This is a genomic window from Pantoea sp. sgz302252, assembly GCF_047713085.1.
Lineage (GTDB): Bacteria > Pseudomonadota > Gammaproteobacteria > Enterobacterales > Enterobacteriaceae > Scandinavium.
On sequence record NZ_JBLFJW010000001.1, the window covers coordinates 1 to 228,476 of the forward strand.

221 protein-coding genes, 6 pseudogenes and 1 other annotated feature (1 of these 228 running past the window's edge) are annotated in these 228,476 nt (G+C 53.6%); of the genes and pseudogenes, 95 read left to right on the forward strand and 132 right to left on the reverse strand.

From position 1 onward, the window contains the following. Positions 1 to 124 precede the first annotated feature (124 nt). Positions 125 to 583, forward strand: coding sequence for an IS200/IS605 family transposase (gene tnpA / locus ACLW56_RS00005; RefSeq protein ID WP_330981770.1), 459 nt, complete (start codon positions 125 to 127; stop codon positions 581 to 583). A gap of 108 nt (positions 584 to 691) precedes the next feature. Here the strand turns inward: tnpA and ACLW56_RS00010 are convergent, their stop codons facing one another. The 4 genes from ACLW56_RS00010 to ACLW56_RS00025 all read right to left on the reverse strand — a co-directional run bounded on the left by ACLW56_RS00010 (position 692) and on the right by ACLW56_RS00025 (position 4,935). Continuing rightward, positions 692 to 1,846: an acyltransferase gene (locus ACLW56_RS00010; protein WP_330981771.1), complete on the reverse strand. Its 1,155-nt coding sequence runs from the start codon at positions 1,844 to 1,846 to the stop codon at positions 692 to 694. 94 nt (positions 1,847 to 1,940) lie between these two features. Beyond that, positions 1,941 to 2,351 (reverse strand): GFA family protein, encoded by a 411-nt coding sequence (locus tag ACLW56_RS00015; RefSeq protein ID WP_330981772.1) that lies wholly within the window; start codon positions 2,349 to 2,351, stop codon positions 1,941 to 1,943. A 136-nt stretch (positions 2,352 to 2,487) separates the two neighbouring features. Then, entirely contained in the window at positions 2,488 to 3,927 is a 1,440-nt protein-coding gene (aldA, locus tag ACLW56_RS00020) for an aldehyde dehydrogenase (RefSeq protein WP_330981773.1), read from the reverse strand. A 210-nt stretch (positions 3,928 to 4,137) separates the two neighbouring features. Beyond that, on the reverse strand, positions 4,138 to 4,935 hold the full coding sequence (locus tag ACLW56_RS00025; RefSeq protein WP_330981774.1) for a YdcF family protein: 798 nt from the start codon (positions 4,933 to 4,935) through the stop codon (positions 4,138 to 4,140). Positions 4,936 to 5,187: 252 nt separating this feature from the next. Between ACLW56_RS00025 and ACLW56_RS00030 the strand changes: the two genes are divergently transcribed. Then, positions 5,188 to 5,355 carry a hypothetical protein gene (locus ACLW56_RS00030; RefSeq protein WP_330981775.1) on the forward strand — a complete coding sequence of 56 codons (168 nt, stop codon included), beginning with the start codon at positions 5,188 to 5,190 and terminating at the stop codon, positions 5,353 to 5,355. Positions 5,356 to 5,442: 87 nt separating this feature from the next. Further along, positions 5,443 to 6,327, forward strand: coding sequence for a glycerophosphodiester phosphodiesterase family protein (locus tag ACLW56_RS00035; RefSeq protein WP_330981776.1), 885 nt, complete (start codon positions 5,443 to 5,445; stop codon positions 6,325 to 6,327). A 181-nt stretch (positions 6,328 to 6,508) separates the two neighbouring features. Here ACLW56_RS00035 and hrpA read toward each other — a convergent pair whose 3' ends face one another. Further along, positions 6,509 to 10,411 carry an ATP-dependent RNA helicase HrpA gene (hrpA, locus tag ACLW56_RS00040; RefSeq protein WP_330981777.1) on the reverse strand — a complete coding sequence of 1,301 codons (3,903 nt, stop codon included), beginning with the start codon at positions 10,409 to 10,411 and terminating at the stop codon, positions 6,509 to 6,511. Between the two features lie 201 nt (positions 10,412 to 10,612). Between hrpA and azoR the strand changes: the two genes are divergently transcribed. Then, a complete protein-coding gene (gene azoR, locus ACLW56_RS00045; protein ID WP_330981778.1) occupies positions 10,613 to 11,218 on the forward strand; it encodes an FMN-dependent NADH-azoreductase in 606 nt (201 codons plus the stop codon). A gap of 295 nt (positions 11,219 to 11,513) precedes the next feature. Next, the gene (locus ACLW56_RS00050) at positions 11,514 to 11,666 is read left to right on the forward strand and encodes a Hok/Gef family protein (protein ID WP_330981779.1); all 153 of its coding nucleotides are present in this window, start codon (positions 11,514 to 11,516) and stop codon (positions 11,664 to 11,666) included. 102 nt (positions 11,667 to 11,768) lie between these two features. Here ACLW56_RS00050 and paaY read toward each other — a convergent pair whose 3' ends face one another. From paaY to paaA, 13 genes are all read right to left on the reverse strand, one after another. Continuing rightward, positions 11,769 to 12,365 carry a phenylacetic acid degradation protein PaaY gene (paaY, locus tag ACLW56_RS00055; RefSeq protein ID WP_330981780.1) on the reverse strand — a complete coding sequence of 199 codons (597 nt, stop codon included), beginning with the start codon at positions 12,363 to 12,365 and terminating at the stop codon, positions 11,769 to 11,771. A 9-nt stretch (positions 12,366 to 12,374) separates the two neighbouring features. Further along, positions 12,375 to 13,310 carry a phenylacetic acid degradation operon negative regulatory protein PaaX gene (paaX, locus tag ACLW56_RS00060; RefSeq protein WP_330981781.1) on the reverse strand — a complete coding sequence of 312 codons (936 nt, stop codon included), beginning with the start codon at positions 13,308 to 13,310 and terminating at the stop codon, positions 12,375 to 12,377. A gap of 124 nt (positions 13,311 to 13,434) precedes the next feature. Next, positions 13,435 to 14,748 carry a phenylacetate--CoA ligase PaaK gene (gene paaK / locus ACLW56_RS00065; RefSeq protein WP_330981782.1) on the reverse strand — a complete coding sequence of 438 codons (1,314 nt, stop codon included), beginning with the start codon at positions 14,746 to 14,748 and terminating at the stop codon, positions 13,435 to 13,437. A gap of 26 nt (positions 14,749 to 14,774) precedes the next feature. Then, a complete protein-coding gene (gene pcaF / locus ACLW56_RS00070; RefSeq protein ID WP_330981783.1) occupies positions 14,775 to 15,980 on the reverse strand; it encodes a 3-oxoadipyl-CoA thiolase in 1,206 nt (401 codons plus the stop codon). Then, entirely contained in the window at positions 15,980 to 16,405 is a 426-nt protein-coding gene (gene paaI / locus ACLW56_RS00075) for a hydroxyphenylacetyl-CoA thioesterase PaaI (protein ID WP_330981784.1), read from the reverse strand. Before paaI ends, pcaF begins: the two co-directional genes overlap by 1 nt. Next, positions 16,395 to 17,819 carry a 3-hydroxyacyl-CoA dehydrogenase PaaH gene (gene paaH, locus ACLW56_RS00080; protein ID WP_330981785.1) on the reverse strand — a complete coding sequence of 475 codons (1,425 nt, stop codon included), beginning with the start codon at positions 17,817 to 17,819 and terminating at the stop codon, positions 16,395 to 16,397. The genes paaI and paaH overlap by 11 nt, the downstream gene beginning before the upstream one ends. A 2-nt stretch (positions 17,820 to 17,821) precedes the next feature. After that, on the reverse strand, positions 17,822 to 18,610 hold the full coding sequence (gene paaG / locus ACLW56_RS00085) for a 2-(1,2-epoxy-1,2-dihydrophenyl)acetyl-CoA isomerase PaaG (protein WP_330981786.1): 789 nt from the start codon (positions 18,608 to 18,610) through the stop codon (positions 17,822 to 17,824). 2 nt (positions 18,611 to 18,612) lie between these two features. After that, the gene (gene paaF, locus ACLW56_RS00090; RefSeq protein WP_330981787.1) at positions 18,613 to 19,380 is read right to left on the reverse strand and encodes a 2,3-dehydroadipyl-CoA hydratase PaaF; all 768 of its coding nucleotides are present in this window, start codon (positions 19,378 to 19,380) and stop codon (positions 18,613 to 18,615) included. After that, the gene (paaE, locus tag ACLW56_RS00095) at positions 19,377 to 20,447 is read right to left on the reverse strand and encodes a 1,2-phenylacetyl-CoA epoxidase subunit PaaE (RefSeq protein WP_330981788.1); all 1,071 of its coding nucleotides are present in this window, start codon (positions 20,445 to 20,447) and stop codon (positions 19,377 to 19,379) included. The genes paaF and paaE overlap by 4 nt, the downstream gene beginning before the upstream one ends. Before the next feature lie 7 nt (positions 20,448 to 20,454). Further along, complete coding sequence (gene paaD, locus ACLW56_RS00100) at positions 20,455 to 20,952, reverse strand: 1,2-phenylacetyl-CoA epoxidase subunit PaaD (RefSeq protein ID WP_330981789.1); 498 nt, start codon at positions 20,950 to 20,952, stop codon at positions 20,455 to 20,457. 11 nt (positions 20,953 to 20,963) lie between these two features. After that, the gene (paaC, locus tag ACLW56_RS00105) at positions 20,964 to 21,719 is read right to left on the reverse strand and encodes a 1,2-phenylacetyl-CoA epoxidase subunit PaaC (protein WP_330981790.1); all 756 of its coding nucleotides are present in this window, start codon (positions 21,717 to 21,719) and stop codon (positions 20,964 to 20,966) included. A gap of 5 nt (positions 21,720 to 21,724) precedes the next feature. Then, entirely contained in the window at positions 21,725 to 22,012 is a 288-nt protein-coding gene (paaB, locus tag ACLW56_RS00110; RefSeq protein ID WP_100780238.1) for a 1,2-phenylacetyl-CoA epoxidase subunit PaaB, read from the reverse strand. 11 nt (positions 22,013 to 22,023) lie between these two features. Beyond that, complete coding sequence (gene paaA / locus ACLW56_RS00115) at positions 22,024 to 22,953, reverse strand: 1,2-phenylacetyl-CoA epoxidase subunit PaaA (RefSeq protein WP_330981791.1); 930 nt, start codon at positions 22,951 to 22,953, stop codon at positions 22,024 to 22,026. Between the two features lie 287 nt (positions 22,954 to 23,240). Between paaA and paaZ the strand changes: the two genes are divergently transcribed. The 4 genes from paaZ (at position 23,241) to ACLW56_RS00135 (ending at position 29,269) form a co-directional block, all read left to right on the forward strand. Next, on the forward strand, positions 23,241 to 25,280 hold the full coding sequence (paaZ, locus tag ACLW56_RS00120; protein ID WP_330981792.1) for a phenylacetic acid degradation bifunctional protein PaaZ: 2,040 nt from the start codon (positions 23,241 to 23,243) through the stop codon (positions 25,278 to 25,280). A gap of 239 nt (positions 25,281 to 25,519) precedes the next feature. Then, positions 25,520 to 27,784, forward strand: a complete 2,265-nt coding sequence (tynA, locus tag ACLW56_RS00125) for a primary-amine oxidase (RefSeq protein ID WP_330981793.1) — start codon at positions 25,520 to 25,522, stop codon at positions 27,782 to 27,784. Between the two features lie 240 nt (positions 27,785 to 28,024). After that, entirely contained in the window at positions 28,025 to 28,510 is a 486-nt protein-coding gene (locus ACLW56_RS00130; protein ID WP_330982093.1) for a cold shock domain-containing protein, read from the forward strand. 324 nt (positions 28,511 to 28,834) lie between these two features. After that, positions 28,835 to 29,269 carry a hypothetical protein gene (locus tag ACLW56_RS00135; protein ID WP_330981794.1) on the forward strand — a complete coding sequence of 145 codons (435 nt, stop codon included), beginning with the start codon at positions 28,835 to 28,837 and terminating at the stop codon, positions 29,267 to 29,269. Positions 29,270 to 29,314: 45 nt separating this feature from the next. On the opposite strand, the gene arsC is transcribed toward ACLW56_RS00135, so the two are convergent. Genes arsC through ACLW56_RS00150 form a run of 3 tightly spaced genes read right to left on the reverse strand, consistent with a single transcriptional unit; the run spans position 29,315 to position 31,408 of the window. Continuing rightward, positions 29,315 to 29,743 (reverse strand): glutaredoxin-dependent arsenate reductase, encoded by a 429-nt coding sequence (gene arsC / locus ACLW56_RS00140; protein WP_330981795.1) that lies wholly within the window; start codon positions 29,741 to 29,743, stop codon positions 29,315 to 29,317. Between the two features lie 11 nt (positions 29,744 to 29,754). Beyond that, the gene (locus ACLW56_RS00145; protein WP_330981796.1) at positions 29,755 to 31,044 is read right to left on the reverse strand and encodes an arsenic transporter; all 1,290 of its coding nucleotides are present in this window, start codon (positions 31,042 to 31,044) and stop codon (positions 29,755 to 29,757) included. A 43-nt stretch (positions 31,045 to 31,087) separates the two neighbouring features. Then, positions 31,088 to 31,408, reverse strand: coding sequence for a metalloregulator ArsR/SmtB family transcription factor (locus tag ACLW56_RS00150; protein ID WP_330981797.1), 321 nt, complete (start codon positions 31,406 to 31,408; stop codon positions 31,088 to 31,090). A 173-nt stretch (positions 31,409 to 31,581) separates the two neighbouring features. Here ACLW56_RS00150 and dgcJ point away from each other — a divergent pair, with 173 nt between their 5' ends. Beyond that, positions 31,582 to 33,099, forward strand: a complete 1,518-nt coding sequence (dgcJ, locus tag ACLW56_RS00155) for a diguanylate cyclase DgcJ (RefSeq protein WP_330981798.1) — start codon at positions 31,582 to 31,584, stop codon at positions 33,097 to 33,099. Between the two features lie 50 nt (positions 33,100 to 33,149). Here the strand turns inward: dgcJ and ACLW56_RS00160 are convergent, their stop codons facing one another. Next, on the reverse strand, positions 33,150 to 33,365 hold the full coding sequence (locus ACLW56_RS00160) for a hypothetical protein (RefSeq protein ID WP_330981799.1): 216 nt from the start codon (positions 33,363 to 33,365) through the stop codon (positions 33,150 to 33,152). A 49-nt stretch (positions 33,366 to 33,414) separates the two neighbouring features. Here ACLW56_RS00160 and ACLW56_RS00165 point away from each other — a divergent pair, with 49 nt between their 5' ends. The 3 genes from ACLW56_RS00165 to nadS all read left to right on the forward strand — a co-directional run bounded on the left by ACLW56_RS00165 (position 33,415) and on the right by nadS (position 34,511). Continuing rightward, positions 33,415 to 33,660, forward strand: coding sequence for a helix-turn-helix domain-containing protein (locus tag ACLW56_RS00165; protein WP_330981800.1), 246 nt, complete (start codon positions 33,415 to 33,417; stop codon positions 33,658 to 33,660). Between the two features lie 232 nt (positions 33,661 to 33,892). Further along, positions 33,893 to 34,225, forward strand: coding sequence for a type II toxin-antitoxin system RelE/ParE family toxin (locus ACLW56_RS00170; RefSeq protein ID WP_330981801.1), 333 nt, complete (start codon positions 33,893 to 33,895; stop codon positions 34,223 to 34,225). A gap of 1 nt (position 34,226) precedes the next feature. Next, complete coding sequence (gene nadS / locus ACLW56_RS00175; protein WP_330981802.1) at positions 34,227 to 34,511, forward strand: NadS family protein; 285 nt, start codon at positions 34,227 to 34,229, stop codon at positions 34,509 to 34,511. A 26-nt stretch (positions 34,512 to 34,537) separates the two neighbouring features. Here nadS and ACLW56_RS00180 read toward each other — a convergent pair whose 3' ends face one another. Beyond that, a complete protein-coding gene (locus ACLW56_RS00180; RefSeq protein WP_330981803.1) occupies positions 34,538 to 36,037 on the reverse strand; it encodes an aldehyde dehydrogenase family protein in 1,500 nt (499 codons plus the stop codon). A 231-nt stretch (positions 36,038 to 36,268) separates the two neighbouring features. Here ACLW56_RS00180 and feaR point away from each other — a divergent pair, with 231 nt between their 5' ends. Then, positions 36,269 to 37,177 carry a transcriptional regulator FeaR gene (gene feaR / locus ACLW56_RS00185; RefSeq protein ID WP_330981804.1) on the forward strand — a complete coding sequence of 303 codons (909 nt, stop codon included), beginning with the start codon at positions 36,269 to 36,271 and terminating at the stop codon, positions 37,175 to 37,177. Positions 37,178 to 37,270: 93 nt separating this feature from the next. Here the strand turns inward: feaR and ACLW56_RS00190 are convergent, their stop codons facing one another. The 3 genes from ACLW56_RS00190 to ACLW56_RS00200 are packed head-to-tail and all read right to left on the reverse strand — an operon-like array spanning position 37,271 to position 40,432. Next, a complete protein-coding gene (locus ACLW56_RS00190; RefSeq protein ID WP_330981805.1) occupies positions 37,271 to 37,594 on the reverse strand; it encodes a YdbL family protein in 324 nt (107 codons plus the stop codon). Between the two features lie 7 nt (positions 37,595 to 37,601). Beyond that, positions 37,602 to 37,793 carry a YnbE family lipoprotein gene (locus ACLW56_RS00195; RefSeq protein ID WP_330981806.1) on the reverse strand — a complete coding sequence of 64 codons (192 nt, stop codon included), beginning with the start codon at positions 37,791 to 37,793 and terminating at the stop codon, positions 37,602 to 37,604. Next, positions 37,793 to 40,432, reverse strand: coding sequence for a YdbH family protein (locus ACLW56_RS00200; protein WP_330981807.1), 2,640 nt, complete (start codon positions 40,430 to 40,432; stop codon positions 37,793 to 37,795). Before ACLW56_RS00200 ends, ACLW56_RS00195 begins: the two co-directional genes overlap by 1 nt. Positions 40,433 to 40,688: 256 nt before the next feature. Here ACLW56_RS00200 and ACLW56_RS00205 point away from each other — a divergent pair, with 256 nt between their 5' ends. Next, complete coding sequence (locus ACLW56_RS00205; RefSeq protein WP_330981808.1) at positions 40,689 to 41,678, forward strand: 2-hydroxyacid dehydrogenase; 990 nt, start codon at positions 40,689 to 40,691, stop codon at positions 41,676 to 41,678. Positions 41,679 to 41,783: 105 nt separating this feature from the next. Further along, on the forward strand, positions 41,784 to 42,212 hold the full coding sequence (gene hslJ, locus ACLW56_RS00210; protein ID WP_330981809.1) for a heat shock protein HslJ: 429 nt from the start codon (positions 41,784 to 41,786) through the stop codon (positions 42,210 to 42,212). A 5-nt stretch (positions 42,213 to 42,217) separates the two neighbouring features. On the opposite strand, the gene ACLW56_RS00215 is transcribed toward hslJ, so the two are convergent. Next, positions 42,218 to 42,484, reverse strand: coding sequence for a DUF333 domain-containing protein (locus ACLW56_RS00215; RefSeq protein ID WP_330981810.1), 267 nt, complete (start codon positions 42,482 to 42,484; stop codon positions 42,218 to 42,220). Between the two features lie 275 nt (positions 42,485 to 42,759). On the opposite strand from ACLW56_RS00215, the gene nifJ reads away from it, so the two are divergent. From nifJ to ttcA, 3 genes are all read left to right on the forward strand, one after another. Continuing rightward, positions 42,760 to 46,287, forward strand: coding sequence for a pyruvate:ferredoxin (flavodoxin) oxidoreductase (gene nifJ, locus ACLW56_RS00220; RefSeq protein ID WP_330981811.1), 3,528 nt, complete (start codon positions 42,760 to 42,762; stop codon positions 46,285 to 46,287). Between the two features lie 356 nt (positions 46,288 to 46,643). Then, entirely contained in the window at positions 46,644 to 47,765 is a 1,122-nt protein-coding gene (ompC, locus tag ACLW56_RS00225; RefSeq protein WP_330981812.1) for a porin OmpC, read from the forward strand. 609 nt (positions 47,766 to 48,374) lie between these two features. Then, positions 48,375 to 49,310, forward strand: a complete 936-nt coding sequence (gene ttcA, locus ACLW56_RS00230) for a tRNA 2-thiocytidine(32) synthetase TtcA (protein WP_330981813.1) — start codon at positions 48,375 to 48,377, stop codon at positions 49,308 to 49,310. Positions 49,311 to 49,533: 223 nt separating this feature from the next. Here the strand turns inward: ttcA and ACLW56_RS00235 are convergent. The 3 genes and pseudogenes from ACLW56_RS00235 to ACLW56_RS00245 form a co-directional block, all read right to left on the reverse strand. Beyond that, positions 49,534 to 49,638, reverse strand: a pseudogene (locus ACLW56_RS00235) (hypothetical protein); the annotation flags it as partial. 274 nt (positions 49,639 to 49,912) lie between these two features. Continuing rightward, positions 49,913 to 50,896 carry a zinc transporter ZntB gene (gene zntB, locus ACLW56_RS00240; protein ID WP_330981814.1) on the reverse strand — a complete coding sequence of 328 codons (984 nt, stop codon included), beginning with the start codon at positions 50,894 to 50,896 and terminating at the stop codon, positions 49,913 to 49,915. A gap of 226 nt (positions 50,897 to 51,122) precedes the next feature. Further along, complete coding sequence (locus tag ACLW56_RS00245) at positions 51,123 to 52,181, reverse strand: methyl-accepting chemotaxis protein (protein ID WP_415377420.1); 1,059 nt, start codon at positions 52,179 to 52,181, stop codon at positions 51,123 to 51,125. A gap of 547 nt (positions 52,182 to 52,728) precedes the next feature. Between ACLW56_RS00245 and ACLW56_RS00250 the strand changes: the two genes are divergently transcribed. Together ACLW56_RS00250 and ACLW56_RS00255 are read left to right on the forward strand one after the other, a co-directional pair. Next, positions 52,729 to 54,843 carry a putative bifunctional diguanylate cyclase/phosphodiesterase gene (locus ACLW56_RS00250; RefSeq protein ID WP_330981815.1) on the forward strand — a complete coding sequence of 705 codons (2,115 nt, stop codon included), beginning with the start codon at positions 52,729 to 52,731 and terminating at the stop codon, positions 54,841 to 54,843. 68 nt (positions 54,844 to 54,911) lie between these two features. Further along, positions 54,912 to 56,144 carry a sensor domain-containing diguanylate cyclase gene (locus tag ACLW56_RS00255; protein ID WP_330981816.1) on the forward strand — a complete coding sequence of 411 codons (1,233 nt, stop codon included), beginning with the start codon at positions 54,912 to 54,914 and terminating at the stop codon, positions 56,142 to 56,144. 194 nt (positions 56,145 to 56,338) lie between these two features. Here the strand turns inward: ACLW56_RS00255 and ACLW56_RS00260 are convergent, their stop codons facing one another. Together ACLW56_RS00260 and ACLW56_RS00265 are read right to left on the reverse strand one after the other, a co-directional pair. After that, positions 56,339 to 56,551, reverse strand: coding sequence for a hypothetical protein (locus tag ACLW56_RS00260; protein ID WP_330981817.1), 213 nt, complete (start codon positions 56,549 to 56,551; stop codon positions 56,339 to 56,341). Between the two features lie 125 nt (positions 56,552 to 56,676). Beyond that, positions 56,677 to 58,293 carry a peptide ABC transporter substrate-binding protein gene (locus tag ACLW56_RS00265; RefSeq protein WP_330981818.1) on the reverse strand — a complete coding sequence of 539 codons (1,617 nt, stop codon included), beginning with the start codon at positions 58,291 to 58,293 and terminating at the stop codon, positions 56,677 to 56,679. A 200-nt stretch (positions 58,294 to 58,493) separates the two neighbouring features. Between ACLW56_RS00265 and mpaA the strand changes: the two genes are divergently transcribed. Then, complete coding sequence (gene mpaA, locus ACLW56_RS00270; RefSeq protein ID WP_330981819.1) at positions 58,494 to 59,213, forward strand: murein tripeptide amidase MpaA; 720 nt, start codon at positions 58,494 to 58,496, stop codon at positions 59,211 to 59,213. Here mpaA and ycjG read toward each other — a convergent pair. After that, the gene (gene ycjG / locus ACLW56_RS00275; protein ID WP_330981820.1) at positions 59,204 to 60,169 is read right to left on the reverse strand and encodes an L-Ala-D/L-Glu epimerase; all 966 of its coding nucleotides are present in this window, start codon (positions 60,167 to 60,169) and stop codon (positions 59,204 to 59,206) included. The two genes, mpaA and ycjG, sit on opposite strands and share 10 nt — an antisense overlap. A 102-nt stretch (positions 60,170 to 60,271) precedes the next feature. Between ycjG and tpx the strand changes: the two genes are divergently transcribed. Next, positions 60,272 to 60,778 carry a thiol peroxidase gene (gene tpx / locus ACLW56_RS00280; RefSeq protein WP_330981821.1) on the forward strand — a complete coding sequence of 169 codons (507 nt, stop codon included), beginning with the start codon at positions 60,272 to 60,274 and terminating at the stop codon, positions 60,776 to 60,778. A gap of 36 nt (positions 60,779 to 60,814) precedes the next feature. Here tpx and ACLW56_RS00285 read toward each other — a convergent pair whose 3' ends face one another. The 16 genes from ACLW56_RS00285 to fixA all read right to left on the reverse strand — a co-directional run bounded on the left by ACLW56_RS00285 (position 60,815) and on the right by fixA (position 75,698). Then, positions 60,815 to 61,870, reverse strand: a complete 1,056-nt coding sequence (locus tag ACLW56_RS00285; protein ID WP_330981822.1) for an AbrB family transcriptional regulator — start codon at positions 61,868 to 61,870, stop codon at positions 60,815 to 60,817. Continuing rightward, on the reverse strand, positions 61,863 to 63,404 hold the full coding sequence (gene tyrR / locus ACLW56_RS00290) for a transcriptional regulator TyrR (RefSeq protein ID WP_330981823.1): 1,542 nt from the start codon (positions 63,402 to 63,404) through the stop codon (positions 61,863 to 61,865). Before tyrR ends, ACLW56_RS00285 begins: the two co-directional genes overlap by 8 nt. A 199-nt stretch (positions 63,405 to 63,603) precedes the next feature. Next, on the reverse strand, positions 63,604 to 64,194 hold the full coding sequence (locus tag ACLW56_RS00295; protein ID WP_330981824.1) for a HupE/UreJ family protein: 591 nt from the start codon (positions 64,192 to 64,194) through the stop codon (positions 63,604 to 63,606). Positions 64,195 to 64,253: 59 nt separating this feature from the next. Beyond that, entirely contained in the window at positions 64,254 to 64,529 is a 276-nt protein-coding gene (gene hypC / locus ACLW56_RS00300) for a HypC/HybG/HupF family hydrogenase formation chaperone (protein WP_330981825.1), read from the reverse strand. 21 nt (positions 64,530 to 64,550) lie between these two features. Continuing rightward, a complete protein-coding gene (gene hypA / locus ACLW56_RS00305) occupies positions 64,551 to 64,895 on the reverse strand; it encodes a hydrogenase maturation nickel metallochaperone HypA (RefSeq protein ID WP_330981826.1) in 345 nt (114 codons plus the stop codon). Beyond that, positions 64,888 to 65,373, reverse strand: coding sequence for a hydrogenase-2 assembly chaperone (hybE, locus tag ACLW56_RS00310; RefSeq protein ID WP_330981827.1), 486 nt, complete (start codon positions 65,371 to 65,373; stop codon positions 64,888 to 64,890). Before hybE ends, hypA begins: the two co-directional genes overlap by 8 nt. Continuing rightward, positions 65,357 to 65,857 carry a HyaD/HybD family hydrogenase maturation endopeptidase gene (locus tag ACLW56_RS00315; RefSeq protein WP_330981828.1) on the reverse strand — a complete coding sequence of 167 codons (501 nt, stop codon included), beginning with the start codon at positions 65,855 to 65,857 and terminating at the stop codon, positions 65,357 to 65,359. Before ACLW56_RS00315 ends, hybE begins: the two co-directional genes overlap by 17 nt. Then, on the reverse strand, positions 65,857 to 67,551 hold the full coding sequence (gene hybC, locus ACLW56_RS00320) for a hydrogenase 2 large subunit (RefSeq protein ID WP_330981829.1): 1,695 nt from the start codon (positions 67,549 to 67,551) through the stop codon (positions 65,857 to 65,859). Before hybC ends, ACLW56_RS00315 begins: the two co-directional genes overlap by 1 nt. After that, positions 67,529 to 68,713, reverse strand: coding sequence for a Ni/Fe-hydrogenase cytochrome b subunit (gene hybB / locus ACLW56_RS00325; protein ID WP_330981830.1), 1,185 nt, complete (start codon positions 68,711 to 68,713; stop codon positions 67,529 to 67,531). The genes hybC and hybB overlap by 23 nt, the downstream gene beginning before the upstream one ends. Continuing rightward, positions 68,703 to 69,710, reverse strand: coding sequence for a hydrogenase 2 operon protein HybA (hybA, locus tag ACLW56_RS00330; RefSeq protein WP_330981831.1), 1,008 nt, complete (start codon positions 69,708 to 69,710; stop codon positions 68,703 to 68,705). The genes hybB and hybA overlap by 11 nt, the downstream gene beginning before the upstream one ends. Positions 69,711 to 69,713: 3 nt before the next feature. Continuing rightward, the gene (gene hybO / locus ACLW56_RS00335) at positions 69,714 to 70,829 is read right to left on the reverse strand and encodes a hydrogenase 2 small subunit (RefSeq protein ID WP_330981832.1); all 1,116 of its coding nucleotides are present in this window, start codon (positions 70,827 to 70,829) and stop codon (positions 69,714 to 69,716) included. Between the two features lie 175 nt (positions 70,830 to 71,004). Next, complete coding sequence (locus ACLW56_RS00340; protein WP_330981833.1) at positions 71,005 to 72,333, reverse strand: MFS transporter; 1,329 nt, start codon at positions 72,331 to 72,333, stop codon at positions 71,005 to 71,007. Positions 72,334 to 72,343: 10 nt separating this feature from the next. Next, a complete protein-coding gene (gene fixX / locus ACLW56_RS00345) occupies positions 72,344 to 72,631 on the reverse strand; it encodes a ferredoxin-like protein FixX (protein WP_330981834.1) in 288 nt (95 codons plus the stop codon). Further along, positions 72,628 to 73,914 (reverse strand): FAD-dependent oxidoreductase FixC, encoded by a 1,287-nt coding sequence (fixC, locus tag ACLW56_RS00350; protein ID WP_330981835.1) that lies wholly within the window; start codon positions 73,912 to 73,914, stop codon positions 72,628 to 72,630. Before fixC ends, fixX begins: the two co-directional genes overlap by 4 nt. 59 nt (positions 73,915 to 73,973) lie before the next feature. Beyond that, the gene (locus ACLW56_RS00355; RefSeq protein WP_330981836.1) at positions 73,974 to 74,915 is read right to left on the reverse strand and encodes an FAD-binding protein; all 942 of its coding nucleotides are present in this window, start codon (positions 74,913 to 74,915) and stop codon (positions 73,974 to 73,976) included. A gap of 12 nt (positions 74,916 to 74,927) precedes the next feature. After that, positions 74,928 to 75,698 carry a putative electron transfer flavoprotein FixA gene (gene fixA / locus ACLW56_RS00360; protein WP_330981837.1) on the reverse strand — a complete coding sequence of 257 codons (771 nt, stop codon included), beginning with the start codon at positions 75,696 to 75,698 and terminating at the stop codon, positions 74,928 to 74,930. Positions 75,699 to 76,125: 427 nt separating this feature from the next. Here fixA and caiT point away from each other — a divergent pair, with 427 nt between their 5' ends. From caiT to ACLW56_RS00390, 6 genes and pseudogenes are all read left to right on the forward strand, one after another. Further along, complete coding sequence (caiT, locus tag ACLW56_RS00365) at positions 76,126 to 77,640, forward strand: L-carnitine/gamma-butyrobetaine antiporter (RefSeq protein WP_330981838.1); 1,515 nt, start codon at positions 76,126 to 76,128, stop codon at positions 77,638 to 77,640. Between the two features lie 37 nt (positions 77,641 to 77,677). Beyond that, on the forward strand, positions 77,678 to 78,820 hold the full coding sequence (gene caiA / locus ACLW56_RS00370) for a crotonobetainyl-CoA dehydrogenase (RefSeq protein WP_330981839.1): 1,143 nt from the start codon (positions 77,678 to 77,680) through the stop codon (positions 78,818 to 78,820). A 126-nt stretch (positions 78,821 to 78,946) separates the two neighbouring features. Then, positions 78,947 to 80,164, forward strand: coding sequence for an L-carnitine CoA-transferase (gene caiB, locus ACLW56_RS00375; protein ID WP_330981840.1), 1,218 nt, complete (start codon positions 78,947 to 78,949; stop codon positions 80,162 to 80,164). Positions 80,165 to 80,232: 68 nt separating this feature from the next. Then, a complete protein-coding gene (caiC, locus tag ACLW56_RS00380) occupies positions 80,233 to 81,834 on the forward strand; it encodes a crotonobetaine/carnitine-CoA ligase (protein ID WP_330981841.1) in 1,602 nt (533 codons plus the stop codon). Beyond that, positions 81,831 to 82,616, forward strand: a complete 786-nt coding sequence (gene caiD, locus ACLW56_RS00385; protein WP_330981842.1) for a crotonobetainyl-CoA hydratase — start codon at positions 81,831 to 81,833, stop codon at positions 82,614 to 82,616. The genes caiC and caiD overlap by 4 nt, the downstream gene beginning before the upstream one ends. Before the next feature lie 102 nt (positions 82,617 to 82,718). Then, a pseudogene (locus tag ACLW56_RS00390) lies at positions 82,719 to 82,865 on the forward strand (phenylacetic acid degradation protein PaaY); the annotation flags it as partial. On the opposite strand, the gene caiF reads toward ACLW56_RS00390, so the two are convergent. The 4 genes from caiF to ACLW56_RS00410 form a co-directional block, all read right to left on the reverse strand. Further along, positions 82,855 to 83,250 carry a carnitine metabolism transcriptional regulator CaiF gene (gene caiF / locus ACLW56_RS00395; RefSeq protein WP_330981843.1) on the reverse strand — a complete coding sequence of 132 codons (396 nt, stop codon included), beginning with the start codon at positions 83,248 to 83,250 and terminating at the stop codon, positions 82,855 to 82,857. The pseudogene ACLW56_RS00390 and the gene caiF sit on opposite strands and share 11 nt — an antisense overlap. Before the next feature lie 162 nt (positions 83,251 to 83,412). Continuing rightward, positions 83,413 to 84,375, reverse strand: coding sequence for an acetyl esterase (gene aes / locus ACLW56_RS00400; RefSeq protein WP_330981844.1), 963 nt, complete (start codon positions 84,373 to 84,375; stop codon positions 83,413 to 83,415). A gap of 104 nt (positions 84,376 to 84,479) precedes the next feature. Further along, positions 84,480 to 85,529 (reverse strand): YcjF family protein, encoded by a 1,050-nt coding sequence (locus ACLW56_RS00405; protein ID WP_330981845.1) that lies wholly within the window; start codon positions 85,527 to 85,529, stop codon positions 84,480 to 84,482. Next, complete coding sequence (locus tag ACLW56_RS00410; RefSeq protein WP_330981846.1) at positions 85,526 to 86,923, reverse strand: YcjX family protein; 1,398 nt, start codon at positions 86,921 to 86,923, stop codon at positions 85,526 to 85,528. The genes ACLW56_RS00405 and ACLW56_RS00410 overlap by 4 nt, the downstream gene beginning before the upstream one ends. 152 nt (positions 86,924 to 87,075) lie before the next feature. Between ACLW56_RS00410 and ACLW56_RS00415 the strand changes: the two genes are divergently transcribed. After that, on the forward strand, positions 87,076 to 88,086 hold the full coding sequence (locus tag ACLW56_RS00415) for a LacI family DNA-binding transcriptional regulator (RefSeq protein ID WP_330981847.1): 1,011 nt from the start codon (positions 87,076 to 87,078) through the stop codon (positions 88,084 to 88,086). 46 nt (positions 88,087 to 88,132) lie between these two features. Here ACLW56_RS00415 and ACLW56_RS00420 read toward each other — a convergent pair whose 3' ends face one another. The 15 genes from ACLW56_RS00420 to pspA all read right to left on the reverse strand — a co-directional run bounded on the left by ACLW56_RS00420 (position 88,133) and on the right by pspA (position 102,544). Beyond that, positions 88,133 to 89,044, reverse strand: a complete 912-nt coding sequence (locus ACLW56_RS00420) for an OmpG family monomeric porin (RefSeq protein ID WP_330981848.1) — start codon at positions 89,042 to 89,044, stop codon at positions 88,133 to 88,135. A 76-nt stretch (positions 89,045 to 89,120) separates the two neighbouring features. After that, on the reverse strand, positions 89,121 to 90,194 hold the full coding sequence (locus tag ACLW56_RS00425; RefSeq protein ID WP_330981849.1) for an ABC transporter ATP-binding protein: 1,074 nt from the start codon (positions 90,192 to 90,194) through the stop codon (positions 89,121 to 89,123). A 13-nt stretch (positions 90,195 to 90,207) separates the two neighbouring features. After that, entirely contained in the window at positions 90,208 to 90,885 is a 678-nt protein-coding gene (gene pgmB / locus ACLW56_RS00430) for a beta-phosphoglucomutase (protein WP_330981850.1), read from the reverse strand. Beyond that, complete coding sequence (locus ACLW56_RS00435) at positions 90,882 to 93,155, reverse strand: glycoside hydrolase family 65 protein (protein ID WP_330982095.1); 2,274 nt, start codon at positions 93,153 to 93,155, stop codon at positions 90,882 to 90,884. The genes pgmB and ACLW56_RS00435 overlap by 4 nt, the downstream gene beginning before the upstream one ends. After that, on the reverse strand, positions 93,149 to 94,207 hold the full coding sequence (locus ACLW56_RS00440; RefSeq protein ID WP_330981851.1) for a Gfo/Idh/MocA family oxidoreductase: 1,059 nt from the start codon (positions 94,205 to 94,207) through the stop codon (positions 93,149 to 93,151). Before ACLW56_RS00440 ends, ACLW56_RS00435 begins: the two co-directional genes overlap by 7 nt. Before the next feature lie 11 nt (positions 94,208 to 94,218). Then, positions 94,219 to 95,007: a sugar phosphate isomerase/epimerase gene (locus ACLW56_RS00445; protein WP_330981852.1), complete on the reverse strand. Its 789-nt coding sequence runs from the start codon at positions 95,005 to 95,007 to the stop codon at positions 94,219 to 94,221. 15 nt (positions 95,008 to 95,022) lie between these two features. Then, entirely contained in the window at positions 95,023 to 96,072 is a 1,050-nt protein-coding gene (locus ACLW56_RS00450) for a zinc-binding alcohol dehydrogenase (RefSeq protein WP_330981853.1), read from the reverse strand. Positions 96,073 to 96,101: 29 nt separating this feature from the next. Next, a complete protein-coding gene (locus ACLW56_RS00455; protein WP_330981854.1) occupies positions 96,102 to 96,944 on the reverse strand; it encodes a carbohydrate ABC transporter permease in 843 nt (280 codons plus the stop codon). Continuing rightward, positions 96,931 to 97,812 (reverse strand): sugar ABC transporter permease, encoded by an 882-nt coding sequence (locus ACLW56_RS00460; RefSeq protein WP_330982096.1) that lies wholly within the window; start codon positions 97,810 to 97,812, stop codon positions 96,931 to 96,933. The genes ACLW56_RS00455 and ACLW56_RS00460 overlap by 14 nt, the downstream gene beginning before the upstream one ends. Before the next feature lie 18 nt (positions 97,813 to 97,830). Then, positions 97,831 to 99,120, reverse strand: coding sequence for an ABC transporter substrate-binding protein (locus ACLW56_RS00465; RefSeq protein ID WP_330981855.1), 1,290 nt, complete (start codon positions 99,118 to 99,120; stop codon positions 97,831 to 97,833). 12 nt (positions 99,121 to 99,132) lie between these two features. Continuing rightward, positions 99,133 to 100,800 (reverse strand): sugar phosphorylase, encoded by a 1,668-nt coding sequence (locus ACLW56_RS00470; protein ID WP_330982098.1) that lies wholly within the window; start codon positions 100,798 to 100,800, stop codon positions 99,133 to 99,135. 205 nt (positions 100,801 to 101,005) lie between these two features. After that, on the reverse strand, positions 101,006 to 101,227 hold the full coding sequence (gene pspD, locus ACLW56_RS00475) for a phage shock protein PspD (protein ID WP_330981856.1): 222 nt from the start codon (positions 101,225 to 101,227) through the stop codon (positions 101,006 to 101,008). 14 nt (positions 101,228 to 101,241) lie between these two features. Then, positions 101,242 to 101,601 carry an envelope stress response membrane protein PspC gene (gene pspC, locus ACLW56_RS00480; protein WP_330981857.1) on the reverse strand — a complete coding sequence of 120 codons (360 nt, stop codon included), beginning with the start codon at positions 101,599 to 101,601 and terminating at the stop codon, positions 101,242 to 101,244. Then, positions 101,601 to 101,822, reverse strand: coding sequence for an envelope stress response membrane protein PspB (gene pspB / locus ACLW56_RS00485; RefSeq protein ID WP_330981858.1), 222 nt, complete (start codon positions 101,820 to 101,822; stop codon positions 101,601 to 101,603). Before pspB ends, pspC begins: the two co-directional genes overlap by 1 nt. Positions 101,823 to 101,875: 53 nt before the next feature. Further along, positions 101,876 to 102,544 carry a phage shock protein PspA gene (pspA, locus tag ACLW56_RS00490; protein WP_330981859.1) on the reverse strand — a complete coding sequence of 223 codons (669 nt, stop codon included), beginning with the start codon at positions 102,542 to 102,544 and terminating at the stop codon, positions 101,876 to 101,878. A 156-nt stretch (positions 102,545 to 102,700) separates the two neighbouring features. Here pspA and pspF point away from each other — a divergent pair, with 156 nt between their 5' ends. Together pspF and ACLW56_RS00500 are read left to right on the forward strand one after the other, a co-directional pair. After that, the gene (pspF, locus tag ACLW56_RS00495) at positions 102,701 to 103,684 is read left to right on the forward strand and encodes a phage shock protein operon transcriptional activator (protein WP_330981860.1); all 984 of its coding nucleotides are present in this window, start codon (positions 102,701 to 102,703) and stop codon (positions 103,682 to 103,684) included. Between the two features lie 49 nt (positions 103,685 to 103,733). Further along, positions 103,734 to 103,877 (forward strand): annotated as a pseudogene (locus tag ACLW56_RS00500) (IS5/IS1182 family transposase); the annotation flags it as partial. Between the two features lie 283 nt (positions 103,878 to 104,160). Here ACLW56_RS00500 and ACLW56_RS00505 read toward each other — a convergent pair. Then, on the reverse strand, positions 104,161 to 105,621 hold the full coding sequence (locus ACLW56_RS00505) for a hypothetical protein (protein WP_330981861.1): 1,461 nt from the start codon (positions 105,619 to 105,621) through the stop codon (positions 104,161 to 104,163). A 529-nt stretch (positions 105,622 to 106,150) separates the two neighbouring features. Between ACLW56_RS00505 and ACLW56_RS00510 the strand changes: the two genes are divergently transcribed. From ACLW56_RS00510 to sapF, 6 genes are all read left to right on the forward strand, one after another. Beyond that, complete coding sequence (locus tag ACLW56_RS00510; protein ID WP_330981862.1) at positions 106,151 to 106,276, forward strand: hypothetical protein; 126 nt, start codon at positions 106,151 to 106,153, stop codon at positions 106,274 to 106,276. A 126-nt stretch (positions 106,277 to 106,402) separates the two neighbouring features. After that, a complete protein-coding gene (gene sapA, locus ACLW56_RS00515) occupies positions 106,403 to 108,052 on the forward strand; it encodes an ABC transporter substrate-binding protein SapA (RefSeq protein ID WP_330981863.1) in 1,650 nt (549 codons plus the stop codon). Then, the gene (sapB, locus tag ACLW56_RS00520) at positions 108,049 to 109,014 is read left to right on the forward strand and encodes a putrescine export ABC transporter permease SapB (RefSeq protein WP_330981864.1); all 966 of its coding nucleotides are present in this window, start codon (positions 108,049 to 108,051) and stop codon (positions 109,012 to 109,014) included. The genes sapA and sapB overlap by 4 nt, the downstream gene beginning before the upstream one ends. Next, entirely contained in the window at positions 109,001 to 109,891 is an 891-nt protein-coding gene (gene sapC, locus ACLW56_RS00525; RefSeq protein WP_330981865.1) for a putrescine export ABC transporter permease SapC, read from the forward strand. The genes sapB and sapC overlap by 14 nt, the downstream gene beginning before the upstream one ends. Beyond that, entirely contained in the window at positions 109,891 to 110,883 is a 993-nt protein-coding gene (gene sapD, locus ACLW56_RS00530; RefSeq protein WP_330981866.1) for a putrescine export ABC transporter ATP-binding protein SapD, read from the forward strand. Before sapC ends, sapD begins: the two co-directional genes overlap by 1 nt. Position 110,884: 1 nt before the next feature. Beyond that, positions 110,885 to 111,691: a putrescine export ABC transporter ATP-binding protein SapF gene (gene sapF, locus ACLW56_RS00535; RefSeq protein WP_330981867.1), complete on the forward strand. Its 807-nt coding sequence runs from the start codon at positions 110,885 to 110,887 to the stop codon at positions 111,689 to 111,691. 214 nt (positions 111,692 to 111,905) lie between these two features. Here the strand turns inward: sapF and ACLW56_RS00540 are convergent, their stop codons facing one another. From ACLW56_RS00540 to ACLW56_RS00565, 6 genes are all read right to left on the reverse strand, one after another. Beyond that, the gene (locus tag ACLW56_RS00540) at positions 111,906 to 112,541 is read right to left on the reverse strand and encodes a LuxR C-terminal-related transcriptional regulator (protein WP_330981868.1); all 636 of its coding nucleotides are present in this window, start codon (positions 112,539 to 112,541) and stop codon (positions 111,906 to 111,908) included. A 61-nt stretch (positions 112,542 to 112,602) separates the two neighbouring features. After that, positions 112,603 to 113,127, reverse strand: a complete 525-nt coding sequence (locus tag ACLW56_RS00545; protein ID WP_330981869.1) for a fimbrial protein — start codon at positions 113,125 to 113,127, stop codon at positions 112,603 to 112,605. Positions 113,128 to 113,144: 17 nt separating this feature from the next. Further along, positions 113,145 to 114,098 (reverse strand): fimbrial protein, encoded by a 954-nt coding sequence (locus ACLW56_RS00550; RefSeq protein ID WP_330981870.1) that lies wholly within the window; start codon positions 114,096 to 114,098, stop codon positions 113,145 to 113,147. Between the two features lie 55 nt (positions 114,099 to 114,153). Next, a complete protein-coding gene (locus ACLW56_RS00555) occupies positions 114,154 to 116,682 on the reverse strand; it encodes a fimbria/pilus outer membrane usher protein (protein WP_330981871.1) in 2,529 nt (842 codons plus the stop codon). 39 nt (positions 116,683 to 116,721) lie between these two features. Then, positions 116,722 to 117,399: a molecular chaperone gene (locus ACLW56_RS00560; RefSeq protein WP_330982099.1), complete on the reverse strand. Its 678-nt coding sequence runs from the start codon at positions 117,397 to 117,399 to the stop codon at positions 116,722 to 116,724. Positions 117,400 to 117,456: 57 nt separating this feature from the next. Further along, positions 117,457 to 117,987 carry a fimbrial protein gene (locus ACLW56_RS00565; RefSeq protein ID WP_330981872.1) on the reverse strand — a complete coding sequence of 177 codons (531 nt, stop codon included), beginning with the start codon at positions 117,985 to 117,987 and terminating at the stop codon, positions 117,457 to 117,459. A gap of 650 nt (positions 117,988 to 118,637) precedes the next feature. On the opposite strand from ACLW56_RS00565, the gene ACLW56_RS00570 reads away from it, so the two are divergent. From ACLW56_RS00570 to pdeR, 6 genes are all read left to right on the forward strand, one after another. Next, positions 118,638 to 119,012 (forward strand): helix-turn-helix domain-containing protein, encoded by a 375-nt coding sequence (locus ACLW56_RS00570; protein WP_330981873.1) that lies wholly within the window; start codon positions 118,638 to 118,640, stop codon positions 119,010 to 119,012. A 91-nt stretch (positions 119,013 to 119,103) separates the two neighbouring features. Then, positions 119,104 to 119,730 (forward strand): winged helix-turn-helix transcriptional regulator, encoded by a 627-nt coding sequence (locus ACLW56_RS00575; protein WP_330981874.1) that lies wholly within the window; start codon positions 119,104 to 119,106, stop codon positions 119,728 to 119,730. A gap of 231 nt (positions 119,731 to 119,961) precedes the next feature. Then, positions 119,962 to 120,750 carry an enoyl-ACP reductase FabI gene (fabI, locus tag ACLW56_RS00580; RefSeq protein WP_330981875.1) on the forward strand — a complete coding sequence of 263 codons (789 nt, stop codon included), beginning with the start codon at positions 119,962 to 119,964 and terminating at the stop codon, positions 120,748 to 120,750. Between the two features lie 147 nt (positions 120,751 to 120,897). Then, a complete protein-coding gene (locus tag ACLW56_RS00585; RefSeq protein ID WP_330981876.1) occupies positions 120,898 to 122,007 on the forward strand; it encodes a CMD domain-containing protein in 1,110 nt (369 codons plus the stop codon). Positions 122,008 to 122,088: 81 nt separating this feature from the next. Then, on the forward strand, positions 122,089 to 124,026 hold the full coding sequence (locus tag ACLW56_RS00590; protein WP_330981877.1) for an exoribonuclease II: 1,938 nt from the start codon (positions 122,089 to 122,091) through the stop codon (positions 124,024 to 124,026). A 293-nt stretch (positions 124,027 to 124,319) separates the two neighbouring features. Beyond that, positions 124,320 to 126,311: a cyclic di-GMP phosphodiesterase gene (pdeR, locus tag ACLW56_RS00595; protein WP_330981878.1), complete on the forward strand. Its 1,992-nt coding sequence runs from the start codon at positions 124,320 to 124,322 to the stop codon at positions 126,309 to 126,311. A 48-nt stretch (positions 126,312 to 126,359) separates the two neighbouring features. On the opposite strand, the gene ACLW56_RS00600 is transcribed toward pdeR, so the two are convergent. Then, positions 126,360 to 127,229 carry a crotonase/enoyl-CoA hydratase family protein gene (locus ACLW56_RS00600; RefSeq protein ID WP_330981879.1) on the reverse strand — a complete coding sequence of 290 codons (870 nt, stop codon included), beginning with the start codon at positions 127,227 to 127,229 and terminating at the stop codon, positions 126,360 to 126,362. Between the two features lie 226 nt (positions 127,230 to 127,455). Next, positions 127,456 to 127,905 (reverse strand): hypothetical protein, encoded by a 450-nt coding sequence (locus ACLW56_RS00605; protein WP_330981880.1) that lies wholly within the window; start codon positions 127,903 to 127,905, stop codon positions 127,456 to 127,458. A gap of 636 nt (positions 127,906 to 128,541) precedes the next feature. Between ACLW56_RS00605 and ACLW56_RS00610 the strand changes: the two are divergent. From ACLW56_RS00610 to osmB, 5 genes and pseudogenes are all read left to right on the forward strand, one after another. After that, a pseudogene (locus tag ACLW56_RS00610) lies at positions 128,542 to 129,025 on the forward strand (Hcp family type VI secretion system effector). Next, positions 129,022 to 129,501, forward strand: coding sequence for a DUF2778 domain-containing protein (locus tag ACLW56_RS00615; protein ID WP_330981881.1), 480 nt, complete (start codon positions 129,022 to 129,024; stop codon positions 129,499 to 129,501). Before ACLW56_RS00610 ends, ACLW56_RS00615 begins: the two are co-directional and overlap by 4 nt. Positions 129,502 to 130,406: 905 nt before the next feature. Beyond that, positions 130,407 to 130,589, forward strand: a complete 183-nt coding sequence (locus tag ACLW56_RS00620) for a hypothetical protein (RefSeq protein ID WP_330981882.1) — start codon at positions 130,407 to 130,409, stop codon at positions 130,587 to 130,589. Positions 130,590 to 130,608: 19 nt separating this feature from the next. Continuing rightward, positions 130,609 to 131,358, forward strand: a complete 750-nt coding sequence (locus ACLW56_RS00625) for a DNA-binding transcriptional regulator YciT (RefSeq protein ID WP_330981883.1) — start codon at positions 130,609 to 130,611, stop codon at positions 131,356 to 131,358. A 284-nt stretch (positions 131,359 to 131,642) separates the two neighbouring features. Next, the gene (gene osmB, locus ACLW56_RS00630; protein ID WP_330981884.1) at positions 131,643 to 131,861 is read left to right on the forward strand and encodes an osmotically-inducible lipoprotein OsmB; all 219 of its coding nucleotides are present in this window, start codon (positions 131,643 to 131,645) and stop codon (positions 131,859 to 131,861) included. 273 nt (positions 131,862 to 132,134) lie between these two features. Here osmB and yciH read toward each other — a convergent pair whose 3' ends face one another. The 5 genes from yciH to pgpB form a co-directional block, all read right to left on the reverse strand. Then, complete coding sequence (gene yciH / locus ACLW56_RS00635; RefSeq protein WP_330981885.1) at positions 132,135 to 132,461, reverse strand: stress response translation initiation inhibitor YciH; 327 nt, start codon at positions 132,459 to 132,461, stop codon at positions 132,135 to 132,137. After that, complete coding sequence (gene pyrF / locus ACLW56_RS00640; RefSeq protein ID WP_330981886.1) at positions 132,461 to 133,186, reverse strand: orotidine-5'-phosphate decarboxylase; 726 nt, start codon at positions 133,184 to 133,186, stop codon at positions 132,461 to 132,463. Before pyrF ends, yciH begins: the two co-directional genes overlap by 1 nt. Before the next feature lie 322 nt (positions 133,187 to 133,508). Further along, a complete protein-coding gene (gene lapB / locus ACLW56_RS00645) occupies positions 133,509 to 134,678 on the reverse strand; it encodes a lipopolysaccharide assembly protein LapB (protein ID WP_330981887.1) in 1,170 nt (389 codons plus the stop codon). 6 nt (positions 134,679 to 134,684) lie between these two features. Further along, positions 134,685 to 134,993, reverse strand: coding sequence for a LapA family protein (locus ACLW56_RS00650; RefSeq protein WP_330981888.1), 309 nt, complete (start codon positions 134,991 to 134,993; stop codon positions 134,685 to 134,687). A 151-nt stretch (positions 134,994 to 135,144) separates the two neighbouring features. Next, positions 135,145 to 135,909 carry a phosphatidylglycerophosphatase B gene (pgpB, locus tag ACLW56_RS00655; RefSeq protein ID WP_330981889.1) on the reverse strand — a complete coding sequence of 255 codons (765 nt, stop codon included), beginning with the start codon at positions 135,907 to 135,909 and terminating at the stop codon, positions 135,145 to 135,147. Positions 135,910 to 136,088: 179 nt separating this feature from the next. Here pgpB and ribA point away from each other — a divergent pair, with 179 nt between their 5' ends. Further along, complete coding sequence (gene ribA / locus ACLW56_RS00660) at positions 136,089 to 136,679, forward strand: GTP cyclohydrolase II (RefSeq protein ID WP_330981890.1); 591 nt, start codon at positions 136,089 to 136,091, stop codon at positions 136,677 to 136,679. Positions 136,680 to 136,776: 97 nt separating this feature from the next. Here the strand turns inward: ribA and acnA are convergent, their stop codons facing one another. From acnA to cysB, 5 genes are all read right to left on the reverse strand, one after another. Continuing rightward, positions 136,777 to 139,452, reverse strand: coding sequence for an aconitate hydratase AcnA (gene acnA / locus ACLW56_RS00665; RefSeq protein ID WP_330981891.1), 2,676 nt, complete (start codon positions 139,450 to 139,452; stop codon positions 136,777 to 136,779). A 171-nt stretch (positions 139,453 to 139,623) separates the two neighbouring features. Beyond that, on the reverse strand, positions 139,624 to 139,722 hold the full coding sequence (ymiC, locus tag ACLW56_RS00670; protein ID WP_330981892.1) for a small membrane protein YmiC: 99 nt from the start codon (positions 139,720 to 139,722) through the stop codon (positions 139,624 to 139,626). Positions 139,723 to 139,847: 125 nt separating this feature from the next. Beyond that, positions 139,848 to 140,015, reverse strand: coding sequence for a hypothetical protein (locus ACLW56_RS00675; protein ID WP_330981893.1), 168 nt, complete (start codon positions 140,013 to 140,015; stop codon positions 139,848 to 139,850). A 2-nt stretch (positions 140,016 to 140,017) separates the two neighbouring features. Beyond that, entirely contained in the window at positions 140,018 to 140,158 is a 141-nt protein-coding gene (locus ACLW56_RS00680; protein ID WP_330981894.1) for a YmiA family putative membrane protein, read from the reverse strand. A gap of 345 nt (positions 140,159 to 140,503) precedes the next feature. Then, positions 140,504 to 141,478, reverse strand: a complete 975-nt coding sequence (cysB, locus tag ACLW56_RS00685; protein ID WP_154157846.1) for an HTH-type transcriptional regulator CysB — start codon at positions 141,476 to 141,478, stop codon at positions 140,504 to 140,506. Positions 141,479 to 141,830: 352 nt separating this feature from the next. Between cysB and ACLW56_RS00690 the strand changes: the two genes are divergently transcribed. After that, complete coding sequence (locus tag ACLW56_RS00690; RefSeq protein ID WP_330982107.1) at positions 141,831 to 141,968, forward strand: hypothetical protein; 138 nt, start codon at positions 141,831 to 141,833, stop codon at positions 141,966 to 141,968. A 13-nt stretch (positions 141,969 to 141,981) separates the two neighbouring features. Here the strand turns inward: ACLW56_RS00690 and topA are convergent, their stop codons facing one another. Next, the gene (topA, locus tag ACLW56_RS00695; protein WP_330981895.1) at positions 141,982 to 144,585 is read right to left on the reverse strand and encodes a type I DNA topoisomerase; all 2,604 of its coding nucleotides are present in this window, start codon (positions 144,583 to 144,585) and stop codon (positions 141,982 to 141,984) included. Between the two features lie 424 nt (positions 144,586 to 145,009). Here topA and ACLW56_RS00700 point away from each other — a divergent pair, with 424 nt between their 5' ends. Further along, positions 145,010 to 145,261, forward strand: a complete 252-nt coding sequence (locus ACLW56_RS00700; RefSeq protein ID WP_330981896.1) for a YciN family protein — start codon at positions 145,010 to 145,012, stop codon at positions 145,259 to 145,261. Between the two features lie 42 nt (positions 145,262 to 145,303). Here ACLW56_RS00700 and sohB read toward each other — a convergent pair whose 3' ends face one another. Beyond that, positions 145,304 to 146,350 (reverse strand): protease SohB, encoded by a 1,047-nt coding sequence (sohB, locus tag ACLW56_RS00705; RefSeq protein WP_330981897.1) that lies wholly within the window; start codon positions 146,348 to 146,350, stop codon positions 145,304 to 145,306. Positions 146,351 to 146,614: 264 nt separating this feature from the next. On the opposite strand from sohB, the gene ACLW56_RS00710 reads away from it, so the two are divergent. The 5 genes from ACLW56_RS00710 (at position 146,615) to ACLW56_RS00730 (ending at position 151,542) form a co-directional block, all read left to right on the forward strand. Beyond that, a complete protein-coding gene (locus ACLW56_RS00710) occupies positions 146,615 to 147,373 on the forward strand; it encodes a YciK family oxidoreductase (RefSeq protein ID WP_330981898.1) in 759 nt (252 codons plus the stop codon). Then, entirely contained in the window at positions 147,370 to 147,960 is a 591-nt protein-coding gene (cobO, locus tag ACLW56_RS00715) for a cob(I)yrinic acid a,c-diamide adenosyltransferase (RefSeq protein ID WP_330981899.1), read from the forward strand. Before ACLW56_RS00710 ends, cobO begins: the two co-directional genes overlap by 4 nt. Before the next feature lie 167 nt (positions 147,961 to 148,127). Beyond that, positions 148,128 to 149,438: a 6-phospho-beta-glucosidase gene (locus ACLW56_RS00720; protein ID WP_330981900.1), complete on the forward strand. Its 1,311-nt coding sequence runs from the start codon at positions 148,128 to 148,130 to the stop codon at positions 149,436 to 149,438. 27 nt (positions 149,439 to 149,465) lie between these two features. After that, on the forward strand, positions 149,466 to 150,734 hold the full coding sequence (locus tag ACLW56_RS00725) for a PTS sugar transporter subunit IIC (protein WP_330981901.1): 1,269 nt from the start codon (positions 149,466 to 149,468) through the stop codon (positions 150,732 to 150,734). Positions 150,735 to 150,813: 79 nt separating this feature from the next. Continuing rightward, positions 150,814 to 151,542, forward strand: coding sequence for a GntR family transcriptional regulator (locus ACLW56_RS00730; protein WP_330981902.1), 729 nt, complete (start codon positions 150,814 to 150,816; stop codon positions 151,540 to 151,542). A 43-nt stretch (positions 151,543 to 151,585) separates the two neighbouring features. Here ACLW56_RS00730 and rluB read toward each other — a convergent pair whose 3' ends face one another. The 5 genes from rluB to ACLW56_RS00755 form a co-directional block, all read right to left on the reverse strand. Continuing rightward, complete coding sequence (rluB, locus tag ACLW56_RS00735) at positions 151,586 to 152,488, reverse strand: 23S rRNA pseudouridine(2605) synthase RluB (RefSeq protein ID WP_330981903.1); 903 nt, start codon at positions 152,486 to 152,488, stop codon at positions 151,586 to 151,588. Between the two features lie 272 nt (positions 152,489 to 152,760). Continuing rightward, positions 152,761 to 153,261, reverse strand: coding sequence for an anti-virulence regulator CigR family protein (locus ACLW56_RS00740; RefSeq protein WP_330981904.1), 501 nt, complete (start codon positions 153,259 to 153,261; stop codon positions 152,761 to 152,763). Positions 153,262 to 153,441: 180 nt separating this feature from the next. Next, on the reverse strand, positions 153,442 to 154,062 hold the full coding sequence (locus tag ACLW56_RS00745) for an L-threonylcarbamoyladenylate synthase (protein ID WP_330981905.1): 621 nt from the start codon (positions 154,060 to 154,062) through the stop codon (positions 153,442 to 153,444). After that, complete coding sequence (gene rnm, locus ACLW56_RS00750; RefSeq protein WP_330981906.1) at positions 154,059 to 154,940, reverse strand: RNase RNM; 882 nt, start codon at positions 154,938 to 154,940, stop codon at positions 154,059 to 154,061. Before rnm ends, ACLW56_RS00745 begins: the two co-directional genes overlap by 4 nt. Before the next feature lie 120 nt (positions 154,941 to 155,060). Next, entirely contained in the window at positions 155,061 to 155,456 is a 396-nt protein-coding gene (locus tag ACLW56_RS00755) for a cupin domain-containing protein (RefSeq protein WP_330981907.1), read from the reverse strand. A 265-nt stretch (positions 155,457 to 155,721) separates the two neighbouring features. Next, positions 155,722 to 155,816 (forward strand) — a sequence feature (Trp leader region). 33 nt (positions 155,817 to 155,849) lie between these two features. On the opposite strand from ACLW56_RS00755, the gene ACLW56_RS00760 reads away from it, so the two are divergent. The 6 genes from ACLW56_RS00760 (at position 155,850) to ACLW56_RS00785 (ending at position 162,797) form a co-directional block, all read left to right on the forward strand. Then, positions 155,850 to 157,412 (forward strand): anthranilate synthase component 1, encoded by a 1,563-nt coding sequence (locus ACLW56_RS00760; RefSeq protein ID WP_330981908.1) that lies wholly within the window; start codon positions 155,850 to 155,852, stop codon positions 157,410 to 157,412. Beyond that, on the forward strand, positions 157,412 to 159,007 hold the full coding sequence (gene trpD, locus ACLW56_RS00765; protein WP_330981909.1) for a bifunctional anthranilate synthase glutamate amidotransferase component TrpG/anthranilate phosphoribosyltransferase TrpD: 1,596 nt from the start codon (positions 157,412 to 157,414) through the stop codon (positions 159,005 to 159,007). Before ACLW56_RS00760 ends, trpD begins: the two co-directional genes overlap by 1 nt. A gap of 3 nt (positions 159,008 to 159,010) precedes the next feature. Continuing rightward, entirely contained in the window at positions 159,011 to 160,369 is a 1,359-nt protein-coding gene (trpCF, locus tag ACLW56_RS00770; RefSeq protein WP_330981910.1) for a bifunctional indole-3-glycerol-phosphate synthase TrpC/phosphoribosylanthranilate isomerase TrpF, read from the forward strand. A 10-nt stretch (positions 160,370 to 160,379) separates the two neighbouring features. After that, positions 160,380 to 161,573, forward strand: coding sequence for a tryptophan synthase subunit beta (gene trpB, locus ACLW56_RS00775; protein ID WP_330981911.1), 1,194 nt, complete (start codon positions 160,380 to 160,382; stop codon positions 161,571 to 161,573). Beyond that, complete coding sequence (gene trpA, locus ACLW56_RS00780; protein ID WP_330981912.1) at positions 161,573 to 162,382, forward strand: tryptophan synthase subunit alpha; 810 nt, start codon at positions 161,573 to 161,575, stop codon at positions 162,380 to 162,382. The genes trpB and trpA overlap by 1 nt, the downstream gene beginning before the upstream one ends. 124 nt (positions 162,383 to 162,506) lie before the next feature. After that, positions 162,507 to 162,797 carry a hypothetical protein gene (locus tag ACLW56_RS00785; RefSeq protein WP_330981913.1) on the forward strand — a complete coding sequence of 97 codons (291 nt, stop codon included), beginning with the start codon at positions 162,507 to 162,509 and terminating at the stop codon, positions 162,795 to 162,797. Between the two features lie 44 nt (positions 162,798 to 162,841). On the opposite strand, the gene ompW is transcribed toward ACLW56_RS00785, so the two are convergent. Beyond that, on the reverse strand, positions 162,842 to 163,474 hold the full coding sequence (gene ompW, locus ACLW56_RS00790) for an outer membrane protein OmpW (RefSeq protein WP_330981914.1): 633 nt from the start codon (positions 163,472 to 163,474) through the stop codon (positions 162,842 to 162,844). A gap of 227 nt (positions 163,475 to 163,701) precedes the next feature. Between ompW and ACLW56_RS00795 the strand changes: the two are divergent. From ACLW56_RS00795 to yciA, 4 genes and pseudogenes are all read left to right on the forward strand, one after another. After that, positions 163,702 to 163,791 (forward strand): annotated as a pseudogene (locus ACLW56_RS00795) (YkgJ family cysteine cluster protein); the annotation flags it as partial. A gap of 29 nt (positions 163,792 to 163,820) precedes the next feature. After that, positions 163,821 to 164,564 carry a YciC family protein gene (locus ACLW56_RS00800; RefSeq protein WP_330981915.1) on the forward strand — a complete coding sequence of 248 codons (744 nt, stop codon included), beginning with the start codon at positions 163,821 to 163,823 and terminating at the stop codon, positions 164,562 to 164,564. Between the two features lie 50 nt (positions 164,565 to 164,614). Then, a complete protein-coding gene (locus ACLW56_RS00805) occupies positions 164,615 to 165,157 on the forward strand; it encodes a septation protein A (RefSeq protein ID WP_330981916.1) in 543 nt (180 codons plus the stop codon). After that, positions 165,150 to 165,548 (forward strand): acyl-CoA thioester hydrolase YciA, encoded by a 399-nt coding sequence (gene yciA, locus ACLW56_RS00810; protein ID WP_330981917.1) that lies wholly within the window; start codon positions 165,150 to 165,152, stop codon positions 165,546 to 165,548. Before ACLW56_RS00805 ends, yciA begins: the two co-directional genes overlap by 8 nt. Before the next feature lie 39 nt (positions 165,549 to 165,587). On the opposite strand, the gene ACLW56_RS00815 is transcribed toward yciA, so the two are convergent. After that, positions 165,588 to 166,124: a YniB family protein gene (locus ACLW56_RS00815; RefSeq protein WP_330981918.1), complete on the reverse strand. Its 537-nt coding sequence runs from the start codon at positions 166,122 to 166,124 to the stop codon at positions 165,588 to 165,590. A gap of 139 nt (positions 166,125 to 166,263) precedes the next feature. Here ACLW56_RS00815 and hxpB point away from each other — a divergent pair, with 139 nt between their 5' ends. Further along, entirely contained in the window at positions 166,264 to 166,932 is a 669-nt protein-coding gene (hxpB, locus tag ACLW56_RS00820; RefSeq protein ID WP_330981919.1) for a hexitol phosphatase HxpB, read from the forward strand. A 74-nt stretch (positions 166,933 to 167,006) separates the two neighbouring features. Here hxpB and ACLW56_RS00825 read toward each other — a convergent pair whose 3' ends face one another. The 8 genes from ACLW56_RS00825 to gatZ all read right to left on the reverse strand — a co-directional run bounded on the left by ACLW56_RS00825 (position 167,007) and on the right by gatZ (position 173,297). Continuing rightward, a complete protein-coding gene (locus tag ACLW56_RS00825; RefSeq protein WP_330981920.1) occupies positions 167,007 to 167,357 on the reverse strand; it encodes a hypothetical protein in 351 nt (116 codons plus the stop codon). Between the two features lie 38 nt (positions 167,358 to 167,395). Next, the gene (locus ACLW56_RS00830) at positions 167,396 to 167,641 is read right to left on the reverse strand and encodes a hypothetical protein (protein ID WP_330981921.1); all 246 of its coding nucleotides are present in this window, start codon (positions 167,639 to 167,641) and stop codon (positions 167,396 to 167,398) included. A 64-nt stretch (positions 167,642 to 167,705) separates the two neighbouring features. Then, complete coding sequence (gene lacD, locus ACLW56_RS00835) at positions 167,706 to 168,707, reverse strand: tagatose-bisphosphate aldolase (RefSeq protein WP_330981922.1); 1,002 nt, start codon at positions 168,705 to 168,707, stop codon at positions 167,706 to 167,708. Positions 168,708 to 168,718: 11 nt separating this feature from the next. Next, positions 168,719 to 169,789 (reverse strand): zinc-binding dehydrogenase, encoded by a 1,071-nt coding sequence (locus ACLW56_RS00840; protein ID WP_330981923.1) that lies wholly within the window; start codon positions 169,787 to 169,789, stop codon positions 168,719 to 168,721. A gap of 73 nt (positions 169,790 to 169,862) precedes the next feature. Then, complete coding sequence (locus ACLW56_RS00845) at positions 169,863 to 171,230, reverse strand: PTS galactitol transporter subunit IIC (RefSeq protein WP_330981924.1); 1,368 nt, start codon at positions 171,228 to 171,230, stop codon at positions 169,863 to 169,865. A gap of 2 nt (positions 171,231 to 171,232) precedes the next feature. Then, the gene (gene gatB / locus ACLW56_RS00850; protein WP_330981925.1) at positions 171,233 to 171,526 is read right to left on the reverse strand and encodes a PTS galactitol transporter subunit IIB; all 294 of its coding nucleotides are present in this window, start codon (positions 171,524 to 171,526) and stop codon (positions 171,233 to 171,235) included. 27 nt (positions 171,527 to 171,553) lie between these two features. Beyond that, the gene (gene gatA, locus ACLW56_RS00855) at positions 171,554 to 172,015 is read right to left on the reverse strand and encodes a PTS galactitol transporter subunit IIA (RefSeq protein ID WP_330981926.1); all 462 of its coding nucleotides are present in this window, start codon (positions 172,013 to 172,015) and stop codon (positions 171,554 to 171,556) included. After that, positions 172,008 to 173,297, reverse strand: coding sequence for a tagatose-bisphosphate aldolase subunit GatZ (gene gatZ, locus ACLW56_RS00860; RefSeq protein ID WP_330981927.1), 1,290 nt, complete (start codon positions 173,295 to 173,297; stop codon positions 172,008 to 172,010). Before gatZ ends, gatA begins: the two co-directional genes overlap by 8 nt. 349 nt (positions 173,298 to 173,646) lie before the next feature. On the opposite strand from gatZ, the gene ACLW56_RS00865 reads away from it, so the two are divergent. The 3 genes from ACLW56_RS00865 (at position 173,647) to ACLW56_RS00875 (ending at position 176,943) form a co-directional block, all read left to right on the forward strand. Further along, on the forward strand, positions 173,647 to 174,426 hold the full coding sequence (locus ACLW56_RS00865) for a DeoR/GlpR family DNA-binding transcription regulator (protein ID WP_330981928.1): 780 nt from the start codon (positions 173,647 to 173,649) through the stop codon (positions 174,424 to 174,426). Between the two features lie 404 nt (positions 174,427 to 174,830). Beyond that, positions 174,831 to 175,421 carry a metal-dependent hydrolase gene (locus tag ACLW56_RS00870; RefSeq protein ID WP_330981929.1) on the forward strand — a complete coding sequence of 197 codons (591 nt, stop codon included), beginning with the start codon at positions 174,831 to 174,833 and terminating at the stop codon, positions 175,419 to 175,421. A 130-nt stretch (positions 175,422 to 175,551) separates the two neighbouring features. Beyond that, the gene (locus tag ACLW56_RS00875) at positions 175,552 to 176,943 is read left to right on the forward strand and encodes an L-cystine transporter (RefSeq protein ID WP_330981930.1); all 1,392 of its coding nucleotides are present in this window, start codon (positions 175,552 to 175,554) and stop codon (positions 176,941 to 176,943) included. A 60-nt stretch (positions 176,944 to 177,003) separates the two neighbouring features. On the opposite strand, the gene dpiA is transcribed toward ACLW56_RS00875, so the two are convergent. Both dpiA and dpiB read right to left on the reverse strand, forming a co-directional pair. After that, entirely contained in the window at positions 177,004 to 177,684 is a 681-nt protein-coding gene (dpiA, locus tag ACLW56_RS00880) for a two-component response regulator DpiA (RefSeq protein WP_330981931.1), read from the reverse strand. After that, positions 177,653 to 179,314, reverse strand: coding sequence for a sensor histidine kinase DpiB (dpiB, locus tag ACLW56_RS00885; protein WP_330981932.1), 1,662 nt, complete (start codon positions 179,312 to 179,314; stop codon positions 177,653 to 177,655). Before dpiB ends, dpiA begins: the two co-directional genes overlap by 32 nt. A 365-nt stretch (positions 179,315 to 179,679) precedes the next feature. On the opposite strand from dpiB, the gene citC reads away from it, so the two are divergent. Genes citC through ACLW56_RS00920 form a run of 7 tightly spaced genes read left to right on the forward strand, consistent with a single transcriptional unit; the run spans position 179,680 to position 186,334 of the window. Continuing rightward, positions 179,680 to 180,738 (forward strand): [citrate (pro-3S)-lyase] ligase, encoded by a 1,059-nt coding sequence (gene citC, locus ACLW56_RS00890; RefSeq protein WP_330981933.1) that lies wholly within the window; start codon positions 179,680 to 179,682, stop codon positions 180,736 to 180,738. Beyond that, positions 180,735 to 181,031 carry a citrate lyase acyl carrier protein gene (gene citD, locus ACLW56_RS00895; RefSeq protein ID WP_330981934.1) on the forward strand — a complete coding sequence of 99 codons (297 nt, stop codon included), beginning with the start codon at positions 180,735 to 180,737 and terminating at the stop codon, positions 181,029 to 181,031. Before citC ends, citD begins: the two co-directional genes overlap by 4 nt. Further along, positions 181,028 to 181,912, forward strand: a complete 885-nt coding sequence (gene citE, locus ACLW56_RS00900; RefSeq protein WP_330981935.1) for a citrate (pro-3S)-lyase subunit beta — start codon at positions 181,028 to 181,030, stop codon at positions 181,910 to 181,912. The genes citD and citE overlap by 4 nt, the downstream gene beginning before the upstream one ends. Positions 181,913 to 181,921: 9 nt before the next feature. Next, positions 181,922 to 183,430, forward strand: a complete 1,509-nt coding sequence (gene citF, locus ACLW56_RS00905) for a citrate lyase subunit alpha (protein WP_330981936.1) — start codon at positions 181,922 to 181,924, stop codon at positions 183,428 to 183,430. 3 nt (positions 183,431 to 183,433) lie between these two features. Beyond that, the gene (citX, locus tag ACLW56_RS00910) at positions 183,434 to 183,985 is read left to right on the forward strand and encodes a citrate lyase holo-[acyl-carrier protein] synthase (RefSeq protein ID WP_330981937.1); all 552 of its coding nucleotides are present in this window, start codon (positions 183,434 to 183,436) and stop codon (positions 183,983 to 183,985) included. Next, positions 183,957 to 184,841: a triphosphoribosyl-dephospho-CoA synthase CitG gene (gene citG / locus ACLW56_RS00915; RefSeq protein WP_330981938.1), complete on the forward strand. Its 885-nt coding sequence runs from the start codon at positions 183,957 to 183,959 to the stop codon at positions 184,839 to 184,841. Before citX ends, citG begins: the two co-directional genes overlap by 29 nt. 29 nt (positions 184,842 to 184,870) lie before the next feature. Further along, positions 184,871 to 186,334 carry an anion permease gene (locus ACLW56_RS00920; protein WP_330981939.1) on the forward strand — a complete coding sequence of 488 codons (1,464 nt, stop codon included), beginning with the start codon at positions 184,871 to 184,873 and terminating at the stop codon, positions 186,332 to 186,334. 121 nt (positions 186,335 to 186,455) lie between these two features. On the opposite strand, the gene cedA is transcribed toward ACLW56_RS00920, so the two are convergent. The 8 genes from cedA to osmE form a co-directional block, all read right to left on the reverse strand. Continuing rightward, positions 186,456 to 186,701, reverse strand: coding sequence for a cell division activator CedA (cedA, locus tag ACLW56_RS00925; protein WP_330982100.1), 246 nt, complete (start codon positions 186,699 to 186,701; stop codon positions 186,456 to 186,458). Positions 186,702 to 186,894: 193 nt separating this feature from the next. Then, positions 186,895 to 187,653, reverse strand: coding sequence for a chitin disaccharide deacetylase (gene chbG, locus ACLW56_RS00930; RefSeq protein ID WP_330981940.1), 759 nt, complete (start codon positions 187,651 to 187,653; stop codon positions 186,895 to 186,897). A gap of 12 nt (positions 187,654 to 187,665) precedes the next feature. Then, a complete protein-coding gene (locus ACLW56_RS00935) occupies positions 187,666 to 189,012 on the reverse strand; it encodes a 6-phospho-beta-glucosidase (protein ID WP_330981941.1) in 1,347 nt (448 codons plus the stop codon). A gap of 98 nt (positions 189,013 to 189,110) precedes the next feature. Beyond that, positions 189,111 to 189,935 (reverse strand): transcriptional regulator ChbR, encoded by an 825-nt coding sequence (gene chbR / locus ACLW56_RS00940; protein ID WP_330981942.1) that lies wholly within the window; start codon positions 189,933 to 189,935, stop codon positions 189,111 to 189,113. A 30-nt stretch (positions 189,936 to 189,965) separates the two neighbouring features. Continuing rightward, positions 189,966 to 190,313, reverse strand: coding sequence for a PTS N,N'-diacetylchitobiose transporter subunit IIA (gene chbA / locus ACLW56_RS00945; RefSeq protein ID WP_330981943.1), 348 nt, complete (start codon positions 190,311 to 190,313; stop codon positions 189,966 to 189,968). A gap of 54 nt (positions 190,314 to 190,367) precedes the next feature. Continuing rightward, positions 190,368 to 191,726 carry a PTS N,N'-diacetylchitobiose transporter subunit IIC gene (gene chbC / locus ACLW56_RS00950; RefSeq protein WP_330981944.1) on the reverse strand — a complete coding sequence of 453 codons (1,359 nt, stop codon included), beginning with the start codon at positions 191,724 to 191,726 and terminating at the stop codon, positions 190,368 to 190,370. 89 nt (positions 191,727 to 191,815) lie between these two features. Next, positions 191,816 to 192,136 (reverse strand): PTS N,N'-diacetylchitobiose transporter subunit IIB, encoded by a 321-nt coding sequence (chbB, locus tag ACLW56_RS00955; protein WP_330981945.1) that lies wholly within the window; start codon positions 192,134 to 192,136, stop codon positions 191,816 to 191,818. Positions 192,137 to 192,432: 296 nt separating this feature from the next. Beyond that, entirely contained in the window at positions 192,433 to 192,768 is a 336-nt protein-coding gene (gene osmE, locus ACLW56_RS00960; RefSeq protein WP_330981946.1) for an osmotically-inducible lipoprotein OsmE, read from the reverse strand. 222 nt (positions 192,769 to 192,990) lie between these two features. On the opposite strand from osmE, the gene nadE reads away from it, so the two are divergent. After that, positions 192,991 to 193,818, forward strand: coding sequence for an ammonia-dependent NAD(+) synthetase (gene nadE, locus ACLW56_RS00965; RefSeq protein ID WP_330981947.1), 828 nt, complete (start codon positions 192,991 to 192,993; stop codon positions 193,816 to 193,818). A 31-nt stretch (positions 193,819 to 193,849) separates the two neighbouring features. Here the strand turns inward: nadE and ves are convergent, their stop codons facing one another. The 7 genes from ves to ACLW56_RS01000 all read right to left on the reverse strand — a co-directional run bounded on the left by ves (position 193,850) and on the right by ACLW56_RS01000 (position 201,599). Next, positions 193,850 to 194,452: an environmental stress-induced protein Ves gene (gene ves, locus ACLW56_RS00970; RefSeq protein WP_330981948.1), complete on the reverse strand. Its 603-nt coding sequence runs from the start codon at positions 194,450 to 194,452 to the stop codon at positions 193,850 to 193,852. Between the two features lie 298 nt (positions 194,453 to 194,750). Continuing rightward, on the reverse strand, positions 194,751 to 195,239 hold the full coding sequence (gene spy, locus ACLW56_RS00975; protein ID WP_330981949.1) for an ATP-independent periplasmic protein-refolding chaperone Spy: 489 nt from the start codon (positions 195,237 to 195,239) through the stop codon (positions 194,751 to 194,753). Between the two features lie 341 nt (positions 195,240 to 195,580). Continuing rightward, on the reverse strand, positions 195,581 to 196,540 hold the full coding sequence (gene astE, locus ACLW56_RS00980; RefSeq protein ID WP_330981950.1) for a succinylglutamate desuccinylase: 960 nt from the start codon (positions 196,538 to 196,540) through the stop codon (positions 195,581 to 195,583). Between the two features lie 10 nt (positions 196,541 to 196,550). Further along, entirely contained in the window at positions 196,551 to 197,876 is a 1,326-nt protein-coding gene (gene astB, locus ACLW56_RS00985; protein WP_330981951.1) for an N-succinylarginine dihydrolase, read from the reverse strand. Beyond that, positions 197,873 to 199,351, reverse strand: coding sequence for a succinylglutamate-semialdehyde dehydrogenase (astD, locus tag ACLW56_RS00990; RefSeq protein WP_330981952.1), 1,479 nt, complete (start codon positions 199,349 to 199,351; stop codon positions 197,873 to 197,875). The genes astB and astD overlap by 4 nt, the downstream gene beginning before the upstream one ends. After that, positions 199,348 to 200,382: an arginine N-succinyltransferase gene (gene astA, locus ACLW56_RS00995; protein WP_330981953.1), complete on the reverse strand. Its 1,035-nt coding sequence runs from the start codon at positions 200,380 to 200,382 to the stop codon at positions 199,348 to 199,350. Before astA ends, astD begins: the two co-directional genes overlap by 4 nt. Further along, positions 200,379 to 201,599 (reverse strand): aspartate aminotransferase family protein, encoded by a 1,221-nt coding sequence (locus ACLW56_RS01000; protein ID WP_330981954.1) that lies wholly within the window; start codon positions 201,597 to 201,599, stop codon positions 200,379 to 200,381. Before ACLW56_RS01000 ends, astA begins: the two co-directional genes overlap by 4 nt. A 406-nt stretch (positions 201,600 to 202,005) precedes the next feature. Here ACLW56_RS01000 and ACLW56_RS01005 point away from each other — a divergent pair, with 406 nt between their 5' ends. Next, the gene (locus ACLW56_RS01005) at positions 202,006 to 203,409 is read left to right on the forward strand and encodes a mercuric reductase (protein ID WP_330981955.1); all 1,404 of its coding nucleotides are present in this window, start codon (positions 202,006 to 202,008) and stop codon (positions 203,407 to 203,409) included. Between the two features lie 140 nt (positions 203,410 to 203,549). Further along, a pseudogene (locus ACLW56_RS01010) lies at positions 203,550 to 204,400 on the forward strand (aldo/keto reductase). 18 nt (positions 204,401 to 204,418) lie between these two features. Here the strand turns inward: ACLW56_RS01010 and ACLW56_RS01015 are convergent. The 3 genes from ACLW56_RS01015 to ACLW56_RS01025 form a co-directional block, all read right to left on the reverse strand. After that, complete coding sequence (locus ACLW56_RS01015; protein ID WP_330981956.1) at positions 204,419 to 205,312, reverse strand: LysR family transcriptional regulator; 894 nt, start codon at positions 205,310 to 205,312, stop codon at positions 204,419 to 204,421. A gap of 223 nt (positions 205,313 to 205,535) precedes the next feature. After that, positions 205,536 to 206,138: a LysE family translocator gene (locus ACLW56_RS01020; RefSeq protein ID WP_330981957.1), complete on the reverse strand. Its 603-nt coding sequence runs from the start codon at positions 206,136 to 206,138 to the stop codon at positions 205,536 to 205,538. A 157-nt stretch (positions 206,139 to 206,295) separates the two neighbouring features. Then, the gene (locus ACLW56_RS01025) at positions 206,296 to 206,757 is read right to left on the reverse strand and encodes a GNAT family N-acetyltransferase (RefSeq protein WP_330982101.1); all 462 of its coding nucleotides are present in this window, start codon (positions 206,755 to 206,757) and stop codon (positions 206,296 to 206,298) included. 200 nt (positions 206,758 to 206,957) lie between these two features. Here ACLW56_RS01025 and xthA point away from each other — a divergent pair, with 200 nt between their 5' ends. The 6 genes from xthA to ACLW56_RS01055 all read left to right on the forward strand — a co-directional run bounded on the left by xthA (position 206,958) and on the right by ACLW56_RS01055 (position 213,152). Further along, positions 206,958 to 207,764 carry an exodeoxyribonuclease III gene (xthA, locus tag ACLW56_RS01030; RefSeq protein WP_330981958.1) on the forward strand — a complete coding sequence of 269 codons (807 nt, stop codon included), beginning with the start codon at positions 206,958 to 206,960 and terminating at the stop codon, positions 207,762 to 207,764. A gap of 19 nt (positions 207,765 to 207,783) precedes the next feature. Next, positions 207,784 to 208,458: a TVP38/TMEM64 family protein gene (locus ACLW56_RS01035; RefSeq protein WP_330981959.1), complete on the forward strand. Its 675-nt coding sequence runs from the start codon at positions 207,784 to 207,786 to the stop codon at positions 208,456 to 208,458. Between the two features lie 10 nt (positions 208,459 to 208,468). Continuing rightward, complete coding sequence (locus ACLW56_RS01040) at positions 208,469 to 209,629, forward strand: ABC transporter substrate-binding protein (RefSeq protein ID WP_330981960.1); 1,161 nt, start codon at positions 208,469 to 208,471, stop codon at positions 209,627 to 209,629. Continuing rightward, on the forward strand, positions 209,602 to 211,137 hold the full coding sequence (locus ACLW56_RS01045) for a thiamine ABC transporter permease (protein WP_330981961.1): 1,536 nt from the start codon (positions 209,602 to 209,604) through the stop codon (positions 211,135 to 211,137). Before ACLW56_RS01040 ends, ACLW56_RS01045 begins: the two co-directional genes overlap by 28 nt. Next, complete coding sequence (locus ACLW56_RS01050; protein ID WP_330981962.1) at positions 211,137 to 211,769, forward strand: ATP-binding cassette domain-containing protein; 633 nt, start codon at positions 211,137 to 211,139, stop codon at positions 211,767 to 211,769. The genes ACLW56_RS01045 and ACLW56_RS01050 overlap by 1 nt, the downstream gene beginning before the upstream one ends. A gap of 75 nt (positions 211,770 to 211,844) precedes the next feature. Beyond that, a complete protein-coding gene (locus ACLW56_RS01055) occupies positions 211,845 to 213,152 on the forward strand; it encodes a sulfurtransferase (protein ID WP_330981963.1) in 1,308 nt (435 codons plus the stop codon). A 90-nt stretch (positions 213,153 to 213,242) separates the two neighbouring features. On the opposite strand, the gene ACLW56_RS01060 is transcribed toward ACLW56_RS01055, so the two are convergent. Together ACLW56_RS01060 and ACLW56_RS01065 are read right to left on the reverse strand one after the other, a co-directional pair. Next, complete coding sequence (locus ACLW56_RS01060) at positions 213,243 to 213,854, reverse strand: CDP-alcohol phosphatidyltransferase family protein (RefSeq protein WP_330981964.1); 612 nt, start codon at positions 213,852 to 213,854, stop codon at positions 213,243 to 213,245. Then, positions 213,847 to 214,413 (reverse strand): carboxymuconolactone decarboxylase family protein, encoded by a 567-nt coding sequence (locus ACLW56_RS01065; protein ID WP_330981965.1) that lies wholly within the window; start codon positions 214,411 to 214,413, stop codon positions 213,847 to 213,849. The genes ACLW56_RS01060 and ACLW56_RS01065 overlap by 8 nt, the downstream gene beginning before the upstream one ends. 78 nt (positions 214,414 to 214,491) lie before the next feature. Here ACLW56_RS01065 and ACLW56_RS01070 point away from each other — a divergent pair, with 78 nt between their 5' ends. Beyond that, entirely contained in the window at positions 214,492 to 214,908 is a 417-nt protein-coding gene (locus tag ACLW56_RS01070; RefSeq protein WP_330981966.1) for a pyrimidine (deoxy)nucleoside triphosphate diphosphatase, read from the forward strand. Here ACLW56_RS01070 and ACLW56_RS01075 read toward each other — a convergent pair. Beyond that, positions 214,868 to 215,143 (reverse strand): DUF1496 domain-containing protein, encoded by a 276-nt coding sequence (locus ACLW56_RS01075; RefSeq protein WP_415377442.1) that lies wholly within the window; start codon positions 215,141 to 215,143, stop codon positions 214,868 to 214,870. The genes ACLW56_RS01070 and ACLW56_RS01075 overlap by 41 nt on opposite strands. Positions 215,144 to 215,377: 234 nt before the next feature. On the opposite strand from ACLW56_RS01075, the gene gdhA reads away from it, so the two are divergent. Continuing rightward, positions 215,378 to 216,721 carry an NADP-specific glutamate dehydrogenase gene (gene gdhA, locus ACLW56_RS01080; RefSeq protein WP_330981967.1) on the forward strand — a complete coding sequence of 448 codons (1,344 nt, stop codon included), beginning with the start codon at positions 215,378 to 215,380 and terminating at the stop codon, positions 216,719 to 216,721. Between the two features lie 79 nt (positions 216,722 to 216,800). On the opposite strand, the gene ACLW56_RS01085 is transcribed toward gdhA, so the two are convergent. Continuing rightward, positions 216,801 to 218,726 carry a DNA topoisomerase III gene (locus ACLW56_RS01085; RefSeq protein ID WP_330981968.1) on the reverse strand — a complete coding sequence of 642 codons (1,926 nt, stop codon included), beginning with the start codon at positions 218,724 to 218,726 and terminating at the stop codon, positions 216,801 to 216,803. Positions 218,727 to 218,730: 4 nt separating this feature from the next. Next, positions 218,731 to 219,774: a selenide, water dikinase SelD gene (gene selD / locus ACLW56_RS01090; RefSeq protein ID WP_330981969.1), complete on the reverse strand. Its 1,044-nt coding sequence runs from the start codon at positions 219,772 to 219,774 to the stop codon at positions 218,731 to 218,733. A gap of 271 nt (positions 219,775 to 220,045) precedes the next feature. Between selD and phoC the strand changes: the two genes are divergently transcribed. Further along, complete coding sequence (phoC, locus tag ACLW56_RS01095; protein ID WP_330981970.1) at positions 220,046 to 220,795, forward strand: acid phosphatase PhoC; 750 nt, start codon at positions 220,046 to 220,048, stop codon at positions 220,793 to 220,795. An 81-nt stretch (positions 220,796 to 220,876) separates the two neighbouring features. Here phoC and ACLW56_RS01100 read toward each other — a convergent pair whose 3' ends face one another. Next, complete coding sequence (locus ACLW56_RS01100) at positions 220,877 to 221,428, reverse strand: NAD(P)H nitroreductase (protein ID WP_330981971.1); 552 nt, start codon at positions 221,426 to 221,428, stop codon at positions 220,877 to 220,879. 164 nt (positions 221,429 to 221,592) lie between these two features. Between ACLW56_RS01100 and sppA the strand changes: the two genes are divergently transcribed. The 4 genes from sppA (at position 221,593) to ACLW56_RS01120 (ending at position 226,832) form a co-directional block, all read left to right on the forward strand. Then, a complete protein-coding gene (gene sppA, locus ACLW56_RS01105) occupies positions 221,593 to 223,446 on the forward strand; it encodes a signal peptide peptidase SppA (RefSeq protein WP_330981972.1) in 1,854 nt (617 codons plus the stop codon). A 216-nt stretch (positions 223,447 to 223,662) separates the two neighbouring features. After that, entirely contained in the window at positions 223,663 to 224,679 is a 1,017-nt protein-coding gene (gene ansA / locus ACLW56_RS01110; RefSeq protein ID WP_330981973.1) for an asparaginase, read from the forward strand. Between the two features lie 9 nt (positions 224,680 to 224,688). Continuing rightward, positions 224,689 to 225,330, forward strand: a complete 642-nt coding sequence (pncA, locus tag ACLW56_RS01115) for a bifunctional nicotinamidase/pyrazinamidase (protein WP_330981974.1) — start codon at positions 224,689 to 224,691, stop codon at positions 225,328 to 225,330. Positions 225,331 to 225,578: 248 nt separating this feature from the next. Then, entirely contained in the window at positions 225,579 to 226,832 is a 1,254-nt protein-coding gene (locus tag ACLW56_RS01120; protein WP_330981975.1) for a glycoside hydrolase family 18 protein, read from the forward strand. A gap of 106 nt (positions 226,833 to 226,938) precedes the next feature. Here ACLW56_RS01120 and ACLW56_RS01125 read toward each other — a convergent pair whose 3' ends face one another. Beyond that, positions 226,939 to 227,217 carry a YeaC family protein gene (locus tag ACLW56_RS01125; protein WP_330981976.1) on the reverse strand — a complete coding sequence of 93 codons (279 nt, stop codon included), beginning with the start codon at positions 227,215 to 227,217 and terminating at the stop codon, positions 226,939 to 226,941. A gap of 42 nt (positions 227,218 to 227,259) precedes the next feature. Continuing rightward, a complete protein-coding gene (gene msrB / locus ACLW56_RS01130; RefSeq protein ID WP_330981977.1) occupies positions 227,260 to 227,673 on the reverse strand; it encodes a peptide-methionine (R)-S-oxide reductase MsrB in 414 nt (137 codons plus the stop codon). 339 nt (positions 227,674 to 228,012) lie between these two features. Here msrB and gapA point away from each other — a divergent pair, with 339 nt between their 5' ends. Beyond that, positions 228,013 to 228,476: the start of a glyceraldehyde-3-phosphate dehydrogenase gene (gapA, locus tag ACLW56_RS01135; protein ID WP_330981978.1), read on the forward strand. 532 nt of this gene lie beyond the right edge of the window; only the first 464 of its 996 coding nucleotides appear in the window; its start codon is at positions 228,013 to 228,015; the stop codon falls past the right edge of the window.

The window sequence follows — 228,476 nt, forward strand, 5'->3', positions numbered from 1 at the left end:
CTAGGCTGGGGGTTCAGTAAAGCTTTCAGCTTTGAGTCGGTTCTAAAAACCCCTTTTGATTTGTTAAAACAGGTTGCGGTCTGGCAACTGCAAACATTCAACAAGAAATCAAAAGGGGGTCCCAATGAGGGACGAAAAGAGCTTAGCGCACACCCGATGGAACTGTAAATATCACATAGTTTTTGCGCCGAAGTACCGAAGACAGGTGTTCTACGGTGAAAAACGCAAAGCGATAGGCAGTATCTTAAGAAAGCTGTGCGAATGGAAAAACGTGAATATTCTTGAAGCGGAATGTTGTGTGGATCACATCCACATGCTTCTGGAGATCCCGCCGAAAATGAGTGTATCGGCTTTTATGGGGTACCTGAAGGGCAAGAGTAGCCTGATGCTTTATGAGCAATTTGGGGATTTGAAGTTCAAATACCGTAACAGGGAGTTTTGGTGCCGAGGGTATTACGTTGATACGGTTGGAAAAAATACGACCAGGATACAGGAATACATAAAGCACCAACTGGAAGAGGATAAAATGGGTGAGCAGTTGTCGATCCCCTATCCGGGTAGCCCGTTTACGGGCCGTAAGTAATCCATAGATGCAAATGTCAGATCGTGATGCGCCTGTTAGGGCGCTGCTGGTGACAGAGCCTTATAGGCGCATATGAAAAACCTCCGGCTATGCCGGAGGATATTTATTTTAAGAGAGGTTAAGCGCCTTTTCGTTGGCAGCGCGATTTTTGATAATACGTTTACCCAGGGCAATGCCCCGCATTTCGATATAACGATGAAGCAACGTGGCGAGCAAATAAACGATGGGCAGGCAAATCCCCACGGTGAATAAATAACGGGCTCCGCTCGAATGCTGCGCAATAGGGGAATGGTTCAGCAGGAAGGCAATAACCGGCATCACAATCAGCAGATGCAGCAAATACACGGAATAGGAAACATCGCCCAGCCAGGTGAACAGACGATGACTCAGCAACCAACGCGGCACGCTGAAGACTTTTGCCATGATGCCCGGCTGCGGATAGCGCCACAGCACGCCCGTCATGCCGACAATCATTAATGCTTCGAAGAAAATCTGCACGGAATCCATGCGAATGTTCATGATGGCGCTCACGGCTGGGGCAAGCAGCGCCAGTACGATGAACAGCAAACGACGTTGTCTCACCGCTTCAGCCATTAGCATCCCGGCGATGAACATATGCAGTTTAATCAGGATCATCGAAGGCATCGGGAACGCCTCGTACATACCGGGCAGCAAATAGCGCCCTAATGCCACCAGCCCCATCAACACCACCAGCGTCGTCGCAAAACCCCAACGCATCGTCAGCAGCATGATGAACGGGAACAACAGGTAAAACTGCATTTCCAGCCCGATACTCCAGTCTGGCAGCGCGGTGTTATAGGCGTACTGCGGCAAATCGCCGAAGATAAACGTCACGTGGGTGAGCAAATTCATGAATGAGATGTCGCTGTAGCGCGACGTTTCGGTCACGGTGGAGGGAAAAGCCTCGCCGATAATCTGGCGCATCTCACCCATAAAATGCCCGCTGACGAGTGCGATAAACAGCATCACGTAATACAGCGGCGCGATGCGGAAATAACGTCGCATCCAGAAGGTTTTGATGGTGTGCCAGGCACCCCACGGCTCTTTGTCCTGACGTTCAATATAGTTTTTGGCCATCAGGTAGCCGGACAGCAAAATAAACAAATCGACGCCGAGTTTCGGCACCGCGATTATCGGGATTTTGCAGTTAACCAACAGGGCGATATGCCCAAGAAAGACCCACAGCGATGCGACCCCGCGCATGCCTTCTAATTCCGGAGACCAGTTTTTTGCTATTGCCATAATCACCTCGTTAAAAGGGGATCATAGCAATATGCTCGCTACGTTAAGTCCGAATGTCGCGGTGACTAAGGCTTTTCAGATTAACGCCAGCCCCTTATTTTACGGGGTGATAACGCAGTATCCCTGCCGTACCCCCACCGCCATCGGAGGGATGATTCACACCATCCGCGACCGTGACTTCGTGGAAATCAAACGGTGATACGCCTTCGAGACAAGCCACATTGACGCCAAACTGGTTGGGATTCGAACGGCGCTGATGGAAGGTGTAAATCCCGCAGACAGAACAGAAATAATGGGCCGCGGTATGAGTGTTGAAGCGATATTCCGTAAGCTTGTCTTTGCCTTCTGTCACGGTTATCCCCGACAGCGGCGCAGAAACCACAACCGCCCCACGCATCCGGCAAAAAGAACAGTTGCAGCGTCTGATGGTGTTGAATCCATCCGCCAGTTCAACGGTAAACTTCACGGTTCCACAGTGGCACTGGGCATTTACTTTTTCAGTCACGGGCAAACCTCGACATTTTCAGGTTAGCCCTAATTTGTAGCACAGCGTTTGTTTTTTTGCCGGGTGGCTGATTGCCGGGTGGCGCTGACGCTTACCCGGCCTACGCGAGATAGGTAGGCCCGGTAAGGTTTGGGCATCAGGATTGCAGGTAAACCACCTGAGTCTGGAGATACTCTTCCAGGCCATGGCGGCCATCTGCGCCACCAATACCGGATTTACGCCAGCCCGCATGGAAGCCCTGCATCGCTTCGAAGTTTTCGCGGTTGATGTACGTTTCGCCGAACTTCAGCCCTTTGATGGCTTTCATCGCCTTATTCAAATCCTGAGTGTAAACCGACGACGTCAGACCATAATCACTGTCGTTTGCCATCGCCAGCGCTTCGTCCAGCGTATCGAATGCCACGACAGGCAGAACCGGGCCGAAGGTTTCTTCGTGCATGATGGTCATGTCCTGACGCACATCAAGCAGCAGCGTCGGCGGATAGAAATAGCCTTTGCCTTCCACCGCTTTACCGCCAAGCACCACTTTCGCACCCTGCTCAACCGCTTTTGCGACCTTCTGTTCGACACGTTCAAGCGCCGCAGCGTTGATCAATGGCCCCATGGCGATGTCATTCCGCTGGGCCGGGTCACCAAACTGTACGGCTTTCATCGCTTCGCCCAGACGATTTACGAACTGATCGTAAATCCCTTTCTGCACATAGACGCGTTCTGCACAGTTACAAACCTGCCCGGTGTTGATCACACGGGAGTCGACAATGGCTTTCACCGCCAGATCGAGATTCGCGTCATCCAGCACAATGGCGGGTGCTTTGCCGCCAAGTTCCAGGCACACTTTGGTGATGTTTTTAGCGGCAGCGGTCATGATTTTCTCACCTGCGCCCACGCTGCCGGTCATGCTGACCATCGCCACTTTCGGGTTACCCGCCAGTTCCTGACCGACGGTTTCGCCGCGACCCAACACCAGGTTGAAGACACCTTTTGGCAGACCGATTTCATGCACAATTTGCGCAAATGCAATCGCGTTGTTTGGCGTGAATTCGCTTGGCTTAATCACGATGGTGTTGCCGGTGATAAGCGCAGGAGCCAGTTTGCGGGCAATCAGGAAGAACGGGAAGTTCCACGGCAGAATGCCGGTGGTCACGCCCAACGCGCGTTTGAAGACAAAGATGTTTTCGCCCGGGCGATCGCTTTGCAGAATTTCCCCTTCGTAGCGGCGTGCCCACTCAGACATGTAATCAAGGTAATCGGCGGTGAAGAACACTTCCACTTCAGCCAGTTGCTGAATTTTGCCGCCTTCCGCGACAATCAGCGAACTGATTTCGGCGGCGCGTTCACGAATACCGGCAGCAATTTTACGTAACCAACCAGCGCGCTCAATGGCTGGCAGCGCTTCCCAGGCGGGCTGAGCGCGTTCTGCCGCGTCAATCGCCTGTTGCGCTTCTTTGGCGGAACCGTCAGGGATGCGGGAGAGGATCGCCTCAGTGGAAGGGTTGACCACATCAATCCAGTTGTCGCCCTGCCAGGATACAAACTGACCATCGATATACATTGGGTGTTGTACGGGTGCCGTCATGAATCGCTCCTGTAAATGCATCGTTTTTAACAAGTAAACTTAATGTTAAATATCGAGATTTACGGGGGCAAACTCCTACCCTATGATGCTGTATTTGTGAGATATATCATAAAAGAAGGCGCATGGACGCGATTCAGCTTAAACAATTCCGTAACACGTTTTGCCCGTTTGCGTTGTTTCTGTCGCAAACGGGCATTTCATGTCGGGTTTTTACAGCAGTGAACGACTGGTGAGCGCCTCACGCAGCAGTGAATCTTCTCGCAGGGTTTGCCAGGCCGCCATCACGCTGTCGGGGATATAGACGTGGGCAATAAACCCTTTGCCACGCGGGCCGTAGCCGTTTTCATCATCAAGCAAACGCGGCAGTTCACCCAGCAGCAGTGACAAATAGCGTTCCACCGGCCAGACAGCATCGGCTTCATCGGTAAAAGTCAGCCCGTGAGTGGCGTTACGCAGCACCGGCAGATAGCCTGGATAGCTACGCCATTGCGGTGCCTGGGGGTCGTCCTGCCACACGTGTGCAAAAGTCGCCATGGTTCTGCGCTGCATGGTCGGGTCCTGCACCACAATGCCGTTCCGACATGTGATTCCGCACTGTTCCATCACTTCACGGGTGAAACGGGCATTTTCGCCGCAGTTGGTGGAGCGGTCTTCCACCACGATGCGATCAAGGGGAATATTCCAGTACTGATGAGCAATATCCGCCAGAATCGAGGCTTCTGCCCGAGCGGTAGTACGAAGTATGTTGTAACGTGGATGACGGGCAACGGCCGCATAGAGAAACGTGGTGGAGTGCCCAATGCCGCCGCTTATCAGCAACGTGCGGTTTTCCGCCGCCAGTCGGCAAGCTGCATCAATCGTCGGCATCACGGCATTCCCTGCCAGCACCACCAGATCGGCCTCAACATTGACAGGTGGCGTGGCAAAATCGTTCTGTGCCAGCCACTCACCTACGCAGTTCGCGGCACTCAGCGTGTCTTCATTCAAATGAGGAAAGGTCGTCAGCATAATGCTCCCTTCTTTTATCAAATTGCTGTTCAGGGTAACACCCGCGACGCACACCGACAAAGGAACTCGCTGAAAATGCCACCGCAAGGCGTTATGCCTCAAAAATGAGGGATCCGCATCTGGTAACGGCGAAAAAGAAGCTCATTACCGTTCTTTCCGTCCAGGGTCTATGGGAAGCACCAGCCAGGTGCGGGTGACAGATTGGCGTAGATGACTGCCAGTTTGGCTTAACATGGGTACAGGGAGAAAATGATGATCCGCAAAGAAGTGTTTACCTGGGAGGCCACTTCCTCCTTTCAACCATTTTTCTCGACTTTCCTCAGCAGCAAAAAACACCGCGGCTGGAATACCGAAAGTGCTGGAGAAAATAATTATGTTTTTTTTCTGTATTCTCTGCCAGGCTATCCCGGCTTCAATTAAATAGCGATAATTTTATTGTAGCTTAAAGAGTAGATGTTATTTTCACTATCACTTCATCATCTCTGTTTATTACAGTAAGGAAACTCGATGTCTCGTTTCACAACATTGCTTCTTACCTGCGGAATATTATCTTTGTCAACAGTGGCTCAGGCCGCCAACCCGACTATCATTGCGCACCGGGGAGGTACCGGCGACGGCCCGGAAAATACAGCCTGGGTCATTCAGAAATCTATCGATAATGGTGCCGAAGCTATATGGGTAACATTACAGCTCAGCAAAGATGGCAAGATTGTTCTCTATCGTCCGTCAGATCTCGCTTCACTGACATCACTCAAAGGTCCGGTGTCGTCGCATTCTGTTTCAGATTTACAGCAAGCCGATGCAGCCTGGCATTATGCTCCCCCTGATTTTCCTCTGCGAGGAAAAGGCGTGACCATCCCTACGCTTGATGAAGTATTAAAAAAATGGCCCACGACATTCTTTTATCTCGACATAAAATCACCGGATGCCTCCCCTCAACAATTTGCCGCTGCGCTTTCTGCCACGCTGGGAAAATACCGGGCGCTGAACCGGGTACGGGTATATTCCACTGATGCGAAATATCTTGATGCACTGCCTGACAGCATTCCTCGCTTCGCCAGCCGTGATATGACGAGGACAGCGCTGGCAAATATTACAATGCACCATATTTGTACTCTGAACGACAACAGCAAAGATAAGGCAATATGGTACGGTTTCGAGCTGCGCAGAGAGGTGCAAGTTATCGAAAAATTCACCCTTGGCGAAGGCATATCGAAATCAGTACTGGAGTGGAATAAAGAGGCGTTTGACTGCTTTAAAAAAGATCGCAATGCTCGGGTCATCTTATTTGGCGTCAATAATCAGGACGATTACCAGCAGGCTAAAAAACTGGGTGCAGACGGAGTGCTGGTTGACTCGCCGGCAAAATTCAAGGGAATGTCGTTAAGATAAATCGCCACCTTTCTGCGATAATGTCCCCCCCCCCCCAGCCAGTCTTTACCAGCCGCCGGAAGGCGGTTGGTCTTGTAAAGGGGACACTTCAAGTCTGGTCCAATTATGCAAAAACTACGATCGCTGTAGAAAAGCCGGGTAGCGGCAACCGCCACCCGGCATCGTCCACCAGGAAACACCATTACCCGCTAATCGGCTCCATCGCCTGCAAAATACGCTTGTCGGAAATCGGATACGGTGTCCCCAACTGTTGCGCAAAGTAGCTGACTCGCAGCTCTTCAATCATCCAGCGGATCTCCTGCACATCGGCATCGTCACGGCGCGCTGGCGGCAGCTTGTTCAGCCACTGTTGCCAGGCCTGCTGTACGCTTTCGACCTTCAGCATTTGCGCGCGATCACGGTGCGGATCGACAGCCAGTTTTTCCAGCCGTTTCTCAATCGCATTCAGATAACGCAGCGTATCGCCAAGCCGTTTAAAGCCGTTGCCGGTAACGAACCCGCGATACACCAGCCCGGCCATTTGCGCTTTCACGTCGGACAAGCCTAGCGCCATGGTCATATCAACACGCCCTTTCAGGCGCTTGTTGATGTTGAACACAGCCGTCAGAATTTGTTCGACCTGCTTCGCAATATCCACCACTGTGTCGTTGAGTTCTGCGCGCACTTTATCGTGCAGCTTCGCAAAGTTCTCTTCTGTCCACACCGGGCCGCCTGCTTCGTCAATCAGCTTATCGACGCCGCAAGAGATGCAGTCATCTATCAAATCCAGCACTTTACCGTACGGGTTGAAATAAAGCCCCAGCTTGGCCTTGTTGGGCAGCTTTTCATGCAGATATTTAATTGGCGACGGAATGTTCAGCAACAGCAAACGGCGCAAGCCACGCCACATCGCCTGCTGCTGCTCCAGCGGGTTATCAAACAGTTTGATCGCCACGCTGTCGCGTTCATCCACCAGCGCTGGCCACGCTTTCACTTTGTAGTTACCGCGTTTCTGTTCGTAGCTCTCTTGTAACGTGCCAAAGCTCCACAGATGCAAACCGCTCTGTTCAATACCGTCGTCAGCCACCGCGGAGAGGGTTTCCTGAACCTTCCCTTTCAGGCCGTCTCTCAATGCTGTCAGGTCGCGTCCTTCCTGCAGTTTCTTGTTTTTATCATCCACCACCCGGAAGGTGACTTTCAGGTGATCGGGCACCTGATCCCAGTGCCAGTCTTCACGGTCAATGGTAACGCCCGTCATACGACGCAATTCGCGTTCCATTGAATCGAGTAACGGTAATTCCAGCGGCGTTGCGCGGCCAAGGAATGCTTCAGCGTAATTCGGCGCCGGTACAAAGTTGCGGCGCACCGGTTTTGGCAATGACTTAATCAGCGCGATGATCAGTTCACGACGCAAACCAGGGATTTGCCATTCGAAACCGGCCTCTTCGACCTGATTCAGTAACGGCAACGGAATATGCACTGTGACGCCATCGGCGTCGGCGCCTGGCTCAAACTGATAGCTCAGACGCAGTTTGAGATTGCCCTGATGCCAGAAGTTCGGGTAGTCGAGCTTACTGACATTTTCCGCGCCTTCTTTAATCAGCATGCTCTTTTCAAAATTGAGCAGATCCGGCGTTTCACGGCTGGCGGTTTTCCACCAGTTGTCGAAGTGGCGAGCTGAAATAACCTCGTGGCTGATGCGCTGATCGTAAAACTCAAACAGCGACTCATCGTCCACCAGAATGTCGCGGCGGCGGGATTTGTGTTCCAGCTCTTCCACTTCAGCGCGCAACTTGAGGTTGTCGCGGAAAAAGGCGTGGCGAGTCTGCCAGTCGCCTTCCACCAGCGCATGGCGGATAAACAGTTCACGACAAAGTGCCGGATCAATCTGGCTGTAGTTCACCTTACGAGCCGCCACAATCGGCAGGCCGTAAACAGTGACTTTTTCCGTCGCCATTACTGCGCCCTGCGCACGTTCCCAGTGCGGTTCACTGTAAGAACGTTTGATCAGATGCTGGGCGACCGGCTCAACCCATTCCGGATCGATACGTGCCGCAATTCGGCCCCACAGGCGGCTGGTTTCCACCAGTTCGGCCACCATGGTCCATTTCGGGGGCCTCTTGAATAAACCGGAGCCCGGGAAGATGGAGAAACGAGCGTTACGCGCGCCGGTAAATTCCTGCTTATCGGCATCTTTCATACCGATGTGCGAGAGCAAGCCCGCCAGTAGCGCGACGTGAATTTCACGGTACTCAGCCGGTTCGCTGTTCACAGGAATGCCGAGCTCTTTCACCACCTGGCGCAATTGGGTGTAAATATCCTGCCATTCACGTACGCGTAAGTAGTTCAGATAATCTGTACGACACAGGCGGCGGAACTGGTTTGAAGAGAGCGCTTTTTGCTGCTCGCCGAGATATTTCCACAGGTTCACAAAGGCGAGGAAGTCAGACTCTTTGTCGTGGAAGCGACGATGTTTTTCGTCAGAAGCCTGCTGTTTGTCCATCGGACGCTCACGAGGATCCTGAATCGAAAGCGCTGAAGTGATGATCATCGCTTCACGCACACAGCCGTGTTTCTGCGCTTCCAGCACCATTCGCGCCAGACGTGGGTCAACCGGAAGCTGGCTTAACTGGCGGCCCATCGTCGTCAGTTTATAGACCGTTTGTTGCTCATCGGTCGTAATCGCGCCTAATTCTTCCAGAAGACGCACACCGTCCTGGATGTTGCGCTTATCGGGCGCTTCAACAAACGGGAACGCGCCGATATCCCCCAGACCCAGCGCTGTCATTTGCAGAATGACGGACGCCAGGTTGGTACGCAAAATTTCCGGATCGGTAAATTCCGGACGCGACAGGAAGTCATCTTCCGAATAAAGGCGAATACAGATACCTTCGGAAACACGCCCACAGCGGCCCTTACGCTGGTTCGCGGATGCCTGCGAAACAGGTTCAATCGGCAGGCGCTGTACCTTAGTGCGATAGCTGTAACGGCTGATACGCGCCGTACCGGGATCAATCACATACTTGATGCCCGGCACGGTCAGCGAGGTTTCTGCGACGTTGGTCGCCAGCACGATACGGCGCCCGCTGTGCGACTGGAACACGCGGTTCTGCTCACTGTTGGATAAGCGGGCATACAGCGGCAGGATTTCCGTGTGGCGAAGGTCGCGCTTACTTAATGCGTCCGCGGTGTCACGAATTTCACGTTCACCGCTCATGAAGATCAGGATATCGCCTGGGCTCTCGTTGCCCAGTTCATCGACTGCATCAAAAATGGCCTGCAACTGATCGCGCTCAGTATCATCAGCGTCTTCGACAATCGGACGATACCGAACGTCTACCGGGTATGTACGGCCCGACACTTCGATTATCGGCGCGTTATTGAAATGTTTTGAGAAACGCTGCGGATCGATAGTCGCCGAGGTGATAATAATTTTCAGATCAGGGCGACGCGGCAGCAGCTCTTTCAGATAACCCAACAGGAAATCGATGTTCAGGCTGCGTTCGTGGGCTTCATCAATGATGAGGGTGTCGTACTGCATCAGCAGGCGATCCTGCTGGATTTCCGCCAGCAGAATACCGTCGGTCATCAGCTTGACCATCGTGTTGTCGCTGACGTGATCGCTAAAGCGGACTTTATAGCCGATACAGCCGCCCGGCTCCGTTTGCAGCTCTTCGGCAATACGGTTGGCGACGGTTCTGGCCGCCAGACGACGTGGCTGGGTATGACCAATCAACCCTTTCACACCACGCCCGAGCTCCATACAAATTTTCGGCAGCTGAGTGGTTTTCCCGGACCCCGTTTCACCGGCAACGATCACCACCTGGTTGTCGCGAACAGCGTTAAGGATGTCCTGTTTTTTCTGGCTGACAGGCAGGTTTTCCGGGTAGGTTATCTCCGGCCGCGCCGCTTCACGCAGCACAACCTTCCCTGCCGCCTGAGAGATTTCCTGGGCCATCTCCTGCAAAATGGCCTGTTGTGATTCAGGATTTTTAACCTTCTTCACGCCCTGCAACCGACGGGAAAAACGCGTTTTATCGCGCAGCATCAGACCGTCCAGTTGATGATGAAGCTGAGAGAAGGTGATTTTCTGTTGTTCTGTCATAGCGTTATCGGGCAGCACACTGCCGGAAAAATGTCTCTGTTTTCATGAGTGTTAGAGTACCACATCGCTGCGTCGCTTTCCTTCATCAATAAATTTGAACAAAGGCTTCGATATATTGCGCTATCCCTGCGGCAGGATTGTGAATAGAGTGTCATCAAGCAACAGGGCACGGGCCCGTCAATCTCATATAAGGAAACACCCATGAGCAAGGTATTAGTTCTCAAATCCAGTATTCTGGCAGGGTACTCTCAGTCTGGTCAGCTGACTGATTATTTTGTTGATCAGTGGGCTGAAAAACACCCGGCAGATCAGATTACCGTTCGCGACCTGGCCGCACAGCCAATTCCAGTCCTGGATGGCGAACTGGTAGGCGCTCTGCGTCCAGGCGATGCGCCACTGTCCCCACGTCAGCAGGAAGCGCTGGCGCTGTCCGATGAGCTGGTTGCTGAACTTCAGGCACACGACGTGGTTGTGATTGCAGCCCCGATGTACAACTTCAACATCCCTACTCAGTTGAAAAACTACTTCGACCTGGTGGCACGCGCTGGTGTGACATTCAACTATACCGAAAACGGCCCGGAAGGTCTGGTGAAAGGCAAACGCGCTATCGTGGTGTCCAGCCGTGGCGGCATCCATAAAGATACCCCAACTGATCTGCTGGCACCGTATATGAAGCTGTTCCTGGGCTTCATCGGCATCACCGACGTGAACTTCGTGTTCGCGGAAGGCATGGGGTACGGTCCTGAAGTGGCAGCAAAAGCGCAGTCTGACGCTAAAGCCGCCATCAACAGCCTGGTTGCAGCCTAAGATTCTCCCCTCTCACCGCCCGGTGGGGGGGCTTTTTTCCCCGTCAAATTCCTAATCTCTACGAAGAATTACGAGCCTGCTCGTGAATTCGGCATGTCTGTCTGTAACTTACAACAAAGAAGCTTAGTATTGCGGCGGGTGTTTGAGGCTGTCTGGTCTCAGACATGGGATAAGCAGGACTTGCATGAGGCCGGAAAGTTAAAAACCCCAGGAGATATTTCTATCCACCTGGGGGACTAACATTCCAACCCTCGCAAGTTGGATGTTAGTCCTTCCAAAGCACGGAGGCAATAACATGCTGACAAAATACGCCCTTGTGGCAATCATTGTGCTGTGTTTCACAGTATTGATGTTCACGCTGATGGTTCGCGAAACGCTCTGTGAGCTAAGCGTCAAAGAGCGTGGTATGGAGTTCAAAGCCGTGTTAGCTTGCGATTTGAGGAAGTGACTGACAACGCGGGGAGCACTCCCCGCGTCTTAATGAGCAAGGTTTGGGCAGCATCACAGACACCCGTTCTGGCCCTCTTCGCAAGAGGAGGGCCAACTTCTTTTAGCTCGCTGATTTGGGTCTCAGATTTTCATCAAAAGTCAGACGCTGGCGCCCTTCTTCCACCTCACGCAGTGGCTCAACCTGATGCATCGTCATCTTGCAGCGCTCGACCAGCACCTGATATTCGCGCGTCCCGCGTTTCTTCCATTCAATTTCCTGACTGCTCAACGCACGAATGGCTTTAGCCGGGCTGCCGACGATGAGATAGTTCGCGGGCATCTCAGCCTTCGCTTTCACAAAGGCCGCCGCGCCGACAATGCTGTTCTCGCCGATGACCGCCCCATCCATCACCACCGCATTCATGCCGACCAGCGCATTACGGCGTATCACGCAGCCATGCAATATCGCGCTATGGCCGATGTGACCGTCCTCTTCCACTACCGTGTCCTGCTCCGGGAAACCGTGCATCACACAATTATCCTGAATATTCGCGCCGTCCTTCACCACGATGCGGCCAAAATCACCACGCAGGCTGGCATTCGGGCCAACGTACACGCCTTTGCCGAGGATCACATCGCCAATCAACACCGCAGTCGGATGCACGTAGCTTTCTTCTGGCACCACAGGCGTTAAGCCATCAATCTGATAAACAGGCATTTGCGCTCCTTATTTGAGGTTCAGACCACCGAAACGCTGATAAAACGGCGACGCGGGCTGAGGTAATGGCCCGACAGAGGTTTCCCCTTTTTCGCTTACCCACGCCAACGCTCCTGCGGCCACACTCTGGTAAATGTTGATGCAGAGCTGACGCGCCGCCTGCCCCACCCAATGCGCAGGCAGTAGCTCTTCCGGCAATAACGGATCTTTGAGGATCACCCGCCGATAGAGATGGATGGCTAACAGTTGAATAGCAAAACAGCGTTCAGGCGTTAGCTCCTGCGGGGTTGCATCACGCAACAGCGGTAACAGTGGTCGGAACGTATTAATGAAATTTTCATACAGATGGTTTTGTTCGGTCAGTTGCCAGCACTCTTCTACTCGCGCACGCAATGCACTGACCGATGTCGCCAGCGGCGACTGTGCTTCAAAGCAAATCACGTTATCGGCGACACCCGCTTCATGCAGCAATGCCTGAACATCCGCCAGTTTCTGCGAGGGTGACGCCATCAGACTTGGGGCTAACGTGCCAAATCCCTGCCAGATCAGCTGTTTTTTGACATCCGCAAGCGTGGTTTTATCGAGGCCTTCAGACAGTAAAAGAAGCCAGGTGCCGTCCCAGGCTGGGGGTTCAGCGCGGTAAATTTTGCCTTCTGCCCGCCGCGTGAGCCGCAAGCCTTTGTCGCTTAAGCGATAAAAACTGCGTCTTCCGATTCGGTCGACATCCAGCCAGCCTTCTTTATTGAGTCGAAACAGAGAGGTGCGGACGAAGCGATCGCCAAAGCCCAGTCCTTCGAGCAAGGCTGTCAGGCTACCAAGCCAGATTTCTCCGCCACGATGGGATAATGCGTCACCATAGAGAGAGGAGATTAAAGACGTTCCGCTGATGGGCACGGCCGCGACGGCCTGCTGGATAAAGGTATCGAGTTTACTCATCTGATTCATTCTGTTGTTATTTTCATCCTTGATGAATCATAGCACAGCCTTGCCCGGCGGCGCTTCGCTTGCAGGGCCTGCGGTATTTTGTAGGCCGGGCAAACACCGTGCCGCCCGGCAATCACTCGCATAATCAGCCGTTGGCCGCCACTTTACGCAGGTCAAACACGCGGCAGGCTTTGCCTTCAGAACGCGAAATACTGCCGCAGTTGACGATCATCACGTTGGTGGAAATACCGACCATCGACTTAATACGATGACGCAACTGGTGGCATACCTGGCAGCGCTGTTCATGAGTCAGCGACAGGCTGCTTTCTTTCAGTTCGACTTTGACTGACAGCGAATCGAGATGACCACGACGGTTCACTTCCAGCTGGTAGTGCGGCGACAGGTGCTCGAACTTGACGATCTCTTCTTCCAGTTGTGACGGGAAGACGTTCACGCCGCGGATGATCAGCATGTCGTCGCTGCGTCCGCTGATGCGATCCATGCGGCGCATCGTACGCGCGGTGCCTGGCAGCAGGCGCGTCAGGTCGCGGGTGCGATAGCGGATAACCGGCAATGCTTCTTTTGTCAGCGTGGTGAACAACAGTTCGCCCTGCTCACCATCGGCCAGCGGTGTGCCATCGTTTGGATTGACGATTTCCGGGTAGAAATGGTCTTCCCAGATGGTTGGGCCGTCTGCGGTGTCGATACATTCCATCGCCACGCCCGGCCCCATCACTTCGGACAGACCGTAGATATCCAGCGCGGTAATGCCCAGACGACGCTCAATTTCCTTGCGCATTGCCATGGTCCATGGCTCCGCGCCGAACACGCCTACGCGCAGCGAGCACTGGCTGGCGTCACCGCCCATTTGACGTTCCAGTTCTTCAATCAGGTTCAGGCAGTAGGACGGCGTCACCATGATCATGTCGGGTTTAAAATCACGAATCAGCTGCGCCTGTTTCTCGGTTTGGCCACCAGACATTGGGATAACCGTCGCGCCCAAACGCTCTGCGCCGTAGTGTGCGCCCAGGCCGCCGGTAAACAGGCCATAACCGTAAGCCACATGAATTTTGTCTTTTGCGCTGCCACCTGCGGCACGCAGAGAACGAGCGACAATATTGGCCCAGGTATCGATATCATTCTGGGTATAACCGACCACGGTTGGCTTCCCGGTTGTGCCCGATGAAGCATGAATGCGGACAATCTGCTCCATCGGCACCGCGAAGGTGTCGAACGGATAGTTATCGCGCAAATCCTGCTTGGTGGTGCACGGGAATTTCTGGATATCGCTCAGTTGTTTAAAATCATCAGGGTGTACGCCCGCCTCGTCAAACTTGCGGCGGTACATTGGCACATTGTCGTAAGCGTGTTTCAGCGTCCATTTCAGGCGTTGGGTTTGCAGGGCCTGAAGTTCATCAACGGACGCGGTTTCGATTGGGTCTAATTTTGTTGATGTCATTGTAGGGTACTCGCAGGTTAATCAGCTCACACGCGCTCCAGGATCATGGCAATGCCCTGACCCACACCGATACACATCGTGCAAAGGGCGTAACGCCCGCCGCGACGGTGCAGTTCATTGCTGGCGGCAAGCGCCAGTCGGGCACCACTCATGCCCAACGGATGGCCTAAAGCGATGGCCCCACCGTTGGGGTTTACATGCGGGGCATCATCCGGTAACCCCAGTTGTCTCAGGACACCGAGCGCCTGGGCGGCAAACGCCTCGTTCAGCTCGATGACGTCCATATCGTTAATGCTCAGGCCAGCACGTTCCAGCACTTTGCGGGTGGCAGGCACCGGGCCAAGCCCCATCAGGCGTGGTTCTACACCTGCGGTTGCCATCGCCACAATGCGTGCACGCGGCGTTAAGCCTTGCAGTTTCGCCATCTCAACGCTTGCGATAATTACCGCCGCCGCACCATCGTTCACACCAGATGCATTACCTGCAGTGATCACCCCGTTCGCACGGAATGGCGCTTTCAGGGCGGCAAGCTGCTCCAGCGTAGTGTCAGCGCGAGGATGTTCATCTTCTGAAACTTCCGTCACCGCGCCCTTTTTACCCTTCACGCTGACCGGCACAATTTCCTGCGCCAGAATGCCGCTCTGCTGAGCGATGGCCGTGCGCTGCTGGCTACGGAAGGCAAACGCATCCTGATCGGCACGGCTTATTTTTAACAATTCAGCTACATTCTCCGCCGTTTCCGGCATGCTGTCAGTACCAAATTGTTGCTGCATGAGCGGGTTCACAAAACGCCAGCCGATAGTGGTATCGAACATCTCTGCCTGACGCTGGAACGGCGTCGTAGCTTTGCCCATCACAAACGGTGCGCGAGACATAGATTCCACGCCCCCGGCAATCAGCAAATCAGCATCACCCGCTTTAATCGCACGAGCGGCAAAGCCGATTGCATCCAGCCCGGAACCACACAAACGGTTAATGGTGGTGCCAGAAACGGACTGAGGCAGCCCGGCCAACAACGCTGCCATACGTGCCACGTTGCGGTTATCTTCGCCCGCCTGGTTGGCACAGCCGAAAATCACATCATCGATACGTTCCGCATCCAGTTGCGGCAAGCGAGCCAGCAGCGCGCGCAAAGGCACAGCCGCCAGATCGTCCGCCCTAACGCTGGACAACGCGCCGCCATAGCGACCCACCGGGGTACGAACACCTTCACAGATAAATGCGTCACGCATCAGGCTTCTCCTGTTACGCTGCCACCGATGCGGTGTGATTTCCCGCGAAACAGGGCGACAGTTTTTTGTTGTTGGTTGACTATCTCAATGTCGTACACGCCGGTCAGTTTGCCCTGATGCTTCACCCGCGCAGTGGCGGTGAGCTTGTCCCCGGCAAAGCCCGGACGCAGAAAATCGATGTTGCAGGCCGAAGCTACCGCGGCCAGCCCCTGGCTGTTGCAGGCATAAGCAAAAGCGGTGTCTGCCAGCGAGAACAACTGCCCGCCGTGGCAGGTTTGATGGCCGTTGAGCATTTGCGGCGTCACGGTCATGGTCAGCACCGCAAACCCTTCGTCCATCTCGATGATGTCGATGCCGAGCGCCTGTGCGCAGGTATCTTTTTCGTACATCACGCGGGCGTTATGCCAGGCGTTATCAGGACTCATAGCTACTCTCCAGAAGCGCACGCTGGCGCAGCAGGGAACAAGGGCGATAACGCTCTTCGCCGTAATGACGTTGCAGATTCTCCAGCACTTCGAGCACGCGCTGCCAGCCCAGCAGTTCACCCCATTGCAGTGGCCCACGCGGGTAATTCACACCAAGGCGCATCGCGATATTGATGTCTGCTTCGCTGGCAACGCCTTTTTGCAGCGCATCCAGCGCTTCATTAACCAGCATCGCCACGGTGCGCCACACCAGCAGCCCCGGATAATCCGCGACCAGCAGTACTTTTTTCCCCTGCTGTTGCAGCCAGTAAATCGCTTTCTCGCTCTCTTCCAGGCGGTTACTCGCTGCGGCGGCAATCACCACCACGTCACTCTCACTGCGGTCCATCACCACAACAGGCCGTTGTAAACGCGTAGCGGCAGCTTGAGCCGTTTCACCCGTCGTTTCGAGTAACAGCACGTCGTCAAGTGTGACAACGTCACGTTCTTTGTTGGTCTGTGCGGCTTTGCAATGCGCAGGAACATCCGGATAGAAAGCCACTTCCGCAGCGCCTTCTGGCCAGCGATAAACACCCTGCCCGGTTTTCTTACCATAACGCCCAGCCAGCACCAGCTCTTGCTGCACCAGCGAAGGCAGAAAACGCCGTTCCTGCCAGAAAGCATTGAAGACGGAACAAGTCACTGCGAAGTTCACGTCCTGACCAATCAGATCAGTCAGAGCCAGCGGCCCCATCGGGAAACGACCTGCCTCGCGTAACGCGGTATCAATCACTTCGGGTGCAGCCACTTGCTCTTCCAGCGCTCGCCACGCTTCGGCGTAATAAGGACGCGCCACACGGTTGACGATAAACCCCGGCGTAGACTGACAATGAACCGGCTGTTTGCCCCACGCCAGCACACACTGGCTGAGCTGAGTCACCACTTCGTCGGATGTCGCAACACCACTGACCACTTCCACCAGTTTCATCACCGGAGCAGGGTTAAAGAAGTGCAGCCCCGCCACGCGTTCCGGGTGTTTCACTCCTGCCGCAATTGCAGTGATGGAAATCGACGAGGTGTTACTGGTCAGCAACGCTTGTGGCTGGCAAATTTCGCCGAGCTGGGTGAACAGCGCCTTTTTGATGTCGAGATTTTCGGCGGCGGCTTCAATCACTAAATCAGCGGCAGCAAGCGCCGCAATATCAGTAACGGGAACAATCCGCGCCAGCCCACGCTCACAGGCTTCAGCGCTGAGTTTGCCCTTCGCCACTCGCGCTTCCAGACGGCTACGCAAAGCGGCAATCGCACGGCTCATCGCTTCGGCAGAGATGTCGTGCAACAACACCTGCTGGCCCGCCATCGCCGCTACTTCGGCAATGCCGGCCCCCATGGTGCCACTGCCAATCACTGCCACGGTTCGAATCTGTTGGCTCATGGTCATTTCCCGCTGAACTGTGGTTGGCGTTTGTTCATGAAGGCGCTGACGCCTTCGCGATAATCGGCGCTGCGTCCTGCCATACGCTGGTAATCGCGCTCCAGATCCAACTGCGCATCCAGAGTGTTGGTTTCCGCTGCGTTGATAGCCTGCTTAATCAGCCCCAATCCGTAAGTGGGTTGTGTCGCCAGATGGCGCGCCAGCTGCCCGGCGGTATCACTGAGCTGCGCGTCGTCCACGACTTGCCAGATCATGCCCCACTGCTGCGCCTGTTCCGCGCTGAGCTTATCGCCCAGCAGCGCCAGCGCCATTCCACGGGCTTTCCCGGCGACACGCGGCAGCAACCAGGTGCCGCCACAATCAGGGATCAGGCCGAGCTTGCTGAAGGCCATCACGAAATTGGCTGATCGGGCAGCAATAACAATGTCGCACCCGAGTGCCAGCGTGGCTCCCGCTCCCGCCGCCACGCCGTTCACCGCACAGATTACCGGTTTTGGCAGTTTCGCCAGGCGGCGCACCAGCGGGTTGTAGAACGTTTCAACCGAATAGCCGAGATCAGGCGCTGGCCCGTTCGGGTCAACGTTGCGGTCATTCAGATCTTGTCCGGCGCAAAAACCACGCCCTGCACCGGTTAGCAGCAGGCAACGAATAGTTTCGTCACGTTCAGCCTGTTTCAGGCATTCCGAAAGCTGTTGATGCATCACGTCGTTAAAGCTGTTCAGACGCTCCGGGCGATTCAGCGTCAGCGTCATCACCCCGTGTTCAACGTGACTGAGAATGAAGGCTTCCATGATTAGCGTCCTTTGAAGTCGGGTTGACGTTTCGCCAGAAATGCGGCGATGCCTTCACGGCGATCGTCGGTGGCGCTGAGCAGGCTAAAGAGCTGACGTTCCTGAGCTAATCCGGCAGAAAGCGTCACTTCTTGCGACTGACGCAGCGCCTGTTTAGCTGCCTGTAAAGCCAATGGGGAATGCTTCGCCATCGTCGCAGCAAGTTTCAGGCTGTATTCAACAGTCAGACCAACCGGATGAATATCGCTCACCAGTCCGGCCTGCTGAGCGCGTGGCGCATCAATGGCTTTGCCTGTCAGGATCATTTGCGTGGCGAGAGACTTGCCGACACAGCGAATCAAACGCTGGGTACCGCCCGCGCCGGGCATAATGCCGAGTGTGATTTCAGGTAAACCGAAGGACGCGTTATCCCCCGCAACCACCACGTCACAGAGCAAGGCCAGTTCGCAGCCAGCGCCCAGCGCGTAGCCATTCACGGCTGCAATAAGCGGTTTAGTGAACGCGTCAATGCGCGCCCATAAACGCGGGCGAATGTCGTTGAGCGTGGCGGGCAAATCTTTCTCTGCCATCTCCTGCAAATCTGCGCCTGCGGCGAAGAAACGGTCGTTGCCGGTGATCACTACTGCGCCCACGTCGCTGTCCTGCTGGGCATTTTCAAGCGCTTCGGCAATCTGTGTGAGCAAAGCGTTATTCAGCGCATTTCGCACCTGTGGGCGGTTCAGTGTCAGCAGCAGCACGCGGTCGTGCTGGCTCGAAGTCAAGTCGCTCATGCCATCCCCTTCGCGTCAAAATCGACGACCACGTCTGGCGTGGTTGGCAGCGCCTGACAGCTCAACACGTAGCCCGCGGCCAGTTCATCTGGTTCCAGGCTGTAGTTAGTCGCCATCGACACTTCCCCGCGCAGCACTTTGCATTTACAGGTGGCGCACACGCCGCCTTTGCAGGCATACGGCAGATCCGCGCCCTGACGCAGCGCCGCGTCGAGAATGCTTTCATCTTCGCCAGAGAGCGTGATCGCACGGTCACGTCCGTCCTGACGGATGGTGACGGTTTGCCCTTCAGCCTGAACGCTTGAAGCGTGGCGAACGGTACTGCCCGGCGTGTTAAAGCGCTCCAGATGAATTGATTTCGCAGGCATGCCCAGTTCAACCAGCGCGGTTTCCGCTTCATCCATCATCGCCGCCGGGCCACAGATAAAGGCTTCGTCAAACTGGCTGAAGTTGAGCAGCGTCTTACCAAGCGCTTTCAGTTTTTCGCCGCCAATACGCCCGTGCAGCAGCGCACTGTCCAGCGTTTCCTGGCTGAAGATGCTCAGCAGCTGCAGGCGTGTCGGGTACTTGTCTTTCAGGTCAGCCAACAGCTGGCGGAACATCATGCTCTGGCTGCTGCGGTTGCCGTAAATCACGGTGAACTCGCTGGTCGGCTCTGCTTCAAGCGTGGTTTCGACAATTGCCAGCATCGGTGTAATGCCCGAACCGGCGGCAATGGCCAGGTAGTGACCGTTGCGCTCCGGCTGTGCCTGATAGCCAAAATTCCCCTGCGGGATCATCACTTCCAGGTTCATTCCGGCTTTGATTTCGTCGCGGGCATAGCGGGAAAAACGTCCGCCTTCGATGGCTTTCACCGCCACGCTGATTTCGCCGGGGACGGCACGGCGGCAAATCGAGTAACAGCGACGCAGCTCAACACCCGCCAGTCGTGCTTTCAGCGTCAAATGCTGGCCAGGACGGAAGGCGTAAGCCGTTTGTAATTCTGCAGGCACCGCGAAGGTAATGGTCACGGCATCCCGGGTTTCCGGTTCTACTTTTGCCACCGTTAGCGAATGAAACGTCGTCATGGCAACCTCAAATACATTTAAAGTAATCAAAGGGTTCCCGGCAACTGTCGCAGCGATAAAGCGCTTTGCAGGCCGTGGAGCCGAATTCACTGATCATTGTGGTGTGCGTGCTTCCACAACGCGGGCAGGCAACGTCTGTCGGCAATCCTGCGTGGCAGGCGTGTGCCTGTGGCGGGCTGATGCCGTACTGACGCAGGCGCTCACGGGCATCTGGCGTCATCCAGTCCGTCGTCCAGGCCGGATCGAGTTGCAGCACGATATGCACCGGGCTGAAGTCGTGCTCTGTCATCACTTTGCGGATTTCGCCGATCAGGTGTTCTGTCGCCGGGCAGCCTGAGTAAGTTGGCGTAAAGCCCACCACCCAGCCTTCGCCCTGTGGCGTAACACTGCGGACCATGCCGAGATCGGTAATCGTCAGCACCGGCACTTCCGGGTCTGGGATCTGACTTAACAGCGCCCAAATCTGGTGAACTTCTGCCGGAGCGATTTCAGCTAGACGTTGCATAGCGACCTCCGTTACCACTGCTGACCGGGGTAGGCACGTTGCAGATACTGCATTTCTGCCAGCATCGGCCCCAGATGTTCGGTATGCAGGCCGTCTTTCCCGCCAATGCGGTACGGCTGTTCCTGCGGCACGCTGAGTTCTGCGGCTGTCAGTGCGCTGGTAATTTCCGCCAGCCACGCTTCTTGCAGTTCACGCGGATCGACAGCAATGCCCTGCTCGCTGAGCTGAATGTCCAGCTCATCGGCATGGAACAGCTCTGCGGTAAAGCGCCACAGATTATTAATGGCGGATTGCATGCGTTCGGCAGAAAGCTCGGTGCCGCCACCCAGACGCTCAGTCCAGCCGCGGCTGAAACGCAGGTGATAGCGCGCTTCTTTGATGGATTTCGCGGCGATAGCAGCCAGCTGTGCGTCCTTGCTGTTTACCAGACGGCTGAACAATGCGACATGCCACGCGTCCATCAGTAACTGACGGGCGATCGTGTCGGCAAAGTTGCCGTTCGGCTGTTCGACTAAAAGCACGTTGCGGAATTCGCGCTCATCGCGATGAAACGCCAGCGTGTCTTCGTCGCCTTTGCCCTGACGCTCTGCGGCATAGCTAAGGAAATTGCGTGCCTGCCCGAGTAAATCGAGGCCGATATTGGCGAGCGCCAGGTCGATTTCCAGCTCCGGCGCGTGACCGCACCAGGCAGACAAGCGCTGTGCCAGCACCAGGCAGTTGTCGCCCAGACGCAGGGCATAAGTGGCGATTGGGTCCTGATTCATCATCTGCCTCACATGTGCTCGATGCCGTCAGGCAAGGTGTAGAACGTCGGATGGCGATAGACTTTGCTTTCTGCCGGGTCGAAAAACTCACCGCGCTCTTCCGGTTGCGAAGCCACGATTTCGCTCGCCTTCACCACCCAGATTGAGCAGCCTTCGCTGCGACGGGTGTAGGCATCACGGGCATTTTCCAGTGCCATGCGATCGTCCGCGGCATGCAGGCTGCCCACATGACGGTGGGATAACCCCTGTTTGCTGCGAACAAAAACTTCGTATAAAGGCCAGTAGACATTGCTCATCGTTATTCTCCTTACGCCACTTTGCGGGCCTGTTGTTTCTCAGCGTGCGCCAGTGCAGCTTCCCGCACCCAGGCGCCCTCTTCCCAGGCCTTGCGCTTAGCGGCCAGACGTTCGTGGTTACAGATGCCACGCCCGTTAATCACTTCATTGAATTCATGCCAGTCGATTTCACCGAAACGGTACTGCCCGGTGGTTTCGTCCAGATGCAGATCTTTATCCGGCACCGTCATGCCGAGCATTTCCACCTGCGGGACGGTGTTGTCGACAAAACGCTGACGCAGTTCGTCGTTGCCAAAACGTTTGATTTTCCACGCCAGGCTCTGGGCGCTGTTCGGCGAGCTGTCGTCGTTCGGGCCAAACATCATCAGCGCAGGCCACCAGAAGCGGTTGATCGCGTCCTGCAACATCGCGCGCTGCTCTTCGCTGCCTTGCGATAGCGCCATACAAGCTTCGAATCCCTGGCGCTGATGGAAGCTCTCTTCTTTACAGATTTTCACCATTGCGCGGGCATACGGGCCGTAGGAAGTGCGGCACAGCGCCACCTGGTTAACGATGGCGGCACCGTCGACCAGCCAGCCAATCACACCGATGTCGGCCCAGTTCAGGGTTGGGTAGTTGAAGATGGAGGAATACTTCATGCGGCCATCAAGCATCTTCTGGTAGATGTCTTCGCGAGCGCAGCCGAGGGTTTCCGCCGCGCTGTAAAGATAGAGGCCATGACCTGCTTCATCCTGCACTTTCGCCAGCAGAATCGCCTTGCGGCGCAGCGTTGGTGCTCGGGTGATCCAGTTACCTTCCGGCAGCATGCCGACAATCTCGGAATGGGCGTGTTGACCAATCTGGCGGATCAGGGTTTTGCGATACGCCTCGGGCATCCAGTCTTGCGGCTCGATGGCCGTCTCTTCGGCGATGCGCGCTTCAAAGCGTTGTTCTTCAGTCACATTGTCACCTTTATGATTCCCATTTGATTCACTTTTTACTTTATTGTGAATCATATTGTTTATGAGAAGTTACATAATGGTTAACTAAAACCCCAAGAACGGTTTGTGTATTCTGTGAGCGTCGTCGCAGAGTAAATCAACAAAACCTTATTTAACAACGTAATAACCCTTTCAACGAAGAAGACCACGATCGCATTGTTAACAAATTATTAAATTGAGGATTGCTTTTTATGATTCACAATCAAACTATATAGAACGAAAAGACGTAACATTTACGGAGAGACACGATGCAGCAGTTAACCAGTTTCTTATCCGGCAGCTGGCAGTCAGGCCGGGGCCGTGTACGCACCATCCAGCATGCCATTACCGGTGAAACCCTGTTTGAAGTGACCAGCGAAGGGCTAGATATGGCCGATGCTCGCCGTTATGCCATTGAGCACGGCGGTGCCGCACTCGGCAAAATGACCTTTGTCGAACGTGCCGCCATGCTGAAAGCTGTCGCCAGACATTTGCTGGAACAGAAAGAACACTTCTATGCCTTGTCCGCGCAGACGGGTGCGACCCGCGCCGACAGTTGGGTCGATATCGAAGGCGGGATCGGCACCCTCTTCACTTATGCGGGACTGGGTGCGCGTGAGCTTCCTGACGATGTGCTGTGGCCGGAAGATGAGCTGATCCCACTGTCTAAAAATGGCGGTTTTGCGGCACGCCACGTACTGACCGCCAAATCAGGCGTTGCTGTTCATATCAACGCATTTAACTTCCCTTGCTGGGGGATGCTGGAAAAACTGGCTCCAACCTGGCTCGCCGGCATGCCTGCCATTATCAAGCCCGCTACGGCCAGTGCGCAGGTGACGCAGGCCATGGTGAAAGCGATTGTCGACAGCGGCCTGGTGCCAGACGGTGCTATCAGCCTGATTTGCGGCGGTGCGGGCGACCTTCTGGATCAACTCGATTTCCAGGACGTGGTGACGTTTACCGGTTCCGCGCAGACCGGCCAGATGCTGCGCATTCACCCGAACATCGTTAAAAATTCCATTCCGTTCACCATGGAAGCGGACTCCCTTAACTGCTGCGTGCTGGGCGAAGACGTGACGCCTGAGCAGCCGGAGTTCGCGCTGTTTATCCGTGAAGTGGTGCGTGAGATGACCACCAAAGCGGGGCAAAAATGTACCGCGATCCGTCGCATTATCGTGCCACAGGCACAAATCGAAGCGGTGAGTGACGCGCTGATTGCACGTTTGCAAGGCGTTAAAGTGGGCGACCCGGCAGTTGAAGGCGTCAAGATGGGCGCGCTGGTCAACGCCGAACAGCGTGCCGACGTGCAGGAAAAAGTGGATTCGCTGGTTGCTGCTGGCTGTGAAGTGCGTCTGGGTGGCAAAGCAGACTTGCAAGCCGCTGGCGCGTTCTTCCCTCCTACTCTGCTGTTCTGCCCACAACCTGATGAAACGCCCGCTGTTCACGCAACGGAAGCCTTCGGCCCGGTTGCCACGCTAATGCCGTATCAGAACCGTGATCATGCGCTGACGCTGGCACGTGCCGGACAAGGCAGCCTCGCGGGGACGCTTGTCACCGCTGACGGCGACATCGCTCGCGAGTTTATTCTGGGTGCCGCACGCGCGCACGGACGCATTCAAATCCTTAACGAAGAGTCGTCAAAAGAGTCCACCGGGCACGGCTCTCCACTCCCGCAACTGCTACACGGCGGCCCGGGTCGTGCGGGCGGCGGTGAAGAATTGGGTGGCCTGCGTGCGGTAAAACACTACCTGCAACGCACCGCCGTTCAGGGCAGCCCGACGATGCTCGCCAGCATCAGCAAGCAATGGGTTCGCGGCGCGAAAGTGCAGGAAGACCGGGTTCATCCGTTCCGCAAATACTTCGAAGAACTGCAACCTGGCGACAGCCTGCTGACCGCTCGCCGCACCATGACCGAAGCCGATATCGTCAACTTCGCCTGTCTGAGTGGCGATCACTTCTACGCGCATATGGACAAAATCGGTGCAGCCGAATCGATGTTCGGCGAGCGTGTGGTTCACGGTTACTTTGTGATTTCTGCCGCTGCGGGTCTGTTTGTGGATGCAGGCGTTGGCCCGGTGATTGCCAACTACGGCATGGAAAACCTGCGCTTTATCGAGCCAGTGAAACCGGGCGATACGCTTCAGGTGCGTCTGACTGTGAAACGCAAAACCGTCAAACGCCAGAAGACCGCTGAAGACAAAGCTACCGGCGTGGTCGAATGGGCGGTGGAAGTGTTTAACCAACACCAGCAGGCCGTGGCGCTGTATTCCATTCTGACGCTGGTCGCGCGTCAGCACGGGGATTTTTAAGTCCGCATTGCCGGGCGGCGGTTCCACCTTGCCCGGCCTACAGGACGGATTTGTAGGCCGGGTAAGCATCAGCGCCACCCGGCATTCAAAGCGCACCCGACAATAAACCTCACATACATTCTGGCAAATCTGACAAAACACCTGGCAGGTGCAGACAAACACCGTGAGCCTGCACGCTGTTAGGGTGAGCATGACGCAACTCAACACAACACCAAAAAACACAATAAGACGAGGTTAAGATGAGCCTTACTTCTTTCTCCGCCCGTAAGACGGCGTTGGCTGTGGCAGTGGCCCTGATGTGTAGCTGGCAAGCACCCGTATTCGCCCACGGCGGCGAAGCCCACATGGTGCCGATGGACAAAACGTTGCAGGATTTTGGCGCTGACGTGCAATGGGATGATTATGCCCAGATGTTCACCATCGCCAAAGATGGCGCTTACGTGAAGGTCAAACCGGGCGCAAAAACCGCCGTGGTGAACGGCAAAACCCTGGCGCTTCAGGTACCGGTGGTGATGAAGCACAACAAAGCGTATATCTCCGATACCTTTATCAACGACGTTTTCCAGTCCGGGCTGGATCAGACTTTCCAGGTCGAGAAAAAACCGCATCCTCTTAATGCGCTGACAGCGGCTGAAATCAAAGAAGCCGTTGAGATAGTCAAAACCTCCCCGGATTTCAAACCGAATACCCGCTTCACCCAGATTGCGCTCGCCGAGCCTGAAAAAGCCAAAGTGTGGGATTTCGTCCTGAGCGGTAAAGCCGTGGACGAACCGCGTCTGGCGAACGTCACCATGCTCGACGGCAAACACGTCATCGAAAGTCAGGTCGATTTGCAGAGCAAGAAAGTGCTGCACTGGGAGCCGATTAAAGACGCGCACGGCATGGTGCTGCTGGACGATTTCTCCACCGTGCAGAACGTGATTAACGCAAGTTCTGAGTATGCCGACGCGCTGAAAAAGCACGGCATTACCGACCCGACGAAAGTGATCACCACCCCGCTGACCGTCGGCTATTTTGACGGCAAAGATGGCCTGAAACAGGAAGACCGCCTGCTGAAAGTGGTCAGCTATCTCGATACCGGCGACGGCAACTACTGGGCGCACCCGATTGAGAACCTGGTGGCCGTCGTCGATTTAGAGCAGAAGAAAATCATCAAGATTGAAGAAGGCCCGGTTATTCCTGTACCGCTGACACCGCGCCCGTATGACGGCCGTGACCGCGTCGCACCGAAAATCAAACCGCTGGATATCATCGAGCCGGAAGGCAAAAACTACACCATCACCGGTGACATGATCCACTGGCAGAACTGGGATTTCCACCTGCGCCTGGATTCACGCGTCGGGCCGATCCTGTCGACCGTGACCTGGAACGACAACGGCACCAAACGCAAAGTCATGTATGAAGGCTCGCTCGGCGGAATGATTGTGCCTTACGGCGATCCGGATGTGGGCTGGTACTTCAAAGCCTATCTGGATTCCGGCGATTACGGCATGGGCACCCTGACCTCCTCGATTGCCCGTGGCAAAGATGCGCCGTCTAACGCCGTGCTGCTGGATGAAACCATCGCTGACTACACCGGTGCGCCGATGAACATTCCACACGCCGTCGCCATTTTTGAGCGTTACGCGGGGCCGGAATACAAGCATCAGGAAATGGGCCAGCCAAACGTCAGCACCGAACGCCGTGAGCTGGTCGTGCGCTGGATCAGTACTGTGGGTAACTACGACTACATCTTTGACTGGATTTTCCACGATAACGGGGTGATCGGCATCGATGCAGGCGCAACGGGCATTGAAGCGGTGAAAGGCGTGCAGGCGAAAACCATGCATGACCCAAGCGCGAAAGACGACACCAAATACGGCACGCTTATCGACCACAACATTGTGGGCACCACCCACCAGCACATCTACAACTTCCGTCTCGATATGGATGTGGATGGCGAAAACAACCGCCTGGTGGCAATGGACCCTGATGTGAAACCGAACACCGCAGGCGGCCCACGCACCAGTACCATGCAGATTGATCAGCACACGATTGAAACTGAGCAGGAAGCCGCACAGAAATTCGACCCAGGCACCATCCGCTTGCTGAGCAATACCAGCAAAGAGAACCGCATGGGCAACCCGGTTTCGTACCAGATTATCCCGTACGCAGGCGGCACGCACCCGGTGGCGACCGGTGCGAAATTTGCACCAGACGAGTGGATTTACCACCGTCTGAACTTTATGGATAAGCAGTTGTGGGTGACGCGTTATAAGGCCGATGAACGCTATCCGGAAGGCAAATACCCGAACCGTTCAACGCACGACACCGGTTTAGGGCAATACTCCAAAGACAACGAATCCATCGATAATCAGGATGATGTGGTCTGGATCACCACCGGCACCACGCACGTCGCCCGCGCCGAAGAGTGGCCAATCATGCCAACCGAATGGGTTCACGCGCTGCTCAAGCCGTGGAACTTCTTCGATGAAACGCCGACGTTGGGCGAGAAAAAACAGTAATCGTTAAGGGGCTTCGGCCCCTTTTTCTTTTAGCAATTATTACCGGGTGGCGGATTGCCGGGTGGCGCTGCGCTTACCCGGCCTACAAGCCCCTTACTTGTAGGCCCATGCAAGCGCAGCGCCGCTGGGCAATTCCATCATTCCCCATTAAGCTAAACTCAAAGGATGGCCTGAGCGGGCATTGTGCATTACACTGCGCGCTGCAAAATTTGATGCTGTTTAAAGATGACTCAGAAGGTACTGGCGATGAACGGAACGATCACAACCTGGTTTGAAGATAAAGGTTTTGGCTTTATCAAAGATGAAAACGGTGAAAACCGCTATTTCCACGTGATTAAGGTCGCCAATCCTGAGCTTATCAAGAAAGACGCGGCGGTCACTTTCGAGGCGGGCACCAACAACAAAGGCCTGTCAGCCTTTGCGGTGAAAGTGCTGCCGGAAAGCAAATACATCTACATCGCTGGCGAAAAGATGAAGCTCACAGCCATCAAATCGTATGTCGTATTCAGCGAAGATGTGCCCGTCGACAGCAAAATCGACAAAGAAAACGCGGTGTTATCCGTTGGCCTGCTGATGAACAGCATTCGCCCGAAAGACAGCGTTAAACCGGGCGAAACACGCTCCGTGAAAAAACTGGCAATCACCACTTTCCAGGGCACTACATCAATATTCTCTGAAGATGAGATTGATATTGAAGCCACGATTAAGATGCTGAAGGTGAAATGAACGGCAGCACCCTTCCATCGTATTACCCTCCTTCCGGAAACAGACCTTCTTTAGTCAGTCCAATCGCAGTATTCTCTTCCGGCACCTGCAAAATCAGGTGCCGGGTTTAGCATCCTGGGATATCTTAGTGGCGACATTCCGGCGCGCCTTGCGCCTTTTTTTATGTCGTACGCACGGTCACACCTCAATGGCGGACCGGGCGGTGGCGTCGCAAGACGCGCCGGTGTCCACTAAGGCCGGTAATGCTAACGCCGTTCGGTTCCGCCACCCGTGAAATTAGCATTTCCGCTGGCGGTAAATTTACCTCTTAGTGGAGTCTGTCTTATGACAACCCTTCCCCATCCCGAGTACGAATCACTGGCCCTTTCCTTCAGCGCCGCCACCGATTTCAACATTCTGGCCGACTACTGTGACCTTTTTGCCCAGGACCTGATCGACTGTCACGAACCTGTGGCAAAACTGGCGCTGCTGGGCCGCCTGAACGCCGGACTCGCTCTTCTTCGCCCGGTCATCGGCCAGCCGATCCCTGCCCATCTTATCGCCCGCTTCACCGCCGAAAAGCTGCCCGATCCGCAGATGAATTTCGAACCCGAATCAGAAACACTGTGTGAATACTGCCAGTCCCTGACCCAGGTGCTGAGCCAGCAGTCGCTGCTGCCGGAAACAGAGACCACGCTGAAAGGTTTGCTGTGTGAACTGGTGTGGATGTTTGCCGCCAATATGCAGGCCCCGCAGTGGGTGACGACAAAACTGGTGTGATGGCACAATCTCCCCCTTCATGACTGAAGGGGGCCATTGCTTTCGCTACTTAGTCATTCTTTTCCCGCTTTCATCCACGACCCGCTCGCCATCTTCTTTCGTAAACGCCCCTTTCTGCGCTTCAGGCAAAATCTCAAGCAGCACTTCGGAAGGACGACACAAACGAGTGCCCATTGGCGTTACAACCACCGGACGATTGATCAAAATCGGGTGCTGAAGCATCAAGCCAATCAACTGCTCATCGGTAAATTTGTCTTCCGCAAGGCCGAGCTGTTCGTAAGGTTCTGTGTTCTTGCGCAGCAATTCGCGCGCGGTTATTCCCATATCGGCAATCAGTTTCACCAGTTCATCGTGTGACGGTGGCGTGTCGAGATAATAGATAATCGTCGGTTCGTTGCCGCTGTTGCGGATCATCTCCAGCGTGTTGCGTGATGTGCCACAGGCCGGGTTGTGATAAATCGTGATGTTGCTCATAGCGGTTCTCGTTAGAGGGTGAAAGAGAGTCGTAGCGCCAGCGCAGCCAGCGTAACAAACAGCACTGGCAGCGTCATGATGATGCCCGTGCGGAAATAATAACCCCAGGTCACAGTCATGTTTTTCTGTGCCAGGACATGCAGCCATAGCAGTGTGGCCAGACTGCCAATCGGCGTGATTTTAGGGCCCAGATCGCAACCAATCACGTTGGCATACACCATCGCTTCTTTGATAACACCCGATGCGGTACTGCCGTCTATCGACAGCGCCCCCACCAGTACGGTGGGCATGTTGTTCATGATTGACGACAGAAACGCCGTCAGGAAACCGGTGCCAAAGGTGGCTGTCCATAACCCCTTCTCTGCCAAAATGTTCAGCAGCCCGGAAAGGTATTCTGTGAGTCCGGCATTTTTCAGACCATAAACCACCAGATACATGCCAAGCGAGAAAATCACTATCTGCCACGGTGCGCCACGCAAGACTTTCCCTGTGTTGATGGCATGGCCTTTTTTGGCAACCGCAAACAGCACTATCGCCCCGACTGCCGCAATCGCGCTGACAGGAATGCCCAACGGCTCCAGCACAAAGAAGCCTGCCAGCAGTAACACCAGCACAACCCAACCTGCTTTAAACGTTGCCCGATCCTTAATCACGCTGGCGGGTTCTGGCAGCAGTGAAACGTCATATACCCTGGGAATGTCACGGCGGAAAAAGAGGTGCAACATGCCCAGAGTAGCCGCAATCGCGGCAATATCGACAGGCACCATCACCGAGGCATATTCCGTAAAACCAAGCTGGAAATAATCAGCTGAGACGATATTCACCAGATTAGAAACAATCAGCGGCAAGCTGGCGGTATCCGCAATAAACCCGGCGGCCATGACAAACGCCAGCGTCGTGCCCGGGCTGAAACCAAGAGCAAGCAGCATGGCGATGACGATGGGCGTGAGGATCAGCGCGGCACCGTCGTTGGCGAATAAGGCCGAAACCGCCGCCCCCAAAAGCACTATCCAGGTAAACAGCAAACGCCCTCTCCCTTTTCCCCAACGGGAAACATGCAACGCTGCCCATTCGAAAAAGCCGGACTCATCGAGTAACAGGCTGATGATAATCACGGCAATAAACGTCGCCGTCGCGTTCCAGACGATATTCCAGACCACCGGAATGTCATCCAGATGAATGACACCGAACAACAGCGCTAGCGCGGCACCTATACTGGCACTCCAGCCTATGCTCAGGCCTTTTGGCTGCCAGATGACCAGAACCAGTGTCAGTAAAAACAGACTTCCTGCCAGTAACATTTCAGTCTCCATACATATGATTATAAGAATATGTTGGCATCAATCAGCAGGATGTAGAGGTGGACTGAGCCGACCAGCCACGCACCTCTTCCCGCAGACAATGCCAGCTTGTGGTAATGGTCTCGGCAGCCCAGGCGGGCATATGCGGAGACAAACGGTAGTGAACCCATTTCCCTTCCCGGCGATCGAGCACTAACCCTGACTCGCGTAATATCGCCATATGTCGGGATATTTTGGGCTGTGACTCTGACGTTGCACCGCAAAGATCACAGACGCATAACTCGCCAGCCTCTTTAAGAAGCAGGATGATCGCCAGGCGGGTTTCATCCGACAGGATTTTAAAAAGCTGAACAGGCTGAAGCATGATGTTGTCCTGATGACACAGAATACACATATGATAAAACAGATATGTAAATCTGGATACCGCCAATGCATGTTCAGAGAATCGGGCGAACCATGGCATTTGCGGCCTTCTCTGTTAAACATTCACCCATGCTATAATTCGCTGCATTAGGGTAGTGAAAGGAATAGCCCACCATGTTTAACCCCAAGCGGACCGCCACGTTTGCGGCGATTGTCATTCTCAGCACTGCGGTGTTCTCTGGCCTGCTTTACCGCGAGTATCAGGCCCTGAAGAAGTACATGGCCTACATTGCGGAAAACGGAAAATCCGCGCTGTTTCATGAGGAATACATCAACCAGCGGGTGGCCTTTAGCCTCTCCACTGCGTTCTCGGCGACCATACCGGATAAAGCGGGCGTCAACGATCCTGATACCGTGTGTCAGCACGTCGAACATATTAACGGTGTTTATGGTTTGAACCTGGCGGGAAAAACGTTTTCAGCGCTGAATGGCACGCTGCAAACTCGCGATCCGCGTTGCCTCGACTGGGCTTACGATGTCCCTGAACTTTCGATATTGCTCGACAGCAACGCCAGTCCGTCGCCGAAGTACAGTTTTTCCAACTATACCGGCTACACGTTCAATAACCGCCGCTATTACATCGATCTGGTGCATAACTACGTCTATATTAATCGCCCTGTCGATACTCGTAATTACACCTTTCAGAACTGGCTGGTCGCAGGAACCAGCGATATCGATATTGATAACAGCGCCATTTCTATCAATATCGACAGAGAGGCACTGAAAGATTTGCAGCGCGGCAACTGTATTGTGTCGCACATATACCGCGATGGTTATACGAAGAAAAATATTATCAGTATGCTCAACCCGGTATTTTCCAATGGGAAAATACGCGGCGTGATAGTGACCGATTTTAGCATCAGCGATCTGGCAACCTCCTTTTATACGCCCGACCGCCCTGGTTTATGGACTTTTTTGACGATGTACGTTGAGGATAACAACAGCCACAAAGTTATCCATTTTCACAAACCGAAATTCGCCTCTTTTGATTTTATCGGCCACCAGGAAGAGATAACCCGCTATTACACGCTCCATGCCAGCCTCGATTTTATCTATTTTGTGCTGACTAACCTCTGGCTGTTCGTGCTGTATATCGTGATCACGTTGCTGCTGTGTCAGTACGTTCGTTACCACCTCAATCGCCATGCGTCACTGACAAAAGATAATGTGACCGACCCACTCACCGGGCTGTTTAACCGTAAGATCATGTCGAAACAGCTGGAGGATAGCGTCCATGACATGCTCGGTAAGCATATCGGTGTGACGGTGATTGCCATCGACTGTGACGGACTGAAACGCATTAACGATACTCTCGGTCACGCGATGGGTGATCGGGCGATTAAATTGCTCGGCAAGGCTATCGAAAAGTCGATTCGGAAAAGTGATTTTGGCATTCGCCTTGGTGGGGATGAATTCAATATTATTCTGGTCGATGCCAACCTGAATAAAGCCCGGGAAGTCATTGTTCGGGTTGAGAATAAATTGCAGGAAATCGATAACTCTCGACTGGTGTCATTTTCCTGGGGAAGTTATCAAATGACAGAGCAGGACACCTTCGAGACGGCATTGACTAAAGCGGATGAACTGCTGTACGAACACAAGCAGAGTAAATATACGTCGCGAAATCGCTAAAAATCGGTACAGAATAACGCTGGAGAGGCACTCCTCTCCAGCGCTGACGTTTATTTGGAGGTGTTTCCCCAAATCGTGTCTCTGGCGTCACGGCGCCCATCGCGCTTGGTATCACGCTTGTCGCGGCGGCAATCGCGGTTGCTCTTGTTATCTCTCATATAACAATTGCGCTTATCCACACGCGCTTCGGTCCGTGCATCCTGACGGATATCACGCGCCTTCTGGTGACGCTGATGCGCATCATGCAGGTTGGCCTGTACTGTCAATGTGGGAATAGTGGCAGCCAGAAATACCGCGGCAGCACATAAGTAATCTATGCTGTGTCGCGATCTGCAAATTGTGAATCAAAGGACTTACCCTATTGTGTGCCACTATTTGCGCGAACTGGATGCATTGTCAGAAGAAACTAAGGAACGAGTGAACATCCTCAGCTATGTGCAGGAACGCACCGGGTTATCACGAAGCAGTATTCTGAATATTATTTCCTCGCTGAAAACCGACCGGCATATCGATTTTGTGCGCGGCGGTTATAAATTGCGTATCAACAGCCTTCCCGAATAACGCGTTATCCCTGCTCATGATACCAACGACCTCCTCTGAGGCCGCTGGTATCTCTGCCGTTGCTGCTCTGAACAATGGCCTTACGAGGCAGTACGCAAAATCAACAGAACCTTCAGCAAGCCTCTCCTTTCGGACTTATATTCCCTGCGGATTATTTCAACACAACTGAAATGACGGTGTACATAGTACCCATTGCAGGTGTACTATGTACCCGCACAGGGAGAATGTGCCAGTGAGCCATGCCATAGAGTTTATCGAAACCCCGCTCTTCACCCGGCAAATCAAGAGCATTGCCACAGATGATGAGCTGAAAGATTTGCAAAAGGAGTTGATCCAGTTTCCGGCCAGAGGCGATTTGATAACGCAAACCGGTGGTCTGCGTAAAATCAGGATGGCGACAGGAAATCAGGGAAAAAGTGGCAGCGCGAGGGTTATCTATTTCATCGCATCCGAAGAGATTGTCTGGTTTGTGCTGGCGTACCCGAAAAGCGTGAAAGATTCGCTGACGGATGCCGAAAAATCAGCCCTGAAGACACTCACCCAACAACTGAAAAATGAGGTGTGATATGACCTTTTTTAACGAGCTGAAAGCTTCGCTGGAAGAAGCCGTTGAGATTAAAAATGGCAAAAAAGCGGCAGGAAAAGTCACCCGCTATGAAATAGCCGATGTGCGAGCCATTCGCGAGCAGCTTAACGTTTCTCAGAGTGAGATGGCGACAGCACTGGGCACCAGCGTTGACACCATCAAAAGCTGGGAAGCCAAAAGGCGAAACCCAACAGGACTTGCCGCTAAAGTGCTGGCCGTTATCCAGTCGGATCCCGCCTTCTTTCATGCGCTCGCGGCGCACTAATCCCTCGTTACTGACCGGGCAGTCACTCAATAACGCACGCAAACCGATTTGGTTTCGCACCAGCCGTCGAGCCAGTCCGGGCCAAAGTCACGTCCGGTTCCGGATTGTTTCATGCCACCAAACGGCAGGTTGGGGTCGATAAGCGTGTGGCTGTTGACCCAAACTGTGCCCGCCTGTAAGCGGTCGGTGTAGCTCAAGGCCTGCGAAATATTCTGCGTCCAGACGCTGGCGGTCAGGCCGTATTCGGTCTCATTGGCCAGCTTCAGCGCTTCTTCGCCGTCTGCCACGCGAACGAGGTTCACCACCGGGCCGAACACCTCTTCGCGAGTCAGGCGCAATCGTGCATCAGGATTGACCACCAGCGTAGGACGAACGTAGTAACCCTGTCCTTCTGGCCCGGCATTACCGCCAATCAGTTCGGCATGATTCTGTTCGGCTTCATGAAGGAACGCCGCCACTTTGTCACAATGCGCACGCGACGCCAGCGGGTTAATCTGCGCACTTTCAGACATCCCCGGCCCAACGCTCAGCGATTTCACCGCTTGCTCAAAACCTGTAACCAGGGCGTCAAAGAGTGGCGCTTCGATATAAATACGCGAACTGGCGGCGCAGACCTGCCCCTGATTAAGGAAACTGCCCATCATCAGGCCTTCAATCACCCACTGCGGATCGGCATCTTTCAGCACAATCGCCGGGTTTTTGCCGCCGAGTTCCAGCGTCACACGCGTCAGCCTGTCTGCCGCTGTGCGGGCAATCTGTTTGCCGGTTTGGGTTGAACCGGTAAAGCTCACTTTCGCGACCTGAGGATGTGAAGTCAGGGCAGAACCACATTCCGCACCGCTTCCAGTCACAACGTTAAACACCCCGTCCGGCACGCCCGCTTCGCTCGCCAGTTCTGCCACTCGCAGCAGTGTCAGCGGCGTGGTTTCTGACGGTTTGATAACAATCGAGCACCCTGCCGCCAGCGCTGGCATCACTTTCCACATGCCAATCATCAGCGGGAAGTTCCACGGCACAATCCCCGCGACGACACCCACCGGCTCTTTACGAGTCCACGCCTGATAGCGTGCGCCTGCTGGCAGTGGAATGGAAACGTCCAGCGTTTGTCCGGTGATTTTGGTGGCGAGCCCGGCGGTATAGCGCATCCAGTTCAGCGTACAGGCGACTTCAAACGCGCGGGAAATATTGATCGATTTTCCCTGCTCCAGCGTTTCCAGCTGGGCGAGCTCTTCGGCATGTTGTTCGACCAAATCGGCAAATCGAAGCAAAATGCGTTCGCGTTCCGCAGGCAACCGCCCTGCCCAACGGCGATCAACAAAAGCTCGCCAGGCAGACATCACTGCCGCATCCACATCTGCACGGTTAGCGTCTGCGGTGGTGGCGATCGATTTGCCTGTTGCCGGGTCCCAGACGGTCAGGCGTTTGTCGCTGAGCGAGGCCTGTTGTTTGCCGTCGACATAAAGCCCGTGCTGGCGCGCCAAAAAGTGTTGCACGCTCTCAAGCAGTGCGACCTGTGAATCAGACATATCAGCTCCTTATTACCCTTCACGGTTTTGTTCAGTGTAGAGCCGGAGCGCAGATTGTGTTTTTGTCTCTCTGTCATTCGCTTTGTCGCCTGTGACAGCCCTCGCAAACAGTGACAATAGTCGGCTTCGCTCCTGTTGCCGGTGATAGTTCTTTCGTATAGTCACCAGCACACCCTTGCTATCGCAACATAAATGCAACATTGTGATAGCACTTTCTGACTGAGGCTGACTATGGCGCAGATAACCGGTGAAGAGCCGTTCCAGCAGTGGCTCGCGCAGATTAACCAGGAATGCGGGAATTTCGCCGCACGGCAGCTTGAAGGGGCGTTTTCAGGGCATCTGGAAACCGGGTACACCCGCTCGCTAAAGCTCAGCACAGTCACCAGCGCCAACGTCAATCTGTACCGTACGAACCACGAAATCAAAAGTTACAACGACAACTGGTTCTATACCGTTTTTCAGCTGGAAGGCCAGGCTATCATTGAGCAAAACGACCGTCAGACGGTGATCCAGCCTGGGGATATCACCCTGGTTGATGCTTCGCGCCCTTGTTCGATAGTGTGGCAGCAGCCCTCACGACAAATCTCGTTATTGCTGCCAAGAAGTCTTGTCGAGCAGCAATTGCGGATCAGTGAAGGACACTGTGTGCAGCGTCTGGAGAAGTCGTTGCCGATGGTGCAGATGAGCCACCGGCTATTGCAGGAAAGCATGAGCAACCGCGAGCTGTCGGGCATTGAAAGCGAAGCGGCGCTGGAGGCGATTGTATGCCTGCTGCGCCCGGTCTTACAGCAGCAAGACCAGCAACCGAGCCGACGTGAGCGGCAGTTTGAAAAAATCGTGCAACTTATCGACGACCATATTCAGTCAGACTGTTTGCGCCCGGAATGGCTGGCGAACGAAACAGGGATGTCGGTGAGAAGCCTTTACCGCATGTTCGCCGATAAAGGCCTGGTGGTGGCGCAATACATTAAAAACCGGCGGCTGGATCTGTGTGCGAAAGCGCTACGCAGCGCCGCCGACGATGAAAAACTGGCGGGCATTGGCTTTAACTGGGGCTTTACCGACCACAGCCATTTCTCTACCGCGTTTCGCCAGCGCTTTGGCATCTCGCCTGGCGAGTACCGTAAACAGCATCGGTGAAAGCCTTGTTCGGTGGCGCTACGCTTACCGAACCTACAAAATCCTCCCGGCCGGAGGTAGGCCTGTGCAAGCGCAGCGCCGCCAGGCAAAATGTCACTTCCGCAGCCACTTGCCGTTGATGCCCTTCACATACTCACCCGGCTGAGCGCGAGCGACCAGCTTTTGCCCGGCCATTTTGGCCACTTCATCCACCGGAATATTGTTGCTGTCAGCCAGTTGCTGATAGCTCTCACCGCGTGCATCGTTAATCTGCTTCACCAGCGCCAGCGTTTGTTTATCTTGCTTAAGTGGCGCCAGATAGCCGCTCAGCGTTTCACCGACCAGCCCTTCGGAACGAGCCTGTTCCAGCGTCAGTGCGAAGACGCTTTGGCTTATCAGACAGAGACTCAGCACCACCATAACCCCTAATTTTTTCATGATGGCCTCAGAACAGATCGCTACGTGATTTCAGTAAATCCTCAACGTCTTTATCGACCTTGATATGAATTTCGTGTTCGATTTTGACATTCATATTGATAGTGATCGGCTCCTTCGGTGCGGCCACCTCAATCCTTGGTGTGCAGCCGCTCAGCGTCAATACGGCAATCCCGCCCAACAGGGCGATAGTGGTTTTCATTATTGCTCCTTACATTCCTTGCCTGCCTGGCAATTCGGTTGCGGAAGGGCCGCATTTTGCTCAAGCCACGCCTGAAGATTGTCGCCAAAGCGCAGGCTGCGCCACAGGTCGAACACGTTTTCTTCATGGGTATAGTTTACATTCACTTTGCCGGTTTTGCCGTCAGCCTGGCTGGTGCCGGACACCGTGGCTTGCAGCGTTAACACGCCAAGATTATCGAGATTGATTTTGGTCCATGAGCGGGTAATTTCCATATACCGTAACCAGTTAATGGCCGCTCCGGCAGCCATGTTATCTTTCACAACTGCATCCGCAGTGTCTTTATCTATGCGCAGCGTCATAGGGCCAGGGTTGCTCAGCCAGCCGTCTTTGATTATCCACTTTTCATTGTTGAGCCACAGGGGCAGCGCACCGCTGACCGGGCCTGACATGGTGAACTGTTTCGGGTTTACTGCGCTTATCAATTCGCTGGTGGAAATATTCTGCACCCGCAGCAAAGCCGGATCGTGCTGCGGCATACGCAGTTGCAGCATCGACAGCTTGCCGCCCATCACATCCACGTTGACATCACTCAGGATCAGCGGGTTTTCTTCACTCCAGGGATAGCTGCCCTGCAAATCGGCGGTGAAATTATTCGCTGTGACCTGGTTGACGATTTCGCCAATGCGCAGCGACACCGGGCCACGCGTGCCGAGATCCCAGGTCCCCTGGCGGAAACGGAAGGGCAACACGAAATCCACGCCGTTGATTTGGTTATCTGGCATCCACGCGCTGCCGTTTTTCAGCACGCCGTGTCCGCCCGCTTCAAAGCCCTGCTCCGCCGCGGCAGAGAACGCCACCTGCGCATACAGCTCGCCGTCACGGAGGTTCATTTTCCAGTCAGGTGGGATCAGCGGCTGGAAGACGCTCAGCGACTGCTTCGGCCACCACGCCTCACCGCGCAAACGTTCGCCGTCCCAACGGCCATTCACCCGTACGGGGCCAATTTTCGCCGCATGCAGATCGCCTTTAAACTGGAACCAGGTCGGATCGCGCCCGTCAACGCTGAACTTGAGCGTTGACGGCGGAAGCACGCTGCCGCCGCTGAAACGCGTTTCGCCCGCATCCATCGATAACGCGCCGGTCAAGGAAGGATGCTGTTCATCGCGGAGCCAGTGAATCGGCTGTTCAAGCACCAGGCGTGGCTGGCTTATTGTCATTGTGCCGTATTGCAGCTTGTCGAACCCTGTCGACAGGCTGTTCAGCACGATAGCGCTGTCTCGCCACTCGCCGTCACCTTTCACATCCCAGCGCGCCTGCATCGGGGTGAAATTGCCATCGCCCCAGTAGCGCCAGCGCCAGCTACCTTTGTCCGGCATAAAGTTGTCAGCCTGTCCGTCGAGGTGCAAAACAAAATCACCGGTTTCTTGTTCATGCGCCCGCAAGATAGCTTGTAAACGCCCGGCAACGCCCTGACTGCTGACGTGTACGCCCGCCAGTGGCCAACGCACTTCATCAATATTTAAGGTATCAATCAGGCGACCACGCGAGCGCAGCAGTGAGCCCGGTTCAAAGCTCAGGCGCGGATGGGTAAGTGGCCCGGTTAACGTGGCGGGCAACATGGCGTAGAGCACCAGATCGTCATACTTGGCTTCCCCGCTAAGATGTAAAGGCATGGCACTGTTGTCCATACTCAGCGTCCCCGGCCCGAGGGTCAACACCGCATTGCCTTTGCCTGCCAGGCCTTGCGTCAGCACGTTCAGGCGCCCGGCAATCTGCATTTTCTCAATGCCCTGCTGCCAGTTATCGATTTTCAGCCCCACGCGGCCGCTCAGTGGAATGCCTTCGAGCCACGGCCAGTTCCAGCGTCCGTCGCTGATGGTCAGTCTTTTACGCGTCAGTTCCCAGGGTAAATCCAGCAGCGGGTCGTCGTTACCACGCGCCATCACCACTAGCTGCCCCTGATTTTCACGCCATTCCAGTTCAGCATCCACCAGCGTGCCAGGCTCAGGAACCTGAAACGTGGAGACCAGATGACCATTAACCGGCAGCCCGTCCGGCACTAACGGCATCGTGAACTCACCGACTAGTTTGATCGGCGGGCGGTCTTCCTGAACCTGAGCTTCAAACTGGCTGACGGTCAGAGCCTGTCCGCGTAATTTTGCTTTAAGATGAACGGCGTCACCGTTATAGCTCAGTTCCTGTTGTGCTGGCGTCAATGACACGGCCAGCTTGCCCTGCCATTTCTCCCACGGCGAAAGGCGAAACTGATCGATAGTCAGCCAGCTGTAGGGCAACATGAACTGCCATTCGGCGAGCGTACGCGGTGCGCCTGGCGTCGGCGTACTTTCAGGCAGCTTGCTCAGGCAGGCAGAATTGATGTCCAGCTTGCCAACGTGCAGTTGCCAGCGGCTGGGATGAGAAAGCTCAGCGTCGGTAAGCACCGCTAGTTGGCAATCCCCAACCAGATAGCGCAGTTCCGGTAAGCGCATGGAATGACGTGTAAAACGCGGGCTATGATGGATAGCGATGCGTGTGCCCGCAGGCAGCCAGATCCCGGCCAGCGTCGGCACCCAGTGCGTCAGCGTGAGCAGCAGCGTCAATGGCAGAAGTATCAGCAACAGCAGTAGCGCAATTGCGGCTTTCCAGGTACCCTTCATGGGCGGTTAACATCCTGATTCTTTGTAATTAAAAGCCGAAGTGGCGAGTATTGTGGCATGTTCAACGCACCAGTTAAAGTCACCGTCAGGTTTAAGCATAGAGGATGGGGTCTGGCGCGCATGCCGTTTCGCAAAAACATCCCTTCATTATGCTCTACACTCACTGTTATAACCTGATGATTAAACTAAAGTTTAATATTTGTAAGATAATTTGAATTATGCTACCGTGACGGTAAAATCACTGGAGAAAAGTCTTATGAAAATCGCAGTTTATAGCACAAAGCAGTACGATAAAAAGTATCTGCAAGATGTTAATGATGCATTTGGCTTTGAACTTGAATTTTTTGACTTCCTTTTAAGCGAAAAAACAGCCAAAACCGCTCACGGCTGTGAAGCGGTCTGTATTTTCGTCAACGACGACGGCAGCCGCCCTGTTCTGGAAGAGTTGAAAAATCATGGCGTTAAATATATAGCATTGCGCTGTGCAGGCTTTAACAACGTTGACCTGGACGCCGCGAAGGAACTGGGGCTGAAAGTGGTGCGCGTGCCAGCCTATTCCCCTGAAGCGGTCGCCGAACACGCCATTGGCCTGATGATGTCGCTGAACCGTCGTATTCATCGTGCCTATCAGCGCACCCGCGACGCCAATTTCTCGCTGGAAGGCCTGTGCGGTTTCACCATGTACGGTAAAACGGCGGGTGTTGTCGGCACCGGTAAAATCGGGGTGGCTACGCTACGCATCCTGAAAGGCTTTGGCATGAAGCTGCTGGCATTCGACCCTTATCCAGGCGAAGCAGCGCTTGAACTGGGGGTGGAATATGTTGACCTGCCGACGCTGTTTTCGCAGTCAGATGTGATTTCCCTGCACTGCCCGCTGACCGAAGACAACTATCATCTGCTGAACCACGCGGCATTCGCGCAAATGAAAGATGGCGTGATGGTCATTAACACCAGCCGCGGCGGATTGATTGATTCCCAGGCCGCCATCGAGGCACTGAAAACCCAGAAAATCGGGGCGCTGGGGATGGACGTGTATGAGAACGAACGCGATTTGTTCTTTGAAGATAAGTCCAATGACGTTATCCAGGATGACGTGTTCCGCCGCCTTTCTGCCTGCCATAACGTGTTGTTTACCGGCCACCAGGCATTCTTGACTGCCGAAGCGCTGACCAGCATTTCAGAAACCACTCTGGAAAACCTGCGTCTTATCGCCAACGGCGAAACCTGCCCTAACGCTCTGGTTTAACCTTTTCAGCTCCCCGTTCGCGGGGAGCACTTTCAGATAATCCCCATTAACCCACCCGGTACCAGAATGTCATTCTGGTTTGGTAATATTTTTGGTGAATAGTTAATGAGTCCTGTAAAAATGAGCGCCGCCCTGCTGGCGGCCGGAATGCTGCTGGCAGGCTGCGTGTCTACCAGCGACGTCACGACCCAACCTGAACAGCTTCAGCACCATCGCTTTGTGCTGGAAAGTGTCAACGGCAAGAACGTCAGCAGTGATAAACCGCTGGAGCTGAGCTTCGGCGAGAAAATGCACGTGTCCGGCAACATGTGTAACCGTTTCACGGGTGAAGGGAAATTGTCTGACGGCGAGCTCAAGGTGAAAAACCTGGCAATGACGCGCATGCTTTGCACTGACCCGCAAATGAATCAACTGGATAGCCTGTTGAGCGCGATGCTGCATGACGGTGTTCAGGTTGATTTGACCGCCAATCAGCTAACCCTCGCGACATCGCACGATTCGCTGGTGTATAAACTCGCCGATCTGGTGAACTGAGTGGCTCAGTAGTTGCCGCAGCTTCCGGTGGCAAGAGACTGCTCGCTGCATCGCTTGCCATTGGGTAATGCGCACATCCCGATGGCCGAGCCATCAAGCTGGCGGGCAACGGATAACGCGCCGCCAATCATCGCGCAGTTGGCCTGCCCGGAATCTGACATCGCCGCACGCATTCCTGGCGTGACGTGTGCCGCTGTGGCCTGCTGTTCTGGTTCACTGCTGCATGCGGATAAAAACAGTGCCGCGCACCCTACCCAAAAAGCTGCTCGCATTCTCTTTACACTCCCCTGTCAAAAACGTTAGCAAAACCTGTTCATAATAGGCAGCAAGCGGCCTGCCGTCGAGAGACGAAACGCGCAAAACCTGGCCTGGAAACAATTTCTCGCAATTTTTATCGCCTAAACCCCTCTCTCACTTCTGCTCAAATGAGCACCAGGGACACAAAAGCAAAAATGGCTTTCCCGACCCTTTGCTAAAATAAAAGGATAATTACAGGACTCGTCGACGTATCACGGGTCCCTTTTCTTGCGCAATGTAAGGGTGTCACATGATTACAACTGATGGTAATGGCGCTGTCGCGTCGGTGGCGTTTCGCGCCAGTGAAGTAATCGCCATCTACCCCATTACGCCGAGTTCTACCATGGCAGAACTGGCTGATGCGTGGGCGGGTAACGGGCTGAAAAACATCTGGGGCGACGTGCCGCGGGTGGTGGAAATGCAGTCAGAAGCTGGCGCGATTGCCGCCGTGCACGGCGCATTGCAGACGGGTGCGCTCTCGACATCGTTTACGTCTTCTCAGGGATTGTTGCTGATGATCCCAACGCTTTACAAGCTCGCAGGGCAACTGACTCCCTTTGTATTGCATGTCGCTGCCCGTACCGTCGCGACCCACGCCCTTTCTATTTTTGGCGATCATTCAGACGTGATGGCCATCCGCCAGACAGGCTGCGCGATGTTAAGCGCCGGCAGCGTGCAGGAAGCTCAGGATTTCGCCCTTATTTCCCATATCGCCACGCTCAAAAGCCGCGTGCCTTTTATCCATTTCTTTGATGGTTTTCGCACCTCGCACGAGATCAACAAAATCGTGCCGCTGGCCGATGACACGATTCAGAATTTGCTGCCACAAGCGGAGATTGATGCGCATCGCGAACGGGCACTTAACCCTGAACACCCGGTTATTCGCGGGACGTCCGCCAACCCGGACACCTACTTCCAGTCTCGCGAAGCCACCAACCCGTGGTACGACGCCGTGTATCAACACGTTGAGCAGGCAATGAATGATTTTGCCGCCGCCACAGGCCGTCAGTACAAACCGTTTGAATACTACGGACACCCACAGGCTGAGCGCGTTGTGGTGTTAATGGGATCGGCCATCGGCACCTGCGAAGAAGTCGTCGATGAATTGCTGACCCGCGGGGAAAAAGTCGGCGTGCTCAAAGTGCGTCTGTACCGTCCTTTCTCTGCTGAACATTTGATTGCTGAACTCCCGCAGTCGGTAAAAACGGTCGCCGTCCTTGACCGCACGAAAGAACCTGGCGCACACGCAGAACCGCTGTATCTCGACGTAATGAGCGCCCTGGCCGAAGCCTTTAACGCAGGCACGCGTGAATTTTTACCGCGTGTCATTGGCGGACGCTATGGTCTGTCATCCAAAGAATTTGGCCCAGACTGTGTACTGGCCATTTTCAATGAACTCAGCGCCGAAAAACCGAAGCCACGTTTCACCGTGGGTATTTACGACGATGTGACCAACCTTTCGTTACCGCTGCCGGAAAATACCCTGCCTTCCACGGCTCGGCTGGAGGCGCTGTTTTACGGCCTCGGCAGCGATGGCAGCGTTTCTGCCACCAAGAACAATATCAAGATTATCGGTAATTCCACGCCGTGGTATGCGCAGGGCTATTTCGTCTATGACTCGAAAAAAGCGGGTGGCCTGACGGTTTCCCACTTGCGAGTCTCAGAGAAGCCGATTCGTTCGGCGTATCTGGTTTCTCAGGCGGATTTTGTCGGCTGTCACCAGTTGCAGTTTATCGACAAGTATCAGATGGCAGAACGCCTGAAGCCCGGCGGGATTTTCCTGCTCAACACGCCTTACAGTGCCGAAGAAGTCTGGTCGCGTCTGCCTCAGGAAGTGCAGGCTGTCCTGAACCAGAAAAAGGCGCGTTTCTATGTAGTGAACGCAGCCAAAATCGCTCGTGAATGTGGGCTTGCGGCTCGTATCAACACCGTCATGCAGATGGCGTTTTTCCAGTTGACCCAAATCCTGCCCGGCGACAGCGCATTGGTTGAGCTTCAGGGGGCCATCGCAAAAAGCTACAGCAGCAAAGGTCAGGAGCTGGTCGAGCGTAACTGGCAGGCGCTGGCAATGGCGCGTGAAAATCTGGCTGAAGTGCCGCTGCAACCTGTTGACGGCAGCAGCCCGAATCGCCCGCCGGTGGTGTCAGATGCCGCGCCAGATTTTGTCAAAACAGTTACCGCGGCGATGCTTGCCGGGCTTGGCGATGCGCTGCCGGTGTCCGCCCTGCCGCCTGACGGCACCTGGCCTGTAGGCACGACACGCTGGGAAAAACGCAATATTGCCGAAGAGATCCCTATCTGGAAGGAAGACCTTTGTACTCAGTGCAACCACTGCGTGGCGGCTTGTCCGCACTCGGCGATCCGCGCCAAGGTGGTTTCACCTGAGGATATGGAGAATGCGCCAGCCAGCCTGCACGCTTTGGATGTAAAATCTCGCGACATGCGCGGCCAGAAATACGTGCTGCAGGTTGCACCGGAAGACTGCACCGGCTGCAATCTGTGTGTGGAAGTCTGCCCGGCGAAAGATCGCCAGAATCCTGAAATCAAGGCCATCAACATGATGTCACGTCTTGAGCACGTGGAAGAAGAAAAAGTGAATTACGATTTCTTCCTCGACCTGCCAGAGATCGACCGCAGCAAACTGGAACGTATCGACATCCGCACCTCGCAGCTTATCACCCCGCTGTTTGAATATTCTGGCGCGTGCTCCGGCTGTGGTGAAACACCGTACATCAAACTGCTGACTCAGCTCTACGGCGATCGCATGCTGATTGCCAATGCTACCGGCTGTTCTTCTATTTATGGCGGCAACCTGCCCTCAACGCCGTACACTACGGATATCAACGGCCGTGGCCCGGCGTGGGCAAACTCACTGTTTGAAGATAATGCTGAGTTTGGTCTTGGTTTCCGCCTGTCGGTCGACCAGCATCGTCAGCGTGTCATGCGCCTGCTGGACACCTTCGCGGACAAACTGCCCGCTGAACTCAATGAAGCATTGCATGCAGAAGCGACGCCAGACGTTCGCCGTGAGCAGGTTGCTGCCCTGCGTAAACATTTACAGGGTGTTGAAGGTGCGGCAGAACTGTTAACCGACGCGGACGCTTTGGTCGAGAAATCCATCTGGCTGATTGGCGGCGACGGCTGGGCCTATGACATTGGCTTTGGCGGCCTCGATCATGTTCTGAGTTTGACCGAGAACGTCAACATTCTGGTGCTGGATACCCAGTGTTACTCGAATACGGGCGGACAGGCTTCGAAAGCGACCCCGCTGGGCGCAGTCACCAAGTTTGGCGAACACGGCAAGCGTAAGGCGCGTAAAGATCTGGGCGTTAGCATGATGATGTATGGGCATGTCTATGTGGCGCAAATTTCGTTAGGCGCACAGCTTAATCAGACCGTGAAGGCGATTCAGGAAGCCGAAGCTTATCCTGGCCCGTCGCTGATCATTGCCTACAGCCCTTGCGAAGAGCACGGCTACGACCTGGCGTTAAGTCATGATCAGATGCGCCAGCTCACCGCCACCGGCTTCTGGCCGCTCTATCGCTTCGATCCACGTCGCGCAGATGAAGGCAAACTGCCGCTGGCGCTGGACTCACGCCCACCTTCTGATGCACTCGCGGACACTTTGATGAAAGAACAACGTTTCCGTCGCCTGAATGTACAGCAGCCAGAAGTCGCGGAGCAATTATGGCAGGACGCCGCGGCGGATTTACAAAAACGTTATGACTTCCTCGCGCAAATGGCCGGTAAAGCGGAAAAATCCTCCAGCGACGAATAGATGTAAAATTTAAAATTAAATAAAAAAAAGCCCGAACACTAGTTCGGGCTTGTCATTTTAAATATTGACATAATAATTAAACAATAGCACACAGCAACACGCTTAATTTGTGTGACAATATAGGCATATAACGACGTGATTTTAGCTGGAAATTTCGGAACTGTATAATTTTTATCATGAATAATTAATCTAAACCTATACACCCGATCAATGATGATTTCATTTGAATTATTTCATTGAGATTTTACTCATACAGTTACAATTGAAACTTACCTTCTTTAGATATCTCTCCATTAGGATTGCTGTACTTCCCATAAGGAAGCAAAAGTATAAAAACAGCTAAAAGGATTATTTAAATGAAAAGAAAAGTACTGGCCCTGATGATCCCTGCGTTATTAACCGCAGGCGCTGTTCACGCAGCAGAAATTTATAACAAAGACGGCAACAAACTGGATCTGTACGGCAAAGTAGATGGTTTGCACTACTTCTCCGACGATAAAAGCGCTGATGGTGACCAGTCTTACATCCGTCTGGGCTTCAAAGGTGAAACTCAGATCAACGACCAGCTGACCGGTTATGGTCAGTGGGAATACAACGTCCAGGCGAATAACGCTGAAAGCACCGCCGACGACAAAAACCAGGCCTGGACCCGTCTGGCGTTCGCGGGTCTGAAATTTGGTGACTACGGTTCATTCGACTACGGCCGTAACTACGGCGTACTGTACGACGTGGAAGGCTGGACCGATATGCTGCCCGAGTTCGGTGGCGATACCTACACCAAAGCTGATAACTTCATGACCAGCCGTGCAAACGGTGTTGCAACTTACCGTAACAATGACTTCTTCGGTCTGGTTGATGGCCTGAACTTTGCTCTGCAGTATCAGGGCAAAAACGAGAACCCAGGTTCTGGTGAAGGTACCAACAACGGCGATCGCAGCTACCGTAACGCTAACGGCGACGGCTGGGGCATCTCCTCTACCTATGACATGGGTATGGGCTTCAGCGCGGGTGCGGCATACGCCTCTTCCGATCGTACTAACGACCAGCAGACCCTCAGTACCGCTCAGGGTGATAAAGCTGATGCCTGGACCGTTGGCCTCAAATATGATGCGAATAACATCTACCTGGCAACCATGTACTCTGAAACCCGTAACATGACCCCATACGGTGATGACAACGGTATTGCCAACAAAACCAAGAACTTCGAAGTCACTGCGCAGTATCAATTCGATTTCGGTCTGCGTCCGGCTGTTTCCTACCTGCAGTCTAAAGGCCAGGATCTGGGTGTGAACGGTGTTGACGGCGACAAAGATCTGGTGAAATACGTCGATGTCGGCGCGACTTACTACTTCAATAAAAATATGTCTACCTACGTTGATTACAAAATCAACCTGCTGGACGACAATGACAACTTCTACCAGAACAATGGTATCGGTACTGACGATATCGTTGCGACAGGCCTGGTTTACCAGTTCTAAGTCGACGAATTGTAGAAAAGTTGTAAATATAACCCGTCCTTGTGGCGGGTTTATTATTTTCTGCGCCGAACCAATCGGCTTCGCGCTCATTACCGAACTCACCGATAAGTCTGTTTTTTATTTACAACCAGAATTTCAGTCAGGAATACGCTTATTCCCCCCGATTTATCGCCTAAAAAGAAATATATCGAGAACTCTCTCACTACAAACCCGGAAGTCTACTTTTCAACCCATCCGTTTTTATTCATTACTGTGATATCCCCCTCACAGGAGATCACATCATGAGCAAAAACATAGAGAGTTACCTCAAGACAATGCGCGCTTTTTGGCAGAAAGTGCCGGACACAGCCAAAGTTCTGGCTAACCCCTGACGAACGTTACGCGCTGCTAAAAGAGCTGATGCAGCCCATCAGCCATGACCGGCAATCTGGCAGATAAACACCTTGCGACATCATTCAGGGCTGGCATTCGTCACCGTAATCCGTACCATACACGCCAGATTATCGTCCTGGCTGCCACAGATTATTGCTACAATCCGTCGTGAATCCCGATGTTTGTCAGTCTCCCTGACGCTGGTTGCCATTTACAAACGACCCGAGCCATCATTAAATGTCGCAAAATCAAGATATTAGTAAGAAAGACCAATACAACCTGAACAAATTGCAAAAGCGTCTGCGTCGTAACGTGGGCGAAGCCATTGCTGACTTCAACATGATTGAGGAAGGCGATCGCATTATGGTTTGCCTCTCTGGCGGCAAAGACAGCTACACGATGCTGGAGATTTTGCGCAATTTACAACAAAGCGCCCCGGTTAACTTCAGCCTGATTGCCGTCAACCTTGACCAGAAGCAGCCTGGTTTCCCGGAACACATTCTCCCGGCCTATCTTGAAGAACTGGGTGTCGAGTACAAGATTGTTGAAGAGAACACCTACGGCATCGTTAAAGAGAAAATTCCAGAAGGCAAAACCACCTGTTCTCTTTGCTCTCGCCTGCGTCGCGGCATTCTTTACCGCACGGCGACAGAACTGGGCGCGACCAAAATCGCTCTCGGTCACCATCGCGACGACATCCTGCAGACTCTGTTCCTGAATATGTTCTACGGCGGCAAAATGAAAGGCATGCCACCGAAATTGATGAGCGACGATGGCAAGCATATTGTTATCCGTCCGCTGGCTTACTGCCGTGAGAAAGACATTGAACGTTTCGCCGAAGCGAAGGCGTTCCCGATTATTCCGTGCAACCTCTGTGGTTCACAGCCAAACCTGCAACGTCAGGTCATCGGCGACATGCTGCGTGACTGGGATAAACGTTATCCTGGGCGCATCGAAACGATGTTCAGCGCGATGCAGAACGTGGTCCCTTCTCACCTGTGCGACACCGAGATGTTCGACTTCAAAGGACTGACACACGGCGCTGAGGTAGTGAACGGCGGCGACCTGGCGTTTGACCGGGAAGATATCCCGCTACAGCCAGCAGGCTGGAAGCCGGAAGACGAGGAAACCGACATTCTCGCCAACCGACTCGATATCGTCGAAATCAAATAACACGAAGCCCTCCGAATGGAGGGCTTGAGAGTGATGACAAACCTCTAACGAATGAAGATTTGTCATAGGGTGCCTGATAAGAAACAAGGAAAATCAATTTATTGATTTTCGGCTGATAACCACAAAGAAGGAAAAACCACGCTTTTTCCTTCTTTGTCAGCAGTCTGAAGCCCTCCGAATGGAGGGCTTTTTACTTCTACCGCAAGCCAAACATAATCGGATGCGGATCAGGGTCGAGCGGCGGCTCTGGAATCGGTTGGGGTCTTGGGATGGGATCGGGCACAGGAACGGGATCCGTTGGGATGGGGTCGCTCATTCGTGCAGTCATGTTTGCCTCCGAGCATTTCGGGTGAGTGTTAAGCTTGGTCGTTCAGGAAAAAAAGGCAAAAAAAAGCCGACTTATCTAAGTCGGCGTCGTACGAATCAATTGTGCTATGCAGTAATTCAAAAAAGGAAGTAAGACAATATGGAGCGCAACGCCCATCGCTTGACGTTGCATTCACCTGCGAGAGAGATATTGCCCTGAATGGGGGATGTGTTTATTGACTTCGCTCAAATTTAGCCGCTTTTTTAAGCTCGCTTGAGGTCGTAATTGTGTAATTTTACAACCATTTACTGCGATGCAACCACCATGTAACACCCCCGATCAGGACCACCAGTCCGATGCAAAACAGCGAGAAACCAAACTGCCAGCCACCGCCAGGGATGCCCCCCAGGTTGACACCAAACAGCCCTGTCAGGAAGGTGCTGGGCAAAAAAACCATCGCCATCAGTGACATGGTGTAAGTTCTTCTGGCGAGCGATTCCTGCATGACCTGCGCGATTTCATCGGCCATCACGCCCGTTCGCGCGATGCAGGCGTCAATTTCATCCAGCCCGCGGCCTAGTCTGTCGGAAATGTCCTGCATTCGGCGGCGATGATCGTCGGTCATCCACGCAAAGCGTTCACTGGCCAGACGCGAGTACACATCACGCTGCGGCGCCATATAACGACGCATCACAATCAATTGTTTTCGTAATAATGCGAGGAAACCCCGCGGTGGCACCTGCTGGTCAAGCAGGTTGTCTTCCAGATCGATGATGCGGTCATGTAACTCTTCGATAAACTCACTGGCATGATCGGTCAGCGCATCGCAGACATCCACCAGCCAGCCGCCGCAATCTGTCGGGCCGGTGCCCTCTTCCAGGTCTTTTACCACGTCATCCAGCGCCAGCACTTTGCGCTGGCGGGTTGAGACAATCAGCCGTTCATCCATATACAAACGCATCGCGACCAGCTGGTCTGGCCGCTCATCGGTGCTGCCGTTAATGCAACGCAGCGTAATCAGCGTCCCCTCACCGACTCGCGTCACCCTTGGACGCAAGCTGTCACCCGCAAGTGCATCACGGACACTGTTTGGCAGCAACGGCGTCGTCGCCAGCCATTCGGCGCTTTTGGGATGGGTATAGTTCAGATGCAGCCAGCACGGGTTCTCTTTATCGATCGCGCGCTCATCCTGCAGCGGAATGACTCCGCCTTTACCGTCCAGTAACCAGGCAAACACCGCATCAGGTACATTCACATCGGCTCCCTTAATGGCTTCCACAGCGCCTCCGTTAATCTTCACACATGCCATTGAGTCTAGCGTCGACACATCATTAAGCAATAGACGCTTCAGGCATGGCACTGAATTTGCTCACGAAAGCGGAATTATCTGGCAGCACATCGTCGGCAGCAACAAACAAATCGTTAACAAGAATGAACGCGGGGGATGTGGGCGATAAAAAAAGGCCTGGATAACCAGGCCTGAAGGAATAATGAGGATTAGATGATTAGAACGAATGCCAGTAATTTTGCTCATTGCTCACAGCAGGCACAACTTTAGGTCTCTCCTGCACCACAGGAGCCATTTCCTGAGAGACTTCATTACCGAGACGGAAATTACGCGTGCGGGTTTGAAGCTCGACCACTTGATGTTTAAGCACATCAGACGATCCAGCCAGTTCCTCAACGACCGCCACGTTACTTTGAGTCACTTTTTCCAGCTCAGATAACGCGAGCGTTATTTGTTCAATGCCTTTTTCCTGTTGCAATGTAGAGCAAGATATTTGCTCCATCAGGCTGCTTAATAAGCCTGAACCCGAGACAATTTCCTGCATGTTTTTTTCCGCTTCCGCCACGATATTCGCCCCCTGTGTCACGTTATCATTCGTCACACTGATCAGCGTTTTGATGTTCTTCGCGGCTTCTGCGCTGCGATGTGCCAGATTACGAACCTCACCCGCCACCACCGAGAAACCTTTCCCGTGGTCGCCTGCACGGGCTGCTTCTACCGCCGCGTTCAGAGCCAGAATGTTCGTCTGGAAGGCTATGCCGTCAATCAGCGTAATGATTTCCGCCATCTGTTTGGCACAGTCCGTTATCGATTGCATGTTGGTGGCCACATCGACCATCAAATCGCCACCTTTACGGGCACACAGCGTCGCGTCACCGGCACGCTCGCTGGCGAGGCGAGTATTCTCAGCATTGTTTTTGGTACTGGCGGCAATTTCTTCCATGCTGGAAGCCGTCTGCATCAGGGTTGCAGACTGCTGTTCCGTTTTCACCGACAATTCCGCACTGCGGTTGGCTAATTGCTCAGAAAGCGTCATCGCCGTCTGCGACGAAGCGCGAATTTCTGACACCAGAGTAGAGATATTACTCGACAGATTATTTATTCCAGGAATAAGGCGTCCGGCACAGTTATTACCAAATTCTGGAATGTTGACAGAAAGATTACCGGACGTGACTTCATCAATACTCTTTTTAACCGCATTAATAGGTGTAACGAGGTACTTCGTCATATAAAGCCATAATAACGAGATCGCAATCACCCAACTGATATTAAACATTAAAAGCACAGCAGCATTCGCCGCAAGGAGGACATCCAAAATATCAACGACAATGAAAACTGCCAGTAAAAACATCAATATGAAGGTTCTGACACTAATATTTCTAAGCATAATCAGACTCACAAAGACACTCGGAGGGGTGATATGGTTATAGCACCCGCCCCCGCTATTTCAATACGCTTTCCGGGAGAAACTACTATTCGCCGTTTAAAAGGGGGAGTTTCGCTTTAGCAAAATAGTTATCTGACGCTGGCGTGAGCCGCCAGAATATAACGCTGAAATTAACTCAGATTACACCAAAAACAAGCACAATATTTTATTAACTATCCCGCAAAACGTGATTGATGTTATTGGTGCTTTATCGTAATTAAGTAATACTTAACTATCTGAGCGGAAATGTAACGCTGTTTATGCGTTTTTACGACCTTCGGTTAATCGTTCATCAATCAACAGAAATACGGGGTTTCTTCACTTTTATTTCAATAGCACCCGCCCTGAATTTGCTGTTACATTACTTTAACAACCTTAAAAAGACGTGGATTGCATGATGCTGTACGTTTCGTGGGACCCGGTTCTGGTCGGCATTTCGTTTCTGGTAGCGTTTATTGCGTCATTTGTGGCGCTGGACAGTGCCGCCAAAATTGCGGCGTCCACTAAAAATGCCGCCCTTTTCTGGCGTATTGCCGGGGGTGCTACGCTCGGGATTGGAATTTGGTCGATGCACTTTATTGGCATGCTGGCGATGAAAATGCCGATGATGATGCATTACGATCTGGCGATCACCGCTTTTTCATTGTTGGTCGCCATTGTTGCCGCCACGTTGTCTATCAATATCGCCGTGAATGGCAATATCCTTTCCCTTAAGCGTCTATGTCTCGCCACGGCCATCCTCAGCAGCGGCGTGGTGGTGATGCATTATGTCGGCATGGCTGCGCTGATGATGGATGATGGCATCGACTGGAATTACGGTCTCGTCGTGTTATCGGTGATCATCGCCATTGTCGCGTCTGGCGTCGGCCTCTGGCTGGCCTTCAGCCTTAGGCTCAACAGTAAAGGGGCGTTGATCAATCGCATGACGGCTGCCGTCGTGATGGGCATCGCCATTGCGGCTATGCACTATACCGGTATGAGTGCCGCAGAGTTCATGGGCAATGGACATTACATGAACGGCGGCGTCAGCGAACTGGGCCTTTCTATCTGGGTTTCAGCCGTGACACTGACCATCCTTGGCGTGATGCTGATCATTTCTATGGTGGATTCGCAACTGCGGACTAATCGTCTGACGGAAAATCTGCAGCAACTGAACCAGCAGCTTGAACAGCAGGCGCGTTTTGATGGACTGACCGGTCTTGCCAACCGCAGTCAGATTGATTTACGGCTTGAAGCTTGTTTGCAGCAGTCGCAAATTACCCTCGCGCCTTTCGCGCTGATTTTTATGGATCTTGACCGCTTCAAACTGGTCAACGATGCCTGGGGCCATCACGTTGGCGATCACCTGCTGGTCTCCGTCGCCAATCGAATCAGCGCCTGCCTGACACCTAAAATGACGCTTGCCAGACTCGGTGGTGATGAATTTATTTTGCTGGTGCCGGGTGCCAGTCAGGGCGATGTTGAGGATTTGGCTTCACGTCTCGTGGAAAGCATTCGTCGCCCTTTCTATGAATCCGGGCAGATTTTGCAGGTTTCGCTCAGCGCGGGGATCAGCCTCTATCCTGAGCACGGCAAAACCCTGCAGGAACTGAAGCTGCGAGCCGACACCGCGATGTACAACATCAAGCAGCAAGGCCGTAACGGCTGGGCGATTTATCACCCCGAAATGGTCCAAAAAGCCTGGGAAGGCGCAGAGTTTCTGCAGGAGTTAACCCAGGCGCTGGAGCGAGACCAGTTTGAGTTGTGGTACCAGCCGAAATACCGTGCCGGGCAGAAAACCATTTATGGCTTTGAAGCCCTGCTTCGCTGGCATCATCCGGCAAAAGGCGTGCTGCTGCCGGAAGTGTTTTTGCCCACTCTGGAAAACACCGGGCTGATTATTCCTGTCGGCTATTGGGTTATCGATCAGGCTTGCCTGCAACTGCGCCAGTGGGCCGATCAGGGTCACCATGACTGGAGCCTTTCCATCAACTTGTCCGCTGCGCAGTTTGAGCAATACGACATTTACGACACCATTTGCAGCGCGCTGGCACGTCATGCAGTGCCGCCTTCACGCCTGACCATTGAACTGACCGAAAGCACGGCGCTGCGCAATCTTGAACGCAGCATTGAGATCCTCAACGACTTTAACCGTTTGGGGATTACGGTTTCTATTGACGACTTCGGCACGGGTTACTCGAACATGCTGACGCTGAAAAACCTGCCCGCTCGCGAACTCAAAATCGATAAGAGTTTTGTCCGGGATATTCGCGACAACAGCAAGAACGTCAAAATTGTGGCGACCATTATCGACATCGCCCACTCCATGAACATGAACGTGGTGGCGGAAGGGATTGAAACGCAGGACCAGCAGCAGCTCTTAACCAGCCTGGGGTGTGGCTATTTGCAGGGCTTTCTGTTTGCGCGGCCGTTACCCGCGAAGGCGATCCCTCAACTGCTGGCGCAAATGGAACAGATGCAAAATCATGGGGTTACACAACAGCTGGCCACGGGGCAAAAAAAGCAGGCCTGACAGGGTAAAAAATGCATTATGTTTACTACGTGCCAGCGGCAAACAAGTGCACGACCAGGAGATAATGCATGAAGCCCGAAGAGCTGTCCGCTTACCATTACCTGACTACGCCCGTTTGGATAATTGATCCCTTTGATGAACGGCTGGTGTTTGCTAATCATGCTGCTCAAGCGCTCTCCGGCGAGCGCTCAATCAGTACCCTGCGATTTGGGGCGCTATCAGCTTGTGCGCAAACCCGGCTGTCACTGTATCTGACAGATCTTAAGCATAAGCATGAAGTGGTTGAGATCTGGACCGTCACCAGCCCCACTGGCGAACTCCCCTTGCGCTGCCGGCTCTCGCTCGTCGCGTTTGCGGATAAGCCACCTTGTATTCTTTTCGAAGGGGCAAATAGCCAACATGGCGCCAGCGAAATCGCCACTCACGGTGCAGGCTATAAATCACGCCGCCATAATTTCTATCACCGTTTCTTCACCACCACCACCGCGCCGATGCTGCTGATTGACCCTGCGCGCGACGGCCTGATTGTTGACGCGAACATCGCTGCCCTGCGGTTCTATGGCTATCGTCGGGAAGAGATGTGCCAGAAGCATACCTGGGAAATCAACACCCTCGGCCGCCAGGTTTTGCCGGTGATGGCGGAAATTGCGCGGCTGCCGGGTGGACACAAACCGCTCTATTTCGTCCACCGCATGGCGGATGGCTCCACACGCCATGTGTTGACGTATGCCGGGCCGATCATGATCAGCGGTGACAAGCTAATGCTGTGCATCATTCACGATATCACCGAGCAAAAACGACTGGAGCAAGAGCTGGAATATGCTGCCCTGAGAGACTCCTTGACCGGGCTGTTAAACCGGCGGCAGTTCTACGCCCTGACCGAAAGCCAGCCCTCAAAGCATCTGCCCCTGAAAAGTGATTACTGTTTACTGCTCGTCGATACCGACAACTTTAAAGCGATTAACGACAAGTATGGCCACCTTCTGGGCGATGAAGTGCTGGTGCAACTTGCTCGTGTTCTTGAGGCCAGCTGCCGCAGCGGAGATTTCATTTTCCGTTGGGGAGGTGAAGAGTTTGTGCTGCTGTTGCCGCGAACGGGGCTGGATACCGCACTGGATATTGCAGAAACAATACGTGACAGCGTCACTAAAATGCAGGAACACGGCCTGCCCACTTTCACAGTCAGCATCGGTGTGGCGCGTCATCAGGCAGAAGAAACTATCGACGAGCTGTTTCGCCGTGTTGATAAAGCCCTTTACCAGGCCAAAAATGACGGACGAAATCGGGTTCTTGCAGCATAAATCACCGCACCCTACGAATTCTGTCAGGTTAAGTCTCTGCGAATACACGATAGAATAGCACAGTTAGTTTGATGACTGATGAGTCAGGCTAACGCATAATTTGCTTTAACTGTTTTGCCCGCCCTCCGGCGGGCTTTTTTCTGTGGTTCAGGCACAAAAAAACCGCCCGCAGGCGGTTTCTATACTCAGAGGCATTAATGGTGCTTAAACTCTCCAGCGCTGTGCTGAGGACCAATTCGCCCGGCTTCCATCAAAATTTCTTCGATTAACTCCTCCAGACACTCTTTGCCGTGTTTATCACAGACCAGATGGACCTGACGGGCAATTTCTTCGCCCTGCATACCATCACAGAGTGCTGATTTAAGCATGATTGCCGCCCATCGCTTGGCTTCAGAATGCGTCAACATAAGCCCTCCCACTCCAGACTATCTTTTAAAGCGTAGTTCGCAGCGGGAGCTTTATCCATGGCAATAGCGTGGTTTTCAGACAAATAACCCGGCTGACGTCGCCGGGTTCGTTAAGGACACAGTTATCAATGTTTGATGATGTACATCGTCCGGCTGTACGCCACGTCTTCCGGGTTCTCAATCGGATAACCTTTCAGCCATGGTTTGATCAAGCGCCCATTGGTGTACTGATATATCGGTGCAATCGGAGCCTGAGAAGCAATGATTTTTTCGGCTTCGTTATAGTCCGCATTACGCGCTTTTTCGGTCGTTTCCAGCGTGGTCTGGTTAATGACTTTGTCATACGCCGGATCGTTAAAGCGTGAAATGTTGCCGCTGTGGGTTGAAGTCAGCAACGACAGGAACGTGGACGGCTCGTTGTAATCCCCTACCCAGGAAGCGCGGATCACGTCGAAGTTGCCAGTGTTACGGCTGTCGATATAAGTCTTCCACTCCTGGTTTTGCAGCTTCACGTCTACGCCAAGATTCTTCTTCCACATTGAGGCCACCGCGATAGCAATCTTCTGGTGGTTTTCAGAGGTGTTGTACAGCAGCGTCAGCTTCAGTGGGCGGTTCGGGCCGTATCCCGCCGCCGTCAGCAGCGTTTTGGCCTGCGCGTTCAGCTCTTCCTGGCTCATTTTTTCCATTTCAGAAGACTGCGGGGTAAAGCCTGCGGTCACGTCCGGCGTGAAACGCCAGGCGGGTTTTTCGCCAGTGCCCAGCACTTTGTCCGCCATGATCCGGCGATCGATAGTCATGCTCAATGCCAGACGGACTCGCGCATCAGCGGTCGGGCCTTTTTGCGTGTTAAACGCGTAGTAATAGGTTCCCAACTGCGGCGGGGTATAAACCTGCCCCGGAATGTCTTTCAGCAGCTGCTTGTACTGATTTTTTGGGAACGATTCAGTGATATCAATATCGCCCGCCAGGTAGCGTTTTGTGGCGTTAGATTCCTGGTTAATCGGCACGAACGTCACCTGTTTGATGACGGTTTTGGCGTTATCCCAGTAACTGGTATTCGGCACGACAACCAGTTTTTCGTTCACTACGCGCTCTTTCAGCACGTAGGCTCCGTTGCCGATGAGCTTGCCAGGGCGCGTCCAGTTCGGATCGCTTTCTACGTTGGCTTTCTGCACCGGATAGAGCGAGAAGTTAGCGGTAAGATTCACGAACCACGGCAACGGTTTATCAAGCTGTACGCGCAGGGTTTTAACATCGACAGCCGTCACGCCAAGCTTATCTGGCGTCGCTTTACCATCGATAATATTCTGGGCATTGGTGATGCCTGCCAGTGCGGCAAACCACGCAAACGGTGAAGTGGTTTTCGGGTCAACCAGACGCTGCCAGCTGTACACGAAATCCTGTGCGGTGACCGGCGTGCCGTCGGACCATTTAGCATCATCACGCAAGGTGAAGGTCCAGATGCGGTTATCGTTGGTCTGCCATTTTGTGGCGACGCCCGGAATGATATTGCCTTTGCCGCCCTGATTGACCAGCCCTTCGAACAGATCACGGATCACCTGAATTTCCGGCAAGCCCACGGCTTTTGCCGGGTCCAGCGAAGCGGGTTCATCTTTAATATGGCGAACCAGAGTCTGCTGCTGTGCCAGAACGGTACCCTGCGGCACCTCCGCCGCAACAGCCAGTGAAGAGACGCCACCCAGCGCCAGCGCATAACACAGAAGCGATACAGGAAACTTCATGGGATCCCCTTTATTCAGATAAACCCTGCCAACTTAGTCGGGTAATTATTTGTTTCGGCAGGAAGAATTGCAAACGACTTGTGACAATTAATTGACGGTTGCGCAAAATATTCGTAAGAAAATACTCACGGTAAACCCGTTGATTATCTGCCGGTTTTACACAACACTGCCAGAAACAACACGATAATGCAGGAATGAGTATGTCTTTCACCCGACCACGTCAACAGCGCGGCGCGTTCCCGCCGGGTACGCAGCATTACGGCCGTTCATTGCTGGGCGCCCCGCTCATCTGGTTCCCCGCGCCGCTGGCCGATCACCACACCGGCCTGATTATTGCGGGTACCCACGGCGATGAAAATTCGTCGATTGTTACCCTCTCCTGCGCCCTGCGCACGCTCGCGCCTGATTTGCGTCGCCACCATGTGGTGCTGACCGTCAATCCGGACGGCTGCCAGTTAGGCTTGCGTGCCAATGCCAACGGCGTTGACCTCAACAGGAATTTCCCGGCGGCAAACTGGAAGGCGGGTGAAACGGTCTATCGCTGGAACAGCTCGGCAGAAAGCCGTGATGTGGTGTTACTGACAGGCGACAACCCCGGTTCCGAACCCGAAACCGAGGCTCTGTGCCAATTGATTCATAAAATTCACCCATCCTGGGTGGTTTCGTTTCACGATCCGCTGGCCTGCATTGAAGATCCGCAACAGACCGTGCTCGGGAAATGGCTGGCTGACGCCTTTGAATTGCCGTTAGTGACCAGCGTCGGCTATGCCACACCGGGTTCCTTCGGCAGTTGGTGTGCAGATATTGGCCTGCATTGTATTACCGCTGAATTCCCGCCGATTTCATCCGATGAAGCCAGCGAGAAATACCTTGCCGCGATGACGGGGCTTCTGCACTGGCATCCTGAACTTCACAAATAAAGCGCACCGGTTTCAAAGCGTAGCGCCGGTTCTGCATCGACGGCCAGCCAGGTTGGGCCGTCGAGATCGGCGAAGCGTACTTTTGGCGTCAGCGGCAGCGCAGCGCTGATAGCGCGTGAGGTGCACAGCATGCAGCCAAGCATCACTTCAAACCCCTGTGCTTTGGCTTCTGCCGCCAGAGCCAGCGCCTCCGTCAATCCGCCTGTTTTATCCAGCTTAACGTTGATCATCTCGTAGCGTCCGGCGAGTTTCGCCAGGCTTTCGCGAGTGTGGCAGCTTTCATCGGCACAAATTGGCAGCGGGTGGATAAAATTCGCCAGCGCGGCATCTTCACTGGCGGGTAATGGCTGTTCAAGCATCGCCACATTCAGATCGGCCAACAGCTGACAACGTGCTGCCAGCCCGTCGCTGTGCCAGGCTTCGTTAGCATCAACAATCAGTGTGGCATCAGGTACTGCGGCACGAATAGCGACCATTCGTTCGCTAATCAGGTGATCGTCGAGCTTGACCTTCAGCAGATGCGCGCCCTTCTCCCACAAGGCTTTGGCACTGTTCGCCATTTGGTCCGGCGTGCCAATCACCACTGTCTGCGCGGTGGTGATTCTCTCGGCCAGTTCTACCTTCGTCAGTTGAGCCAACGATTTACCGGCCTGACGCGCTTGCAGATCCCACAGCGCGCAATCCACTGCGTTTCGTGCTGCACCAGCAGGCAACAGGTGCTGGATATCTTCGCGACTCGCACCTGCTTCAAGCTGTTCGCCAATGCTGACAATCTGTGCCATCACCGAATCGATGCTCTCACCGTAGCGTGGATAAGGTGTGCATTCGCCGATGCCTTTGACCCCGTTTTCTTCAATTTCAACCACCACCACCTTCGCTTCGCTGCGGCTGCCGCGGGCGATGACGAAAGGTGTATGCAGCGGCCAGGCTTCCTCGTACACTCTCAAACTTCTCATTCCCTGCACCTCGATTTACCAGCACTAAAAGGATTTGCTGTCGTTATGATTGTTGGCATACACTAGCCGCGACGTTAACTATATGTAAACAGGAAGATAATCATGTCACAAACTGTGCATTTCCAGGGCAACCCCGTTTCCGTTCAGGGCTCCATTCCGCAGGCGGGCGCCAAAGCACCAGCATTCACACTGGTCGCTAAGGATCTCTCCGACGTCGCACTGAGCCAGTTCGCGGGCAAGCGTAAAGTGCTTAACATTTTCCCAAGCATTGATACCGGCGTTTGCGCGGCATCCGTGCGTAAATTCAACCAACTGGCCACCGAACTGGATAACACCGTCGTTCTGTGCATCTCTGCTGACCTGCCGTTTGCCCAGTCCCGCTTCTGCGGCGCGGAAGGCCTGAACAACGTCATCACTCTGTCCACCCTGCGTGCACCTGAGTTCCTGCAGCAGTACGGCGTTGGCATTGCCGATGGCGCACTGAAAGGTCTGTCGGCTCGTGCCGTGGTCGTTATCGATGAGAACGACGCGGTGGTCTTCAGCGAGCTGGTGAACGAAATCACCAATGAGCCGAACTACACCGCCGCTCTGGATGCGCTGAAAGCGTAATCCTGCTGTCCTGGCCTTCGGGTCAGGACGCTCTCTTCATACCGCTTCAGCTCTCACCGCATAACGCGAGATAAGCCGCGCAATCGCCGGCCCCGTCAGCAAAATACTGAACAACCGCAGTGTCTGCATCGCCATAATAAACGACATGTCCGCATGGCTTCCGGCTGCAATAATGGCAATCGTGTCCAGCCCGCCTGGGCTTGTGGCCAGATACGCCGTCATAAAATCCAACCCTAAGAGTTCGGTTAGCCCAAACGCCATCAGCGAGCACAGCAGCATCATGCAAAGAATAGAGGCGATGATTTGCGGCAGCGTTTTCAGCGCCAGCATAAAAATCGCCCGGCTGAACTTCAGGCCGACGCTCCAGCCAATCGCCATATAAGCCAGCGCCAGCAGCCACTCCGGCAGTTCAATCGTGACCCAGCCACCGGTTTGCAGCCCGGCGCCTGTCAACATCGGAAACAGCATCACACCTGAAGGGAAACGGCTCAGCCGCCCGAGCACACCAGCGACCACCGTGAGCGCTATCGTCCAGACGAAATTCACATCCAGCGGCGGGAACCAGACAATCTCCTGGCTCAACGCCTGCGCATCATTGCCCATCGTAAATCGCACCACCAGCGCCGCCGCACCAGCCACAAAAAGCACGCGTAAATACTGCATAAAGGCGACAAGCCGAACATCAGCGCCATAATCCTGCGCCATGGCAACCATGGCGGATGCGCCACCCGGTGAAGAACCCCACGCCCCTGTTGGGCCAGGCAGCGCGCTGTAGCGCACCAGCAGCCAGCCCGACAAGGCACTCGCGCCGAGTGTGGCGAATAAAATCACCAGCACTATGCCCCAGTTCGCCAGTAACACGCCCAGAATGGAGGAAGTGAGCGTCTGAGCAATCATGCAGCCGATGACGGCCTGAGCAGCAAGGAAGAAAGGACGAGGAATGCTGAGGGTTGAGCCGCGCAGGCTGAGGATAATCCCGGCGGCCATCGGCCCTAATAACAGGGCCGCAGGCAGGTGGAAATAAAGCAAAATGGCGGAGACTGCCGCTGAAATCAGCAGCAGTTGACTCCAGTGGGCCAGGCCCTTACTCATCACCCTTTTTCTGGCTCAGGCCATATTCACGCAGTTTGTTGGCAATCGCGGTATGAGACACGCCCAACCGTTTTGCCAGCTTACGGGTGCTTGGGAAGCTGCGATAAAGCTGGGTCAGCACCGAACGTTCGAAGCGGCTGGTGATGTCGTCCAGTGAGCCTTCCATCGCATCTTCGCCTACCGCCACCGTCGCGGTGTCGTAATCCGGCAGCAGGATGTCCTGCGGGCGAAGTTCATAGCCTTCCAGCTGAGTCAGCGCGCGATACACCGCATTTTTTAACTGACGGACGTTGCCCGGCCAGCCATAGCGCGTCAGCACGGCATTCAGGTCAGAAGCCAGTTTTGGCCGAGCGATGCCCTGCTCATCTGCGAACCGCGCCACGAACAGCTCGGTCAGCGGCATGATGTCTTGTGGACGATCGCGCAGCGGCGGCAGGTTCAGCGTCAGGACGTTAAGGCGATAATAGAGATCTTCGCGGAACAGGCCTTTTTGCACCAGCTCCACCAGGTTTTTCTGGGTAGCGCAGATAACCCGCACATCGACGTGGATCTCATGATCTTCCCCCACGCGACGGAAGGTGCCATCGTTGAGGAAACGCAGCAGTTTGACCTGCATACGCGGCGACATCTCGCCAATTTCATCCAGCAGCACAGAGCCGCCATTGGCCTGCTCGAAGAAGCCTTTTTTGCCTTCCGGCGCGTGACCAAACAGCTCACTTTCTACCGCGTCTTCCGGAATCGAAGCACAGTTCAGCGCCAGATACGGTTTTTGCGCACGCGGGCTAGCCAGATGGCAGGCATTCGCCAGTAAGTCTTTCCCGGTCCCCGTATCGCCGATAATCAGCAGCGGCGCACTGAGCAATGCCAGTTTGCGAGCCTGCTCGACAACGTGACGCATTTTCGGGCTGGCCGCGATTATCTGGCTGAACGCACTGACGTCCTGGCTGGTCATGTTCTGCAACTGACGGCCCATACGCAGGGTCGAACGCAGCATCACGACCGCGCCCATCAGCACGCGCGTGGCGTTTTCGCCTTCCAGAGTCACAGGGGTGATTTCCAGCAGGAAGTTCTGGCCGTTGATCACCACATGCTCGGCATGAGATTCCACTGGTGAACCTTCCAGCCAACGCAGGAAGTTAAAACCGTTAATCAATTGACCGGCGTTATGATTACGCAGTTTATCCTGCGATTGCCCAAACAGCTGGCAGCTGGCCGGGTTCGCCAACTCCACCTTGCTTTTGGTGTCCAGCGAAAGCACAGGTTCAGGCATCGCTTCAAGTAATGCACTGAGTGCCAGGTGTTCACGCTCGGAAGGCATCCACGGCACAGTACGCACGTCCGTCACGCCAGAGATACGGCGGATCTCCGCCATCAACGTGCTGAAACTAATAAAATCCAGCTCCGCAAAATTGAGGTAAATTCGGCCGATGGGGTCGATGTCGATACCGCGTAAGTCAATGCCCCGCAGCACCAGCAAATCAAGCAACTCACGTGTCAGACCAAGCCGGTCTTCACAAAACACTTCAAGACGCATGGGAAAAGTAACCCTCATAGCCAATAACAGCGGAATGATAAGACAGTTCGCAGCTTCGAGGAAGATGGCTGTCAACAATTATTGACAGTATGGCGGGAAATCAGGCACTTTGCCGTAAACTTGCGCTTATAGAGCACAAAGCGAAAAGAAGATGGGGCTGAAAACCTGCGGCGGTAACACCGCAGGCCAGAATATGCGATTAAATCAGCCCAGCGAGCAGGCCAATGCCGGTAAGCGAAGCACAACCACCGAGCACTTGTGCCCAACGTTGCTGCATTGAAGACTGGATAATCAGCCAGCCGATGCCCAACCCGGCCAAATGCAGCCCGGCTGTTGCGAGAACCATACCCGAAAGCGCAGCAGCAGAATGAGAAAGCTCCGCACCGTGCGCCAGGCCGTGGAAAATGGCGAATGCACCAATGACTAACGCCCCCGTCACCGCAGGCAGTTTCAACTGCAATGCCACCATTGCCCCAAGACCAAGCAGCGAGGCCGCGACAATAAATTCCGTGCCGCTTAACGTCACACCCACCATGCCTGCTAACGCACCTGCAAGCAGCAGCCCCGCAAAGGCCAATGGCGCAAGCCACCACTGGCGAGTGTTCATGGCGCTCCAGATACCCACCAGCAGCATGACGATCAAGTGATCCGCCCCTGTCAGCGGGTGAAGAAACCCCTCGGCAAAACTTAAGGTGTGATGCGTGCCGCCGTCATGCCCGACATGGGCCAGGGCTAGCGCCGGAAAGAGCGTGAAAACAGAAACAACAGCAGCCTTACTGATAAAACGCATAGTTAATTCCCCAATGTATAAAAATCCTTGCGACCCAAAAGCGATATCACACAACCAGCTCAGGGTGTCAGATCGCTTTCTTCTGACCGGCGACTCTGTGATATCCCTTGCATCTGTTTTAGCGCCGCCAGCGTATCCAGCGCCTCCTGTTCATCCAGCAGACTCATGGCAAAGCCGACATGCACCAGCACCCATCGTCCGATTAGAGACTGAACCTCCCCCTCACAAACCAGAGAGACATTTATTTTTACCGTCACACCTGACACATCAGCGCTCGCCAGATGGTGGCAGTCTGCACCGACGGCGGTAATTTTAGCGGGTACGCCAAGACACATGAAAGTTCCTCCCGGCTGTGGTCATGATTCAATTTCCAGTTGTTTGATACGCAGCGTATCACCCTTTTCGAGGCGAAGTTTGTACCCGCCACAGCGAGGACAAGGGCTGGCGTGCTGCATGACTGTCACGCTGATACAGCAGTCCCAACACCACGCCTGCGCGGGTAAAAAACTCAGTTGTAACTCACTGCCTTCGGCAACCGTACCCTTCGTCGCGCTGGCATAACTGAAACGCAACGCCTGCTCTTCAACGCAGGCCAGCGCTCCCACTTCCAGCCATACGCTTGTCACTTTCCTTGCCCCATGCGCCCTTGCCTGCTGCTCAATCTGATCAACCATGCTAAGGCAAAGGCTGAGTTCATGCATGGCCTGCTCCTCTGCCAAAGAGTGCCCTGCGTGAAGGATTCACAGGCTCCGTGGTGTTTCGAACAGGCAGCGCAAGCGCCATTTGTACGGTTTGTTCTGCCGCGGTGATCAGTTGCGACGCCGTTAAATGCCTTTCCAGCGGCGACATCAGCGAGCAAGCCAGATACTGACCGATGCCTTCCATTTCGCCCACCATAAAACGCACATTGCCACAAGGCAGGCTGAGCGCGAGCTTTTGGCCGATGGCGCGTTTTTCCCAGTGTTGATCTGGCCCCGGTAACACCAGCAGGCTCAGCATCCAGGGGGTTAGCATGCCGCCCAGCCATTGATGCTCATAGAGTTTAAACTTGCACGCTTTCACCGGGATCTGAGGCTGATAAAACGGCAATGCCCACATTGTGGTATCAGCGATGCTTTGGAATGCCGCTTCCAACAGGTTGGACGGATCGACAGTAAAGCCGTTAACGCCCTCCGGCATAGGCCACCTCAACAGGGATCGCCATCACCCCACTTTTCTGCAACGCAGCGATAATCTGCTGTAAAGCAGGTTCTAAGGCTGCGCTCACCACAGGCGTTAACGCAATCCCCGGCTCCAGCGACTGAGGCACTACGCCAACTAACGTGAGACGAACCGGGAACTCTCCTGTCAGACGCAGCGCCATTAAGACGTCTGCCAGTCCGAGCTGATGAGGCGAAACTTTTTGGCTGAACATCGCCGGGATCTCGTCATCGTGCAACACCGCGACGGTACCTGGCGGCGCACCGGTGATTATCGCGTCAGCCACAATCAGATGGTCGCGTTTGGACATCACATCCAGCAGATCCATCCCTGAGGTTCCGCCATCCAGTACCTCGACGTGCGGCGGCAGCAGATAACGCTGCTCCAGCGCCTCCACAATACGCACACCTACGGCTTCATCACCCAGCAGTAAATTGCCAATCCCTAAGACCAAAATCCGCATCAGAGCACCTTTACACGCGTGACTTCGCTGCCCGTCGCATCCACGATATGCACCGCGCAGGACATGCAGGGATCGAAGGAGTGAATGGTTCTGACCACCTCAAGCGGTTTTTCCGGATCGCTCACCGGTGTGCCAACCAGCGAACGCTCATACGGGCCAGGTTCATCGTTGAAGTTACGCGGCCCGGCATTCCAGGTTGAAGGCACCACCGCCTGATAATTGGCGATTTTTCCGTCCTTGATAACCACCCAATGGGAGAGCGATCCGCGCGGTGCTTCGATAAAACCCACGCCACGAATTTCACCCGTGAGCGGAATGACGGGCGGGTTAAAGGTCTGGAGATCGCCTTTGCCAATATTGTCGACCAGCGCCTGCCACTGCTGGCTCAGGGTCTGATGAAGCACACAGGCATGCACGGTGCGCCCGGCGACTCTTCCCAGCGTGGAGTGCAATTGTTCTGGTTTCAGGGCCGTGCCGGTCAGCGTTTTAAACAGGCCGGTAAAACGGGTAAAGATTTGTTGAGTGGGCTTATGTTCGGCATTCAGGCTGCACAACAGCCAGGCCAGCGGCCCCATCTCCACCGTTTTGCCGTAGAAGGTCGGCGCTTTCACCCAAGAGTACTTACCGTCTTCCTGCCAGCCGGTGTAGTTTGGCCGGGTGAGCCCTTCCCACGGCGCGAGCGGTTTATCGTCCTGGTACCAGGCGTGCTTGCCGCTCTCTTCAATGCCCCGATGCAAATAAGCATCCTGTTGGGTGAGAATACTGCGAAAGACGCCATTCTCCAGAAAACCACCCGGCAGCAGATACGTTTCGCTTTTGCTGTCGACAGGCAGCTCCGGCACACAAAGATAGCAATCAGCCCCTTTGCCCATTTCCAGCCATTGAGGATAATGCGCAGCAATAATGGCGGTATCGACCAGATAGACCTGTTCAACAAAATCACCGAGCCGGTCGATAAAGCTTTTCAGATACATCAGTCGCTCAAGGTTGAGCACGCCTGGCGCATCCAGATTAATGGGGTTAGCCACCCCGCCAACGGCCAGATTTTGAATGTGTGGCGTTTTGCCGCCCAACAGCGCCACGATGCGATTAGCATCGCGCTGGCATTCCAGCGCCTGTAAATAGTGGGCGACAGCAATCAGGTTAACTTCAGGTGGCAGAGTCATCGCAGGATGTCCCCAGTAGCCATTAGCAAAAATCCCTAATTGCCCGCTGTCGACCAGAGCCTTAATTTTGTTCTGCACCGCCTGAAATTCAGTGGCGCTGTTTAATGGCCACTCAGAAACGCCCTTCAGCAGGTCTGCCGCTTTCTGCGGGTCCGCTTTTAATGCCGAAGTGACATCCACCCAGTCCAGCGCGGAAAGCTGGTAGAAATGGACTATATGATCGTGGATGCTGTGCGCGGCGGCAATAATATTGCGGATGTACTGAGCGTTGACGGGCACTTCCATGCCCAATGCGTTTTCCACAGCACGCACCGAGGCCAGCGCGTGAATGGTGGTACAAACACCACAAATTCGCTGAACTATCATCCACGCATCACGCGGATCATTCCCTTTAACGATCTCTTCCATGCCGCGCCACATCGTGCCTGAAGACCAGGCCTTCACAACTTTGCCTTGCTCAATTTCACAGTCGATGCGCAGATGCCCTTCAATACGCGTAACAGGATCAATGGTGATGCGTTGACTCATGGACTCCCCCTGAGTGAATAGTTTGTTGCTCAGGCAGAACCGGTAACAGTCTGACGAGCAGGATGTACGCGCACACTTCGATAGCGACAAAGCCAATCGAGATAAGCAGTTCGCTGGCGGTCGGGAAATAGCCGTAACCATTGCCTGGGTTATACGCCAACAGCGCGTAATTCAACCGCCAGAAGGCGGCGCCGCAGACCATACTGAGCGCCCCAAGAAACAGTAAGCGAGGATCCTGACGGTGGCGTTTCCAACGGAAAATCACCAGTGGAAACAGCATCAGTACGATTTCACTCCAGAAAGAGAGCGCAAAACGGTCGACGTGCCAGAGATAGTCTGTTTTATGCCGAACGATAAGTTCGCCAAAACGCAGCACGATGAACAACAGCAGGAAGAATTCCGTCAGATACGTCAGGCGGGTGAACAACGGCGTTTCATTCGCCCCTCGCCCTCGTAATCCGGCTTGCACCAGCGATCCTTCGAAGATGACGATGGAGAAGCCCAAAATGGCCGCAGTCAGTAAGGAAAAGAGCGGCAGCATTTCATAGCTTTGCCACAGTGGGTGCACTTTGTAGCCAGCAGCAATCATCAGCGATCCCATTGAAGACTGATGCATTGATGGCAGTAACGCGCCAAAGGCGATAATCAGAAACATCGCTTTGTTCAGCCAGCGGAGCGGACGCTTCCAGCCCAGCCTTTCAAGCAGCGCTGGCGCAAACTCCAGCGTCACGACGCCGATGTAAATCGTCATGCAAACGGCGGTTTCGAACAGCACCGAGTTGGTATTGAAGTGACCGGGAATATAAAAATAAGGCAGATTCCAGTAACGCCCGACATCAATCGTTATTGAGAGGCCGCCGAGCGTATAGCCAAACAGACTCGCCAGCAACGCCGGACGGACTAACGGGTGATATTCACCGCGGTTAAACACATACACCGCCCAGGCCAGCGCCCAACCGCCACAGGCCAGCCCTGTACCGACGAGGAGATCGAAGGCAATCCAAATCCCCCACGGATAACCGCCGTTCAAATCTGAAACATTGCCAAGGCCGAAGACCAGGCGCTTGAGGATAAGCAGCAGGCACAGCACCACCAACGGTGCCAGCAGCATAACCGGCCAGCTCACCAGCCGTCCGCCAAGCGGTTTAACGTTATGCGTCATCCTGATCCCCTTTATCCTTCTGCTGCTCTTTGCGCTGATTGCGCTGTACCAGGAAGGTGATCCCGGCCAGAGCCGCAAACGGCAACACCATCCCTTTGTACAGTGAGTGCTGAACGTGCTCTGAACGCGCGCCCGTTGCTAGTTCCGCCAGCGGCGGCAGGCCGAGGTTAACGAAAGGCACGCCAGCAAGGACTAACACCTGTGTGCCACCGCCCTCTTTTTCGCCGTACAGATGCGGCTGATAGTGCGCAACAGGATGTTCATAGGTGTCGTTGGACTGTAACGTCTGGCGGGGATAGCGGTAATTCTCCCCGGCTTTCGCGTTAAGTCGCTGTCGGGCTTCAGCCAGCAGCGCTTCACGAGTGCCAAAAATCACCGCGCCGGTAGGACAAACCTCCACACAGCCCGGCAGCAGCTCGTTATCCAAACGCTCCACGCCCTTCTGGTTACAGAGTTCACATTTATGAATTTTGCCGAAGGGGTTGTCATAGTCGTACTTCGGCACGTTGAAGGGGCAGCCCACCATGCAGTAACGGCAGCCTGTGCAGACGTCGGGGTTGTAATGGACGATGCCCGTTTTGGTATCTTTTTGCATCGCCTGCACCGGGCAAACTGAGACACAGTTTGGGTCCACGCAGTGCATGCACTGTTTTTTGACGTAGGCGTAACCGTCCGTGAGCTGGTCTTTGTGCTCACCTTTGCCACTGCGCCACACCTGAATAATGTTGTTGGTGTAAGGACTCAGCTTGGCATTATTCGACCACGTGGGTTCCGTTCCGGCGTAAGAGTAGGTTTCGCCATGGGGAGCATCAGTATGATTGACGCGCTGACACTCGCTAACGCAGGCCTGGCAACCTACGCATAACGTTGAGTCGTAAAGCATCCCCAATGCGCCCGGGACAGGCGGTTTGTTTTCTGCTGCGGCGGAAACGGGTGGCGCGACAGTCGACAACAGCGCCCCGGTTGAGGCCAGCTTTAAAAAATGGCGTCTGTTCACGGTTTACTCTCCCGCCGGCGGATCCTGGCGATCCTTACGCTGGCGTCCAAGTTCTTTCACCGTCATAAGACTGACGCCCGCGACAAGTCCTACCACGCCGCCCAGCAGGCCGACAGCGCTCAGGCTGACCTGCCCGCCTTCCGGCTGAGTCACCTCCGGTTTCACGCTCGGCGGCGTAGGGTTTTCAACGTTCGCCAGTTGCGCAATCCCTTTGCTGAACCCCACCCCTTTTTCATTACAGCCGTAACAAGGATGACCAATGCCTACCGGCCAGATGCCACCGCCGATATCACAAAACTCAAGCGTAGAGCAGTTGCCGTAGGTTTCCGGCCCTTTACAGCCCAGGTGATAGAGGCACCAGCCCTGACGGTGGCCTTCGTCGCCAAACTGTTTAGCGAAACGTCCGGCGTCAAAATGCGGACGGCGTTCGCAGTTTTCGTGGATCAGGCGTTCATAGGCAAATTTGGGGCGATTTTTGCTGTCGAGCGCCGGAGGACGCTGATAGGTGATGAGGTGCGCGACGGTAGCCAGAAAGTTATGGGGATTGGGCGGACAGCCGGGAATGTTGATCACCGTTTTTCCGGGCAAAACGTCCTGCAGACTTACAGCGCCAGTGGGGTTTACCCCGCTGGCTGCCACCCCGCCCCACGCCGCGCAGGAACCAATGGCAATGATGGCTGCGGCATGTTCCGCCACTTCACGAATATGCTCGACGATCGGCTTTCCTGCCACCATGCAGTAAATACCGCCATCCTTCAGCGGAATCGAGCCATCCACCACCAACACATAGCGCCCTTTATAGCGCTCCGTTGCCCGAAGTTTGTTCTCCTCGGCCTGATGACCAAACGCCGCGGAGAGCACTTCATGGTATTCCAGTGAAATCACATTCAGCAGCAGGTTTTCGATTGTCGGGTGCGTGGCTCGTAGCAAGGATTCTGTACAGCCAGTGCACTCCTGAGCGCCAATCCAGATAACCGGTGGGCGCTCTGGCGAGGTCACGGCGGTGGCTATTTCCGCCATCGCCTGCTGGCTCAATCCCAGGGTTGCCGTTAATGCCGCGCAAAGCTTCATAAAGTCGCGACGATTTATTCCGTTCGAAAAAAACTGCTTATTCTCCATTGCCCATCTCATCCTTTTTATATTTTAGAAAACTTGCGCTGGACACATTAACGGCCTTCAATTAGCAATAATCTCCCCCGTGATTAATTGATGAGCATCAATTAATCACGCAATCAAGGGGAGTTATTGTCAATAACGGGATCAAAATCGCTTCAGCATTATAGTTAAATAACTTTTATCCATTCTGCTTATGACTGAATGACAGCTTTCCGGCTTCCACCAGAGAAAGTCCGCGAGTTTCTGGCGCGTAAAGAAAAGAAATGACAAGTCCAAATAATGAGATAGCGGCTCCAATAAGCATGACAGTGCTGATTCCATACCGGCTAATAAAGACCGGGAGCGCCAGCGTTGACACTACAGTCCCTATTCGACTGATAGACATAATCACCCCCACCGCTGAGGCCCGAATATCTGTTGGGAACAATTCATTCGGATAAAGCCATTGCAAAATACCCGGCCCACCAGAGAAAAAGGCGTAGGCTGCAAAGGCGCAAACAACGAGGACAATACCAGGATTATCTAACAAACCTAATACGGCCAGTGCCGCCGTCATCATCGCATAGCTAACAATCAGCAACGGACGCCGCCCCATTTTATTCAGCCAGTACATGGCAGGCAGGCAACCCAACATAAAGAACAGGCTTATCACCACATTCCCCAGTGCTGCACTTTTCCCTTGATCCAGGCCCAACAGGCCAACGATTTTTGGACCAAAGGTATAGATGGCAAACATCGGGATCACCTGACAGGTCCAGATCGCCGCCACAAACAGAACAAACGGCAGATGCCTGCGAGTAAACAGGTGCATAAAGCGGGATTGAGCCTGCGGCTCTTCGTCGAAGACGACCGGTTCACCAAACAGGCGAATCATCATTTGCTCACACTCTTTCACTCTGCCCTGACGCAGCAGCCAACGCGGTGATTCCGGTAAATCAAAACGCCCGACGAGGATAATCAGACAAGGAATGGCCGCGCTGCCGAGCATCCAGCGCCAGCCGTCCGCCACGTCGTATAACGCATAGCCCACCAGATTGGCGCAGGTTGCGCCGACATACCACATGGCCGCAATAAAGCCGACAGCAAAAGCTCTTTGGCGGGTATTGGAAAACTCCGTGATCATCGAGGTGGCAATGGGATAATCCGCCCCAATGACAACCCCAATGGCAACGCGCATCACCAGCAGCTCTGCTGGCGATGAGACAAACATGGTCGCTATCGAAATCAGGCCAATGGCGACGATGTCGATCAGAAACATTTTGCGCCGCCCAACCCGGTCGCAAATGTAACCAAACAACGTGGTGCCGATAAACAACCCCACCAGCGTTCCGGCCCCCAGCAAACCTATCCATTCGGCATCCAGTTTTAATAACGGCGTAAGCTGCTCCAGCGCAACGCCAATCATCACCAGCACATAGCCGTCCAGAAAGGGGCCTCCGCTGCCCCAAAGCATGATCCGCCGATGAACGGATGAGAACCGAAGATCATCGAAATTCCGCGCTTGCATAGTGGCACCCTCAGCCGTAGCGATAGTCCACGCCAAAAGTGCCCCGCGGATATTCCCATTTTTCCAGTGCGCTTGTGAGCCCCAGAATTCGGCAAGTTCCACATTCGAGGCAGCCCGCATAATCAAAACGGACCGAGCCATCGTCCTGCTTTTTATAAAGGCCTGCCGGGCAAGCTTTGGTTAAAACCTCCAGCACCTGTTGGTCAGGCTGCGTTTTAATAATGATGTGGGGTTGATGTTCATCGACATTGAATTTATTGATGCCCAGTTTGACATCCACGTTCACAGGCAGACTCATAAGGCAGTCACTCCTTTAATGCCATCTTTGATCAGGTTCATAAAGCCCACCTTTTTGGCGTGCCGGAGCATATTCTTGCGCAGCGGAACCGGGGTTTTCCCGGTGACAGTAAAAAGATCGCCCGCCATGCCAATAGCCATTTCCGGGTATTGGCTGAACATGCGCGGGTTATCCAGAAACGCGGGCATTCTTTGATAAAATTTCATATCCCGTAGCGGACCGGCTTCCAGCAACGCCTGATATTCATCAAGGCTCTTTTTACTGAAATCATTACGCCGCAGGGCACTCAACACCGTTTTTGCCGCCGCTTCACCGGACGAAATAGCCAGATCCATGCCGCGAATGGTGAAACCGATGTTCATGCACATTCCTGCTGCATCACCGGCGATCAGCACCCCATCGCGTACCAGCTCGCTCTGCATTCTGAGGCCAGCTTCCGGCACCACGTGAGCCCCGTACTCCTTCATCACACCACCTTCGATAAGTGGCGCAATCGTCGGGTGGTGTTTGAAATCCTCCAGCATTTGCGGAACGGACTTTTTTGCCTCTTTCAGATGATGTAAGCCGCACACCAGCCCCAAAGACACGCTGCTGTCGTTGGTGTAAAGAAAACCACCGCCCATCAGTCCATCCGTGGGTGAACCTGCCAGCAGCCACGCAACCCCTTCATTACCCCGCACATTGAAACGGTTTTGCAGGACCTCTTTCGGCAATTCGATAATTTCTTTTACCCCTACCGCCACATTCTCGGCGGCGACAGGTTTCGTCATGCCCAGTTGTTCAGCCAGTAAAGAATTAACGCCGTCTGCGAGGATCACCGTTTTGGCTTCCAGCACATCGCCATCCGCTTCCACGCCCACCACTTTGCCGTTTTTCAGTACCAGCCTGTCCACGCGGATCCCGGTGATGCACTGCGCGCCTGCGTTTTCCGCCTGCTCCATCAGCCACGCGTCAAAGCGGCTGCGTAACACGGACCAGGATACTTCACCCGGCGCGGCGTCATCGCCCGTTTGATACTCCACCGTCATCGCCCGCGTGTCGGTCAGAAAGGACATTCTTTCACGCGTGATGATACGTTCCACCGGAGCCTGTTTTGCAAAACCAGGAATTATGCGCTCCAGACTGTGCGCATACAGGCGGCCCCCGGTCATGTTCTTGGCACCTGCTGAATTTCCCCGCTCGATGAGCAAGACCTGCGCCCCTTCCCTGGCCAACACCAGCGCAGCAACCGTTCCCGCCACACCAGCCCCTACGATGATGGCATCGAAAACATCTTCGGACATAACCACTCCTGAACACTCGATTTGCCAGCAGAGCGCTATTCACGCTCTGCTGACCGACATTAATGGGCTAACAGTCGAGTCAGCGCCGGAAGCACAGTGAACAAATCACCGACGAGGCCGTAATCGGCATACTGGAAGATCGGCGCGTTTTTGTCCTTGTTGATAGCCACAATCGTCTGCGCCCCATTGGCCCCAACCATGTGTTGAATTTGCCCGGAAATCCCGACAGCCAGATAAAGCTCGGGCTTGAGCATCAGGTTTGAAATGCCGACATAACGTTCGTGCGCCATCCACTTTTCGTTCTCTGCCACCGGGCGAGAACACGCCAGCTCTGCGCCAATGGCTGCACACAACGCCTCGGCCAAAGGAATGTTCTCTTTGCTGCCGATACCCCGACCGACGCTGACCACCAGCCGCGCTTTATCCAGCGCAACAGAATGACTTTCCCGACGCTGAGAGCCGTTGCAAACGATGTTGTAAGCAGGTGCCTGCCACTGCAAAGAGTGAGCGACGCCTGTTAACGCGCTATTCGGCGTTACCGCCTCGAACGCGCCGCTGCTAAGGGTTAACACCGCAAAAGGTGAACTCAGCGTTTCATGGCTGAATGCCAGCCCGCCATACACCATATGTTTCGCAACCAGGTCGCCCGCGGCAAACTCAGCGGCGCTGGCATCATTCACCACAGCCGCCGCGAGACGCGCGCCCAGCCTTGCGGCCAGCAGCTTTCCGCGTCGATTGGCGGGTAACACCACCAGACCGCTGTCTGCCTGATTTTTAATGGCCTGCACCAGCGTGTCGGCGTAATCCTCGATAATCCTGTCAGCGGGCTTTCCTTCCAGTTGCCACACCTGGTTGGCCCCCAGTTGAAAAGCGGCCTCACTCTGTGCGGCATCAAGCGTAAACACCTGCACACTTTCGCCCAACGTGCTGGCTGCCGTCATCAATTCCGGTAAACGGGACGCGGTGTCGCTGAAAACCCAAACGGTAGAAAATTGACTCATGACCTGTCCCTCTTACTGAATAATTTTGCGTAAATGCCCGGCGAAAGCGGCGATCTGCTCCTCCCCGTCACCTTCAATCACCACTCGCAGGCGCTCTTTTTGTTTCGGTGCAGCGATCTGCTGCGCCGAGCGAGCGGCAAACTCGGTGACGCCAGCCTCTGCCGCCGTCCAGACCTGCACGGGCTTTTTCGCCGCGCTCAAAATGGCTTTCATGGAAGGAATTTGAGGGGCATTAATGTCGGTGGTGACGCACAGCACCGCAGGCAGCGACACGGTCAGCGTTTCGGTTTCGTCTTCAAGTTCGCGCTCTACCACAAGGGCATCCGCGCTTGAGGAAATGATGCGTTTAATCCCGTTGAGTGCAGGGACAGACAGCGCTTCACCCACCAGCAACCCCACCTGTTGAGCGTATAAATCCGCGGAACCGTCGCCGCAGAGAATCAGATCGAAGCCCTGCTTACGAGCCGCGCCAGCAAGGATTGCAGCGGTTTGGTGCGGAAGCGCGTGCTCCAGTTGCTCGTCGATAACCACCACAAGTTCATCCGGCCCGCGTGAAAGAACATCTTTGCGCCCTTTCACGTTGTTGAGTGCACTGCCCCCCACACTCATCGCCACGACGTGACATGCCGGGTCCTGTGCCTTGAGTTGTACCGCCGCTTCAATGGCGTTCAAATCGTACTGACTGATTTTGTTCTCCGCACGCGAGAAGTCCAAAGCGCCATCAGTATCAATAATAATATCCTGTTCATCGGGCACGCTTTTGTAGCATGTAATAATCTTCATTACCTCTCCTGATACTTAATGTGAATACGTCACCGGTAACGGCAATGCTTAAAATAAATAGCATGACAACCCGTGTAAAAATAAAACCCAGGTCACCAATATTGAAGGCGTTAATATTCCCAGGAAAGAAGATTCAATATTGCCACCTGACTCACCAATATTGAACGATAATGTAAACCAGTTGTGTCATTAAAACCCTAACCATCTGTATTTAAAAATAAAAATAACCACTTTATTAAAATGGTCATTCAACATACCTCTGTGACAACCCTCACAGAATGTTGTGGCTCCAGCTCCCATTATGAGTCGGAAACTTGTACCACTTAAGGATAAGTCTGGGTATGAATGAATAGCTTCACACTCTCATTAGAAACAAACCGGATACTGTGATGCGCTTATTTGCGCTCTCTAAAAGCGGAATTTAACCATGAGCAAAGAAAAGAGAAAGGTAGGAATAGAACCGAAAGTTTTCTTTCCGCCGTTAATTATTGTTGGGGTCCTCTGTTGGCTTACCGTTCGTGATTTGGATGCAGCCAATACCGTTATTAATGCCGTTTTTAGCTATGTCACTAACGTCTGGGGTTGGGCGTTTGAATGGTACATGGTGGTGATGTTCGGCGGCTGGTTTTGGCTGGTCTTTGGCCCGCATGCCAAAAAGCGGCTTGGGGATGAACCTCCGGAATTCAGCACGGCTAGCTGGGTTTTCATGATGTTTGCTTCCTGCACCTCTGCCGCAGTGCTGTTCTGGGGTTCGATAGAGATTTATTACTATATTTCCAGCCCACCGTTTGGCCTGGCGCCCTACTCTGTCCAGGCCAAAGAACTGGGCCTCGCTTACAGCCTGTTGCACTGGGGACCGCTGCCGTGGGCCACTTACAGCTTCCTGTCCGTCGCCTTCGCGTACTTCTTCTTTGTTCGCAAAATGGAAGTGATTCGCCCCAGCAGCACGCTTATTCCCCTGATGGGCGAAAAACGCGCCAACGGGCTGATTGGCACCATCATCGATAACTTTTACCTGGTGGCGCTGATCTTTGCCATGGGCACCAGCCTTGGCCTGGCAACGCCGTTGGTCACGGAGTGTATTCAGTATCTGTTCGGCGTGCCGCACACCCTCGCGCTGGACGGCATCATCATTACCTGCTGGATAATCCTTAATGCCATCTGTGTCGCCTGCGGCCTGCAAAAAGGCGTCAAGATAGCGAGCGATGTGCGTAGCTACCTCAGTTTCCTGATGCTTGGCTGGGTGTTTATCGTCAGCGGTGCCAGCTTCATCATGAACTATTTCACCGATTCGGTCGGTACGCTGCTGATGTATCTGCCGCGAATGCTGTTTTATACCGACCCGATTGGTAAAAGCGGCTTCCCGCAGGGCTGGACCGTGTTTTATTGGGCCTGGTGGGTCATTTACGCCATCCAGATGAGCATTTTCCTTGCCCGCATCTCCAAAGGCCGCACCGTGCGCGAGTTATGCCTCGGCATGGTTGCCGGGTTGACCGCCGCCACCTGGCTGCTGTGGACCATTCTGGGCAGCAACACCCTGCAGTTAATCGACCATAACCTCATCAACATTCCGCAGCTTATCGATCAGTACGGCGTGCCGCGCGCCATTATCGAAACCTGGGCCGCGCTGCCGCTCAAAACGGTCACTATCTGGGGCTTCTTCATCCTGTGCTTCATCGCCACCGTGACCCTGATCAATGCCTGTTCTTACACCCTGGCGATGTCGACTTGCCGCTCCGTCAAAGACGGTGACGAGCCACCGCTGCTGATACGTATTGGCTGGTCGGTGCTGGTTGGGGTTATCGGCATTGTCCTGCTGGCACTGGGCGGCCTGAAACCGATTCAGACAGCCATCATCGCCGGAGGCTGCCCGCTGTTTTTCGTCAACATATTGGTCACGCTCTCGTTTATCAAAGACGCCAAAAAGAACTGGAAAGCGTGAGTCCCACGCTCACATCAACACGAAAGAGGTTAAAGAGATGGATTTTAGACTTAACGATGAGCAGGAGCTGTTTGTCGCTGGCATTCGCGAATTAATGGCCAGCGAGAACTGGGAAACCTACTTTGCTCAGTGTGACAAAGACAGCGTGTACCCGGAGCGCTTCGTCAAAGCCCTCGCTGAGATGGGCATCGACAGCCTGCTCATTCCTGAAGAGCACGGTGGACTGGATGCCGGGTTTGTCACCGTGGCTGCCGTCTGGATGGAGCTTGGGCGACTGGGTGCGCCAACCTATGTGCTCTATCAATTGCCTGGCGGGTTTAACACCTTCCTGCGCGAAGGATCTCAGGAACAAATCGATAACATCATGGCGTTTCGCGGCACCGGGAAGCAAATGTGGAACTCTGCCATCACCGAACCCGGTGCGGGATCGGACGTTGGCAGCCTGCAAACCACTTATACCCGCAAAGATGGTAAGGTTTATTTGAACGGCAGCAAATGTTTTATCACCAGCAGCGCCTACACCCCTTACGTCGTGGTTATGGCGCGTGATGCGGCTTCGCCAGACAAAGCCGTCTTCACCGAGTGGTGTGTGGATATGAGCAAACCGGGGATCAAAATCAACAAGCTGGAAAAACTCGGTCTGCGCATGGACAGCTGCTGCGAACTGACGTTCGACAACGTTGAGCTTGAAGAAAAAGACCGCTTCGGTCGCGAAGGCAACGGCTTCAACCGGGTGAAAGAAGAGTTCGACCATGAACGCTTCCTGGTGGCACTCACCAACTACGGTACCGCCATGTGCGCTTTTGAAGACGCGGCGCGTTATGCCAACCAGCGCATTCAGTTTGGCGAAACCATCGGGCGCTTCCAGCTGATTCAGGAAAAGTTCGCCCACATGGCCATCAAACTGAATTCAATGAAAAACATGCTGCTGGAAACGGCCTGGAAGAGCGACAACGGGCTTATCACCTCCGGCGATGCGGCGATGTGCAAATACTTCTGCGCCAATGCGGCGTTTGAAGTGGTGGACTCCGCGATGCAGGTGCTGGGCGGCGTCGGGATCGCCGGGAATCATCGCATCACCCGTTTCTGGCGCGATTTGCGTGTCGACCGCGTCTCGGGCGGGTCCGATGAGATGCAAATCCTGACGCTGGGCCGGTCGGTGCTTAAGCAGTATCGCTAAACAGATTGCCCGGTGGCGCTAACGCTTACCGGGCCTACAAACCCGCTCCGGTATCAATGTAGGCCCGTGCAAGCATTAGCGCCGCCGGGCAGTGACACCGGACCCGAGTTATCAAAGGAGTGAAACATGAACACGCCGTTACCTATGCCGCAATTTGGTCCGCTTGCCGGGCTGAGAGTGGTTTTCTCAGGCATCGAAATCGCCGGGCCGTTTGCCGGGCAACTGTTTGCCGAATGGGGTGCCGAAGTTATCTGGATTGAGAACGTCGCCTGGGCCGACACCATTCGTGTGCAGCCTCATTATCCGCAGCTTTCGCGCCGCAACCTGCACGCCCTGTCGCTCAATATCTTCAAGGATGAAGGCCGTGATGCTTTCCTGAAACTGATGGAAACCACAGATATTTTCATTGAAGCCAGCAAAGGCCCCGCGTTTGCCCGTCGGGGTATCACCGATGACGTACTCTGGCAACACAATCCGAAACTGGTGATCGCTCATCTTTCTGGCTTTGGCCAGTATGGCGACCCGCAGTACACCAACCTGCCCGCCTATAACACCATCGCCCAGGCCTTCAGCGGTTATCTCATTCAGAACGGCGATGTCGACCAGCCGATGCCCGCGTTTCCCTACACCGCAGACTACTTCTCTGGCATGACGGCTACCACTTCAGCACTGGCGGCGCTATATAAGGCTCGGCAGACCGGCAAAGGTGAAAGTATCGATATCGCCATGTACGAAGTGATGCTGCGTATGGGGCAGTATTTCATGATGGATTACTTCAACGGCGGTGAAATCTGCCCACGCATGACCAAAGGCAAAGACCCCTACTACGCCGGTTGCGGGCTTTATCGCTGTAACGACGGTTTTATCGTGATGGAAATTGTCGGCATCAGCCAGATTGAAGAGATTTTTGTCGATATCGGGCTGGCTCATCTGCTGGGCACGCCAGACATTCCTAAGGGTACGCAACTTATTCACCGTGTGGAGTGCCCTTATGGGCCGTTGGTCGAAGAGAAACTCGACGCGTGGCTGGCAGCACGCAGTATTGAAGAGGTGCTGAGCAGGCTTGGCGAACTCAACATCGCCAGCGCCAAAGTGCTGACCATTCCAGAGCTTGAGGGAAATCCACAGTATCAGGCGCGTGAGTCGATCACCGAATGGCAAACCCTGAACGGGGATACCTGCAAAGGGCCCAATGTGATGCCGAAGTTCAAACATCATCCGGGGCAAATCTGGCGCGGTATGCCCTCTCACGGCATGGACACCGCCGCCATCTTACGCAACATCGGCTACAGCGAAGCCGATATCAGGGAGCTGGTCGAGAAAGGACTGGCTAAAACGGAGTAACCGCAGAAAGCGCTCAAACCGGCACGGTGCGCGATTTGAGCCTCTGTACTCAGGACGGGAAGGGTTTAATGGATCTTATAGGTGGGCAGCATTTACGCCAGATGTGGGACGATTTGGCAGACACGTACGGGCATAAAACAGCCCTGATTTATGAATCCTCAGCCAGCGAGATCAGACACTTCAGCTACCTACAGCTTAATCAGGAGATCAACCGCACCGCGAATCTGTTTCACGCCCTGGGGATCCGCAAAGGGGATAAGGTCGCCCTGCACCTTGATAACTGCCCGGAGTTCATCTTCTGCTGGTTTGGTCTCGCCAAAATCGGTGCCATCATGGTGCCTGTGAACGCGCGGTTTCTGGCCGAAGAGAGCAGTTGGGTGCTCAGCAACTGCCAGGCACGGATGGTGGTCACCTCCCGGCAGTTTTATCCCGTCTATCAACAGATTCTGCTAGCAGAGAGTACGGCGCTTGAACGCATTTTGTTGATTGCCGCTGAGCAGGAAGTGGAGGATGGGATCACCCTTAATTTCACTGACCTTCAACAGCGTCAACCGTCAGAACTTGTCCACCTTGAGCCGCTGAGTCTCGACGACACCGCCGAAATCTTGTTTACCTCCGGCACCACTTCCCGACCGAAAGGCGTGGTGATCACCCATTACAACTTACGCTTTGCGGGTTACTACACGGCCTGGCAGTGCGCGATGCGCGCTGACGATGTGTATCTGACGGTGATGCCCGCCTTTCATATTGATTGCCAGTGTACGGCGGCACTGCCTGCGTTTTCTGCGGGCGCAACCTTCGTCCTGATTGAAAAATACAGCGCTCGCGCATTCTGGAAGCAGATCCTCACCTACCGGGCGACCCTCACCGAAGCCATCCCCATGATGATTCGTACCCTGATGGCTCAACCTCCGACGGCGAATGAGCGGGAGCATTGTCTGCGCGATGTCTTGTTCTATCTCAACCTTTCGGTCGAGGAAAAAGACGCGTTCATCACCCGCTTTGGCGTTCGTCTGATGACCTCCTATGGCATGACGGAAACCATCGTCGGGCTGATTGGTGACCGTCCCGGTGACAAAAGGCGCTGGCCCTCTATCGGCCGACCGGGTTTTGGCTATCAGGCCGAAATCCGCGACAGCCAAAATTGCCCTGTTGGCCCTGGTGAAATTGGCGAACTGTGCGTCAAAGGCGAGCCCGGCAAAACGTTGTTCAAAGAGTATTACCGCCAGCCGGAAGCCACGGCCCAGGCCTGGGACAACGGCTGGCTTCACACCGGGGACTGTGCCTGGCAGGATGCGGAAGGCTTTTTCTATTTCGTCGACCGCAGCAGCAACATGATTAAACGCGGCGGCGAAAACGTCTCCTGCAGCGAAATCGAAAACATCCTCGCCTCTCATCCCAAAATTCGCGACGTGGCGATTATTGGCATCCCCGACGCTATCCGCGATCAGGCTATCAAAGCTTTTATTGTGCTTCACGAGGGGGAAACGCTGAGCGAAAGCGAGTTCCTCCAGTTTTGCGAGTCCAGAATGGCAAAATTTAAGGTCCCTGGCGCAATGGAAATTCGCGAGGAATTACCCCGCAACTGCTCCGGCAAAGTGATTAAAAAACAGCTGCTGCCCACTGGACGCCACTGTGACGTTGTTACTGCTGAAAAGGAAGAAACATGAACGATGCACTACAGGTTACCCGACAGGGTTCAGTACTGGAAATTGTCCTCAACAGGCCTAAAGCCAATGCTATCGATGCCAGCACCAGCTTCAAAATGGGCGAGATATTCCTGCAATTCCGCGATGATCCCACGCTTCGGGTGGCCATCATCACCGGCGCCGGTGAGCGCTTCTTTTCCGCCGGATGGGATCTGAAATCCGCCGCGGAAGGTGAAGCGCCGGATGCGGATTTTGGCCCCGGTGGCTTTGCCGGCCTCACGGAGATATTTAACCTTGATAAACCGGTGATTGCTGCAGTCAACGGCTATGCCTTCGGCGGGGGGTTCGAACTGGCGCTGGCCGCAGACATGATTGTTTGTAGCGAAAACGCCAGCTTTGCTCTGCCGGAAGTGAAATTAGGGATTGTTCCTGACAGCGGCGGCATTCTGCGTCTGCCCAAAATTCTTCCCCCAGCCATCGTCAATGAACTGGTCATGACCGGCAGACGAATGGACGCCGAAGAGGCGTTGCGCTGGGGGATCGTCAACCGGGTCGTGAGTGCGGACAAACTGATGGAAAGTGCCCGCGAGCTGGCGTCACAACTGGTCTCTGGTGCACCGTTGGCTATTGCTGCACTGAAGGAGATTGCCCGCGAGACCCGAGAGCTTTCTGTTGAAAAAGGCTACCAGTTGATGCGCAGCGGCGTGTTGAAGCACTACCCGGCCGTGCTGCATTCCGATGATGCGCTGGAAGGGCCACAGGCCTTTGCCGAGAAACGCGAACCGCACTGGACAGGCCGCTAATTAACATTTGTTTCTGGGGATAGCATTGCCGGGCGGCGGCTTCGCCTGGCCCGGCCTACAAACCCCGTTAAGCGCGACCAGCATTATTCACGAGGCACAACGATGAGCTTTTATTCATTCGAGGGGGTAACGCCGGTGGTTCATCCCTCAGCCTTTGTTCACCCTTCAGCGGTGATTATCGGCGCGCGGGTTTATATCGGCCCGCACGCCTCGTTGCGCGGTGACTACGGACGGAAGATCAACGACGCAGCGTTTTCGACAACATCCACTGCCATTTTTGTTCGCGGTTTAACTCGCCGGGCGGCACCGTTGCCAGGCGAGCCGAAGCAGGACGTAGCGGTTCTTTCTCCAGCGATGCAGATTTTAATCGGGCATAAAGCTGATGATTAATATGGGTGATTTTCAGCAGACGCTGGCATTGGCAACCTCTGCCCTCCAGTTGATTGGGAATCGTTTTGGTTTCGCAATCTATTTCCTCAACGTCGGCCAAAATATAAGACACCGTATTAATGGCTTTGCAGGGGGCAATATCAAATTCATCGGCAATTTCTTTGGCACTGACCCAGCGGTTTTGTGCCATCACCCAGTTGGCAATTAACAAATACAACGGCTTATCAACATATTTCTCACTCATGTATACTCCCTGATTACAAACTAAAAAATACGTTATAAGTGCCCCGTCACGCTCTCGTTAACCAGGCACGTCAAATAAATGAATCACATATAATAATAATTAAAATGAATAGATCATTGTGTGAACATAGCCCGTATTTAGGCCGCGCGCCCCCTCTTTCATTCATTTTAGTTGCTCTAAAAAATAATAAGCCCCATCACGTAATGCCCTGTCAGCACTATCCATTTTTCGGGAATAGTGCAAAAAGGCGTGGAGCGTACCGGCATACATCTGATAGTGACTGGGTTGACCGTGTTCGCGCAGCGTATGGTGTAAGGCGAGGCTATCATCGAGTAAAGGGTCAAATTCGGCCGTAGCAATAAAACAGGGAGGAATGTTCTCGCTGAGCACGTTATTGAACAGACAGTAATACGGCGCCGCACGACTCGAGCCTTCCCCCAGATAGGCATTTTCATAAGCCGCGAGATCTTCTTGCCTCAGCCCATCCCACTCGCCACCGTATAAGCGACGGCTGGCGGAATCCTGCAATCCGTAAAGCCCGTACCACAACAAAAGCCCTTTTATATTGCCTGCCTTGTGATCATCCCGTAGCCACAAGGCAGAAGCCAGCGCCAACATAGCGCCTGCGGAATCTCCGGCAAAACCAGTGGCGCTCATTGTCAGGCCGTACTGCTCCCCCTGACGGAGATAAAACTGATACACGGCAACAATTTCTTCAATGGCCTGTGGGAATCGAGCTTCAGGGGAAAGGGAATAATCAATGCCCACCACAGCACAGCCGCTGTAATGCGCCAGCAGCCGCATGATGCGATCATGGGTATCGAGATTGCCGAGGATAAAACCCCCGCCGTGAAGATAAAAAAGGGTGGCGGGCGTGTTAAGTTGCGGCTTGTGAATACGCGTTGCCACGTCGCCCCAACGGGTTGTCACCGGAACGTCCTGGCGGCAAAACATTTCAGGTCCGCCTTCGTTCCAGTAGCTTCGCTCTTCTGTGTATGCGCGGCGCTGAGAAGCAAGATCCTCGTTGGCGGTCGTGGGCTGAGGCTGCGAAGCGATAAACGCCAGCACTTCACGCATCGACGGCGAAATTCGCTCCAGCACTCTCGCTTTATTTTCAGGTTTCATGGTTCCCTCCGGATGAAATCCCTTTCATTCTAGGAACCCGACGCTGAAAAACTGAGAGCTCACCGACCGATATTGAACATCACCGTTGCCGGGACTTGCGCAACTCAGGTACTGCGTTTACTCACCGTCTCTTTCAACTGCCCAATCAGCTCGCGGCGGAAATCGCCGAGCTTCGGTTTGTCGTTGTCGATCCACGGTAACGGACGGCACACTTCCATCGCTTTAATGCCCAAACGCGCCGTCAGCAACCCTGCCCCGATGCCCTGAGCGGCGCGAGCGGAAAGGCGCGCGGCAAGATCCTGCGACATCCAGTCCATTCCCACTTCACGCACCAGTTCACTGGCTCCGGCAAAGGCGATATTCAGCAGCACCAGGCGGAACAGGCGCAGGCGGCTGTAATAGCCCAGCTCGATGCCATACAGCGTAGCGATGCGGTTAATCAGGCGTAAGTTGCGCCAGGCGATGAAAGCCATATCCACCAGCGCCAGCGGGCTGACGGCAATCATCAGCGTGGATTCGGCGGCGGAGCGGCTGATTTCGCGACGAGCCTGCGCATCTAAAACCGGCTGCACCAGATGCGAATACAGCGTCACCACTTCGCGGTCGTTTTGCGTTTCATGAATCGCCGCATACCAGCGCTGAAGTGCCGGATGTGATTTATCGATTCCCGCCTGCTCAGCCAGTTTTTCGCAGAATGCGCGCCCTTTGCCAGTTCCGTGGCTATGCAGCAGGTCCCGTGCTTCGTCACGTTCCTGCGCACGCTGACGCAAACGCCATAAGCGTCGCCATTCAGTCGCAACAGAGCCAACGCCAGCCCCGACAATCAATGCCCCTGCTGCGCAGCCGCCTAACGCGACCCAATCTTGAGTCTGCCAGGCATTCATCGTCCACTGCACGCCTTGCGCAACCACGCTTACGCCAAACAGCGTCAGACCCGCAGTGACCATTTTGCGCCACAGGCTGCGTTTTGGGCGCAGTGCCGCGTCAACCACGGCCTCCGCCTGCCCTTCGTCTTCCAGCGGCGAGTCAACCAGCGCAGGAGCAAAGGTGTCGGCCTGGCTTTGTTCGAACGTTTGTGCGCCCCGCAGTTGCTCACTTTTTTCCGCTTCCAGCGGCCCGGCGAAATCGATACGCGGTTTTAACGGTTCGCTCATCGCAATTTATCTCCAATCAAAAACTCCAGCGCCGCATCCAGACGGATGTGCGGCAGCGGTTTGTCCACGTCCATCACCTGCGGGCGAAAGGCTTCAAACTGGAAGCCCTGCTTTTCCCAGAATGCCTGACCCGGCAGCCTGGCTGGCACTTCACCCGGATAGACCGTCAGCGGTTGGCCGTCGTTCAGGCGATTCCCTCGCAATGCCGGGATTTTCTCGCCGTCGACATCAATCAGCCCGCTCTGCGTCGCCTGCACGGAAGCCAGCCCCATACAATCCATGCTGATGCCCTCAAACGCGGCGTTCTGCCACGCATCCTGAATCAGCTGCTGAAGCAGGGAAACCATGTTGGCATGCTGATCGACGGTCACGTGATCGGCTTTGGTGGCCGCAAACAGCTGCTTGTCGATAACCGGCGAGAACAAACGGCGGAACAGCGTGCGCTGCCCATAATGGAAACTTTGCATCAGCTGCGTCAGCGCCAGACGCATATCATTGAACGCCTGAGGGCCGCTGTTGAGCGGTTGCAGGCAGTCCACCAGCACAATTTGCCGGTCGAAGCGCAGAAAGTGATTTTTATAGAACCCTTTGACGACATGCTCGCAGTAGTAGTCGAAACGCGCACGCAGCATGCCTGCGTTAGTGTGCTTATCGGCTTGCGCCAGACGCGCTTCGCCAACGCCGTCGACATCCGGCCATGGGAAGAATTGCAGCGCAGGCGCACCCGCCATATCGCCCGGTAAAACAAAGCGCCCGGGCTGGATAAAATGCAGCCCTTCTTGCTTGCAGGTATGAAGGTAATCAGTCCACGCCTGGGCAATTTCAGCCAGACGGTTCTCATCAGCCGGAGCCAACGGGTCGAGTCCTTCACACAGCTTACGCCAGCGTTCAGACCACTCGCCGCGCTGGCCTTGTAACAGCCCGGTCATCTGACGTGACCAGCTCAGGTAATCCTGCGCCAGCATCGGCAAATCGAGCAGCCATTCGCCCGGGTAATCGACAATTTCCAGGTACAGTGTCGAGGTATCTTTAAAGTGACGTAACAAAGAGTCATTAGAACGAAAGCGCAGCGCGAGGCGAATTTCGCTCACACCGCGCGTCGGCGTCGGCCAGGTCGGCGGCGTGCCATACAGCTGGGCCAGCCCTTCGTCGTAGGTAAAACGCGGAATACCAAAATCGCGCTGCGGCACGCGTTTCACGCCGAGCAGGCGCTCTTCACGCACCGCGCTCAGCAGAGGCATGCGCGCCCCTGCATGCAGGTTCAGCAACTGATTCACCAGCGCGGTAATAAACGCGGTTTTGCCGCTGCGGCTAAGCCCGGTGACGGCGAGACGCAGATGTCTGTCCACGCCACGGTTCACCAGGGCATTGAATTCGCTTTTAAGTCGGTTCATCGCCATCCTGTGTTGTCCGCTTGCAACCCTTTCCTTCAGGATACATGACATCGGGTCGGTAAAGAGAATTATCAACCGCACTGCGCTGTATTTCAGGCTTTTTCTCCAGTAAGATGCGTCTGATTGACTCTACCATGGAGATCGGCAGGTGTATGTCACCCACTATTTATGATATTGCCCGGGTTGCTGGCGTTTCAAAATCTACCGTTTCGAGAGTGCTGAATAATCAAACCAATATCTCTCCGGAAGCGCTGGAGAAAGTTCAGCGGGCGATTAAAGAATTAAACTACCAGCCGAATAAACTTGCTCGCGCCCTCACCTCCTCGGGCTTTGATGCCATTATGGTGATATCGACTCGCTCCACCAAAACGACCGCCGGAAATCCTTTCTTCGCAGAGGCACTGCATGCTATTTCCGCCAGAGCGGAAGATGAAGGTTTTGATGTGATATTACAGACATCAAAAAGCAGCGAGGATGATTTACTGAAGTGCGAAAATAAAATTCGCCAGAAGTTGATTAAAGGGATCATTATGCTGAGTTCGCCTGCGGATGAGATCTTTTTCTCGCGCCTTGATCGTTACGGCATTCCAGTAGTGGTGATCGGTAAAGTTGAAGGTGATTATCAGAACGTCTATTCCGTGGATACTGATAATTATCAGGACAGTATTTCGTTGACCGACGCGTTGATTTCCCGCGGGCATAAAAAAATTGCCTGTCTGCATGCACCGCTGGATTATCACGTGTCGATTGATCGTCTATCGGGCTATAAAGAAAGCCTGAAGCGTCACCATATTGCGCTTAATGAAGCGTGGATGATTGACAGTGGATATACCCACGAAAGCGCACTGGCTGCCGCCAAACACCTGCTTTCGATGGAAAACCGACCTGACGCTGTCTTTGCCACCGACAGCATGAAGCTGGTCAGCCTGTACCGCGCGGCGGTTGAGTTGACTATTCGTATTCCACAGGACCTGGGCGTGGTCGGTTACAGCAACGAAACGCTCTCTTTTCTGCTGTCGCCGTCACCGGGCGGCGTCGATGTGCCTGCCTATGAACTGGGGGCACAAAGTAGCGATCAGCTCTTCAACTGTATTGGTGGAAAGCCCGGGCCGAAGCGCATTACGGTGGCAACCCGAATCTCACTGTCCGAGTCCCTGACCTGACACGCCAGAACGGGCCTGCATACCTGCAGGCCCCGTCCACACCTCATCAAAACGCGTAGTTAATCCCAACGCCCGCATAATGGAACCGGTCGTCATCGCCCTCGTCGTGGTGCTCCCACTCGTAGGCGTACTCTAGCGACACGGAGATACCGTTGTCGAAGTCATGGGCATACTGCAGGCCCAGACGATTAAAGTCATGCCCTTCGCGCGTTGGATCGTCCTGCCAGTCCCAGTTGGTCCAGCGATCCAGACCTAGCCGGGTATAGGGCGTGACGGTGGTAGAACCAATGGAAATCGGTAAATAGAGTCGCATTTCCTGGGTGGAGAACTCGCCATTATTACGGCTCTTGTCCATGTTGAATCCGCGCTCCAGATAATAATTAGTCTGGAGCGACACATTTTCATTTATTTTCCAGGTCAAGCCTGTTTCGGTTTCAACACGGCTATCGGCATAGCCGGTTTGATCTAAATCGTTGGCAAATTGATACAGCGCCAACCAGCCGTTAAAATGCCAGTCGTCACTTAAACGCAGATTCCAGTCCGGCTGCACTTTATAACGCTGCATGTTAGCAGTACCCGCGTCTTTATTATTTTCATCTTTAAAGTGATAGCCATAATTACGGAGTCCGCCGGTTAAACCTAGCGTAAAATCATCGCCATCGAGCACCTGATAACGTATTTCCAGTTCGGGACGATTAAAATAAGTCCCGCGGCGAGTCATGCTGCTGTAATCCACCGGACCTTCCTGATACATCGCCACGGCGATTTTCCATGGCCCTTTTGAAGCATTAAACCAGACCGACGGTTCATATAACCCATCCGCATCATCGGCCTGCCCTTCGATGTTTTCTATTTCATACATTGCGCCAATATTGAATTTCCAGCCATCATTATCGGCATGTGCGTAAAGAGCACAGACGCTAAATAGCAGCGCTGCGCACCGAGGTAGTGCGTTCATACTAAAGTCCTTTCATAGTGTAACGACAGGGTAAAAAGGGGGAATTAACGGCTCCCCCTAAAACTTCATATTTTTATTAGCGAATGGCGACTTCTGATTCAATATCGAAGAAATGACTTTTCTCCATATCAAAAGTCAGCCCAATGTTTTCTCCTGCGAAATAATCGCAAGCCGACGAAGCGCGGACAACCAATTCATGTCCGCCCACGGTGACGTACAGCATAAATTCCGCGCCCGTCAGCTCGGCCACGCTGATGCGAGCCGTCACCTCGCCGGGAGCCGTGAGAATATCTTCCGGGCGAATGCCCATTACAATGGCTTTGCGCTGATAGCCTGCGGCATCCAGCACCTTCATTTTGTCTGCCGGGATCGGCAAGCGCAGGGTTTCGGTGACAAAATCTGTGCCGTCGATAGCGCCGCGAATGAAGTTCATGGCTGGCGAGCCAATAAACCCGGCGACAAACATATTCGCAGGCTGATTATAAACCTGCTTCGGCGCGCCCACCTGCTGCACAATGCCGTCTTTCATGATCACAATCCTTGTTGCCATGGTCATGGCTTCGGTCTGATCGTGGGTGACGTAAATCATGGTGGTGTTCAGCTTTTGATGCAGTTTGCAGATCTCCGCGCGCATCTGCACACGCAGCTTGGCATCCAGGTTTGACAGCGGTTCGTCCATCAGGAACACGCCCGCTTCACGAACGATCGCGCGTCCAAGCGCCACACGCTGGCGCTGGCCGCCTGACAATGCACCAGGTTTACGCTTGAGATACTCGCGCAAGCCCAGAATCTGCGCCGCCCAACTTACGCGCTCCTCGATAACGTCCGGCGCGATTTTCTGCATCTTCAGCCCGAACGCCATGTTGTCGTACACGGTCATGTGCGGATAGAGCGCGTAGTTCTGAAACACCATCGCGATATTTCGCGATTTGGCGGGAACGTCGTTCATGCGCACGCCGTCAATCAGCAGATCACCGTGGCTGATGGCCTCCAGGCCGGCAATCATGCGCAGTGTTGTCGATTTCCCACAGCCGGACGGCCCCACCAGCACGATAAACTCTTTGTCTTCAATCTCAAGGTTGAAGTCTTTCACCACGTGAACGTGGTTGTCGTAAATTTTCTGGATATGTTGCAGTGAAAGTTGTGCCATCTCTTTATTCCTCTCAGGCTTCCGTAACCGGGTTTCGGGTGTTCCAGTAAGCCGCCAGCCGTGGCCAGTTCAGTTCATGTGTCGACGCGAGTAACAACCCCGCGCCCTGCAAATCCTTGCCAATCCCCACAGACGCCATGCCGCTGGCATTGATAGCCTCAATACCCGCCTGAGCATCTTCCACACCGACAGCGTGCTGCGGCAAGACGCCCAGGCCCTCACAGGCGGCCAGAAAAATATCCGGCGCAGGCTTTGAATGCTTCACGCGCGAAGCGTCAGCACAATAATCAAAGAGACTGGCAATGCCCAGCGCCGAGAGAATGGTCGGCGCATTCAGCGACACCGAAGCAAGACCAATACGACCCCCCTTCTGGCGTAGCGTGATGATAAGCTCCTTGATACCCGGCAAAATAGACTGCGGGGAAAGCGAGGCCAGCGACTCCACGTAGCGGGCGTTTTTACGCGCTGCGATGGCCTGACACTCTTTCACGTTGAAGTCAGTCGCCCTCCCGCCGTGTTCGAGAATACGCTGCAACGAGTCAAGACGGCTGATGCCCTTAAGCTGCTCGTTGAACGCTTCATCAATGACAATACCCATCTCCTGCGCCGCCTCGCGCCAGGCGAGAAAATGCAGATGCGCCGTGTCGGTAATCACCCCATCAAGGTCGAAAACAACCGCCTGAAGTGTCATTGAGCCCCCTCGCTGGTAGCGGTCCCAATTTTGCCACTAAAAAAATCGGACCTTGCAAAGCGAGCTTCACCGTCGATACACACTTCGCGCCCCCACAACCACAGCGAAAGCGCCTGTGTAGTGGTCAGAACAATGTCGTCTGCTGTGATGTCGAGAACGATCCTGACGCCGTGCCAGCAAAGCGGCACCCGCAGGCTGCGCCATGCTTCAGGCAGCGTCGGCGACAGATGCAGTTCACCGTCGCAAACGGACAGCCCGGCAAATCCTTGTACCGCGCCAAGCCAGATAGCCCCGGTCGCCGCCGCATGAATACCGTCGTCGCTGCTGTGTGGATCCTCGCTCAAATCAATCTCACAGCCCGCCTGCCAGAAGCGATAGGCTTCTTCGGGTTGCCCACAGCGCGCGGCCACGATGCCGTGGATAGCTTTGCTTAATGACGAATCGTGAATCGTTCTCGGCTCGTAGAAAGACAAATTGGCCAGGCATTCCGTTGATGAAAACGCTTCCGGCAGCATATACATCAGCATCACAACGTCCGCCTGTTTGAGAATTTGCATCTCATTGACTTCCGCCCGGGAGTAATCCAGCAAAATGGTCTGCTTTCCTGCTTTCGCTTTGTATTTACTGAGATCGAGCGTTGGCTTGCTGAAGAACGTGTCATCCTGTGCCAGCACGCCATGCTCGTCGGGTTTGGGTAGCCACAGACGTTGCAGGAAATCAGCCGCACTTTGCGCAAAAGCAGGCTTTAAGTCGCCAAACTGACGAGCGAAATGCAGTGCTTTCTCAACGTTATGCCAGGCCAGGTAGTTGGTGAAGGCGTTGTTATTGACGTGCTCTGTGTATTCATCCGGGCCGATGACATCGTGAATTTCCAGCCGTCCGTTCACTTCTGTCGCGCGGCTTATCCAGAATGTGGCCGTTTCAGTGAGGAGCGTAACGCCCTCTTCACGCATAAACGCTTCGTCCTGCGTTGCGTACCAGTAGTTCACCACCGCCCAGGCAATATCCGCCACCAGGTGATGTTCTGCCAGCGCGGAAGCCACTTTCTGCCGTAGCCCTGTACGGATATTAATGGCGGCAAACTCCGGCGTTTCCTCCTGCCCGCTCTGAGCGCTTTCCCATGGGAACAGCGCCCCGTGCCAGCCATTGCGTCGTGCTTTTTCGCGTGCGCCCGCCAGATTCAGATAGCGGTAGCGCAACAGGCTGCGAGCCGTTTCCGGGTTCGTCAGCAGGTGATACGGCAGTAAAAAAACTTCCGTATCCCAGAACACATGGCCTTTGTAGCCTTCCCCGGTCAGCGCCTTGGCCGCAATGCTGGTCCTTTCATCATGCGCAGGCGTCATGGCCGCAAGGTGGTAATGCGCAAAATCGAGAGCAAGCTGATCGCGAGCATCACGGGAATCAACGACCACTCGACATTGATCCCACTCCTGCTGCCACACCGCTTTTGACTCAGCACGCAGCGCTTCGTAACCTTGCGCGGCGCAGGCCTGTAGATCGTTCAGACAACGGCGACTGAAAGTGTCGAGCGAGAGCGTATCCGGCTGACGTTGCACCACCCAACTCACTTTTTCTAACGTGACACTGTCACCCGCAGCCAGATTGATCACGCTGTTTTGCATCAGCCTGCGGTTCTTCGCCGTAAAACAGCTGCCCGCTGGCTGGCTGAGCTGGCAGTGGCTGGTGATCACCACTTCGTGACTACCGGATTGCGTCGCCCATGCGCCCTGCAACACCTGTTGACCGAACACGCGTAACGAAAGCTCATCCAGATGCTGACGACCGCTGTTGGTTTGTGTGCCATCAATCCCACTGGACATCGAGAGCGTGAGATCCTGGTCCAGGGCCGTCACCGTAAACTGCATCGCCAGCAACGGAAGTTGCGCCATGGAACTAAAACGACGGCTGGCGATTCGCACTCTAGCACCGGAAGGCGCGCGCCAGATAACTTCGCGGCGCAGTTCGCCACAGCTAAAATCCAGCTCGCGCTGCCAGTGTTCAAGCTGGCCGCTCAGCAGCGTGAAAGGCTCGCCGTTTACCTCAAGCTGCACAGCAAGAATATCCGGTAAGTTCACCAGCTCATTGGTTTCACCACGCCCGGCACAGTGGTACAGCCCGGCCAGATACATGCCGCGCGTTTGCTGGGTGTAATCCTCTTCGTGCGTGCCACGCACGCCCATGTAGCCATTGCCCGTCGTCAGAAGCGACGCGTATTTGTTCAGGCTATGCGAGCTGAAACCCGGGTCGACCAGGGCGCTCACCGTCAGCATATTTCCACCCAATCACCCTTTTCTGCTGACGCATACAGTGCCGCGACCAGTTGTTGAATGATGAAACCCTGATCGCCATCCGCGATCGCCACAGGCTCGCCCTGCACATGATTAACGAAGGCTTCCATGCTGCGGAAATGACGATTGTCATCGGCCTGCTCTCGCTGCACCAGGGTATGCAGTTCCCCGTCCACGTCGTTGTAGATATGGGCCGGGAACAGCGTTGCCCCCGCGTTTTTACCGCAGAAACTCACGTTCATTTGCGACTGTTCGGCGATGTTCAACACAAACGAAGTATCGAGTCGCAGCAAGCCGCCGCTTTGGAATTCAATGATGCCAAACAGCGCATCTTCCACGGTGTATTGCGTCGGGTCCCACTCGCCAAACTGACCGCTCTGTTTCACCGTTCCCAGCTTCTGAAAACTGTGCGCCATTACACGACGCACGGCCGGGAAACCAAGCACAAACATCGCAGCATCCAGCATATGAATACCGATATCGATAAGCGGGCCGCCGCCCTGCATCGCTTTATTGGTGAAGACACCCCAGCCCGGCACGCCGCTGCGACGCAGCGCGGTGGCGGTTGTCAGGTACACTTCGCCAAGCGCGCCCGCCTGCATGTTTTCCCGCAGCAGTTGCGCATCCAGCGAAAAACGGTGGTGGAAATCATAAGCCAGCACCTTGCCTTGCTGATGCGCCATCTGTCTCATCTGATCCGCCTGCTGTGGCGTCATCGCGGGTGGCTTTTCACACATCACATGGCAACCTGCCTCCAGGGCCGCCATCACGTGCTCGAAGTGAAAGCGGTTCGGCGAACAGACGCTGACGAGATCCGGCTGCGCTTCCTGCAACATCAGGCGAACATCGTCATAACTGCCGCCGATGTCATTTTTTGCCGCGAACGCCTGCGCCTGCTCCAGGCGGCTGTCACAGACAGCCACCATCCGCAAATCGCTTCGCGTGGCGTAGTACGACGCATGGACTTTTTCCGCCACCTGCCCCGCGCCAATAATGGCAACGCGTAACGGGGCGACAGCTGTAGCACTTTTCACGCGATAACCTCTTAGCACTCACGCAGGTAGATAAGGGAACCCTGATAGGCTTTGGCCGGATCGTCAGCACGTACGCGGCATTCATACACCACGTAACCCGGATATTTATCCTCACGCAGTTGGTCGAACAACGCCGTGAAATTCAGGCTGCCGCTGCCTGGCTGATAGCGGTGATTGTCGGCGATATGGACGTGGCCCAGCAGATCGCGGTTGGCATGCAGCGCCTCAGCAATGTCATCTTCTTCGATATTCATGTGGTAGAAATCACCGATGATCTGCGTATGCTTCAGAGCATTTTCCGTGATGTAACGACGCGCATCCGCCAGGGTATTGATCATGTGATCCTGATAGCGGTTCAACGGCTCCAGCAGCACGGTCGTGCCGGTGCGCCCTGCGACTTCATCCAGAAAACGCAGAGAATCACTGACGGCTTTTCGATCGCCATCGAGACTGCGCGGTGACGTCATTGGCGGCAGACGAAAGGTAAACATGCCCCAGGCAGCGGGCACCACGATGCCCTTGCCGCCCACTTCAGCCAGCGCTTCTAGAATGCGCGCAATCTGCTGTAAACCATTGAGACGACGCTCTTCGATAAAATCACCGATCCAGCCGTCATAGCCACCGCACGCCGTGGTGACAGGCAGCCCTGTCTCTTTGATTGCCGCTTTGACTTCAGCCAGATTGTTGACCAGCAAGCGACCGTCGATTTCATAACCGTCAAAACCCATCGCTTTGATATAGCGAAACTTCTCCAGGATGTTTTCCGGGAAAAAAGCCTGATTCTGTGTTGCGATTTTCATGTTCTGCTTCCTTGCTTAAAAAATGACGCCCATTTTGATACTCAGCTCTGGCTGCTTATCGACGAATTTCATGTAGCTTTCCGGGCTTTCGCTGAACGGCACAACCGGATCGATCAGGTCTTCACAGTTCAGGTAGCCGTTCATCAGAAGTTCCCAGCAGGTCTCTTCAATGCGCTTGCGGTTCCAGCGTGGATAGTCCGGATTTGGCTCGCTGCACGCGCGGGAAAACACGATTTTGGCGTTGTTGAAGTGCGCTTCACGGCCGAAGTTCAGGCCATTGAACGGCTTCGCAAAAGCAACATACGAAATGGTGCCGCCGTAGGCCAGACCACGTAGTGCCGATTGCAACGCATCGCCGTGACCACTGGTTTCGATGATCACGTCCGCGCCCTGCTTGCCGGTCAGCTTTTTGATTTCAAGCCCAACGTCGGTGCCCATCGGGCTCATACAGACATCCGCGCCATGGCGGCGGGCAATCTCACAGCGATGTGAAATCGGGTCAATGCCAATGACCACCGATGCCCCGGCTTTCTTCGCCAGCTGCACGGCTATTTGGCCAATCGCGCCGAGGCCAATCACCACCACGAAATCCCCCACGCGGACGTTGGCATCGCGTACGCCACTCATCGCGAACTGCGCCGGGTCATAACAGACAGCATTCTTCCAGGATGCCCCTTCCGGCATCTTGCGCAGCTTGTAGTTATCGACCGCGTTAACAATGACGGTTTCCGCCAGCGGGCCGTAACAGCACACGCTGTCGCCTTCGCGATAGTCTGTCACCGCCTCACCACACTGAATCACGTCGCCGACCACCATGTTACCGAGCTGGAATTTGCCAAACTCGATACCACGCGGCGCGTTGGCGTCACGAGCCGTAAACAGTTGCCATTCAGCGTTGAACTCTTCGTCGATAAACGGGCTGGCGGCGCGGAAATCCACCACTTCCGTTCCGTGCTTCGGCGCCCCGTAGCGCACGCGAATTTTCACTTCATTTGCCGCAACCTGAGCATCCTGATAGTCCACTAAAGCCGCGACTCGCGGGGCCGTTGCTACTAATTTTTTCATCACTTATTCCTTGTCAAAAACTGGCCGCCTCAGCCCTTAACGCCACCGGCGGTCAAACCACTTTTGATAAAGCGCTCTGAGAGCGCGTACATGATCACGACCGGCAGCGCTGTCACCAGCGAAGCTGCCATCATTCTTCCCCAGATATAGTCAGGGGTGCTGAACAGCGTGTTGAGCCCTACTGGCAGCGTGAAGTTTTCCGCGCTGGAGAGGAAAATCGAGGCAAACAGATAGTCATTCCACGCCACCATAAAGCAGTAGACAAACACCGAAATCAGCCCGGACATTGCCAGCGGCACGGTGATGCGGAAGATGATCTGAAAACGGTTCAGGCCATCCATCATCGCCGCTTCTTCGATCTCATTCGGGATGGTGTCGAAGTAACTTTTCAGCATGAAAATGGCCGTCGGTAGCGTCTGCGTCACCATTGTCAGGATCAGCGCCAGCTCGGTGTCGTAGATACCAAGCGCGGTGATGATTTTGAACAACGGCACCACCAGCAAAATGCCGGAGAACATATAGACGGTGTAGAAGCTGGCGTTAATGGTTTCGCGACCGCGAAAACGCAATTTCGACAGTGCCCACGCTCCGAGCGTCCCGAGGAACAGCGCGATGGCAGACGAAACAAGAGACACCACCAGGCTGTTGCGGAAGTAGCTGACGAACGGAAAGATCAGCGGATTAAAAATGTCGATGTAATGCTCGAACGTCCACTCGCGCGGCAGCAGCGTCGGGTGCAGCGAGATGGCTTCTTTCGCACTTTTGAACGAGGTCATCAGCATCACAAAGAACGGAAACAGCGTGAAGCCCAGGAACAGCGCAAGGCCGAGGTAAAACAGCACGCGGTTCCAGCGACGTTTATTTGTTGCCATTTAAGTTCACCCGTTTTCTGGTCAGAAGAATGACTGCAAAAATAATCACAAACAGCACCACGGAAATCGCCGCCGCTTTGCCCAAATCGTTAAAGGCGAACGCGGTCTTGTAGAGATAGACGCCGAGAATATCGACCTTCGTCGTCAGCAGATAAACGTCGGCGAACATGTAGAACATCCAGATGGTGCGCAGCGTAACAACCGTTGCCAGTACCGGCATGATTGCTGGCAGCGTGACGATGCGAAAACGCTGCCAGGCATTCGCGCCGTCCATCTCCGCCGCTTCATACAGCGACTTGTCCACGGTCTGCAAAATCGCCAGGAACGAGATGAACGCATACGGGAAATAGCGCCAGATGGCGAACAGCACCACCAGCACAAAACTGCTGCCCGGGTTGTCGAACCACAACGGCGCTTGCTTATAGAGTCCAAGCAGATCCACGCCCAGATAGTTCACAATGCCGTAGCCGTTGTTGAACATGTATTTCCAGGCGAACACCAGCGAGATCGAGGGCGTGACATAGGAGAGCAATACCAGCGAACGCGCGGTTTTACGCAGACGAAACTCGCGGTTGAAAAAAATCGCCACGCCCAGCCCCAGCGCCGTGCTACCCAGCACCACCAGCGCGGTGTACCAGAAGGTCATCCACAGCGAGTGCCAAAAACCCGGGTCACTCAGAATACGGATGTAGTTATCCAGCCCGACAAACGTCGACTCGATACGCGGGTTGAGCGGCAAACGCAGGAAGCTTATCTCAATATTGGAGAGCATCGGCCAGGCCACCAGCCCTGCCAGTAGCAGCAGACTGGGGCCAAGCAACATCAGTGCAAACGGCAAGTCGGAGCGGCCCGACATGAACTTCTTCATCATTCGGTGTTCCGCCTTTTAGGGCTGCTTAACAAGGGCATCAAGCCGTTTCTGGCCATCCGCCAGCAGGGGCTCGACGGGTTTTTTACCAACGGTGACGGCATTCACCATCGCGCTTATCACGCCGGAACCTGTCACATCCCCCATGCGAGTGAAGTTTTTATCCCCCACCGCGCCAAACACCTTCACGTTCGGGAATTGGGCAATCAGCTCGTACGGCAACTGACCAAAAGCCTTGATCACCTCGTTCTCTTTCCAGGTTGCGGTCTCAACCACGCTTTTGGTCATTGGCAAGGCAGCGCCTGGCGACATCATTACCCAGTCGGCGGAGTTCTGCGGTTTCTCCATCCAGGTGACAAATTTTTCTGCCGCTTCGGTCTGCTGTTTTTCCAGCCCGGAGGTAATGGTCAATGAGGTTACGGTGCCGTACACCGCGGGGGACGCTTCCGTCGGCACCATAAAGCCGATTTCAGACGGTTTGCCCTCTTTGTAAACAGCCGGGAGAATGTAGGTGGAATAGATGGCCATTGGCGCTGAGCCGTTCATAAAGGCATCTTTGATCTCCATGACATCGTTGGAGCCTGGCATCGTGGTGGTGGCTAAATCGCGGTAAAACGTCAGCGCACTGCGCATTTCTGGCGTATCCAGGGAGATGTTGCCATTGCGGTCAAACACGTTGGCGTTATTCGACAACGCAAACTGCGAGAACGCCTGCTCAGTCATCACGCTTTCCGCCGTCGGCATCGCAATACCATATTTTTTCTTCGTCGGATCGCTGAATGCCTTGCTGGCCGTCAGCAGTTCCTGCCAGTTGCGAGGTTCAGCGATACCCGCCGCCGCAAACACATCTTTGTGATACCAGACGCCCTGGATCCAGGCGCTGATTGGCGCTCCTGTCCACGCTTTGCCATCTTCGGTGCGCACAATTCGCAGCACGCCGTCATAAAATTGCGCTTCGCCAGTATCCGTAATCGCCTTCGCAACCGCATCACGGTCCAGCAGTTGTTCTTTATCCAGTACTTTGGCGTAATCGTGACTGACTTCCATCACCGCCGGTAGCGCTCCGGTTCGCGCCAGGGTAATCACTTTGGTATTAAAAGCATCTTCTTCGACGGGAACAGGTTTCACCACAATGCCTGGATTTTCCTTTTCAAAACGTTCGATCAGCTGATTAATAACAGCCTGACGTTCCTGTTCCACCGAAGAGTGCATAAATTCGATCGTGACGGTTTTATTATCATCCCGACAGCCTGAAATCAGGGTGCAGGAAACCAGTGCTGTTATCAGCACCGTTTTCGCTATTTTCATTTTATCGTCCTTTTAGGTATTCCGAATCCACATGACTTGCCACGGATCAAGGGTTAAATTTGAAGTATTAATATCAACCCCGTTAATTAACTCCCTGGCGTTTTTACATTCATGAATTATTGTCTGCGGCCGCTCGCTGAAATTAAATAGTGCGGTCAGCTTTCCGTTATCTCGTTTAATTTGTAAGACGTGTTCATTCAGTGTTGAAAATTCGGCTTCCGCATCGGGGTGGAAAGCAGGCAGTTCCCGACGCAGCGCCAGCAGATGACACAATTGGTGATACACCCGTACACGCAAACCGCCGCCAATCGCCATCTCGCTTTCTATCTCAGCCAGATCATATTTCTGACGGTTGATGGCACGGTTATAGCCTGCCGTTTCCACGCCAGCATAATCATTACGCGAGCCCAGAATACTTTGAATGTAGAGAGCCGGGACGCCCGGGAAGCTCAGTAACAGTGCATGGGCCAGCACAAACCGCGCCAGACGATCGTCGTCGCTGCTCTCCTTTGGACTCAGTGCGTCCATATAGGTGACGTTGATTTCGTAAGGGCTGCGGGTCCCGTCCGGGTTGTTTTTCCAGTTTACCAGCGCCCCCTGTTGCTGCAGTTTGTCCACCAACGTCAGGATCTCATCTTCCGGCAAAATACCACGCAGCGGATTAAGGCCAATGCCGTCATGAGAGGCGAGGAAGTTGAACCAGGTGGTCTGCGACGAGGGCAAGGTCAGCCCCTGTGCCCAGCGGCAAAGGGTTTCTACTTTCGTCGTGTGCATCGCATGCAGCACCAGTGGCGGCAATGAGAACTGATAGACCATCTGCGCTTCATCCGTGCCGTCGCCGAAGTAAGCGATGTTGTCTTTGTGCGGGACGTTGGTCTCAGTGATGATGACGGTGCCTGGCGCCACCTCTTCGGTGATGGCACGGAACAGTTTGATCAAAGCATGCGTTTGCGGAAGATGAATACAGGATGTGCCGGGAACTTTCCACATAAACCCGACGGCATCCAGGCGCACATAGTCTGCGCCTTCCTGCAGATAATGCAAAAGCACCTCCACCATCGCGAGCAGGACTTCCGGGTCGCCAAAGTTAAGGTCTATTTGATCGTCGCTGAAGGTGGTCCACAGATGGCGAGTGGTGCCGTCTTTCAGCGTGAAGGGGGTCAGTAAAGGGAGCGCACGCGGGCGCGTCACCGCGCTGAGATCCATTGCCGGGTCAACGGCAAGGAAGAAGTTTTCATAGCCTGCCTCCTGACGCAGATAACGGGCAAACCAGTCACTTTTTGCCGACATGTGATTGCAGACAAAGTCAAACATCAGCCTTGAAGACTGTTTCAGGTCGGCAACATCCTGCCAGTCGCCGGTGTCGGGCGCGACCTGATGGTAATCCATTACGGAGAATCCGTCATCGGACGACCACGGATAAAAAGGAAGAAGGTGCACGTGAGAAAAAGAATTTTTCAACCACTGATTATAAAACTGGGTAAATACTGGCAGGCTTTTCCTGCCCTGCTGGCGAAATTGATCGGCATAAGTAATAAGGACCACATCCTGCTGATCCCAGTTTCTTTTACGCGGCGCATTAATAGATTCCTTCGCCTTTTCGATATTCGCAAAAAGTCGGTCCTGATGTGCCGGTGAAAATGTTTCACCGTAAAGGTTAGCGAGCAGAGATTTAATCATTTTTGTCACGTTTCATTTTCCATGGTAGCGGTCCCACGAAGGGGAATCTACTCCCACGAAAATGGGTTGTCAACGCAACAACAAGCGGAAAAAACGTAAAATCGGGGTTCAGCGAGGCCGCAGTTCATTTATTGTGAACTGACGCAAATAATAAAGAAATTTGTTGCAGAGATAAGCTTGCGAGGGGGAGTGCCCTCCCCCGTTTTCAGGAGAAATACTTGCGGGACATCCGGTTTGCCAGACGAGCCAGCACAGGCTCAAGCGCCACAGCAAGTAACATCTTCAGCGGCCGACGCACCACTGATTTGATAGCCCAACCGGCAACGCCCGCCGGGCCGTAACGCAGTGCAGTCAGCAACACCAGCTTGCCCGCAATTTTCAGGCCGGGTTTCACTTTCTGCCCGGCTCGCTGCCAGTTTTGTTTCATCAATTCACTCTCCGTTAAAGCTGACGGAAACGGCTACGTAAAGAAAAAGTATCTGAGGTGACATAGCGTTCCATCTCGCGCAGGCGCTTTTCGCCCGCGGCCAGTTCGGCGTCTACGGCACTCAGCAATTCGCCGCTGCCCGGCATTTTTTCACCGTACATTTCAGTGTCCGGGATAGGATCGAGTGCAAACGTCAAAATGAGGTAAGCCACGACCACAAAGAAAAACAGACCAAAAATCATCGCCAGCACGGTAATCAGACGCACCAGTTTCACCGGAACGTCGAGCCAGTGCGCAATCCCGGCACACACGCCCTTCACCATGCCCTGCTGCGGAATACGCCACAGCTTTTTACTGAAATCTAATCCCGCCATTATTTTTCTCTCCAGTTCGGATGTTCCGCATCGAGAATGTCTTCCAGCGCCTGGATACGTTCACGCATCCGTTTGGCTTCGTCCGTCAGTTGGCCCAGACGCTGCTGTTCGCTCTGTGAGAGTTCATCGCCGGAACGGTTGCTGTAGTGCAGCCACAGCCAGACCGGCAGGACAAAAAGCACAAATAACGTCAGCGGTATGGCAAGAAAAAGCGCGCTCATGAGGTCTCCTTACAGATGATGAGCGGCGGCACATCGCGTGCCGCCGGGCAATATTATTGATTATCCTGCTTCATTTTGGCGCGCAGTTCAGCGATTTGCGCGCTGATATCGTCGTCCGCCTTCAGGTCGGCAAACTGCTGATCCAGCGATTGTTGCTTACCAAAACGGTGGCTTTCCGCTTCGGCTTCCATGTGATCAATGCGGCGCTCGAACGATTCAAAACGCGCCATCGCCTCATCAATCTTGCCACTATCAAGCTGACGGCGCACATCGCGGGAAGAGTTTGCCGCCTGATGGCGTAGCGTCAGCGCCTGCTGGCGAGCACGGGTTTCGCTCAGCTTGTTTTCCAGCTCGCCAATCTCGGTTTTCATCCGAGTCAGCGTTTCATCCACCAGCGTGATTTCATGTTCCAGGCTGGTAATGAGATCGGTCAGCTTCTGTTTTTCAATCAGCGCGGCACGCGCCAGATCTTCTTTCTCTTTGCGCAGTGCCAGCTCAGCTTTTTCCTGCCATTCGGCCTGCTGTGCGTTTGCCTGCTCTACGCGGCGAGTCAGTTGTTTCTTCTCCGCCAGCGCGCGGGCTGAAGTGGAGCGCACCTCGACCAGCGTGTCTTCCATCTCCTGAATCATCAGGCGGACCAGTTTTTGTGGATCTTCAGCCTTTTCCAACAGGGAGTTGATGTTGGCGTTCACGATATCGGCAAAACGAGAAAAAATACCCATCATTCACATCCTCATACGTCGTTATGTTATCGGGCATGGCCCTGCTGATGGGTTATTGCAGGTTGCGTGCCAACTTTTTATCTTGTTGATTTATCTGGTTGTGATTGAATCTTCGCCACACTGCCGCTACAGTAAAGTGGTCAATTACACTAACGAGTGGTGAATTTCATCATGGCAGACTACAAGGATAACCTGCTCGGCGAAGCGAACAGCTTTATCGAGGTGCTGGAGCAAGTCTCGCGGCTCGCCCCGCTGGATAAACCCGTGCTGATCATCGGCGAACGCGGCACCGGGAAGGAGCTTATCGCCAACCGCCTGCACTTCCTCTCTTCCCGCTGGCAAGGGCCGTTTATCTCGTTGAACTGCGCGGCACTGAACGAAAACCTGCTCGATTCGGAGCTGTTTGGTCACGAAGCGGGAGCCTTTACCGGGGCGCAAAAACGCCATCCCGGACGTTTCGAACGCGCCGATGGCGGCACGTTATTCCTCGACGAATTAGCCACCGCCCCGATGCTGGTGCAGGAAAAACTGCTCAGAGTGATTGAATACGGCGAACTGGAACGCGTGGGCGGCAGCCAGCCGCTGCAGGTCAACGTGCGTCTGGTTTGTGCTACCAATGCGGATTTGCCGCAGATGGTCAGCGATGGCACCTTCCGCGCCGACCTCCTCGACCGGTTGGCATTCGACGTGGTTCAACTGCCACCGCTGAGAGATCGCCAGAGCGACATCATGCTGATGGCAGAACACTTCGCCATCCAGATGTGCCGCGAGCTAAAAATGCCGCTGTTCCCCGGGTTTACTGATCACGCCAAAGAGACCCTTCAGCATTACAGCTGGCCAGGCAACATCCGTGAGCTAAAGAATGTGGTCGAGCGCTCGGTGTATCGCCACGGCAACGCAGACGAACCGCTGGATAACATCATCGTCGACCCGTTCCAGCGCCCGGTTGCTGCTGAGATTAAGGCTGAAAAAAGTGAGCTAACGCTGCCGCTGGATCTTCGCGAGTTTCAGCAACAGCAAGAAAAAGACCTGCTGCAACAAGCCTTACACCAGGCCCGCTTTAATCAGAAAAAAGCAGCGGAGTTCCTGGGGCTGACTTATCACCAGCTTCGGGCTTTGTTGAAGAAGCATCAGCTTTGAGCGGGTGTTGCAGGGAACAATAGAGAGCGTGAATTACCTGAGCGATATGGCCCCTGAAAGCCAGTTTGCGCTGCGCCTTCTGGACGGTATTGGTGTACAGCGTCAGAACGGCACGGTGCTGGCTGACAAGGCGTACTCCAGTCACGCATTGCGTAATGAACTGAAAAACAGAGGCATAAAAACAATCCCCCCGTTAAGCACAATTCTCTTCACGTGGGATAAGCTCCGTTTTAAGCAATGACACAATTTTAATTACAGTCTCAGTAAGGAATTTGCGAGTGACCGTATCGAGGTTCCGGGAAATATTGATTCAGCGTATGCCCCCAAGAAAAGGTCGCATTAAAACTAAAGTTGTCCTCTGACCTGGATGCGTCTGAAGGACAACTTTTTCAGAGGTAATTCACTATATTTCTGAGATTATATTTTGTCGCTTTCACCTGCAACATTCATTGAATAGACGACATTGATAGTTTGCATCAACATGCACATACGCAACCTTCCAGTTCCAATGTGTATGAACCATCCGAATTATTGATTAATGAATTTATATTAAAACTATATGGACGCGAACTACTCAGTTCTGCAGTCATTATTCCTGTATGGGTATTATATGTGAATGTTACTTCAGTCTGCCCTAACCACTGAGCGGTTCCGTCACTGTTTAATTGGCCGTAGCGTAAAATAACAACACTGCCTAACACACCAGGAGCAATTGGGTTTTCAAGCCCCTTATCAAAGGTACTCATAATAGGTAATGAAACATCAGGATTACCCGTGCAGTAGAAATTAATCTTAGCTCCTTCTATACCTTCATGATTATATTGAGAGCTTATAATTAAATCTTGCCATGCAGTTGGGTTGCTGGTATTGGTTATTCTCAGATATACAGGAGAAACACCGGAATTAAAGACTAAGGCATTTATATCTTTAGTAAAAGAACTAAATTCTGTGGTTATGTCAGCCACATTGCTGTTCAAATATGTTGACACGGAATAGTTATTAAAATTATAGGCAAGGTCATCAAACGAAAATTCTGTCCATGCAATAACCTTGCTATCCAAAATCTGTTCTGGATCTATTTCTATAGATTTTAGATACCATTCACCTGTCGGAGAACTCATTAGAAACCACATATCATTATCGCATTCAGATGCATAACCCTGATAATTAGGGTCTTTATAAACTACGCAATATGGAGTAGGTAATGTGATCAGAAAATCTACCATAAAATTATTTTCGGTGATTTTAGTTACCGCACCCCATGAATATGAAGTGCCATCATTATCATAAGGTTCACTTGATACAGTGACAGTATCATTGTTATAAGAAACACTTGTTAAAAATGATGCTCCAATTATTTCTTTTAATCCACTGGTCAGTGTGTACTGATCGGGCATTGAACGTTGCGGGGTAGGAATTGGCATTGGGTGCATGTAAATGTAGGAAGAAATAACAGTGGACAATAAATTTGTTCGGTTAAGAATGGCTAGCGTTCCGGTCTTACTTTCTTGATCGAAATCATATGCTGCCATTTGCATATTATCAGGCTCCGTCGCTGCTGCGGATAATCCGCATAGATAACCTCGCTGAGAATGCTGGTCAACATTCATTGATACCACAATATCGTCAGCCACAAGTGGCATGATATAGCATTCATGGGTTGGGTCAATGAATGTAATGAAGGAAGCAAAATCAGGTATATCATCTGTTGTATAGAACTCTTGATAAAGATCTAAAACACCAGGGATCGGAGGGGAAAGAGTTTCCTGAGGGGCGGATACAAATACTTCATTCCCATTTAACCTGGCCGACCTATATTCCCAGGTGCTGTCGGTTGCTATCTGTATATTATCGTGAGGGGCAACTTCCAGAGTAGTTCCTTGATAATTTACATCAGTGTACAATATAACATTTCCTGTCACTTTATCGTCTTTCATGATTATCCTTCCTTTATTTTGAAGTTTAAAAAACAGTAGTAGAATATTGTTCATTTCTCTGGTAAACCAGAATTCCTTCCGTACCTGGGGATGATAACGGTAATTGCAAGTTACCCATCGAATCTAATCGCTGAAGGTAAAGTGAAAAACCGTCGTCCGGATTGAGCCAGCGAATAAAGAAACCGCCATCGGCAGATGATGTTATTTTTTGTCCAGACCCCCTACCAGGGTTAGCCGCGATAAGGCCGTTTGATGAATCATCTGACCATATAATTTATCCCCTCACTGATTTAACAGATTGTTAAACCAGAAGTATGCCTGGTATGCTTTTGAACAATGCTCTTTTCTTACCCACGGATGAAGCATAATGTGGCTTCTCCCCGCCCTAAATGGCGAAGATTCCCACGTCAACGAGCTGAACCGTAACAACAGTGACATCGTTATTTACATCGTCGCTGTTCACAATTTCAATGGACAATTCTGTATATAGAGTGAAGGTATTCTGCGCAGGTCACTATCTGTAGCACCGATGAAAAAGCCACGATTCACCGAAGAGCAGATTGTCTTTACCCTGAAGCAGGCTGCGCTGGGATGGATGATGCCTTCTGAATTCGCCGAAAAATCTGCCGGTTGCCAGAATATGCAGCCAGACTGAAGCCGGTTATTCCTGATTATGGCTGGAGCATATTCCGAGTCAGGGTCAGGGTTGATCACAGAGATTTGTACCTGGCCGTGAGAAGTGCGATACACTTTGCAGATCGGTCTGAATTATGAAGAAATTATGCGCCTGAATTTATCCGCCTTACTGGCAGCAATGGGATTACTGTGTGGCAGCGCCATGGCCGCCACGCCTCCAGCACTGGCCCCGCACGGCGACATTCGTGACAGCGGATTTGTCTACTGCGTCAGCGGACAGGTGAATACCTTTAATCCGCAGAAAGCGGGCAGCGGCCTGATTGTCGATACCCTTGCGGCACAGATTTACGATCGCCTGCTGGATGTTGACCCTTACACCTATCGTCTGGTGCCTGAACTGGCTGAAAGCTGGGAGGTGCTGGATAACGGCGCAACCTACCGCTTCCACCTGCGCAACGGCGTTCAGTTCCAGAAAACTGCCTGGTTCAAACCCACCCGCGCGCTGAATGCCGATGACGTGGTGTTTACCTTCGAGCGTATTTTCAACCGCAATCACCCGTGGCATAACGTCAACGGGCCAAACTTCCCCTATTTTGACAGCCTGCAGTTTGCCGACAGCGTTGAGAGCGTGCGCAAACTCGACAGCCGTTCCGTTGAATTTCGCCTTAAGCGCCCGGATGCGTCGTTCCTTTGGCATTTAGCCACCCATTACGCGTCGGTGATGTCGGCGGAATACGCGGCGAATCTCAGCAAAATCGACAGGCAAGAATTGCTCGACCGCCAGCCTGTCGGCACCGGGCCGTATCAGCTTGATGAATATCGCGCAGGGCAATACATTCGCCTGCAACGCCACCCTGAGTTCTGGCGCGGCCAGCCGTTGATGCCCCAAGTGGTTGTCGATTTGGGTTCCGGCGGCACCGGGCGTTTATCGAAGTTACTGACCGGCGAATGCGATGTGCTGGCGTGGCCTGCTGCCAGCCAGTTGACCATCTTGCGCGACGATCCTCGTTTGCGCCTGACGCTGCGCCCTGGCATGAATATCGCTTATCTGGCGTTCAATACCGATAAGCCGCCGATGAACAATCCTGCTGTTCGGCACGCGCTGGCGCTGGCTATCAATAACCAACGCCTGATGCAGTCGATTTATTACGGCACGGCTGAAACCGCAGCCTCTATTCTGCCGCGAGCCTCCTGGGCTTACGACAATGAAGCTAAAATTACCGAATACGATCCGGTGAAGGCGCGTGAGCAACTCAAGACGCTGGGGCTGGAAAAAATGACGCTGCGGCTGTGGGTACCGACCACCTCGCAGGCGTGGAACCCGAGCCCGTTGAAGACCGCCGAGTTGATTCAGGCGGATATGGCGCAAATCGGCGTGAAGGTGATTATAGTGCCCGTTGAAGGCCGTTTTCAGGAAGCCCGTCTGATGGACATGAACCATGACCTGACGCTGACCGGTTGGGCGACAGACAGTAACGACCCGGACAGCTTCTTCCGTCCGCTGCTGAGCTGCGCGGCGATTGGTTCGCAAACGAACTTTGCTCACTGGTGCAACCGTGAATTTGACAGCGTGCTGCAAAAAGCGCTGGCTTCACAGCAGTTGTCCTCGCGCATTGATGCCTACGACGAAGCGCAGCAGATCCTCGCCAAAGAGCTGCCGGTGCTGCCGTTGGCGTCCTCTTTGCGTTTGCAGGCTTATCGTTATGACATCAAAGGGCTGGTGCTGAGCCCATTCGGCAGCGCCTCCTTTGCGGGCGTCTCGCGTGAAAAAGAGGAAGAGGTGAAAAAACCATGATCATTTTTACTCTTCGTCGTCTGCTGCTGTTGCTGGTGACGCTTTTTCTGCTGACGTTTGTCGGCTTCAGCCTGAGCTACTTCACGCCGCACGCGCCGTTGCAAGGCGCTTCGCTGGGCAACGCCTGGCTGTTCTGGTTTAAGGGTTTGCTGCACTGGGACTTCGGCGTCTCCAGCATTAACGGCCAGTTGATTTCCGATCAGCTTAAAGAAGTGTTCCCGGCCACCATGGAACTGTGCATTCTCGCGTTTGGTCTGGCGCTGCTGGTCGGCATTCCCGTCGGCATGCTGGCCGGGATTATGCGTTCCAAGTGGCAGGATAACCTGATCAGCGCCCTCGCCCTGCTCGGCTTTTCCATTCCGGTATTCTGGCTGGCGCTGCTGCTGACGCTGTTTTTCTCGCTGACGCTGGGATGGCTCCCGGTGTCCGGCCGTTTTGACCTGTTGTACGAAGTGAAAAACGTCACTGGTTTTGCGCTGATTGATGCGTGGCTGTCAGATTCCCCGTGGCGAGATGAGATGATCATGAGCGCCCTGCGCCATATGGTGCTACCGGTGTTAACGCTGGCCGTCGCGCCGACCACTGAAGTGGTGCGCCTGATGCGTCTGAGCACCATCGACGTGTATGACACGAACTATGTGAAAGCTGCCGCCACACGCGGTGTGTCGCGCCTGACTATTTTGCGTCGCCATGTGCTGCATAACGCCCTGCCGCCGGTGATCCCGCGCTTAGGTTTGCAGTTCTCCACGATGCTGACGCTGGCGATGATCACTGAAATGGTCTTTAGCTGGCCGGGCCTGGGGCGCTGGATGATTAACGCCATTCGCCAGCAGGACTACGCTGCGATTTCCGCTGGCGTGATGGTCATTGGCGCGCTGGTGATCATTGTGAACGTGTTGTCTGATATCTTGGGTGCAATGGCTAACCCACTGAAACATAAGGAATGGTATGCCTTACGATAGCGTCTATCTGGAAAAGCGCCCGCCAGGGGCGCTGCGCACCGTGTGGCGTAAATTCTACGGCGATACCACGGCGATGATCGGTCTGTACGGCTGCCTCGGGCTGGCGTTGCTGTGCATCTTCGGCACCTGGTTTGCGCCTTACGGTATCGATCAGCAATTTTTGGGCTACCAACTGCTGCCGCCTTCATGGTCACGTTATGGCGAAGTCTCATTCTTCCTGGGTACCGACGACTTAGGCCGTGATGTGCTTAGCCGTTTGTTGAGCGGCGCGGCTCCGACTGTTGGCGGCGCGTTTGTGGTGACACTTGGCGCAACGCTGTGTGGCCTGGTGTTAGGCGCATTTGCAGGCTCGACGCGCGGTCTGCGCTCTGCGGTATTGAACCATATCCTCGACACCCTGCTTTCTATTCCTTCCCTGCTGCTGGCGATCATTGTGGTGGCGTTTTCCGGGCCGCATTTGCTGCACGCGATGTTTGCCGTCTGGCTGGCGCTGCTGCCGCGTATGGTGCGTTCCGTCTACAGCATGGTGCATGACGAACTGGAAAAAGATTACGTGGTTGCCGCACGCCTGGACGGTGCCACCACGCTGAATATTCTCTGGTTTGCCGTGCTGCCAAATATCGCTTCAGGGCTGGTCACTGAAATCACCCGTGCGCTTTCGATGGCGATTCTGGACATCGCTGCGTTAGGTTTCCTCGACCTGGGCGCACAGCTCCCTTCCCCGGAATGGGGGGCGATGTTGGGCGATGCGCTGGAGCTTATTTATGTCGCGCCGTGGACCGTGATGCTGCCGGGTGCCGCGATTATGGTTAGCGTTTTGCTGGTTAACCTGCTGGGCGACGGCATTCGCCGCGCCATTGAAGCGGGGGTGCAATAATGCCTTTACTGGATATCCGTAACCTCACCATTGAATTTCGCACCAGCGAAGGCTGGGTGAAAGCCGTTGACCGCGTGAGCATGACGCTGGCAGAAGGTGAAATTCGCGGCCTGGTGGGCGAATCTGGCTCGGGCAAAAGCCTGATTGCTAAAGCCATTTGTGGCGTGACGAAAGATAACTGGCGCGTGACCGCCGACCGTATGCGTTTTGATGATATCGACCTGCTACGTCTTTCGAACCGCGAGCGTCGCCGTCTGGTCGGGCACAACGTGTCGATGATTTTTCAGGAGCCGCAATCGTGTCTCGATCCGTCTGAACGAATCGGTCGTCAGTTAATGCAGAACATCCCCGGCTGGACGTATAAAGGCCGCTGGTGGCAGCGCTTTGGCTGGCGTAAACGTCGCGCGATTGAGCTACTGCACCGCGTGGGGATTAAAGATCACAAAGACGCGATGCGCAGCTTCCCGTACGAGCTGACCGACGGCGAATGCCAGAAGGTGATGATTGCGATTGCGCTGGCGAACCAGCCGCGTTTGTTGATTGCCGATGAGCCCACCAACGCCATGGAACCAACCACTCAGGCGCAAATTTTCCGTCTGCTGACGCGCCTGAACCAGAACAATAACACCACCATTTTGCTTATCAGCCACGACCTGCAAATGCTGAGCCAGTGGGCCGATAAGATAAACGTGATGTATTGCGGACAAACAGTGGAAACCGCGCCAAGCGAAGATCTGGTGGCAATTCCGCACCATCCGTATACCCAGGCATTAATTCGCGCCATTCCAGATTTTGGGCGTTCAATGCCGCATAAAAGCCGTCTCAATACCCTGCCTGGCGCTATCCCGCTGCTGGAATCGCTGCCGATTGGCTGCCGCCTGGGGCCACGTTGCCCTTATGCCCAGCGTAAATGCATTGAAACACCGCGTCTGACGGGGGCCAAAAACCACATGTTTGCCTGTCATTTTCCGCTGAACATGGAGAAAGAGTGAGATGGTTGAGACCCTGCTCGAAGTTCGCAATCTGAGTAAAACGTTCCGCTACCGGACGGGCCTGTTCCATCGCCAGACGCTGGAAGCCGTTAAGCCGCTCAGCTTTACCCTGCGCGAAAAACAGACGCTGGCGATCATTGGCGAGAACGGTTCCGGCAAATCAACGCTGGCAAAAATGCTGGCGGGGATGGTGGAACCCACCACCGGCGAACTGCTGATTGACGATCATCCGCTGGAATTCGGTGACTACTCTTTTCGTAGCCAGCGCATTCGCATGATTTTTCAGGACCCATCGACCTCCCTGAACCCGCGTCAGCGTATCTCGCAGATCCTCGATTTCCCATTGCGTCTGAACACGGATTTAGGACCTGAAGCCCGTCAGAAGCAGATTATCGACACGCTGCGACTGGTCGGTTTGCTGCCGGATCACGTGAGTTACTACCCTCACATGCTCGCCCCTGGGCAGAAACAGCGTTTAGGGTTGGCTCGCGCGTTGATCCTGCGGCCGAAAGTGATTATCTGTGATGAAGCGCTGGCGTCGCTGGATATGTCGATGCGTTCGCAGCTGATCAACCTGATGCTGGAACTGCAGGAAAAACAGGGCATTTCGTATATCTACGTGACGCAGCACCTGGGGATGATGAAACACATCAGCGATCAGGTGTTAGTGATGCATCAGGGCGAAGTTGTCGAACGTGGCAGCACAGCGGATGTTCTCGCCTCCCCGCTTCATGACCTGACCAAACGCCTGATTGCCGGGCATTTTGGTGAAGCATTGACGGCCGACGCGTGGCGTAAAGATCGCTAAACCTCGTTTACGCAGAAAGGCAGCGAACTCGCTGCCTCAGATTGCTGACAAAGAAGGAAAAAGCGTGGTTTTTCCTTCTTTGTGGTGAGCTGCCGAAAATCAATGAATTGATTTTCCTTATTTTTTGTTCTGCCACCCATGACAAAACTTCATTCGTTAGAGGTTTGTCATCAGTCTCAGGCAGCGAACTCGCTGCCTTTTTTGTGGCGCATCCTCAATAATTGAAGAATCCCCCAAACTCACTGTTTCTTTTATTCTTCTCGACAAACTTCGCCAGGAACGTCACCAGTTCATAATCGGTCGTCAGGTTAAATTTATTCATCATGTAATACTTATGCGAAAAGATAGACTTGGTGCTGATGGCCAATTCAGCGGCTATATGAAGTATGGGTTCACCACGGTATAATCGAGCCATGATACGATACTGTTGCGGCGAGAGTATTTTATGACGGCAAGTGCCACAACTATTTTCCCGTATATTCCAGCCAGAAACCTGATGCAATTCCCATTCATTAATAATGCAGTGACGAATATCTGCCAGCGACGTATCACGCGCGATAAACTGAATGTCATTAATACAATGTGGCAATGATTGAATGGGGTCGCTCTTTCCACTCAGCACACCAATGATAATACTCTTACTGCGAAACTTAAACTCAGAGAAGCAAGTATAGCTTTCCCCTTTGCACAGTTGAATAATGATGATATCAGCTATACTGACACTTTCACTATTAAACTCCGACAAGAAACATACCCTCTGATTATATTCATGCTCAAATACCTCCGCGAGATACTTTTTCATTCCATGGACAAAAAGCACATCATTGTCTTTGATGAGGACGTTCAACATAACGTTACCCTTACAGCAATAAAAGGCTAAACATCCTTTTAGTTGTTTTTTGTTGCGGACATTATTGGTAGGTGAAGGTGGCTGTTACCACAGCACTGATGGTGCCCGAGGTGACATGCCCATTTTGGCTGTAAGCCCTGGCGCGTAAATTATAGGTATACGCACCACTGATAATATTCCCGGTCAGTGATTTGCCGTCACCCAGGGGATCCCCCGCCTGACTTTGTACTTGTACGGCAATATTATTCGCCGTGCCGCTATTCTGGTACATATCCTCTGGATGGATGCTGTCCGCATTACCGTGCATCGTCATCGTTGCACGTTGAGTGCCAAGTGGGCACGAGACCAATTCAAGTGTAAAGGGAACCCAAGGGGTGGAAGAAGGCGCTGTTTGCAGGTTTGCTGACTGAAGGTTATCCCCCAGATTGACCGATTTTGTCACGCTGTCACTGGCAATCTGACAGGGGGACGCAATAATATCTCCGGTGACATTTAATGCGACCAAATCTTCCGCCTGGCTGCTGAAATCCACCAGCAGTCCGCCCACGGCCATTGCGCTTATCAGACTGAGTTTTAACGCTCTCATCGCCATTCCCTTTTTGATTATTGGTAGGTGATAGTCAGCGTGGCCGAGGCATTCGCGCTGCCGGTGGTCACTGCCGTTTTGGTCTGATAATAACGAGCGATGATTGGGAAGGTTTCCACCCCACCAAACGATTGCTTGAGGACTATCTGGTTATTAAGCTGAAGAGGTGATCCGTTATAAAGAATTTGTACCCCAACACCTTGCGCCACATCATTATTCCCTTGCCCCGTTAATGCCAGAACGCTGGTATCACTAACATCCGGATTTTGAATGCCCGTAAGGCTGACGTTGATATTGACAGCAAAATCGCAATTCAGTCCTAACGTTTGACTTTGTTGTGTTTCGGTTAGAGGTCTACCGGCTGTCGTACCAAAGGAGGATGTCGAAACAGATCCCATTTGAAAATTCAGCGTCGGCGTTTGCAGAGAGCAACCAATAACAATAACGCTGTTGTTTCCGGCACCTAAGCTGAGGTTTAAAAAATTCGACACAGTCGGATCCCCAAACTGCCCTGTTGCCAGTGGCCCAGCCGTTAATGTGCCAGGGGTTATCGGGCCTGTTTTAATCAACGAGATATTATAGCCAGTCGGGTAAACATAGGTTTTTATATTTGCGCCAGAAGAAGTTACGGTCAACTTATTGGGGATCCCATCGACCTTAATGCCTACTCCGGGCAAATTCGTATTATAAACCCCAGTAATCCCTGATAATACTGAACCGAGGTAGACAAATTTCAGGTCAGCGTCGCAAGACTTTTGCCCTGTGGTGGAATAAGCCCAAAGGCTTGCCTGAGCGGTCTGCGCGACTGTCGCGATAACCGCCCCAACCGGAGCGTCCATGGGTACCGCGACACTACCAAAATACATCGTTGCATTAATGGTGGAATCCATCGAGCAGGATTCAGTGGCATTCGCCTGGCTGAGATTAAAACCCAAAATAACAGCCGCTATAATAATGAATATTGTCTTCATCGTTATCTTATAACCTGATAGCACTTTGATCCAGATTTCAGGTTGACCCTGAATATCAATGACAAATAAAGTTTGCGTTTATGACCACGGCATCTTTATTCGGCCCGGGAAAGGCGTAGTCAGCCTTGCATTGCTGTGAGGGTGTCTTTCCCCACGAAACCGCTAAATGCCCCTGTGCATCTAACCCGGCCAGATAAACCTGCCCCCCTTCACCCACGATGGAACCGCCGTGATGAGCAGAAGCCAGCAATGTCACCATCGCCCCAAACGGCACGGGCTGCCCATTCGCCTGGGTTAACGTTATTAATGCCCGAAGGCCGACGTTAGCCACATACTCAGCACGAACAACCGCCCCGCGGGTTGGCGTGACCGTGGTGTTGGTCAGCTCTAACTCCACATCATCAGGTAACGAGTCGGTGCGCAGCGCCACGTCATTTTTACGAAACGGTGTCAGGTTGCTGGTGACGGTATACCCGCGCCAGTCTGTTTTCGCCCCGCTCTGGTTTTGGATGCTGACCCCTTTCGCGCCGGGTGCCTTGATCAGCACATTGGTCTCGCCCAACGGCTGCGACAGCGTCACACCATCGGCATGGGCCATGACCCCACCCTGCAAGCCATAATTCAGACGTTGGTTATGCTGGTTATAGGAATAGCCTGCATTTACTTCGCCGTAGCTGCCTTTATAGTCGCCCGTCATAGTGCCGGTATAACCGACATTGTCGCTGCCATAGCCCTGCTGCACGTTCCAGTTGAGGGCGTTGTTTTCCAGCGCCATTCCGCTGACCCCGATCTGGTGAGTTGTCCCGCCATTTTTGCTGTTGTTCAGGCTGTAATTCACCCAACTGTTGGGCAGAAACTTCTCCAGCGGAACACTGATATTCAACGCCAGTTGCCGATCGTTTTGCCGCGAAGTCTGGCTTCCAGACCCGCTTGAGGTGCCGTTTTGACTCCAGGTGTAGGTCAACCCATAGCTGATCCCTCGCCAGGCATTGTTGTACCCCGCGCTGTATGACTTCATCGCTTGCCCTGAATGCCAGTAGTCTTCCCTTACTGCACTTAACATCAGCGATCCCAGTTCGTTACCCAACGCCTGGCTGACGGTCAATTCCATCCGATTACGGCGACGAACGGGGATAACATTATTGTCGCTGTAGGTATCCAGCACTTCCTGCATGCTGTAATAGCCACTGGTGGAATAGCGGTAGCCCGCAATGGCGAAATTCGTACCGCTCGCCACGATATTTTTGCTGTATCGGGCTCGCCATGACTGCCCGCTGGTTTGTGCGTCGTTTTTGGGTGACGACCACGCCTGAGTGATATCGACGGAAACCGCGCCAATATCTCCCATATTTTTACCCAGCCCAGCGGCAACCGATTGATACTTCGTTGATTCCTGTATCCCACCATACAGCGTGAACCCTTTCGGTAAGCCGTAGATGTTGGTCAACTGCGCAAAGGGGGTTTTATCCACACTGCTGTCGTAAGAACGATAAAGGCCGCCCGTCAGGGCATACTTCGACCGCCCTTCACGTTGCAGCACGGGCAGAGAGGCATACGGCACAACAAAATGTTGTTCGCTGCCATCTGCCTCCTGCACTGTGACCTCAAAATCACCGGCACCGCCTGTCGGGTACATATCCGTAATTTCGAATGCGCCGGGCGCAACCGCGTTCTGATAAATCACATAGCCATTTTGACGGATGACGACCTGAGCATTCGTTCGAGCGATTCCGCGGATAACCGGCGCGTACCCTTTCAAAGAATCTGGCAGCATGTCGTCATCTGAGGCCAGTTGCACGCCACGAAACGGCATACTGTCAAACACATCAGCGGGCGCTGAGCTGTCCCCTGCGGTGAGTTGGGCTTGCAACGGGATCACGTCACGATTCAGGTAGGTATAAACCGTCGCCCACTTATCCTTGCCTTCACTGTCACGGTTCCAGGTCGTGTAATTGCGCAGCCGCCAGGGGCCAATATTGATGCCAGGGCGTAAATTGGCGTATTGAGTATTGCTACTCTGCTGCTCTCCCCAGTTGCTGGTTCCGCTCACGCTGTAATTGAGCATCGCCGCGTTGATGCCTTCATCCCACAATTCTGGCGCGACCCAGCCTCGCACAACCGGCATCAGCGCCGCCTGCGGGATGCTCAGCACCAGACGCTGCGTGCTGAACTGGAAATCGCTGGTCGCCAGAGGAATGGCGGCCAGATTGGCACAATCGCCCTCAGTCTTGAGGGCAGGAAACTGATCTGTTTTTACGCCCCACTGCTTTAGTTGATCGACGCTCAGGCAGGGCACCAACTCACTTTCGCCTTCAGAGTTGGTGCTTGCTGTAAAATCGATATCCACCGTATCAACCAGCTGATCGGCCACAATGACATCGACGTGATAGCGGCCCGCGGCCTGAGAACCCGACTCATAAGCTGAGAGGTCAATTTTGCCCGCGCCCGGATTGTCCAGTTCCAGCAATCCAGGATTGAACGTGTCACGTGCCCAGGCCACCTCCGGGAGACTCCCCAGGGCGAAGGCCATCAGCACAGCCAAACGCCCTGGCCTGCTTGTTTTTAGAGAGTTCGCTATCATCATAACCCTGTGTTCCTTGTGACAACCTTGCAGCGTTCTTCTTTAAAAGGTTGCGCGGTGAGGCTTCCCAGGCCCGCCATAATCATTGATGAGGGTAAACGTCATTGCACCGCCGCCACTCTCCTGGGGCAGTCGGAAACGCGCCGTGGACCCTGGAAGGACGTAACTGACGTCATCGAGTTTTTTGCCGTTCACGGTAATTTCGTTAAAATTCATGACATATGGCGTGGGGTTATTCACCCGAAGTTGGTTCCCTGAGCGTGACCAGGTCAATTTGTCCGCCAGTGATTCGGGTATGTCACCGTTCAATGCGGCAGGGCGATAAATCAGCTTGATTCGCGTTTTCACCGCAATCTGCAATGTATTTTCTTTTTGCACCGCCGCCGGAATGGCTTTTATGTTCAGCCAGTACAATGTCTCTTTGTCTTGTGCCCGCGTCCCTACCATAATAATGCGCTCAACATTCTGACGATTTTTATCCAGACGATATAAAGGTGGCGTAATAATAAAAGGGGTTTTCTCAGCAATGCCATTTTGCGCTTCAATCCACGACTGAATGAGATACGGCGTCGAGTCCGGATTATTCACACTGATGGCAGCTTCTTTTTTATTGCCATCAAAAATAACCCGGGTTCCGCCAATCACCACGCCAGCATTGACCACATTAATACCTGTAGTAAAGACGGCCACGGCAATCAACGTTTTGCTAAGGAAATTCATTTTATACCTCAATAAAAAACGGGGCCTGGCACGGCCCCAGATTTTCAATACTCAATATTAGTTGTAGACCACAGAGAAGTTGGCAACCGAGTTCGCTGGCCCTGCGCCTACGGTAGAGATAGTCGATTGATACTGTGCGTAGAAATTCAGCGTGTTGTCCTGCGTGGAGCTTAATACGTAGTGATAACCATTCGAGCCGTTCAGGGGCAGATCGGTTTTATCCGCGCTCATCAGGTTGATAGCCACACCGGTTGCGGCACCTGGAAGGGTGCTGTCAATGGCCAGCAGAGCTGAGTTACTCGCTTCCGGTGTACCGTCGAAAACCACTTTTGCTGACGCTACGCTTGGCGGGCAGTTTTTCAATACGATGTTAAATCCCTGGGCTGCCGTTCTTGACCCCACACCGGTGAATTCAGTTTTGTAATATTCGCCCAAATCAACCGTCTGGTTTTGGGAGGCGACATCTACGGCGCACGCAGAATCCAAAATCTTACCAGTGAAATTGACCGTTCCCGCGGCAGCAAACACATTACTCATAGATAATACTGCGGTAGCAGCAATGACTGCAGAAATAATATTTTTGTTCATCACAAATTTCCTTATCTTATATTTAAGGCGATAGAAACCGCCTCCCTGATGACAGAGGGTAGCGTTGTGTATCATCATGTTTTTACATCACCATGAAATATGGTAATCACTATCATCGAGCCACGCAGGCCTTATAACTGCAATCCCACACTTCGATTGCGGAAATTATTATGCAAAGCTCATATTACATTCAATAAATTTATCAATCCAAAAATACACCTCACCGCACACCGCTTTAATTTAATATTCAACACTCTTGTTGTCTATTTTTGGACCGCCCCTGGCTATTCATCTACCCACATCAATTAGGGATAATCAAAGGACTTTTCTGAGACACTGATGATGAGGATAGCCCAATGCTAAGTGATGCCCTTTATCCGGGGAAACACCCGCCAGGCTTTATTAACAAAAAAGAAACAAAACCAGTGGAGCACATTCAAAAACTTATTGAGAGTTTTCAATCGCAAGCCAAAGAGATGATCATTACCTCTCATCACCCCCTTAATTTATCTGAACCCAATAGCGCATTTTGTTTTTTGCTGCACCGAGGCCATGTCAATTTGTTCAACCCAAAACGGAATCTGGTCCTGAATACTGAACATGCGCCGTTTGTCTTCGGATTTAGCAAACTCTGTTCGTCTGCCCCCTCCATGGCATTGATCCCGTCTTCAGACGCAGCGTTTAGCGTGCTGCCGCTGGCGAATGCCTGTGACATTGTGGCGAAAAAGCAGCTTTGGCAGTCGCTCTCTTATTTACTGATGTATATTTCTTCGCGCGTTTACGACCACAGCACGCGCTTGTCTCAGATGAACTCCTACGAGACGGTGAGGAATATCCTGATGGAGCTGTGCGAAGAAAGTGAGGAATTACGGGCTGAAACGTCTGTGCTGCACTATATCCAAAGCCGCTGTTATTTATCGCGAAGCGGGATTATGCGGATCCTCTCTGAGTTACGCGCCGGGAACTACATTACCATTCAGGACGGGACCCTGGTTGACGTGCATACCCTTCCCAAAAAGTTCTGAATACGTCGGTTATTCTGCGCGACGGTTTAGCTAAAATGTGTAACTTTTATCTATACTTATAGAAGATCCTACCTGGTCAGGTACTCAGTGCATGAACAACAGTCATTTCTCATTGAGCCACATGAATGAACCCTTCCCCTTCGCCAAAACGCTGGTGGAGGCGTTATTGCCTTTTGCGGAGGTAAAACGCTATCCGAAAGGAACACGCATCAACATCCTTCGCGAAGACACACGGGTTTGTCAGTTGATCCTTTCCGGCTCTATTGAGGTTCGTCGCAAATCAGACAATTTGCTGATTGTGACGTTACTTCCACCGAACATCCTTGGATTGAGCGTTCGTGAGATTTATGTGATCACCAAAGAGCCGTGCAAAGTTGCCACTTTGCCGCTGGATGAGGCCTATCACCATTTTACGGAATTGGGGCTGTGGGAAACGGTCGCTCAACATCTGCTGGCCGTGACCAATAAACTGTACTCATACAGCAAGCAGCTCAGTGCTCCAACGGTGTATGAAATCATCTGCTTTAAGCTGCTCGAACTGATGAACGAGCCGGAACCGATACGCAGCAGTATTGCCGTTGAGCGTTATATTCGTGAAAAGACACATATCTCCCGCAGCAGCGTGATGAAAATCCTGGCCGATTTAAAAATGGGCGGGTATATCGTCCTCGAAGAAGGACGACTCCTCGAAATTCGCCATCTGCCGTCGAAATACTGAACGCGCCATCAGGTTGGATCTGTCCTTCGTGCTGCGGCTGATATAATAGAAAGATGTCGAATTTGTGTTCTCCCTCGCTCTGAATCGTGGGGACGATGTAAAAATCACGTGACAATTCAGGCGCGTAGTGGGCTATAATTTCGCCCTGCTCTCTCTATTATTCTGGCTTATATTATTGTAACTCAATGAATGTAAAGCCAAAAATAAGCAATGACATAAGGATTAAAAGCTATGGGTTTTCTTTCCGGTAAGCGCATTCTGGTGACTGGCGTTGCCAGCAAACTGTCCATCGCCTACGGTATCGCTCAGGCCATGCACCGCGAAGGCGCTGAGCTGGCCTTCACCTACCAGAACGACAAGCTGAAAGGCCGTGTTGAAGAATTTGCCGCGCAGCTGGGTTCCAATATTGTTCTGGAATGTGATGTTGCTCAGGACGAAAGTATTGATGCCCTGTTTGCGGAACTGGTGAAAACGTGGCCGAAGTTTGACGGTTTCGTGCACTCTATCGGCTTCGCACCAGGCGATCAGCTGGACGGCGACTATGTGAATGCCGTAACCCGTGAAGGCTTTAAAATCGCTCACGACATCAGCTCCTACAGCTTCGTGGCAATGGCTAAAGCTTGCCGTTCCATGCTGAACCCAGGTTCTGCGCTGCTGACCCTGTCCTATCTGGGTGCTGAGCGTGCTATCCCTAACTACAACGTGATGGGTCTGGCAAAAGCGTCTCTGGAAGCTAACGTGCGCTACATGGCGAACGCGATGGGTCCAGAAGGCGTGCGTGTTAACGGTATCTCTGCTGGCCCAATCCGTACTCTGGCGGCTTCCGGCATCAAAGATTTCCGTAAGATGCTGGCTCACTGTGAAGCGGTTACCCCGATTCGCCGCACCGTGACTATCGAAGACGTCGGTAACAGCGCAGCGTTCCTGTGTTCTGACCTGTCTGCCGGTATCTCCGGTGAAGTCGTTCACGTTGACGGTGGTTTCAGCATCGCCGCGATGAACGAGCTGGAACTGAAATAAGTTCTGCCGCCGCCCTGCGCTCGCAGGGCGGTTTTTCCTTCGTTATTCCACTCTGTTATTTGTTATCACGCATCAATCTTTTTCCCCGCCCTCGCCTTACGTCAGGATAGTCAGTCATAAACGATACGACGCCCTGAAGGAATCCCCATGGAGCAACGCCGCGTTTACGGCAAAGGCCAGTGGTACCATGAAACACAAGCGAGAAACCAGGCGGCAGATGTGCTGCCTCTGGTGCCTGAAGCGGCCCATGTCGCCGATCGCTTTCTACTGGATTTGACGCTGCCAGAGCAGGTCAGTGACGACTGTCAGCCGTGGTTACACCTCTCTTCAAAGATAGCCGTCCATCTGTTTCCCAATGACGTCGCCGTCACCCGCCTGAATACCTTCAGCGCCTATGACCGTCTGAGCACCGCACTGACAGTGGCTCAGGTCTTTGGCGTGCAGCGGCTGTGCAACCACTATGCCGCGCGTCTGGCCCCCTTGCCTGGCCCGGACTCTTCACGCGAAAGCAATCACCGCCTGGCGCAAATCACGCAATATGCTCGCCAGCTGGCAGGCTCTCCCTCTGTCATTTGTTCTGCGTCACGCCAGCAGCTTGATGCCGTCGGCCTTAGCGTGCCTGACATTGTGCTGATGACTCAGATTGTCGGTTTTGTCGGCTATCAGGCGCGCGTGATGGCTGTGGGTCAGGCGCTGCTTGGTCTTCCGGTTCGTTGGCTACCGGGAATGCCCGTTCAGGAGGAGGCTCCCGCGTCCCTGTTTGATGCTCAAACGCAAGACTGGAAATCCGATCTCGATGTCATTGAAAATCACGATTTCAGCAACCTTCAGCTGGATGCGCTCTTACCTTTGTTGGCGTGGGATAAACTGTTGCTGAGGCTGGAAATTGATCTGCTCGACGCTCTGCATACGGAGCCGGAGTACGCCACGCTGGTCGCTGTGCTGAATGCCAGAATCAACGGCAGCGCCAGTTGCTTCTGGCAGCACGCGCAGGACGAATCCTTGTTGCTGGCTATTCTTGAGGGGGAAAACGCGTTGCAGCAGTGGGGCCAGAATAACCCCGCCGCGCTCGCCGTGATCCAGGCCGTTCAGCTGTTAACCAAAGCGCCAGACCGTTTTAGCGCCGCGCAGTTTACCCCTTTGCTCGATAACAATCTCTCTCCCGCACAGGCTTTCACGCTGCTTGCCCTGAGCGGGGTAAATGGCTGGCTAAATCGGCTAAAAATCGGCCTTGGCGAGGCGTTACCTGTTACGTAAAAGCCTTAAAGACCGCTTGCTGCAACAGGGATATTCGCGTAAAACTGTCAGCCGCTCTTTTGGCCACGAAAATACATAATTATGTTTCAGGACAACCCGCTGCTTGCGCAGCTAAAACAGCAACTTCATTCCCAGACTCCCCGCGCTGAAGGCGTGGTGAAAGGCACGGAAAAAGGCTTTGGCTTTTTAGAAGTCGATGCCCAGAAAAGCTATTTCATTCCGCCGCCGCAGATGAAAAAAGTGATGCATGGCGACCGTATTATTGCCACCATCCATAGCGACAAGGGCAAAGAAAGCGCCGAACCGGAAGAGCTGGTCGAGCCTTTCCTGACGCGTTTTGTTGGCCGGGTACAGAAAAAAGATGATCGCCTGTCCATCGTGCCCGATCATCCCCTGCTGAAAGAGGCCATCCAGTGCCGCCCTGTGCGTAGTCTGGAACACGATTTTAATGACGGCGACTGGGCGGTTGCAGAGATGCGCCGTCATCCGCTGAAAGGCGATCGCAGTTTCTACGCCGAACTGACTCAGTTCATCACCTTTGGCGACGATCACTTCGTGCCATGGTGGGTTACACTCGCTCGCCATAACCTCGAAAAAGTGGCGCCGGAAGGCACCGCCACCGACATGCAGGACGAAGGTCTTGAGCGCCGTGATTTGACCGGGCTGGACTTTGTCACCATCGACAGCGCCAGCACCGAAGATATGGACGATGCGCTGTATGCTGAGATTGCCGCCGACGGTAAACTGCATCTCACCGTCGCTATCGCCGATCCGACAGCGTGGATTATCGAAGGCAGCAAACTGGATAACGCGGCAAAAATTCGTGCGTTCACCAACTATCTGCCGGGCTTCAACATCCCGATGCTGCCACGTGAACTCTCTGACGATTTGTGCTCACTGCGCCCCAATGAAGTGCGTCCGGTCCTTGCCTGCCGCATGATTATCGCAGCAGATGGCACCCTTGAAGACGATATTGAATTCTTCGCCGCCACCATCGAATCAAAAGCCAAACTGGCCTATGACGATGTGTCTGACTGGCTGGAAGGCAACGGTAGCTGGCAGCCGCAAAGCGAGGCTATCGCCAACCAAATTAAGCTGCTGGAGCGTATTTGCGCGCTGCGCGGCGAATGGCGTCACAACCACGCGCTGGTGTTCAAAGACCGCCCTGACTACCGCTTCGTGCTGGGTGAGAAAGGCGAAGTGCTGGATATCATCGCTGAACCGCGCCGCATTGCGAACCGTATCGTGGAAGAATCCATGATTGCCGCCAACATCTGCGCGGCTCGCGTGCTGCGCGATAAGCTCGGTTTCGGGATTTACAACGTTCACACCGGTTTCGATGCTGCGAAGACCGAACAGCTGGCAGAGCTGATGAAGAGCCATGATGTTCACGTCGATCCGCAGGAAGTGTTGACGCTGGAAGGCTTCTGTAAACTGCGCCGTGAACTCGACGCGATGCCAACAGGCTTCCTCGATAGCCGTATTCGTCGCTTCCAGTCGTTTGCAGAAATCAGCATTGAACCGGGTCCGCACTTCGGTCTGGGCCTTGAAGCTTACGCTACCTGGACTTCGCCAATCCGTAAATACGGCGACATGGTGAACCATCGTCTGCTGAAAGCGATCATTAAAGGTGAAACCCCGGCGCGTCCGCAGGATGAATCCACCGTGCAGATGGCTGAACGCCGTCGTCTGAACCGCATGGCTGAGCGTGACGTGGCGGACTGGCTGTACGCTCGTTTCCTGAACGACAAAGCCGGAACCGACACTCGCTTTGCCGCTGAAATCATCGATATCAGCCGTGGCGGGATGCGTGTTCGTCTGGTTGATAACGGCGCGGTGGCGTTTATTCCAGCGCCATTCCTGCATGCCGTTCGTGATGAAATGGTTTGCAGCCAGGAAAATGGCACCGTGCAAATCAAAGGCGAAACTGTTTATAAAGTGACAGAGGTTATCGATGTCACGATTGCTGAAGTCCGTATGGAAACCCGCAGTATTATCGCGCGTCCTTTCCAGGCGTAACCTTAAGGGCGGCTAATTATTCTCAGCCGCCCTTTTCTTCCTTCTGAATGCGATAGTTGGCACAATTTTTTTCCTCTTTTCCCCCACATTCCATCAAAAGCGATCACACTGAAAGGGTGTATCGGATTGCACATCAATAAGCTGCCTGGTCGGTGCTCTTTTTTCGGGCTTGGGGATTAGTATACGACGACAGGCTAATACAATATGTTGAGCTCTTACGTCCTGTGGATGACCTGGCTGTAACGATTATTTCAATGATTCCGTGACGCGCTTAAGTTGGTTTGGGAGAAAAAATGGCTGAGGAACTAGAGCTTAACCTGCTGTTTCGGTATCTGGGTACCACCAGTCCGTACTGGCGCTTATCGGGTGACAGCAATGCGCTACACCTGTCAGCCAGTGAGGATACCGATACGCGTCAGGTTGTGGCCCTGAGCGCGGAACAAGCAGACAGCATCCGCGAGATGACGGTGATCACCTCCAGCCTTAGCCTGAACCTCAATCTTTACGGCAATGCCGTTCCTGTCCATTTGGTGGGTCGCAAAATCAATAAATCACAATGGGCAGGCAACGCGTCTGGCTGGGATGACACCGGCTCAGTTGCCCGTGACCTGGTGCAGGGCCTCTCCTTCGCTGAGCAGGTCGTTTCCGAAGCTAACTCCGTGATTGTTATCCTCGATCGTCACGGCAATATTCAGCGTTTCAATCGTCTGAGCGAAGAATATACCGGGATGAAGGAACAAGAAGTCATCGGCCAAAACGTTTTTAAGCTCTTTATGAGCCCGGCCGAGGCGGCGGCCTCCCGACGCAATATCAGTGGCTTCTTCAAAAATGGCAGCTCCTATGAAGTGGAGCGTTGGATTAAAACGCGCAAAGGCCAGCGCCTGTTTTTATTCCGCAATAAATTCGTTCACAGCGGCAGCGGCAAAAATGAAATCTACCTGATTTGTTCAGGTATGGACATTACCGAAGAACGCCGGGCCCAGGAACGCCTGCGCGTTCTGGCGAATACCGACACCATCACCGGCCTGCCGAACCGCAATGCCATTAATGACATGATCACCGAAGCGATAACTACGCGCGGTGAGCATCAAATTGGCATTGTGTATCTCGACCTCGATAACTTTAAAAAGGTCAACGACGCTTATGGCCACATGTTCGGTGACCAACTGTTGCAGTCCGTTGCCCTGTCAATTTTAAGCTGCCTGGAAGAAGGCCAGACGCTCGCCCGCCTGGGTGGCGATGAGTTTATCGTGCTGGCGACCAACACGTCTCAGGGTGGCCTTGAAGCGATGGCTTCACGCATTCTTAACCGCCTGCGAGATCCTTTCCGCATCGGGCTTATCGAAGTGTATACCGGCTGCTCTTTGGGCATTTCACTCGCGCCGCAGCATGGCAGCGATCGTGAAAGCCTGATTCGTAACGCCGATACGGCGATGTATACCGCGAAGGAAGGCGGCCGGAGCAAGTTCTGTGTGTTCTCCCCGGAGATGAACCAGCGAGTTTTTGAATATTTGTGGCTGGATACCAACCTGCGAAAAGCGCTCGATAATAACCAACTGGTTATCCACTATCAGCCGAAAATCACCTGGCGCGGCGAAGTTCGTAGCCTGGAAGCGCTGGTACGCTGGGAGTCGCCGGAACGTGGGTTGATCCCGCCCGGCGAATTCATTTCTTACGCCGAAGAGTCCGGGCTGATTGTGCCGCTGGGGCGTTGGGTCATGCTGGATGTGGTGCGTCAGGTGGCGCTCTGGCGCGACAAGGGCATTAATCTTCGGGTTGCGGTTAACCTTTCTGCGCGCCAGTTAGCGGATCAGACCATTTTCAGTGATTTGAAACAGGCTTTACGTGACCTGAAGTTCGAATACTGCCCGATTGACGTTGAACTGACAGAAAGCTGCCTGATTGAAAACGAAGAGCAGGCGCAGTCGGTTATCCAGCAGTTCAGTGCTCTGGGTGCGCAGGTGCATCTGGATGACTTCGGCACCGGGTATTCTTCCCTGTCTCAGTTAGCCCGCTTCCCTATCGATGCCATTAAACTGGATCAGGTTTTCGTGCGTGATGTGCATAAACAATCTGTCGCCCAGTCTCTGGTTCGCGCCATTGTGGCAGTTGCCCAGGCGCTGAATTTGCAGGTCATTGCGGAAGGGGTGGAGAGCGCCAAAGAAGATGCGTTTCTGACCAAAAACGGCGTTAACGAACGCCAGGGTTTTCTGTTTGCTAAACCTATGCCTGCTGCGGCGCTGGAGCGCTGGCTGAAGCGGCGTCAAACGCGTAACCAGCGTTAATCCTCAAAACAGGGGCAATCAATGCCCCCTTTCAGACAAACCTCTCCACTAACTGGCTTTACGCAATGCGGCTTGCGTATGGCGATTTTGCAACAAGACCAGACGCTCCATATAAGCGATATCTTTCTCTTGCAGACAGAACGCCGCGTCGACCCAATCTTCCGTGATATCCATCAATTCGCTGCGAGGCAAGGTCAACACACGCTGGCGCGCGCGTAACATGGCCCTGACACCATTCAGTTTGGGCAACAGCGTGTCAATAAACGTTCTCGTCGACACATAGCTGTTCCCTGGTTCAAACAGCACGTCCACTAAGCCTCGCTGTTCGTGCCATTCCGCAGTATGCGCTTCCCCCCGGTAAATCAGTTGCTCGGCCAGTTTCATGCCGGAACGCCGACTCACTAAGGAATAACCGCCCATGCCGGGAAACAGATTAAAGGCGATTTCAGGAAACCCCATGCGGGCATCGCGCTGGGCAAGAATAAAATGGTGCGCCAGCGCCGCTTCAAACCCGCCACCCAATGCACTGCCTTCAATCATCGCAATGCTGATAGCGCCGGTATCAAAAGCGCGGGAGGCCGCATGCACGCAGTCAACACAAGCCCGGGTGTAAGCACGAAGCGCCTCGCGTCGCCCGTGACGAATGCATTCCACAAAGAAACGCAAATCGCCGCCGGTATTGTAAATCCCCGATACCAGTGAACCCGTGACCCAAAAATCGACGTCAAACCCCTGCTGCTTAACCAGCCAGGAGAGGTTCATGATTTCCTCAATCAGCGCATGGTTAAAGCAAGGACGCGGTTGGGCTCGCAACATCATCCAGACGGTCCGACGCTCCTCCTCATACCAGGCTGAGAGCTGGGTTAATCGTTCACTATCGGTAAACAATTTACAGCCAGGCTGATTAATCACGGTCATCATCTCTTCCTCATAGAAAAAAGCGCGTTGCGCGCTTCTCCAGACTAATCCAGGCCATTTGGAGCGGGTATGCTATAGACGATCCGGAAGCATTTACTGAAGGAATAGCATCAAGAAATCGCTGATTCGATGCTGATGATCCTTGATGATTTTTTAAGAGAGAATCCTATTACTTTATAATCGGAGCATTTTAAACCACCGGTAACATCACCGGTGGTTTTTCAATTTATTTAGTAAAGCGCTGATCTCCAAGCCATCCACTTGAATTCAATGTCGGTTTTAATGTGCCAAGTACAAATCCGCACCAGCCGAAACGCTGGTCCACACCAGGTTGAACCAGATGTTCCAAATAAACAAATGGAACCCAACAAACTAGATCACCTATCCTGAGTCGTGGACCATTAGGATGCGCAGTATCTGCAATTACGCAAAACCCGCCATCATTAGAGCAAACTTTTAGTAACATTCGCTGGCATCCTGAGCTGGTAATGACCGGATCCTTCCCTTCAGGCCCGGGTAAAACAATCGCTGGAAGTGGAATGTTTCCGACCAGCTCACAATCCATGTACTCGCATGCATACTCAAAAGCCGAATGATTATCATTGAAAAAAAGCCCCTGCGTGGATTGCGGCTCAGTCTTTCTACCAATGATGGCTCTTAAAAATTTTTTTAACATGATCCCTCACTTCTAAAGTTGAAATAACTGAACTTGTATAATCATTTAGGCAAAAAAATATTAACAAATTAAGTTATTGAACCAAAAAATGTACATCCCCTTAATTTCATTTTTTAAAGCGAAAAACTGTAGTTTTCCCAGCAGTAATAGAGCACCCTGCAAGTTCTGCCGTTATCTGCAGTAACTTATACCCATAGCACACAGGCCAGCATCATACATCCAACACGGTAAAATGCTGGCTTTGTTTCGTGATGAGCAACATTTCAAATTGTGCATGGCTTAACGTTGCCACGTCTTTATGAGTGGTGTGGATAATCTCGCGCTTTGTCTCGCAATTTCGGCGGCATCCAGATCACGCTTTTGCGGGTGTAATTCTGTTTTTATCTTCCGTGTTCTCACTCACATTTATTTCACAAATTGCAGTAAAAATAGTTTCGTTACAATAGGCCAGTCTTTACCCTGATTTACATGACCAGCATCAAAAGAAACAGCCGATGAATTCATTAGTTTTATATCTAATTAACATATATACACCGTAACAATCACCGTAACCAGCAAGTGCATAAAAATTACATTTTGTTAATCAGTATAGATGTAATGTCATAAAGTTTTTATCAACTACAGGGGGTATTTAAAATGGCAATTCCGGCTTACTTATTTCTCAAAGACGATGGCGGCGCAGATATCAAAGGCTCTGTCGACGTGATAGGTCGTGAAGGCAGTATAGAAATATTGGCATTCGGTCATGGGTTACACCTGCCAACCGATAATAATACTGGCAAAATAACTGGAACAAGGGTTCACAGCGCCCTTACCTTTGAAAAAGAGTTTGATTCATCAAGCCCGTATCTTTACAAAGCTGTAGCAAAAGGCCAGACACTGCACAACGCAGAGTTTAAATGGTACAAAATCAACGACGCAGGGCAGGAAGTTGAATACTTCAACATGTTGCTTGAAGGTGTAAAGGTAGTTTCAGTTTGTCCAGTTATGTACGACGTCAAAAATCCGGCTACAGAAAAACACAATCATCTTGATGAGCGTCGCTCTTCGCTATGAGCGCATAACCTGGAAATATTGTGATGGAAATGTCGAGTTTTCCGACGCATGGAACGAAAGATGATCCGTTGCACCTTTCACTTGAACAGCGGGCAGCTCTCTAACCTGAGTTGCCCTGGCGTGGGTTTCTTCCCTGCTTATTCTGGTAATAAAGGACCTATGAGAAACAATCCCGAAGATGTGGCTACGGTAGATGTTGGCCCATTGCCACCGGGAAAGTATTATATTGTCACAAGACCCGGTAGTGGCTTCAAACACCTCGTAAAAGATGCATCTTACTCCATCCTGTCTGGCTCCAACCACTTCATATGGTTTGGGTTATACAGGGAAGATTCAAACCTTGATGATCACACTTTCATTGGTAGCGTTGAGCGGGGAAACTTCAGGTTGCATCCGGCTGGGTACAAAGGGGTTAGCAACGGTTGCATAACCTTTATCAGCAAAGATGATTTTAATATTTTCAGGCAGGCGTTAGTGAGAACGCCAACATTCAAAGTCTCAGGCCAGTTGGAGGCCTTCGGCACAGTGCAGGTGTATTGATGAGCACCAAAAAATTTCTTGTAGCGTGGCATATTTTCGCATTCACCTACCTGGTGTTTTTTATCTCTCTCATGGGGATATTGCCAGAGCTTAAGACATTCTCGTATTTGACTAACAAATACGGATTCATTGATATTGAAGAGTGGGATTTTTGCTACCTCGTTTTTATAGCCCTTTTAACGTTACTCATTAACAACATCATAATAATTACGGTGTTTAAATTTTTCAAAAAATTCAAATAAGCCCGGCTCAAGACCCGCATCATCAGCGGGCCTCGACAACAAATAAAAACAGTGGATTGTCATCAACAAAATCATTACCTGAGGCGAGTTGTTGCCCTTCCGATGAGGGCTAACTCTGTGCAGCTTTTGCGCACCGAAACGCTTACCTGTGCCGTGTCCCAGCCTCGCCGGTCTGGTGCTAACCACCTTTTCAACCACGAGTGCATAACCACTTCACATGGCCGACCACTGGCGAACCTACAACGGGCCAGACAAGCTAATCACGCCGCCTTTGTTGTGTGCTGCAAGACGCCATGATCCTGAGTTTCAGGTTATTAACAACTATGCCGGCATACTCATCACGTTTGCTCCCTGCTGTCGGCCCAATCTCCATCAATGTTGCTCTTTTGTATCTAAAAGAGCGCATTAGTAACCCTTTTTCAGAACAATTTTTGTTATCAGAGGATTCAGCAAAGGGATAAAACGGGTGAATTACAGGCAGATACCATCTCTTATTGTTGATCTAATTTCTTGTTTTTTATGTAAATGTTACACGGAGAGTGATTTTTGAAATCAGATTTATCCTTTTATGTTATGTGTTTTAGCGGCATGACATTTTCCGCTTCTCTTTTGCCGCCATTTTTTGCATCATTGATTTTTATTACTTTTCTTTCAGGATTGCCTATGTCCAACCTTGATGCGCGTCAGTTAGCTCAACGTATTGATACCGTGCTGGATATTCTGGTGGCGGGAGATAACCACTCCGCGATTAAGAATCTGGAAATACTGAAAGCTGAGTTACTGGCTCAGGCGTCCGGCGAGCAAGAGTCCCCTTCTGCCCAGCCGAAATCCCCCTGGGAAATTTGAGAACAGCAACGATCTTGATATGAACACCAGACAACAATCTATTTTACAAATGGTGATCGACAAAGGCCGCATGAGCGTTGCCGATCTTTCCCGGATGACCGGGGTTTCAGAAGTGACCATTCGTCAGGATCTGAATCTGCTTGAGAAGCAGAGCTATCTGCGTCGTACCCATGGCTTTGCCGTCCCGCTGGACAGCGAAGATGTCGAAACCCGCATGATGAACAACTTTTCGCTGAAGCGTGAGCTTGCCGCTTTTGCCGCAAAGCTCGTGAGCCCAGGCGAAACGGTCTTTATCGAAAATGGCAGCAGCAATGCCCTTCTGGCTCGTGCGCTGGCGGAGCAGCCAGGCATCACCATTATCACGGTGAGCAGCTATATTGCGCATTTGCTCAAAGAAACGCCGGGGGAAGTTATTCTGCTGGGCGGCATTTACCAGAAGAAAAGCGAGAGTATGGTTGGACCATTAACCCGGCAGTACATTCAGCAGGTGCATTTCAGCAAAGCGTTTATCGGTGTGGATGGCTGGCAGCAAGAAACCGGCTTCACCGGCCGCGATATGATGCGTGCAGATGTGGTGAGCGCCGTACTGGATAAAGGCTGCGAGTCCATTGTCCTGAGCGACAGCTCCAAGTTCGGGGCCGTTCATCCCTACCCGCTTGGCCCTTCCAGCAAATTTAACCGGGTCATCACCGACGACGGCCTGTCTGCCGCACAGCAGCGTCAATTAGAGATGTCGGGGTTAACGGTAGATATCATTCCGCGTAACTAAGCAATCTAAACCCCCGCCTGCGGGGGTTTTTCTTTTCTGACAGTCTTATCTGCTTTCATTTCCCCACATCCTGTCATCTATCAGACTGTTCTGACCCACCAATTAAGAGTTTTTAACCTCCCAGTTCGTTCTCTGGCACGTAAAATTAATGTTAGCGATATGACAGGAAGTGACTATCACTTGCGTGATTTAAGTAACACCTGCGCAACATGCTCCATGAGCGCTTACGTTATTCCACTGATTGTAAGCCGCCTTCGTGGATGAATTATTCAGGAGAGAACTTTATGACTTCAATGAGCAAAAAAATGACGGCGGCTGTTCTGGCCGTGACCCTGGCCATGTCTCTGAGCGCATGTTCCAACTGGTCTAAACGAGATCGTAATACCGCTATCGGTGCCGGTGCCGGTGCTCTTGGTGGTGCAGTACTGACTGACGGTAGCACCCTGGGTACGCTGGGTGGTGCAGCAGTGGGGGGGATTATCGGCCACCAGGTAGGCAAATAATTCCCTTAACGGGAAATAATAAAGATAACGATATATTCAGGTCTGACTTACGCACCAAAACATTTGTTCCGGTAAAACAAGGGCCACGCTTTGCATGGCCCTTGAGAGTGATGACAAACCTCTAACAAATGAGATCTGTCATAGGGTACCGAATAAAAAACAAGGAAAATCAATTTATTGATTTTCGGCTGCTCACCACAAAGAAGGAAAAACCACGCTTTTTCCTTCTTTGTCAGCAGTCTGAAGGGCCACGCATTGCGTGGCCCTTGTTATTTACCCGCCCGCCAGTTTGACTTTCATGCCTTTGGCTTCCAGCAGAGATTTAATCAGGTCGCGTTTATCACCCTGAATCTCAATAATGCCGTCTTTCACAGCACCGCCGCAGCCACATTTTTTCTTTAGCTCAGCCGCAATTTTGATAAGCTCTGCGTCGTCTGCGTCGATGCCGGTCACCAGGCAGACGCCCTTCCCTTTTCGGCCGCTCGTCTGACGCTGAATACGCACGATACCGTCACCTTTCGGGCGTTCTGGGGCGCTTTTCTCTTCGGCGATACGTCCACTGTCGGTGGAATACACCAGACGACTGTTACTGTCGTTCATCAGGCCTCCTTCACAAGCGATGCGTTAATCTGACGCAGGGTCAGCGCAGGATCTGCCGATTGCGTCACCGGGCGACCAATAACCATATAGTCTACACCGGCAGCCTGTGCCTGCTCGGGCGTCATAATACGACGTTGATCGCCGGCTTCACTGCCTGCCGGACGAATGCCCGGGGTGACGAGTTTAAAGGCCTGCCCCAGTTCCTGCTTGAAACGCACCGCTTCCTGAGCGGAACACACCACACCGTCTAAACCACAACGCTGCGTCAGCGCTGCGAGCTTCGCCGCATGATCGTCTGGAGAAAGAGTGATGCCCAAATCCTGTAAATCGCTGGCTTCCATGCTGGTCAGCACGGTCACAGCAATCAGCAATGGCGCATCTTTACCAAAAGGTAGCAGCGCTTCGCGTGCCGCGGTCATCATGCGTGCACCGCCGGAAGCATGGACGTTCACCATCCACACGCCGAGGTCTGCCGCTGCAGCGACAGCATGTGCTGTGGTGTTGGGAATATCGTGAAATTTCAGGTCGAGGAAGATGTCGAAGCCGCGCTGTTGCAGATCACGGACAAACTGTGGTCCAAACAGGGTAAACATCTCTTTCCCGACTTTAAGGCGGCAATCGCGTGGGTCGATTCTGTCGACAAAGGCCAGCGCCTTGTCACGATTGGCGTAATCAAGGGCAACAACAACGGGAGAGGATGTAACAATACGGGATTCAGACGTCATGACCAGACCTTCTTGTTGATGGGCCGCAACCGGCGAAAAAACGGTAAACGGCGTGCATTCTACCTGCGAAGGGGTGAAATTGACAGACTGGGATCGCGGCAAAACGCCCCTGCCAGACAAATAACACCGTTAGTTTAAGACCGAGATATCCGGGGCGACCACCGGGTTTGGCGTCCCTCCGGGAACCAACTCCCGGAGTTTCCCCTAATTCATTGGCTTAAGTGAACGGCATTACCTGCCAGACAAAGGGTTGCACGGTGCCGACTTTGGATCTTGATAGAAATAATAAGTATGTTGTAACTAATGAAGGTGTTTTTAAAAATTACTGGCCGTCTAAGCCGCGGATCGGTTTTACAGTGGACCAGGCACGACAGGACGGGCAGTGCCAGTAGAGGGTGTAAGCCGTGAAGCCGCATTTCTGGCAGCGATAGCGGGGTTTGCTGCGCACCTGCTCGCCAACCATGTCACGAAGCACCATCAGGCTCTCTTTCGCGCGCCCTTCTTCCGCTTCATTCAGGTGATAATCCATCAACTTGTGGAACACGCGCATGGTGGGGTGACGTTGCAACTGGCGGGTTACGTAGGTTTGCGCAGTGTCTACGCCTTCGCGCTGTTCCATGATTTGTGCCAGCATCAGTTCTGCCGTGGCACCGGTATTTTCTTCTACCGCACGCCGCAGGAAATGTTCCCACTCAGCGTCTTTACCCAACTGCTGATAGCAGGTTTGCAGCATGTCGAGCGTTTCGCTGACGAGTTCTCTGTCCTGATCGATAACGCGCTGGAGGGATTCAACGGCTTTGGCGTAATCACCTTTTGCCATCCACACTCGCCCCATCATGATGGAGATGCGTGCGCTGTTGCGGTCTGCGGCGGCACCTTTTTTCAGCAGCGTCATGGCTTTTTCCATGTCGTCATTGCCCATTTGCTGCAGTGCCAGCTCGCACCAGAAATGCGCAATTTCAGGTCGGTGCTTTTCTTTGCCCAGTTTTACCAGACGTTCAGCGGTGTCGATAGCCTTTTGCCAGTCGCTGGTAGCCTGATAAATTTGCAGCAACTGTTGCAGCGCGCCGATACGGAAATCCGTCTCGTCAACCAACTGGCTGAACATATCTTCCGCGCGGTCATACAGACCTGCGGCCATATAATCTCGGCCCAACTGCTGAACGGCCAACAAACGCTGATCGTAGGTTAACGAAGCACTTTCCATCAGCGTCTGGTGAATACGGATAGCACGGTCAACTTCACCGCGTGAGCGGAAAAGGTTACCGAGAGTCAGGTGAGCTTCAACGGTACCGGTATCCTCTTTCAGCATGTCGAGGAACAGGTCTACTGCTTTGTCTTGTTGATTGCTCAGCAGGAAGTTAACGCCCGCGACATAATCGCGGGACAGACGGTTAGCATCGTCCTGTTTGGACTGTTGTGCACTTCTGCGGCCCATGTACCAGCCATACGCGGCGGCGACAGGCAAAAGCAGAAACAACAACTCCAGCATAGAGAATTATTCCTTCACCGCCGGAACGACCGGCGCAGTCGGGACAGGGGTCGCCGGGGCAATTTGTTGCTCAAGACGTTTGATTTTGCGTTCTGCGCGCAGCAATGAAACACGGGTACGCAACCAGAACAGGCCACACACCAGCCAGCCGATAGCAAAACCGGCTGCAAAAAGAACCGCTAACAACGTAGAGATACGGAACTCGCCCTGCGCCAGCAGATAGTTGAACGTCACCTGTTGATCGTTTTGCGCGCCCAGGGTGACCGAGATGACGAAAATCGCCAGCACCAATAAGAAAATGAGTAAATATTTCACATGACTTCCCGTTATGTGGTTTATGTGAATAAAGACTGTTCAATCTGCCGCATCCAGCCCTATAAAGTACCATCTTCGCCGCAAAGGCGAAACTGGCAAGCGTGCTGCACAAGGTCGATTTATGGGCAAAACGACTCAAAATCAACCGCGGCTACTCTTCGGACTCTCGCTTTCGGATTTCCCTTGCTTCTTCTGCTGGCGGCATCAGTGGCCCACAGAATTTTTGTGCAAGCCAGGTGGCGAACGTGACCAACAGCCCGGAGATAAGCGTCGCCATCACTAAATCACGCGGCCAGTGCATCCCCAACACTAATCGACTGCCCATGACGGCTATCGCCCAAACCAGTAGCACAGCGATGGTTACCGTTCTGCGACGAGGCCATAACAGCCCGACAGCTAACAACGCCCAGCTCGCAGCAAACATAGTGTGGCCTGACGGGAACGCAAAGCCCGTTTCTACCTGCCAGTGATGACGCAAAAACTCAGGCAAATCCTTCCGGTTTTCAAGCTGCTTCTGCACCAGTTGCGCACGCTCGTTGCGTTTTAAAGTGTAGAACTCCTCCACCGGCATCTGCTGCGTTTTTTCAAGCCAGATAACGTAAGGACGTGGTTCCTGCACCCGGTCTTTAATCCAGGACTTCAGGCCCTGTCCAAGCAAAATGGCCCCGGCAAGAATGACAAACAGCACCACGGCGGCCCGCAGGCGAAAACGCAGGCACCACAAAAACCAGGCACAAAGAATGACGTGAGTAATAATGCCCCAGGGTTGCGTCACGGTTTCCGTTACCCAATAGAGTACTTTGAGCCACCAGCTATGATTACCTGGCTGCCAGTGCCAGCCGGAAATCCATACCGCGACAGGCATCACAAGCAAAAGCGCCGTGCCGACGGCCGTGCGTTTGGCGATAGACAGCATCACATCTCCTTTTTCCTTAAACATCACAATCATAACTGAAAATCGTCTCGTCGGTGAAGGATGCCGAATTGTGCGCTTAAACAGCAGATAGCGGTCAGCCATTAGGTGAAGCTTGCGCGTTGTGGCAAAATGAGCGCAAACAGAAGGCACTTGCATGCCGATATAATCTGGAGAATCACATGCAGCTTAAACGTGTGGCAGAAGCCAAACTGCCAACCCCCTGGGGCGATTTCCTGATGGTGGGTTTTGAAGAACTGGCAACCGGTCAGGATCATGTCGCGCTGGTGTTCGGTGATATCGCAGGTCAAACGCCTGTGCTGGCTCGTGTTCACTCTGAATGCCTGACAGGCGATGCACTGTTCAGCCTGCGCTGTGACTGTGGTTTCCAGCTTGAAGCGGCGCTGACCCACATTGCGGAAGAAGGCCGTGGCGTGCTGCTTTATCATCGCCAGGAAGGTCGCAACATCGGCCTGCTGAATAAAATCCGTGCTTATGCGTTGCAGGATCAAGGCTACGACACCGTCGAAGCGAACCACCAGTTGGGTTTTGCCGCCGACGAACGAGACTTCACGCTCTGCGCCGACATGTTCAAACTGCTGGGAGTTGATGAAGTCCGTCTGCTGACCAATAACCCGAAAAAGGTCGAGATTTTGTCTGAAGCGGGGATCAACATCGTTGAGCGCGTGCCGCTGATCGTAGGTCGTAACCCGAAAAACGCACATTATCTTGATACCAAAGCCGCTAAGATGGGCCACCTTCTCGGTAACTGATGTTCTGGCGGTATCTCTGGTACCGCCGGTATTTGTCATTATTTCGTTATCTTCTTTTTGATGCAGGCCGGATAAGCACCATCCGGCCTTTCAGGGTTTACCGCAGCATATTACGGATCACATAGTGCAGGATCCCGTCATTCTGGTAGTAAGTCAGCTCAGTCGCCGTATCAATACGGCAGCGACAGTCAATAACCTCTTTTTTGCCGTCGGCACGCGTCAGGGTAACCGGAACCGTCGCGCCTGGTTTGAGACTTTGCAGGTCGGCAATATCAATCTGCTCTTCCCCTGTCAGCGCCAGAGTCTTACGGGTAACGCCCTGTGGGAACTCCAGTGGCAAAATTCCCATCCCGATTAAGTTCGAACGGTGAATGCGTTCAAAAGATTCGGAAATGACGACCCGCACGCCCAGCAGACGTGGGCCTTTCGCCGCCCAGTCACGGCTGGAGCCAGAGCCATATTCTTTCCCGGCGATGACCGCCAACGGAGTGCCCTGCTCTTTGTAACGCATAGCGGCATCGTAAATCGAGATAACTTCAGTTCCCGGCAGATGGCGCGTCATGCCACCTTCCACACCCGGCACCATCTCATTACGAATACGGATGTTGGCAAAGGTCCCGCGCATCATCACTTCGTGGTTGCCGCGTCGTGATCCGTAGGAGTTGAAATCACGACGTTCGACACCGTGATTTTGCAGGTAGCGGCCCGCCGGGCTGTCCGGTTTGATATTGCCCGCTGGTGAAATGTGGTCCGTGGTGACCGAATCGCCCAGCATAGCGAGAATTCTCGCTCCGTGAATATCTTCCACCGGATCCGGCTGTACGCCCATTTCATCGAAGAACGGCGACAAACGGATATAGGTAGAATCATGCTGCCAGCCATAGGTATCCGAACGTTCGACCTTGATTTCTTTCCACTCCGGTGTGCCTTCAAAGACTTCGGCATACTCTTTGTGGAACATTTCAGTCGAGACCTCTTCCACCGCCCGGGCAATTTCCGCGCCGCTCGGCCAGATGTCTTTCAGGTACACCGGATCGCCTTTTTGGTCCTGCCCCAGCGGATCGCTCATCAGGTTAATATTCATGTTGCCCGCCAGCGCATAGGCCACCACCAGCGGCGGTGAAGCCAGCCAGTTGGTTTTGACCAGCGGATGAATACGCCCTTCAAAGTTTCGGTTGCCCGAAAGCACGGCGCCGACGGTCAGGTCGCCTTTTTTAATCGCTGTTTCAATCGGGTCCGGTAACGGGCCGGAGTTACCAATACAAGTGGTGCAGCCATAGCCCACCAGATTGAAACCCAGCTCATCCAGATACGGCGTCAATTTGGCGTGAGCCAGGTAGTCCGAAACGACTTTCGATCCCGGCGCAAGTGAGGCTTTGACCCAGGGCTGACGTTGCAGCCCAAGCTTAACGGCTTTCTTCGCCAGCAGGCCTGCCGCCATCAGCACGCTTGGGTTGGACGTGTTGGTACAGGAGGTGATCGCGGCAATAACAACCGCCCCGTCCGGTAACTGATATTGATGCCCGTTCAGGGTATAGTCCACCGGCTGACGATCTTTTTGCGCGGTGTTGAGTTCCAGCGCTGAGCTTTGAGCAAACGCCCTGGGCACATCGCCCAGCGCGACTCTGTCCTGCGGACGTTTCGGGCCAGCGAGGCTTGCCTCAACATCAGCCATATCCAGTTCCAGCGTGCTGGTAAAGACAGGCTCATCCCCGGTATTACGCCACATGCCCTGTGCTTTGGCATAGGCTTCCACCAGTTCAATCTGCTCTTCACTGCGGCCGCTCAGACGCATATAGTCCAGCGTCACCCCGTCAATCGGGAAGAAGCCGCAGGTTGCACCGTATTCCGGAGACATGTTGGCTATAGTCGCTCGGTCAGCCAGCGGTAAAGAGTCCAGACCATCACCGTAGAATTCAACGAATTTACCGACCACACCGTGCTTACGCAGCATCTGCGTGACAGTTAACACCAGGTCAGTCGCGGTGATGCCTTCACGTAATTTTCCGGTCAGTTTGAAACCGACGACATCGGGGATCAGCATGGAAACAGGCTGGCCGAGCATGGCGGCCTCTGCTTCAATCCCGCCCACGCCCCAGCCCAGGACGCCCAGGCCGTTGATCATCGTGGTGTGGGAATCGGTGCCGACCAGCGTATCCGGATACGCCACCCATTCACCGTTTTGTTCTTCGCTCCAGACGGCTTTGCCGAGGTATTCAAGGTTCACCTGATGGCAAATACCGGTGCCCGGCGGCACAACGCTGAAGCGGCTGAAAGCCTGTTGCCCCCAGCGCAGGAAGACGTAACGTTCGTGGTTACGTTCCATTTCGAGGCGCACGTTTTCGCCGAACGCTTCATCATCGCCGAAGTGATCGACGGTCACGGAATGGTCAATGACCAGGTCTACAGGGGAAAGCGGATTCACTTTAGCGGTATCGCCGCCGAGACGTTTAACCGCCTCTCGCATCGCCGCCAAATCGACGACAGCGGGCACACCGGTAAAATCCTGCATCAATACACGGGCGGGACGGTAGGCAATTTCACGGTCGGCATGGGCGTTTTTGAGCCACCCGGCCAGGGCATGGATATCTTCTTCGGTGACGGAATCACCGTCTTGCCAGCGCAGCAGGTTTTCAAGCAGCACCTTCAGTGATTTTGGCAGGCGGGTAATATCACCGAGGGTTTTGGCGGCCAGCGGCAGGCTGTAGTAGTGGTACGTTTTTGCTTTGGCCTGCAGTGTATCCTTACTGGCTTCTCGTAGGGTTGACGACATAGCTCCTCCTTAATGACCGGGATTGCGAAGCCCTGACTCTCCTCAGGGTCTGTCTTTAAAGATAACACACGATCTACGTAACGTTTTGATAACAACCCGAAATGCTAAATGCTGAAGAAACTTTACCTGCGGAAATGAAAAACCCGGCGTGTTAGCCGGGTTTTTAGAAGATTAGTGAGTCAGCATCCAGACCAGCTGACACCAGAACACGATTGAGAGTGAAAACGCCCCCATCCATGACCAGTATTTCATGCTACGATTTGCATTCATTATTAAATACCCATAGTTATTCATTTTTAATGCCTTTTCAGGCAATGGCGTTATTGCTGTGGTGTATTTATTAACGAGTACATAAAAATAACAGCAAAAGAGTAAAGCGATTTCAGGTGGAATAATTAGCGTTTTTTATCTTCGTCGTCGGCAAAGGAATCAATAAAAGCCTGTTGCTGAGACGTCAGCTTCCAGCTCACCGGAACGGTCACTGGCCCTTTTTTACGCGTCTGTGGTTTGTCATTTGACTGACACACTGGCTTGACTGACACACCCTGACCAGAAACAACCATTTTTAACCCCAATATTTCCAGATGAGCAGGGCAACAACGCCCCAAAACACAGCGGAGCCCAGGAAAACCGCGAACCAGGCTTTGCGCTTCAGCTCAGCATCCCGCTGCGGTACTTCACGTCCTGATGGCATTGCTAACCTCATACTATCGGTACCACTTATTGTTATTGCACCAACCAATCGGTACAAGTAATCGTCATTGAGATAAATCCTAATTAAAAAACAGGCAAAAATCCAGCGATTTTACGAATCGCCAGCATGTGAATCTTGAATCTTTGACGCAAAATAAATATTGAGTCACAGAAATTTGCGTAGCGGCAAAATAGTTTCTACTTTGTTACCGTTTGACGCGGCTTTATCTGGTTTTCGATTTTTTAGAAAAGGATGACTGGGAGGGATTAAATGCAAATGAGGGCGATTTTAATTTACGTTAAGTGTTCTCTTTCACAATATCCCCGTCGCCGGGGATATCAATAATGACTGAAGGTATTATTTCTCAGGTAATTTAATGTCTTTGAACATCGCTTCAATATCTTCATTCGAGCGCAAGGCGACCGCAGTATCTACCACATCACGGGTCAAGTGCGGGGCAAAGCGTTGAATAAAATCATACATATAACTGCGCAGGAAGGTGCTGCGACGGAAACCAATTTTGGTGGTGCTGTGGCTGAAGATGTCTTTGGCTTCCAGCTTCACCAAATCCGGATCGGACACAGGATCAACGGCCATGCTGGCTATCACCCCTACTCCCAACCCCAAACGAACGTAGGTTTTAATCACATCGGCATCTGTCGCGGTAAAGACAATGCGCGGGGTTAATCCTGCGCGGTTAAACGCAGTATCCAGTTCGGAACGCCCAGTAAAGCCGAAGGTATAGGTCACCAGCGGGTACTGCGCCAGTTCTTCAATGGTCACAGACCCTTTCCCGGCCAGCGGGTGATCTGGCGTGACCACAATCGAACGGTTCCAGTGATAGCAAGGCAGCATCACCAGGTCGTCGTACAGATGCAGCGCTTCGGTCGCAATCGCAAAGTCGGCATTGCCTTTAGAAACCGCCTCAGCAATCTGTGTTGGCGAACCCTGATGCATATGCAGTGACACGCGAGGATAACGTTCGATGAAGCCTTTAATCACGCCAGGAAGTGCGTACCGCGCCTGTGTGTGCGTGGTTGCGACATACAGCGACCCTTTGTCCGGCCAGGTGTGTTCGCCTGCCACTGACTTAATGGCTTCGACTTTTGACAGCACTTCACGCGCAATGCGGATGATCTCCTGCCCGGCTGGTGTCACCTGGGTCAGATGCTTCCCGCTACGAGCGAAGATTTGAATGCCCAGCTCGTCCTCCAGCATACGAACTTGTTTACTGATGCCCGGCTGCGAGGTGTAAAGCCCTTCGGCGGTCGAGGAGACGTTAAGGTTATGGTTCACAACCTCAACGATATAACGGAGTTGCTGTAGTTTCATGACCGGTATCCGCATGCGTAAAGGCCGTGATGCCTAATACGATTTGATAATAAGAAAGTGGTTAACTATAACCACTATATCATTTATACCGGATGTGTATAGATGTGAATAAAAAATAATAACGCAGGAATAAAAAGGGCCGCAACGCGGCCCTGAGACTGATGACAAACCTCTAACGAATGAAGTTTTGTCATGGGTGGCAGAACAAAAAATAAGGAAAATCAATTCATTGATTTTCGGCAGCTCACCACAAAGAAGGAAAAACCACGCTTTTTCCTTCTTTGTCAGCAATCTGAGGGCCGCAACGCGGCCCTGAGACTGATGACAAACCTCTAACGAATACAGTTTTGTCATGAATGAACGAACAAAAAACAAGGAAAATCAATTTATTGATTTTCGGCTGCTCACCACAAAGAAGGAAAAACCACGCTTTTTCCTTCTTTGTCTGCAATCTAAGGGCCGCAATGCGGCCCTTAGCGGTGTTTCCTAATGCTCAGAAAGGCTTATTTCTTCGCCACTTCCTGCCATTTTCCGTCGATAAAGAAGGCAGACCAGCCGCTGGCTTTACCGTCTTCTTTCTCGGAAGCCACGTACTGCTGCTTCGTTTTACGGCTGAAACGCACCATCGTTTTGTTGCCCTGTGGATCTTCCTGTGGAGCATCCGCCATATAGCGTAATTTCTCCGGCAGACGATCGCGGAAGCGGAACAGTTCTTCCACCAGCGGCGCACGAGTTTCACGTGATTTCGGGAAGGTGTTGGCAGCCAGGAATACGCCTGCAGCACCATCACGCAGAACGAAGTAGGCGTCAGATTTTTCGCAAGGCAGTTCTGGCAGCGGAACCGGATCTTCTTTTGGCGGAGCCACTTCACCGTTACGCAGGATCTTACGCGTGTTCTTGCAGTCGTCGTTGGTACAAGCCATGTACTTACCGAAGCGCCCCATTTTCAGGTGCATTTCAGAACCACATTTCTCACACTCAACAATCGGGCCGTCGTAACCCTTAATGCGGAACTCACCCTCTTCGATTTCGTAGCCATCGCAGGTCGGGTTGTTACCACAGACGTGCAATTTACGCTTCGGATCGATCAGGTAGCTGTCCATCGCCGTGCCGCATTTCGCGCAACGACGTTTGGCACGCAGGGCGTTGGTTTCAGCGTCATCGCCTTCCAGCACGTTCAGTACTTCGTTTTCCGGCACCAGGTTGATGGTAGTTTTGCAGCGCTCTTTTGGTGGCAGTGCATAACCAGAACATCCCAGGAACACGCCGGTACTGGCGGTACGAATTCCCATTTTGCGTCCGCAAGTTGGGCAATCGATGCTGGTCAGGATCATCGAGTTCGGCTTCATGCCGCCCTCTTCTGGATCTTTTTCCGCCGCTTCAAGATGACGGGTGAAGTCACCGAAGAAGTCGTTCAGAACGTGTTTCCACTCAGCCTGATGGTTGGCGACCTGGTCAAGGCTGCTTTCCATCTGCGCGGTGAAGTCATAGTTCATCAGCTCGCGGAAGTTTTCTTCCAGACGGTCGGTAACAATCTCACCCATCTTCTCGGCGTAGAAACGGCGGTTTTCAACGCGCACATAACCACGATCCTGAATGGTCGAGATGATTGACGCATAGGTCGACGGACGGCCAATACCGCGTTTTTCGAGTTCTTTAACCAGTGAAGCTTCACTGAAGCGTGCAGGCGGTTTGGTGAAGTGTTGTGCAGGCAACAATTCAACCAGAGACAGCGCATCGCCTTTCTGTACCGCTGGCAGCGTTCTGTCTTCGTCGCCTTTACGCAGCGCAGGCATCACTTTGGTCCAGCCGTCGAAACGCAGCGTACGACCACGGGCTTTCAGTTTGAAATCACCGGCGCCAACGGTCAGCGTGGTGGAATCGTACTGCGCCGGTGTCATCTGACAGGCCACAAACTGACGCCAGATAAGCTGATACAGTTTCTGCGCATCAGCTTCCATGTCTTTCAGCGATTCAGCAAGCACGGCAACGTCAGAAGGACGAATCGCTTCGTGCGCTTCCTGTGAGTTTTCTTTGCTGGCGTACTGATTCGGGTTTTCCGGCAGGTATTTCTTGCCAAAATTATCCCCGATGTAGCCGCGAACCATGTTCACCGCATCCTGACTCAGGTTGGTGGAGTCAGTACGCATATAGGTGATGTGACCTGCTTCATACAGACGCTGGGCCATCATCATGGTTTTCTTCACACCGTAACCGAGACGAGTACTTGCCGCCTGCTGCAGCGTAGAGGTAATGAAAGGAGCACTCGGCTTGCTGCTGGTCGGCTTATCTTCACGCTCAAGCACACTGTAGCGTGCTTTTTCAAGCAAGCTCACCGCCGCCATGGTCTCTTCGCGAGTCACCGGACGGAAAGGTTTGTCGTGATGATGGCTCACTTCAAGCGGCAGCGCGTCACCGGCAGGCGTGGTGGTGTTAGCGTCAATTTCCCAGAATTCTTCCGGAACAAACGCTTTAATCTCACGCTCGCGTTCCACAACCAGGCGCACAGCCACTGACTGTACGCGGCCTGCAGAAAGCCCACGGGCAATTTTCTTCCACAGCAGCGGAGACACCATGTAACCCACAACGCGGTCTACGAAACGGCGCGCCTGCTGAGCGTTCACACGGTCAATATTCAGTTCGCCCGGCTTGTCAAACGCCTGACGAATCGCATTCTTGGTAATTTCGTTAAACACCACGCGGCTGTAGCGTGAGTCATCACCACCGATCACTTCCCGCAGGTGCCATGCAATGGCTTCCCCTTCGCGGTCAAGGTCGGTTGCGAGATAGATGTGGTCGGCTTTTTCTGCCAACTGTTTGAGCTCTGAAACGACCTTTTCTTTACCTGGCAGCACTTCGTACTGCGCTTCCCAGTCATGCCATGGATCAACGCCCATGCGGTTAACCAGCGCACCGCGTTCATCCTTTTTCGGCTTTTTCGCCGTTTTGGTGGAGGCAGAGTCAGCGCTCTTTTTGGTTGCTGAGCCACTGGTCGGCAAATCACGGATATGACCGACGCTGGATTTCACCACGTAGTCATTACCCAAATACTTATTGATCGTTTTGGCTTTTGCCGGGGACTCAACGATAACGAGAGCTTTACCCATATTCACCTTTACCTAATTTGATTCTTCCAGGAATACACACCTGTCCAGAAGGAGGCCGTGCATATCTCGCGCTTGAATTCACCTTCCATTGGTAACGAACCTGATGTAATGGCGGCGTCAATGGAGTTCAACCCCTTCTCTGTGTCGACCCCAGAAGTCGCTCGCAGAGGATTGAGTTTGCTGGTCAATTCCAACCAGGTGATATAGCACGAAGAATTTTCGGTCGAATGTCAAGCAAATCTGTTGCCAGATTGCAGAAAGCGCACACTGTACCTGATAAAATTCGTTACGCAACTTTATTAGCACGCAAATGCCAATCCCGCCAGCGGGCGCGCCATTGGCATGTCCTTGTGTTTCACAGGGAAAATTTGCCCGTTGCGCGTACCGGGCGTAGACTAGCGCCACTGTTTTAAAGGAGTCTGATATGCAAGAAACATCCCAACCTATCGATCGTCACTCTCTGCTGGTAGAAGCCAACCGCCTTATTCGCGAACACGATGACACGCTGAAAGGCATCGAAGCGACGGGTGTGGAGCAACGCAATGGCGTGCTGGTCTTTAGTGGTGAGTATTATCTTGATGAGCAAGGTTTGCCAACAGCCAAGAGCACCGCAGTATTCAACATGTTCAAATATCTCGCACACCAGCTCTCAGAAAAATATCACCTGATTGACTAAAAAAAGAGCGAGGGTCATTCCTCGCTCTTTTTTATCGCCGTTCTACATCATCGGTTTTTGCCCACGCTGCCACCAGCGCATCAGCAAATGGTCCGCACTCTCTGCGGCGCTGCCGGTAAAACGGTCGACCAGTTTTTTACGTTGCAGATAGCGCACGTTAAGCACATCGCGGCCCTCCATCAGGCTTAACAGCAGATCGTCGCTGGTGCCAATCTCATCAACCAGCCCTTTCTCCAGCGCCTGACTGCCGTACCAGTGTTCACCCGTCGCCACCGAGTCAATATCCAGTTGCGGACGCATCTGGTGGACAAAATCTTTGAACAGCAGGTGTGTTTCGTTCAGATCTTCGCGGAATTTCTGCCGCCCTTCTTCGGTATTCTCGCCTAACAGCGTCAGCGTACGTTTGTACTGGCCAGCGGTGTGAAGCTCGATGTCGATGTCTTTGTTTTTCAGGAAGCGGTTAAAGTTCGGGATCTGCGCCACCACGCCAATCGAACCGATAATCGCAAACGGCGCAGAGACGATTTTATCGCCCACACACGCCATCATATACCCGCCGCTGGCCGCGACTTTGTCGACAGCAATCGTAATGGGCACCTGTTTGTCACGCAGGCGTTGCAGCTGCGATGCCGCCAGACCATAGCCATGCACCACACCGCCAGGACTTTCCAGACGAACAACCACCTGATCCTGCGGCTTGATGACGGCGAGCACTGCAGTCACCTCTTCGCGCAGAGAGGCGACTTCATGCGCATCCATACTGCCCTTAAAATCCAGCACCCACACGCGCGGTTTATCATCGGATTCGCTCACGCCTTTCTTCGCGTTGGCTTTCGCGGTTTTCGCCTCAAGCTTATGCTTTTTCTTTTGCGCTTTGAGCCAGAGCTTCTGCTGTGGGCCGTCCAACAGCGCCACGCTCATGTCTTCCTGCATCTCTTTATACTGGTCACTCAGATTGGTGATCCGCAGCTCTCCACGCTGCTTTTTGCGTTGGGTAAGATTCACGATAAGTGTGGCAATCACCGCTATCGCGACTACAACCGTGGCGATTTTCGCCAAAAACAACCCATATTGAGAAAGTAGTTCCACGCTTCCACCTTGAAAAAGAATCACTCGGTTATCGCGCACAGTGTACAACAGCCATTTCAGTGCGTCTTGCGCCGGAATTGTACGCTGCGTACTGGCTTCCTGTTTTTTTGCGCGTCAATGAAATGATTGCAAAATGTTAATTCTGAACAGCCTTTCCGCCTGGCTGATTGTAATGGCCGGGGATTTAAGGCATAAAGCCCAAAAAGAGAATTCACAGAACAAGAACAGTCACGTAGCTCGCGGTAGAGCTACAGGAGAACGCCCGTGCATTATCAACCGCAACGCGATTTACTGCAAAATCGTATCATTCTTGTGACAGGTGCCAGCGATGGCATTGGTCGCGAAGCCGCCCTGACCTACGCTCGCTATGGCGCAAGCGTCGTGCTTCTGGGCCGTAACGAAGACAAGCTGCGCAGTGTCGCACAACAGATTCAACAGGAAGGCGGCATTCCCGCACAGTGGTTTACCCTGGATTTATTGACCTGCACGCCGGATGAGTGCCAACAGCTGGCGCAGAAAATCGGCATACATTATCCTCGCCTGGATGGTGTGTTACACAACGCAGGTCTGCTCGGCGATGTGGTGCCGATGGACCAGCAAAATCCCGCCGTGTGGCAGGATGTTATGCAGGTCAACGTCAACGGCACTTTTATGCTGACTCAGGCACTCCTTCCTTTATTACTCAAAGCAGATGGTGGCTCGCTGGTGTTCACCTCTTCAAGCGTAGGCCAACAAGGCCGTGCGAATTGGGGAGCCTATGCGGTGTCGAAATTTGCCACTGAAGGCATGATGCAGGTGCTTGCTGAAGAGTATCAGGGTCGCCTGCGGGTGAACTGCATCAACCCAGGTGGCACGCGTACCGGAATGCGAGCCAGCGCGTTTCCGACCGAAGATCCGCAAAAACTGAAAACCCCAGCCGACATTATGCCACTTTATTTATGGCTGATGGGCGACGACAGCCGTCGCAAAACCGGCACCACGTTCGATGCCCAACCGGGCCGTAAACCAGGAATTGCACAATGAGTGACGATCGCCATCGCGAACGCCAGCAGCGTCTGAAAGAAAAAGTGGATGCTCGTATCGAAGAAGCACAGGACGAACGAGGTATCATTCTGGTGCTAACCGGTAATGGCAAAGGGAAAACAACCGCGGCTTTCGGCACCGCAACACGCGCCGTCGGACACGGAAAAAAAGTGGGCGTCATCCAGTTCATCAAAGGTGATTGGCCAAACGGGGAACGTAATTTACTCGAACCTCATGGCGTCGAGTTTCAGGTGATGGCTACGGGTTTTACCTGGAACACTCAGGATAAAGCGGGTGATACCGCCGCCTGCTTGAAAGTATGGCAACACGCGAAGCGAATGATGGCTGACGAGCAACTGGATCTGGTGGTTCTCGATGAGCTGACTTATATGGTGGCCTATGATTATCTGCCACTGGAAGAAGTGCTGACGGCGTTACGAAATCGCCCTCACCAGCAAACGGTCATTATTACCGGTCGCGGCTGTCATCGTGAGATTCTGGATATGGCGGATACGGTCAGCGAGTTACGCCCCGTGAAGCACGCTTTTGACTCCGGGATCAAGGCGCAAATCGGTATCGATTACTGAGTCTTTCTGGGCTTTCACCTACCGAAAGCCCGCAGCCCAATCTTTGCACTCCCTCCCACTTTTCAAAAATCCCTGCTCTTACCAGGGGTTCTGCTGTTGATCGCTCTCACAACTGTGCTAATTTCGTCCAAAACTGGCATACGCCAGTTATCAAAGGAGTGAAAAAGATGCGCACGTTAAAAGTGGTCACCCTCGGCGGCGGCTCGGGCTATACCCCTGAACTGATTGACGGTTTTATCCGCCGTCATGCGGAGCTGCCGGTCAGTGAGTTTTGGCTGGTGGACATTGAGTCAGGCAAAGAAAAGCTCGAGATTGTAGGGGCGCTGGCGCAGCGAATGGTCAAAAAATCCGGGATCGCCATGCGCGTTCACCTCACCACCGATCTGGACAGCGCGCTGGAAGGCGCTGATTTTGTCACCACCCAGATCCGCGTCGGGCAACTGGCCGCCCGCATTCAGGATGAGAAAATCCCTTTGCGTTACGGTGTGCTGGGCCAGGAAACCACCGGCCCCGGCGGGTTTATGAAAGCCCAGCGCACCATTCCGGTGCTGTTAGATTTGTGCCGAAAAATGGAACAGCGCTGCCCACAGGCTTGGCTCATTAACTTCACCAATCCCGCAGGTATTGTAACCGAAGCGCTGTCCCGCTACAGCCCGGTGAAATCTCTCGGCATTTGCAGCGGCGCTAACAGCATGATACGGGATATCGCTCAGGCCTATGGCGTCGCGCGCGACGACGTTTCCGCCCGAGTCATGGGGCTCAACCACCTGATTTTTGCTGATCGGATCAGCGTCAAAGGGCGCGACTGCACCGCTGATTTTATTGAAAAACTGGCCCAGGGCACGGGCACCAACCGGCTGAAAAACATCCCCGATATTGGTCTGCCGCCTGATTTCATCCGCGCCCTGCAGCTTTATCCCCTCTCATACCTGAAATATTACTACCTGAACCGGGAGATGGTTGAGCACGAACTCGAGGCGCTGGAGCAAACCGGTACGCGCGGCGAACAGTCGCTGGCGATCGAAAAGTCGCTCTTTGAGCTGTACCGTAACCCTGACCTGTGTGACAAGCCGCCGGAACTCGCCGCCCGCGGCGGGGCGCTTTACTCCGACACCGCCTGCTCCATCATCAGTTCGCTCTACAACAACAAGCGAGAAATTCACGTCGTTAATGTTCCCAACCAGGGCACAACGCCTGATCTGGCACCTCACGCGGTGATTGAAACCAACGCCGTGATCGACGCCAGCGGCGCTCATCCATTGGCCTACGGCCCGCTGCATGCGGCGGTAAAGGGGCTGATTCAGAGCGTAAAAGCCTTCGAAGAACTGACCGTTGAAGCCGCCATCAGCGGCGATAAACGCATCGCGCTGCTGGCGTTAGCCTCTCACCCGCTGGTGCCTTCCGTGGCCGTGGCCGGGCAGATCCTCGACGACTATCTGGCCGCCAATCATGGCTATCTGCCGCAGTACGGGCTGTAACTCACCGTATGAGGACAGGACGTGACTATGAACAATTTTCTGGAAAATCATCTGGTTCCGCTGCTGATGAAAATTGGCAACAACGTGATCCTCGTGGCCGTGCGCAACGGAATCGCCTTTACTCTGCCGTTTATCATCACGGGCAGCGTGTTTCTGATCGTCGCCAACCTGCCGATCCCCGGCTGGAGCGAATGGCTGGGCGCGTATGCGCAGCTGTTGAGTGTTCCCGTGCAGGCAACTTTTGGCGCCATTGGCCTGATTGCCGCGCTGGGCATCAGCTACAACCTTGCCCACCAGTACGAGCTCGACGGGCTAAGCTGCGCCTGCATCACCGTTGTGGTTTTTCTGCTTGCCCAGCTTGATGAGCATTATCAGATAAACGTCAGCCATTTCGGCGCGTCGGGGCTGTTTTCCGCCATTATTCTGTCGGTGTTTACGGTCTACACCGTGCGCTTTTTTATCCGCCACAATCTGTACATTCGGATGCCCGAAGGCGTGCCGCCCGCGGTTTTACAGTCTTTCGTAAGTCTGGTTCCGGCCTGTGTCTGTCTGGCGGCTATCTGGGTGGTGAGAGTCTTGCTGAACTTCGATATCAACGCCTTCTTCACCCTGCTGTTCAGCCCGCTGGTGATCGGCCTGGATACGCTGCCAGGGATGCTGCTGTTGGTGGGACTCATCTCACTGCTCTGGTGCTGCGGGATCCACGGGACCAACGTTTTATCCGGCATTACCAGTCCGATATTCCTCAAGTTCATTGCCGAAAACACCGAGGCGTTTCTGGCCCACCAGCCCATTCCCCACATCAGTGCCGAAGGGTTTTACACCATTTTCATCTGCTCTGGCGGCTCAGGGGCCACCATGGGGTTAGTGCTGGCGATGCTGGTGTCGAAAAGCCGCTACTACCGCTCGCTGGGCCGCGTCTCGATTGGCCCGGCGCTGTTCTGCATCAACGAGCCGGTGATTTTTGGCGTGCCGATGGTACTGAACCCGCTGATGATGCTGCCGCTTATCGTCACCCCGCTGATGCTCTGCACCTGTTCGTGGCTGCTGATGACGTTCGGCATCATAGCCCGGCCGGTGTTTCAGGTTCCCTGGACAATGCCGCCGGTGTTCAATGCCTATTTCGCCACCGGCGGCAATCTGCCCGCCGCGATCTGGTCTGGCTGCATGGTTGTGGTGTCAGCCCTCGTCTATTTTCCTTTCTTCCGGCTGATGGAGCGAAAGCAGCTGCTGCAGGAACAGCAGGAAACGCAGGAAACGCAGGCCAGTTCAGCCCCGTTAAGTGAGCCACATTAAATTTCAGGGCGTGGAAACACGCCCCTTCTGACCGGCGATGGTACACTGCCCCCCTTGTTCCCCCACTGAAAGCCGTGTCATGGTCGCCCGTTACATCGAGATAAAGAACAGCATTAAAGACGATATTTTGTGCAAACGTTATCAGCCCGGTGACAAAATCCCTTCAGAACGCGAGCTGATGCTGATCCACGGCGTCTCCAGGGTGACCCTGCAAAAATCGATGCACCTGCTGGAGCAGGAAGGCTTTATCGAGCGCATTCATGGCAAAGGGATGTTTGTCACGCGAGAACTGGAGGAAGGCGTTTATCTGCTCAATAACGGCTCTGGTGACTCCATCCTCGGCTTCTCCCGCGAATTCGATCAACAGGCCACCATCACCAGCCAGCTGATCGCCCATCAGCGGCTGCCCGCCAGCCCGGAGATCGCCCGAAAACTGGAAACCGTCGCCGGGCAGGAGGTGCATTTCATTCGCCGTGTGCGCCTGATAGACACCCTTCCGGTTCTGGTAGAAGACTCGTGGATTAACGCCGCGGTGATCGCAGACATCCCTGCCGACGTACTGGCCAAAGGCTCGCTATATGCTTACGTTGAAACCTGCACCGGCAAGAAGATAAAATTCTACAATTCGGTTATCGAGGGGAGTCTGTTTTCCGAGGAGCTGGCGGCACTGCTGGGGATAGCACCGGGGCTGCCGATGCTGAAGGTCTCGGGCGTCACCCGGCTCGAGGACGGAACCGCCTTTAACTATTCGTTCAGCTACAACCGGGCAGATAAATTCAAAATCAAAAATAACTGGGTCGGAAAATAAAAAAGGCACCTGCAAAAGGTGCCTTGATTTTTCACTGCCGAAATTAAGAGCCGCTGCCGTTGTTCCGGCTGCTGGAGCGACGTGCGCCCCCGCTGCGAGCGGGCTTGCCGCTGACCTGGGTGTGACGTTTCACCGCGCGGCGGATCTGATTGGCCTTCATGCGACGGCGATCTTTCTCTACCGCAACTTTGGATTCGGTTTCTGGCTTCAGCTCTACCAGCTCGCGCAGGTAGTTAGTTTGCGCCAGATCCAGTTCGGTATAACCGCCGCGAGGCAGGCCTTTTGGCAGCAGAATATCGCCGTAACGTACGCGAATCAGGCGGCTCACCTGCACGCCTACCGCTTCCCACAGACGGCGAACTTCACGGTTGCGCCCTTCTGTCAGCGTGACGTTATACCACTGGTTAATCCCTTCACCGCCGGTGAACTTGATGGTTTTGAAGGCCGCCGGGCCATCTTCAAGCTGCACGCCGCGTGACAGCTGACGCACTTTGTTGTCATCAATTTCACCGAACACGCGTACCGCGTACTCGCGCTCAACTTCGCGGCTTGGGTGCATCAGGCGGTTAGCCAGTTCACCATCAGTGGTGAACAGCAGCAGACCGCAGGTATTCACATCCAGACGGCCAACGGCAATCCAGCGTGCGCCACGCAGTTTTGGCAGACGGTCAAAGACCGTCGGACGCCCTTCCGGATCGCTGCGAGTACACAGTTCACCTTCCGGTTTGTAATAGGCCAGTACGCGGCAAATCTGCTCAACGGACTCCTTAACGGAGATTAAATGCCCATCAATACGGATTTTCAAACCTGGGGTAACTTCGACACGATCGCCTAACGTTGCGATTTTACCGTCAACGCTTACGCGGCCTGCCTGGATCATGGTTTCGATTTCACGGCGGGAGCCGTGGCCGGCACGGGCCAGCACTTTCTGTAATTTCTCGCTCATCGAGCTTCCTTAAGGTGTCGCCTTCCCAGGCGTCGACTGGATACTAACTCTATATAAATCAATGCGTTAGCACATTTTAATGAAAGCCATTATACGCGATGTTCACCGCGATGTAACCTACTTTGTTCGCAATGACTCTCCTCTCCTAAAACGTAGTCACTGAGTGAATTATAAGCAATACAAAAGGGAGCGCTGGCGCTCCCTCGGGGGAAAATAATCTGTTAAAACAGCGCTTAGTTAAGCAGATTATCAACCGACACGCCGTCTCAAACTTAGTTAAACACGCCGTTGATGATAGACGTCACAATCGCCGTACTCAGCGCCACAAGCACAAGATCGTCACCAATTGCACGCCATTCATAACCCGGATAGTACGGTAATTGGTTCAGCATCGAAGCCGGAACAACTTTCTTCGCGATACCTGGAGGCAGTGGCTTCCCGCGCGCGAGATTTTTCGCAATGCCCGGCGGCAAAGACTTGTAACCTGTTAAGCCTAAATTCACTGCCATTCGACGGGCATCATTGAAGCTGATGTCGGAATCCACATGATCTGGCTTGCCGTAATTCTTACGACCACCATGGTTATCACTCGAGTTCCCTTTTCCATTGTCGCTCTTATCGTTTTTGTTGCCGCTATTACCGTGGTTTGCGCTATTGCCGTTGTTACCATGATTGCCATTACCGTTGCCGGGGTTTGCAATGGCAGTGCCTGACAGCAATGCCAGCGAAAGCACGGTGACCACAGCGGTAACGCTTTTGCTTTGCTTCAACATAATCGTTCCTTCATTTATGGGGAGTACACATCATTGACTATATGAAGCCACCTGTCGTCCAGCAATGACATTGCTCTGAATTTTCAAGCCTGCAAGAAGGCAGAATGGGTTATTGCTGCATGACTGATAATAAAAAAGGGAATAGCGAACGCCATTCCCCTTGATGTAACCGAATAGCTTTTACTGAAACGGCTTCACATCGCCAACACCTTCACGCACCACGACAGGCGCATCTTCGGTCAGATCGATAACCGTGGTCGGCTGCTGGCCGAGATAGCCGCCGTGAATGACCAAATCGACCACTTTCTCCAGGCGATCTTTAATCTCTTCCGGGTCAGACTCGGTAAACTCGTTGCCCGGCAGCATCAGCGACGTCGACAGCATCGGCTCACCCAGCACTTCGAGCAGCATTTGCGCTATCGGGTTGGACGGCACGCGCATCCCGATGGTTTTACGCTTTTCCTGCAGCAGGCGACGCGGAACTTCTTTGGTGCCTTTAAGGATGAACGTGTAGTTGCCCGGGGTGTTGTTCTTGATCAGACGAAACGCCACGTTATCGACAAACGAGTACGTCGACAGCTCCGACAGGTCGCGGCACATCAGGGTGAAGTTGTGCCCGTCAGGCAAGTGGCGAATACGACAGATTCGCTCCATCGCGCCTTTGTCTTCAATTTTGCAGCCCAGCGCATAGCCGGAGTCCGTTGGGTAGACGATCACGCCGCCCTTACGCACGATTTCCACGGCCTGGTTAATCAGGCGCTGCTGTGGGTTATCCGGATGAATATAAAAAAACTGACTCATACTTCCCTCTCAATGATCTCTTGCGGCTGTTCCCAGCTCTGCCACACGCCTTCTACTCCGGCGGGTAGCCACAGTCTGCGACCCAGTTCAATCCACGGACAAGGCTGATGGAAATCAGACCCTTGTGACGCCAGTAATCCGTACTGACGCGCATACGTCGCGAGTTGGGCGCGTTCGTGGGGAGCCTGCTGGCACTGAGCGACTTCCATCGCATCGCCGCCACATTCGCTGAAGTGTGCCAGCAATCTTTTCAGCCACTTGGCAGAAAGATTATAGCGCGCCGGATGGGCGATCACCGCCTTGCCGCCAGAATGATGAATGACATCAATAGCTTGATCTATTGTACACCACTGCGGCGGAACGTATCCGGTTTTCCCGCGCGCCAGATATTTTTTGAACACGTCGGCAATGTTGTTGGCTTTACCCGCCTCAACCAGAAAACGGGCAAAATGGCCGCGCGTGACCGCCCCGCCGTCTGCCAGTTTTAACGCGCCTTCCCACGCGCCGGGGATTTGGGCTTTATCGAGACGTTCAGCAATCAGCTTCGCTCTTTGCTGACGGCGCTCTGTTTGCTCGGCCAGAAACGCAGTCATCGCAGGATGCTCAATATCGATATTCAACCCGACGATGTGAATCTCGTGATTTTCCCAGACGGTGGAGATCTCCACCCCGGTAATTAACTCGATGGGGAGTTGTGCGCGGGCAATTTCTGCTCTCGCCGCAGGGATGGCGGCTACGCTGTCATGATCGGTAATCGCGAGCGTCCCGACCCGCATTTCCAGTGCGCGGTGCACCAGTTCTTCTGGTGTCAGTCGGCCATCGGAGGCGGTGGTGTGGCTGTGTAAATCATAAATCACGGCGTAGGGATGGTCGCTCAAAATCGCTCCGGTTATGGCTGGACGGCATTATGGTCAAACATTTCGGCGCCCATCATAGCCTTTGTGAATGAATTTCTGAAACGAAAGCCTCACGCCGTGTCGTGAGGCCAGTGGGAGGATTCAGGCGTTGAAGTCAGCGTCGCTCACTTTTTCAAGCCAGGTCACCGGGCTGCCGTTAAGGGATTCAGCAATAGCGATGTGCGTCATGGCGGTGGTCGACGTCGCGCCGTGCCAATGGCGAACCTCTTCCGGGATCCAGACAATATCGCCCTGATTTATCGTTTGTTTCTCTTCGCCTTCACGCTGCACCCAGCCTTGCCCATGAATGACAATCAGTGTTTGCCCCAATGGATGCGTATGCCACGCCGTGCGAGCGCCGGGTTCAAAGGTCACGGTTGCGCCGCCAACTCGCGCTGGCGGGGTTGCCTGAAATGGCGAATCGATTCTGACCTGCCCGGTAAAGTAGTCTTCCGGACCTTTCACGGACGGCGTGCTGGCGTTGCGTATAATTTTCATTTTGTTCTCCGGTTTAGCTTGTGCTGAGTTACACAAGTGTAACGCCAGTGAGCGCTTTGCATTACCCACCGACTGCCCATTGGACTTATGAGCCCTCTTCATTAATCCTGGTGACTTCCTGTGCTTTTGCTTCAGCCTTTCACCTCAAAACCTTAAAAGTAAGATTTGTACAAACAAGGGTTGACTTTAGGCTCCTGGACTAGTTAACTAGTACGCAAGTTCACACAATGAGGTATCTGCGATGACCCACTTTTCCGTTACTCTGCATAGCTGGTGGCGTACACCCTGTTAACGGGCTGTGCGATCGCGTCTGGAGAAGACGAACAGATACCAGGCCCGCCAATGAGCGGGCTTTTTATTGAACCAACACATTCGAGAGAGACGAGAACGAAAATGCAAACACAAAAACCCGAGCTCGAGCTTCTGACCAGTGACGCAATCTACCGCGAGAATCCGACCGCGCTGTTTCATCAGATTTGTGGGGCTCGCCCGGCAACGCTGCTGCTGGAATCCGCAGATATCGACAGTAAAGATGATTTAAAGAGCCTGCTGCTGGTCGACAGCGCGCTGCGCATTACCGCATTAGGTGACACCGTCACTATTCAGGCGCTGTCCGATAACGGCGCTGCCCTGCTGGATTTGCTGGATAACGTGCTGCCAGCGGGCGTCGATAATCAACACCAGCCTAACGGCCGCATCCTGCGTTTCCCTGCGGTCAGCACGCTGCTCGACGAAGATGCTCGCCTGTGTTCGCTTTCGGTGTTTGATGCTTTCCGCCTGCTGCAAACTCTGGTGACGGTGCCAGTGAATGAGCGCGAAGCCATGTTCTTCGGCGGTCTGTTCGCCTATGACCTGGTCGCTGGTTTTGAAGATTTACCACAGCTGGACAGCGATACAGCCTGCCCGGATTACTGCTTCTATCTGGCTGAAACGCTGCTGGTGATTGACCACCAGACCAAAACCAGCCGCATTCAGGCCAGCCTGTTTACCCCTTCCGACGCCGAAAAACAGCGTCTGACGAAACGTGTTGAGCAACTGCGCCAGCAGCTGAACGAACCGCCAATGCCGCTGCCAGTAACCAAAATCGAGCAGATGCAGACGGAAGTAAATCAGAGCGATGACGAATACGGTGCCGTGGTTCGCAAAATGCAGCGTGCCATTCGCGCCGGGGAAATTTTCCAGGTCGTGCCTTCTCGCCGCTTCTCTCTGCCTTGCCCTTCCCCGCTGGCCGCTTATGACGTGCTGAAGAAAAGCAATCCTAGCCCGTACATGTTCTTCATGCAGGACAACGATTTCACCTTGTTTGGTGCGTCCCCGGAAAGCTCCCTGAAGTACGACGCCAATAACCGTCAGATTGAAATCTACCCGATTGCCGGGACGCGTCCACGCGGTCGTCGTGCTGATGGCTCTCTGGACAGGGATCTCGACAGCCGTATCGAACTGGAAATGCGTACTGACCACAAAGAGCTGTCAGAACACCTGATGCTGGTTGACCTGGCACGTAACGATCTGGCGCGTATTTGTACGCCGGGCAGCCGTTATGTGGCAGACCTCACCAAAGTTGACCGCTACTCCTTCGTGATGCATCTGGTTTCTCGCGTCGTCGGTGAGCTGCGTCAGGATTTGGACGTGCTGCACGCCTACCGCGCCTGTATGAACATGGGCACCCTGAGCGGTGCGCCAAAAGTGCGTGCGATGCAGCTCATCGCCGCCGCAGAAGGTAAACGTCGCGGTAGCTACGGCGGCGCGGTTGGCTACTTTACTGCTCACGGCGACCTCGATACCTGCATCGTGATTCGCTCTGCCTTTGTCGAAAATGGCATCGCCACCGTTCAGGCTGGCGCTGGCGTGGTACTGGATTCCGTACCGCAGTCTGAAGCCGACGAAACCCGTAATAAAGCTCGCGCGGTGCTGCGCGCCATTGCTGCGGCCCACCACGCACAGGAGATTTTCTGATGGCTGACATTCTGCTGCTCGATAATATCGACTCATTCACATACAACCTGGCAGACCAGCTGCGCTCGAACGGCCACAATGTGGTGATTTACCGTAACCACGTTCCGGCTCAGACACTGATTGAACGTATTGGTACCATGGATAACCCCGTGCTGATGCTCTCTCCAGGCCCAGGCGCACCGTCTGAAGCGGGCTGTATGCCAGAATTGCTGACCCGTATGCGCGGCAAACTGCCGATTATTGGCATCTGCCTCGGCCATCAGGCGATTGTTGAAGCCTATGGCGGCTATGTCGGTCAGGCGGGTGAAATCCTGCACGGTAAAGCGTCAAGCATTGAGCATGACGGCCAGGGCATGTTTGCTGGTCTGCCGAATCCATTGCCGGTGGCGCGTTACCATTCACTGGTCGGCAGCAACATTCCTGCCGGGCTGACTATCAACGCCAGCTTTAACGGCATGGTGATGGCCGTTCGTCATGATGCGGATCGCGTTGTGGGCTTCCAGTTCCACCCGGAATCCATTCTGACCAGCCACGGTGCACGCTTGCTGGAACAGACCCTCGAATGGGCGCTGAAGAAACTGGAGCCAGCCAATACGCTGCAGCCGATTCTGGAAAAACTGTACCAGGCTGAGATCCTGACGCAGCAGGAAAGCCACCAGCTGTTCTCTGCCGTGGTGCGTGGTGAAGTGAAGCCAGAACAGCTTGCGGCTGCGCTGGTGAGCATGAAAGTGCGCGGCGAAGACCCGCAGGAAATCGCCGGAGCGGCTACCGCCCTGCTGGAAAACGCTGCGCCGTTCCCACGTCCTGATTATCCGTTTGCCGATATCGTCGGGACGGGTGGCGATGGCAGCAACAGCATCAATATTTCAACCGCCAGCGCGTTTGTCGCCGCGGCCTGTGGGCTGAAAGTCGCCAAACACGGCAACCGCAGCGTCTCCAGTAAATCCGGTTCTTCCGATTTGCTGGCTGCATTCGGCATCAACCTGGACATGAACGCCGACAAATCGCGTGAAGCGCTGGATGAACTGGGCGTTTGCTTCCTGTTCGCACCGAAATATCACGCCGGTTTCCGTCATGCGATGCCAGTGCGCCAGCAGTTGAAAACCCGCACGCTGTTTAACGTGCTCGGACCGCTGATTAACCCGGCACATCCGCCGCTGGCGTTGATTGGTGTTTACAGCCCTGAGCTGGTGCTGCCCATTGCCGAAACCCTGCGCGTGCTGGGTTATCAGCGTGCTGCCGTGGTGCATAGCGGCGGTATGGATGAAGTTTCCCTGCATGCACCAACCGTGGTGGCCGAGCTGAAAGACGGTGAAATTCTGAGCTATCAGCTCACGGCTGACGACTTCGGTCTGACGCCGTATCGTCAGGAACAGCTGGCTGGCGGCACGCCGGAAGAAAACCGTGACATTCTCTCACGCTTGTTACAAGGTAAAGGTGAAGCCGCCCACGAGGCCGCTGTCGCGGTCAACGTCGCCATGTTGATGCGCCTGCACGGCCAGGAAGATTTGAAAGCCAACGTGCAGCAAGTGTTGGACGTTCTCCACAGTGGCGCCGCCTACGATCGCGTGACCGCATTAGCGGCAAGAGGATAAAAAATGCAAACCGTGTTAGCCAAAATTGTTGCCGATAAACGCCTCTGGGTAGAAGCCCGTAAAGCGCAACAGCCGTTAGCCAGTTTCCAGAACGACGTCGAGCCAGGCAAACGCCACTTCTATGATGCCCTGCAAGGTGCACGTACCGCGTTTATTCTCGAATGCAAAAAAGCATCGCCGTCCAAAGGTGTGATTCGTGAAGACTTCGACCCGGCGCGTATCGCCGGTGTCTACAAACACTATGCGTCCGCCATCTCTGTGCTGACGGACGAGAAGTATTTCCAGGGCAGTTTTGATTTTCTGCCGATTGTCAGCCAGATAGCGCCCCAGCCTATTCTGTGCAAAGACTTTATCGTCGACCCGTATCAAATCTATCTGGCGCGCTTCTATCAGGCAGATGCCTGCCTGTTGATGCTCTCCGTGCTGGATGACGAAGAATATCGCCAGCTTTCGGCCGTGGCGCACAGCCTGAGCATGGGCGTGCTGACCGAAGTCAGTAACGAAGAAGAGCTGGAGCGGGCCATTGCCCTTGACGCGAAAGTGGTCGGCATTAACAACCGTGACCTGCGAGACCTCTCTATTGATCTGAATCGCACTCGCCAGTTAGCCCCACGTTTAGGCGCGGGTGTGACGGTGATCAGCGAATCCGGCATCAATACCTACGGCCAGGTTCGCGAGCTGAGCCACTTTGCAAACGGCTTCCTGATTGGTTCCGCGATGATGTCACATGACGATCTCAACGCTGCGGTTCGCCGTGTGCTGCTGGGTGAAAACAAAGTTTGCGGTCTGACTCGCGGTGAAGATGCGAAAGCGGCTTTCGAAGCCGGAGCGATTTACGGCGGGCTGATTTTTGTGCCGTCGTCGCCTCGTTTTATTGAGGAAGCGCAAGCTCGTGCCGTGATGGAAAGTGCTCCTCTGAGCTACGTTGGCGTGTTCCGCAATAACGACATTGCGGACATCGTGGCGAAAGCAGAAAACCTGAAGCTGGCTGCGGTTCAACTGCACGGCAGCGAAGACCAGGCTTATATCGACGCACTGCGCCGCCAACTGCCAGAAAAAGTTCAAATCTGGAAAGCCTTGAGTGTCAAAGACACCCTGCCTGCCCGCAACCTGAATCACGTTGAGAAATACGTGTTTGATAACGGTCAGGGCGGCACCGGCGAGCGCTTCGACTGGTCGCTGCTGAACGGACAAGACTTAAGTAACGTGCTGCTCGCAGGCGGCCTTAGCCCGGATAACTGTGTAGAAGCGGCAAAAAGCGGCTGCGCCGGGCTCGATTTCAATTCAGGTGTAGAGTCTGAACCGGGCATTAAAGATGCCAGCAAACTGGCCTCGGTCTTTCAGACGCTGCGCGCATATTAAGGAAATGGACATGAACACATTACTGAACCCGTACTTTGGCGAATTTGGCGGCATGTATGTGCCGCAAATCCTGATGCCGGCTCTGCGCCAGCTGGAAGAAGCGTTCGTCAGTGCGCAGAAAGACCCCGAATTTCAGGCGCAGTTTACTGATCTGCTGAAAAACTACGCCGGTCGCCCGACCGCGCTGACCAAATGTCAGAACCTGACGGCAGGCACCAAAACCACGCTGTACCTCAAACGTGAAGATTTGCTGCACGGCGGCGCGCACAAAACCAACCAGGTGCTGGGCCAGGCGTTGCTGGCAAAGCGTATGGGCAAAACTGAAATCATCGCCGAAACTGGCGCGGGTCAGCATGGTGTGGCTTCCGCACTTGCCTGTGCCCTGCTCGGCCTGAAATGCCGCATTTATATGGGCGCGAAAGACATTGAGCGCCAGTCGCCAAACGTGTTCCGTATGCGCCTGATGGGTGCTGAAGTGATTGCCGTTCATAGCGGCTCCGCCACGCTGAAAGATGCCTGTAACGAGGCGCTGCGCGACTGGTCTGGCAGCTATGAAACCGCGCACTACATGCTCGGTACTGCGGCTGGCCCGCACCCATTCCCGACCATTGTGCGTGAATTCCAGCGCATGATTGGCGAAGAGACCAAAGTGCAGATTCAGGCGCGCGAAGGCCGTCTGCCCGATGCGGTCATCGCCTGTGTTGGCGGGGGCTCTAACGCCATCGGCATGTTTGCAGACTTCATCGACGAAACCTCTGTGGGCCTGATTGGTGTTGAACCGGCGGGTCACGGTATCGAAACCGGTGAACACGGTGCGCCATTGAAGCACGGGCGTGTCGGCATCTACTTCGGCATGAAATCGCCGATGATGCAGACCGATGAAGGCCAGATTGAAGAATCTTACTCCATTTCTGCGGGTCTGGATTTCCCCTCCGTTGGGCCTCAGCACGCCTTCCTGAACAGTATTGGCCGTGCAGAATATGTGTCGATTACCGACAACGAAGCGCTGGATGCCTTTAAAGCGCTGAGCCGCCATGAAGGGATTATTCCGGCGCTGGAATCTTCCCACGCGCTGGCTCACGCCCTGAAAATGATGCGCGAAAACCCGGACAAAGAGCAGCTGTTGGTGGTTAACCTTTCCGGCCGCGGCGATAAAGACATCTTCACCGTACATGACATCCTGAAAGCACGAGGGGAAATCTGATGGAACGCTATGACAACCTGTTTGCTGAGCTGAAAAACCGCAAGGAAGGCGCGTTTGTTCCCTTCGTCACGCTGGGCGACCCGACCCCTGAACAGTCGCTGAAAATCATCGATACGCTGATCGAAGCCGGAGCTGATGCGCTGGAACTGGGCATCCCGTTCTCTGACCCACTGGCTGACGGCCCAACCATTCAGAACGCGACGCTGCGTGCGTTTGCTTCAGGCGTAACGCCAACTCAGTGTTTCGAAATGCTGGCCGCCATTCGCCAGAAGCACCCAACCCTTCCCATCGGTCTGCTGATGTACGCCAACCTGGTGTTCAATCGCGGAATTGATAACTTCTACGCGGAATGCGCACGCGTGGGTGTGGATTCCGTTCTGGTTGCGGATGTGCCGGTGGAAGAGTCAGCGGAATTCCGTCAGGCGGCAATGCGTCATAACGTCGCGCCGATTTTTATCTGCCCGCCAAACGCCGATGACGACCTGTTGCGCCAGATTGCTTCCCACGGTCGCGGCTACACCTACCTGCTTTCCCGCGCAGGCGTGACAGGGGCTGAAAACAAGGCCGCGCTGCCACTGCATCACCTGATTGAAAAACTGAAGGAGTACCATGCCGCACCGCCGTTGCAGGGCTTTGGTATTTCGGCACCGGATCAGGTGAGCGCCTCGATTGGTGCTGGCGCTGCCGGGGCAATTTCAGGTTCGGCGATTGTCAAAATCATCGAGAAAAACGTCGATAATCACCCGGCGATGCTGGCTGAGTTGAAAGCCTTCGTGCAAAGCATGAAAGCCGCCACTCGCCACGCGTAATCCTCACGCCGTCTGAGCTTCCTCAGACGGCGTTTTTCCTTTCACTGCCTGCCCTGCCCTGAATAGCCACAAAAAAGAAGGGGTTGACGATATTAATGAGAATCACTATCTTTCTCATTACCGAATGATTGAGCCAATCACTCAGGTATTCGGTACGACATTGCTCACATTGCTTCCAGTATTATTTGCCCGCACTTGTGCGGGCTTTTTTTGCTTCGTTACTTATTCAGGTCTTCATCCGGCCAGTACTTGTAGCCGTTCAGCATCGCCAGAGCGGCAACAAGAAAAAGTGATTTATAGTTCATTAAGAGGGTCTGCTTCTGAAAAAGAGAAGCGCGCTATTCTAAGCGGAACGGCTGAAGATGCGAGAAATGCGCCTTCGCGAAATGTAAGGAATTTATTTTTAATATCATAGCGATAAAAGTGATGAGCGGCGTTGAACAGCCGCTCAATGAGGCATCAGAAGCGGTAGCCTGCTGAGAACATAAACACCCACGGGTCAAGGCGTGTATGGATAGTCTGGCTCTCACCGCCTGCTTTAAATTTCACATCGGTGTCGATATCCATGTACCAGACGGAGGCGTTAATCAGCCAGTCGCGGTTGATCAGATAATCCACCCCAACCTGCCCCGCTGCGCCCCAGGAATCATCCGCGCTGAGGTCAGACAAACCTGCCGCTTTCCCGGTGTCGTTGAAATCGGTGTTAAAGAAAGTGGTGTAGTTAATCCCCGCGCCCACATAAGGACGCACCTTGCTGTCGGCCTCAAAGAAATACCACTGCGCCATCAACGTTGGCGGTAACAGATTCACTGTGGCAATAGTTCCAGTCGGGCCGGTGCCCACTTTGTTACGGAACGGTGTGGCGGCCAACAGCTCGATACCGATGTTGTCGGTCGCCATGTAAGTAAAGGTCAAGCCCAATTGGGTATTGTTATCGACAGTAAAACCGCCAAAATTGAGCACGTTATCAGAGCCCTCTGTCGGGCGAACCGTTGCGCTACCGGCACGAATAAAGAACTCACCCGCTTCATGCGCCCAGGCTCCCCCAGAGAGACTGCTTAAAACCAATGCTGCCACTGCTAACTTTTTCATTTCCACTCCTTCGTTATGGTTTTATCCGCGCGGTGAATATACCCACAAAGGAGTAATAACGATCCAATCGAGATCACATTCAGTCTTGAGATTTAATATTTATTGATCTGGATTAATTTTCAGTTACCAAATGGAGACAAATAAATCGCATCTACATCAATTTCTGGCCTTTGGCCTGTTACAAAAAAGCGTATTTTTACCTGTCGAAACCACCACAATCTCACGACGGCTTACCGCCTCTTTACAAAGATATGCTTTTCCATACAGGCGTTGATGCTGCCACTTTGCCGCTGGCTGAGTTACAATTGCTGGCTTAATCACAGTTGGTAAGACTCAAGGAGAGTGCATGTCTATCACGGCAAGTTCTGTTTTCCGTGACACGGGTAATTTTTTTCGTAATCAGTTCGTTACCCTTTTACTGATTGCGTTGTTGTGTGCGTTTATCACGGTGGTACTTGGCCATGCGTTCTCACCGAGCGACGAACAACTCGCCCTTCTGAAAGAAGGCGACAACCTCGCGGGCAGCGCCGGTTTGTTTGAGCTGGTGCAAAACATGACGCCAGAACAGCAGCAAATTCTGCTGCGGGCTTCTGCGGCCTCCACGTTTTCCGGGCTGATTGGCAACGCCATTCTGGCAGGCGGCGTGTTGCTGATGATTCAGATGGTGTCAGCAGGCCAGCGTATTAGCGCCCTGCGCGCTATCGGAGCCAGTGCACCAGTCCTGCCAAAGCTGTTGCTGCTGATTTTCATCACCACCTTCCTGGTTCAAATGGGGGTGATGCTGGTGGTCGTGCCAGGCGTTTTGCTCGCTATCGTGCTGGCCTTCGCGCCTATCATGATGGTGCAGGATAAAATGGGCATCTTCACCTCCATGCGCAGCAGCATGCGCCTGGCGTGGGCTAACATGCGTATGGTGGCCTCGCCGGTCATGGGCTGGCTGCTGGCAAAAACGCTGCTGCTGATGTTCGCCCCGAACTTTGCCGTGCTGTCGCCCAACGTCGGTGCGGTGGTGGTGAACTGTATCAGCAACCTCATTTCTGCTTTGTTGCTGATCTATTTATTCCGCCTGTATATGCTTATTCGTAACTGATCCCTTTGGCCCGGAGCCTCCGGGCCGCAACTGAATGACGGAAATGATGTATGAAGCAGTTTCTCGATTTTTTACCGCTGGTGGTGTTCTTTGTTTTTTATAAGCTTTTCGACATTTTTGTCGCCACCAAATCACTGATTATCGCCACTGCTGTGGTGCTTATTTTCTGTTGGATACGCTATCGCAAAGTCGAAAAAATGGCCCTCATCACCTTTGTACTGGTGGCGGTGTTTGGTGGTCTGACCCTGTACTTCAACAACTCTGAATTCATAAAATGGAAAGTCACTGTAATTTATGCGTTGTTTGCATGTGCGCTGCTAATCAGTCAGTGGGTCATGAAAAAACCGTTAATTCAGCGCATGCTCGGCAAAGAGCTGACCCTGCCGCAATTTGTCTGGTCGCGTCTGAATATCGCCTGGGCGATGTTCTTTATTCTGTGTGGTCTGGCCAATATCTACATCGCATTCTGGTTGCCTGAGAATATCTGGATTGACTTTAAAGTGTTTGGCCTCACCGCGCTGACGCTGGTTTTCACCCTGCTGAGCGGAATCTACATCTACCGCCATATGCCCCAGGACGAAAAGAATGACTGACAGCGGTAACACGCCGATTGGCGATTTAGTTTTACGCACGCTGGCAATGCCGGCAGACACCAACGCCAACGGCGATATTTTTGGCGGCTGGTTGATGTCGCAAATGGACCTGGGCGGCGCCATTATGGCGAAAGAAATCGCTCAGGGCCGCGTGGTCACTGTTCGGGTTGAAGGCATGACGTTCTTACGCCCTGTTGCCGTGGGCGATGTGGTGTGCTGCTATGCGCGCTGCACGAAACGCGGCAACAGCTCCATCACGATTAACATCGAAGTGTGGGTGAAGAAAGTCTCTTCGGAGCCCATTGGGCAACGCTATAAGGCGACTGAAGCGCTGTTTATCTATGTCGCCGTAGACAGCGAAGGTAAACCCCGGCCTTTCCCGAAAGGTTGAAAGAACAAACCCGATCAATATTGACCGGGTTTTGTTTTTTTAAAGGAAGCCCAACAGATTAAAGAAGAAGTACCCGGCCACAATCACAATTACCGGCAGCACATACAGCGGAAAGATTTGCAGAAAAATAGTGTGGTGCGGCACCACAATTTTGGCTTCGATTTGCTCTTTGGTCAGCCCTTCCGGCCCTTTCGCTTTCTCCAGAATCATCTGGTCCTGAACGCCTTCCTTCAGGAACTTTGCCTGCCGACTCATACGCGCGCCAGACCCCTGCAACGCCAGGCCGACGAAGATCAGAGCGAAGATTATCCAGAAACTGATATTCAGGCTGTGGTGAAAATCGGGCAGCGGCGAGTTGTACCAGAAGAAGTTAAGGAACGGCGTGTTGAAGCGAATCATCTCGATCATCACGTGCGCGAAGTCGAGCATCACGGCATCAATCCCTGGCTGTTTTTCACTGTGTTCAAACATGAATTTGAGCACGGAAATCAGTGTGGACATCACGGCTGGGATAAAAACTACCCATCCCAAAATGCGTTTCAGTATGGCAATGCGTCCAGCTTGTTGATACGTCATGGTTTCCCCTTGTTCAGACGCGCTTTTTAATTGAGTGTAAGTCTACAGTGCCTTGTCGCTTTTCGCCTGCGCTTTAAAAGCGTTATGGTGTACGATGAGGCCGAATCTCAGGCCTTTTTACCTCTACAGGAGTTGCTCTATGACAGCCCAGCGTCAAATTCTTGCCGCTATTTTTGATATGGACGGTTTACTGATTGATTCCGAACCGCTGTGGGATCGTGCCGAACTGGACATTATCGCCAGCCTCGGCGTGGACATTTCCCGCCGCAACGAACTGCCGGACACGCTGGGTCTGCGCATCGACATGGTCGTAGAACTGTGGTTTGCCCAGCAGCCGTGGAACGGCCCGAGCCGTGAAGAAGTGACAGAGTGCATTATCAGCCGTGCCATTTCACTGGTGGAAGAAGAACGCCCTCTGCTGCCAGGCGTGCGTGAAGCGATTGCGCTGTGTAAAGCGCAAGGTTTGAAAGTCGGTGTGGCTTCAGCTTCTCCTCTGCACATGCTGGAAAAAGTGTTGACCATGTTTGACCTGCGCGATCAGTTCGATGCGCTGGCTTCCGCTGAAAAACTGCCGTACAGCAAACCGCATCCTCAGGTGTATCTGGATTGCGCCGCAAAGCTTGCCGTTTCTCCGCTGACCTGTGTGGCACTGGAAGATTCCGTCAACGGGATGATCGCCAGCAAAGCCGCGCGCATGCGTTCCATCGTCGTGCCGGAACATGCAAACTTTGCCGATGCACGCTATGTGCTGGCTGACGTCAAACTTAACTCTCTTAAGCAGCTTACCGCCGCGCATCTGCTGGGCTGATTTCATCTCCCCGGTTAAACGCTACCGGGGATCCCTCGCCGGCTTATCCGTAACGCACAGCGTTCGGCCGCTCGTCAATCCCGCCAATACAACCCGGTATACCAGAGGATTTTCGGCTTACTGACGGGCTCCGTAAGCAGATAAACAGGCAAGCCGTTTTCTACGTCGGTTACGTCGGTCATCGGCTGGTACAGATAAACAGGTTTCTCCCCTTCTGTTTTGGCGTATCCATTAGTGAAAAAAAGCGCGGTAGTATTCTCCATCCCTTTAGACTCGCCCTCTTCAGGGTGCAGGTCTACGCAGATAAGCAGACGATGAAGAACACAGGTTTTTGCCTGTTTTATCCATTCCGTCAGTTGTATGTAATCCGGGCATTCAGGCAAAAACGTAATGTTGACACCGGTAATGGCAAAACGTTCAAACACGCGCTGGAACTCATCACAACAAGACTCATCACCGCCATTTACCCATACAGCAGCCTCAAAACCCTTATACTGAGGGCTTTGTTCATGTACACCGCAGAACGGTAATTTCTGTCCAGCAGCGCCAGTTCATGCTCCAGCACACACTCATACAGCGCTTCGTCACCTGACGACTTCAGACGGGAGAATTTGGTGATCGTGCCATTAATCTGGCGCACCGGCAGCCTGGGTGTTTGCCCGTGCCAGGTTGCTTTCGGATTCGGCGCCCGCAGAATAAATTCAGCCATCTGATTAAGAACGGCATTGCACAAAAATAACTCATTCGCGTGATGAATGAGTTATTCTGAATGATTAGTCTGCCACTGTTATTTTATCCCCCCATGAAGATGCCGTGCATTGAAGAACAGCATTCAGCTCTTCTATATTTTTTCGCCCTTGCGTTCTTAACCACGCCCTCGCCGCCTCCTGCCCATTGCAGATAGCAGGTATAACCGCACCAGCCCACGTTGCTCTACCACACAAAACGCCATTAAATGTGGAACCCGCCTCATGTGCAAAATGCAGCGTATCCCGAAATAATTCAGCACTGACACCAGCACTTAAAAATATAAATGGTAAAGGGGATGCATCCGACTGCGCTTTAAAATATTTTGCGGCCTCCTTCTTTGTATAGATGTATTCATCACCGGCTGAATAACCTTCCACAAAAGCCATATTCACAGGAACTTCCACTTTCAGGACATCAACCCCATATTGTGGTCTGGAAAATTCCTCCATCATGGCGATCACTTTATGAGGCTTGATTCTGGCGTATTCCTTACTCTTACTATCAGGAATATTAGCATCATAGGAAACCAACTCCAGCCAGAACGGAATATCCTCCGCAAGACACTCCGAACCTAATCGTTCAATAAACACGCGCTTCTGTTCGTTAATATGCGGTTTTTCATCAGCATCGTAATAAAGCAAAAATTTTACTGCATCCGCTCCGGCTTCTTTCAGTCGCTTAACAGACCAAAGACTCAACAAGTCAGGTAAACGCCCTTCCTTACTGTTATCGTAGCCCGTTTTTTCATATGCCAGCAGCAGCCCCGCATTACCGTCCCGGTAGGTCGCCGCTACCAGTCCATATTCCGGATCCAGTAAAATAGATGAGGCGTAAGATGTAAGCTCAACTGAAACCAGCGTTTTAAAGTCCAGCACGTCACGCTCTTTCACTTCTCCGGATCCTATCACGGATGCCATCATTTTTTTTAATGCGCCGCGCTGGTCGAGAGCCAGGGCTGCAATAATGCCTGACTCGTTGGAAAGTCTCAGCATTGCCCGCATTTTATTTTCTGTCAACGTTGCCATATTACCGCTCCTTAGTTGCCAGCGTCGTCTTGATATTGTGAGGAAAAATCGAGCATTATTTTTCCGCTCATAGACTTTCCCTGTAACGCAAGGACCGAATTTGAGTACGGCACTGGGCCGCCCTGAACAGCGATAAGTGGTTTTAAATTAATTTCGCCATCAGTGAAGAGCTGGGTAGCCTGTTTCCATTCAATACCCGGCCACATGCCGGAATAATTCATCCAGCTCCCCATAATGTGCAGCTCTTTACGCAGGATCAGACCGAACGCGGCACTGCTGAGGTGTAAATCATTGTGCAACGTCCCAATCAGGGCAATCTGCGCACAAGGTCCGGCGATAGTGATTGCCAGCTCGATTGTCTCCGGTGTTCCCGCGGTTTCCATAATGAGCTGCCTGAATCGACGCGACTCTAATTTTTGGCGGATATCATCGGCTGACATATCCGCGCTGTTATAGATATGAGTAGCACCGAGTTGGCGTGCTAAAGCAAGACGGTCCGGGTTGATATCAACCACAGTGATGGATCGCGCACCAAAAGCCCTGGCGCACTGCATAGCCAGCAATCCAATGGTTCCGGCACCGATAATCAACACCTCTTTATCCTTACACCCACCGGCAAGCTGCATGGCATGAAGACCGACGGTCAGTGGTTCATAGAATGCTCCCTCTGTTGGTGTCGTTCCTTCCGCCAGACGGAACAGGTTTTTCTGGGGAACAACAATATATTCGCTGTTTCCACCACTGCTACGGGATCCGATAAACTGATAATTACGGCACTGTGACCATAATTCTTTCTGGCACTCCGGACATTTGAAACAAGGCTGAAGAGGAACACAGGCAACCATATCGCCAATATTCAGGTCGGTGGCATTATCCCCCTTTGCTTTTACTCTCCCGCTAAATTCATGCCCCAGGATAATGGGATAGGCATGTGCCCCATTATGAAATATCCGGGGAATATCGGAACCGCATAATCCCGAACAAATAACCTCAACTAATACATCATCGGATTTTTCAATTTGAGGCACTGGCTTGTCTTCAAGCGTAACGCGGCCTCCGGCGTTAATAACGACAGATTTCATTAAATTGACTCCGGACGGGGGAACCCCCGTCACATAAAATAATTAAAGGATAATATCAGGTGTTATTTCTGGATTATTTTGCCACTGTAGCGTCAGCAGCGTCGGTGACCAAATGAGTCTTCTGGCGGGCACGTCGCCAGGTCAGCAGCACACCCGCCAGATAGACAGCACCAATAACAACCAGCGCGGCCACATTTTGCCAGGTCAGCAACTGAATCAGCAAATACGTGATCGGGGATCCCCCCTGGTCCATCGATGCAACCTGCCCGCCCGCTTTAAGCGCGCCTGCGTTCGCGGCCAGTTGGGTATGCAGACTAATAGTCTGTGTGGCAATCCATAGTGTAATGCTCATGATGATCACACCGGATATCAGCGTGCGGAACAGATTCCCCCGGTGAACAGCCACTGCCATAGCAACAAAGAACCCGATAGTTGCCAGATCCCCAAACGGCAAAACTTTATTCCCTGGTAAAAAAACAGCAATCAGGATAGTCAATGGAATAAAAATGAGGCTGGCAGACACCACTGCGGTATGTCCCAGAAGCAATGCGGGATCAAGGCCAATCAGGAAATCATCACCGCCGAACCGTGCCTGCAGGCGCTTGCGAGCCTGCTTAGCAATCGGTGTAAGCCCGTCCATGATAGGCTTAATAACACGCGGCATCAGCAGCATAACCGCTGCCGTTTTCACGGCCAGCTGTAGCACCTCTTTGGGGTCGTACGCTGCCAGCAGCCCGATGACAATCCCCATAACGAAACCCACCGTTACCGGTTCGCCAAATGGTCCAAAGCGGCGCTGAACATCATCAGCACTGAAATGGATCCGGCGCAGACCCGGTACTTTTTCAATAATGGTATCGACCAGCACGGCGATTGGCCCCAGGTAGGCCGACGAACCATGTGGAATGGCAATTCCGTCAAGTTCAAAAAACTCGCGGGTATCACGGGCGAACCAGTCTCCCAGCTTGTAAACAAATGCGGCGTGAAGCACGACTCCCAGCATACCCAGCCAATAGGAGCCCGTTGCCAGATGCACCATTGCCCCGGTAAAGGTCATGTGCCAGATGTTCCAGATATCGACATTGACGACGCGAGTCATTCGCGTAATCAGCATCAAAATATTGACACCGATAGCGACAGGAATCGCGATAAGTGCAATCTGTGATGCCCAGGTCATTGGGGATGAGCCAGGCCAGCCCACGTCAACCACTTCAAGACCTATCTGGAAGTGCTCAGCCATCGCTTTTGCCGCTGGTCCAATAGAATCCAGCATCAAACCAATGACCAGTCCTATCCCCACAAAACCAATACCAATATGCAGCCCCGACTTAAACGCATCACCAACTTTCATTCCCAAACAAACAGAGAAAATGATGATAACAATGGGCAACATAACTGTTGGTCCCATATCGAGGATATAACGCATGATATCTGCAAACATAATCACCCCCGAAGAATAGCCAGAATGTTTTGCTGAAGAGCATTAATCCCCACCCCGGAAATAAACGGCATCCCATGAACAACAGGAATATCACCGAATTTACGGTCAACGCGGGCCGTTGTACAAATAAGATCGACACCATCCAGATAGGTATCAATTTCATTAACCCGGCATTGCACAATTTCCAAAGGAATTTTATGTAACTCGCACAGTTCCTTAATTTCTTCAGCCGCCATTGTGGACGTAGCTACAGCCCCGCCGCAGGCAACAATGACTTTACGCACATTACCTTTCATATAAGTTCCTTGTATAAACCAGATTCGTCAGGCAGTCGCTGCCAAAATCTGTTGATTGAAATATTCAGCCAGAGCGTCTTCAGAAGAGGCAGCCAGTAACCCATCAATGAATGAAGGTTGCTGAAGTTGGCTGAATAACTGTTTCAGGAGTTTCATTTGTTCCTGGGGATTCGATACGATCAGCGCAATAATCAATTCTGCGTTAACATATTCGTCACCATCCGCCTGCATGAACGGCACCGGTGATATCGGACGAATAACACAGATTGCAGGTTCTTTCGCGTGTGTGGCGTCGCAGTGCGGGATTGCAACGGCATGGCCCTCCAGTTCAATTCCGGTAGGGAAAACAACTTCCCTTTCCAGCAGTGCCGCCGGATAAGTGTCTTTGACAACACCTTCCGCACACATTTTGGTACCAATAAACGCCAGGGCTTCGGTGGAATTGTTGAAATGTAACCCATCGCAAAAAAATCGGCGGTAATTAGACATTTGCCACCTCGCTCTTTGCTACGGGGGGAGTACAGCCATAGGCATAGTCGCGTAATACATCCTGTATTTTATCAATGACAAATAATCGTCCATCGACAGGCAATTCTCGGGCCTGCACCCGCTCAAACTGGCGCGGGAAATACTGACTCACCAGCCCAAGAGGAATACTGACTTCCCGGAGATTTTGCAGAAGTTTTTCCACGGAACGAGAGATCCGGTCATTACCCCAATAATAGCGAATACGATCAGACAAGCTGAAATGCACATCCACCATCGACTCAGAATGTTTGGGACGATAATATTTTCTCCAGTAACCAGGCTCGTCCTGCATCACTTGATCGATAACAGCCATAATACGGCTCTGATCCTCCGGCTGAATCAGCTCTTCTTCAATTCTTGCCAGAGAGAATATCGCCTCACGTAGCGCGAACGTCAGAGCCGGGCCCACCTTTAAGATCGCAAAATGACCTTTAACGAGAGCCCGATAGGCTTCGGGTGTCTGGTAGTCCGTAGAATGGGCTTCAAACACCATCGGAGTGGATTCGATAAAGCGGCTAAGCGCCTCTGCTTTCGACGGGTCAAAGTGAATGATATTACTGTGATCGAATTCAACACCAGGCTGCACTACCAACGCCGAGATACGTTTAACTGCATCAGACAGACCAGCCTTTTGAAACGCTAACTGGTGAATCTTAATCGTGTTGGCTGCATCTTCTGCCCGTGTGATATGCACCTCGTTAATAGCGGAGGCTTCGCCGCCAGGCACAGGAACTTCAGTCCCCACAACATAGGTCAGCTGGTTTTTCTGCTCTTCCGTCGCCGCGTCTTCAGCGACACGACACAAATCAGCCGCTCTTTCTGCGACGGTTTCAGGAGGCAAAGGAACGGGATCGTCGGCGCACGACATGGATGTGTCCAGGTGGATTTTTGTAAATCCTGCCCTGACATATTCAGCGATCAGAGTACGGGATTTCTCCATCGCAGACTGCGCATTTTCATTTTGCCAGCAATTTGGCCCCAGATGGTCCCCCCCAAGAATAATACGCTCTCTCGGAAAACCGACAATGGCAGCAATGCCAAAAACATAATCACGAAAATGCTCCGGCTTCATGCCGGTATAACCGCCGAACTGATTAACCTGGTTCGATGTGGCCTCAATTAGCACCTTACGTCCAGTATCTTTATCCAGCTTAAGCGCCGCTTCAATAACCAGGGGATGCGCGGAACATACGGAACAAATCCCGCGGCCGCTCTGCTGATGCTCGTTGATAAACTCTTTCACAACATAAATCCTTTTGGTAAATGAAAAAATGGTGTGAATCGGATATGACCGAAACTCGCACCATTATGTACATTTGCCTACATATCTTTATGTGATCAAGATCCATTATCTTACGAATATCTTCAAAACCCTTTAAATGCCTTCATTATTTAATTTCATTTGCTTTCATATCATTTCATTTTCATTGCTTTTCATCAAAAATGAAAATATAAAATCATATTTTTCAATTTGTTATATTTATACAAAATACCACACAGGTACAAAAACAGGATTAGGCAGAAAAAATTGACTCTCGTCTTTTACTTTCTTTTCCTTTCATTTTAAGATTGCCGGATAAGGAAGGTGGGCAATGAACACGTTTGAACGGCGTAACAAAATTGTTGAAATGGTCAACACAAAAGGCAGCGTGACAAGCAACGACCTGGCCTCTGAATTTGCTGTCTCGGGTGTGACAATCCGCGCGGATTTGCACTACCTCGAAAAAAAAGGTCTGCTTATTCGGTTTCATGGCGGTGCGGCACAAAACCTGACTACCGTACAGGCGTTGCTGACCGAGGGTAAGGAACTGAGCCTGACGGATCGGTACGAACTTGCTTCAGACCCGAAAGAACGTATTGCGATCCAGGCCGCCAGTCTGGTACAGGAAGGTGACACCATCATTCTGGACAGCGGCAGTACGACTAAGCTGGTTGCAGAAAAACTAATGGTACTTAACAACATTACGGTGATCACCAACAGCCTGGCCGCAGCCAGCGTACTGGCAGAAAACCGAAATATCACCCTGGTTGTCTGTGGGGGAACGCTTCGCCATAAAACACTTTCGCTGCATGGCCGGATTACCGAACTCTCATTGCAGGGTGTATCCGCAAAGCTGATGTTCGTTGGCGCTGATGGACTTGACAGCCAGAATGGAATTACAACTTTCAATGAAGGCTATGCTGTCAGTTCTCTGATGGCAGCGGCAGCTCAACAGGTCATCGTCGTGACCGACTCGACAAAATTCGGACGTAAAGGTTTAAGTACCGTGTTACCCATAGAAAAAATAGACGTGATAATTACCGACAAGGAAGCACCAAAACAGGAAATTGGTCTGCTTATAAAAATGGGGAAAAAGGTACTTTTGGCCTAAGCATTTGGACTATAGAAACAAAAAGCCGTCCCGAAGGACGGCTGACAAACCTCTAACGAATACCGTTTTGTCATGGGTGGCAGAACAAAAAATAAGGAAAATCAATTTATTGATTTTCGGCTCAGCGGGTCGAAATCAATGTTGTCCCCGTCAACATGACCGCTGTCCTTCGTCACTAGCTCCGGAACCGTCATGTTTATGTACACCGCAGAATAAAAGGGATGACTTCAGTGCAAAAGTCAGCATATACAAAAGACAGGGGAATCAATATGCCTGGAAACAGAATTAACCCCGTTCACTCATTCACGCATGAGGTCATGTGACAAAGAGTTACACCGTCACCTCTTCCGCCTACTGTACAAAAACCCTATACTGTATGAATTGACAGTTTGACGGGTGTTATCATGACAGCGGAAGGCCACCTGCTCTTTTCCATAGCCTGCGCGGTGTTTGCCAAAAACGCCGAGCTGACACCTGTTTTGGCGCAAGGTGACTGGTGGCATATCGTTCCCGCGGCGGTCTTAACCTGCCTGCTGCCGGATATCGATCACCCGAAGTCGTTTCTGGGGCAGCGATTAAGCTGGATAGCCAAACCCATCGCCAGAGCCTTTGGCCATCGGGGCTTTACGCACAGCCTGTTGGCGGTCTTCGCCAGCCTGACGCTGTTCTACCTCAAAGTACCGGAAAGCTGGATTGTGCCTGCCGATGCCATTCAGGGCATGGTGTTGGGATATCTGAGCCATATTCTTGCCGATATGCTGACCCCTGCGGGCGTGCCTCTGCTGTGGCCCTGCCGCTGGCGTTTCCGTTTGCCGATTCTGGCACCGCGTAAAGGCAACCAACTGGAACGCGTGTTGTGTATGGCGCTGTTCGTTTACGCCGTCTGGATGCCGCAATCCATGCCCGAAAACAGTGCGGTTCGCTGGTCATCCAACCTGATCAGCGCCCTGCAATTTCGCTTCGACCGCTTTATAAATCACCAGACTGAACATTAAACCAGCGAAACCATCACTTTCGTCATAAACCATTCCATTTGGATATAAGCGCCACATCACACTTCTGCTACTCTTGCGCCATAACAATCGACTCGATTTTGGGTCGGAGAATGACATCAGGAGAACGGGGATGAATTTTCCATTAATAGCGAACGTCGTGGTGTTCGTGGTGTTGCTGTTTGCGCTGGGGCAAACCCGACATAAGCAGTGGAGCCTGGCGAAAAAAGTGCTGCTCGGTCTGACGATCGGCGTGGTCTTTGGTCTGGCGCTGCAACTCATTTACGGTGCCGATAACCCGGTACTGAAAGACTCTATCCAGTGGTTCAACATTGTCGGCAACGGCTATGTGCAACTGCTGCAAATGATTGTGATGCCGCTGGTCTTCGCCTCTATTCTGAGTGCGGTCGCGCGTCTGCATAACGCTTCTCAACTGGGTAAAATCAGCTTCCTGACTATCGGCACTCTGCTGTTCACCACGCTGATTTCTGCGCTGGTGGGTGTGCTGGTCACCAACCTGTTTGGCCTGAGCGCTGAAGGTCTGGTGCAGGGTACTGCGGAAACCGCCCGTCTGAATGCCATTCAAAGCACCTATGTGGGCAAAGTCGCTGACCTGAGCGTGCCGCAACTGCTGCTCTCTTTCGTGCCGAAAAACCCGTTTGCCGATCTGACCGGGGCAAACCCAACGTCTATCATCAGCATCGTGATTTTCGCCGCATTCCTGGGTGTCGCGGCGCTCAAACTGCTGAAAGACGATGAGCCAAAAGGCAAGCGAGTGCTGACCGCTATCGACACCCTGCAAAGCTGGGTGATGAAGTTGGTTCGTCTGGTGATGCAACTGACTCCTTACGGTGTGCTGGCGCTGATGACCAAGGTGGTGGCCGGTTCTAACCTGCAGGACATCATCAAGCTTGGCGGTTTCGTGGTGGCTTCTTACCTCGGTCTGGCGATCATGTTTGTGGTTCACGGCCTGCTGCTGGGTGCCAACGGCGTCAATCCGCTGAAATACTTCCGTAAAGTGTGGCCGGTGCTGACCTTTGCCTTTACCAGCCGTTCCAGCGCCGCGTCTATTCCGTTGAATATCGAAGCGCAAACCCGTCGTCTGGGCGTACCGGAATCTATCGCCAGCTTCTCTGCTTCCTTTGGTGCCACCATTGGTCAGAACGGGTGTGCAGGTCTGTACCCGGCGATGCTGGCGGTAATGGTTGCCCCAACGGTTGGCATTAACCCGCTCGATCCGCTGTGGATTGCGACTCTGGTAGGTATCGTCACTGTGAGTTCTGCGGGTGTGGCCGGTGTCGGCGGTGGCGCAACGTTTGCTGCGCTTATTGTGTTACCTGCAATGGGTCTGCCGGTCACGCTGGTGGCGCTGTTGATTTCCATCGAGCCGCTGATCGATATGGGCCGTACTGCCCTGAACGTGAACGGTTCAATGACCGCCGGCACGCTGACCAGTCAATGGCTGCGTCAGACCGACAAAGCGGTGATGGACAGCGAAGACGAAGTCGAGCTGGCGCATCGCTAAGCCCTGCTTTGTTCCACGCCTGAACGGTGAGTCAGAGAGAATCTGACTCACCGTTTTTTATTATGCGCCCCGATAAATTCGCTGCGGCCGCCCTACTTTTCCGTAAACAATCTCCGCCACAATCTGCTGTTGGCTGGCAGCAAATTCCAGGTAACGCCGCGCCGTCGTCCGACTCAGTTTGAGTTCCTGAGCGACAGTTTCCGCCGTGTGGCGCGTCTCGCTGTCGGCAAACAAAGCCAGCACTTTTGCCAGAGTCAACGCGTCGATCCCGACGGGCAACTCCAATTTGGGCTCGCCTCGCGCATAGGCATTGAACATCTGGTCAATTTGCCGTTGGCTGGCGCTGGTCGCCGTCGCGAGCATCAGCATGCGCTGCTGATAGCGTTCCAGCGTCTGTTCCAGTCTTTCATAGGAAAGCGGTTTGACGAGATAATCAAACACCCCACCGCGCACCGCTTCCGACACGGTATCCATATCACTCGCCGCCGTGGTGAACACCACGCCGCAAGGGTTATGCGCCAGCGCCAGTTCATGCAGCAAGGTGATGCCTTCACCATCGGGCAGGTAGTTATCCAGCAGGATCAGCGCCGGTTTAAAACGCGCAATCATGATGCGCGCCTGAGCCAGATTCCCCGCCAGCCATACCTGTCCGCAGCCGCGAAAATGGCGGATAAACTCGGCATGCATTTCCGCCAGCGGCGTTTCGTCTTCAACTATCAAAATCGTGAGAGGTTGTACCATCGCTTAAAATCACTTTCGGAATAAAAACGGAAAATAAAGCGCCGCAGGGATCATTGTCTTCCTGAATGATCACGCCGCCACAGCGCGCTACGTAGCTGGAAATCAAATACAGGCCAATCCCGTGTTCACCCGTTTCATCCGGCTTGGTGCTCACGCCCTGCTCAAAAATAAGGTCACGCAGAGCGGATGAAACCCCACATCCCTGGTCGCTGACCTCAATCACGACGTCGTGGCCTTCATCACTGAGAAAAAGGTCGACAGACTTATCGCCCTGCGGGTTGTGCAGACTGGCTTCAAAAGCGTTATCCAACAGATTACCGACAATGGCGGCAAATTCGGTACTGTCCAGGCCGACCGGAAGCTGCCGCAACTGGCTGCCTTCCACAATGTTCAGGGTTAACCCGAGTTCATTGGCGCGTTGTACTTTGCCAAACAGCAAAGCCGCCACCTGACGGTCGTCAAAGGAGGCACGCAGCTTGTCAATAAGCGCCTGCTGGGCCTGCGATTCGCCTTTCACCATCTCAAGCACCCGGTCATACTCTTTCATTTGCAGCAAGCCGCTGAGCGTCGCCATCCAGTTAAGATGCTCGTGGCGCAGGGCCCGCAGCCCTTCAATATACTGTTTCACCTGGGTGAGTTGTGCATTCAGGGTGCTGATTTCATCTTTACTGCGAAAACTGATTATCGCCCCCAGCATCTCATTGCCGGAACGGATCGCGCCCCGATTGGCGATCACGCTCAGCCCGTTAAACGTACACATCACATCCTGTCGCTTCTCGGCAATTTTCTCGGTAAAAAACGCGCAGGGATGCACCACTTCGCAAATCGGCTGGCCCAACCACTGTCGCCCCGGCGAACTCAACCCCAGCATCTTGCGAGCGTTCCGGTTGATGGCGGTAATATACCCTTCTGGATCGACGGCGATTAAACCTTCAAACACGGAACCAAACAAGGCCTCTTGCTGACGCACAACGCGGGCAATCTGCCTGGGCTCCATGCCCAGCATCTGGTGACGTATATGCGTAGCAAACAGCCAGGAAAGCAGCAGCAGAATAATCAGGATCAGCACGAAAACCCCGGCCAGCGGCAGTAAATAATCTAACCGCCAACTGTCAATCTTGCTGACCAGATACCCCAGCGAGACAACACCAATCACCTTGCCTTGCTCATCGAAAATGGGCGTTTTAGCTCGCATCGCCATCCCGATGGAGCCTTTGCCGGTGATGAAATAGCTTTCGCCTTTTTCCAGCGCGCCGGGTTTGCTCCACTGCATCGGATAGCCAATTTTCTCGGGATTGGGGTGATACAACCGGATGGAGTGGCTGTCGCCAATGACGACATAATCAAAGTCGGATCCGCCCGCCAGTTTGTTCGCGATGGCCGCCAGGCGTTGGGTATCCCGGTTTTTCACCGCAGCAATCAGGCTGTCGTTGGAGGCGATAATTTTGGCCTGATTCATCGCCATATCACGCACGTGGCGGGTGAGATAGTCTTCGAAACTGGCCGACAGATACTGACCCAGCGCGGTCACTAATAAGGTGGAGATCAGCAGAAGCAGCAGAAATATTCTGAGCGGAAAAGCAAGACGGCGGAAAAACACAAAGCCTTTAGCCGTTTTTTGACCTGACATGAACACTTTCTTACCCCGATGTTTTCCTTTTCCCCAATCACCTCAAAAATGTAATAGATTTGTTTTTACTACGTCCAGTTATCACGGTGAAATTCGTTACGGATTCCACAAATAAAATAAATTAAGAAAATAAACACCACGCATTAAACACCATTAACATCAATAAAGAAAATAAAAACCATTAAGTCCAGTTAAATCAGACAAGCCTTTGTGAAACAAGTCAAAAACGAGGCGATAAATAGCTCGTACTATCGCCACGTGATTGAAGGATAACCGATCACGCGTACACAAATGTTATTAATTTGCAAAGAATCATCACCCGTTACGTTGCTTTATGCCGCGTGAATAACAGGACGTTTTGAAACATGTTTGCCCAACCCGTATTTACTCAGGTCAAGCGCGCTGAGCATAAGAAAATAGCCGCTATCACGCAGTTTCTGCGTGAAAACGATCTGAGTATTGATACCACGGTAGAAGTTTTTATTACGGTAACCCGTAACGATTGCCTAATCGCCTGCGGAGGCATTGCCGGCAATATTATTAAGTGTGTTGCTATCAGTGAATCTTCCCGCGGCGATGGCCTGGCGCTGACACTCGCCACGGAATTAATTAATCTCGCCTATGAAAGACATTGCACACAGCTTTTTATCTATACCAAAAGCCACAACGAAGCGCTGTTTAAGCAATGTGGTTTTTATACGCTGGCCAGTGTCCCCGGCGTGATGGTGTTAATGGAAAATAGCGCCACTCGCCTGCAACGCTATGCCAGTTACCTCACCACGTTACGTCAGCCAGGGAACAAAATTGGCTGCATCGTGATGAACGCCAATCCCTTCACACGCGGTCATCATTATCTGATTAAGAAAGCCGCTGCCGAATGTGACTGGCTGCACGTCTTTTTAGTGAAAGAGGATACCTCGCGTTTCCCTTATGAAGACAGGCTGACCCTGGTTCGCGCCGGAACGGCAGATATCCCGAAAATGACGGTGCATCGCGGTTCGGAATACATGATTTCACGTGCCACGTTCCCCTGCTATTTCATTAAAGAGCAGAGTGTCATTAACCACTGCTACACCGAAATTGACCTGCAAATCTTTCGCCAGCGCCTGGCCCCGGCGCTGGGCATCACTCACCGTTTTGTCGGGACTGAGCCCTTCTGCACGGTCACTGCAGGTTACAACCATGATATGCGCCAGCGTCTGGCCAGCGCTTCAGACGTCGCGCCGCCCATCACATTGGTTGAAATTGAACGCCTGCAATACCACGGCATCGCGATTTCTGCCTCCTGGGTGCGTCGACTGCTGGTCAAAAAAGACCTGGCGACCATTGAACTGCTGGTCCCCGAGCCCACCCGGGCCTATCTGCAACAGATGCTCACCCCGAGCAAACCACCGACTTCCGCATTAGTCACAGGTGAAAAATGAAAATAACCCAAGCAGCCGTTGCCGGCACCCTGGAATCCGGCGATGTCATGGTACGAATCGCCCCGCTCGACTCACCGGAGATCGACCTGCAAATTAACAGCAGCGTTGAAAAACAGTTTGGTGATGCCATTCGCGCCACGATTTATGAGCTTCTCAAGCGCTATGATGTGCAAGGCGTTCAGCTAATGGTGGACGACAAAGGGGCTCTGGATTGCGTGCTTCGCGCCCGTCTGGAAACGCTGCTGGTGCGTGCCAGCGACGTTAGCGCCCTGCCGTGGGAGGAGCGCTCATGAAAACCCGTACCCGGCGCAGCATGCTGTTCATCCCTGGCGCGAACGCCGCGATGGTCAGCAACGCCTTTATCTACGGTGCCGATGCGCTGATGTTTGACCTGGAAGATTCGGTCATTCTGCGAGAAAAAGATGCCGCGCGACGCCTGGTGTATCACGCCCTGCAACATCCGCTTTATCAGGATCGGGAAACCATCGTGCGTGTCAACGCCCTGGACTCTGAGTACGGGCTGGCCGATCTCGAAGCTGTGGTACGCGGCGGCGTGGATATTGTGCGTCTGCCCAAAACGGACACCGCCCAGGACGTCATCGACATTGAAAACGAAATTGCCCGCATCGAAGCTCAATGCGGTCGCGAAGCCGGAAGCACCGGGCTGCTGGCGGCGATTGAATCGCCACTGGGGATAACTCAGGCGGTTGCCATCGCGCACGCCTCGCCGCGCTTAATCGGCATTGCGCTGGGGGCTGAAGACTACGTTCGCAACTTGCGAACCGAACGTTCAGCCGAAGGCACCGAATTGTTGTTCGCCCGCTGTTCCATTTTACAAGCCGCGCGTGCCGCCGGGATCCAGGCCTTTGATACCGTCTATTCCGATGCCAATAACGACGCGGGTTTCCTGCATGAAGCCGCCCACATCAAGCAGCTTGGCTTTGACGGTAAATCGCTGATCAACCCCCGTCAGATTGACCTGCTGCATAACCTCTATGCACCCACGCAAAAAGAAGTCGATCACGCCCAACAGGTCGTTGAGGCCGCCGAAGCCTCTGCGCTTGAAGGCCGCGGCGTGGTGTCGCTGAACGGAAAAATGGTCGACAGCCCGGTCATTGAACGCGCACGCCTCGTACTCGCTCGTGCGGCACTTTCCGGCCTTCGTGAAGAATAAGGACGCATCATGACTCTGAATTCAAGACTGGCACGCATTACCGCCTGGCACGGTCAAACCCCTGCGTATCACACTGTTTCCAAACTAAACCAACAAACTCAAAAGCCGCGTGATAAAAAGCTCTGCGCCAATCTGGAAGAAGCGATTCGCCGTTCCGGGCTGCACGACGGCATGACTATCTCGTTTCACCACGCCTTTCGTAACGGCGATTTGACGCTGAACACAGTGATGAGCGTTATCGCCAAAATGGGCTTCAAAAACCTGACGCTGGCCTCAAGCTCACTCAGCGACTGTCATGCCCCGTTGATCGAACACATCCGCAATAACGTCGTGAGCCGGATTTACACTTCCGGATTGCGTGGCCCATTGGCCGAAGAAATCTCACGCGGCTTACTGGCAGAGCCGGTACAAATTCACTCTCACGGTGGACGCGTGCAACTGGTCAAAAGCGGCGAGCTGAACATCGACGTTGCCTTTCTTGGCGTCCCGTCCTGCGATCCTTTTGGCAACGCCAACGGTTACACGGGTAACGCCTGCTGCGGCTCGCTAGGCTACGCCAGAGTCGATGCCGAACACGCCCACCAGGTGGTGTTGCTCACCGAGGCTTTGCTGCCCTATCCGCACAGCCCCGCCAGCCTGAGTCAGGATCAGGTGGATTTGATTGTTGAGATTGAGCAAGTCGGTGATGCCGATAAAATCGGTGCCGATGCCACCCGCATGACGTCCAATCCTCGCGAACTGCTGATTGCCCGCAGCGCTGCCGAGGTGGTCGTGAACTCGGGTTACTTTAAAGAGGGTTTTTCCCTGCAAACCGGTACCGGAGGCGCTTCTCTTGCGGTAACGCGTTTTCTGGAAGACAAAATGCGCCAGCGTCAGATCCATGCTGCGTTTGCCCTTGGCGGCATCACCTCCACCATGGTGGATCTGCATGAAAAAGGGCTGATTTACAAACTGCTGGATGTGCAAAGTTTTGATCGCGCAGCGGCAGGCTCCCTCGCCCGCAACCCCAATCATATTGAAATCAGTGCCAATGAGTACGCCAACTGGGGTTCGAAAGGCGCTTCTGTTGACCGACTGGATGTGGTGGTCCTGAGCGCGCTGGAAATCGACACGCAATTTAACGTCAACGTCCTCACTGGCTCCGACGGCGTGATACGCGGCGCCTCCGGCGGCCATTGCGATACGGCCGTTGCCGCTGCGCTGTCGATTATTGTTGCTCCGCTGGTTCGTGGCCGTATCCCCACTCTGGTCAACCAGGTGACCACCTGTGTCACACCGGGATCGAGTGTCGATATTCTGGTTACCGATCATGGTATTGCCGTGAATCCGGCTCGCCCGGAACTGGCCGAACGCCTGAAAGCTGCGGGGCTGAACGTGGTGTCCATTGAGGGGTTACGGGAACGCGCAGAAACGCTCACGGGTAAACCAAAAGCCATTGAATTCACCGACAGAGTCATCGCCGTGGTGCGTTATCGCGACGGGTCGGTTATCGATGTGGTCCATCAGGTGAAGGAGTAAAAGATGCCTCTGTATCTGACTTCTGCCTGCAATAGCGACGTCAGCTTAGCCGACCTTCTCGCCAGTCGGGATGCACGTCAGGCTCGTCAACAGCTGTGGCTTAAAAAGTACGCCACTCCGCTGATTTCGTTTACCACACTGGCTCCGGGGCCAGTGAAAGACAGCAGCCTGACACGAAGTATTTTCAATCATGGAGTGCGAACATTGCGGGACTGGCTTGAGGATTCAGGCTGGGAAATTAAAAACCAGCTTTGCCTTGGACTCCCGACAGGCGCGGAGGGCCTGCTGGCGGTGGATGCCCCGGCACAGGCGCTGAAAGCAGCGGCCATCGAACTGGAGCAACACGCTCCGCTGGGTCGATTGTGGGATATCGACGTCTTCACCGCCCAGGGAAAATTGCTCACGCGCAGTGCATTCTCGCTGCCCCCGCGTCGCTGCTTACTGTGTGAACAGGACGCGAGGATTTGCGCCAGAGAACGCAAGCATTCGCTCGCCGATTTACTGAACCGCATGGAGGCGCTGCTGGATGCTGTCGACTGCTCACCTCACGCCTGAGTCCACTTTCGCCGAACACGTCAGCCATCAGGGATGGCGGGCAATGATGGCCGAGGTGAATTTGTCCCCTAAACCTGGCCTTGTCGATCGCTTTAACTGCGGCGCGCACAAGGACATGACACTGGACGATTTTTACCGCAGCGCGGAGGCTATCCGCCCGTGGCTGGCCCGTTTTGTTCATTACGGCGCTGAGAGTGCAGGTCTGAATGAGCGGCAGGTTCTGCCTGGTTTACGTACGCTCGGTCAGGCCTGTGAAGCCGACATGTTTCGCGCCACCGCTGGCGTGAATACGCACAAAGGCAGCATTTTCTCTTTGGGCCTGCTCTGCGCGGCAGCAGGCCGCCTTTATCAGCGCCAGGTTCCCACTTCACCACCAGCGCTTTGCACAACGGTTGCGGCAATCTGTCGCGGGATTACCGCGCGTGAATTGCAGGCTCACAACACTCTACAAACAGCGGGCCAGCGGCTGTATCACCAGTTAGGGCTAACCGGTGCAAGAGGCGAAGCAGAAGCTGGCTTCCCGCTGGCTTTAAAGCTGGCTCTGCCTCATTTGCAGTCGCTACGTGCGCAAGGCATCGACCCGGAACTGGCTCTGCTCGACACCCTGCTGCTGCTGATGGCGCATAACGGTGACACCAACGTGGCTTCTCGTGGCGGTGCGCACGGTCTGCACTGGCTTCAACAGCAGGCCAGACTCTGCCTGTCACAGGGCGGAATTCGTCGCCCCGCCGATCTCCATCGTCTGCATGAATTCGACCATCTCTGTATTGCCCGCAACCTCAGCCCTGGCGGCAGCGCCGACCTGCTGATCGTGACGATTTTTTTAAGCGAATACTCTCTTATGTTTCAACGTTAAGTTAAAAAATCCTTACTGGAGAATCAGTTATGTCTGTTTCAAAAGATAAAATAGGGAAGTTGGTCGCGCCGCTGCTGGTGATGGCGGTGATGCTGCTGATCCCGGTTCCCGACGGCATGCCGCCACAGGCGTGGCACTACTTCGCGGTGTTCGTGGCGATGATTGTCGGGATGATCCTCGAACCCATTCCTGCGACGGCGATAAGCTTCATTGCGGTGACGATTTGCGTCATCGGCAGTGATTATCTGCTGTTCGATGCCAAAGAACTGGCGAACCCGGCCTTTGATGCGGGAAAAGAGTCGCTGAAATGGGGGCTGGCGGGCTTTTCCAGCACCACGGTATGGCTGGTTTTCGGCGCGTTCATTTTTGCCCTCGGCTACGAAGTGACCGGACTTGGCCGTCGCATTGCGCTGTTCATGGTCAAGTTTATGGGCAAACGCACGCTGACGCTGGGTTATGCCATCGTGATCATCGACATTCTGCTGGCCCCGTTTACGCCCTCTAACACCGCACGTACCGGTGGGACCGTTTTCCCTGTTATCAAAAACCTGCCGCCGCTGTTCAAATCGTTCCCTAACGACCCGTCGTCAAAACGGATCGGCGGCTACCTGATGTGGATGATGGTTATCAGTACCAGCCTGAGTTCCTCGATGTTCGTCACCGGGGCGGCACCCAACGTGCTGGGGCTGGAGTTTGTCAGCAAAATTGCTGGTATTCAGATCAGCTGGTTACAGTGGTTTCTGAGCTTCCTGCCGGTGGGGATTATTCTGCTGATCGTCGCCCCCTGGCTCTCTTACGTGTTGTACAAACCTGAAATCACTCACAGTGAGGAAGTGTCTTGCTGGGCGAACGATGCGCTAAAAGAGATGGGTGCGCTTTCCGGCAAAGAGAAAACGCTGATTGGTCTGGTCTTGTTGAGCCTTGGCTTGTGGGTGTTTGGCGGGGAATACATTGATGCCACGGCCGTCGGACTGCTGGCCGTCTCGCTGATGCTGGCACTGCATGTGGTGCCGTGGAAAGAGATAACCCGTTACAACAGCGCGTGGAACACGCTGGTCAATCTGGCGACGTTGGTGGTGATGGCGAGCGGGCTGACTCGCTCCGGGTTCATCAACTGGTTCGCCACCACCATGAGCACACATCTGGAGGGTTTCTCCGCCAATACTACGGTTATCGTGCTGGTGCTGGTGTTCTATTTTGCTCACTATCTTTTCGCCAGTCTGTCTGCGCATACAGCGACAATGCTGCCGGTTATCCTCGCTGTGGGCAAAGGGATCCCGGGTGTACCAATGGAACATCTGTGTATTTTGCTGGTGCTGTCGATCGGGATAATGGGGTGTCTGACGCCGTACGCCACAGGGCCTGGGGTCATCATCTACGGATGTGGTTACGTGAAGTCGAAGGATTACTGGCGATTAGGGGCCATTTTTGGCGTGATTTACATCTCACTATTGCTGCTGGTCGGCTGGCCTGTGCTGGCACTCTGGAGCTAAACCTGCCGATGTATTGCCCGGCGGCACTTCGTTTGCCGGGCCTACGATTGCAGACCTGATTGTAGGCCCGGTAAGGCTACGCCGCCACCGGGCAAGGGTTCGCGGACACTCAGACGCCTCTTCACTCTTCTTCCACTTCGCCTTCCTGACGCATCTGAGCTGCCCAGCGCTGCGCAGATTCCGGCACGCTAAACGCCTGTGAACGCTGAAAACGATCGCCCATCAGCACAAACGCCACATACTTCCCCCTCAGCAGCCAGACATCACGATAGCCATCGACTTTAGAGGCTTGATCGGGTGGCGCCGGTTCGACACGCGGCACGTAGCTGATAACAGGACGGGTATTTTGTTGACGTAGCGGTTTCATAAGCGGAAAAGCACCAGAAAACAGAGACAGAAAGAAGCAATGATAGCCGATCCCAGTGCCCTGCGTCGCGCCTTGTGTGCGAATCCTGTCGACCATGGTGAAATGCAGGCAAAAAAATGCCGGGTACTGACATACCCGGCCTAACCCCTAACAGGATGCCCGCGGGAAGGTCACAGGCATCAAGAAACGACGCTTACACGTCGCGATACGTCCCAAGACGGTATCCACGCTCTGCCACCGCGTACTTCAATGACGGCGAGGTCAGAACATCCAGCTCAGCCAGACGTGGATAGCAATACGCGCTGCCCATAATGGTGTTATCCACCAGCGCCGGGTGGCACATCACTTCCAGCGAGTTTTCCCCTGCGCGAGCCGAGGTGTCCAGCGTTTGCAGGAACAACGCTTCGCTGATGGCATCACCATAGAATTCGCTGGTGAAACCGGCACTGCTGCGCACACCCAAATCGTCCAGGCCATCACGCTGTTGCAGGCTGCGGTCGATACGCATCGCCACGCCCTTAGCTTTAGCAAATGCCGCCACAATCGGGAAAATCTGCGGGATCATATGCACATGGTGGTGACTGTCGAAATGCGTCGGCTCGCAGCCGAACAAATCAACAAAGCGGTGATACTGACAGTCGAGCTCGCGGGCAATTTCTTCCAGCGGCAGCGTGTCTTCTTCCGCCATTTGCCAAATCCACTTGCCGAGTTTGCCTTCACGGGTCAGCCCAGGCATCGGTGAAAGCGGCATTCCGAGCGTCAGCACAAAGTGCATACCGACCGCCAGTTCGGGTAAACAACGGCTCAGTTGAGCCGCGTGTTCGATTTCCGCGCCGTTCACCAGCGCGGTGGTGGAGGTCACCAGACCGTTTTTGCAGGCGTCGACAATCCCGTAGTTTTGCCCTTTGCTCAGGCCAAAATCATCAGCATTGACGATTAACACACGTTCCATCTGCCACTCCTGTCACTGCTTGAGGGTTTTCACCGTATCGGCAAAGTTTGGCAGCCACTCTTCGTGCGCCAGAATCAGCTCACGGGCCAGCACTTCCGCGTCTTTATCAGAGTGAATCAGCGGGCTGAGGTTCAGCGCCAGCAGCACATCGTTAAATTCACCGCTCAGCGCCGCATGGCTTGCCGCCACTTCGAAGCCTTTAATGGTATGAATCAGACCCAGCACTTTGTCGTCAAAATGGGTCAGGCGTGGATGCGGTTTCGCTCCTTCGCTGCCTAAAATACAGGTCATCTCTACCGCCCAGTCCGCCGGGATATTGTCGATGTGACCGTGATGCGGCACGTTGACGTAATGCTCGGTCTGCTTGTTGTTGTAGATAGCGTTAATCACTTCACAAGCGGCATCGGAGTAGTAAGCCCCGCCGCGCTGCTCCAGCTCTTTCGGCTTGATGTTGAGGTCGGGATCTTTGTAGAGATCGAAGAGCTGTTTTTCAACTTTCTGCACCACCTGCGCACGCGCGCCGCCTTTGTAGTACTCGCCCATTTCGATAGCCAGCATCTCTTTCTGCTTGAAGTAGTACAGCAAATAAGAGCACGGCAGCAGATTCAGGGAACGAATCAGGCCTTCGCTGAAGGGCATGTCGAAAATGTTCTTCACCGTGTTGGCGGTGAGCTTGCCGGAAGCCACGCCATCGAGCAGCTCTGCGAAACGGGATTCGCCGTTCACAATCACATCGCGAATGAACACCATGTGGTTCAGGCCGAACAGGTCGATGGAGAGATCGTCTTTTTCGGACAGGTTCAGCACGTCAGTGATGAACATTTTCATGCCGACCGGAATGTTACACACGCCGATAAAACGCTTGAAGTTGGTGTGACGATACACCGCTTCGGTCACCATCCCGGCTGGGTTAGTGAAGTTGATGACCCACGCGTCCGGGCAGATTTCCTGCACGTCTTTAATGATGTCGAAGACCACTGGAATGGTACGCAGGCCTTTAAACAGACCGCCCGCGCCGTTAGTTTCCTGGCCCAGATAGCCGTGGCTCAGCGGAATACGCTCGTCTTTTTCACGCGCCTGCAGCTGACCCACGCGCAGCTGGGTGGTCACAAAGTTGGCATCCTTCAGCGCTTCGCGGCGGTTGAGGGTTTTATGCACCGTCATCGGTACGCCCGCTTTCTGCACCATGCGTTCACACAGGGCGTGAATGATGTCGAGCTTCTCCTGCCCGCCTTCCACGTCCACCAGCCACAGCTCTGTTACCGGCAGTTCGTGATAGCGCTTGAGAAACCCTTCCAGTAATTCCGGGGTATAGCTGCTGCCGCCACCAATGGTCACGACTTTTAATTTCTGGCTCATAACTTTCTCCCTCGTGATCCGCAGCAGGAGGTGTGAAAAACCCTCCACAGGATGCGGATAGCTAAACGAATTCGGTGCGTGCGGCGAACCGCACAGCGTTAATTAATAACGGTGAGCTGTTTGCGATAATTGCTTGGCGTGAATGAGGTCAGCTTCTTGAAGGTCTTAATAAACAGACTCGGACTGCTGTAACCAGATTCATACGCAATATCGGTCACCGAGTAATTGGTAATTTCCAGTTGCTTCATGGCGAAGTTGATGCGGATATCATTAATGATCTGCATCGGCGTTTTACTGTAATAGCGCTGAGTCGCTCGGGTTAAATACTCCTGAGACTTCCCGGATAACGCCACCATATTTTCCAGCGCGCCTTCGCCGAATTTATGTTTATCGTGCATCGACTCTACGGTGGTTTTCAGCCATTGCGGAATAACATCCAGGGTCTGCTCTTCGCGGAAATGGCGAAGGCGGTTAACCACATAAAAAGAGACAACTTCAATAAACTCGTCAAATTCATTTTCGCGGAAATTGAGTGAGGCAATAACCGACTCTATATAGCTGAGAAAGGTACTTTTGACCGAATAGACCTGTGAGGCCACCAGGAAAGCCGGCATCAGCGGCTGATAATGCTCCTCAAAGAAGCGTTTGCTGATGCCCACGTTCAGGATGCGGGTCGCGCCGAACTCGTAGAAGCTCTGGTGGTGTGACCCCATCGGGATAAACACAAAATCCCCGCGCTCCAGCAGCACCCGTTTGCCATTGATCTCCTGATAATAGCGCCCGGTTAACACGAGGGTGAACTCGTAGTAGTCATGCTGGTGCAAGCCGCTGATGCTTTCCGTCTTGTTGTAGATGAACACATGAAAATCTTTACCATTAAACAGCTGTTGTTCAAGCGCGGTACTGATTTCCAGGGTCGTCATCTTAGGTTGCCTCATGGTGAATTCTGCCCGTTATTGTACCTTCTCGTGAAGCTCAATCAATTCGGCAACCAGTTCGCGAGCCAGCATTGAGGTCATAAGATGATCCTGCGCATGAACCAGCACCAGGCTGACCTTCATTTTACCTTCGCCTTCATCACTTTCGATGAGCTGCGTCTGTACACGGTGCGCTTCGCTCAGGGCCGCGCGAGACTGCTCCATGGTCGCTTTGGCGGTGGCAAAATCGCCTTGCTTCGCCTGTTTCAGCGCGGTGTACGCCAGGCTGCGCGCCTGTCCGGAGTTAATGATAAGCCCCATCACCACTTCTTCGAGGTCGTTTTCCTGAACCTCTTCGCCCACGATTTTATCCAGATCGAACATAGTCTTTCCCTCTTACGTCTTGCGGAGCGGGAGAGCCCCCCGCTCCGCGTTACCTCAGAATTTCAGTGCGTTAGCGATGTCTTCTTCGCTTTCCTGCTCTTCAATGACCGCCTGCGCCTTGTTGGAGACCGCCACGAACGGCAGGTAAACCATCACCGACACACCCAGGTTGAACAGCGCGACCAACAGTGCAGCGACGCTGCCGTTACTGTTGAAGAAGGCGCCGAGACCGGTAGGCATGGTCCACGGTGCCAGGTTGGTCACCGGTGGGATAATCCCCATCGAATAGGCAGCAAGCGTAATCGCGGCCAGAATCGGCTGAACCAGCACGAACGGGATGAACATCACCGGGTTCATGATGATTGGCAGACCAAACAGAATCGGTTCGTTAATCTGGAAGATGCCTGACGGCAGCGCCAGTTTTGCCACCTGACGGTGATCCGCACGGCGTGAGCCGATGAAGATAGCGATAATCAGACCCAGCGTTGCCCCGGAGCCACCCAGCAGGATGTAGGAATCCAGCATCGGTTTCGCCCAGAAGTGGAACTCTTTGCCCGCCGCGATGGCCGCTTCAACGGAACCGTACTGGTTGTACAGTGCGATGTTTTCCAGCGCCCACGGGGTCATGATGCCGTTGTCCAGCGCGGTCAGCGCCAGTGAACCGTGCACGCCGAAGAACCACAGCAGGGAGTTAAAGATAACGTAGGCCCAGCCCACCACGCTGCCCATCGACGCCAGCGGTTTGGAGATGGAGTCCATGATGATCTGGTGGAAGTTGCTGCCATAACCCGCCAGCAGCCAGGAGATGATGCCGAATACGGAGAGGATCAGGAAGCCCGGGATCAGCGCCGAGAAGGAGCGCGACACCGATGACGGCACGCTGTCCGGCAGGGTAATCACCCAGTTGCGACGGATAACAAAGGTGAACATTTCTGCCACCACCAGGCCGATTATCATGCCCGAGATGATATTTGCCCCGCCCAGCCAGTTTGCCCCCACTGCATAGGCTTCACCCACGCTGTATGGCGTAACGGTCATGAAGGCCGCGACGGCCAACAGGCCCGCTGCCAGGGGGTCAACTTTACGTTCTTCAGCCAGCGCCATGCCGATAAAAAAAGGCGCCATCAGCGACATAATGCCCAACGTACCGTTGTACACGTTGCCGCCGATGGCTTTAAACCCATTCAGGGTCTCAATGGTGGAAGCGTCTAACCGGATGCCCATAGAATAGAAAAACGAACCTTCACCAAAACTCAAAAAGACGTTGTTGATCAAGACGAACATAGCCCCTGCGAGGGTCAGCGGCATTAATTTAATAAAGCCGTTTTTAATCGCATTAATATGAGGCTGCTTTCCTATTTTGACAGCAAAAGGAAGGAGTACCTTTTCAAGAGAACTGATAACTTTACTCATAGAAAATACCCTTAAAGGCCGCAACAAACACTGCGGCGTTAATGTGTGTGAAATCACTCTTTGACGGGAAAAAATAAATAAATCAAAAGTTATTGCGCTGAAGCTTTCTTAATTGCAGCGACAGCGGCTTTAAGCACACCTAAACCATCGACTTTGCCATACAGAATTGAATCAATCACTTCTACCGGTTTATTTGGCAGCAGACGCTGAATTTCCGGGAGCATATAAGCGATTTGTGGGCCCAATAATACAACATCAGCCGCGACACCTTTTTCACTGGCGAGGGTTTCAGGAAACGCTTCAATCACCACAGGCACTTCGTACTTCTCAGCTTGTGCGCGCATTTTGGACACCAACAGAGAGGTGGACATGCCCGCAGAACAGAACAGATAGATGTGTTTCTTTTCCATAATCGCTTCCTCAATTTGCCTTTTAAACCCGCCTCCCGCAGCGTCATCCTCTGTACATCGGGGCCGGGTAATGATGGTAACGAATTGTTACTTTGGGTTTATGGGATGAGTATACGGCATCAGAAAGCAGCAAGATAATTCCTGGCACAGCTAAATTGTCTCTCATTGACCTCCGGTTATGACTACCCTCACATTTTGGCCAAAATAATTCGCGCAAATAAATAAGCATGATCCCTCATAAAAAAACCCGACCAGGGGTCGGGCTTTCGCAGAACTCAACAGAATGACTGATTCTGTTACTTCGCTTGCGGGTCGGTGTCGTACTCTGCGCAGGTCTGATAACCGGAATTGATCACGCGGCCAGTGTCATCCAGCGCAACGAAATAGGTTTCAGCTTTACCATCCCGTTGACCCAGGATGTAAGTCTGACAAGTACCACGAGCGTGAATCATGGTAATTTCAGATGAAGGTTTACCGGCAATCTGGGCGACCTGTTGACGGGTCATGCCCTTTTTCACATCTTTCACGACCGGCTGAGTGAACTGATCGGTGGTTCGGTCGTAGGCGGTACACCCCGCCAGCATGGTCAGTACGGCTGCTGCACCTAAAAATCCTGCTACGTTCTTGTTCATATTCCGTCCTCTTTTTTATCAGTGTGTTATAAGCCTGGAATAAAGTGCGATCTTTTTCAACCTGAGGACAAAGATGGCATAACTTTCAGATAAATCTACTTAAACAACGATATCCTGCTAAATCGCCGCCTTTTAAGGCAGTCAAAACGGTGATCCTTGTCGTTTTGCGGGCAAAGAGGTAGCTTTAACGGATACACGACAACCTTTTTCGGGGAGGGGTAAATGGCTCTGCAGCAAGAGATTATCGCGGCACTGGGCGCGAAACCGCAGATTAACAGCGAAGAAGAAATTCGCCGCAGCGTGGATTTTCTAAAGTCTTATCTGAAAACCTATCCATTTATTAAGTCACTGGTGCTCGGCATCAGCGGCGGTCAGGACTCCACCCTGACCGGCAAACTGTGCCAGACCGCCATTAATGAATGGCGTAGAGAAAGCGGTGATGAAAGCCTGCAGTTTATCGCCGTGCGCCTGCCCTATGGCGTACAGGCGGATGAACAGGATTGCCAGGATGCGATTGACTTTATCCAGCCGGACCGCGTGCTGACGGTCAATATTAAAGGTGCAGTGCTGGCGAGCGAGCAGGCGCTGCGTGAAGCGGGTATCGAACTGAGCGATTTTGTTCGCGGTAACGAGAAAGCACGTGAACGCATGAAAGCCCAGTACAGCATCGCGGGCATGACCAAAGGCGTTGTCGTGGGCACCGACCATGCCGCAGAAGCCATTACCGGGTTCTTCACCAAATACGGCGACGGCGGCACCGACATCAACCCTATTTTCCGCCTCAATAAGCGCCAGGGGAAACAGCTTCTGGCCACATTAGGCTGCCCGGAGCATCTGTATAAAAAAGCCCCCACCGCCGACCTGGAAGATGACCGCCCTTCTCTGCCAGACGAAGCCGCGCTGGGCGTCACCTATGACAACATCGACGATTACCTCGAAGGAAAACACGTCGATGAAGGCACCGCCAAAATCATTGAAGGCTGGTATCTGAAGACCGAACACAAGCGGCGTCCGCCGATCACCGTGTTCGACGATTTCTGGAAGCGCTGATTTTCTGACCCTTTGCCGGATGGCGCTCTGCTTATCCGGCGAGGCTGAGATTATCGATCTGCTGGCTGACCGGTAACGGAAAACCTGGCTGCCAGCTAATTTCGCTGTAAAGAATTTGCCCTTCATCTTTGAGCAAACGCAAGGTGTGACGCCCTTCCTGCCAGCACGCACCCTGATCGGCCGTCAGCAGTTTATCGCCGAGCTGCCAGGCTCCGCTCAGCACGAACACCATCCCGCCGCGAGTGCCAAACGTCGTGAAGGTGCGATCGGCCACACGTACTCTGGCCTGACAACGATCGCGCCGGGTCATAATGTTCAAATCCATCGACATCTGCCCTTCTGAAAGCTGCGCACGCACGATTTGCTCACCGGCAAAACGAAAAGGCTGGAAACGTTTTAAGGTGTGACGAAACGCCGTGCCACCATCCAGCGTCACTTCGCCACCTTCCAGCAGCGTAATCACTCTGTCTACCCCAGGGAATGCGGAAAACTCTCCGTTACCGGCAATGGACGCGATACTGGCGCGCCAGTTGAAATCGCGTGTCGCAGGCGGAAAGCAGCACAGCTCCCGCGTTTCACCTGCGCCATTCTTCCATAAACTGACCGGCATCTTGCGGATATCAAAGTATTCCATCATCACTCCTGAAGGACTTTCTGGGCGGCTTTAACGTGCCGCCTCGTTGATTATCAGTTATTCACCACAGACGGATTATCGGCAGGGATTGACGATAGCCTTAGCCTCTTTGCTTTCGAACGCAGCAAAAAGCGGCTAACAGGCTGATATCCGGTAGAAAAGAGTCAGGGGTGATAGCAGGAGAATACCCGGAAACGGGCAACTGGCAAGAGGGGAAAAAAGAAAAACCGCCGGTCCTGCCCACAGCGATTAACAACGTGTGGGCAAGACCGGCGGTCTTTAAGACTGTGCGACTGAATTATTCAGCAGCGGGAGCCATTTTACCGTCCATCGTGTGACGTTCTGTCAGACGCTTCTCAAAATTGGCATTAAATTGTTTTTTCTGATCCGGGGTCAGAATGTTGTAAATCTTGTTCTGGGTTTCCATGCGAGAGAGCGCCATCGCTTTGTGCTGCGCTTCCATTTTGTTCACCATCTCTTCGGCTTTCGCTTTGTCGAAGGTGTCGCTGGCAATCAGGCTGTGCATCGCACGGCGGTCATCCTGAGAAGGACGCTGCATTTTGCCGCGCTGTTCTTTCATGATGTCGCGAATCTGGGTTTTCTGTGCGTCGGTCAGGTTCAGGCCTTTGAACATCATGTCGTGATGCATGCCCGGCTTACCTTTATGATGCATCATCGGTGCGTTGTCGGTGGTGGTTGCCGTCGTGGTGTCTGCAGCATGTGCGAGGTTAGCAGCGCCCAGCGCCAGAGTAGAGGCAATAATCAGAGAAGTCAGCTTTTTCATCATACGTTCCTTACTTTCAGTTATTTTTTACGGCGCATTGCCGTGTTGACGGGATTAACTTTACGGGGTTGAACGTCAATGAGTCAGAGTAAACGTAAAACACTGAAAGGATAAAAGCGGCGTTTTAACCAATTATGGAGAAAATAAGGATAAAGTGTGAAGTGTTGCGAAGAGATATTAGTAACAGGCTGTTCTGGAAGGAATTATGAAGAAGTCTACACCACGCCTGATTAATTTAAAAGCATTAGCCAGGAATACTCTGTAAAATTTACTGTCAACACTTTCTGTTCAGCATAAAAAAGAAAAATGGCAGTCAAAAAACTCACTGCCATCCCCTTCGTTATTTACGCTTCACGCACCAGCATTAATCCCGCCCGTAGCCCCGGCGCGACATTGGGATTAGGGAAAAGCACATATTCCGTATCATGCCCGACCACCCAGCGAGTCTCTCCTTCTTCCGCCAGCAACGTGCCTCGCGCAAACGGCGTGAAGTTCAGGGTTTGCGCGGACATGTGCAACTGGAAACTGTCGTCATGCCGGGTTATTTGCTGAGCCACCCGGTACTTCATCGGTAACGGCGCAGAAGCTATCTCGCCTTGCAACAGGCTGGTCAGCGCACGTTGCGTAGCCGCAAACTGACTCAAATCGTTCTCACCAAACGGCAGCGCCTTGCCCAGTTCCAGTGTGCAAGCCAGCGCGTTGAAACGTTCCGTGCTGAAATGGGTAAAAGTGCCGCCAGGGCTTTTATGAAACACCAGAGCTTCCAGCCCGGCGGCGCCCAGCCAGTGCAAGAAGTCTTCATCCCACGGCGCTTCTCGCTGAGGTAACACACCAAATCGTACGTGATGGGAGCCGCGAATGGCGGTATGCATATCCAGATGCCAGCGCAGGGAATCCAGCGGCTGCCAGAACTGCCCTAACGCAGTTTCAAGCCTGGCCGCCCTCGCCGTCTCCAGCGACGGCACAAACTCATGCCAGCGGCCGCCAAACATCCGGTTCATGTCGCTGTGCAAATAGCGTTTGTTCTCCACCAGCGCAGGCGGGTTACCCAGAACCAGTAGCATTCGCCAACGCAAGGTAATCTGCCCGGCAAACAGCGCCTTGAGCAGCAAATCCATTATCTCCACCGGCGCGGTTTCGTTGCCATGGATCCCCGCAGACAGCACCAGCGCCTGCGAGCATTCATCGAACGGTGTCAGCTCCAGAATGCCGATATCGTGCCACTGCCAGTGGAATTGCGCTGTCTCGCCGCGAATTTGCTGCGGCTTTTCGCCGGTCAGCGTCAGCGCCAGAAACGACTGCATGGTGCCTCCTTTACTGCTGGAATGGATAAACCGAGCCCAGACCAAGAATTTGCGTGAGCGTGTCCAGCGCTTCCCGGCCTTCGCGCAGCAGTTGCGGATCAGCGAGATCGGCTTGAATCAGGCGGTCACGGTAGTATTTATCCACCCAGGTATTCAGCGTGTCGAACAGCGAGTCATTCATCAGCACAGCCGGATTCACTGCCTTCAGCTCCTGCTCGTTCAGCACCACTCGCAGCCGCAGGCAGGCCGGGCCGCCGCCATTCGCCATGCTTTCGCGCAGGTCGAAGACTTTCAGCTCGTTGATGGGGTTATCCTGCGCCAGCACGTCGTTCAGGAACGACCAAACGCCCGGGTGTTCCTGCGACTCTTTCGGCAACACCAGCATCATGCTGCCATCCGGCTTGCTCAGTAGCTGGCTGTTAAACAGATACGTCGCGACGGCATCGTCCACGGAAACCCGTGCGGTCGGCACTTCCACAGGCGTGAAGCCTGGAACGCGCTCACGTAGCTGAGCATACAGCTGCGGCTGATTCAGGAAAGCCTGCTGGTGACAGAACAGCACCTGACGGTTGCTGACCGCAATCACATCGTTATGAAACACGCCCTGATCGATAACCGCCGGGTTTTGCTGGGCGAAGATCAGTTGCTGAGGGTTCACCTGATTCAACCGCGCTACCGCCTGGCTGGCTTCAAGAGTCTGACGGGCAGGATAGCGCTGCGGTTGATGATGACCGCCCTCTTCGCGCCCATAGACAAACAACTGCACGCCAGGCTGACCGTACTCACCGCCAAGACGGTTATGATTGGCTGCGCCTTCATCGCCAAACATCGCCACCTGCGGCAAAGCGCCATGCACGGCGAAGTTTTGCTCATTGGCGAAAATCGCGCGCAGCACCGCTTCGGTGGTTGGCGCTTCGCTGGCACGGTGGAATTTGTTGTTCAGGTTCGCCACCGTCAAATGCACTTTGCCGTCCAGCGCATCGGCTGACGGGCAAACTGTCGCCGCATTCGCCACCCACATCGACGAGGCTGAGCTCACGGCGGAAAGCAGTTGCGGTGCCTGTGTGGCGGCTTTCTCGACCACTTGCTCATCGCTGCCGCTAAAGCCAATCTGGCGTAAAAGCGGCACATTCGGGCGCTCCTGCGGCGGCAGAACGGCTTGCTGATAGCCTAAATCAGCAAGCCGCTTCATTTTCAGCAAGCCCTGTTTTGCCGCCAGCTGCGGGTTGGAGACGCGGAAGCGGTGTTTTGTCGATGCTTCATTGCCGAACGACAGCCCGGCGTAATGGTGCGTTAAGCCCGGCAGACCATCAAAATTCACTTCCCAGGCTTTCATGATGACACCTCAGAGGAAAAATCCAGCCCAGGATTGAGCGTACCCGGCAGCGTCAACTCAGAAGATTCAAGGCTCGCCATCGGCCATGCACAGTAATCCGCGGCATACCATGCGCCTGGTTTGTGGTTGCCGGATGCGCCCACGCCGCCAAACGGTGCGGTACTGGCTGCGCCTGTCAGCGGTTTGTTCCAGTTGACGATCCCGGCGCGCGCTTCCAGCAACAGCTGGTCGAATTTTTCACGCTCAGCAGAAATCAGCCCACAGGACAGGCCGTAGCGAGTGTGATTCGCCATCGCGATGGCCTCGTCAAAGCTTTCATAGCGCCACACGCAAAGCAGCGGACCGAACACTTCTTCATCCGCCACGTTTGTCGCCTTGCTCATGTCCAGAATACCCGGCGTGACTAATGAGGTCCCTGCTTCCAGCAAACGCGGCTCCAGCAAAGTGACCGCGCCATTCGCCACATGCTGTTCCCACGCGCTGCGCACATTTTTCGCCGCCTGTTCTGAGACCAGCCCGCCGATAAACGGCTGAGGTTCTGCATTCCAGCTGCCTGGAATAATACGGCGACTGACTTCCACCAGACGGTTAAGGAAGGCATCGCCCACTTCGCCACGTTTCACCAGCAGACGCCGCGCACAGGTACAACGCTGCCCGGCGGTAATAAATGCCGACTGAATGGTCAGATGCACCGCCGCATCGATATCCTGTGGCTCATCGACGATCAGCGGGTTGTTGCCGCCCATTTCCAGCGCCAGAATTTTTTGTGGCTGTCCGGCCAGCTGACGATGCAGCGTAAAGCCCGTATTCGAGCTGCCGGTAAACAGCAAACCGTCGAGATCGCTTTGTCCGCTGAGCGCTTCACCCACAGCGCGACCGCCCTGCACCAGGTTCAACACGCCCGCTGGCAACCCGGCTTGCTCCCACAGTTTCACTACGGCTTCACCGCTCATCGGCGTTAATTCGCTCGGCTTGAACACCACGGTGTTTCCCGCCAGCAGCGCAGGCACGATATGGCCGTTAGGCAAATGCCCCGGGAAATTATAAGGGCCAAACACCGCCAACACGCCATGAGGACGGTGACGCAGCGTTGCTGCACCATCTGGCACCGCGGTTTCCTGCTTACCGGTGCGGCTGTGATAAGCCTTCACGGAAATGGCTATTTTGTTGATCATCGCGCCAATTTCTGTCGCCGCTTCCCAGCGCGGTTTACCAGTTTCTCGGGCAATGATTTCTGTCAGCGTTTCTTTATTGGCTTCCAGCAGACCGGCAAATTTTTCGGCAATCGCCTGACGAACGCTGAAAGGCTGTTTTGCCCAGCCAGCAAAGGCGCTGCGTGCCGCTCGCACGGCTTGCGCGACTTGTTCCGCGTCGGCGTCGTTACCGCGCCACACCGCTTCGTGGGTGACAGGATTGTTTTTGCTGCGGGCTTCAGCACGCCCGGTGACCCAGTCGCCATTGATCCATAGACTCATGCTTTTTTCTCCTCCGGGCAAAGACGCACCAGCCGGACGCGGTCGCCCGTGTGGCACTTCAGGGCATCTAATTGTTTGGCGCTTAACAGCAGTTTTTCAGTGTGCGGATCGGCCTGAACCAGCATCGCGCGGTAGTTTCCGTATTGTTCATTCGCCACCAGGCAGGTCGGCAACTCACCCGGCGCAGGCTGGCCTTCGCCCACTTCCACCAGGCGGCTTTTACGGATGGCCCGCACGCGGTCGACATCGCACTCAAGCGTTGGCCCGCCGTCGAAGATGTCGACATAGTTGCGGTAGCGGAAGCCCTCTTTTTCCAGCACAGCACGGGCTGGCGCGGTTTGAGGATGGACTTCACCAATCACCGCACGCGCTTCTGGCGTCAGGAAATCGGTGTAGATAGGATGCTTCGGCATCAGTTCAGCGATAAACGCTTTTTGCCCAATGCCGCACAGGTAATCGGCGCGGGCAAACGGCATGGAGAAGAAGCGCTGGCCCAGGCTTTCCCAGAACGGAGAATAGCCATGGTCGTCGATAACGCCGCGCATTTCTGCCACCACTTTGTCGTTAAAACGATCGCGGAAGGCCGCCATAAACAGGAAGCGAGATTTCGACAGCAGATAACCGTTGCCTTCTTTACGCCACGCCGGGTCGAGAAACAGCGTGCAGAGTTCGCTGCTGCCGGTGTGATCGTTACTCAGAAACAGCGTCGGCAGTGCGTTATAAACATTCAGCTCTTTCGACGCATGCACCAGTGTACCGACGCGGTAGTTGTACCAGGGATCGTGCAACCCCACCGCCACTTCGATGGCGCAAATCCCCGCCACGCTGCCGGTTGAGGTATCTTCCAGAACAAAAACATAGCCCTGATCGCCTTTTTCCAGGCTGCCGTTCCAGGTGTTAATCGAGCGTTCAATCCGTGCCGAGAGCGTGGCCTCGTCCGCTGGCAGCGACGTCAGGCCGCCGCCGGTTTTCCCTGCCAGAGCCATCAGGCCGGACAAATCCTCACGTCCGACCGGGCGGATGACCATCATGATGTCACCCCGGCGACAAAGCTTTCGCAAGTTGTGGCGAAGCGGTCGAGGCCCGCATTCACTTCTTCTTCACTGATGATCAGCGCTGGCGCGAAACGCACCACGTTGGCCCCGGCGATCAACACCATCAGGCCGTGTTCGGCGGCAAGCTGGCTAATTTGTTTCGCTTTCCCGGCGTATTCCGCCTTCAGCACACAGCCGATCAACAGCCCCATGCCGCGAATGTCGTCGAACAGGCCGACTTTATTATTGATGGCGGTCAGTCGCTCGGTGAACCACTGGTGGCGTTGTTTCACCCCGTTCAGTACGTCGTGAGTGTTGATCGTCGCCAGCACTTCGTTTGCCACCGCGCACGCCAGCGGGTTACCGCCATACGTTGTGCCGTGGGTGCCAACAGTCATCACGCTGGCAAATTCATTGCGCGTTAACAGTGCACCAATCGGGAAACCGCCGCCCAGCGCTTTGGCGGTAGACAACACATCAGGCGTGACACTGTAACGCATATAGGCATACAGCTCGCCCGTACGGCCTACACCCGTCTGCACTTCATCGAAGATCAGCAGCGCGTTGTGTTGGTCGCACAACGCACGCAGTTCTTGCAGGAAAGCAGGCGTTGCAGGCACCACACCGCCTTCACCCTGAATCGGCTCGACGATCACCGCGCAGGTGTCGTCGTTAATCAGCGCCCGCGCAGAGTCGATGTCGTTGTAAATCGCATGCTGGATTTGCGGCGGCAGCGGCGCAAAATCCTGAGAATAAGAAGGCTGCCCGCCCGCACTCACGGTAAACAGCGTGCGGCCGTGAAACGCATTTTTGAACGCCACAATGCCGCTCTTCTGCGGGCCAAATTTGTCATGAGCGTATTTACGCGCCAGCTTCAACGCCGCTTCGTTGGCTTCGGCCCCGGAGTTACAGAAAAACACTTTCTCGGCGAAGGTGGCATCAATCAGTTGTTTTGCCAGCTTTAGCACCGGTTCGTTGGTGTAGCCATTCCCGGTGTGCCAGAACTTGCCTGCCTGTTCAGTCAACGCGCGAACCATCACCGGGTGCGCATGCCCTAGCGCGTTGACGGCAATACCACCTGCAAAATCAATATACTCTTTGCCCTGCTGGTCCCACAGGCGCGAACCTTCCCCACGTACCGGAATAAAAGGCGCCGGGGCGTAAACCGGCATCATCCAATCGTCAAAATTTCCACGCGATACTGACTGATTCATAGCAACCTCTTCCGGTAAACATAAAGTTATTGTGATGTTAATAAAAATGAGTGTTTGTGCTGTAAATGTATATTGCAGACATCGTGCCAGCCAGCGACAAAACTGCATAAACGGAAGAGGACAACAAAATATCAATGACTTATAACCTAACGCTATTCATATCAAATGCATAAAAAGTGAATAAATACGAGATAAAGTGCCATTAGCAGCATTAATAATCGCAACGTTATGCATTAGTAAAACTTAATTCACGATCTGTGATCGCCTGCGAGATTTATCGTCAACCAGCGCACTAAAACGGAGCACAATGCGCCAAAAAAGCGCATTTTTCTGTCGGTTTGTCAGGGTGATCGCCCTGCACTACGCTCAATCAGTGTGCAATACAGCCTGACAATCGAGGAACCTTATGCGTCATTATGATTCTGTGCTGATAGGCGCGGGCCAGGCCGCTCCGTCGCTGGCGGTGGAACTGGCTTCGCGTGGGCAGCGCGTCGCCATTATTGAAGCCAATTTCTATGGCGGCACCTGCGTAAATTTTGGCTGTACGCCGACCAAAACCCTGCGTAAATCTGCCCGCATTGCTCATCTGGCGCGCCATGCCGCAGAATTTGGCGTGAAAACAGGGAACGTTAACGTGGATTTTTCAGCCGCGATTAAGCGAATGCGCGAACGCGTCGAGAGTTCACGAACAGGTTTGACGCAGTGGCTGGAAGGCACGAAAAATCTGGACATGTTCCACGGCTGGGGCAGCTTTAAGGGTCGCGATGGCGAGCGTTTTTTGCTGGAAGTGAACGGTGAAACACTGAGTGCGGCACAGGTTTATCTTAATACCGGCACCCGCGCGTTTGCCCCAACGCTACCGGGCATCGACAGCGTGCCCTGGCTGGACAATGCCAGCCTGCTGGCGCTGGAAACCTGTCCTTCGCATCTGCTGATTGTCGGTGCCAGCTATATCGGGCTGGAACTTGGGCAAATTTATCGCCGCCTGGGCGCTGAAGTGACCATTATTCATCGTGCTGGACGAGTGGCCGAGCGGGAAGATAACGATGTGAGCGAAGCCATCGCCGACGTGTTATCTGCGGAAGGCATCACCTTTCATTTTAATGCCTCGGTCACTGGCCTCTCTTCTGAGAATGGCGGTATAAAAGCCACGCTCAGTGATGGCACTGCGCTTACCGGCAGCCACATTCTGTTTGCTACTGGCCGCGTACCAAATTCTGACAGACTGAATCTTGCCGCAGTGGGTGTCGAAACGGATTCGAGAGGATTTATCCGCACGGACGCACACTTCAATACCAACGTACCGGGGATAAAAGCGCTCGGCGACATCAACGGACGCGGCGCTTTTACCCACACCAGCTATCACGACTACCAGATTGTGTCGGCAGAAATCGAAGGCCAAACGCCCGTGGGCCAGTGGCAGGACGCTGATCAGCGTGTGATTTCGTATGCCATGTTTACCGACCCACCGCTCGGCCGCACCGGCATTACGCTTGAGCAGGCCAAAAAACGGGTTGCTGACGGCAGGCAAATTTTGGTGGCTAACTTCCGCATGGCGGATGTCAGCCGAGCGAAAGAAGAAAGTGAAACGGCCGGGATTATCCGCCTGATTGTTGATGCCGAAACTGAACGTTTTCTCGGTGCCACGTTTCTGGGTATCGGCGGCGATGAAATTATTGCGGTTATCACCAATTACATGGCGACGGGCGCAAGCTATCGGTTAATGCTTCAGGCGCTGCCCGTCCACCCCACCGTGGCCGAATTTTTACCGACAATCCTGTCTCGCTTAACCCCGCTTTCTGCGGAGTAGGCAAAGCCTTGCAGGCTGTGGCGCTGTCTACAGCCTGACTCATTCATGAACCATTCTGATTAACCTTAGCGAATTACCCCCTCTAATCGTATTAATCGCTCTGCGTTAAGCTCTCTGCATTCCCAACGAAGGATTACGCTATGCAAACAGTTACCCTGAATAACGGTATTCACATGCCCCTGCTGGGCTTTGGTGTGTTTCAAATGACGGACGCCGCCGAATGCGAGCGCGCGGTGATTGAAGCCATCGAAACCGGTTACCGCCTGATTGATACGGCGGCGTCTTATCAGAATGAAACCCAGGTCGGCAACGCGCTGAAACAAAGCGGGCTGGCACGCGATGAGCTTTTCGTCACCACCAAGCTGTGGCTTCAGGACACGAATTATGAAGGCGCGAAAGCGCAGTTCGAGCGCTCGCTCAATCGTCTGCAACTGGATTACGTCGACCTTTATTTGATTCACCAGCCTTACGGTGATGTCCACGGCGCATGGCGTGCAATGGAAGAACTCCAGCAGGCCGGGAAAATCCGCGCGATTGGCGTGAGTAATTTTCACCCCGACCGTCTGGCCGATTTGATGGCTTTCAACACCCTTACGCCAGCGGTTAATCAGATAGAAGTGAACCCTTTCAATCAGCAATTGCAGGCCGTGCCGTGGATGCAAAGCCGGGCATTCAGCCAGAAGCCTGGGCACCGTTTGCCGAAGGGAAAAACGGCCTGTTCGAGCATCCCGTGTTAACAGCCATCGGTAAGAAATACGGCAAAAGCGTGGGCCAGGTTGTTCTGCGCTGGGTATTCCAGCGCGGCATTGTGTCGCTGGCAAAAACCGTCCGCAAAGCGCGAATGGAAGAGAACATCAACATCCTCGATTTCGAGCTTACGCCAGACGAAATGCTGCACATTACCGCCCTTGATACCGCCACCAGCGCATTCTTCGATCACCGTGATCCGGCCAAAGTGGAATGGCTGACTGACCGCAAGCTTGACGTGTGATCCGCCGCGGCAAGACCGTTACTCCGTATGACGTAAGGCCTCAATCAGCAGCGCAAATGCCGCCGGATGCTGTTTGCGGCTCGGGTAATAAAGATAGTAACCGGGGAACGTCGGGCACCACTCGTCCAGCACTTGCATCAGTTCCCCGCTTTTTAGGTATTCCGTGACGGTATCTTCCGGCACGCTCGCCAGGCCAAAACCTGATAACACCGCATCGATTCTTTCCGACAGTAAATTCAGCGTTAACTGCCCTTCCACCCGCACGCGCAGCGGTTTGCCGTCACGTTCAAATTCCCAGTGATAAAGCCCGCCCGCCGTCGGTAAACGCATATTGATGCAGCGATGATACTGAAGATCATGTGGCGTAACAGGCGCAGGATTATCAGCAAAATAGCCCGGCGAGCCGACCACCACCATCCGCATGTCCGGCCCGATTTTTACCGCGATCATATCTTTGTCGACACTCTCGCCAAGGCGCACGCCTGCATCGAAACGCCCTTCGACGATATCGACAAAGCCGTTATCAGCAATCAGCTCCACGTTAATCTGCGGGTACTGTTTCAGAAAAGGTTTTAGCTTCGGCCAAACGAGACTGCGAGCGGAATGCTCCCCGGCAGATAAACGAATGTTCCCGGAAGCGGTGCCGTTCATCTGCAACAGCGCTTCAAGCTCCTGCTCCAGATCGGCAATGCGCGGTTCCAGACAAGCCATGATCCGCTCCCCGGCTTCTGTCGGTGCCACACTTCGCGTCGTGCGAGTCAGCAAGCGCAGGTTCAGGCGCTCCTCAAGTGCCTTAACAGCATGGCTAAGCGCAGACTGAGACACGCCCAATTTGCTGGCCGCCTTGGTGAAACTCCGCTCTCTGGCCACCACCAAAAAAATCTGCAGTTCGTTGAAGTTCTCTTTAAGCACCGTGCATCCTTTATCAGGCTGGTTAGCTGGCCTTCGCCGCGACATTGGGGGACAGTATAAGCATAAAGGTTGCTGGGCTTGAAATTCTGCGGGATGGTGGGTTGCTTGGGGTTTGGGGAACGCTGGTCATCGCTGAGAGCGCCCCCTGGGCTTCTTGTAGGGCGGCTTTGTGCCAGGAGGGGACGTTGACTAGCAGGACTATGGCTTACTGAGTTGTCAGAACTTAGTGAGCCAGGCTATGTAGTGAAAAAACGATGAGTAGAATCCCTCCCGCGGTGTTCACATATTTTTTTAGCTGCACAGGATTAATCTTTTTGGCTGAGAATACTAGGGTATGACTAATAGCGATCAGCCAAAGACTCATCACCACTACGTGAACAGAAGCTAATGCCAAATAATTGCCAACGCCTCCATGCTTCCCACTAAACTGAGAAACAACTGTGAGGTAGAAAATAATGGCTTTAGGATTTAATAAGTTAGCCAGCCACGCATCTTTTAGAGTTACGGTGGTCATGCCATTACTTAAGTGATTGGGCTTTGCACTCATGCCGCTTCGGATGAGCATAAAACCCAACCAAAGAAGATAAATGGTACCTGTAAGTCTCAGGAAATCATAAATTGCGGGAGATGAAACAATAACGGCAGTTATACCGAGTCCGATCAGAAGAGCATGAGTATAAATGCCCAACGCTGTTCCGGCGACGGTTCTGAAAAGACCACTGCGCCCGTCAGACAGAGCACTGCTCATAACAAGCGTGAAACTTGCACCGGGCGATAATGCAATAGGCAGTAATGCAGGTATGAAGCCCAGAAGATTTATTTCCATATGCTTTCAATAGTATGCAACATCTCTTTGATCTGCAAACTCAGTAACACACTCGTTGTTTTACGAGAGAAGGGCTGTTCTGTATCGATGAATGTCCACTGCTCGCTCATAGCGTACCCAACTCCCACCAGCTTCGAACCATAAGCCAACGCCCCCACTACCGCAACTCAACCAGCCCCTTTGCAAAACACACAGCTTCATCCCTGCCAATATAAGGGCCATAATTTTCGATACGGGCATACCCATTCTTCTCGTAAAAATCGACTGCCCTGTGGTTGATGCATCGGGTTTCTAGCCAGATCTCGCTATATCCCATTTCGCTGGCTGAGGTTTCCAGAAAGGTGAGCAACGCTTTGCCAACACCTGGCACGCTTCGGTCTGAATACATCCTTTTAAGCTCGGCTATATTTTTCGTTAACGGCCGGATAGCGCCACACCCTATCGCATCGCCTTGCGCATTTCTTGCCAGGACCCATAACGACTTGTCTTCCTTCATTGCATCCACGGTGAAATTGCTTTTGCCGGTATCACCCGTTATCGCGGCAAGTTCAGATGACAGCATGTCGATTAAACGTTGAGATTCTGAACTTAGAGGATCTGATTTCTCTACTATTATCATGGTTATATCCTGTGCAAAGGTTTGAGCCAGCATAAAGCATTCTGCCGGTAAATGCCGTAGCTCAGCCCCCATGAGCAGGGAGTTAAGTGCAACATTCTCTTCCCGCTCATCTTCGCCCTACAAAACACACCGCATAAAGCCAGCCGCCAGAAATTCTGCTACCATCCCTGCATCATTCACCCTGCAAAGTGGCTGCGACTATGAAATTTGTCTCTTTTAATATCAACGGCCTGCGCGCCCGTCCTCATCAGCTGGAAGCGATCGTTGAAAAGCATCAACCTGACGTGATTGGCCTTCAGGAGACCAAAGTTCACGACGACATGTTCCCGCTCGAAGATGTCGCCAAACTCGGTTACAACGTCTTCTACCACGGCCAGAAAGGCCATTACGGCGTGGCGCTGTTAACCAAAGAGACGCCGATTTCTGTGCGCCGTGGTTTTCCGGGCGATGATGAAGAAGCGCAGCGTCGCATTATCATGGCTGAAGTGCCCTCTCCGTTTGGCAATCTCACCGTGATTAACGGCTACTTCCCGCAGGGCGAAAGCCGCGACCATCCTGTGAAGTTTCCTGCAAAAACGAAGTTTTATCAGGATTTGCAGGACTATCTGACTGGCGAGCTGAAAAAAGAGAACCCGGTGCTGATCATGGGCGATATGAACATCAGCCCGACGGATTTGGATATCGGCATTGGTGAAGACAGCCGTAAGCGCTGGCTGCGCACGGGCAAATGCTCCTTCCTGCCGGAAGAACGTGAGTGGATGGAGCGTCTGCTCGGTTGGGGTCTGGTGGACACCTTCCGTCACGCGAACCCTGAAACGCAGGACAAATTCTCATGGTTTGACTACCGTTCCAAAGGCTTCGACGACAACCGCGGCCTGCGCATAGACTTGCTGCTGGCAAGCCAGGGGCTGGCACCGCACTGCATCGAAACCGGCATCGACTACGAGATCCGCAGCATGGAAAAACCGTCGGATCACGCACCGGTCTGGGCGACCTTTAAGGGCTAAGCTCGGGTAATCCGCCAAAGTGAATACACGTAAACTGGGGCTGCTGGCGTTGCTGGCAGCCTTTATTGTTGCCGTTTTAATCTGGCTGCCCCGCGAGTGGCTTTCATTAAGCACCTTGCAGCAGTCGCACGCTGCTGCCGTCAGCTGGTATCACGCGCATCCTCAACTGGCTTGTGTCGCTTACTTCCTGATTTATGTGCTGGTTACCGCGTTGTCCATTCCAGGCGCTACGCTTATTACTCTACTCGGCGGCGCTGTGTTGCCGTTTTGGTTGGCGGTTGTGATGGTCTCTTTCGCCTCAACAACCGGTGCGCTGCTGGCGATGCTCGTCAGCCGTTACCTTCTGGCCGATTGGGTCAGTCAGCGCTTTCCCGCTCAAATGCGCAGAGTGAATGACGGCATTGCCCGCGACGGTGCGTTTTATCTTTTTGCGCTGCGGATGATGCCGCTGTTTCCGTTCTTTTTGGTGAATCTGCTGGCGGGTGTCACGCGATTAAGCCTGTGGCGCTATTGGTGGGTCAGCCAGTTGGGCATGCTGCCCGCGACGCTGATTTATCTCAATGCAGGCCGTCAGTTAAGTCAGCTACACTCGCTGGCCGATATTCTCTCCGGAGGAATGCTGCTCGCATTCGCTCTGATTGGCCTGTTGCCGTTGATTTCTCGCCGTCTGCTGGGCCACTTTCTTCATCGTTAAAGGAGTTCGTATGCGCCGTGTGCGTTATGGGATCTTTTTCGCCGGGTTGCTTGCCAGCAGCCCATTACTCGCCAACACCTCGTGGCAGCAAACTGAAGCGCAGGCGCGCGGGCAAACCGTCTGGTTTAATGCCTGGGGCGGCGATCAGGCGGTGAACCGCTATCTCGACTGGGTCAGTGGGGAAGTGAAACGCGATTACGATATCACTTTGCGCATCGTGCATATTGCCGACGCTGCCGATACGGTGAAGCGCATTCAGACAGAAGCGAAAGCAGGCCGCACGCACAACGGTTCGGTCGATTTGCTGTGGGTGAACGGGGAAAACTTCCGTACCCTGAAAGAGGCAAATCTGCTGAAAACAGGCTGGGCCGAACAGCTACCAAACTGGCGCTATGTTGATGTGCAAAAACCCGTTCGGGAAGATTTTTCCGTGCCGACTGACGGCGCGGAATCACCGTGGGGAAGCGCACAATTAACGTTTATCGCCCGTCGCGAACAAACGTCACAGCCGCCGCTTTCCGCCGCTGATTTGCTCAGTTTTGCTGCCGCTCACCCCGGCACGGTGACTTATCCTCGCCCACCAGATTTCACCGCAACGGCGTTTCTGGAACAACTTCTGCTGGTGCTCACCACGCAGCCTGATGCACTAAAGCTGCCGCCGAATGCTGAAACCTTTGCCGAGGTGACTGCGCCGCTGTGGGCGTATCTGGATAAACTGCATCCGCAACTTTGGCGTAAAGGTACGGATTTCCCGGCATCACCGGCGAAAATGGATGCCATGCTCGCCAACGGGACTTTGCGGCTTTCTTTGACGTTTAACCCCATGCACGCTGCGCAAAAAGTCGCGAGCGGCGAATTGCCAAAAAACAGCTACAGCTTTGGCTTTCGTAAAGGCATGATCGGCAACGTTCATTTCGTCACGATCCCGGCAAACGCCCGTTCCCCGCAGGCTGCACAGGTTGTGGCGAACTTCCTGCTTTCCCCGGCTGCTCAACAGCGTAAGGCTGATGCTGCTGTATGGGGCGACCCGACAGTGTTAGACATGCAAAAGCTGCCTGAGCCCTGGCCTGAAGTCACCTCAGAACAGACGCCAGCAGTATTGGCTGAGCCGCATGCCGCCTGGGTCAACGCGCTGGAGCAGGAATGGCTGCGCCGTTACGGTACGCACTGATTTCCCTGCTGTGGACAACAATGGCACTGATTTATCTGCCGTTGTTGCCTGCACTCAGCCAGCTTGTGCAACCGGCCTTCTCGCTGGCTGACTGGCAAACGCTGCTTCACGATACGCAACTGCCACAGGCGCTGCTTGCAACCCTTGTCTCTACGGTGATTGCCGTGAGTGGCGCGCTGTTGATTGCGTTAGCCGTGGTCGCTGCGCTTTGGCCTTCTCAACGCTGGCAGCGTCTTGCCTCGCAGCTTCCTCTGCTGCTCGCCGTGCCGCATGTTGCTTTTGTCACCGCCGCCCTGTTGCTCTTTGCCGAAGGCGGCTGGCTGTTTCACCAGTTCCCCACGCTGACGCCGTTTATCGATCGTTATGGCATTGGGCTCGGCCTGACGCTGGCGGTCAAAGAGAGCGTGTTTTTGCTGTGGACGCTCTATGCCCTACTCAGCGGCAAACGGCTCACGCAACAAAGCCTGGTGCTACGCGCTCAGGGTTACGGCCGCTGGCAAATTCTGGCCTGGCTGGTATTGCCGCAATTGATGCCACAACTGCGGATCGTGCTGCTGGCGACGACAGCCTGGACGCTTTCTGCGGTAGATGTGGCGATTATTCTTGGGCCAGGAAACCCGCCGACACTGGCGGTTCTTGCCTGGCAATGGCTCTCACAGGGTGATACCCAGCAACAAACGCAAGGGACGCTGGCTTGTCTGCTTTTGCTATTCATCCTGGCGGCGATGATTTTGGCAGCCATGCTGGTCTGGTGGCTATTCCGTCGAAGCATTCCTGATTTTCAGGGCGTTCGCCGCCCCGCTTCTTATGACTTTGCTGGTCGCGTGTTTGCGTGGCTGTTGCCGCTCTCTGGCTTACTCTGTGTCTTGACGCTCGCGCTGCTTTCCCGCCTGGATGGTGTCGCAATGACCAGCCTGTTCAACAGCCTGTGGCTGGCTCTCAGTGCATCACTTCTGGCGGCGATGCTCGGCTTGCTGTGGCTCGAATATGGCCCGAAGCGTTATACGTTCTGGATTTGGTTACCGCTGGTGCTACCTGCGCTGCCGCTTGTTGCCGGGCAATATCAGCTGGCGTTATGGAGCTGGCAAGATGGCGAGGGACTCACCGTTCTCTGGGGGCACTTGCTGTGGGTGGTGCCGTGGACGTTGTTTATCCTGCATCCTGCCTGGCACAAACTTGACCCGCGAATTTTACTCGTCGCTCGCACGCTCGGTTGGGGTCAATGGCGCTGCTTCTGGACGGTGAAATGCCCTCTTCTGCTGCGTCCTGTGCTCAGTGCTGTCGCGGTCGGGTTCTCGGTGAGCATTGCGCAATATTTACCGACCGTCTGGCTGGGTGCGGGGCGAATCACTACGCTTACCACTGACGCCGTGGCGCTGAGCAGCGCCGGCAGCACGCCTTTGCTGGCAACTCAGGCGCTGTGGCAACTGTTGCTGCCGGGCCTCTTTTTCGGGGTCATCGCCCTGCTGCTCAGGCTGACAGGCCATTACCGACAAGGACTTCGTTGATGTTAATCGTGAAAAACCTGACCCTGACTTGCGGCTCCTCACCGTTACTTCGTGGCGTAACCTTTCAGGTTGAGAAAGGCGAAGTGTTGACGTTAATGGGCGATTCTGGCAGCGGAAAATCCACCCTGTTTACATGGATGGTCGGTGCGCTGCCTGAAGCCTTTCAGGCTTCGGGTGAACTCTGGCTGGCAGATAAGCGCCTGGATGGACTGCCAACCGAAACCCGGCATGTCGGCATCCTTTTCCAGGACGCGCTGCTGTTTGATCACTTCAGCGTCGGGCAAAACCTGCTGCTCGCCCTTCCGTCGTCGGTCGCTCGCCTGCAAAGGCGCTCAAAAGTTGAGGCCGCGCTGGAAAGTGCCGGATTAGGTGGTTTTTACTCACGCGACCCTGCCACGCTTTCCGGTGGACAACGTGCTCGCATTGCGTTGCTGCGTTCGCTGCTAGCTCAGCCCGATGCCCTGCTGCTTGATGAGCCGTTTAGTGGCCTCGATGCCACGCTTCGCGATAGCTTCCGCGCGTTCGTTTTTAGCCAGATTCACCAACAGAATATTCCCGCCGTGCTGGTCACTCATGACGTGGCAGACATCCCGCCAGAGGGCCGTTGTCTGCAGCTTGAAAGCTGGCGCTAATCTGTTTCAGCGCAAGGATTTTCTCAATCCGGAGGTGCAGAATGACGCTTCATTTCACTCCTGTCGGGCAATTCGATGAAACGTGTTTCTCAACTGACCGCGCTGGCCCTGCTGATCGGGCTGTCTTCCTCTGCTTCCTTTGCCGCTGATAAGGCTTCGACCTTGACGCTCAGCGAACTGCAACAACAACACGGTGTCGCCATTGATACGCGCCTGAGCGCGTTTTATAACGGCTGGCCGCAAGCACTCAATGGTACTGAAGGTCATGAACCTTCTGCGCTCAACCTTTCGGCAACCTGGCTTTCAGCGATGAACGATGAACAGCTGGCCGCCTGGATCAAACAACACCAGTTGCAGCCTGCCACGCCTGTCGCGCTGTATGGTGCAATCCAGGATAACGAAGCCGTTGCAGTTCGCCTGAAAAAAGCCGGAATGACTCACGTCACCCTGCTTAGCGATGCCTTACAACAGCCTGAAAGATTGCAAAAACTGCCGCACTTTGAACAGCTGGTTTACCCACAATGGCTGCACGATTTGCAACTGCAAAAGGTGGTCACTGCCGCGCCAGAAGGCGACTGGAAAGTGTTTGAAGCAGCCTGGGGCGCGCCAAAACTTTATCTGCTGAGCCACATTCCGGGGGCCGGGTACATCGACACCAATGAGGTGGAAAGCGAGCCGCTGTGGAATAAAGTCCCGGACAACAAGCTGAAAGCATTGATGGCAAAACAAGGCATTCGCCATGACACCACGGTTATCCTTTACGGACGTGATGTTTACGCGGCGGCCCGCGTGGCGCAAATCCTGCTGTATGCAGGCGTGAAAGATGTTCGTCTGCTGGATGGCGGCTGGAAAACCTGGTCAGATGCCGGTTTGCCTGTTGAGCGCGGCATGCCCGGCAACATCACTCCCGCCCCGGACTTTGGCGCGCCAATCCCAGGCCAGCCACAGTTGATGCTCAACGAACAACAGGCTCGTGGCTTGCTGCATCGTCAGGATGCGTCGCTGGTCAGCATTCGTTCCTGGCCGGAATTTATTGGCACCACCAGCGGCTACAGTTACATCAAGCCAAAAGGTGAGATTGCTGGCGCTCGTTGGGGCCACGCAGGCAGCGACTCCACGCACATGGAAGATTTCCATAATCCGGATGGCACCATGCGTACCGCCGATGACATCGCGGCAATGTGGAAAGCATGGAATATTCTGCCGTCGCAACAGGTGTCTTTCTATTGCGGCACAGGCTGGCGCGCTTCCGAAACGTTCATGTATGCCCGCGCCATGGGCTGGCAGAACATTTCGGTGTATGACGGCGGCTGGTATGAGTGGAGCCAGAACCCGAAAAACCCGGTTAGCCGTGGTGAGCGTGGGCCTGAGTCTACACTTTAATCTTTTCATGCCCGGCGGCGATGCCTTGCCGGGCCTACACCGGCTTAGACCCCGTAGGCCGGGTAAGCGTCAGCGCCACCCGGCAATCAATCAAACTTGCTTCAGCGTCTGATAGCCACTCCAGATCCTCGTCAGCGTCGTCAGCCAACACAGCGCGCCAAAAATCCCTGCCAGCCATGCAAAATACTGTGGGAACAGGCAGCACAGCACGAAGAGTAAAATCGTTTCCGTCCCTTCCGTTAAGCCGCCCAGATAGTAAAACGACTTGTGCGCGTAGCCAGGGTTATCAATTTGATGTTTTGCCTCCAGCGCGGCGAAGGCCAGAAAACTGCTGCCAGTGCCGATAAACGCAAACAGCAGCCAGCCACCCGCCACGGCGTTCGCCTGAGGATCGGCGAGAATAAACCCGAACGGCACCAGTGCGTAAAACAGAAAATCGAGCGAAATATCGAGAAAACCGCCTGCATCTGTCAGCCCACGGCGACGAGCCAGCGCGCCATCCAGCCCGTCCAGCAGGCGGTTGAGCAAAATCGCCACCAGCGCCGGAAGATACCAACCTAGTGCCAGAAACGGCAGTGCCAGCACGCCGATGGCAAAACCTGTTAGCGTCACGCCATCAGCCGAAATGCCCTGCTTCTCAAGCTTCGCAGCAAAGTGATTGAGAGCCGGTTTCAGGCGAAGGTGCAAATGGCGGTCAAGCATGGGGTTTCCTTTCACTGCTGCATAATCCCTGCGAGGGAATCTCCAGCGCGGCGTTAAATCGGGCAGACAGATTCTGGAAAGCCACCAGCGCAGTCAGCTCGCAAATCTGATCGTCGTTATAGAAGTTTTTGAGTGCGCTTTTTTGCGCTTCACTGATAACGGGTGGCGTAGCGGTCATCGCATCGGCATAGGCCAACGCGGCACGTTCGGCCTCACTGAATAGCGTGGAGTTTTGCCACTGGGCGACCGCCTGCACTTTCTCCAGTGCATCGCAGCGTTGTGCCAGTCGCAGCGTGTTCGCATCAATGCAAAATGCACAGTGACACTGCTGTGACACCCGAGTCATCAGCATCGCCCGCAGTTCGGGCGAGAGGCGTGCCTTTTTACGTTCCAGCCAGCCAACAAACAGCGCCACCAGCCAGAAAAGACGCGGCATGCGTCCCCACCAACGTGTGGGATACAACACGTCACCATAATGTTTTATTTGCATCCTGGTGATGGGCACCAGCGAAGCCGGAATTTTACTGAGCGGTGGCACCCACAACTGAGGATTTTTCACCCTAACACTCCTGCAGATCTTCAGATTTATCAACGGCAGAGATAGTATGGCACGCCATCACCAGGAACCTTGACCTCTATGCTGAAAACGATTGATGTCGTCGCTGCCATTCTCGAAAGGAATGGATTAATACTGCTGGCCCAGCGTCCGCCTCATGCGGACCAGCCAGGCATGTGGGAGTTTCCCGGCGGAAAGGTTGAAACGGGTGAAACGCAGCCCGAAGCGTTAATTCGCGAGCTACGTGAAGAACTGGGGATTGAAGCGTTACCTGCTGAATATGTTGCCAGCCACCAGCGTGAAGTGTCCGGGCGCATTATTCATCTGCACGCCTGGCATGTGCCAGACTTCAGCGGCGAGCTGACCGCGCACGAGCACAGCCAGCTTGAATGGGTGCAGCCGGAACAGGCGTTTGGCTATGCGCTCGCGCCTGCGGACATTCCACTGCTGGAAGCCTTTATTGCCTTACGCGACGCCAGACCAGCGGATTCGTGCTGAGGGTTTTGTCATCACGCTGACACTGCAATAACACGCCTTCGGCCTTGATGACCGCGCCTTCCGAGTAGTTGGCGTTCTCATAAATGCAGCACTGGCTGCAAGGCTGCCCACGCTGTCCGCCGCTGCTGAACACTTCCGGGGGCACATTCACTTCGACATCCGGGCGAATGCGCTGATCGGCCTGCACGCCGCCCGCCATCAGCACCAGCAAACCAGCCATCAGAGTTCTTTTCATCGTCATTCCTTTTTTCGGGTTTCAGATAACAGTATCGGCTCAGGACGGGCTTTTCTTAAATTTTAGCTCTCATCGGTTTTTGTTATGACAAACGCCCGGTTATAAATTTTCCCTTCTTCACGCTATTTTTCCTTGCCTGCCGCCTCGTCTGCGGGGATAGTCAAAAAAAAACGCCTTAAACACAACAACTGCATCAACATCATACCGTTAACACCCTAAGAGGAACTTATCGTAATGGAATCGACGCTCTCTCTGGAAAACTTTCTGCAACGCGTACAGCAGCGTGATCCGCACCAATCTGAATTTGCCCAGGCTGTGCGCGAGGTCATGTCTACACTTTGGCCTTTCCTTGACGCCAACCCTCGCTACCGTGAAATGTCTCTGCTGGAGCGTCTGGTCGAGCCGGAACGCGTCATTCAGTTTCGCGTGACCTGGGTTGACGATCGTAATCAGGTGCAGGTCAACCGCGCCTGGCGTGTACAGTTCAGTTCGGCGATTGGTCCTTATAAGGGCGGGATGCGTTTCCACCCTTCGGTTAACCTGTCAATCCTGAAATTCCTCGGCTTTGAACAGACGTTTAAAAACGCCCTCACCACCCTGCCAATGGGTGGCGGCAAAGGCGGCAGTGATTTCGATCCGAAAGGCAAAAGTGAAGGCGAAATCATGCGCTTCTGCCAGGCACTGATGAGTGAGCTGTATCGCCACCTCGGCGCAGACACTGACGTTCCTGCCGGTGATATCGGCGTGGGTGCGCGCGAAGTCGGCTTTATGACCGGGATGATGAAAAAGCTCTCTAACAACACCGCTTGTGTGTTTACGGGCAAAGGCCTGTCGTTTGGCGGCAGCCTGATTCGCCCGGAAGCCACCGGTTACGGGCTTATCTATTTCACCGATGCGATGCTCAAACGCCACGGGCTGGGCTTCGAAGGTATGCGCGTGGCAGTGTCTGGCTCAGGCAACGTGGCGCAATATGCGATTGAAAAAGCCATGGCGCTGGGCGCTCGCGTGGTCACGGCTTCTGATTCCAGCGGTACCGTGGTCGATGAAGCAGGTTTCACGCCTGAAAAACTGGCCCGTCTGGAAGAGATTAAAACCAGCCGCGATGGCCGCGTTGCCGATTACGCCCGCGAGTTTGGTCTGCAATACCTGGAAGGCCTGCAGCCGTGGTCTGTGCCTGTTGATATCGCCCTGCCGTGCGCGACTCAGAACGAACTGGACGTGGAAGCAGCTCGCACGCTTATCGCTAACGGCGTGAAAGCCGTGGCTGAAGGTGCCAACATGCCAACCACCATCGCCGCAACGGATTTGTTCCTCGAAGCGGGTGTTTTGTTTGCCCCAGGCAAAGCGGCGAATGCGGGCGGCGTGGCGACTTCAGGCCTTGAAATGGCGCAGAACGCGGCGCGTATGGGCTGGAAAGCAGAGAAAGTCGATGCTCGTTTGCACCACATCATGCTGGATATTCATCAGGCGTGCGTGGAGTACGGTGGCGAAGCCAAACAAACGCATTATGTGCGTGGCGCGAACATTGCCGGTTTTGTGAAGGTCGCTGATGCGATGCTGGCTCAGGGTGTGATTTAAAGACGGTGCCGGGTGGCGCTCACGCTTACCCGGCCTACAGAATGGGTAGGTTGGGTAAGCGTGAGCGCCACCCGACACCTCATGAAGCCTCCGGCTTTTTCTTTTTCGCTTTGCTGAAACTCTTCTTCTTCGGCTGCTCGCCGCCTGGCGCAATTAAGCCACGGAACTGCTTCACCGGCGTGCTTCGGGCCTGCTGAATCAAGTCGTACAGCGTGCCGACCAGCGGCTGCATGAAATCCTGATAACGACACTGTTTCTCGCTGATTTGCGTCAGCACGGATTCCCAGTGCGCGGTCATATCCGGGCGGGCCGCCATTTCCGGCAGCGAATGAATCAGCGCTCTTCCTGCGTCAGACGAGTGAATATAACGCCCTTTCTTGGTCAGAAAACCGCGTTTAAACAGCAGTTCGATGATCCCCGCACGCGTCGCTTCCGTGCCCAATCCGTCTGTGGCTCGCAGGATCTTCTTCAGATCTTTATCCTGCACGAAACGCGCGATACCAGTCATGGCCGACAGCAGCGTCGCATCGGTGAAGTGGCGCGGCGGTTGCGTCTGACGCTCAATCACTTCGCCCTTTTCACACAGCAGCTCGTCGCCTTTCGCCACTACAGGCAACGGCGTGCCGTCGTTTTCTTCATCACGTTCTTTGTTCCCCAGCAGCGTGCGCCAGCCTGCTTCCGCCAGAAAACGCGCTTTGGCGACGAACTTGCCGTTGGCAATATCCAGGTCAATCTGACATTTGCGGAACACCGCATCCGGGCAGAATTGCATCAGATACTGACGGGCGACCAGCTCGTAGACTTTCGCTTCGTTATCCGTCAGACGCACAGAAGAGCTACGCGCCGTCGGGATAATGGCGTGGTGCGCATCAACCTTTTTATCATCCCAGCAGCGATTGCGAATTTCTGGGTCAACCACTGGCTGCGGCAGCAAATCCGGCGCATGAATGCCGATGGCATTGAGCACCGCCTGACGCCCGGCAAAGTGTTCATCCGGCAGATAGCGGCTGTCCGAACGTGGGTAGGTGATCAGTTTGTGGGTTTCATACAACTTCTGACAGATATCCAGCACGTTCTGCGCGCTGAAACCAAAGCGCTTCGCCGCTTCAATCTGCAAAGCCGAGAGCGAGAACGGCAGCGGAGCCGGTTCTGATTCCCGTTTATCGTTATAACCGGTGACCATTGCAGGCTGCCCGGCAATGCGCGCAACCACATGATCGGCCAGCGGGCGATGCAACAAACGCCCTTCTTCATCCTGATACGGTTCGCACGCCTCACTCGGCTGCCAGGTGGCGGTAAAGCGCTCATCGGCAGGGGTGACGATATGCGCTTTCACATCAAAAAAGTCCTTCGCGACGAAGTTCTCGATCTCTTCGTCGCGACGCACCACCAGGCCCAACACCGGAGTCTGTACGCGGCCCACGGACAACACGCCTTGATAGCCTGCGTTGCGGCCCAGCAAGGTGTAAGCGCGCGTCATGTTGATGCCGTACAGCCAGTCAGCACGAGCACGAGCCAGCGCGGACACGCACAGCGGGATAAACTCGCTGTTCGCGCGAAGACGTGAGATAGCACGTTCCACCGCCTGCGGGTTGAGATCGTTAATCAGGCAACGCTGCACGTGCTGGCGCTTTTCGGCGGGAAGTTCCAGATAATCCAGCACTTCATCCACCAGCAACTGTCCTTCTCTGTCCGGGTCACCTGCGTGGATAACTTCGGTGGCTTTACCGAGCAAATGCTTGATCGCGTTCAACTGTTTGGTCACTGACGGCCGCGGTTGCAGCCGCCATTTTTCCGGTACGATCGGCAAATCCATCAGGTTCCAGCGCGCGTAACGGCTGTCGTAAACATCCGGTTGCGCCTGTTCCAGTAAATGGCCGATACACCAGGTGACCACCTGGCCGTTACCACATTCGATATAACCATCGCCTCTGCGGTGCGGTTTAGGCAGCACATCGGCAATGGCACGAGCCAGACTCGGTTTTTCCGCGATAAACAAACGCATGGGGTTAGCGGATCTCGATCATCGGACGTCCACCGCGCGCGGTCACCAGCTCGCCAATGGCCGTCAGGGTGATGCCATACTCAGCGGCCGTCGCTTTCATCTCGGTTTCCGCTTCCGGCGTAACAGCCAGCAGCAAGCCACCCGACGTTTGTGGGTCACACAGCAGATTACGCCACGCTTCAGGCATTTCGCCCATCAGGTGACCGTAGCTCGCGAAATTACGCGAAGTACCACCCGGTACCGCACCTTGCGCGATGTACTCTTCAACACCTGGCAGTTTTGGCACGTCGGCAAAACGAATTTGCGCCTGCACGCCTGCGCCCTGACACATTTCACTGAGGTGCCCGAGCAAACCAAACCCGGTGACATCGGTCATCGCTTTAATGCCGTCGATATTGGCGAAAGCAGCACCGGCGATATTCATCTGACACATCACTTCCGTCGCCAGCCCCTGATGTTCAGGTTTGAGCAGCGATTTTTTCTCTGCGGTGGTCAGCACACCAATGCCGAGCGGTTTCGTCAGAAACAGCTTACATCCGGCCTGCGCCGTGCTGTTTTTCTTCACCCGCTCTGTCGGCACAATGCCCGTGACCGCCAGGCCAAAAATAGGTTCTGGCGCGTCGATGGAGTGCCCGCCGGCCAGAGCAATCCCCGCCTGCTGGCAGGCAAAGCGCCCGCCTTCAATCACTTCACGGGCGATTTCTGGCGCAAGAGTGTTGATTGGCCAGCCCAGAATGGCGATCGCCATGATCGGCTTCCCGCCCATCGCAAAAATATCGCTGATGGCGTTGGTGGCAGCGATGCGGCCAAAATCGAACGGATTGTCGACGATAGGCATGAAGAAATCGGTGGTGCTGATAACCGACGTTCCGTTGCCTAAGTCATACACCGCCGCATCGTCTCGGGTTTCGTTACCGACAAGCAGGTTCGGGTCGACAAACTTCGCCTGGGAGCTCAGCAGAATGGTTTCCAGCACTTTGGGGGAAATTTTACAACCGCAACCGGCTCCGTGGCTGTATTGCGTCAAACGAATGGCTTGCTCGCTCATGGACATCTCCTGTCATTGCAATCCCGTTATGTTAGCGCCCATTTGCGTGGGTGATAAGAGTGACAGTCTGAAATCGCGCGCTGTTGCTCACTATCCGCGCAATCCAGGGATCGGCACGGCCCCTTTTGTCCGCATTAATACATTCATCCGTCTTATGTATCTGCGGTTTTGCGAGGTACCGCAATTTTTTCTGCGCCGTTTTTCTTTCTACTGTTTATGACAGAAATGTTACAGCCTCCTCGGGACGACTTAATAACGAAAGGAAACCTTGATGAAAAAAAGTCTTTTGGCGTTTTGCGTAGCCAGTTTGTTCTCTGTGAATGCCTTTGCTCTGGTGCCGTCGGGCAATGACGCCACCACCAAACCTGACCTCTATTACCTGAAAAATGCCCAGGCTATCGACAGCCTTGCCCTGCTGCCACCGCCACCGGAAGTGGGCAGCATTGCCTTCCTCAACGATCAGGCCATGTATGAACAAGGCCGCCTGCAGCGTAATACCGAGCGAGGTAAGCAGGCTGCGGAAGATGCGAACCTGAGCAGCGGCGGCGTGGCGAATGCCTTCTCAACGGCGTTTGGCTCACCGATAACCGAGAAAGACAGCCCTGAGCTGCACAAACTGCTGACCAATATGATTGAGGATGCGGGCGATCTCGCCACCCGTTCAGCTAAGCAGAAATATATGCGCATTCGCCCGTTTGCGTTCTATGGCGTGCCGACCTGTAACACCAAAGAGCAGGATGAGCTGGCGAAAAACGGCTCTTATCCGTCGGGCCATACTTCGATTGGCTGGGCAACCGCGCTAGTGCTGGCAGAGATTAACCCGACTCGTCAGAACGAGATCCTTAAACGCGGATACGATCTGGGCCAAAGCCGTGTTATCTGTGGTTACCACTGGCAAAGTGATGTGGATGCGGCGCGTATCGTAGGCTCTGCGGTTGTTGCCACGCTTCACACCAATCCGGCTTTCCAGCAGCAGTTGCAGAAAGCCAAAGACGAGTTTGCCAAAGCTCAGAAGTCATAAGGGAAATTGCCCGGCGGCACTTCGCTTGCCGGGCCTACCTGGGACGTAGGTCGGGTAAACGAAGTGCCACCCGACAGATTTTTAAAAACGCACGACAAACGGCGTGGTGTCGGGAATGGAAATGCTCGAAGACGCTTTCAATTGCGGCGTGCCCAGATAGAGGAATCCGACGATTTTATCTTGCTCGCGGCACTGCAAACCCTCGCGAACGACCGGGCTTTCCGTTAATGCGCCGCTGCGCCAGATCCCGTTAAAACCTTGCGCCACCGCCGCCATTTGCATCGCCATCACGGCGCAACCGGCAGACATTTCTTGTTCCCACTTCGGCACTTTGGGGTGCTCCTGACATTTCGCCACCACGGCGATAATCAGCGGGGCGCGAAACGGGGCGTTGCGGGCTTTCTCGATTGCTTTTTCATCTTGTTCAGCAGCAATCGCCCCCTTCTCAAGGAGCTGGCTGAAACGCTCGCGTCCTTCGCCTTCAATCACAAAAAACTGCCAGGGTGTGAGCGTGCCATGATCGGGGGCTCGCAGTCCGGCGCGGAGAATATTCTCCAGTTGTTCGCCCTGTGGGGCGGGCTCGGCAAGGCGTGAAGCGCTGCGGCGGTTGACGAGCAGGTCAAGTGCATCCATTACTTATCTCCGGGTTACAGGGATTTTCACAAAATTAACATGGAAGCAGATTTTGTTACAGCGCGGGCGCCGATTCCTGCTGACAACCGACGACGGTGTCTTTAGGATAGCCACACGTCGCGCCTTCTCGGGCGGACCTCTATTCATTCAGGCAGGGAGAAAACATGCGAACCCTTTGGCGAATTATTGCCGGATTCTTTAAATGGACATGGCGTCTGTTGAACTTTATTCGCGAACTGGTGCTGAACCTGTTCTTTATTTTGTTGGTGCTGGTGTGTGTCGGCATCTGGATGCAGGTGAGCAGCAGTACAGTTGAGAGCACGGGCCGTGGCGCGTTGCTGATGGATCTCACCGGGGTGGTGGTCGATAAACCCTCAACCAGCAGTAAATTCAGTGCCATCAGCCGTCAGTTGCTGGGTGCCAGCTCCGACCGTCTGCAGGAAAACTCCCTGTTTGATATCGTTCAGACGATTCGCCAGGCCAAAGACGATCGCAATATCACCGGCATCGTGCTGGATTTGAAAAACTTTGCCGGGGGCGACCAGCCTTCCATGCAGTATATCGGTAAAGCGCTGCGCGAATTCCGCGACAGCGGTAAACCCGTGTATGCCGTGGGCGATGACTACACCCAGGCTCAGTATTATCTCGCCAGCTTCGCCAACAAAATCTATCTGTCGCCGCAGGGCACGGTCGATCTTCACGGCTTTGCAACCAACGGGCTGTATTACAAATCTCTGCTCGATAAGCTGAAAGTCACCACCCATGTGTTCCGCGTCGGGACGTATAAATCTGCCGTTGAGCCGTTTATCCGTGACGATATGTCCCCGGCCGCACGCGAAGCGGACAGCCGCTGGATTGGCGAGCTGTGGCAAAACTATCTGAACACCATTGCGGCAAACCGCCAGACCACTGCTGAGCAGATTTTCCCTGGCGCGCAAGGTGTGCTGGACGGTCTGCGTAAAGTCGATGGCGACACCGCGAAATATGCGCTGGAGAACAAACTGGTTGATCAGCTGGCGTCGAACACCGACGTTGAAAAAGTGCTGACCAAACAGTTTGGCTGGAGCAAGGCGGATAATAACTATCGCGCAGTCAGCTATTACGACTACAACCTGAAAACTCCGGCAGATACGGGTGCAAGCGTGGCGGTTATTTTCGCTAACGGCGCGATTATCGATGGTCAGGAAACCCCGGGAAATGTGGGTGGCGATACCACAGCCTCACAAATTCGCGATGCCCGTCTGGACCCGAAAGTGAAAGCCATTGTGCTGCGTGTCAACAGCCCTGGCGGCAGCGTTAGCGCCTCGGAAGTGATTCGCTCTGAGCTGGCGGCTGCACGTGCGGCAGGCAAACCTGTGGTTGTCTCTATGGGTGGAATGGCCGCTTCCGGTGGCTACTGGATTTCGACTCCGGCAGATTACATCGTGGCGAACGCCAGCACCCTGACCGGCTCCATCGGCATCTTCGGGGTGATTAACACCGTTGAAAACAGTCTGGATTCCATTGGCGTGCATACCGATGGCGTGTCGACGTCCCCACTGGCGGACATCTCGATGACCAAAGCGCTGCCGCAGGAAGTGCAGGACATGATGCAGCTCAGCATTGAGAACGGTTATAAGCGCTTTATCACCCTGGTGGCGCAGTCTCGCCATAGCACGCCAGAACAGGTGGATAAAATCGCTCAGGGCCACGTCTGGACCGGTCAGGATGCCAAAGCTAACGGCCTGGTGGATAGCCTCGGTGATTTCGACGATGCCGTCGCGAAAGCCGCCGAGCTGGCGAAACTGAAACAGTGGCATATCGATTACTATCAGGAAGAGCCCACGTTCTTCAATATGGTTATCGACAGCCTGAGCGGGTCTGTCCGCGCAGCATTGCCACAGGCGCTTCAGGCTTATCTGCCTGCACCGCTGGTCACCGCCGCCAGTGTGGTCAAGGAGGAAGGCGATAAGCTTGCCGCCTTCAACGATCCGCAGAACCGTTATGCGTTCTGCCTGACCTGCGCTAACATACGCTAATTCGCATCCCCTCCACTGGAGGGGATTTAATTGTCTGACAAAGAAGGATAAAACGTGGTTTTTCCTTCTTTGTGGTTATCAGCCGAAAATCACAAAATGATTTTCCTCATTTTCATGTGGTGCTATCTGTTTGTATTGTGAATGCTTGCAAGCAGGCATCAGTCTATGTCCCCTCCTAACCAGAGGGGATTTTTAGTTAAAATTCAGTCACTCATCATGCAAAAGAAATCGATCTACGTAGCCTACACCGGCGGGACTATCGGCATGCAGCGTTCCGAACACGGGTACATCCCCGTTTCAGGTCACCTGCAACGCCAGCTGGCGCTGATGCCGGAATTCCACCGCCCGGAAATGCCTGACTTTACCATTCACGAATATCAGCCCCTGATGGACTCCTCGGATATGACGCCAGAAGACTGGCAGCACATCGCCGACGACATTCAGGCGCATTATGATGATTACGACGGTTTCGTGATCCTGCACGGCACGGACACCATGGCATTCACCGCCTCTGCGCTGTCGTTTATGCTGGAGAATCTCGGCAAACCGGTCATTGTGACAGGGTCACAAATCCCGCTGGCTGAACTGCGCTCTGACGGGCAAATCAATTTGCTGAATGCGTTGTATGTGGCGGCGAACTACCCGATTAACGAAGTCACGCTGTTCTTCAATAACCGTCTGTATCGCGGCAACCGCACCACCAAAGCTCACGCCGACGGTTTTGATGCGTTCGCCTCGCCAAACCTGCAACCGCTGCTGGAAGCCGGGATTCATATTCGCCGCCTCGGCACGCCACCTGCGCCACACGGTACTGGCGATCTCATTGTTCACCCTATTACACCGCAGCCTATTGGCGTGGTGACCATTTATCCGGGGATCTCCGCTGATGTGGTGCGCAACTTCCTGCGTCAGCCGGTAAAAGCACTGATTCTGCGCTCCTACGGCGTGGGCAACGCTCCGCAAAGCGGTGAGTTCATTAAGGAACTGGCAGAAGCCAGCCAGCGTGGCATCGTGGTCGTCAATTTGACGCAGTGCATGTCCGGTAAAGTGAACATGGGCGGTTACGCCACTGGCAACGCCCTCGCCCAGGCTGGTGTGGTCAGCGGCTTCGATATGACCGTAGAAGCGACCCTGACCAAGCTACACTATTTGTTAACGCAAGGGCTGAATGCTGACGCGGTTCGCACCGCCATGCAGCAAAACCTGCGCGGTGAACTGACGCCCGACGAGTAAGGAGAAGCGATGAACACAAGAGCGCTGTTACTGGTTGATCTCCAGAATGACTTTTGTGCCGGGGGCGCACTGGCGGTGCCGGAAGGCGACAGCACGGTAGATATTGCCAATGCGATGATCCACTGGTGTCTGGTTCGCGGTGATTCCATTGTCGCAAGCCAGGACTGGCACCCCGCTAATCACGGCAGTTTCGCCAGCCAGCATGGCGTTGAGCCCTATACTCAGGGTGAGCTGGATGGCCTGCCGCAAACCTTCTGGCCCGATCACTGCGTGCAGAACAGCGAAGGCGCTGAACTGCACCCGCTGCTCAACAGCCAGCACATCGATATCGTTTTCCCGAAAGGCGAAGCGGTAAACATCGACAGCTACAGCGCTTTTTACGACAACGGCCATCGCCAGAAAACCGGCCTTGATGAGTGGCTACGGGCGCAAAAAGTCACTGAGTTAATTGTGATGGGGCTGGCGACAGATTACTGCGTGAAGTTCACGGTGCTGGATGCGCTGAAGCTGGGTTATGAAGTCAACGTCATTACTGATGGTTGCCGCGGGGTAAACCTTCATCCGCAGGACAGCGTTGAAGCGTTTATGGAAATGGCAGCCGAAGGCGCAACGCTGTACACCTTTGCCGACTGGCAGGAAACTCAGGCCTGATTGTTCTACCTTGCCCGGTGGCGGCTGATGCCTGACCGGGCCTACAGTTTACGATACCTGCAATTCAGCCAGGCCCGGTAAGCACAGCGCCACCGGGTAATCATCATCACAACCCCCTCATTTTCCTCTCTAAATTGAATCCCTCTCGCAGTTTTAACGCAACGGTGATGCTACTCTGCTCTGGCTGTTTTTTCGCCACGCCCTTGTGTGGCGTGTCGGTCTTTTTTATCAGTCAAAGAGGATGATTTATGAAACTATTGCCTGTTCTGGCAGCCTTACCCCTGCTCTGCACCTCGACAGTTTTCGCGGCTGACCTGATGTCAGTCGGCTATTTTAACGGCGGCGGAGACGTCACCGCCGGGCCTGGCGGCGATATCAATAAGCTGGATGTCCGCCAGATAACCCACCTCAACTACTCCTTCGGCCTTATCTACAACAACGAAGCGGGTGAAACCAATGAAGCGCTGAAGGATGCCAGCAAACTGCACCAAATCTGGCTCTCACCGAAAGTGATTGCCGATCTGCGCAAAGTACCGGAATTACGCAAACAGAACCCTGACCTCAAAGTGCTGCTTTCCGTTGGCGGCTGGGGCGCTCGTGGCTTCTCTGGCGCGGCGGACAGCAAAGAAAGTCGCGCAGTCTTTATCCGTTCTGTTGAAGAGGTGGTGAACACCTACGGGCTGGATGGCATCGATCTTGACTGGGAATATCCGGTCAACGGCGCATGGGGGCTGGTGGATAAGCAGCCTGAAGACAAAGACAACTTCACCGCCCTGCTCAAAGAACTGCGTGCCGCAATGCCTACACAGAAACTGGTGACCATTGCCGTAGGTGCCAATGCTGAAAGTCCGAAAAGCTGGGTGGATGTGAAGGCTATCGCGCCTTATCTGAACTACATCAACCTGATGACCTACGACATGGCGTACGGCACCCAGTACTTCAACTCAAACCTGTATGACTCCAGCCAGTGGCCAACCGTCGCCGAGGCAGATAAATACAGCGCTGATTTTGTGGTGAATAACTACCTTGCCGCCGGGCTGAAACCGGAACAGATGAACCTTGGGATTGGTTTCTATGGCCGCGTGCCGAAACGCGCCACTGAACCAGGCATCGACTGGAGCAAACCGGACGCAGAGAAAAACCCTGCAACTCAGCCGTACTTCAGCCAACAAGAAACCGAGCTGTTCCGTTCACTAGGGTTTGATCTCAGCAAAGACACCTACGTGAAGTACAACGACATCGTCGGCAAGCTGATTAAGGATCCGCAGAAACGCTTTACCGAGCACTGGGACGATCAGGCCAAGGTACCGTGGTTGTCGGTGAAATCAGCGGAAGGGAAAGCCTTGTTTGCTCTGTCGTATGAGAACCCACGGTCTGTGGACTTGAAAGCGCAATACATCAAGGAAAAAGGACTGGGTGGCGCGATGTTCTGGGAGTATGGCGCGGATGACAATAACCAGTTAGCTAAGCAGTTGGCTACTTCGCTGGGGATTAAACACTAAAAACACTTTGTTGCCCGGTGGCGGCTACGCCTTACCGGGCCTACCTGGCTCAAAGCCCTGTGTAGGCCCTGCAAGCGTTAGCGCCGCTGGGCAACAGACCGAATTGTCACTGCATCTTCAGTGTCGCAATTGGCTTCGGTGCGATACCGAAATCCTCTTTAAGCTGCTGCTTACTCTTCATCACCATCTGACCTTGGGTGTCGATAGTCATGTGCTGCGCGTCCGTGTTGTAACGGGCCTGCCACAACATCACCAGTTGCAGACTGTTCTCTTTTTGCTCCGGCGTTAACGCGACGCCATCAGGCCATTTTCCCAGCTCTACGGCCGTCGCCAGACGCTGATACACTTCCTCGGTCATGCCGTCGATAATTTGCTCGATTTCCACGATCTGCGGTGCTCCTCAGGAATAATTTGCTGAATCGTTTCTTCAGCCTTTGGTTTTGTCACCGTTTTGCTCATCGGTGAAACTCAATGACGCTGAGTTCACACAATAGCGCTCCCCTGTCGGCTGCGGGCCATCCGGGAACACGTGACCGAGATGCGCGTCACAGTTTCCGCAGCGGATTTCCGTGCGCTGCATGCCGTGGGCGTAGTCATTCAGGTAACGAATCGCCGTGTCGCTAACCGGTTCATAAAAACTCGGCCAGCCACAGCCTGAGTCGTATTTGCTTTCGGCGGTGAACAGCGGTGCATCGCAGACCAGGCAATGGTAGAGGCCGTCACGCTTGTTGTGCAGCAGACGCCCGGTGAAAGGCGGCTCGGTACCGTGCTTCTGGGTCACGTAAAACTGCATTTCGCTTAAGCTGCTTTCGAGCTCTTCGGGAGTGGGTTTGTTCGCCATTGGCTCACTTCTCGCTGGATAAATATCGACTTATGGCTGCGATTCTAACAAAACATTAACAATGAAGTGCGAACTTTTGTTCTAAACTTAGTCGTTGCGAAAGGGCAGCCCGATAATCGTGATCAAAATCACATTTTTATCTCTTCTGGCCTTTAAAATTCCGGGCGCAGCCCTCATATGGAATTTGGCCCAAAGGATGAGTGAGGCGGTCAATCGTGCAAAGGCTATGCAGAGGATTGATTTGTCGCAATGATTGACACGATTCCGCTTGACGCTGCGTAAGGTTTTTGTAATTTTACAGGCAACCTTTTATTCACTAACAAATAGCTGGTGGAATATATGACTATCAAAGTAGGTATCAACGGTTTTGGCCGTATCGGTCGCATTGTTTTCCGTGCTGCTCAGGAACGTTCTGACATTGAAATCGTTGGTATCAACGATCTGTTAGACGCAGAGTACATGGCATACATGCTGAAATATGACTCAACTCACGGTCGTTTCAACGGCACCGTTGAAGTAAAAGACGGCCACCTGGTTGTTAACGGTAAAAAAATCCGTGTTACCGCTGAAAAAGATCCGGCTAACCTGAAGTGGAACGAAATCGGTGTTGACGTTGTTGCTGAAGCAACCGGTATCTTCCTGACCGACGAAACTGCTCGTAAGCACATCACTGCTGGCGCGAAAAAAGTTGTTCTGACTGGTCCATCTAAAGATGACACCCCGATGTTCGTTAAAGGCGCTAACTTTGACAAATACCAGGGTCAGGACATCGTTTCTAACGCTTCTTGCACCACCAACTGCCT

Bases quoted from the DNA above. Each gene is read 5' to 3' on its own strand.
- ACLW56_RS00200 (WP_330981807.1), bottom strand. From the start codon at position 40,432: ATGAAGGGTACCTGGAAAGCCGCAATTGCGCTACTGCTGTTGCTGATA.
- trpA (WP_330981912.1), top strand. From the start codon at position 161,573: ATGGAACGCTATGACAACCTGTTTGCTGAGCTGAAAAACCGCAAGGAA.
- ACLW56_RS00285 (WP_330981822.1), bottom strand. From the start codon at position 61,870: ATGAGTAAGGGCCTGGCCCACTGGAGTCAACTGCTGCTGATTTCAGCG.
- ACLW56_RS00875 (WP_330981930.1), top strand. From the start codon at position 175,552: ATGAATTTTCCATTAATAGCGAACGTCGTGGTGTTCGTGGTGTTGCTG.
- ttcA (WP_330981813.1), top strand. From the start codon at position 48,375: ATGTCGCAAAATCAAGATATTAGTAAGAAAGACCAATACAACCTGAAC.
- ACLW56_RS00205 (WP_330981808.1), top strand. From the start codon at position 40,689: ATGAAAATCGCAGTTTATAGCACAAAGCAGTACGATAAAAAGTATCTG.
- ACLW56_RS00025 (WP_330981774.1), bottom strand. From the start codon at position 4,935: ATGCTGACGACCTTTCCTCATTTGAATGAAGACACGCTGAGTGCCGCG.
- pyrF (WP_330981886.1), bottom strand. From the start codon at position 133,186: ATGACGTCTGAATCCCGTATTGTTACATCCTCTCCCGTTGTTGTTGCC.
- pspB (WP_330981858.1), bottom strand. From the start codon at position 101,822: ATGAGCGCGCTTTTTCTTGCCATACCGCTGACGTTATTTGTGCTTTTT.
- ACLW56_RS00135 (WP_330981794.1), top strand. From the start codon at position 28,835: ATGACAACCCTTCCCCATCCCGAGTACGAATCACTGGCCCTTTCCTTC.
- phoC (WP_330981970.1), top strand. From the start codon at position 220,046: ATGAAAAAAAGTCTTTTGGCGTTTTGCGTAGCCAGTTTGTTCTCTGTG.
- ACLW56_RS00315 (WP_330981828.1), bottom strand. From the start codon at position 65,857: ATGCGGATTTTGGTCTTAGGGATTGGCAATTTACTGCTGGGTGATGAA.
- hybB (WP_330981830.1), bottom strand. From the start codon at position 68,713: ATGACGCATAACGTTAAACCGCTTGGCGGACGGCTGGTGAGCTGGCCG.
- fixX (WP_330981834.1), bottom strand. From the start codon at position 72,631: ATGAGTCTGCCTGTGAACGTGGATGTCAAACTGGGCATCAATAAATTC.
- ACLW56_RS00460 (WP_330982096.1), bottom strand. From the start codon at position 97,812: ATGAAGAAGTTCATGTCGGGCCGCTCCGACTTGCCGTTTGCACTGATG.
- ACLW56_RS00845 (WP_330981924.1), bottom strand. From the start codon at position 171,230: ATGTTTGCAGATATCATGCGTTATATCCTCGATATGGGACCAACAGTT.
- astA (WP_330981953.1), bottom strand. From the start codon at position 200,382: ATGATGGTCATCCGCCCGGTCGGACGTGAGGATTTGTCCGGCCTGATG.
- ACLW56_RS00250 (WP_330981815.1), top strand. From the start codon at position 52,729: ATGCTGTACGTTTCGTGGGACCCGGTTCTGGTCGGCATTTCGTTTCTG.
- ACLW56_RS00260 (WP_330981817.1), bottom strand. From the start codon at position 56,551: ATGTTGACGCATTCTGAAGCCAAGCGATGGGCGGCAATCATGCTTAAA.
- ACLW56_RS01025 (WP_330982101.1), bottom strand. From the start codon at position 206,757: ATGATAATAGTAGAGAAATCAGATCCTCTAAGTTCAGAATCTCAACGT.
- ACLW56_RS00690 (WP_330982107.1), top strand. From the start codon at position 141,831: ATGAATGAACGAACAAAAAACAAGGAAAATCAATTTATTGATTTTCGG.
- ACLW56_RS00805 (WP_330981916.1), top strand. From the start codon at position 164,615: ATGAAGCAGTTTCTCGATTTTTTACCGCTGGTGGTGTTCTTTGTTTTT.
- ACLW56_RS00570 (WP_330981873.1), top strand. From the start codon at position 118,638: ATGGCATTGATCCCGTCTTCAGACGCAGCGTTTAGCGTGCTGCCGCTG.
- paaF (WP_330981787.1), bottom strand. From the start codon at position 19,380: ATGAGCGACTTGACTTCGAGCCAGCACGACCGCGTGCTGCTGCTGACA.
- astB (WP_330981951.1), bottom strand. From the start codon at position 197,876: ATGAAAGCCTGGGAAGTGAATTTTGATGGTCTGCCGGGCTTAACGCAC.
- trpCF (WP_330981910.1), top strand. From the start codon at position 159,011: ATGCAAACCGTGTTAGCCAAAATTGTTGCCGATAAACGCCTCTGGGTA.
- chbR (WP_330981942.1), bottom strand. From the start codon at position 189,935: ATGACGACCCTGGAAATCAGTACCGCGCTTGAACAACAGCTGTTTAAT.
- sapF (WP_330981867.1), top strand. From the start codon at position 110,885: ATGGTTGAGACCCTGCTCGAAGTTCGCAATCTGAGTAAAACGTTCCGC.
- ACLW56_RS00505 (WP_330981861.1), bottom strand. From the start codon at position 105,621: ATGAAAGACGATAAAGTGACAGGAAATGTTATATTGTACACTGATGTA.
- yciH (WP_330981885.1), bottom strand. From the start codon at position 132,461: ATGAACGACAGTAACAGTCGTCTGGTGTATTCCACCGACAGTGGACGT.
- tyrR (WP_330981823.1), bottom strand. From the start codon at position 63,404: ATGCGTCTTGAAGTGTTTTGTGAAGACCGGCTTGGTCTGACACGTGAG.
- ACLW56_RS00740 (WP_330981904.1), bottom strand. From the start codon at position 153,261: ATGTTGAAGCAAAGCAAAAGCGTTACCGCTGTGGTCACCGTGCTTTCG.
- pdeR (WP_330981878.1), top strand. From the start codon at position 124,320: ATGGCTGAGGAACTAGAGCTTAACCTGCTGTTTCGGTATCTGGGTACC.
- hrpA (WP_330981777.1), bottom strand. From the start codon at position 10,411: ATGACAGAACAACAGAAAATCACCTTCTCTCAGCTTCATCATCAACTG.
- sapB (WP_330981864.1), top strand. From the start codon at position 108,049: ATGATCATTTTTACTCTTCGTCGTCTGCTGCTGTTGCTGGTGACGCTT.
- ACLW56_RS00615 (WP_330981881.1), top strand. From the start codon at position 129,022: ATGATCCGTTGCACCTTTCACTTGAACAGCGGGCAGCTCTCTAACCTG.
- aldA (WP_330981773.1), bottom strand. From the start codon at position 3,927: ATGACGGCACCCGTACAACACCCAATGTATATCGATGGTCAGTTTGTA.
- tpx (WP_330981821.1), top strand. From the start codon at position 60,272: ATGTCACAAACTGTGCATTTCCAGGGCAACCCCGTTTCCGTTCAGGGC.
- fixC (WP_330981835.1), bottom strand. From the start codon at position 73,914: ATGTCCGAAGATGTTTTCGATGCCATCATCGTAGGGGCTGGTGTGGCG.
- ACLW56_RS00455 (WP_330981854.1), bottom strand. From the start codon at position 96,944: ATGGCAACAAATAAACGTCGCTGGAACCGCGTGCTGTTTTACCTCGGC.
- astD (WP_330981952.1), bottom strand. From the start codon at position 199,351: ATGAGTCTATGGATCAATGGCGACTGGGTCACCGGGCGTGCTGAAGCC.
- caiC (WP_330981841.1), top strand. From the start codon at position 80,233: ATGGATCTTATAGGTGGGCAGCATTTACGCCAGATGTGGGACGATTTG.
- ACLW56_RS00420 (WP_330981848.1), bottom strand. From the start codon at position 89,044: ATGAACGCACTACCTCGGTGCGCAGCGCTGCTATTTAGCGTCTGTGCT.
- lacD (WP_330981922.1), bottom strand. From the start codon at position 168,707: ATGGCAACGTTGACAGAAAATAAAATGCGGGCAATGCTGAGACTTTCC.
- citF (WP_330981936.1), top strand. From the start codon at position 181,922: ATGACTCTGAATTCAAGACTGGCACGCATTACCGCCTGGCACGGTCAA.
- ACLW56_RS00195 (WP_330981806.1), bottom strand. From the start codon at position 37,793: ATGAAAACCACTATCGCCCTGTTGGGCGGGATTGCCGTATTGACGCTG.
- trpD (WP_330981909.1), top strand. From the start codon at position 157,412: ATGGCTGACATTCTGCTGCTCGATAATATCGACTCATTCACATACAAC.
- ACLW56_RS00680 (WP_330981894.1), bottom strand. From the start codon at position 140,158: ATGAGGTTAGCAATGCCATCAGGACGTGAAGTACCGCAGCGGGATGCT.
- feaR (WP_330981804.1), top strand. From the start codon at position 36,269: ATGGCGCAGATAACCGGTGAAGAGCCGTTCCAGCAGTGGCTCGCGCAG.
- ACLW56_RS00815 (WP_330981918.1), bottom strand. From the start codon at position 166,124: ATGACGTATCAACAAGCTGGACGCATTGCCATACTGAAACGCATTTTG.
- paaC (WP_330981790.1), bottom strand. From the start codon at position 21,719: ATGATGAATCAGGACCCAATCGCCACTTATGCCCTGCGTCTGGGCGAC.
- nifJ (WP_330981811.1), top strand. From the start codon at position 42,760: ATGATTACAACTGATGGTAATGGCGCTGTCGCGTCGGTGGCGTTTCGC.
- paaZ (WP_330981792.1), top strand. From the start codon at position 23,241: ATGCAGCAGTTAACCAGTTTCTTATCCGGCAGCTGGCAGTCAGGCCGG.
- chbA (WP_330981943.1), bottom strand. From the start codon at position 190,313: ATGTTCGATCTGGATAAAATCGTGGGCGAAGAGGTTCAGGAAAACGAC.
- topA (WP_330981895.1), bottom strand. From the start codon at position 144,585: ATGGGTAAAGCTCTCGTTATCGTTGAGTCCCCGGCAAAAGCCAAAACG.
- msrB (WP_330981977.1), bottom strand. From the start codon at position 227,673: ATGGCGAACAAACCCACTCCCGAAGAGCTCGAAAGCAGCTTAAGCGAA.
- ACLW56_RS00435 (WP_330982095.1), bottom strand. From the start codon at position 93,155: ATGCTGACGGTGAGCGCCCTGGTCGACCCGGGTTTCAGCTCGCATAGC.
- astE (WP_330981950.1), bottom strand. From the start codon at position 196,540: ATGCAGTCGTTTCTGGCGCTGACGCTGACCGGCGAAAAGCCGCAGCAA.
- ompW (WP_330981914.1), bottom strand. From the start codon at position 163,474: ATGAAAAAGTTAGCAGTGGCAGCATTGGTTTTAAGCAGTCTCTCTGGG.
- ACLW56_RS00700 (WP_330981896.1), top strand. From the start codon at position 145,010: ATGCAAGAAACATCCCAACCTATCGATCGTCACTCTCTGCTGGTAGAA.
- spy (WP_330981949.1), bottom strand. From the start codon at position 195,239: ATGATGAAAAAGCTGACTTCTCTGATTATTGCCTCTACTCTGGCGCTG.
- paaD (WP_330981789.1), bottom strand. From the start codon at position 20,952: ATGCAACGTCTAGCTGAAATCGCTCCGGCAGAAGTTCACCAGATTTGG.
- ACLW56_RS00010 (WP_330981771.1), bottom strand. From the start codon at position 1,846: ATGGCAATAGCAAAAAACTGGTCTCCGGAATTAGAAGGCATGCGCGGG.
- ACLW56_RS00745 (WP_330981905.1), bottom strand. From the start codon at position 154,062: ATGAGTCAGTTTTTTTATATTCATCCGGATAACCCACAGCAGCGCCTG.
- ACLW56_RS00725 (WP_330981901.1), top strand. From the start codon at position 149,466: ATGAACAATTTTCTGGAAAATCATCTGGTTCCGCTGCTGATGAAAATT.
- ACLW56_RS00605 (WP_330981880.1), bottom strand. From the start codon at position 127,905: ATGTTAAAAAAATTTTTAAGAGCCATCATTGGTAGAAAGACTGAGCCG.
- ACLW56_RS00600 (WP_330981879.1), bottom strand. From the start codon at position 127,229: ATGACCGTGATTAATCAGCCTGGCTGTAAATTGTTTACCGATAGTGAA.
- citC (WP_330981933.1), top strand. From the start codon at position 179,680: ATGTTTGCCCAACCCGTATTTACTCAGGTCAAGCGCGCTGAGCATAAG.
- ACLW56_RS00450 (WP_330981853.1), bottom strand. From the start codon at position 96,072: ATGAAAAAATTAGTAGCAACGGCCCCGCGAGTCGCGGCTTTAGTGGAC.
- ACLW56_RS00870 (WP_330981929.1), top strand. From the start codon at position 174,831: ATGACAGCGGAAGGCCACCTGCTCTTTTCCATAGCCTGCGCGGTGTTT.
- ACLW56_RS00625 (WP_330981883.1), top strand. From the start codon at position 130,609: ATGAACACCAGACAACAATCTATTTTACAAATGGTGATCGACAAAGGC.
- dpiB (WP_330981932.1), bottom strand. From the start codon at position 179,314: ATGTCAGGTCAAAAAACGGCTAAAGGCTTTGTGTTTTTCCGCCGTCTT.
- ACLW56_RS01000 (WP_330981954.1), bottom strand. From the start codon at position 201,599: ATGAATCAGTCAGTATCGCGTGGAAATTTTGACGATTGGATGATGCCG.
- ACLW56_RS00935 (WP_330981941.1), bottom strand. From the start codon at position 189,012: ATGAGCCAGAAATTAAAAGTCGTGACCATTGGTGGCGGCAGCAGCTAT.
- ompC (WP_330981812.1), top strand. From the start codon at position 46,644: ATGAAAAGAAAAGTACTGGCCCTGATGATCCCTGCGTTATTAACCGCA.
- arsC (WP_330981795.1), bottom strand. From the start codon at position 29,743: ATGAGCAACATCACGATTTATCACAACCCGGCCTGTGGCACATCACGC.
- ACLW56_RS01050 (WP_330981962.1), top strand. From the start codon at position 211,137: ATGTTAATCGTGAAAAACCTGACCCTGACTTGCGGCTCCTCACCGTTA.
- ACLW56_RS00405 (WP_330981845.1), bottom strand. From the start codon at position 85,529: ATGAGCGAACCGTTAAAACCGCGTATCGATTTCGCCGGGCCGCTGGAA.
- ACLW56_RS00830 (WP_330981921.1), bottom strand. From the start codon at position 167,641: ATGGCTGAATTTATTCTGCGGGCGCCGAATCCGAAAGCAACCTGGCAC.
- ACLW56_RS00800 (WP_330981915.1), top strand. From the start codon at position 163,821: ATGTCTATCACGGCAAGTTCTGTTTTCCGTGACACGGGTAATTTTTTT.
- ACLW56_RS00295 (WP_330981824.1), bottom strand. From the start codon at position 64,194: ATGCGTTTTATCAGTAAGGCTGCTGTTGTTTCTGTTTTCACGCTCTTT.
- ansA (WP_330981973.1), top strand. From the start codon at position 223,663: ATGCAAAAGAAATCGATCTACGTAGCCTACACCGGCGGGACTATCGGC.
- ACLW56_RS01100 (WP_330981971.1), bottom strand. From the start codon at position 221,428: ATGGATGCACTTGACCTGCTCGTCAACCGCCGCAGCGCTTCACGCCTT.
- ACLW56_RS00355 (WP_330981836.1), bottom strand. From the start codon at position 74,915: ATGAGTCAATTTTCTACCGTTTGGGTTTTCAGCGACACCGCGTCCCGT.
- fabI (WP_330981875.1), top strand. From the start codon at position 119,962: ATGGGTTTTCTTTCCGGTAAGCGCATTCTGGTGACTGGCGTTGCCAGC.
- gdhA (WP_330981967.1), top strand. From the start codon at position 215,378: ATGGAATCGACGCTCTCTCTGGAAAACTTTCTGCAACGCGTACAGCAG.
- ACLW56_RS00920 (WP_330981939.1), top strand. From the start codon at position 184,871: ATGTCTGTTTCAAAAGATAAAATAGGGAAGTTGGTCGCGCCGCTGCTG.
- hypA (WP_330981826.1), bottom strand. From the start codon at position 64,895: ATGCATGAACTCAGCCTTTGCCTTAGCATGGTTGATCAGATTGAGCAG.
- rluB (WP_330981903.1), bottom strand. From the start codon at position 152,488: ATGAGCGAGAAATTACAGAAAGTGCTGGCCCGTGCCGGCCACGGCTCC.
- ACLW56_RS00145 (WP_330981796.1), bottom strand. From the start codon at position 31,044: ATGTTACTGGCAGGAAGTCTGTTTTTACTGACACTGGTTCTGGTCATC.
- citE (WP_330981935.1), top strand. From the start codon at position 181,028: ATGAAAACCCGTACCCGGCGCAGCATGCTGTTCATCCCTGGCGCGAAC.
- trpB (WP_330981911.1), top strand. From the start codon at position 160,380: ATGAACACATTACTGAACCCGTACTTTGGCGAATTTGGCGGCATGTAT.
- ACLW56_RS01055 (WP_330981963.1), top strand. From the start codon at position 211,845: ATGAAACGTGTTTCTCAACTGACCGCGCTGGCCCTGCTGATCGGGCTG.
- cobO (WP_330981899.1), top strand. From the start codon at position 147,370: ATGAGTGACGATCGCCATCGCGAACGCCAGCAGCGTCTGAAAGAAAAA.
- nadE (WP_330981947.1), top strand. From the start codon at position 192,991: ATGGCTCTGCAGCAAGAGATTATCGCGGCACTGGGCGCGAAACCGCAG.
- paaE (WP_330981788.1), bottom strand. From the start codon at position 20,447: ATGACGACGTTTCATTCGCTAACGGTGGCAAAAGTAGAACCGGAAACC.
- cedA (WP_330982100.1), bottom strand. From the start codon at position 186,701: ATGAAACCGCTACGTCAACAAAATACCCGTCCTGTTATCAGCTACGTG.
- nadS (WP_330981802.1), top strand. From the start codon at position 34,227: ATGACCTTTTTTAACGAGCTGAAAGCTTCGCTGGAAGAAGCCGTTGAG.
- hybE (WP_330981827.1), bottom strand. From the start codon at position 65,373: ATGCCGGAGGGCGTTAACGGCTTTACTGTCGATCCGTCCAACCTGTTG.
- ribA (WP_330981890.1), top strand. From the start codon at position 136,089: ATGCAGCTTAAACGTGTGGCAGAAGCCAAACTGCCAACCCCCTGGGGC.
- paaG (WP_330981786.1), bottom strand. From the start codon at position 18,610: ATGGAAGCCTTCATTCTCAGTCACGTTGAACACGGGGTGATGACGCTG.
- paaX (WP_330981781.1), bottom strand. From the start codon at position 13,310: ATGAATCAGATGAGTAAACTCGATACCTTTATCCAGCAGGCCGTCGCG.
- selD (WP_330981969.1), bottom strand. From the start codon at position 219,774: ATGAGCGAGCAAGCCATTCGTTTGACGCAATACAGCCACGGAGCCGGT.
- ACLW56_RS00555 (WP_330981871.1), bottom strand. From the start codon at position 116,682: ATGATGATAGCGAACTCTCTAAAAACAAGCAGGCCAGGGCGTTTGGCT.
- ACLW56_RS00545 (WP_330981869.1), bottom strand. From the start codon at position 113,127: ATGAGAGCGTTAAAACTCAGTCTGATAAGCGCAATGGCCGTGGGCGGA.
- ACLW56_RS00415 (WP_330981847.1), top strand. From the start codon at position 87,076: ATGTCACCCACTATTTATGATATTGCCCGGGTTGCTGGCGTTTCAAAA.
- sapA (WP_330981863.1), top strand. From the start codon at position 106,403: ATGCGCCTGAATTTATCCGCCTTACTGGCAGCAATGGGATTACTGTGT.
- ACLW56_RS00565 (WP_330981872.1), bottom strand. From the start codon at position 117,987: ATGAACAAAAATATTATTTCTGCAGTCATTGCTGCTACCGCAGTATTA.
- ACLW56_RS00575 (WP_330981874.1), top strand. From the start codon at position 119,104: ATGAACAACAGTCATTTCTCATTGAGCCACATGAATGAACCCTTCCCC.
- ACLW56_RS01045 (WP_330981961.1), top strand. From the start codon at position 209,602: ATGGCTGCGCCGTTACGGTACGCACTGATTTCCCTGCTGTGGACAACA.
- ACLW56_RS00510 (WP_330981862.1), top strand. From the start codon at position 106,151: ATGAAAAAGCCACGATTCACCGAAGAGCAGATTGTCTTTACCCTGAAG.
- yciA (WP_330981917.1), top strand. From the start codon at position 165,150: ATGACTGACAGCGGTAACACGCCGATTGGCGATTTAGTTTTACGCACG.
- ACLW56_RS00340 (WP_330981833.1), bottom strand. From the start codon at position 72,333: ATGCAAGCGCGGAATTTCGATGATCTTCGGTTCTCATCCGTTCATCGG.
- pncA (WP_330981974.1), top strand. From the start codon at position 224,689: ATGAACACAAGAGCGCTGTTACTGGTTGATCTCCAGAATGACTTTTGT.
- ACLW56_RS00755 (WP_330981907.1), bottom strand. From the start codon at position 155,456: ATGAAAATTATACGCAACGCCAGCACGCCGTCCGTGAAAGGTCCGGAA.
- dpiA (WP_330981931.1), bottom strand. From the start codon at position 177,684: ATGGTACAACCTCTCACGATTTTGATAGTTGAAGACGAAACGCCGCTG.
- ACLW56_RS00840 (WP_330981923.1), bottom strand. From the start codon at position 169,789: ATGAAATCTGTCGTTATTAACGCCGGAGGCCGCGTTACGCTTGAAGAC.
- sapD (WP_330981866.1), top strand. From the start codon at position 109,891: ATGCCTTTACTGGATATCCGTAACCTCACCATTGAATTTCGCACCAGC.
- paaY (WP_330981780.1), bottom strand. From the start codon at position 12,365: ATGCCTGTTTATCAGATTGATGGCTTAACGCCTGTGGTGCCAGAAGAA.
- hypC (WP_330981825.1), bottom strand. From the start codon at position 64,529: ATGTGTCTTGGCGTACCCGCTAAAATTACCGCCGTCGGTGCAGACTGC.
- ACLW56_RS00245 (WP_415377420.1), bottom strand. From the start codon at position 52,181: ATGTTTAATATCAGTTGGGTGATTGCGATCTCGTTATTATGGCTTTAT.
- ACLW56_RS01085 (WP_330981968.1), bottom strand. From the start codon at position 218,726: ATGCGTTTGTTTATCGCGGAAAAACCGAGTCTGGCTCGTGCCATTGCC.
- hslJ (WP_330981809.1), top strand. From the start codon at position 41,784: ATGAGTCCTGTAAAAATGAGCGCCGCCCTGCTGGCGGCCGGAATGCTG.
- ACLW56_RS00445 (WP_330981852.1), bottom strand. From the start codon at position 95,007: ATGAAAATCGCAACACAGAATCAGGCTTTTTTCCCGGAAAACATCCTG.
- paaH (WP_330981785.1), bottom strand. From the start codon at position 17,819: ATGAGCCAACAGATTCGAACCGTGGCAGTGATTGGCAGTGGCACCATG.
- citX (WP_330981937.1), top strand. From the start codon at position 183,434: ATGCCTCTGTATCTGACTTCTGCCTGCAATAGCGACGTCAGCTTAGCC.
- cysB (WP_154157846.1), bottom strand. From the start codon at position 141,478: ATGAAACTACAGCAACTCCGTTATATCGTTGAGGTTGTGAACCATAAC.
- ACLW56_RS00620 (WP_330981882.1), top strand. From the start codon at position 130,407: ATGTCCAACCTTGATGCGCGTCAGTTAGCTCAACGTATTGATACCGTG.
- citG (WP_330981938.1), top strand. From the start codon at position 183,957: ATGCTGTCGACTGCTCACCTCACGCCTGAGTCCACTTTCGCCGAACAC.
- ves (WP_330981948.1), bottom strand. From the start codon at position 194,452: ATGGAATACTTTGATATCCGCAAGATGCCGGTCAGTTTATGGAAGAAT.
- mpaA (WP_330981819.1), top strand. From the start codon at position 58,494: ATGTCTTTCACCCGACCACGTCAACAGCGCGGCGCGTTCCCGCCGGGT.
- caiT (WP_330981838.1), top strand. From the start codon at position 76,126: ATGAGCAAAGAAAAGAGAAAGGTAGGAATAGAACCGAAAGTTTTCTTT.
- hybO (WP_330981832.1), bottom strand. From the start codon at position 70,829: ATGGAGAATAAGCAGTTTTTTTCGAACGGAATAAATCGTCGCGACTTT.
- caiD (WP_330981842.1), top strand. From the start codon at position 81,831: ATGAACGATGCACTACAGGTTACCCGACAGGGTTCAGTACTGGAAATT.
- lapB (WP_330981887.1), bottom strand. From the start codon at position 134,678: ATGCTGGAGTTGTTGTTTCTGCTTTTGCCTGTCGCCGCCGCGTATGGC.
- ACLW56_RS00150 (WP_330981797.1), bottom strand. From the start codon at position 31,408: ATGCTTCAGCCTGTTCAGCTTTTTAAAATCCTGTCGGATGAAACCCGC.
- ACLW56_RS01120 (WP_330981975.1), top strand. From the start codon at position 225,579: ATGAAACTATTGCCTGTTCTGGCAGCCTTACCCCTGCTCTGCACCTCG.
- ACLW56_RS00035 (WP_330981776.1), top strand. From the start codon at position 5,443: ATGTCTCGTTTCACAACATTGCTTCTTACCTGCGGAATATTATCTTTG.
- gatA (WP_330981926.1), bottom strand. From the start codon at position 172,015: ATGTCTAATTACCGCCGATTTTTTTGCGATGGGTTACATTTCAACAAT.
- tnpA (WP_330981770.1), top strand. From the start codon at position 125: ATGAGGGACGAAAAGAGCTTAGCGCACACCCGATGGAACTGTAAATAT.
- azoR (WP_330981778.1), top strand. From the start codon at position 10,613: ATGAGCAAGGTATTAGTTCTCAAATCCAGTATTCTGGCAGGGTACTCT.
- pcaF (WP_330981783.1), bottom strand. From the start codon at position 15,980: ATGCGTGACGCATTTATCTGTGAAGGTGTTCGTACCCCGGTGGGTCGC.
- ACLW56_RS00730 (WP_330981902.1), top strand. From the start codon at position 150,814: ATGGTCGCCCGTTACATCGAGATAAAGAACAGCATTAAAGACGATATT.
- dgcJ (WP_330981798.1), top strand. From the start codon at position 31,582: ATGTTTAACCCCAAGCGGACCGCCACGTTTGCGGCGATTGTCATTCTC.
- chbC (WP_330981944.1), bottom strand. From the start codon at position 191,726: ATGAGTAAAGTTATCAGTTCTCTTGAAAAGGTACTCCTTCCTTTTGCT.
- pspD (WP_330981856.1), bottom strand. From the start codon at position 101,227: ATGAAACAAAACTGGCAGCGAGCCGGGCAGAAAGTGAAACCCGGCCTG.
- acnA (WP_330981891.1), bottom strand. From the start codon at position 139,452: ATGTCGTCAACCCTACGAGAAGCCAGTAAGGATACACTGCAGGCCAAA.
- ACLW56_RS01060 (WP_330981964.1), bottom strand. From the start codon at position 213,854: ATGCTTGACCGCCATTTGCACCTTCGCCTGAAACCGGCTCTCAATCAC.
- ACLW56_RS00560 (WP_330982099.1), bottom strand. From the start codon at position 117,399: ATGAATTTCCTTAGCAAAACGTTGATTGCCGTGGCCGTCTTTACTACA.
- sppA (WP_330981972.1), top strand. From the start codon at position 221,593: ATGCGAACCCTTTGGCGAATTATTGCCGGATTCTTTAAATGGACATGG.
- pspA (WP_330981859.1), bottom strand. From the start codon at position 102,544: ATGGGTATTTTTTCTCGTTTTGCCGATATCGTGAACGCCAACATCAAC.
- paaI (WP_330981784.1), bottom strand. From the start codon at position 16,405: ATGAGTCCTGATAACGCCTGGCATAACGCCCGCGTGATGTACGAAAAA.
- ACLW56_RS00675 (WP_330981893.1), bottom strand. From the start codon at position 140,015: ATGGTTGTTTCTGGTCAGGGTGTGTCAGTCAAGCCAGTGTGTCAGTCA.
- ACLW56_RS00585 (WP_330981876.1), top strand. From the start codon at position 120,898: ATGGAGCAACGCCGCGTTTACGGCAAAGGCCAGTGGTACCATGAAACA.
- ACLW56_RS00425 (WP_330981849.1), bottom strand. From the start codon at position 90,194: ATGGCACAACTTTCACTGCAACATATCCAGAAAATTTACGACAACCAC.
- osmE (WP_330981946.1), bottom strand. From the start codon at position 192,768: ATGAACAAGAACGTAGCAGGATTTTTAGGTGCAGCAGCCGTACTGACC.
- ACLW56_RS00190 (WP_330981805.1), bottom strand. From the start codon at position 37,594: ATGAAAAAATTAGGGGTTATGGTGGTGCTGAGTCTCTGTCTGATAAGC.
- fixA (WP_330981837.1), bottom strand. From the start codon at position 75,698: ATGAAGATTATTACATGCTACAAAAGCGTGCCCGATGAACAGGATATT.
- ACLW56_RS00030 (WP_330981775.1), top strand. From the start codon at position 5,188: ATGATCCGCAAAGAAGTGTTTACCTGGGAGGCCACTTCCTCCTTTCAA.
- hxpB (WP_330981919.1), top strand. From the start codon at position 166,264: ATGACAGCCCAGCGTCAAATTCTTGCCGCTATTTTTGATATGGACGGT.
- hybC (WP_330981829.1), bottom strand. From the start codon at position 67,551: ATGAGTCAACGCATCACCATTGATCCTGTTACGCGTATTGAAGGGCAT.
- caiF (WP_330981843.1), bottom strand. From the start codon at position 83,250: ATGAGTGAGAAATATGTTGATAAGCCGTTGTATTTGTTAATTGCCAAC.
- ACLW56_RS00410 (WP_330981846.1), bottom strand. From the start codon at position 86,923: ATGAACCGACTTAAAAGCGAATTCAATGCCCTGGTGAACCGTGGCGTG.
- pgpB (WP_330981889.1), bottom strand. From the start codon at position 135,909: ATGCTGTCTATCGCCAAACGCACGGCCGTCGGCACGGCGCTTTTGCTT.
- chbB (WP_330981945.1), bottom strand. From the start codon at position 192,136: ATGGAAAAGAAACACATCTATCTGTTCTGTTCTGCGGGCATGTCCACC.
- ycjG (WP_330981820.1), bottom strand. From the start codon at position 60,169: ATGAGAAGTTTGAGAGTGTACGAGGAAGCCTGGCCGCTGCATACACCT.
- ACLW56_RS01040 (WP_330981960.1), top strand. From the start codon at position 208,469: ATGCGCCGTGTGCGTTATGGGATCTTTTTCGCCGGGTTGCTTGCCAGC.
- ACLW56_RS00540 (WP_330981868.1), bottom strand. From the start codon at position 112,541: ATGTTGAACGTCCTCATCAAAGACAATGATGTGCTTTTTGTCCATGGA.
- caiA (WP_330981839.1), top strand. From the start codon at position 77,678: ATGGATTTTAGACTTAACGATGAGCAGGAGCTGTTTGTCGCTGGCATT.
- ACLW56_RS00785 (WP_330981913.1), top strand. From the start codon at position 162,507: ATGATTGAGCCAATCACTCAGGTATTCGGTACGACATTGCTCACATTG.
- ACLW56_RS00590 (WP_330981877.1), top strand. From the start codon at position 122,089: ATGTTTCAGGACAACCCGCTGCTTGCGCAGCTAAAACAGCAACTTCAT.
- ACLW56_RS00180 (WP_330981803.1), bottom strand. From the start codon at position 36,037: ATGTCTGATTCACAGGTCGCACTGCTTGAGAGCGTGCAACACTTTTTG.
- ACLW56_RS00255 (WP_330981816.1), top strand. From the start codon at position 54,912: ATGAAGCCCGAAGAGCTGTCCGCTTACCATTACCTGACTACGCCCGTT.
- chbG (WP_330981940.1), bottom strand. From the start codon at position 187,653: ATGGAACGTGTGTTAATCGTCAATGCTGATGATTTTGGCCTGAGCAAA.
- ACLW56_RS00470 (WP_330982098.1), bottom strand. From the start codon at position 100,800: ATGATTAAATCTCTGCTCGCTAACCTTTACGGTGAAACATTTTCACCG.
- xthA (WP_330981958.1), top strand. From the start codon at position 206,958: ATGAAATTTGTCTCTTTTAATATCAACGGCCTGCGCGCCCGTCCTCAT.
- gatB (WP_330981925.1), bottom strand. From the start codon at position 171,526: ATGAAAGGTAATGTGCGTAAAGTCATTGTTGCCTGCGGCGGGGCTGTA.
- paaK (WP_330981782.1), bottom strand. From the start codon at position 14,748: ATGACATCAACAAAATTAGACCCAATCGAAACCGCGTCCGTTGATGAA.
- caiB (WP_330981840.1), top strand. From the start codon at position 78,947: ATGAACACGCCGTTACCTATGCCGCAATTTGGTCCGCTTGCCGGGCTG.
- ACLW56_RS00050 (WP_330981779.1), top strand. From the start codon at position 11,514: ATGCTGACAAAATACGCCCTTGTGGCAATCATTGTGCTGTGTTTCACA.
- ACLW56_RS00760 (WP_330981908.1), top strand. From the start codon at position 155,850: ATGCAAACACAAAAACCCGAGCTCGAGCTTCTGACCAGTGACGCAATC.
- ACLW56_RS00865 (WP_330981928.1), top strand. From the start codon at position 173,647: ATGAACACGTTTGAACGGCGTAACAAAATTGTTGAAATGGTCAACACA.
- sapC (WP_330981865.1), top strand. From the start codon at position 109,001: ATGCCTTACGATAGCGTCTATCTGGAAAAGCGCCCGCCAGGGGCGCTG.
- ACLW56_RS01075 (WP_415377442.1), bottom strand. From the start codon at position 215,143: ATGAAAAGAACTCTGATGGCTGGTTTGCTGGTGCTGATGGCGGGCGGC.
- ACLW56_RS00215 (WP_330981810.1), bottom strand. From the start codon at position 42,484: ATGCGAGCAGCTTTTTGGGTAGGGTGCGCGGCACTGTTTTTATCCGCA.
- osmB (WP_330981884.1), top strand. From the start codon at position 131,643: ATGACTTCAATGAGCAAAAAAATGACGGCGGCTGTTCTGGCCGTGACC.
- pgmB (WP_330981850.1), bottom strand. From the start codon at position 90,885: ATGACACTTCAGGCGGTTGTTTTCGACCTTGATGGGGTGATTACCGAC.
- ACLW56_RS00550 (WP_330981870.1), bottom strand. From the start codon at position 114,098: ATGAAGACAATATTCATTATTATAGCGGCTGTTATTTTGGGTTTTAAT.
- ACLW56_RS00165 (WP_330981800.1), top strand. From the start codon at position 33,415: ATGCTGTGTCGCGATCTGCAAATTGTGAATCAAAGGACTTACCCTATT.
- ACLW56_RS01005 (WP_330981955.1), top strand. From the start codon at position 202,006: ATGCGTCATTATGATTCTGTGCTGATAGGCGCGGGCCAGGCCGCTCCG.
- aes (WP_330981844.1), bottom strand. From the start codon at position 84,375: ATGAAACCTGAAAATAAAGCGAGAGTGCTGGAGCGAATTTCGCCGTCG.
- ACLW56_RS01020 (WP_330981957.1), bottom strand. From the start codon at position 206,138: ATGGAAATAAATCTTCTGGGCTTCATACCTGCATTACTGCCTATTGCA.
- ACLW56_RS00720 (WP_330981900.1), top strand. From the start codon at position 148,128: ATGCGCACGTTAAAAGTGGTCACCCTCGGCGGCGGCTCGGGCTATACC.
- ACLW56_RS00465 (WP_330981855.1), bottom strand. From the start codon at position 99,120: ATGAAAATAGCGAAAACGGTGCTGATAACAGCACTGGTTTCCTGCACC.
- ACLW56_RS00265 (WP_330981818.1), bottom strand. From the start codon at position 58,293: ATGAAGTTTCCTGTATCGCTTCTGTGTTATGCGCTGGCGCTGGGTGGC.
- citD (WP_330981934.1), top strand. From the start codon at position 180,735: ATGAAAATAACCCAAGCAGCCGTTGCCGGCACCCTGGAATCCGGCGAT.
- pspC (WP_330981857.1), bottom strand. From the start codon at position 101,601: ATGGCGGGATTAGATTTCAGTAAAAAGCTGTGGCGTATTCCGCAGCAG.
- ACLW56_RS01070 (WP_330981966.1), top strand. From the start codon at position 214,492: ATGCTGAAAACGATTGATGTCGTCGCTGCCATTCTCGAAAGGAATGGA.
- paaB (WP_100780238.1), bottom strand. From the start codon at position 22,012: ATGAGCAATGTCTACTGGCCTTTATACGAAGTTTTTGTTCGCAGCAAA.
- ymiC (WP_330981892.1), bottom strand. From the start codon at position 139,722: ATGAATGCAAATCGTAGCATGAAATACTGGTCATGGATGGGGGCGTTT.
- tynA (WP_330981793.1), top strand. From the start codon at position 25,520: ATGAGCCTTACTTCTTTCTCCGCCCGTAAGACGGCGTTGGCTGTGGCA.